Genomic DNA, 222,492 nt, shown 5'->3' with positions numbered 1-222,492 from the left:
ATAGCGTTCTATAAATACGAACGATGGCCACGCTCAACTATCACCACCTCCGCTACTTCCATGCCGTGGCGCGCGCCGGGAACCTGACCCGCGCCGCCGAGACGCTGAACGTGTCGCAATCCGCGCTCTCGACCCAGATCCGCACGCTCGAGGCGCGGCTGGGGCATCCGCTCTTCGATCGGGTCGGGCGCGGGCTGGAGCTGACCGAGGTCGGGCGGATGGCGCTCGACCATGCCGAGCGCATCTTCCGCATCGGCGACGACCTTCTGGCGACGCTGGGCCGCGCGGGCGGCGGGTCCGAGCCGCTGCGGGTCGGCGCGGTCGCCACGCTCTCGCGCAACTTCCAGACGCGGTTCCTCGCCCCCGTCCTCGGGCGCGAGACGGGGATCGAGCTGCGCTCCGACAATGCCAGCGCGCTGATCGCGGACCTCCGGACGCTGGCGCTCGACGTCGTCCTGACCTCCGAGCCGCCGCGCGATGCGGGCCGCGACCTCCTGATCCATCCGCTCGCGACCGAGCCCGTGGCCATCCACGGCCCGCCGGACCGGTTGGGGCAGGGGACGCTGTCCGCGCTTCTGGCCGAGGGCGCGTTCATCCTGCCGTCCGATCCCGGCATCCGGTCGGGGTTCCTCGCGCTGGGCGAGCGGATGGGTGTGACCCCCCGGATCGCCGCCGAGGTCGACGATATGGCGATGATCCGCCTCCTCGTGCGCGAGGGCGCGGGCCTCGCCGTTGTGCCGGCCGTCGTCGTCGCCGACGAGCTGGCTTCGGGGCGGCTCGCGACCGCGCCCTTCGCGCTCGACCTCGCCGCGCGCTTCCACGCCGTCACGCTCCGCCGCCGCTTTCCGCACCCCGCGCTGGCCGAGCTTCTGCCGGCCTGACGCCCGCGACCTTGCGACACTTTCCAACCTGTCCGAACCGGTGTAGGGCACCCCATCTGAGACGTGGCGTCCCGACCCCGGCGCCCGCGCGAAGGACAATGGGGGTCGGCGGCAATGGGGCCGCCATACACTCGGGGACCCCGGAACGCCGGACGCGTCCCCAGACAGGATGAGAATGTTCAACATCGTCAAGAAAGAGATGGAGTGGGGTCACGACACCCTCTCCCTGGAGACCGGTCAGATCGCCCGCCAGGCCGATGGCTGCGTCATCGCCACCTACGGCGAAACCAGCGTCATGGCCGCCGTGACCTATGCCAAGCAGCCGAAGCCGGGACAGGACTTCTTCCCGCTCACGGTCCACTACAACGAAAAGTACTACGCCGCGGGCAAGGTCCCCGGCGGCTTCTTCAAGCGTGAGGCCCGCCCCACCGAGAAGGAGACCCTGACGAGCCGCCTGATCGACCGTCCGATCCGCCCGCTCTTCGTCGACGGCTTCAAGAACGAAGTGCTCGTGATCTGCACCGTGCTCAGCCACGACCTCGAGAATGACCCCGACATGGTCGCCATGATCGCCGCCTCGGCCGCGCTGACGATCTCGGGCGCGCCCTTCATGGGCCCGATCGCCGGTGCCCGCGTGGGCTTCGTCGACGGCGAGTACGTGCTGAACCCGTCCGTGGACGACATGCACCAGCTCAAGAACAACCCCGAGCAGCGTCTCGACCTGGTTGTCGCCGGCACCAAGGACGCCGTGATGATGGTCGAATCGGAGGCCTATGAGCTGTCCGAAGCCGAGATGCTGGGCGCCGTGAAGTTCGGCCACGAGCAGATGCAGCCCGTGATCGACCTGATCGTCGCCCTCGCCGAGGACGCCGCCAAGGAGCCGATGGACTTCCAGGTCCCCGACTATTCCGCCCTCCTGTCCCGCGTCAGCGAGATCGGCGAGCAGAAGATGCGCGACGCCTATGCCATCACCGACAAGCAGGAGCGGACCGGCGCCGTCTCGGCCGTCAAGGACGCCATCAAGGCCGAGCTGACTGACGAGGAGCGCGAGGACGCCAATCTCGGCACCGCCCTGAAGAAGCTCGAATCCAAGGTGCTTCGCGGCGACGTCGTGAAGAACAAGAAGCGCATCGACGGCCGTGCCCTCGACAAAGTCCGCGCCATCGAGAGCCAGGTCGGCCTCCTGCCGCGTACCCACGGCTCGGCGCTCTTCACCCGCGGCGAGACGCAGGCCCTCGTGGTCACGACGCTCGGCACCGGTGACGACGAGCAGTTCATCGACGCGCTGCATGGCAACTTCAAATCGAACTTCCTGCTGCACTACAACTTCCCGCCCTACTCGGTCGGCGAAGTCGGCCGCTTCGGTCCTCCAGGCCGCCGCGAGATCGGTCACGGCAAGCTGGCCTGGCGTGCGCTGCAGGCGGTTCTGCCGTCCGCGACGGACTTCCCCTACACGATCCGTCTCGTCTCCGAGATCACGGAATCCAACGGCTCGTCCTCGATGGCCACGGTCTGCGGATCGTCGCTGGCGATGATGGACGCCGCCGTGCCGCTCAAGGCCCCCGTGGCCGGCGTGGCCATGGGCCTCGTGCTGGAAGACGATGGCGACTACGCGGTCCTGACCGACATCCTCGGCGACGAGGATCACCTGGGCGATATGGACTTCAAGGTCGCCGGTACCGCCGACGGCATCACCTCGCTCCAGATGGACATCAAGATCGCAGGCATCACGCCCGAGATCATGGAGACTGCGCTGGAGCAGGCCAAGGCCGGCCGTCTGCACATCCTCGACGAGATGGCGAACGCCCTGACCGAAGGGCGCTCCGAATTCTCGGCCCACGCCCCCCGCATCGAGACGATGCAGGTGCCCACCGACAAGATCCGTGAAGTGATCGGCTCGGGCGGCAAGGTCATCCGCGAGATCGTGGAAGTCTCGGGCGCCAAGGTCGACATCCAGGACGACGGCACCATCAAGATCGCGTCGCCCAACGGCGAGGCCATCCAGAAGGCCTATGACATGATCCACTCGATCGTGGCCGAGCCCGAGGAGGGCAAGGTCTACAAGGGCAAGGTCGTGAAGATCGTCGATTTCGGCGCCTTCGTGAACTTCTTCGGCAAGCGCGACGGCCTCGTGCACGTCTCCCAGATCGAGAACAAGCGCCTGAACCACCCCTCCGACGTGCTGTCGGAAGGCCAGGAGGTCTGGGTCAAGCTTCTCGGCTTCGACGATCGCGGCAAGGTGCGCCTCGCCATGAAGATGGTCGATCAGGAGACCGGCAAGGAAATGGCGGGCGAAGACGCCGACTGACGCGTCCCCACCACCACAATCCACGCGGGCCCCGGCAGAGATGTCGGGGCCCGTTCTCGTCTCGCGGCCCGCCGCGTCACCGAACCGTCACCTCGCCGTCATCCCGGCGCAATGCGGCCGCGCCATCCTGCCCCCACGGACCCGATACCCCGTCGCGGTTCGTCCCGTCGCGACCGGCCCTGGACGCGAGAGACCTGGGCCCCCGATCCTCCCACGATCGGGGGCCGCTTTCCCGGCCCGCACGGCGCGCTACCATCGGGCGGAAGGGGGAACCGCCATGAAGCTCAACGTCTATCTCGCCGGTGAAATCCACACCGACTGGCGCCGCACGATCACCGAGGGCGCGGCGCATCTGCCCGTGACCTTCACCGCGCCGGTGACCGATCACGACGCCTCGGACGATTGCGGCGTCGCGATCCTCGGGGCCGAGCCCGACAAGGTCTGGCACGACCGCAAGGGCGCCCAGCTCAACGCGATCCGCACCCGCAAGGCGATCGCCGACGCGGACGTCGTGGTCGTGCGCTTCGGCGACAAGTACAAGCAATGGAACGCGGCCTTCGACGCGGGCCAGGCCGCAGCACTGGGCAAGGCCCTGATCGTGCAGCACGCGCCCGAACACGCCCACCCCCTGAAGGAGGTGGACGCGGCGGCCCTCGCGGTCTGCGAGACGCCCGAGCAGGTCGTGCAGGTGCTCGAATACGTGCTGACCGGCGGCCTTCCGGCTTAACGCTTTCTCAAGCTCCGTCGTTCATGGTCCGTTCCATGATGAACCGGATCGAGATCGTGGCCATGGGCGGTGCCCTGGTATTCCTGGGCACCGCGCTTCTTGGCGCGCTCGTGGCGTTGCCGTGGTAGGGCGGCTCAGCCCTCGCGCGGCGGCGTCCGCATCCCGACCTCGACCGCGGGCCGCGCCTTGAACCGATCGACATAGTCCTGCAGCACGGGATGGGCGTCCCACTCGACGATGTCCTTGGCCTCGTAGAAATTCAGCGCGTTCAGCCAGGGCGCGATCGCGATATCGGCCATCGAGAACTCGCCCGCGATCCAGTCGCGTCCCTCGATTTCGCCCGCGAACACACCCAGCAGGCGCTTGGCCTCGTCGACATAGCGCTGGCGCGGCCGGGGATCGTCGATCTCCTTGCCCGCGAATTTCACGAAGAACCCGAGCTGTCCCAGCATCGGTCCCAGCCCGCCCATCTGCCACATGATCCATTGCGTGACATGCGCCTTCGCGGCCGCATCCGACCCCAGCAGGCGCCCCGTCTTCTCCCCGAGATAGAGCAGGATCGCCCCGCTCTCGAACAGGCCGATGGGCTGGCCGTTCGGCCCGTCGGGATCGATGATCGCGGGGATCTTGTTGTTGGGGTTCAGCGACAGAAACGCGTCGGACTTCACGTCCGCATCCGAGAGCGTCACGCGATGCGCCTCGTAGGGCAGTCCCAGCTCCTCGAGCGCGATGGACGCCTTCACGCCATTGGGCGTCGGAAAGCTGAAGAGCTGCAACTTCGTGGGGTCCTGCGGCGTCCAGCGCTCGGTGATCGGGAAGGCGGAGAGTTCGGCCATGAGGGCCTCCTGAGGAATTGCGTCGCGCATGACATAGGCCCGGCCGGGGCTGCGCAAACACCTGCGCCAGCGCACATCCGATCCGCGTCGCGTGGTGCGCCGGCCACGGGTCGCGGCAAAAATCCGCCCCGGTGGGTGACGGAGCGTCAACGGCTAGGCCAAAAGCGCGCGACCGTCGAAACTGGCGGCGCACGCGACCAGGGAATAGGCAGACAGACACATGATCAACGAATTCAAGGACTTCATCGCCAAGGGCAATGTCATGGACATGGCCGTCGGTATCATCATCGGCGCGGCCTTCACCGCGATCGTGACGTCGCTGGTGGGCGATCTCATCAATCCGATCATCGCGCTCTTCACCGGGGGCATCGATTTCTCGGGCTGGTTCTACGTCATGGGAGACGGCGAATTCGCCTCGATCGAGGCGGCGACCGAGGCCGGTGTGCCGGTCTTCGCGGTCGGCAACTTCATCATGGCCGTGATCAATTTCCTGATCATCGCCTTCGTGGTCTTCATGCTGGTGAAGATGGTGAACCGCATCAAGGCCGCCGCCGAGCGCCCCGACGATGCCGCCCCCGAGGTCGACACCGGCCCGTCCGAGCTCGACGTTCTGCTCCAGATCCGCGACGAGATGCGCGCGGGCCGCACCGCCGCCGAGTGATCCGCGCCGGATGAAAAGGGGGCCCGCGCAGCGATGCGCGGGCCCCTTCGCATGTATTGGATCAACCGCTCAGGCGGCTAGCACGTCCTCGGCCGCGATGGTCGGCAGGTCCAGCGCCTCGCCCACGGCGGCATAGGTGAGCTGCCCGGCATGCACGTTCAGACCCGCCCGCAGGTGCGGATCAGCAAGGCAGGCCGCCCGCCAGCCCTTGTCGGCCAGCGCCAGCAGGAAGGGCAGCGTCGCGTTGCCCAGCGCGATGGTCGAGGTCCGCGCCACCGCGCCCGGCATGTTCGCCACGCAGTAGTGCATCACCCCGTCCACCTCGTAGATCGGGTCGTCATGGGTGGTGGCTTTCGAGGTCTCGAAGCAACCACCCTGGTCGATGGCGACATCGACGATGGCCGCACCCGTCTTCATGCCCGCCAGCTGGTCGCGCCGCACGAGCTTGGGCGCCGCGGCGCCCGGCACGAGGACCGCGCCGATCACCATGTCGGCCTCGGCCACCAGCTCGGCGGTGTTTCCCGCGCTGGCATATCGGGTGCGGAACGCCGACCCGAACGCGTCGTCGAGATAGCGCAGCCGCGTCAGCGAGCGGTCGAGCACCGTCACCTCGGCGCCCATGCCCGCCGCGACCCGCGCCGCGTGGGTGCCGACGACACCGCCGCCGATCACGGCGATCCGCGCGGGTCCGACGCCCGGCACGCCGCCCATCAGAACGCCGCGGCCACCATTGGCCTTCTGGAGCGTCCAAGCCCCGACCTGCGGCGCGAGCTTGCCCGCGACTTCCGACATCGGCGCCAGAAGCGGCAGGCCACCGGCGCGGTCCGTCACCGTCTCGTAGGCGATGCAGGTCGCGCCCGACGCGATCAAATCATGCGTCTGGTCCGGATCGGGGGCGAGATGCAGGTAGGTGAAGAGCACCTGGCCTTCGCGCAGCATCTTGCGCTCCCCGGCCTGCGGCTCCTTCACCTTCACGATCATGTCGGCCTGCTCGAACACCGCCGCCGCGTCGGGCAGGATCTTGGCCCCGACAGCCATGTACTCGGCATCCTCGAAGCCCGACCCGAGACCCGCGCCCGCCTGCACGACGACCTCGTGGCCATGCAGCACGGCCTCCATCGCGGCGGCGGGCGTCACGCCCACGCGGAATTCCTGCGGCTTGATTTCAGTGGGGCATCCGATGCGCATGTCACTCTCCCTGATCTGCGTTGCGGCGCTTATAGGGCTGACGCTGCGCGAAGGGATCGCTATCATCGCTCGATCGTTGTGCTTGACGCGAAAATTACGCGCAAATTGATATCCAGACGCGGAGAATTGGCGACATGACACAGATCGACGCGACCGACGCCCGCCTCCTCCGACTCGTTCAGAGCGACGGCACGCTGACGGCGCAGCAGCTCTCCGACCGCCTCAATCTGTCGCCTTCCGCCTGCCATCGCCGCGTCCAGCGCCTCGAACGGGCGGGCGTGATCCGGGGGCGCGTGGCACTCATCGACGGGCGGACCATCGGGCGGCGAACGGTCGTCTTCGTCGAGATCAGCCTCGCAACCCAGGCCGACGAGGTGCTGGATGCGTTCGAAGCCGCGGTCGCCCGCATTCCAGACGTGCTCGAATGCCACCTGATGACCGGCGCCTACGACTATCTCCTGAAGGTCGTCGCACGCGACAGCGAGGATTTCGCCCGCATCCACCGCGCACATCTCGCGGGCTTGCCGGGGGTGGCAATGCTGCAATCGTCCTTTGCGCTCAAGACCGTCTTCTCGACCACGGCACTGCCGGTGGACGACCCCTAGCCCAGTGCCCAGCCGAGGCCCGCGAAGACCAGCGCGCCCGCGATCACCGCCTGCAACACGTCCCGCCGCCACGCGCCCACGCCCAGCGCCACCCCCGCCGCCACCAGGTGCGCGGCATCGAGCGTGCCGCCCGTCGCCTCGGGCCAGACCACGGCGGGCGCGACCAGCCCCGGCAGGACCGCAACCCCCGCATAGCGCAGGTGCCGCAGCAGCCAGGGTGGCATCGGCCGGTCGCCGACCAGCCCGAGGAAGGCAAAGCGCGTCAGGTAGGTGCCCACCGCCAGCGCCGCGATGACGATCCAGACGGTCGCGGTGCTCATGCCCGACGCTCCATCTCGGCTCCGGTCGCCATGGCGAGCAGCGCCGCGACGATCAACCCGAGGTTCCAGGGCATCCACGCGAAGACCAGCGCCGCGACCACCGACACGAAGGCCGCCGCGACATGGGCGCGAGTGCGCAGGAGCGGGCCGACGAGGGCGAGAAACGCCAAGGGCAGCGCGAAGTCGAGCGACCACGCCTCGGGGATGCGCGCGCCCAGCGCGGCCCCCGCATAGCTCGCGCCGACCCAAGCCGGGAAGACCGGCAGGGCGGTGCCCGCGAAGAATGCGACGCGGTCTGCGATCGACCAGTCGGGCCGCTCCTCGTAGGCCGCGACCGACAGTGCATAGGTCTGGTCCACCAGGAGGTAGGACAGCGCCGCCCGCTGCCAGAGCGGGGCCGCCCCGACATGCGGCACCATGGCCGCCGAATACATCACCATCCGGAGGTTCACCGCCAGCGCCGAGAGGATGACGATCGCCACCGGCGCCCCGTCGGAGATGAGCTGCACCGCCGTGAACTGTGCCGCGCCCGCGATCACGACGACCGAGAAGGCCACGACCTGCGCCAGCGGCAGCCCGACCTCGGCGGCGAGCACCCCGAAGAGCATGCCGAAGGGCACCATGATGACGATGAAGGGCAGGCCGCGTGCGACGCCGAGGGCGAAGGGCGTCCGACGGCTCGGCGGAGGGGCGGTCATCTGGTTGCATCCCCTCCGGTGGCGCGGGCAAGGTCCGGCCTAGCCCCAGCCCGGCAGGTCCCGCAAGTGTCCACGCGAACGCCCCCCACCCTGATCGTCGCGCCGGATCCCGGCGACGCCGCCTTGACGCGCGCGGTCACCGGTCGCGACGGCACCGGCGCGCCCGTCGATCTGCGCGTCGTGGAGGAACGGCCGCTGACCATCTACCTCAACAGCCGCGAGATCGTGACCGCGATGACCATCGGCGACCACCCGCGCTGGCTGGGCCTCGGGTTCCTCGTCAACCAGGGGATGGTGCGCGCGGCCGACGAGGTGACGGGCATCGAGTACGACGCCGAGACCGAGGCCGTCGTCATCCGCACCGCGACCGAGACCGATCACGAGGCCAAGCTCGCGCGCGCCACGCGCACGTCGGGCTGCGCGGTCGGCACGGTCTTCGGCGACATGATGGAGGGGCTCGAGGGCCTGACGCTGCCCGCGACCCCGCTCCGCGTGTCCGACCTGCGCGCGCTGTCCGCCGCCATCGCCCGCACGCCCAGCCTCTATCTCGAAGCGGGCGCGATCCACGGCACCTGCCTCTGCCGCGGGCCAGATCCCATCGCCTATTTCGAGGATGTCGGCCGCCACAACGCGGTCGACAAGCTGGCGGGCTGGATGCGCGCGACGCGCACCGATCCGGCCGACAAGACGCTCTATACGACGGGCCGCCTCACCTCCGAGATGGTCATCAAATGCGCGCTGATGGGGATTCCGTCGCTGGTGTCCCGTTCGGGCTTCACGGCTTGGGGCGTCGAGATCGCACGGCAGGTCGGCCTGACGGTGGTCGGGCGAATGAAGGGCGAGCGCTTCGTCTGCCTTTCGGGCGAGGATCGGGTCGAATGGGACGTCTGATCCAGCCCCACGGCGTCATCCTCGCGGGCGGGCGCGCGACCCGGATGGGCGGCGGCGACAAAGGCCGGCTCGAGGTCGCGGGCCGCTCGCTGATCGCGCATGTGATCGCGCGGCTCGGGCCTCAGGTCGACCAGCTGGCGCTCAACGCCAATGGCGACGCCGCGCGTTGGGCCGATCTGGACCTGCCGGTGCTGGCCGATACCGCACCCGACCATCCCGGCCCGCTGGCGGGCGTGCTCGCCGGGCTGGACTGGGCCGCGGGGACGGGCGTCCCGCATATCGTGACCGCCGCCGCCGACACGCCCTTCCTGCCGCCCGATCTCGTGCCCCGCCTTCTCGACGCCGCCGGGCGGTCTGGCCTGGCGCTCGCCGCCACGCAGGAGGGGGACCGCGTCTTGCACCAGCCGACCTTCGGCCTCTGGCCCGTGGCGCTCCGTGACGACCTGCGCGCCGCGTTGGCGGGCGGCACCCGCAAGGTTCTCGCCTGGACCGACCGTCACGACGCAGGGACCGCGATTTTCCCGACCGCCCCCTGGGACCCGTTCTTCAACGTCAACACGCCGGACGACCTGGCCCGGGCCGAGGCGATGGCATGCGGCTGATCGGGATCGTCGGGCACAAGAACGCGGGCAAGACGACCCTGACCGAGCGGCTGGTGGCCGAGTTCGTGCGCCGGGGCCTCGTGGTCTCGACGCTGAAGCGGACGCATCACGCGCTCGATCTCGACACGCCCGGCACCGACAGCCACCGGCACCGCGTCGCGGGCGCGCGGCAGGTCGTGCTGGACTCGGACGCGCGGATCACCACCTTCGAGGAGGCAGGGCCGCGCGACCTCGCGTCCCTGCTGACGCGGCTGGCGCCCTGCGACATCGCCTTGGCCGAGGGCTGGAAGCGGGGCGATCACTTCCGCATCGAGGTCTGGCGCCCCGAGACGGGCCTCCCGCCGCTCGCTGCCGGCGATCCGACCATCGCCGCCGTCGCGACCCCCGGCCCCTGCGACGCGGCGGCCCCGCATCTGGCGCTCGACGACGTGGCGGCCATCGCGGATTTCGCGCTGGAGCATGCGCCGTGAGGTTCGAGACGATCATCGTCGCCGACTGGTCCGCCGCCGCCAGCCCCACCGGCTCCCGTCCGAAGAAGGACGCGATCTGGGTCTGCGCCGACCGCGAGGGCGTGCAGGAGGTGTGCTATTTCCCGACCCGCGCGGCGGCGCTGGGTTGGATCGACGAGGTGCTCGCCGAAGGGCGGCGCACGCTTCTGGGCTTCGATTTCGCGATGGGCTGGCCGCCGGGCTTCGCCGCCGGTCTGACGGGCGAGGCCCGTGCCCTTTCCGTTTGGGACTGGCTTGCCACGCGCATCACGGACGGCCCCGAGAACGCCAACAACCGCTTCGAGGTGGCCGAGGCGATCAACCGGGCCTTTCCGGGCATCGGCCCGCTCTGGGGGCGGCCCGGCGGGCGCGACCATCCCGACCTGCCGGAACGCGGCACCACCCGGCGGGACCACGGCATCCCCGATCATCGCCGCGTCGAAGGCGCGGTCCGCTCGGCGCAATCGGCGCTCAAGCTCTACACCACCGGGTCCGTCGGCTCGCAGGCGCTGATGGGCTGCGCCGCGCTGCCCGCGCTCCGCCTCCGCCATGCCCTCGCCGTCTGGCCACAGGAGACGGGGTTCGACCTGCCGCCGGAGGGTAACCTTCTGGTGGAGGTCTACCCCTCGCTCTGGCCGCCCGCGCCGCACGAGATCAAGGACGCGGGGCAGGTCATCGCGACCGCAGACGCGCTGCGAACCGCCGCCGAGGACTGGTTCACGGCCCCCGCCGCCCTGCCCGACGCGGCCCGGATCGCGGCCGAGGAAGGCTGGATCCTTGGCGTCTCGCCCGAAGGCGGCGCGATGCGGCCCGCCGCCTCGGATTGCTTCGCTCTTCCGCCCGGCGTGGCGTGGACGCCGGTCGAGACCGCGCTCGCCACCCTGCGCGACGGCCTCTCCCCGGTCACGGCGACGCAGGATGTGCCCGTCGAACACGCCGCCGGTCGCATCCTCGCCGCACCCGTCGCGGCGCTGCGCGCCAACCCGCCTGCGGCCAACGCGGCGGTGGATGGCTGGGGCTTCGCCCATGCGACCCTCCCACCCGGCCCGATCCCGGTTGCACCGGGCCGCGCCGCCGCCGGTCACCCGCATCCGCACCCGGTTCCGCCGGGTCACGCGATCCGCATCCTCACCGGCGCGGCCCTACCCGAAGGCGTCGACACCGTCGCCCTGCAGGAGGACGCAACCGAGGGGGACGGCACCGTCACCCTCCGCGCGATCCCGAAGCCCGGCGCCAACACCCGCCGCGCGGGGGAGGATGTCGGCCCCGGCGATCCGATCCTGACCGAGGGGTTGCGGCTGCGCCCGCCGGACGTGGCGCTGGCCATCGCGGCAGGTCACGCCACGCTGCCGGTGCGCGCGCCGTTACGGGTGGGCGTGCTCTCGACCGGGGACGAGATCGTGGCGCCCGGTGGCGACGGCATCCCGGACGTGAACCGGCCGATGCTGCTGGCGATGCTGGCGGGCTGGAGGCTGGCGCCGGTCGATCTGGGCCATGTGGGCGACGACGCGCAGGCGCTGGCCGACCGCCTGAACGGCGCGGGCTGCGATGCGATGCTGACCTCGGGCGGCGCGAGTGCGGGGGCCGAGGACCACCTCTCGCGCCTTCTGTCCGAGCGGGGCGGCGTACATCACTGGCGCATTGCCGTGAAGCCCGGTCGCCCGCTTGTGCTTGGCCACTGGAACGGCACACCGGTCTTCGGCCTGCCGGGAAACCCGGTTGCGGCCTTCACCTGTGCGGCGATCTTCGCGCGCCCCGCGCTGCTGCGGCTGGCCGGGGCCCCGTGGTCCGAACCCGCGGGCCGCACGGTGCCCGCCGCCTTCGCGAAGGCGAAGAAGCCCGGCCGCGTCGAGTTCCTGCGTGCGCGCCTGCGGGATGGCGCGGCGGAGGTCTTTCGCTCGGAAGGCTCGGGCCGCGTCTCGGGGCTGAGTTGGGCCGAGGGGTTCGTCGAGCTTCCCCACGGCGCGGCGACGATCGCACCGGGCGACCCCGTGCGCTACATCTCCTTCACCGAGCTCGGGATCGGCTAGCCGCGCCCGTTTGCCTTCGCGACGAAGTCCCGCAGGTGCGGGACGTAATCCTCGGGGCCGTCGCCGCCGGTATTCACGGCCAGCGCGTAGCTGTTGCGGATCGCGGCCCCCACGGGGTTCGCCACCCCCGTCCCGCCGGCCAGTGCGGACAGATACGTCATATCCTTCAACGCGTTGGTCAGGGTGAACTTGTGCGCCTCGCGATTGCCGTCGACGACGTAGCTCCGGAACGTCTCGTAGAAGCCGCAGCCCATGCGACTGCCCCGGATGACCTCGTCGAAGGTCTCGACGGCGATTCCCGAGGCATCGGCCAGCGCCAGCGCCTCCGAATAGATCGCGCCGTAACCCATCGCGAGGAAGTTGTTGAGAAGCTTCATCGTGTGTCCCGCGCCGACCTCGCCGACATGGTCGATGCTCTTGGCCCATGTCGCGAGGACCGGCTTGACCCGTGCGAACACCGCGTCGCTCGCGCCGACCATCGCGGCCAGCTCGCCCGTTTCGGCCTGCGCGGGCGTGCCGCCCAGCGGGGCGTCGGCCATCCCGAAGCCGCGCGCGTCCAGCCGTTCGGCCAGCATCCGGGTCGAGACCGGGTTCGAGGTCGAGCAATCCACCACGGCCGCGCCGTCAGGCAGGTGCTCGATCATGGCGTCCACGATGGCCTCGACCTGCGGCGAGCCGGGCGCGCAGATATGGACGATGTCCGACGCGGCGGCGAGTTCGGCCAGCGTCGCGGCCTCGGTCGCGCCCTGCCCCACGAGGTCGTCGATCGGCGTGCGGTTGCGATGCGCGATCACCGTCAGCGGATGTCCGGCCTTCCGAAGATTGGTGGCGATGCCGTGCCCCATGAGGCCCACGCCCACGAATCCGATGCGTTCCATAACGTCTCCTCCCGTTTCGGGCGAGACGTAGCGTGGCACGGGGGTGTTGGACAGACCGTCCCGGCGCGTCAGCCCTTGGGGCGGAGCCGGATGACGACGTCGACCTTGGCGACTTCCATGCCCGCGGGGGCCGCGGGCAGGTCGACGATCTGCAAGGCCTCGTGGCCCGCATCCGACAGGCGACCCTCGGCCTCCCAGTAGAAATGCGGGTGGTCGTCGAGGCGGGTGTCGAAATAGGAGCCGGTGCCGTCGACCGTGATCTCCTGCACGAGGCCGGCTTCGGTGAAGGCGCGGAGCGTGTTGTAGACCGTGGCCAGCGAAACCTTCTCGCCCGAACGCCGCGCGGCGTCGTGAAGCGTCTCGGCGGTGACGTGGCGGTCGCGCCCGTCGCCGACCAGAAGCGACGCCAACAGCACCCGCTGCCGCGTCGGCCGCAGGGCCGCGCGGGAGAGCCAGGCTTCGCCCCGGTCGCGGGCGGTCTCTCCGGTCGTCGTCATATCCCCAATATAGGGGTCGCGTTGCGTCATTTTCAATCGGTTTCCCCCGCGGGCCCGACCTCTCGCAGGGTTGCGGGTCTGAAACACGCGGTGATAGACCGCTCGGGACCGGCAACAGGGGGTTCCATGGGCCAGTATCCGACGTTCTTCGACCGCGACGAGCTCTTGAAATGTGCCCGTGGCGAACTCTTCGGAGAGGGCAACGCCCAGCTTCCCGAACCCCCCATGCTGATGATGGACCGCATCACCGACATCTCGGAGGATGGCGGCCTGCACGGCAAGGGCCACGTCGTGGCCGAATTCGACATCACGCCGGACCTGTGGTTCTTCGACTGCCACTTTCCCGGCAACCCGATCATGCCCGGCTGCCTCGGGCTCGACGGGCTCTGGCAGCTGACGGGCTTCAACCTCGGCTGGCGCGGCTGGCAGGGGCGGGGCTACGCGCTGGGCGTGGGCGAGGTGAAACTGACCGGCATGGTCCGGCCCGACCGCAAGAAGCTGACCTATTTCGTGGATTTCACCAAGGCGCTCCAGACGCGCCGCCTGACGATGGGCGTGGCCGATGGCCGCGTCGAAGCGGATGGCGAGGAGATCTACGTCGTCAAGGACATGAAGGTCGCACTCAGCGCAAGCTGAGTTGGCCGAACTCAGGAGAACGCCCATGATGCGTCGCGTCGTCGTCACCGGGATCGGGATCGTCTCGCCCATCGGAAACACACCGGACGAGGTCGAGGCGTCGCTCCGCGCGGGCCGCTCCGGCATCACCTTCGCCGAGAAATACGCCGAGCACGGCTTCCGCAGCCAGGTCCACGGCATGCCCGACATCGTGGTCGAGGATCATATCGACAAGCGCAACCTGCGCTTCATGGGGCCGGGCGCGGCCTACAACTTCATCGCGATGGAGCGGGCCATCGCGGATGCGGGGCTCGAGCCGGACGAGGTCTCGAACGAGCGCACGGGCCTCGTGATGGGGTCGGGCGGGCCATCCACCTCGAACTTCTTCACGGCCTTCGACACCGTGATCTCAAAGGGCAGCCCCAAGCGGATGGGCCCCTTCATGGTGACCCGCTGCATGTCGTCGACCAACTCGGCCTGCCTCGCCACGCCCTTCGGCATCAAGGGCGTGAACTACTCGATCACCTCGGCCTGCACGACGTCGCTGCATTGCATGGGCAACGGGGTCGAGCAGATCCAGTTCGGCAAGCAGGACATCGTCTTCGCGGGCGGCGGCGAGGAGGTGGACTGGACGCTGTCCTGCCTCTTCGACGCGATGGGCGCGATGTCGTCCAAGTACAACGACGCGCCCGAGACGGCCTCGCGCCCCTATGACGCCACGCGCGACGGCTTCGTCATCGCGGGCGGCGCGGGCGTCGTCGTCCTCGAGGAGCGCGAGCGCGCCATCGCGCGGGGGGCCACGATCTACGGCGAGGTCACGGGCTACGGCGCCACCTCCGACGGGGCCGACATGGTGGCCCCCTCGGGCGAGGGCGGCGAGCGGGCAATGCGCCTCGCGCTAAGCCAGATGCCCGAGGATCGCACCATCGGCTACGTCAACGCCCACGGCACCTCGACCCCGGTGGGCGACATCAAGGAGATCGTGGCGCTGCGCAACATCTTCGGCGACGGCAACACGCCGCCGGTCGGCTCGACCAAGTCGATGACCGGCCACAGCCTCGGCGCGACCGGCGTGCAAGAGGCGATCTACTCGATGATCATGATGAACAAGGGCTTCATCGCCCCCTCGATCAACGTCACCGAGCTCGACCCCGAGCTGAAGCCGTCCGAGATCAACACCGAGCTGCGCGACGGCGTCGAGATCGACAGCGTGTTGTCGAACTCCTTCGGGTTCGGCGGCACCAATGGCACGGTCATCATCTCGAAGCACCGGGCCTGACGCCATGGACATGCAGGGCAAGCGCGGACTGATCATGGGCGTCGCCAACGAACGCTCGATCGCGTGGGGCATCGCCAAGGCGCTGGCCGATGCCGGCGCGGAGCTGGCCTTCACCTACCAGGGCGAGGCCTTCGGCAAGCGCGTCGCGCCCCTGGCCGAAAGCGTGGGCTCGACCACCCTTCTCGACGTGGACGTCACCGACGACGCCTCGCTCGACGCGGCCTTTGCCGAGCTCGAGGCGGGCGGCAAGCTCGACTTCGTGATCCACGCCATCGCGTTTTCCGACAAGACCGAGCTGACGGGGCGCTTCGTCGACACGAGCCGCGCCAACTTCAAGCATTCGCTCGATATTTCCTGCTACAGCCTCGTCGAGGTGGCGCGGCGCGCCCGGCCCCTGATGACCGAGGGCGGCACGATCCTGACGCTGACCTTCGACGGCTCGCAGCGGGTCATGCCCTTCTACAACGTCATGGGCGTCGCCAAGGCGGCGCTGGAATCCGCCGTCCGCTATCTCGCGGCCGATCTCGGGCCCGAGGGCATCCGCGTCAACGCCGTCTCGCCCGGCCCGATGAAGACCCTCGCCGGGGCCGCCATCGGGGGCGCGCGAAAGACCTTCCGGCACACCGAGGCGAACGCGCCGATGCGCGCCAACGCGACGCTGGAAGCCATTGGCGGAACGGCACTTTACCTGTGTTCGGACGCGGGCGCCTGCACGACCGGTGAGGTCATCCATGTCGATGGCGGCTTCCATGTCATGGGCATGCCGAATCCCGACAACCTCTAGGGCCCGGTTTCCGCCGCAGCGACGGTCGGAGGGGTTTCGCGGGACCGTCGTCGTGGCTGCCCCATCCTTGACGTTTTTCGGGGTATTTTTCTCAAAACCTGCCCCAAAATCGGCAAGGTGTCGTGGGATACGGGCTTCGAGACGTTCGAAAACCCGAGATCCTGACCCGATGCTGACCCGACTGAACCACTTCCTGAGCGACGAGACCGGCGCGGTGACGCTGGACTGGGTCGTGCTGACGGCAGCGCTCGTCGGGACCGGGCTCGCGGTGATGAACACCGTCAGCCAGGGCGTGCAGACCGTGTCGGTCGACACGGCCGCCCAGCTCCGCGGACAGGTCATCGAAGCGTCCTTCGGGTCCGATTACTGCTCGGGCGGTCTGGCCGGGCTGCAGGCCCGCGAAGACGCCCGCGTCGCCGCCGCCGGTGGCACGCGCATCGATGTCGACCACTTCATGAGCACCTATCACGCCGACCAGACCGACACCGCGCTGCTGGCCGAACATACCCGCCTGTCGCAGGCGCTGGGCTCGGGCGACGACTGGACGCGCGAGCGGACGGTTCTGTCGGCGCTGGAATGCGAATTGGTGCTGCGCGGCCTCGACTAGACCCGGCCCCCATGCGACCGTGCGCCCGACCGCATTCCGGGGGGCATCCATGGCCATCGACACCTGCATCTTCGACGCCTACGGCACCTTGTTCGACGTGACCGCCGCCGCTCGTCACGCCGCCGACGACACCCCCGCGCTGACCGATATCTGGGCGACGCTCGCCGCCGACTGGCGCGACAAGCAGCTGCAATATACTTGGCTGCGCGCCGTCAGCGGCGATCATTGCGATTTCTGGCAGGTCACCGGCGACGGGCTCGACTGGGCGATGGAGAAGGCGGGCCTGTCGGATGCCGCGCTACGGGACCGGCTGATGAACCTCTACTGGGAGCTGGCCGCCTACCCGGAGGTGCCCGACATGCTGGGCGCGCTGAAGGACGCGGGTCGTGCCACGGGCATCCTGTCGAACGGGACGCCCGAGATGTTGCAGGCCGCGACCGCCTCAGCCGGGATCGGCCGCCTGCTGGACCACGTGCTCTCGGTCGAGAGTGTCGGCATCTACAAGCCGTCGCCCAAGGTCTACGACATGGTTGGCCGCGCCTTCGGATGCGAGGCGGGCGACGTCCTCTTCGTGTCGTCGAACGGCTGGGACGCGGCGGCGGCGCAGGCCTACGGCTTCCGCACCGTCTGGGTGAACCGCGCGGGCCTGCCGATGGACCGGCTGCCGGGCCGCCCCGATCACGTGCTGGACGACCTCGAGGGCCTGCCCGCGCTGGTGGCGTCGCTCTGATGCCGGAGTTCCGCACCTCAGACAATCTGCGTCTCTGGTACGACGACACGGGCGAGGGCGACGGCCCGCCGATCCTGTGCCTCTCGGGCCTGACCCGCAATTCGACCGATTTCGACTACGTGATGCCCTATCTCGTCAGCGAGAACCGGGTGATCCGGCTGGACTACCGGGGCCGGGGCAAGTCCCAGCGCGCGCCCGACTGGAAGACCTACACCATCCCGACTGAGGCGCGCGACGTGCTCGAACTGATGGCGCATCTCGGGCTCGACCGCGTCGCCATCCTCGGCACGTCGCGGGGCGGGCTGATCGCGATGTCGCTGGCCCTGATCGCCAAGGACCGGCTGGCGGGCGTCTGCCTCGTGGATATCGGGCCCGTGCTGGACCCCGCCGGGCTGGAGGTGATCCAGGATTATATCGGCAAGAACCCCGATGCCGCGACCTATGAGGCCGCGACCGCGATCCGCGCCTCGCTCATGGCCGGGTTCGAGGGCGTACCCGAGGACCGGTGGCGCGAGGAGGTCGAGAAGCACTACCGCGAGACCGAGGACGGGCTCGTCATCAATTACGACCCCAAGCTGCGCGATGCCGTGCTGGAGGCGGGCGCGCAGCCGATGCCCGATCTCTGGCCGCTCTTCGATGCGCTGGAGGGCGTGCCGCTGGCCTGCATCCGGGGCGCGAACTCGGACCTTCTGTCGCCCGAGACGCTGGCCGAGATGGCGCGCCGCCGCCCCGACATGATCGTGGGCGAGGTGCCGGGGCGCGGCCACGTCCCCTTCCTCGACGAGCCGGAGGCGCTGGAGGCGCTGAACGAATGGACGATGCTGCTCTGACCCCCGTCACCCGGCGCGATGTCGAACGGGCCGCCGCGCGGATCGCGGGCCATGCCGTCCGCACCCCGCTTCTGAACGCGCCGTCGCTCGACGCGGCCTTCGGGCGGCGCATCCACGTCAAGGCAGAGTGCCTGCAGAAGACCGGAAGCTTCAAGTTCCGCGGCGCCTTCAACGCGCTTTACCAGACCGAAGGCGACGTGGTGGCGTTCTCGTCGGGCAACCACGCGCAGGGCGTGGCGCTGGCCGCGCGTATCCTCGGCAAGCGGGCCGTGATCGTCATGCCCTCGGACGCGCCCGAGGTGAAGATCGCCAACACGCGGGGCTACGGCGCCGAGGTCGTGCTCTACGATCGCGCGACCGAAGACCGCGACGCGATCGGCGCGCGGCTGGTCGAGGCGCGCGGCCTGACCCTGATCCGGCCCTATGACGAGCCGTTGGTGATCGCGGGGCAGGGCACCTGCGGCCTCGAGATCGCCGAGGACCTGCCCAACGGTGTCAAGGAGGTGCTGGTCTGTTGCGGCGGCGGCGGTCTGTCGTCGGGCACCGCGCTGGCGCTGGAGGGGCGCGCGACCGTCCGCACGGTCGAGCCCGAGGGTTTCGACGACGTGGCCCGGTCGCTCGCCTCGGGGCGGATCGAGCGGAACGCCCGGCTGACCGGCTCGATCTGCGACGCGATCCTGACGCCCGAACCGGGTCGGATTACCTTCCCGATCCTCGCGCGCCTCTGCGGCCCCGGCCTCGCGGTCAGCGACGACGAGGCGCTCCGCGCCATGGCGCTCGCCTGGACGCATCTCCGGATCGTGCTGGAGCCCGGCGGTGCGGTCGCGCTGGCGGCGGGGCTGTTCCATCACGACGGCGACGTGGCGGTCGTGGCCTCGGGCGGAAACGTGGACCGGGACGTGTTCGCGCGGGCGCTGGCCTTGGTCTGACACACGGACTCGGATCAGGTCGGTCTGTCGTTCCGCGCCCGGCCGCTGCCGGACGACGCGCCCAACGCGGCGGGGTCCGGCCCTTCCTGGCCTACGGCCGCGTCCGCCGGTCGTGCCCTTCGGAACAGCGTCCAGCTCACCGCCATCAGCGCGCAGGCGGCGAGGAAGGGGGCGCCGGGGAAGTGGCGCTCGCCTTCGGTCGCCACGCTGAACAGCCGCGTCATCAGGAGCGGCGAGATGATCGCCGCGACCGCCGTGATCGAGGCCAACACGCCCTGCAATTCGCCCTGCTGATCGTCATCGGCGATGCGGCTGGCGAGGCCTTGCAGCGCCGGGGCCACGATCGCGCCCAGGGCCGAGAGCGGCGTCAGCAGCAGCATCAGCCATCCATGCGGGACGAACGCCACCATGACGAGGATCACGGCATTATAGGGCAGGAACCACGCCAGCGTCCGGCGTTCGCCCAGACGCGGCACGATCCAGCGGATCAGCACCCCCTGCACGACCACCATCGAGATGCCGTAGGCGGCGAGCGACAGGCCGACCATCGCCTCGTCCCAGCCGAAGGCGGATTGCGTGAAATAGGCCCAGACCGCCGGATAGACCCAGTTCGCGACCTGGTAGAAGAACCAGACCACCATCAGCGCGCCGAGGCCCGGCAGCTTGCCGATGGCGCGCAGGCCGCCCAGCGGGTTGGCGCGGCGCCATTCGAAGGCGCGCGGGCGGCGCAGCGTCTCGGGCAGGACGATCAGCCCGAAGGCGAGGTTTGCGCCCGACAGGATCGCCGCCGCCCAGAAGGGCGCGCGCGGGCCCCACTCGGCCAGAAGACCGCCCGTCGCAGGTCCCAGCACGAAGCCCGCCCCGAAGGCCGCCGAGATCAGGCCGAAATTCTGCGCCTTCTTTGCCGGGTCCGAGATGTCGGCCATGAAGGCGTTGGCCGTCGACATGGTGGCCGCCGCGATGCCCGCCACGATGCGCCCCACGAGGAGGAGCCAGAGCGATCCCGCCAGCGCCATGACGATGTAGTCGACGAAGATCACCGCCATCGACAGGAGCAGGACGGGCCGCCGGCCGAAGCGGTCCGACAGGTTGCCGATCGTGGGCGAGAAGAGGAACTGCATCAGCGCGTAGGACGAGGACAGCACGCCGCCCCAGATCGCCGCCTGCGCCAGGTCGGCGCCCTGGATCTCGCGCAGGAGCGACGGCATGACCGGAAGAATCAGCCCGATCCCCATCGCCTCGATCACGATGGTCGCCACGATGAAGATCACGGGGAGGGTGGGGGCCGCACCGGGCCGGGTCGCGTCGGTCATCGGCCGACCCTAGCGCGCGGGTGCGGGTTGGGCGAGGCGGGAAAACCCTACCGTGACCTAACGGCAGCCGCGAAGGCGCGGGCCTGCGCCGGGGCCTCGCCCCATTGCCGCTCGGGCGTGTAATCGGCGGGGTCGTGCCCGGCCTTCTCGATCAGCGAGCCGCCGTCGGTGCGGATCTCGGCGGCCCAATCCTTCACACGGGCCTGCGCGTCGGCACGCGGCGGGCCCAGCGCGAAGCTGATTGCCTCGGCGTGGATCAGGCCGGTCGGATCGTCAACGCCCGCGCGCATCGCAGCCGGGTCCGCGACGATCTCGGCCTCGACCAGCAGGGTCAGCCCGCGGGCGGTGCCCACGACCATCTGCGGCAGGGCCAGCCCTTCGGCGAACCACGCGCCGCCGTCGCGCTGGTCCCAATGGGGCGCGTCGAAGGCCCCTGCCAGCGCCGCGCCGTGGATCGCGAGGCCGTGGATCGTGGCCGGGCCGACGGGGTTCGCCTTTTGCGGCATCGTCGAGGAGGCGCCGCCGCCGCCCAGCCGCACGGTCCCGTCCCGCGTCAGGAGGAGAAGGTCTACCGCGACCTTGTCGCAGGCCAGAAGCGCAGCCCTCAGCCATGCGGCGAGGGCCCGGATCGCGCTCCGCTCGGCATGGGACGGCGCTTCGGTCAGGCCGAGGCCCAGCGCCTCGGCCATATGCGCGCGCACGGCCGGACCATGGTCCCCCATCACCGAAAGGGTGCCTGCGGCTCCCGCCAGCGTCACGACCTGAACGCGCGCACGCACCGCGTCGAGCGCATCGCGGCATGCGAGAAGCCCGTGCCCCCAGATCGCGACCATCGCGCCGAAGCTCGTGGGCGTCGCGACCTGCCCGTAGGTCCGGGCGGCGATGGGCGTCTCGGCATGGGCGTCGGCGAGGTCCGCAAGCGCGGTCAGCACCGCGTCGAGCCGCGCCTCGATCAACCCGAGCGCCTGACGCAGGCGCAGCGCGAACGACGTGTCGATCACGTCCTGGCTGGTGGCGCCGTGATGGATCCAGTTGGCGTGCTCGGGCGCCTCCATCGCGGCGCGGAACGCCGCCACGAGGTCGGGGACCGGGATGCCGTTGGCCGCCGTGCCTGCGGCCAGCCCGGCGGGGTCGATCTGCACCTCCATCGCGGCGCGGTGGATCGCCTGCGCCGAGACCTCGGGGATGAGGCCCGTGGCCCCCTGCGCGCGGGCCAGTGCGCCCTGGACGATCAGCATGGCGCGGATCTCGGCGCTGTCCGAGAACAAGCGGGCCACGTCGCGATCGGCGTATTTCGCGCCGTGCAGCGCGCTGTCGAAGGGCGAGACGGTCACGGCAGGAACCCCGTCAGCAGGCGCGCGAAGGCGTCGGGTGTCTCGACCGGCGGCAGATGGCCGGCGCGGGGGATGATCTCGAACCGGGCGCCGGGGATCAGGTCCGCCGTCTCGCGCACGAGGTCGGGCGGGGTCGAGCCGTCCTCGGTCCCCGCGATGGCCAGCACCGGCAGCCGAAGCCCGCTGGTCACGGTGAAGAAATCCGTGCCCGCGATGGCGGCGCATCCGGCGGCGTAGCCCACGGGATCGTTCGCCACGAGCCGCGCGCGCCACGCTGCGAAGCCCGGTGTCGCGCGGAAATCGCGCCCGAACCAGCGGTCCATCGCGCCGTCGGCCACGGCCTCCATCCCGCCGGTGCGGACGGCCTCGGCCCGTGCGTCCCAGAGGTCTGGCGTCCCGATCTTGACCGCCGTGTTCGACAGCACCAGCCGTTCGATCAGGTCGGGCCGCTTCACGGCGAGGCCCTGCGCGATCATCCCGCCGATCGAGAGGCCGACGAAGGTGGCGGCCGCGACACCTGCCGCCTCCATCACGGCCTCGGCATCCGAGATCAGCATTCCCATCGAATAGGGCCCTTCGGGCACGTCCGAGCGTCCATGTCCCCGCTTGTCCCAGCGCAGGATCCGAAGATCATCCGGCAGGTGCGGCAGCACGTCGTCCCACATGCGCAGGTCGGTCCCGAGGCCGTTGGCGAAGACGACCGGACGCCCATCCTCGGGGCCCGTCACCTCGGCATGGAGCGCCGTCCCGTCCCGTGCCGCGACCCTCACAGCGGCAGGCCCACGTAGTTCTCGGCCATCACGGTCTGCGCGGCCTGCGAATGCTCCAGATAGTCGATCTCGGCCTCCTTCATGCGCCGCTCGAACGCGCCGTCCTCGGGGAAGCGATGCATCAGCGTCGTGAACCACCACGAGAAGCGCGTCGCCTTCCAGACGCGGGCCAGCGCGCGGTCGGAATACGTGTCCAACCCGTCACTCTCGCCGCCATAATGCCGGATCAGCGCGTCCGAGAGATAGGCCACATCCGACATCGCGAGGTTCAGGCCCTTGGCGCCCGTGGGTGGCACGATATGCGCCGCGTCGCCGACGAGGAACAGGCGGTTCCAGCGCATCGGCTCGGCCACGAAGGACCGGAGCGGCGCGATGGATTTCTCGATGGACGGGCCGGTCTGCATCGCCTCGGCCACGTTGGCGGGCAGGCGGCGGCGCAGCTCGTCCCAGAAGGCGTCGTCGGTCCATTTGTCCAGGGGATCGTCGACGGGGGCCTGGATGTAATAGCGGCTGAGCCCCGCGTTGCGCATGGACGCCAGCGCGAAGCCGTTCTCGTGGTTGGCATATATCAGCTCCTCGGCGGCGGGGCGGGTGCGCGACAGGATGCCCAACCAGCCGAAGGGATAGACCCGCTCGACCGTGCGGATGACATCGGCAGGGATGGCGGCCCGCGAGACGCCGTGGAACCCGTCGCAGCCCGCGATCCAGTCGCAGTCGATCCGATGCGTCGCGCCGTCCTTTTCGTAGGCCACGTGCGGCGTGCCGTCCGCGTCGTGGATCGCGACCCCTTCGGCCTCGTGGACGATCGTCGTGCCCGCCGCGTCGTGGGCGGCATAGAGGTCGGCCGTCACCTCGGTCTGGCCGTAGACCATGACCTGCCGGGCGGTCAGCGCCTCGAAATCCACGCGGAAGCCGTGGTTGCGGGCCGCGACCCATGTGCCGCCATGGGGGAAGCCCTCGGCCTCCATCCGCGCGCCGACACCGGCTGCCCGCAGCATCTCGACCGTCCCGGCCTCGAGCACGCCGGCGCGGATACGGCTTAGCACGTAGTCCCGGCTCCGGCGTTCGAGGATGACGCAATCGACGCCCGCGCGGCGCAGGAGATGCCCGAGCATCAACCCCGATGGCCCGCCGCCGATGATGCAGACCTGCGTTCTCATCCCGCCCACCCCGTCGTTGCAAACGCATTGATGGCCGCAAGGGGGGTTGCGCGCAAGGCGCGGGCGCGGTTCCGTCCATGCAAGCGCGGACGGAGAGAGCGATGCGAGACGTGAAGGCGGCCGTCTGCCGCGAATTCGGGGCACCTCTGGCGATCGAGACCGTGACCCTGCCGGATCCGGGCTTCGGCGAGGTGCTGGTCGAGATCGAGGCGGTGGCGATCTGCCATTCGGACATCACCTTCATCGACGGCGGCTGGGGCGGCGACCTGCCGGCGATCTACGGCCACGAGGCGGTGGGCCGGGTGGCGGAGGTGGGCGTCGGCGTACGGGACCTTGCGCCCGGCGCGCGGGTGCTCGTGACGTTGATCCGGTCCTGCGGGGCGTGCCCGTCCTGCGCAGGCGGGCGGCCCACGCAATGCGCGACGCCGGGCGCGGGCGCACAACCACGCTCCGGGGAGGCGACCGTCGTGGCTGCGATGAATTGCGGCGCGTTCGCCGAGGCCGTGGTCGTCGACCAGAGCCAGCTTGCCCCGGTGCCCGACGACATCCCGGCGGCGGCGGCCTGCATCTTGTCCTGCGGGGTGGTCACGGGGCTGGGCGCGGTGGTCAACACGGCGAAGGTCCGGCCCGGTGACTGGTGCGTGGTGATCGGCGCGGGCGGCGTGGGCCTGAACGCGATCCAGGCGGCGCGACTGTCGGGGGCGGCGCGGGTCGTCGCGGTCGATATCAGCGACGAGAAGCTCGATGCCGCGCGCGACTTCGGCGCGACGGACACGGTCCTCGCGGGCAGCGACGGGCGCGCCGCGATGCTGGACCTCGGGCGCCTTGCGGACCACGTGTTCGTCACCGTGGGCGCAGGGCCGGTCATCGACGGCGCGCTCGACTGGCTTGCACCGCATGGGACGGCCTATCTCGTCGGGATGCCGCATTCGGGCACGGTCGGGCATTTCGACCCCGTATCGGCCAGCTATTTCGGGCAGGGCCTGCGCGGCACGCGGATGGGCGACGTGGTGCTGCGCCGCGACATCCCGTGGCTTCTGGACCTCCATGCACAGGGGCGGCTGATGCTCGAGGAGCTGGTGTCGGAGACCTTCCCCCTCGACCGGATCAACGACGCCATCGCCGCGACCCGCGCGGGGCAGGGGCGGCGCAACGTGGTGGTGCTGTGAAGCTCGCGGATCTCGAGATCTTCGTCGTCGCCCCGCCCGCGCCGGGCTGGGGCGGGCGCTACTGGATCATCCCCAAGCTGACGACGGCCTGCGGGATCACGGGCTACGGCGAGGTCTATGCCTCCGCCGTGGGTCCGGGCGCGATGCGCGCGGTGATTGCCGACGTCTTCGCGCGGCACATGGAGGGCTGTGACCCGGAAAACATCGAGCTGATGTCCCGCCGGGTCTGGGGCTCGGGCTTCACCGGGCGACCGGACCCGACCGTCTGGGGCGGGTTCGCCGGGCTGGAGATCGCGTGCTGGGACATCCTCGGCAAGGCCCGCGACCGGCCGGTCTGGGCGCTGCTCGGGGGCAGGCTGAACGACCGGCTGCGGGCCTACACCTATCTCTACCCGGATGCGGGCATGGGTGACGCCTTCTGGACCGCCCCCGAGATGCAGGCCGAGGTCGCGGCGGCCTGCGTCGCCGAAGGCTGGACCGCGCTCAAGTTCGATCCCGCGGGGCCCTACACGATCTTCGGGGGGCACCAGCCGGCGCGCACGGATATCGCGCTGTCGGTGGCGATGTGCACTGCGATCCGGGGGGCGGTCGGCGACCGGGCGGACCTCTTGTTCGGCACCCACGGCCAATTCACGGCCGCGGGTGCGATCCGGCTGGGCCGCGCGCTCGAACCCTACGATCCGCTGTGGTTCGAGGAGCCGGTGCCGCCGGACAATCCCCATGCCATGGCCGAGGTGGCGCGCGCCGTGCGCATCCCCGTGGCCGGGGGCGAGCGGCTGTGTAGCCTGTCGGAATTCGCGACGCTCCTGCGGCTGGCCGGCGCGGCGATCTGCCAGCCCGCGCTGGGGCGGCTGGGCGGGATCGCCGAGGGAAAGAAGCTGGCGGCGTTGGCGCAGGGCTTCGGCGCGCAGCTGGCACCGCATCTCTACTGCGGACCGGTCGAGTTCGCGGCCTCGGTGGCGCTGGGCGCGACGATTCCGAACCTCCTGATGGTCGAGGCGATCGAGACCCCGTTCCATCACGCGCTGGCCTCGGGTCCGGTGGTCGAGGCGGGGTTCGTCACGCCCTCGGACGCGCCGGGCCTCGGGATCGCGTTCGACGAGGAGCTGGCCCGGGCGCATCCCTATACGGGCGACCGGCTGCATCTGGAGATGTCGGAGGCGCCCTGCGACTACGCGCGGGGCAACGCGTTCACGGGCGGGGCGAGCGACTAGGGCGGGGGTCTCAGCAGCACTGCGCCGGACGAGCGGACTCGGGACGGGTGCCGCTGCCTGTTTCGGCGCAGCGGCGCAATCGGACGGGATACCCCGCACCGACCGCCGTGGCGGGGATCGGTCCGGCGTCCAAGCTCTCGATCGGGTGTTTTGGGGATGAAACCGGCGCCGCACCTTGTCGGGGCGAACGGGCGATCCCGGCGGTGAAATCGCCGGTCCCTGGCCCCCGGAAGGGGCCCATGCGCACGGGCGGGAGGCCCGTCGTCTCAGTCGTGTCGCGACGGAAATGGTTGTCCGGTCGAGCGGTTAACGACCCGTGAAGAAGCGGCGGAAAAATTCCGGAATTTTCCGCGCGCCCCGTGGCGGAGGTCAGGCCTCGTCGCCGCGACGTTCCTCGAAGCTCATCTCGATGAAGGACGGGACGTGGTCGCCCAGGCCCACGACCTTCGGGCCGCGATCCTCGCGATCGCGTCCGCGACCTCCGCGCGAGCGGCGTCCGCCGCCATCGCGGCCACCACCGTCGCGATCCCGTCCGCCGCCGTCACGACCGCCATCGCGATCGCCGGTCGCGCGGGCCGGTTCACGCTCATGGCGCTCTTCGACAGGGGCGGCGACGGGCGCCGCCTCGGCGGCCTCGACCGTTTCAGCCGGCGCGTCGGACGCGTCGTCGCTCCGGTCCTCGGCCGGCGTCGCCCGGCTCCGCGTGCGCGAGCGGGACCGGCTCTTGCGCTCGGGCTCCTCCTCGTCGCGCGGCTCGGTGCTCAGGGCGTCGCCATTGCCGCCGGGGGCCGTCCACGGGTTCTCGCCGCGCGGGATCTTGGCATCCACCAGCCGCTCGATCGCGTCGAGATACTTCTCGTCGGACGGCACCGACAGCGTGTAGGCCGTGCCGGTCTTGCCGGCGCGGCCCGTCCGGCCGATGCGGTGGACGTAATCCTCGGCATGGCTGGGCACGTCGAAGTTGAAGACATGGCTCACGTTCGGGATGTCGAGGCCGCGCGCGGCCACGTCGGAGGCCACGAGGAACCGGACCGACCCGTCGCGGAAGCCGTCGAGCGTGCGCGTGCGGTGCGACTGGTCGAGATCGCCATGGATCGGTTCGGCGTTGTAGCCGGCCTTCTTGAGGAACTTCGCCACCACGTCGACCTCGGTCTTGCGGTTGCAGAAGATGATCGCGTTGCGGCAGGCCTCGCCGTCGCGGTTGATGATCGCGCGCAGGATCTCGCGCTTGTCCTTGGCGGCGTAGTGGCGGTTCTTCGGCGTGTGCTCGACGAGGACCTGGGTGATCGTCTCGGAGGTCGAGTTCTGGCGCGCCACCTCGATCTTCTCGGGGTTCGAGAGGAACTTGTTGGTGATCCGCTCGATCTCGGGGGCCATGGTGGCCGAGAAGAACAGGGTCTGGCGCGTGAAGGGCGTCATCTCGAAGATGCGCTCGATATCGGGGATAAAGCCCATGTCGAGCATCCGGTCCGCCTCGTCGACGACCATGATCTCGACGCCGGTCAAGAGAAGCTTGCCGCGCTCGAAATGGTCGATCAGGCGGCCGGGTGTGGCGATCAGCACATCGACGCCCCGGTCGATCAGCTGGTCCTGCTCCTTGAAGCTGACCCCGCCGATCAGGAGCGCCTTCTTCAGGCGGTTGCCCTTGGCATAGGTGTCGAAATTCTCGGCCACCTGCGCGGCGAGTTCGCGGGTCGGTGCGAGCACGAGGCTGCGCGGCATCCGGGCGCGCGCCCGGCCCTTGGCCAGCATCGTGATCATCGGCAGCGTGAACGCCGCCGTCTTGCCGGTGCCCGTCTGGGCGATGCCCAGCACGTCGCGGCCTTGCAGTGCGGGCGCGATGGCGCCGGCCTGGATCGGTGTGGGGGTCGTGTAGCCGGTGGCCTCGATGGCCTTGAGAACCTTCGGATCGAGGTTCAGGTCGGAAAAGCTCGTCATGTGCGTCCTGGTTGGAGGCGCGGGCCGCATTGCCGGCACCTCGAGGGATGGGGTGGGACGCGCCCTCTGCGTCCCTCGGATCGTCATGCCGCCCGGCGGCATGTCCTGTCGTCTGCCCGTCATGGGCGCGGCACCGGTAACAAAGCGCCGGTGCTGGGTCAACGCCGCCCATATCGGCGGGCGGATGGTCCCATGCAAGGGGAACGCCATGGCCCGCCGGCGGGTTGCATCGGGGCAGACCCACGAAAAGGACAAACCATGCCCGACAAGAATGCATCCGCCCACTGGGAAGGTGGCCTCAAGGATGGCCGCGGAACCGTGTCCCTGGAAAGCGGCGCGCTTGATGCGCAGCCCTACGGCTTCAACACCCGCTTCGAGGGCAAGGTCGGCACCAATCCCGAGGAGCTGATCGCCGGCGCGCATGCGTCCTGCTTCTCGATGGCGCTCTCCATGATCCTCGGGGAGGACGGGATGACGGCCAGCGCGATCGACACCAAGGCGCGCGTGACGCTGTCCGAGGTCGATGGCGGCTTTGCGGTCACGAAGTCGCATCTCGACACGACGGTCTCGGTGCCCGGCGCCGATGCCGATGCCGTGCGCGCGGCCTGTGAGACGGCCAAGGCGAACTGCCCGATCTCGAAGCTTCTGGATTGCGAGATCACGATGGACGCCACCATCGCCTGAACGGGCGCAGCCCCGCGTCGCGGGCCGTCAGAGGCCCGCGACCAGCCCCGGCAATTCGCCCAGATGCGCGATACGCCGATAGCGCGCGGCCCCTTGGGGCGCGTCCGCGCGCTCCAGCTCCCATTCGATCTCGGACGGGCAGAAGACGCCCCATGCCCCCGCCTCGATCGCGGGGTTCACGTCCGACTTGAGCGAATTGCCGACCATCAGCGCGCGGCCCGCCCCGTCGCCATGGGCGGCAAACGCGCGGGTATAGGTCGCGGCGGTCTTGTCGCTGACGATCTCGATCCCGTCGAAAAGCTCGCCCAGACCCGATTCCGCCAGCTTGCGCTCCTGGTCCAGCAGATCGCCCTTGGTGATGAGCACGAGCGTATGGTCGGGGGCCAGCGCGCGCACCGCGTCCTCGGCATGGGGCAGAAGATCGACGGGATGGGTCAGCATCTCGCGACCGGCCGCGAGAAGATCGGCGATGACGGCACCGGGGACGCGGCCATCGGTCACCTCGATGGCGGTCTCGATCATCGAGAGCACGAATCCCTTCACGCCGAACCCGTAATGCCCGAGGTTCCGGCGCTCCGCCGCCAGAAGCCGCTCGGCCAGGTGACCCGGCTCGGCATGGTCGCGCAGAAGGTCCGCGAAGCGGTCCTCGGTGAGACGGAACACCGTCTCGTTGTGCCACAGCGTGTCGTCGGCATCGAAGCCGATCGTCGTAACCGTCATCTCGGCCGCGCCCTTTCCCTTCGGGGGTCCGTTCCTATATGACCCGGTCAATCCTCTGCCACAGGACGCCCGCCCATGCGAACCGAAGTCATTGCCATGGCCGATACGCCGGACGACGACGGCGATGTATCGGTCGCGATCAAGACCAAGCCGAAGACCGCCAAGCCGCCGCTCTACAAGGTGCTGCTGCTGAACGACGATTATACGCCGATGGAATTCGTGGTGATGGTGCTCGAAAAGTTCTTCTCCATCGGGCACAGCCACGCGGTCGAGATCATGTTGACGGTCCACAAGAAGGGCCTCGCCGTGGTCGGCGTCTTCAGCCACGAGATCGCCGAGACCAAGGTCGCGCAGGTGATGGATTTCGCGCGCCGCCACCAGCACCCGCTGCAATGCACCATGGAGAAGGAGGACTAGTCCTCCGCCGCCCCTCGCATGGACGAACGCCTCTCCCTCGCCCTCGCCCGCGGGGCCGTGACCCTGCCCGAGGGGCCGGTCCTGTTGCTGCGGCCGCCAGCCGATCTCTCCTTCGACGAATTGCCGCTGGAGGCCTGCACGGGCACCCACGGCTTCCGCCCCGCCCATGACGCGCTCGCCGCGCGCGGGCTGGCGATGGCCGACGCGCCCGAGGGGCCGTTCGCGGCGGCGGTGGTCTTCGTGCCCCGCGCCCGTGCGCTGGCACTCGACCTGCTCGCGCAGGCGATCGGTGCGGTCGGGGTCGGGGGGCTGGTGGTCGTCGACGGCGCCAAGGCCGACGGGATCGAGGCGATCCTCAAGGCCGTGCGCGCCGCGGCCCCGGTGGGCGAGGTGATGTCGAAGGCGCATGGCAAGGTCTTCGCCTTCGCCGCTCCCGATGCCGTACCCGAGGGCTGGGCCGCCCAACCGCGGCAGGTGGATGGGTTCGTCACCGCGCCCGGCGTCTTCTCGGCCGACGGGATCGACCCCGGATCCGCGCTGCTGGCGGCGCATCTGACGGCGCTGAAGGGCCGGGTCTGCGATCTCGGGGCGGGCTGGGGATATCTCGGGCGGACGGTGCTGGCCTCGGAGGCGGTCACCGCGCTCGATCTGGTCGAGGCCGAACGCGCCGCGCTCGACTGTGCGCGCCTCAACGTCACCGATCCGCGGGCCGCGTTCCACTGGGCCGACGCGACGGTCTGGACCGGGGGGGCTTACGACACCGTCATCTCGAACCCGCCCTTTCACGCGTCGCGGCGCGCCGATCCGGATCTCGGGCGGGCCTTCGTCTCCGCCGCCGCACGTCTGATGGCCCCGTCGGGCCGCTTCCTGATGGTGGCCAACCGCCACCTGCCCTACGAGGCCGCGCTGGAGGATGCCTTCGCGGAACGCTTGGTCATCGAGGAGCGGGACGGCTACAAGGTCGTCCAGGGCCGCAAGCCGCGGCGCGCCGGGAGAACGAGATGAGCCTGAGCATCACGGGCAAGACCGCGATCGTCACCGGCGCGGCCAACGGCGTCGGCCTTGCCATCGCGCGGCACTTCCTCGCGCAGGGGGCGAACGTCATGTTCGCCGACCGCGACGAGGAGGGGCTGGCCACCGAAGTCGGCGCGGCCCAGACCGAGGACGGCGCCACGGCGCGCTACTTCGCGGGCGACCTGCGCGAACGGCTGACGGTCGCGAACCTCCTGTCGGCCACGCTCGACGCCTTCGACCGGGTGGACGTGCTCGTGAACGCGTCGCGCCAGATCATGGTGACCGACCCGCTCGACCCCGAGGACGGCTCGGTTTCGGCGCTGCTCGAGCAGAACCTGATGACACCGCTGCGGCTGAGCCAGGCCGTGGCCAACCGCATGATCGCGCAGGCCGAGGCCGATGGCGACGACGAGGGCATGATCGGCGCGATCATCAACGTGGGCTCGATCGCCGGGCGCCGGACCCAGCCGGAGCTTCTGGCCTATTCGGTCAGCGCCGCGGCGCTCGATCAGGCGACGCGGTCGCTGGCGGTTTCGCTGGCGGCCAAGCGGATCCGGGTCAACGGGCTGGCCGTGGGCTCGGTCATGTCGGCCAATCTCAAGTCGCGCCTGAAGGAGGTCGAAGGCCTTCGCCAGGACATCATCGACGCGACGCCCATGGGCCGCATCGCCGCCCCGGCGGAGCTGGCCGAGGCGGTGCAATTCCTCGCCTCGGACGCGGCGGGGTTCATGACGGGCCAGATCCTGACGGTCGATGGCGGCCGCACCCTGATCGACCCGGTCGTCCAGCCCGCCTATTGAGGCCGCGGCGCGGATCCGGCTTCGGCTGAGGCGTCGCACCATGGGGGCTTCGGCGGGATCGGAATCCTGCTAGATGCGGGCCATGACCCACGACATCGACGATCTCGCCGCGCTTCATGCGCTCTACGGAACGCCCGGCCGCGCCTCGATCGACAAGGTGGCGGATCACGTCACGCCGCTCTACGGGCGGTGGATTGCGGCGGCACGGTTCTGCATCCTCTCGACCGTGGGGCCCGAAGGCACAGATGCCAGCCCGCGCGGCGATGACGGCCCGGTGGTGGCGGTGGCCGATCCGCGCACGCTTCTGCTGCCCGACTGGCGGGGCAACCAGCGGCTTGATTCGCTGCGCAACATCGTCCGCGACGGGCGCGTGTCGCTGATGTTCATGGTGCCGGGGTCCGACAATGTCGTCCGGGTAAACGGCACCGCGCGTCTGACGACCGACCCGGCGATCCTCGAACGGTTCGAGGATCGCGGGCGCGCGCCGACCTGCGTGGCGGTAATCACGGTGGCCGAGATCTACAGCCAATGCGCCCGCGCGATCATGCGCGCCGGTCTCTGGGGATCCGCGCCGGCGCCCGACCTCCCAAGCGTCGGCGACCTTCTGGCCGAACAGGACGCCGGCTTCGACGGCGCGGCCTACGATGCCGACTGGCCCCTGCGGGCCGCGCGGACGATGTGGTGACGCGCGCGCCCTGGCGGAGCCCTAGCGGATTGCGCGTCGCAACCTGACCAGCGCCGTGGCGGTCAGTCGGATCGTGCCCTCGATCAGTTCGGCTTGGCGGCGGAATGCGTGCATCGGCCCCTCCTGTCTCGAATCGCCCAGAAGTCTGCCCGACCGATCGTCTCCAATCGGTTAAGGCCGCGCGATGGACGCCGCCGTCGCCCCTGCCTATATGCGCGACATGCTCGACAACGCCCCCACGCTCCCGCCCGAGATCGGCCGCCGCCGGACCTTCGCGATCATCAGTCACCCGGACGCGGGCAAGACGACGCTGACCGAGAAATTCCTGCTCTATGGTGGCGCGATCCAGATGGCCGGACAGGTCCGCGCCAAGGGCGAGGCGCGGCGCACGCGGTCGGATTTCATGAAGATGGAGCAGGATCGCGGCATCTCGGTCAGCGCGTCCGCCATGTCATTCGACTTCCACCGCGGCGCGGACGAGTATCGCTTCAACCTCGTGGACACGCCGGGCCACTCGGACTTCTCCGAGGACACCTATCGCACGATTACCGCCGTCGATGCCGCCGTGATGGTGATCGACGGCGCCAAGGGCGTGGAGAGCCAGACCCAGAAGCTCTTCGAGGTCTGCCGCCTGCGGGACCTGCCGATCCTGACCTTCTGCAACAAGATGGATCGCGAAAGCCGGGACACGTTCGACATCATCGACGAAATCCAGGAGAACCTCGCCATCGACGTCACCCCGGCCTCCTGGCCCATCGGGGTCGGGCGCGATTTCCTCGGGTGTTACGATCTTCTCCACGACCGGCTGGAGCTGATGGACCGCGCGGATCGCAACAAGGTCGCCGAAAGCGTGTCGATCAGCGGGCTGGACGATCCCAAGCTCGCCCAGCACATCCCTGCGGACCAGCTCGCGACCTTGCGCGAGGAGGTCGAGATGGCGCGCGAGCTGCTGCCCGCCTTCGACCGGGACGCGTTTCTCGAAGGATCGCTGACGCCGATCTGGTTCGGCAGCGCGATCAACAGCTTCGGCGTGCAGGAATTGATGACCGGGATCGCCGAGTACGGGCCGGCGCCCCAGCCGCAGCGCGCCGAGCCCCGTCAGGTGTCGGCCGATGAGACGAATGTCACGGGGTTCGTCTTCAAGGTGCAGGCCAACATGGACCCCAAGCACCGCGACAGGGTGGCCTTCGTGCGGCTGGCCTCGGGGCATTTCGAGCGGGGCATGAAGCTGACGCATGTGCGGTCGAAAAAGCCGATGGCGATCTCGAACCCGGTCCTGTTCCTCGCCGCCGACCGGGAGCTGGCCGAGGAGGCCTGGGCCGGCGACATCATCGGTATTCCGAACCACGGCCAGTTGCGGATCGGCGATGCGCTGACCGAGGGCGAGGCGCTGCGCTTTACCGGCATCCCGTCGTTTGCGCCCGAACTGCTGCAGGGCGTGCGTGCGGGCGACCCAATGAAGGCCAAGCATCTGGAAAAGGCGCTGATGCAGTTCGCCGAGGAGGGGGCTGCCAAGGTCTTCAAGCCCGCGATCGGTTCGGGCTTCATCGTCGGCGTGGTGGGCGCGCTGCAATTCGAGGTGCTCGCCAGCCGGATCGAGCTGGAATACGGCCTGCCGGTGCGCTTCGATCAGTCGCAGTTCCAATCCGCGCGCTGGCTCTCCGGCCCGAAGGACGCGGTCGAGGCCGTGATCGCGAAGAACCCCCAGCACATCGCCCATGACAACGATGGCGACCCCGTCTTCCTGACGCGCCTGCAATGGGACATCGACCGCATCGAGCGCGACCACCCGGAGGTCACGCTGAGTGCCACGAAGGAGATGATGTCGTGACCGGCTCGGAAGACGTGCGATGACCCTGACCGACGCCATCCCCCGCGCCGTCGTGGCCGAGGCCCTGGGCCTGCCCGAGACGACGGACACGCTGCCGCCGGGCGATCTGCCGGTGGACCGGCTGGCGCTGCGCTACATCGCCTATCTCGCCACCGACGAGGCCGCGACCGGGACGCCGGACGCGTGGACCGGGGCGGTGTTCGACCACCTCGTGGCGTTCTTTCCCGCCGATGCGCTCGCCGTGCTGGTCGCGGGGGCGGATCGCGACCCGGACGGGGTGCTGGTCGATCCGCTGCTCGATCTGGGCGAGGCGGCACCCGACCTGGATCTCGAGGCGGCCGCCGACGGATCGCCCGCCTTCGCCGCCCTTCTGGCGCGGGCGCAGACGGCCTGATCGGCGGCGCCTTGCCGATGGCGTCCGTGTCGCGAATCGGGCGTTGCCGTCGGGGCAGCGGTCGGGGATGAGGGCCGAAGCCAGATCTCGGAGACGACATGCGCCGCGCCACCCTTCTGACGACCACCCTTCCCATCGCCGCCGCTCTGCCCGCGGTCGCCTTCGCCGATGCCGCCGATCCCGCGTGGCACCTGCTGGGCCAGATCGAGGTGACCGAGCACGAGACCGCCGACAGCTGGTCGGTGACGAAGCGATATCCGTCCGAGATCGCGGGCGGCGTCGACCGCTTCGAGATCAGCGGCTACCTCGTGCCCGTCGGCTGGGAAGCCGAGACGCGCGACTGGATGCTGGTGTCCGATTTGGGCCAGTGCCCGTTCTGCGGCTCGGGCGACCACGGCACCGCGATCGAGGTGCAGCTGGCCGATCCGCTGCCGGTGACCGAGGACGCGCGCCACGCCAAGCTGAGCGGTGCGCTGCATCTCGTCGAGGACGCGGACACGATGCAGGCCGTGGTGATGACGGGCGCGACCCTGCTGGACGGCTGACCTGCCGCGTCGCAACCGCGTCCGCCCCGACGGCACAATCCATCCCGACCCCGCGCGCGGTACGCTGACCGGCAACCGCGGCATCCTCCATGTCGCCGACGGCGTGATGGGTGATGCGCTCTGGCGGCATCGGGCGTGGATCTGCTGCACGCTCGACTGGCAGGGGCGGCGCCGCGCGGTGATGACCGGGCGCCGCTGGACGGAACTCTTCTTTCTGGACGAGGCGGTGGCGCTGGCCGCCGGGCACCGGCCCTGCGGCTATTGCCGGCGGGCGGCCTTCGGGCGGTGGAAGGCGGCCTGGGCGCGGGCCTTCGGGGGCTGGCCGGGCGTCATGGCCGTCGACGCCGCGTTGCACGAGGCGCGGGCGGAGCGCGGGGCGCGGCGGATGCGCCACGACCGGGCGGAGGCGCGGGCCTTGCCGGACCACACGATCTTCCGCGACGGGGGCGGCGACTGGCTGACCTTGGGGGATGCGTGTCACGCTGTCACGCCGGAGGGCTACGGGGCCGCACGCGCCCGGCCGCACGGCCCGGTCACTGTCCTGACGAACCCCGTGACGCGCGCCGTGCTGGCCGCGGGCTACGTGCCCGCGCTGCACTCTACGCTCAAGCGCTAGACCAGATCACCGTCGGGCGTCAGCGTCAGCTTGCCGCCGAGCCACGGGCTCAGCACCTCCGGTAGCGTCACCGAGCCGTCGGCCTGCTGCCCGTTCTCCAGCACCGCGATGAGACAGCGCCCGACCGCGAGGCCAGAGCCGTTGAGCGTATGCACGAATTCCGGCTTGCCGCCGCCCGCGGGTTTGAAGCGCGCGTTCATCCGGCGGGCCTGGAAATCGCCCGTGGTCGAGCAGGAGGAAATCTCGCGATAGGCATCCTGCCCCGGCAGCCAGACCTCGATGTCATGGGTGCGCCGCGCGCCGAAGCCCATGTCGCCGGTGCAGAGCACGACCGTCCGGTAGGGCAGACCGAGCTTTTCGAGAAGCCCCTCGGCGCAGCGCGTCATGCGGTCGAGCTCGTCGCGGCTCCGGTCCGGATGGGTGACCGAAACCATCTCGACCTTCTCGAACTGGTGCTGGCGGAGCATCCCGGCGGTGTCGCGGCCCGCCGACCCGGCTTCGGAGCGGAAGCAGAGGCTGTGCGCGGTGTAGCGGCGCGGCAAATAGGTCTCGTCGATGGTGTGGCCCGCGACGATGTTCGTCAGCGAGACCTCGGAGGTCGGGATCAGCCACATCCCCTCGTGGGTCTGGTAGCTGTCTTCGCCGAACTTCGGGAGTTGGCCGGTGCCGTACATCGCCTCCTCGCGGACCATGACGGGCGCATTGACCTCGGTCAGGCCGTTCTCGGCGATGTGGGTGTCGAGCATGAACTGCGCGAGCGCGCGGTGCACGCGGGCGACGCCGCCGGTGAGCATCACGAAGCGGCTGCCGGAGAGCTTGGCGGCGGTCTCGAAATCCATGCCGGGCGCGACGCCCGCGATCTCGAAATGCTCCTTCGCGGCGAAGTCGAACGTGGCCGGCGTGCCCCAGCGGTTCACCTCCACGTTGTCCCCCTCGTCCGCGCCATCGGGCACGTCCGCATCGGGCAGGTTCGGGATTTCGAGGAGGGCGGTGCGGAGCGCGGCGTCGGTCTCACGCGCCTCGTCCTCCAGCCGCGCGATCTCGGCCTTCTTGTCGGCCACAAGGCCGCGCAGCCGCTCGAACTCCGCTTCGTCGCCCGACGCCTTGGCCGCGCCCACCTGCTTCGAGGCCGCGTTCCGCTCGGCCAGGGCGGCCTCGGATGCGGTGATCGTCGCGCGCCGTGCGGTGTCGAGCGCCAGAAGCTCCGACGACATCGGTGCGAGGCCCCGACGCGCGAGCCCGGCGTCGAAGGCGGCGGGATCGTCGCGGATGGTGCGGATATCGTGCATCTGGGCCTCCGGCGCTGTGTCCGGCGCGACATGCCACAGGGCCGCGCGCCGCGCCAGCGGTTGCCAGCATGGCTTGCGCCCCCCATGTGGCCCGAATAGGTTCGCGCCCGACCGCATCCGGGCGCGCTCCAGCACCCGACCGACACCGATAGGACCCCGCCCATGTTCGCCACTCCCGCCTATGCCCAGGGCGCCGATATCGCCGCCGGTTTCGGCAGCTTCGTCCCCCTGATCCTGATCTTCGCGATCATGTATTTCCTGCTGATCCGTCCGCAGCAGAAGAAGGTGAAGGAACACAAGGCGATGGTCGAGGCGCTGCGCCGGGGTGATCAGGTCGTCACGCAGGGCGGGCTGATCGGCAAGGTGTCCAAGGTCAAGGAAGACGGCGAACTCGAGGTCGAGATCGCCGAGGGCGTGAAGGTCCGCGTCGTCCGCGCCACGATCGCGCAGGTTTTGTCGAAGACCGAACCGGCGGGCTGATCCATGCTTCAGATCGCGCTCTGGAAGCGTCTGGGCATCATCCTCGTCTGCCTCGCCGGGCTGGCGCTGGCGCTGCCCAACGTCTTCTACACCCGCGCCGAGCGGCATAATGACGCCGTCACGGCACTCGAGCGCGGCGCGATCGCGACCCCCGAGATCGAGGCCGATCTGGCGCTCTGGCCCGAGATCCTTCCGTCGAGCCTCGTCAATCTGGGACTCGACCTGCGGGGCGGGGCGCATCTCCTGGCCGAGGTGCAGCTCGGCGACGTCTACGCCGCACGGCTCGACGGCTACTGGCCCGAGGTGCGCGACGCACTCCGCGAGGTGCGCGACCAGATCGGCACCATCCGCCGGCAGGACAGCCCGACCGACGAATTGCGCGTGCGCTTCTCCGAGCCCTCGGGCGCGCAGGCCGCCGCCGACGCCGTCCGTGCGCTGGCGCAGCCCATCGTCTCGCTGACGGGCGTCGGGCAGTCCGATATCGATGTGGACGTCACGGGCGACATCCTGACGGTCACGCTTTCGGATGCGGAGCGGACCGCGACCGACGACCGCACGATGCAGCAATCGCTCGAGATCATCCGTCGCCGCGTCGACGAGGCGGGCACCCGCGAGCCGACGATCCAGCGTCAGGGCGCGGACCGCATCCTGATCCAGGTGCCGGGCATCGGCTCGGCACAGGAGTTGAAGGAGCTGATCGGGACGACCGCGCGGCTGACCTTCCACCCGGTCGTCAGCCGGTCGGGCAGCGCCGAGACGGTCGTCGATGCCGACCAGCTTCTGCATCCGTCGATGGACGAGGCGGGGGCGTATTACATCCTGGAGCGCACGCCCGTCGTGACCGGCGACGATCTCGTGGACAGCCAGCCGGCCTTCGACCAGAACGGCCTGCCGGCGGTCACGTTCCGCTTCAATCCGTCGGGCGCGCGGGCCTTCGGCGAGTTCACCGCCAACAATGTCGGCGCGCCCTTCGCCATCGTGCTGGACGAGGAGGTCGTGACCGCCCCCGTCATCCGCCAGGCGATCACGGGCGGGTCGGGCCAGATCACCGGCAATTTCGACGTGGCCGAGGCGAACCGCCTGTCGATCCTTCTGCGCGCGGGCGCGCTTCCGGCCGAGATGACCTTCCTCGAGGAACGCACCATCGGCCCCGAGCTGGGTCAGGACAGCATCGACGCGGGCCAGGTCGCGTCGCTGGTGGCGATGGCGGCGGTGGTGGTGTTCATGGTTGCGGCCTACGGCCTCTTCGGGGTGTTCGCGACGGTGGCGCTGGGCATCAACGTGGCGCTGATCTTCGGCATCCTCAGCCTGATCGGCGGCACGCTGACGCTGCCGGGGATCGCGGGGATCGTGCTGACCATCGGCATGGCGGTGGACGCCAACGTGCTGGTCTTCGAGCGTATCCGCGAGGAGCTGCGCACCGCCAAGGGCCCCGCGCGGGCGATCGAGCTGGGCTACGAGCGGGCGCTGTCGGCCATCGTCGACGCCAACATCACGACCTTCATCATCGCCACGATCCTCTTCACCCTCGGCTCCGGCCCGGTGCGGGGCTTCGCGGTAACGCTGGGGATCGGCATCCTGACCTCGGTCTTCACGGCGATCTTCGTCACACGGCTTCTGATCATCCTGTGGTTCGAACGCCGCCGCCCCAAGCAGATCGAGGTCTGACATGCGCCTTCGCCTCGTCCCCCAGCAGACCAGCTTTGACTTCTTCAAGTGGCGGAAGGTCACCTTCGGCGCGTCGATCGTGGCGATGATCGCGTCGATCGCGATCTGGCTGATCGTCGGGCTGAACTTCGGGATCGACTTCCTCGGCGGCACGACGATCCGCACCGAGTCCACGCAATCGGTCGATGTCGGCGCCTACCGGGACGCGCTGACGCCGCTGGGGCTGGGGGACGTCACCATCACCGAGGTGTTCGACCCCACCTTCGAGGCCGGGCGCAACGTCGCGCAGGTCCGCATCCAGGCACAGGACGGCGCGGAATCCGTGACCCCGGCCACCATCGCCGCGGTCGAGGCGGCGCTGCAGGGCGTCGATCCGTCGATCACCTTCCCGTCCGTCGAAAGCGTCGGGCCGAAGGTCTCGGGCGAGCTCATCACGACGGCGCTGCTCGCCGTTGGAGCGTCGCTCGTGGCGATCCTGTTCTACATCTGGCTGCGCTTCGAATGGCAGTTCTCGATCGGGGCCATCGCGGCCCTCGTCCACGACGTGGTGCTGACCATCGGCATCTTCAGCCTGCTGCAGATCCGCTTCGACCTGGCCACGATCGCGGCGATCCTGACGATCATCGGCTATTCGATCAACGATACGGTCGTCCTCTTCGACCGGCTGCGCGAGAACCTCATCAAGTACAAGAAGACCCCGTTGCAGGAGGTCATGAACCTCTCGACCAACGAGACGCTGAGCCGGACCTTGATGACCTCGGGCACGACGCTCCTGGCGCTGCTGGCACTCCTCGTCCTCGGAGGCGATGTGATCCGCGGCTTCGTCTTCGCGATCTTCTGGGGCATCATCGTCGGCACCTATTCGTCGGTCTATGTGGCCAAAAATGTCGTGCTGATGCTGGGCATCGACCGCGATCCGAAGAAGCCCTCGGACGCCGGGACGCAATTCGCGGACGTGGATGCCTGACGGTCTTGTCGCCGCGCTGGCCATGCCGGGAATCGGGTGGCTGGTGGCGGCGGCGCTGGCGGCGGGCGTCGTCTACGGCTTCGCGGGCTTCGGGGCCGCTCTGATCTTCATGCCGGTGGCCGCGCGGGTCGCGACGCCCGAGGTGGCGGTCGCGGCCTTCTCGGTCTCGGCGGTCGGCTCGGCCATCACCATGCTGCCGAAGACCTGGCCCGCCTGCGACAAGCGCGCCACGGGACTGATGATCGCCGCCGCGGCGGTCACCATGCCGCTGGGCGTGATGCTGTTGACGCGGCTGCCGGAAACCCCGCTCCGCTGGGCGATCTGCATCATCGTCGCGATCACGCTGGCCGCCGTCATGTCGGGCTGGAAGCTGCGCTTGTCGGATGCGGCGGGGCCGCGCCTCGGGATCGGGGCGGCCGCGGGCGTGGTGGGGGGCTCGACGGGTCTGCTGGGACCGGTTGTGATCCTCGTGACGCTGGCGGGCGGGGGACAGGCGGCGCGAATGCGCGCGAATCTCGCCACCTTCCTGACGACCGTGACGCTGGTGCTGCTGCCCGCGCTCTGGTGGCAGGGCGTGCTGCCGCCGCCCGTGCTTTGGGCGGGGCTGATCCTTCTGCCGGTCTACATGGCGGGCACGCTGATCGGACAGCGGCTGTTCCAGCCGGGGGCCGAACGGCTTTATCGCGGGATCGCCTATGCGGTGGTGGCGGGGGCGGTGGTGCTGGGCCTGCCGGTCTGACGGGGGCACCCGCCGCCTTCCGATCCGGGCCGGAAGCCGGTAGGGATCGCCCCGATGCTCGACGCGTGGAGGCCCCGATGAACCTGACCGAAGTGACCTTCGACGACGCCCAGCCCTTCGACGGCTACGGGCCCGGCTTCTTCCGCATCGGCGGCGAGGTGGTCGAGGGCGCGACGCTTCTGCATGCCGGCGGGCGCAGGGCATGGGACGGGTTCACGGATGCCGCCGCGCTGACCGCGCTGGCGGGGGATGTGGACGTGATCCTGGTGGGGACGGGGACCGAGATCGCCCATGTGCCGGGCGATCTGCGCGCGGCGGTCGAGGACGCGGGACTGGGGCTCGAGGTGATGAACACCCCCGCCGCCTGCCGGACCTACAACGTTCTGGTGGGCGAGGGGCGGCGGGTCGCCGCTGCCGTCCTGCCGGTCGCCTGAGCGTCAGGCGTCGGGCGCGACCTCGGCGTCGTCCGCGGCATTGGGGAGGCCCAGCCCTTCGGCCAGCCCCGCCACGGTCACCGCGTCATAGCTCGTCTCGGTGATGCGCGTGCCACCCGCATCGACATAGGCCATGTCGATCGCGGTGTTGATATCGGCCAACTGGCCGCGTTCGTCGTCGCTCAGGCCGCTCAGATCGCTCGCGTTCACCTCGTTGAAGAAGGCGGCGATCTGGTCGAGATCGGCGGGGTCCATCCCGGCCATGCCGACGATCATGCGGTTGAAGGTCGCCTGGTCATGGGCGGTATAGCCGAAGCCGTGGTTCATGCGGGTGATGACCGAGGGCGCGTTCATGTTGGCGTCGATCGAGGCGACCGTCGACTGGACCCCGGTGCTGACCGAGATCATGACGGCCAGCCCGAGTGCGACGAGACCGGCGGTGAGGACGACCCAATCGACGGTGACGGCCCCGTCCTCGGTCTCGATGAAATTGATACGCATACCCGGTTACTCCGAAGGGTTCTTAACGACTTACCGATGGGTAGCGGGGTGCGATGGCGGAAGTGGGGCAGGAGCGGGCTCGGTCCGGGGTCAATTCCCGGCCTCGGCGCGTCTCTATTGATAGAATGTGTTCGCCAGACCGTCCGCGCCGCCCGGCAGGGCCGAGATCGCCGCGTCGTCCCAGGTCCCGTCGATCGGGCGGATCATCTCGCGCTCGGCCCAGACGAGGTCGATGGCGGTGTTGAAATCGGTCAGGCGCTCCTTGAAGTCGAGCGACACCTGATCCGAATAGGTCTCGACAAGATCGACCCATTCGTCGGCATAGGCCGTGAGCGTGCCCAGCTCGCTGTCCTGATAGACGCCCAGCGCGCTGTACATCGAGGACATCTTCACCTCGTCGTAGATCACGCGCACGCGGGGCTGCACGACCTGCGCCGAGTATTCCGAGTTGGCCGAGAGATCCGCGCCCGCATCGGCGGCACCCGCCTGCACGACCGCGACGGTCGCGGCACCCAGGCCCGCCGTCACCGCGCAGAGCACGGCATATTCCACGGTGAGCGCACCGCGCTCGTCGGACAGGAAGCGTTGGATGAGGCGCATGGCAGGACGGACTCCGGTTAACGATCCCAAAGGACTAACCGCCGATCCTGCCCGGATGATGGAGGCAATGCGGCGCCCGTGGGGCGCGCGCCCCTACCAGTGGCCGGTGTTTTCCATGCTGGCCCAAGGCTCCGCCGGGGCCTTGCGATCGCCCGCCTGCAGAAGCTCGACCGAGATGTTGTCGGGCGAGCGCACGAAGGCCATGTGCCCGTCGCGGGGCGGGCGATTGATGGTCACGCCGTTGTCCATCAGGTGCTGGCAGGTCGCGTAGATGTCGTCGACCGTATAGGCGAGATGCCCGAAATGGCGGCTGTCGGACGGCAGGCTTTCATCGCCGTCCCAATTGTAGGTCAGCTCGACATCCGCATGGCCATCCGCCTGATCGGGCGGACACATGAAGACCAGCGTGAAACGGCCCTGCTCGCTCTCGCTGCGGCGGCGCTCGACGAGGCCGAGGAGCTTGTAGAAGGCGATCGAGGCGTCGAGGTCCTTCACCCGGACCATGGTGTGCAGATAGGTGATGGGCATCGCGGGCTCTCCGTCAGGGGGACGCCCCGACCCTAGCCCCCGCGTCCGCCGCGGCAACCCCGTCCGGCCGCCATGGGCCCCGCATCAACGCGTCGCGCATCACCAGCGTGACGGTCGCGAAGCTGACCCAGAGCAGCAGATACCACGACCCGAACTTGCCCCAGGGCACCGGCTGGCCCTCGCCTTGGCCCGCATAGACCCAGGTCTGGGTGAAGGTGCCGACGTTCTCGGCCACGAAGATCGCGCCCGCCGCCAGGAGTGCGGCCAGCGGCATCGGCATCCACCAGAACCGATCGGACACCCGGAACCAGACGCGCGTGCGGCCGAAGAGGATCACCGTCGCGGCCATCAGCACGTAGCGCATGTCCCAGACCCAGTGGTGCCAGAAGAAGTTGCCGTAGATCGCGGCCCCGAGTACCGCAAGCACCCAGAAGGGCGGCATCGGGGCGAACGCCATGTCGAAGACGCGGATCACGCGGGCGATGTAGCTGCCGACGGCGGCGTACATGAACCCCGAGAAGAGCGGCACGCCCCCGATCTCGAAGATCCCCGTGTCGGGATAATACCACGACCCCTGCGCCAGCTTGAACACCTCCATCGCGGTGCCCGTCAGGTGGAAGAGGAAGATCACCCGCGCCTCGGCCCAGCTCTCGAGGCGGAGCGCGATCATCCCCGCCTGCGTCGCCACCGCGAAGAGGAAGAGGCCGTCATAGCGCGTCAGCGCCCAGTCCTCGGACCAGACCGCGCGGCTGGCGACGATGGCGATCAGGAACAGCCCGCCGAAGAGCGCGGCCCAGCCCTGCTTGAGGACGAACATCACCGCCTCGACCACGCCCGCCGGCAGCCGCGCGCGGGCCCAGTCGCCCAGCCGCCGCTCCAGGAACCGTGTCCCGCGATCCGTCCCCGCGCTCAATCGTCACCCAACATGTTGCGTCTCCGCCCGTGCGCGGTCCAACCTGTGCCAACCGCCCGAATCCGATGAGACATCCCATGCCGCTGACCCCCGAGCAACAGGCCGAGATCGACGCCCAGCGCGGCGAGACCCATCAGACCCTGCGCGCCACCGCGCCGGGGATGGAGCAGCATCTCTACACCGCGCATCCCGTGCTCGATCACGGCTTTGTCCGGGTCATCGATTACATGGGCGACGACCGCGCCATCACCCAGGCCGCGCGCGTCAGCTACGGGCGCGGCACCAAGGCCGTGTCGAACGACGAGGGGCTGATCCGCTACCTCATGCGGCACTGGCATTCGACGCCCTTCGAGATGTGCGAGATCAAGCTCCATGTGAAGCTGCCGGTCTTCGTCGCACGCCAGTGGATCCGCCACCGGACGGCCAATGTGAACGAATACTCTGCGCGCTACTCCATCCTCGACCGCGAGTTCTACATCCCCCACGAGGACGACCTCGCCGCGCAGTCGCAGACCAACAATCAGGGGCGCGGCGAGGCACTCCGTGGCGAGGAGGCGCAGCGCGTCCTCGACTGGCTCCGCACCGACAGCGACCGCGCCTACGACCATTACGAGGCGATGATCTCGCAGGACGGCCAGCAGGGCCTCGCCCGCGAACTCGCCCGCATGAACCTGCCCGCGAACATATACACGCAGTGGTACTGGAAGGTGGACCTCCACAACCTCTTCCACTTCCTCCGCCTGCGCGCCGACCCCCACGCCCAGATGGAGATCCGCGTCTATGCGGAGGCCCTCTGCGCCATCGTGAAGGATTGGGTGCCCGCCGCCTACGGCGCGTTCGAAGACTACCGGCTCGGCGGCGCGCAGCTCAGCGGGGCAGGCGTGGCGTGCCTCAAGCGCATGCTCGCCGGGGAAGAGGTGACGCAGGAGACGAGCGGAATGTCGAAGGGCGAGTGGCGGGAGTTTATGGGGGTGGTGGGGTGAGTGATTCGATGATGTCTCTACTGAAGGACGTAAGACTCATTGAGAGAAAGAGAGAAGCCGAAAAGACTTCCATAATCAAACAATCGTCCGCCGCATATGATCGAATCGCCGACGGATAGGTCTATTAGTTCGACATCTGCATCGTCCGCGAGACCGCACCGCACTCGGGCATTCTGGCCGCCGACTTCCATAGAGATCATCGCGGGCAGGATGAACCCTGCTTCCTCGACGTTCGTGATACGACCTCTAAACGCGACAGGCTCCCCATCTACGCTATCCCAAAATGCATCGCGCTGGACTGACGTTCGGTTAGCAGAAAGACTGTCCCGAAAAAACGCTATTGAAGGCGTTTTCGCTTCCGCCGCAAGCATGCCATAGCGTGCTGCCTTCTCTTTGTAGGATTCGTTGCTTGGTCGTATGAGGGATAATATCATATATCCTGCGGCATTTTCGTCTAAGCGACTGATGGGTAACGGTGATACCCACGCTAGAACCGAATTATGCAAATCTTCAAAATAGGGCTCAGAAAGATCTGCTCCGATCGGTATGTCCTGCATGCCGGAAATGGCTGCTTCAAGATCACCTCTAATTACCGCATCACGAATACCGTGAACTACTTCTTCTAGGTGGACCTGATTCTCATTCGCAAACAGCACGTTCGCGGCCGACATCGCCAAGCAAATCCCAGCCCCTAACAAAAAATTCTTCATACGCATCTCGACCTAAAGCATCATTTATAAGGCAGGGTGTGATGCAGCTCCCCATGTGTCAACAGTTTCAGATTAACGTAGCGCACGGGCAGGCTAGCAAAACTTAAGATTCACGAATCTACCACTGTGGGTTGCACCCGCTCTACCTTTTGGACGCTTCACCCCACCCGATCCACCACCGCCCCGAACACCATCCCCGCCTGCGCCATCAGCCCGCCGAGCCACCGCCCGCCCGGCAGCGCGGGGACGGGCAGGGCGGCGAGGGTGTCGAACCGCGCGCGATCCCCGCGCATCGCCTCGACGGCGACGGCTCCGAACAGCCCCGACAGCGCCAGCCCGTGGCCCGAGTAGCCTCCGGCGGTGAACACGCCCGGGCGGACCTCGGACAGGAGCGGCAACCGGGTGGCCGTGACCGCCAGCGTGCCGCCCCAGGCGTGGTCGAAGCGGATGCCCGCCAGGTCGGGATAGACACGGGCGAGGTTGGCGCGGACGCGGGCTTCGATGTCGGTGGGAAAGCGGCGGCCGTAGCTCTCGCCGCCGCCATAGACGAGGCGGCCGTCCCCGGTCTGGTGGAAGTAGTTCACCACGAAGCGGTCGTCGGCGACCCCGAGCGGCGTGGCCATGGGGGGCGCGGCCAGCGGCTCGGTGACGGCGATGAAGTTGTTGATCGGCAGGACGCGCGCCGCCGACGCCCCCGTCAGATGCGCCCCGTAACCGTTGGTCGCGTGCAGCACGAAGCGCGCCGTGACGGCCCCCTGCGCCGTGGCCACGGTGTCGCCGATGCGGTGGACCTCCGCGCCTTCGTGGATCGTCACCCCCGCCGCTACACAGGCCCGCGCGAGGCCGAGCGCGTAGGCCAGCGGATTCACCACGCCCGCCGTGGGGTCCAGCACCCCGCCCGCATAGGCGCGCGTCCCGATCCGGGCGGCCAGCGCGTCGCGGTCCAGCACCTCGAGCGCGGTGCCGTAGTCCCGGTCCATCCGCGCGGCGGCCTCGGCCATCGGTCCGAGCGATGTCTCCCCGCGCGCGACCGACAGCACGCCGGACCGCCAGTCGGCCTCGGGCGCGTGGGTGGCGATCAGGCGGCGGGTCAGCGCCTTGGCGTCTTCGCAAAGGTTCCAGACGGCGCGGGCGCGGGGGCCGCCGAGCCGCGCCTCGAGCTTCTCCTGCCCCCAGTTCAGCCCCGAGCCGACCTGGCCCCCGTTGCGCCCCGACGCGCCCCACCCGACCCGCTGCGCCTCGAGCAGGACGACCGACATCCCCGCCCGCGCGCCATGCAGCGCCGCCGAGAGCCCGGTGATCCCGCCGCCCACGACGCAGAGATCGGCGGTGACGCGGCCCTTGAGCGGCGGATGGGGGGCGGGGAGGTCGAGCCCCTCGGCGTAGAAGGTGCGCGGCCAGGTGCCCCGGTCGCCATTGGCGTGGAGCCACGACGCGCCCGAGCCGCGCGGCCCCCGCGTCATACGTTCAGCAGCAGATGCTCCCGCTCCCACGGCGAGATGACCTGCAGGAAGGCGCCGTTCTCCAGCCGTTTGACCGCGGTGTAGATCGACGCGAAGCGCGGGTGGAGGACCTCGTGGATCTCGGTCGCCGCCTCGAAGAGATCGAGCGCGGTGGAGAGGTCGCGGGGAATGCCGTCGGCGCTGTCATAGGCGTCGCCGGTGAATTGCGGCGCGGGTTCGATCTTGTTGACCAGCCCGAGATAGCCGCAGGCCAGCGACGCGGCGAGGGCGAGATACGGGTTGCAGTCCATCCCCGCGATGCGGTTCTCGACGCGCTTGGCCTCCGGCTCCGAGACGGGGACGCGCAGCCCGGTCGTGCGGTTGTCGCGCCCCCATTCGAGGTTCACGGGTGCTGCGAAGTCGCGCACGAAGCGCCGGTAGGAGTTCACGTAGGGCGCCAGCAGCGCGATCACCGAGGGCAGGTGCCGCTGCATCCCGCCGATGAAGTGCATGAAGGCTTCGGTCTCGGTTCCGTCGCCGCCGTCGAAGAGGTTCCGCCCCGTGGCCCGGTCCACGACCGAATGATGGAGATGCATGGCGCTGCCGGGTTCGTCCTGGATCGGCTTGGCCATGAAGGTCGCGTAGCAGTCGTGCCGGAGCGCGGCCTCGCGGATGAGGCGCTTGAAGTAGAAGATCTCGTCGGCCAGCCGGATCGGGTCGCCATGGGCGAGGTTCATCTCGACCTGACCGGAGCCGCCCTCCTGCAGGATGCCGTCGATCTCGAGGCCCATGGCCTCGGCGAAGTCGTAGATGTCGTCGATGACGGGGCCGTATTCATCGACGGCGGACATCGAGTAGGCCTGCCGCGCGGCGGCCCGGCGGCCCGAGCGGCCCATCGGCGGCAACACGGGCTGCGACGGGTCGATGTTGCGGGCGACGAGATAGAACTCCATCTCGGGCGCCACGACGGGGCTCCAGCCCTGCGCTTCGTAGAGCGAGATCACCCGCCGCAGGACATTGCGCGGCGCCATCGGGACGGGCTTGCCCGCCTGGTCGGACATGTCGTGAATGACCTGCAGCGTCCAGTCGGCGGTCCAGGGCGCGGCGCAGGCGGTGTCGAAGTCGGGCGTCAGGATCATGTCCGGCTCAAGGAAGGCGGCGTCGCCGTCCTCCGCCCAGTCGCCGGTGATGGTCTGCTGGAAAATCGAGTTCGGCAGGTAGAATTTCGTCTGCTTGGCGAATTTCGCGGCGGGCATCGCCTTGCCCCGCGCGATCCCCGAGAGGTCGGCGACGATGCACTCCACTTCGTCGAGGCGGCGCCCGTCGAGATAGGTGCGCGCGTGGTCGGGGATGCGGTCGAGCCAGTCAGACATGGGCCACCCGGTCGGTGAAGAAGCGCGCGATGGCGCGGGCGAGGCGGGCGTCGTCGACGGGCTGCGCCAGCGTCGCCTCGGCCTCGTCCATCCGGTCGTCGGGGTAGGTTCCCGTGCCGCGCCGGACGCGGACATAGTCGGTCAGGACGGAATTCGAGAATTCGGGATGGGCCTGCACGGTAAAGGCGCGGTCGCCATAGGAGAGGATCGCGTTGGCGCAGAACGCGCTCGATGCCAGCACCTCGGCGCCGGGGGGGAGGGTTACGACCTGGTCCTGGTGCCAGGCGTTCAGGGTGATTTCGGACCCGTCGGCCAGGCAGTAGGGATGGCGGCCCAGCGCCCAGCCGCCGTCGAACTTCACCACCTCGCCGCCGAGCGCGGTCGCCACGATCTGGTGACCGAAGCAGATGCCCACGAGGGGGACGTTCGTCTCATGCGCCTCGCGGATGAAGGCTTCGAGCGGCGGGATGAAGGCATGGTCCTCGTAGGTCCCGTGCCGCGAGCCGGTCACGAGCCAGCCGTCGCATTCGGTGACGGCGTCGGGAAAGACCATGTGCTCCACATCGTAGGACCGGAAGGCGAAGCCGTGCCCGTCCAAAAGCCGTTTGAACATGGCGTCGAAGTCGCCGTGGACGGCGCGGATGTCCTCGGTCGTGTGTCCGGCCTGCAGAATGCCGATTTTCATGGGATGCCTTGGAGGTTGCTGCGCGGATCGACGCTATGCCGGGGGCGGGATGGCGGCAAGCGTCGTCGCGGCGGTCACGGGTCGTTAAGGTCCGGTTGGCAGGATGCGGGGCGATGACGATGCGGTTCTTGATTTCGGTGGTGGTGGGCCTTTGTCTGGCGCTGGGCGCACAGGCGGGTCCGATGGGTGCCGCGACGGCGTACCGCGCGGCAGCGGGGCTGGCCCCCGTCGCGGACGATGCCCGCTTGATGCGCGCCGCGCAGGCGCAGGCGAACCACATGGCGCGACGGGGGCGCATCGGCCATGACGGACCGGGCGGCTCGACAGTGTTCGAACGGGTCCGTGATGCGGGCTTCAAGGCGTGCTTTGCGGCCGAGAACGTGGCGGCGGGGCAGGGCGATCTGGGCGCGGTGATGCGCGACTGGCTGGCCTCGTCGGGGCATCGCCGCAACATCCTCGACCGGCGGGTGACCCACGGCGCGGTGGCCGCAGCGCAGGCACGGGGCACGGTCTATTGGACGATGGTGCTGGCCGGGCGGTGCTAGGCGCGCGCGGCCCGGACCGGCGGGCGCGCTAGAGGCGGGTCAGGGCGACGCCACCCACGATCAGGATCGCCGCGACGGCTTTCCAGCGGTCGATCCGTTCGCCCAGCAAGGCCCAGCCGAGGAACACGGCGAAGAGGATCGACGTCTCGCGCAGCGCGCCGACCAGCGCGATGGGCGCCACTGTCATCGCCCAGACGGCCACCGCATAGGCGGCATAGGACAGAAGTGCGGCCAGTGCCCCGAGGCCCCAGGCCCGCGCATCCGCGCGCAGCACCTCGAGCCCGCGCAGCGCAAGGATGATCGGCGTGAAGATCAGGACATCGAGGAGGAAGAGCCACGCGACGTATTGCGTGGCCGAGGCCGCGACCCGCGCGCCCGAGCCGTCGACGATCGTGTAGCCCGCCGTCATCAGGGCCGACCCCAGCGCGTAAGGGATCAGCCGCCGCGCCTCACGGGCGCGCAGGCTTCCGGTGGCCATGGTGGCGATCCCCGCCCCGAGGATCAGGATGCCGACGATCTCGGTCGGGGTCAGGATATCGGTCAGAAGCAGCGGCGAGACGAGGAGGACGATCATCGGCGCCGCGCCGCGCGCGATCGGATAGACGCGGCTGAGGTCGCCCTGCTCGTAGGCGAAGGCGAGGAAGAGCTTGTAGCCCGCGTGGAAGGCCCCCGAAAGCAGGAGCCAGCCCCAGACCGACCCGGTGGGAAGCGGCAGGGTCAGCGCGATCAGACCGCCCGCGCCCCCCTGCACGAGGGTCATGATCGTGATCCCGCCGACCTTCGACGCGCCCGATTTCACCAGCGCGTTCCATCCGGCATGGAGCAGCGCCGCGGCGAGGACGGCGGCGAAGACGCCCGCGGTCATACGGTGTCCAGGTAGAGATCCATCCGCTCGTCCTCGGTCAGCGCGTCGATGTCGCGCAGCTCCTGTCGCTTGGTCAGGACGAGGTTCCGTATGAGCGCGCTGGGCAGAAGACGGGCCGACCACGGATCGCTCTCGAAGCGGTCGATCGCCTCGGCCCAGCGCGACGGGATCTGCGGAAGGGTCATCGCGTAGGCATTGCCGGTTATCGGCTGTGGCGGGTCCTGCGCGTCCTCGATTCCCTGCAATGCGGCGGCGAGGATGCTGGCCAGCAAGAGATAGGGATTCGCGTCCCCGCCCGAGATGCGGTGCTCGATCCGGCGCGCGGCGTTCGGGCCGGACGGGATGCGGATGGCGCTGGTGCGGTTCTCGTAGGCCCAGGCGAGGCCGGTGGGCGCATGCGCGCCCGGCACGAGCCGGTCGTAGCTGTTGAGATGCGGCGCGAAGACGAGGGTCGAGGCCGGGGCCGCCGCCAGAAGGCCCGCGACCGCGTGGCGCAGCATGTCCGATCCCTGCGGCCCGCCATCGTCGAACACGTTCGCGCCATCGGCGTCGAGCACCGAGAAATGCACATGCATCCCGTTGCCCGCGTAATCCGGATAGGGCTTCGCCATGAAGCTGGCCGCAAAGCCGTGCTGCCGCGCCAGCCCGCGCAGGGCGAGCTTGAAGAGCCACGCGTCGTCTGCGGCCTTGAGCGCGTCCGGCTGGTGGCTGAGGTCGATCTCGAACTGGCCGATCCCGGCCTCGGAGATGGCGGTGTTGGCGGGAATATCCATCGCCTCGCAGGCGTCGTAGAGCTGGGTGAAGAACATGTCGAAGGCGTCGAGCTGCCGCATCGAGAGCGTTTCGGCCCCCGGGCGCCGCTTGCCCGAAACGGGCGAGATCGGCGCGCGGAGTTGCCGCGTGCTGTCGTCGATCAGGTAGAACTCCATCTCGGTCGCGACCACCGGCGTCAGCCCGTGCTTGGCATAGCGCGCCAGTACGGCGGCCAGCGCGTGACGCGGATCGCCCGCGAAGGGCCGCCCGTCCTCGTGGTACATCCAGACCGGCAGGAGCGCGGTCGGCGTGGCCAGCCACGGCATCGGCACAAAGCCCCGCTCGGTCGGTTTCAGGATGCCGTCCGCGTCGCCGGTGTCGAAGACCAGCGGGCTGTCCTCGATATCCTCGCCCCAGATATCGAGGTTGAGGATCGAGAAGGGAAAGCGCGTGCCGTCGGTCTCGAGCTTGTGGGCGAAGCGGCGCGGAAAACGCTTGCCGCGCGCCTGCCCGTTGAGGTCGCAGGCCGCGGCGCGGACCGAATGGATCTCGGGGTGGTCGTGAAGCCAGCCCGCCGGTGCCTCGTCGCTCATCGCATCACCTGTCCCAGAAGGCTCGGCCGGCCCGGCGCCTCGGGCAGGTGGCGGTTCAGGCGACGGTTGATGGACCCCATGATGCCGATGATGACGAGGGTCAGGAGGATGAAATACCCCGCGAGGATCGGATAGGGCACGAAGGGGTTGAAGGTCTTGTCGGCGAAGTAATTGGCGTAATAGAGCGCGTCGCCTTTCTGCTGGCGGGCCGGGAAGCCGGTGAAGAACACCAGCGTCGTCGCATGGAAGAGGAAGATCGCCTCGTTCGTGTAGGCGGGCCAGGCGAGGCGCAGCGTGGTGGGCCAGGTGATCCGCTTGAACTTGCGCCAGCCGGTGATGCCATAGGCCTCGGCCGCCTCCTGGTCGCCCTTCGGGACCGAGCCCAGCGCGCCGTAGAAGATCTCGGCCGAATAGGCGGCGGTGTTGAGGAAGAGCACGACGACCGCGCCCGCCCAGGCCGAGGAGAGCGGTTCGGCCCAGGGGGCGATCTGCTTGAGGGCGAGGAAGGCGAAATAGGCGAAGAAGAACTGGATGAAGAGCGGCGAGCCCCGGAAAATAAAGATGAACCATTCCGACGGCTTGCGCGCCCAGAGCTTGGGCGAGGCCTTGCCGACCGCCAGCACCGTCGCCAGCGCAAAGCCCGACAAAAGCGCGATCAGCCCGAAATAGACGTTCCAGATCAGGCCCGACCCGATCAGCACGACCTGCTGGCAGAGCGTGAACTCCGAGCGCGGCAACAGCCGCTCGCCGATGCCGAGCGATCGGAGGCCGTAATCGGCGATGGTCTGGAGACATTCCTCCATCAGACGCGCCCGGCGGCGGAGGGCGCGCTCATGCGCCCGCCTTCCGCATCGCTTCGCCCGCCGCCGTGGCCTGACCGCGGGACAGGCGTCGGGTCAGCCGCGTGATCACGATCTCGGAAACCCGCGTGAAGGCGAGGTAGAACACCAGAAGCGCCGAGAAATACCAGATCCGCCAGTCGCCATGGGGATACTCCGAGAAGCGCGGCGTCTTGGCCGCCCCGAGCTCGCGCGCCCAATAGACGATATCCTCGACGCCCAGCAGGAAGAGGAGCGGCGTCGCCTTGATGAGGACCATCCAAAGATTGCCCAGCCCCGGCAGCGCGTAGACCCACATCTGCGGCAGGATTACCCGGCGAAAGGCCTGCGACCGCGACATGCCATAGGCCTCGGCCGTCTCGACTTGCGCGCGGGGGACGGCCCGCATCGCGCCGTAGAGGACATTGGCCGCGAAGGCGCCGAAGACGATCGCGAAGGTCAGCACCGCGAGCGCGAAACCGTAGCCTTCATGCACCCATTGCGGCGCATTGCCGAGCGGCAGCTTGGCCGATTGGCAGACGATGAAGTCGGTGCCCTGGCGGATCGGCTCGTCCCATTCGGGGCATTTGACCTGATGCCGGATCCACTCGAACGCCTGGTCCAACGCGATCACGAAGAACAGAAAGAACGCGATGTCGGGCACGCCGCGCACGACCGCGATATAGCCCTTGCCCAGCCAGCGCAGCGGCGCGATCCGCGACCGGGCCGCCATCGCCCCCCCGAGGCCGAAGGCCAGCGCCGAGGGCGCGGTCACCGCCAACAGGATGAGCACCGTGCCGAACGCGCCGTAGAAGGCGAAATGCTTGCCCGTCGTCAGGTAGCAGGCCAGCCAGGCGAGGCCGTCGAGCGTGGCGGGATCGGTGCAAAAGGAGAAGATGGCCGGAAACCTCGGACGGTCGGGCGGGGTGGAGCGGCCCGCATGGGCCGCTCCGGTGGGCGGGTCAGTACTGCGGCGCGTCGTCGCCGAACCACTTGACGATCAGTTCGTTGAGCGAGCCGTCGGCCTTCATGTCGGTGATGATGGCGTCGAAGGTATCGCGCAGCTCGCCGTCGCTCTCGCGCAGACCCATGCCGACGCCGCCGCCCAGCGGCACGCCCTCGCCGGTGATGACCAGCTCGCCGCCCGATTCCTCGACCGTCGGCAGAAGCGCGTCGCGGTCGGCGAAGACCGCATCGGCCTCGCCGTTGCGGACGGCGGCGATGGTCTCGTCATAGGTTGCGAATTCCAGGAGCGTGGCGCCCGATTCCGCGATGTAGCCGGCCTGGATCGTGTTGGTCTGCGCCGCGATCACGCCGCCTTCGAGATCGGCATCGTCCGACAGGGCCACGTAGTTCGACTCGGTCGGCGGGAAGTAGTTCTGGGTGAAGTCGATGACCTCGTCGCGCTCGTCGGTGATCGACATGCCGGCCATGATCGTATCGTAGTTGCCCGAAGTGAGGTTCGGGATGATCGAGTCCCACTCGTTCGTCACCCACTCGCAGGTCAGCTCGGCCTTCTCGCAGAGCATGTTGCCCAGTTCGATCTCGAAGCCGTCGACCTCGCCCGCGTCATTGAGGAAGTTGTAGGGGGCATAGGCGCCCTCGGTGCCCATGCGGATCGTCGTCGCGTGGCCGTCGGCCAGGGCCGCGGTCGCGGTGAGGGCGGCAAGTGCCGTCGTCAGGATCAGTTTCATTGTGGTCTCTCCATGTTGTCGCCGCCCCTGTTTGCGGGGCTGACGGGTCTAGAAAATCGTGCCGAGGAACTGTTGCAGCCGCTCGGATTTCGGCGTGTCGAAGAGCTCGGAGGGCGAACCCTCCTCCTCGATCAGGCCCTGGTGCAGGAATATGACGTGATCGCTCACGTCGCGGGCCAGCGCCATGTCGTGGGTCACAATCATCATCGTGCGCCCCTCGGCGGCCAGCGACTTGATGACCCGGATCACCTCCTGCTCGAGCTCGGGGTCGAGCGCGCTGGTCGGCTCGTCGAAGAGCAGCGCCTTCGGCTCCATGCAGAGCGCGCGCGCGATGGCGGCGCGCTGCTGCTGGCCGCCGGACAGCTGCGCGGGCCAGGCGTCGCACTTGTCGCCGATGCCGACCTTCGCGAGGTAGTCCCGCGCCGCCGTCTCGACCTCGGCGGGGTCGCGCTTGAGGACCTGGACCGGGGCCTCCATGACGTTCTGAAGAACGGTCAGGTGGGACCAGAGGTTGAAGGACTGGAACACCATCGACAGGTTCGTGCGGATGCGCGTGACCTGAGCCGCGTTCGCGGGGTGCCGGCCGTGGCCCGTACCGCGCCAGGTGACCGCTTCGCCTTCGAACAGGATCTCGCCCTGCTGGCTGTCCTCGAGAAGGTTCGCGCAGCGCAGCAGCGTCGATTTCCCAGACCCCGACGACCCGATGAGCGAGATGACCTGTCCGCGCGGCGCGGTCACGTCGACGCCCCGAAGTACCTCCAGCTGACCATAGGCCTTGTGGAGCGACCGGATCGACAGAACCGGTGTCTCGTCGGAAGGGCTGTCGAGGGGCACGGACGGCCTCGTTTCTGGCGACTTCGGGCGTTTACGCCGCAAATACACGGCGATTGCAATGGGAATGCCGCGTCAGGCGCCCGGATACGCCATGTCCGGGGCGTAGGCGGCGGCGGGCAGATCCATGATCCCGACCAGCCTTGTGGCGGCGCGGTCGGCCTCGGGCATCGCGGCGATCGCGGCCTCGAGGGCGGCGCGGACCGGGGCACGCCATTCGGGGCGCGCGGTGATGAACGGGGTCGAGGGCGAGGCGGGCGAGGTCATCCGGATCGCGAGGTCGGGATGCGGCGCCATCGTCCAGGTCACGACGTCGATCGCCGCCAGGTGGGCCCGTCCTTCGGCCACGGCCCGCATCGCCGCGGCATGGCTGCCGACATAGGTCACGGGCCCCGCGACGCCCATGTCGTCCAGCACGCCGCGGCCCGACTGGCTGTCGGCATCGTTGGCGGCGATGCCTGCCGCCGCGGCCTCGGCCACGCTCCGGGTGTCATCGGCCCGCATCACCAGATGCGACGCGTAATGCCCCGGCGGCAGGCCCGGCACGTCCCAGACGGGGCTGCCCACCAGCGTCACCGACCGCGCGAGGCCCCGCCGCATCGGCAGCGCACAGGTCATCGACAGCAGGAGACCCGGATCCCGCCAGTGCGCGCCCACGGTATTGGGCCATGTCAGGTATGCAGGCCCCGCATCCAGTCGCGCGCGGATATCGGCCCAGAGCCGGTCCCACGCGGGGCGGGTCGCGGGATACCAGCACAGGCTGGCCGTCGTGGCCTCACGCATCGCGGCGCGTCCATTGCTCCCAGACGAAAGGATAGGACCAGTCGGGTGCATGGGTCGCCTCGATCCGGCGCACGAGGTCGGCGCGGGCCTCGAGATGGTCTCGTTCATAAAGGTGGAACTGCACCTGCAGCCGGTCGATCCGGGGCAGGGCGCCCGCCTTGATCAACGCCGGGAGGAGGTCGTATTCGCCGCCCTCGATATTGATCTTGGCCACCGCGAAGCGCGGCTCGGGCAGGTCCGCCATCACCTTGGCGGCCGCCCGCATCATGCCCTCGACCGTGCCGCGCCCCGAGAGCGCCGACGACGCGTCGCCGTCATCCGAAAGCGGCAGCGTGCCGTCCGCGCTGCCCACCGCGAAGGGGTGGATCACGATGGCATCGTTGCCCGAAAACCGCGCGCGCAGCCGATCGACGAAGGCGGGATGGGGCTCGAAGACGTGGACGCGGCAGCCGTGGGCATCGTGCAGCTTGGCGGCCCAGTCGCCCTCGAACCCGCCGAAATCCAGCACCGTATCCGTCGGCCCGAGCCCGTCGAAGCGCATCCGAAGTGCCTCGCCGCCATCTTCGGACCAGTCCAGAAGGGCATTGGCCGCGGGCGCGCGCCAGGTGTTGAAGGTGCGGGCGATCCATCTCTTGAAGGCGCGGCGCATGGGCGGTCTCCGGGTGGCGTCAGCGCGCAGTAGCCTTGCCGCGCGGGGCGGACAAGGGTCAGCCCGCGCCCTCGACCCGCTGCCGGGCGAGATTCGAGTCGCGGTCATTGACCCCCAGAAGGTTGGCGAGAAGGCGCAGGAGCCCGTCCTCGTCCTCGTCGCGGTGTCCATCGGCGAGCACCACCGACCAGAGCGCCTCGATCACCGAGATCCGCTCCTCCAGGTCGACGCTGTCCTTGATGGCGCGGGTGAAGCGCACGGTGTCGGGGGCCTCGGCTTCGAGCGCTTCGGCGCTGTGTCGCAATTGCGCGGCGCCGTCGGGCGTCAGCGTGTGACGCTTCATCAGGATGCGATCGATGCGCGCGATCTCCTCGGGGGCGTAATGGCCGTCGCTGCGCGCGACGCGCACCAGAAGTGCAGCCAGCGCCAGGCGGGCGTCGGGTTCGGGAAGGCGATCGGGTTCGGGGGCCGTCAGGCGGCGGATCAGGTCTGCAAACATGAGCCCGATATAGGGTGCGAACTCAGCCCTCCCACCCCTCGGCGATCACGAGGTCGCTTTCGCTGATCCCCTCGCGAAGCCGCATCGCAGCCTGGTAGCCGTCCGACTGGTAGCACTCCATCGCGGCCTGGAAGTCGGGAAACTCGATCACCACGGTCCGGGGCTTGGCGTTGCCCTCGACGACGCTGCGCTGGCCGCCGCGCACGAGGAACCGGCCGCCATATTCGGCCAGCGGTGCCGCGTTGGCCGCGCGGTAAAGGTCGTAGGCGTCGGGGTCGTCGACCCGGCCATGCGCGATCCAGTATCCCTTCGGCATCTCAGTCCTCCTTGAAGCGGGCCGCGAGGGCCGTCGCCGCCTCGGGCAGGCCCCAGGGCGGATTGACCACGACCATGCCCGACCCCTCCATCCCGTGTCCATCGCGCGCGGGCGCGAAGCGGACCTCGCTGACAAGCGCGTCGGGCAGCGTCTCGCGGAGCGCGCGGAGCATCGGGCCATGCCGGCGGTCGCGCAGGATCGGATACCAGAGCATCAGCACCCCGACGCCCCACTTGCGGTGCAGCGCGGGCAAGAGCTTCGCCATTCGCTCGTAATCGCTCCGCACCTCCCAGGACGGGTCGATCAGCATCAGGCCCCGGCGCGGCTCGGGCGGGGTCAGCGCGCGGGCCATCTCGATCCCGTCGCGCTTGTGGATGCGGATGTTGGGATGCTCGGGCATCGCGGCCAGCAGCGCCGCATGTTCGGCCGGGTGCAATTCGGCCAGGTCGAGCCGGTCGAAGGGCCGCGTCAGCCGCGCGGCCAGAAGCGGCGAGCCGGGATAGGCGTCGGGTCCGTGATCGGCGCGCACCGCCTCGACCGTGCGCCGCCAGGGGTGATCGGCGGGCATCCGCGCAAGCCACCGCCCGACCCCTGCCGCCGCCTCGCCGGTGCGGCGCGCCTGGACGTCGGAAAGGTCGTAGCGCCCCCGCCCGGCATGGGTCTCGAAATAGCTGAGCGCCTTGTCCTTGCGGGCCATGTAGTCCAGCGCGACCGCCAGCAGCGCGTGCTTGTGGACGTCGGCCGCGTTCCCGGCGTGATAGGCGTGCTGGTAGGAAAGCATGGGCTCCGGCTAGCGCCCTGTGGTCCTCTGGACAAGCCGCGCGCGATTTCGTGACGTGAAGTGTAAAATTGCATCATGGCCAAGGCGAAGGACGTGCTAGATAGCTAGTCGACGCCAACCCTTTGGACGAATCCTGATGCTCCGCCTGACCGCCCTCGCCGCCGCCCTGGCCCTCGCCGCACCCGCCGTCGCGCAGGAGCAGGCCGCGGGCACCGGCCCCGTGACCCTCTCGACGCAGGGCACCGGCCCGGCGCTCGGGTTCACGCTGCGCACCGGGGTGGCCACCGCGCCCGATTATTTCGGCGCGGACGGGTCCGAAGCGGTCCCCGATCTCGGGTTCGAGCTGAACTACCTGCGGCTCGGCGGATTCACATTCGGCAATCCCGATCCGCTCTACCAGCCCGAAGGCTTCGGCGTGACCGGGTCGTTCCGCTATATCGGCGACCGCGACGTGGCCGATAATCCGGAACTGGCGGGCTTCAACGATGTCGATGCCGCGCTCGAGCTGGGCGTCGGCCTGCGCTACGCGACCTCGGACTATCAGGTGTTCGGCGCCGTCCGCTACGGCGTGATCGGGCACGAGGCCTGGGTGGGCGAGCTGGGGGCCGATGTGTTCGTCCGCCCGACCGACCGCCTGACGCTCCGGGCCGGGCCGCGGGCCTTCTTCGCCGACAGCGACTACGCCTCGACCTATTTCGGCGTCACCGCCGCGGAAGCCGCGGCCTCCGCCCCCGCCTACACCCAGTTCAATGCGTCGGGTGGCCTGATGTCGACCGGGGTCGAGCTCGGCGCCGGCTATCGCATCAACGACCGCTGGGGCGTCGACGCCGCCGTCTCCTACGACCGGTTGCGCAACGATGCCGCCGACAGCCCGATCTCGCTCGATGACAGCCAGGTCTCGGCGCGGATCGGTCTGACCCGACGATTCACTCTGGGATTCTGATCCGGCCCTCGGCGACCGGCACGGCGCCGCCCGCGATGCGGACCGCCGTGATCGCGCCCTCCGCGACATCCGCTTCGAACCCGATCTCGGACGGGCGTCCCATATCCGCCCCCTGTCGGATCATGTGGCGCGTTGTCCCATCGGGCAGCGCGCCGTTCGCCAGAAGCTGTGCTGCGAGGATCGCGCTGGCCGAGCCGGTCGCCGGATCTTCGGGGATGCCCGCGCCGGGCGCGAACATCCGCGCGTCGAGGTCCGGGGTATAGAGCCAGGCGTTGTCGACCCCCGCGGCGGCCATCAGCGACGACCAGCCGGGGTCACGCGGAGCGGCGGCGGCCAGCGCGGCGCGGTCGCGCACCGGCACGTAGAGGAAGGTCGGACCGCCCGCGAAGACACCCGGCGCGTGCGGGCCGATCCGGTCCGGGTCGAGGCCCAGCGCCGCCGCACAGAGGTCGGGATCGACCGGGCCGCCCCGGCGTTCGGGGAGAACCGGGGCCGTGAACTGCGCGCGCCCGTCTGAGATCGTCACCGGGACCACTCCCGCCTCCTCCTCCAGTACCACGTTCGACAAGCCGTCGCGCCCCGCGAGAAACAGCGCCGCGCCGATGGTCGGGTGACCGGCGAAGGGGATCTCGGCCGTCGGGAAGAAAATCCGCGCGCGCGCCGTATGCGCCGGGTCGCGGGGCGGCATCAGGACGATCGTTTCGGAAAGGTTGAATTGACGCGCAAGCGTCTGCATCTGCGCCGTGCCGAGGCTGCCGTCGCTTTCGACGATGGCCAGCGGATTGCCGGTAAAGGGGGCGTCGGTGAACACGTCCCAGATCTGGAAGGGCAGGGTGTCTGGCATGGTCTCTCCTCGTCGTGCGAGGAGGAGAAAGCCGGGGGCGGCACAAGTCCACCCCCGGCCGGTCGTCACATCTTCTTGATGTCTTCCTTCAGGTCGCCGACGCCCTTCTGCACCTTGCCCTCGACCTGATCGGCCTGGCCTTCGTGCTTCATCTTGTCGTTGCCCGTCAGGTCGCCGGCCTCTTCCTTGATCTTGCCGGTGATGTCCTTGGTCTTGCCTTCGGTCTGATCTTCGTTCGCCATGGGATGATCCTCCGTTTGCAGGTACTTGCAGAACGAATGGCGGGTGGCGGGGGTTCCCGCCGACGCCGCGGCACGCACGTCACACCAGCCGCGACTGGTCCTTTGCGGCGCGCACGAAATCGGCGAACAGCGGATGCGGCGCGAAGGGCTTCGATTTCAGCTCGGGGTGGAACTGCACGCCGATATACCACGGGTGGTCCTTGACCTCGACGATCTCGGGCAGGCGGCCGTCCGGCGACAGGCCCGAGAAGATCAGGCCCTGATCCTCGAGCTGCTCGCGGAACTTGATATCCACTTCGTAGCGATGGCGGTGGCGCTCCTCGATGGCGGTCTCGCCGTAGGCATCGGCCACCCGCGATCCTTCGGCCAGCACTGCGTCATAGGCGCCCAGCCGCATCGTGCCGCCCTTGTCGTCATCCTTCTTGCGCGTGACCTTGGCGTTGCCCTGCACCCATTCCTTCAGGTGATAGACCACGGGCGTGAAGTTGCGCGGATCGACGCCTTCGCTGAACTCCTCGGACATCGCGTCGCCCATGTCGGCAAGGTTCCGCGCCGCCTCGATCACGGCCATCTGCATGCCGAGGCAGATGCCCAGATAGGGCACGCCCCGCTCGCGCGCGAATTGCGCCGCCTTGATCTTGCCCTCGGTCCCCCGCTCGCCGAAGCCGCCGGGCACGAGGATCGCGTGGAAGCCGGCCAGTTGGGACGCCACGTCCCCGTCCTCGAAGAGCGCGCTGTCGATCCACTCCGCGCGCACCTTCACGCGGTTCGCCATGCCGCCATGGGTCAGCGCCTCGGCGATGGATTTATATGCGTCCTCGAGCTGGGTGTATTTGCCGACGATGGCGACGCGCACCTCGCCGTCGGTATTGTGGATGCGGTCGACCACATCTTCCCAACGGTCGAGATTGGGCCGCGGCGCGGGCGAGATGCCGAACGCGTCCAGAACCGCCTGATCGAGTCCTTCGGCGTGATAGGCGAGCGGTGCTTCGTAGATCGACTTGAGATCCTGTGCGGCGATCACGCTATCGGGGCGCACATTGCAGAACAGCGCCAGCTTCTCGCGCTCCTTGACGGGGATCGGCCCCTCGGAGCGGCAGACGAGGATATCGGGGGCCAGACCGATCGAGCGCAGCTCCTTGACCGAATGCTGCGTCGGCTTGGTCTTCAGCTCGCCCGACGCCTTGATGTAGGGCAGGAGCGTCAGGTGCATCAGCACGCATTGGCCGCGCGGCTGCTCCTGCCCGAACTGCCGGATCGCCTCGAAGAAGGGCAGGCCCTCGATATCGCCGACCGTCCCGCCGATCTCGCAGAGCATGAAATCGACCTCGTCGGCGCCGATATGCAGGAACTCCTTGATCTCGTTGGTGACGTGCGGGATCACCTGGATCGTCTTGCCGAGATAGTCGCCCCGCCGCTCCTTCTCGAGCACGGTGGAATAGACCCGGCCCGAACTGATCGAATCCGTCCCGCGCGCCGCGACGCCGGTGAAGCGCTCGTAATGCCCGAGGTCGAGATCCGTCTCGGCACCGTCATCGGTGACGAAGACCTCGCCATGCTCGAACGGGCTCATCGTGCCGGGATCGACGTTGAGATAGGGGTCGAGCTTGCGCAGCCGCACGGTATAGCCCCGCGCCTGCAGGAGCGCGCCGAGCGCGGCCGAGGCCAGCCCCTTGCCCAGCGACGACACCACCCCGCCGGTGATGAAGATGTAGCGTGCCATGTTCGAATTACCCCGCGAAGCGCTCTGATTCTGGTCGCACCGGAATCACCAATCACGGGATTTGACGGGTACAGGCATTTCGCGCGGCGCGCAACCGCGCGCGCTACATCCTGAGACCCGACGTCCCGTTCGTCCTAGATATGGTCTATTCCGACCGGGGCGGCGTCAGCGGCTGATCGCCGGTCGACGGCGGCAGCAGCGACTCGCCCGACGGCACGGACGGGACCGCGGCCTCGCCCTCGGGCACGCTGTCGACGACCGAGCCACCCGCGCTGTCCGACGCGGCCAGAACCGTCAGCGTGATCGACGTCGCGAGGAACGCGATCGCCAAGAGCCAGGTCAGCTTGGTCATCGCGGTCGCGGCCTGCCGACCGGTGACCGCGCCACCGCCGCCACCCATGCCGAGGCCACCGCCCTCGGAGCGCTGGAGCAGCACGATCCCGATCAGCCCGAGGGCCAGGATCAGGTGGATGACGAGGATGACGTTTTCCATGGACGGCCCGCTTCGCTTCGATCCGCGCTACCTAGAGACCGTCCCCGAGACCCGCAAGACCCCGGCGCGGCCCCCCGACCCCGAATGGCGGGTTTCGCCCCGGCGCGGCATTCGCTATCGGGGGGCCGGATTTTCGACATTCCTTATCGCGGTGATGGAGACGGCTCATGGCCAACGTGGTGGTGGTCGGCGCCCAATGGGGCGACGAGGGCAAGGGCAAGATCGTCGACTGGCTGTCGGAACGCGCGGACGTGATCGCGCGCTTTCAGGGCGGGCACAACGCGGGTCACACGCTGGTCATCGACGGCACGGTCTTCAAGCTGTCGCTGCTGCCCTCGGGGATCGTGCGCGGCGGAAAGCTCTCGGTGATCGGGAACGGCGTCGTGCTCGACCCCTGGCATCTCGTGGCCGAAATCGAGGGTCTTCGTGGCCAGGGCGTCGAGATCACGCCCGAAACCCTGATGATTGCCGAGAATACGCCGCTGATCCTGCCGATCCACGGCGAGCTCGACCGCGCCCGCGAGGCCGCATCCTCGGCGGGCACGAAGATCGGCACGACCGGGCGCGGCATAGGTCCGGCCTACGAGGACAAGGTCGGGCGACGCGCGATCCGGGTCGCCGACCTCGCCGATGCGGCGACGCTCGAGGCCCGCGTCGACCGTGCGCTCGCCCATCACGACGCGCTCCGCCGCGGCCTCGGGATGGAGCCCGTCGACCGGGCCGCGCTCCTCGCGCAGCTCACCGAGATCGCGGACGAGGTGCTCCAATACGCGGCCCCCGTCTGGAAGGTGCTGGACGAAAAGCGCCGCCGCGGGCGCCGCATCCTGTTCGAAGGGGCGCAGGGCGCGCTTCTGGACATCGATTTCGGGACCTATCCCTTCGTGACCTCGTCCAACGTCATCGCCGGGCAGGCCGCGACGGGCACCGGGATCGGGCCGGGCGCCATCGATTTCGTCCTCGGCATCGTCAAGGCCTACACGACGCGGGTGGGCGAAGGCCCGTTCCCCGCCGAGCTCGACGATGCCGATGGCCAGCGGCTGGGCGAACGCGGGCACGAGTTCGGCACGGTGACGGGGCGCAAGCGCCGCTGCGGCTGGTTCGATGCGGTTCTGGTTCGCCAGACCTGCGCGACCAGCGGCATGAACGGCATCGCGCTGACCAAGCTCGACGTGCTCGACGGGTTCGAGACGTTGAAGATCTGCGTCGGATACGAACTCGACGGTGCGCGGATCGACCATCTGCCCTTCGCGGCCGACGCGCAGGCCCGCTGCACGCCGATCTACGAGGAGATGCCCGGCTGGTCGGAATCGACCGAAGGCGCGCGGAGCTGGGCCGACCTGCCCGCCAACGCGATCAAGTATGTCCGGCGCGTCGAAGAGCTGATTTCCTGCCCGGTGGCGCTGCTCTCGACCTCGCCCGAGCGCGAGGACACGATCCTCGTCACCGACCCGTTCGAGGATTGACATGGCGCTCCGCTACAAGACCCGCAAACGCCTCGCCTTCCTGATCCTGATCGTCGGGCTGCCGCTTTACGTCGTGGTCGCGGTCTCGGTGGTGAACCTGTTCGACCGCCCGCCGATCTGGCTCGAATTCGTCATCTATGCCGCGCTGGGCATCCTCTGGGTCCTTCCGTTCAAGAGCATCTTCCGCGGCGTCGGCCAACCCGACCCGGATGCCCCGCCGCGCGACGACTAGTCGGCGCGCCGCCCGCGCGGGCCCATCGCTTCGTTCGGGGCCGATGCGAAGGGGTGCCGCGCTCCGACATCGCTCGGTCGAGGCGCAGGGCCGGCACCGTGGATCAGGGCGCGGATCAGCGCTTCATCGCGGCCTCCGATAGCGCCGAGTGTCGCCAATGGATCCGACAGGTGTCGTCGAGCCCGCTAGCCCGGACGAAAACCGGCCCGCCATGTTGCCATGGCGGGCCGGTTCGACTGCTCGGTTGTTCAGGGGTCAGCCGGCGCGGCGGGTCGTCTTTTCGCCGAAGCGGCCATCTTCGCCCAGGGCGAATTCGCCGCGGCTGATCTTGCGGATGGTGCCGTCGCGCAAGAGCTGGCCGAACCCGCGCAGACCGTCCTCGCGGCTCAGATCGTCGACCGCCTCGGCGGCGAGATGCAGGAGACGGGGGCGCGAGAAGCTCTCGTGGCCCATGACCTTGGTCGAGTAGACGGCCGCGGCCTGCAGGATCTCGGGCAGGTCGACCGCACCGCGATCGGCGGCGAAGGCCTCGAAATCCTGCGCGTCCGAGGCGACGGCCTCGCTCGATCCATTGGCCGCGTCGCGCAGCATCTCGGCCTCGCGGGCTTCGGCCTCGGTCTGCCGCGCCGCACGGCGGGGCTGGACGGGGGCCGCGGGGGTCGGGTCGGCGGCGGGCGCATCCTCGACGCGCTGCTCGGAGACGAGCACCAGGGGGCCCGGACGCTCGGGGCGCTGCGGACGGTCCGTCCGGCCCTCGGCCGGGCGGGCGGCGCGGCGCGGGCGGACCGTGTTGGCCAGATCCTCGCGGTAGGCGCCGGTGTCGTCGGACTTGGCGGCTTCGACCGGCCCATCGGCGCGACGGGCTGCAACCGCGGCCTTCAGGTGCGAGATGTTGGCATGGCGGCGCGAGGTGTCCTCGCCCGACAGCCGGCTGTCGGTCGCCGCGAAGAGACGCTCCATGTCGCGGTCGTCGGGTGCCGCGGCCTGGGGTTCGGCGTCCGTCTCGTCGACCTCGGGCTCGTATCCCTTCGAAGGGGCGATCGCGATCTCCTCGATGTCGATGGCATCGCGAATGTCGCCCGCGCGGTGATCCGCCTCGGCCTCGTCCGCGTCGGTCTCGTCCGTTTCGGCCGCATCCTCCGTCTCCGCATCCGCTTCGGCGGCGATGGCGTCCGCATTGCTTTCGGTCGCTTCGTCCTCGGCGGCGGGCGTGTCGGCCTCGGGGGTCTCGTCGGAGGCGGCGATGGCGTCGGGGGCGCTGGCCGGCGCCTCGTCTTCGGCGGCACCAGTTTCGGTGGCGGCGTCCTCCGCCTCGGCCTCGGGGGTGTCGGAGACGGCGTCTTCGGACGTGGTCGCGGCGCGGATGGCGGCGAGTTCGGCCAGAAGATCGCTGTCGTCGAGATCATCGAGCGACGGCAGGTTGTCGTCATCCTCGGGCATCTCGGCCTGATCCTCGGACGCGGTCTCGACCTCGGGGCCGGTGGCGTCGCGGGTCAGCTCGGCCTCGATCGCGGCGAGCTCGGACATCAGGTCGGCCTCCTCCGCTTCGGGAAGCTCCGGCTCGGCGGGTTCGGCCGCATCATTGGCTTCGGCAGCCTCGGCGGCGGCCTGGGCGCGGCGCAGACGGCGGACGCGGATCCGGCGGGCACGGGGCGGCTCGGCGTCAGTATCGGGGGTCTCGGCGATCGCGGGGGTCGCCTCGGCCTCGGTGTCGTCGGCGTCGTTCAGCATCGCCTCGACATCGGCGGCAATGCCGCTTTCGTCTTCGGCGGTCTCGTCTTCGACGATCTCGTCCTCGGCGGTCTCCTCCGCGGGGGTTTCGGGCGCGATATCCTCGGGCGCGGTGTCGGCGAAGGCGGCCGCGATGTCGTCCGAGACGATCGTCGCGCCGATCTCGTCGGCATGTTCGTCCTCGGTATAGCCGTCCTCGGCGGCGCGGTCGGCATCGACCATGCCACGGATGCGGGCCAGCTTGGCGGCGACGCCGTCCTCGGCGGCCTCGTCCTCGGCAGCTTCGTCCTTGGCAGGGGCGGCATCGGCAGGCGCGGCATCGGGGGCTTCGTCCGTCGCGACGGCTTCGACCTCGGGGATCTCGGGCTGGTCGTCGGACGCGTCGGCGACCGCCTCGGCCACGGCGCTGTCGTCTTGTGCGGGTTCGGGCGTCTCGGCGACCTCGGGCACGGGAACCGGCGCCACGACGGCGATCGGGGCCTCGGCCACCGCCTCGTCGCGGGTGTCGTCGCTCGTGTCGTCGGCGAAGGGGGCCTCGTTGGCGGGCGCATCGGCGGCCAGCGCGGCGGGGCGCAGCACGACGCCGCCGTCCTCGGGCTGGGCGTCGACCGTGCGATTGGCTCGGGCCTCGGCGATCAGGCGCAGCGTGGCCATGTCAGGGGTCGGGGGTTCGGCCCCGAAGAACCGGTCACCTTCGGCGAGATCGCGGAAATACTCCGCGATGTCGGTCATCGTCGAGAACGGATCGTCGAAGCCTTCCAGCGTGCACGAGAAGGTGCCGTAGGCGACTGTGAGTATCTTGTTGGCGGGAACCATGTCTTCACCCTCACTTTGCATCCCCGGAGGGAAACCTGTTTCACTTCACCGTGCACTAAACGGGCTGATTCCATTCAAATCGTGCCCGCTTCGGGACAATTTAACGAATTCGAGGGCGGATTTTTGCCAGATTCGAAACCAACCGTCCACCGATCCGTCCCTTTCGCGCCTTCGGGCCAGACGCTTGTCGGTGGGGGACCGGTTAGCATGCCCGTCCTTGACGAAGCCTTAAGCCGGGCGCCGCGGCTGATCGCGGCAGATGGCGGCGCGGATGCGCTCCTGACGGCCGGACATGTCCCCGACGCGGTGATCGGCGACATGGATTCGGTCTCCGGGGCGGCGCGCGCGGCCTTCGCGGACCGACTCGTCCCCATCGCCGAGCAGGATAGCACGGATTTCGCCAAGGCGCTCCGCACAGCACCGGCGGCCTTTACGCTGGCCGTGGGGTTCCTTGGCGGTCGCACCGACCACACGCTCGCCTGCCTGACCGAGCTTGCGCGGAGCGGCGCGCCGGTCGTGCTTCTGGATGCCGTCGACGCCATCGCCTGCGCGCCGGCCGATCTGGCGCTGGACCTCTCGCCGGGCACGCGCGTCTCGCTCTGGCCGATGGGACGGGTCACGGGGCGGTCCGAGGGTCTCCAGTGGCCGATCGACGGGCTGGTCCTGACCCCCGACGGGCGGGTGGGGACGTCGAATCGCGCGACAGGGCCGGTGCGCCTGCATCTCGAGGGGCCATGTCTCGTGCTGGTGCCCGCATCGGCACTCGGAGCGCTGATGGAGGGGCTCCAATTCGGGCCTGTCCGTGCGGAAGCCCGGTCGCTATAACCGCCGCGGACCGCAGGGGAAGGGACATCAGATGGCCGCCAAGCCCAATCCGATCGACATGGCAAAATACGTCTCGGCGAAGCGGGCGCTGGATTACGTGCAGGACGGGATGCGCGTCGGTCTGGGCACCGGTTCGACCGCCGCGTGGATGGTCCGGTGCTTGGGCGAGATGGTGCGCCAGGACGGCCTGCGCGTCACCGGCGTGCCGACCTCCAGCCGCACGGCTGACCTCGCGCGGCAATGCGGTGTGCCGGTGGCGACCCTCGAAGACGTCAAGTGGCTCGACCTGACGATCGATGGGGCCGACGAGTTCGATGCCGATCTCAGCCTGATCAAGGGCGGCGGCGGCGCGCTGTTGCAGGAGAAGATCGTGGCCACCGCGTCGGACATGATGGTCGTCATCACCGACGCCTCGAAGCTGGTCGATCACCTCGGCGCCTTCCCCCTGCCGGTCGAGGTCATCCCCTTCGGCTGGCAGACCACGAAGGCCCTGATCGAGGAGAGCCTGATCGGGATGGACGTCGCGGGCCGTTCAGTCACGCTGCGGCTCAACCGCGACGCGCCCTACCGCACGGACGAAGGCAACCTGATCCTCGATCTGCACCTGCGGCGCATCGGCAATCCGCGGCAACTGGCGCTGGTGCTCAACCAGATCCCCGGCGTGGTCGAGAACGGCCTTTTTCTCGACATGTGCGATGTCGTGGTGGTCGGGACGGCGGACGGGTCGGTCGAGGTGCGCGACATCAATCGCGGCACGCTGACCCACGAGCAGATCGACATTCGCGACGACGACAACTTGTTCGTGGACGTCGCCGACTGACACCCGCGCCGGAGCCGGCAGGCAGCCGGTGCCGCCGGCCCTTGAGGGTCGGGTGGCCGCGGGATAGGCCGGTGCCAGCCGGAGAGAGGATCACCCCATGGAATTCGACTATGATCTCTTCGTCCTCGGCGGTGGTTCGGGGGGAGTCCGCGCCGCACGGCTGACCGCGCTCGACGGGCACAAGGTCGCGCTGGCCGAGGAAAGTCGCATGGGCGGCACCTGCGTGATCCGTGGCTGCGTCCCGAAGAAGCTGATGGTCTTCGCCTCCGAGATGCCGTGGACCGTTGATCTGGCGCGCAATTACGGCTGGGACGCCGAGCCGGGTCGCTTCGACTGGGACGCCTTCCGTGACCGGATGCATTCCGAGCTGGACCGGCTCGAAAACGCCTACGAGACCAATGCCGAGAAGGCGGGTGTCGAGATCTTCAAGCAGCGGGCCCGCCTCACGGATGCCCATACCGTCGAGCTGGCGGACGGGACCACCAAGACCGCCAAGCACATCCTGATCGCCGTCGGTGGCCACCCGGTGCGCCCCGACATGGAGAATGCCGATCTGGGCATCGTGTCGGACGACGTGTTCCACCTCGAGGCGTTGCCCAAGAAACTCCTGATCGTGGGCGGCGGATATATCGGCTGCGAGTTCGCGGGCGTGTTCAACGGGATGGGCGTCGAGACTTCGATGTTCATCCGCAAGGCGCAGATCCTGCGCGGCTTCGACGACGAGGCGCGGGGCCATGTCGCCGATTGCATGCAGCAGCGCGGTATCACGATCCACACCGGCTGCGCGCCGACCGCCATCGAGGAGCGGGATGGCGGCATCTGGGTCAAGGGCTCGAACGGGCACGAGGAGGTGTTCGACGCGATGCTCTGGGCGACGGGGCGCAAGCCGAACACCAAGGGGCTGGGCCTCGAGGAGATCGGCGTCGAGCTGAACCGGCAGGGCGCGATCTGCGTCGACGAATACGGCCAGACGGCGGTGCCCTCGATCTTCGCGCTGGGCGACGTGATCGGGAAGGTCGAACTGACCCCCGTGGCCATCCGCGAGGCCGTCGCCTTTCACAAGACGGTCTTCAAGGGCGAGAAGACGGCGATGGATTACGACCTGATCCCGTCGGCCACCTTCACCCAGCCCGAGATGGCGACCTGCGGCCTGACCGAGGAGGAGGCCGAGGAGAAGGAGCCGACCGATGTCTACGCGACCGCCTTCCGGCCCATGCGTCAGGCCTTCGCGGGCGACGAGGAGCGGGTGCTCTTCAAGATGCTGGTCTCGAAGGAGAGCGGCAAGGTCACCGGCGCCACGATCATCGGGCCGGGTGCTGCCGAGATGATGCAATTCGTCGCGGTGGCCATGAAGATGGGCGCCACGAAGGAGGATTTCGACCGGACCTGCGCGATCCATCCCTCGATGGCCGAGGAGATGGTCACCCTGAAGGACCCTGTGCGGTCGCTTTCTTGAACTCTGGTCGCCGAGGGCCAATCTCGGGTACGGACAGCACGACACAAAAACGCGAAGAGGAACGATCCTGATGGCAGGACCTGGCGGCCCCTGGGGGGGCGGTGGAAATTCCGGCGGCGGCGACGACGATCGCGGCTCCCGACCGACCGGTGGGCGCAGGCCCCCGACCCGTGGTGGCCAGGGCGGCCCCAACATTCCCGAGATCGACGAGCTGATGAAAAAGGGCCAGGACCAGCTCCGCGTCCTGATGGGCGGTCGCAGCGGCGGGCCGCGTCGTCCCAACGGCTCCGGCGGGGGCGGCGGCTTCGAGATCAATCGCACGACCATCGGCATCGGCCTCCTGATCCTCGTGATCGCGTGGCTCTTCATGTCCTTCTACCGCGTGCAGGCCGACCAGCGCTCGGTCGAGCTGTTCTTCGGTGACTTCTCCGATATCGGCGAGCCGGGCCTCAACTTCGCGCCCTGGCCTGTCGTCACCAAGGAGGTCCTGTCGGTTACTTCGGAGCGGACGGTCGCCATCGGCGTCAACCGCGGCAGCCGCGCCGAACAGGGCCTGATGCTGACCGGCGACGAGAACGTCGTCGATATCGACTTTCAGGTCGTTTGGAACATCAACGACCCGGCCATGTTCCTCTTTAACCTGCGCGACCCCGAGCAGACCATCCGTGCCGTGGCCGAATCGGCCATGCGCGAGATCGTCGCCCGCTCGCAGCTCGCGCCGATCCTCAACCGCGACCGTGGCATCATCGCCGAGGAGCTGCGCCTGCTGATCCAGGCCACGCTCGACAGCTACGATTCGGGCATGCAGGTGCTGCGCGTGAACTTCGACCGCGCCGACCCGCCCGAGCAGGTCATCGACGCCTTCCGCGAGGTGCAGGCCGCCGAGCAGCAGCGCGATCGTCTGCAATCCGAGGCCGATGCCTATGCCAACCGGGTCCTTGCCGGCGCGCGTGGTGAGGCAGCACAGCTTCTCGAACAGGCCGAGGGTTATCGCGCCCGCGTGGTCAACGAGGCCGAAGGTGAGGCGTCGCGCTTCTCCGCCGTCCTGGGCGAGTATGCGCTGGCCCCCGATGTCACCCGCAAGCGGCTCTATCTCGAGACGATGGAGCAGGTCTTCGGCGACGTCGACAAGATCATCATCGACGGCAATGTCGGCGGCAATGGCGGGCAGGGCATCGTTCCGTACCTTCCGCTCAACGAGCTGCGCGGCGGGCGCACCACCCAAGGGGGAACCAACTGATGAAGCGCTCCGCTTTCCTTCTCCCCATCGTGGCCGTCGTGCTCGTGGGCATCTTCTCGTCCCTCTACGTCGTGGACGAACGCCAGAAGGCTCTCGTGCTGCAGTTCGGTCGCGTCGTCGACGTCAAGACGGATCCGGGCCTCGCGTTCAAATGGCCGCTGATTCAGGACGTCGCCTACTACGACGACCGCATCCTGTCGCGCGACATCGACCCGATCGAGGTCACGCCCTCGGATGACCGCCGCCTCGTGGTTGACGCCTTCGCGCGCTACCGGATCGCCGACCTGCGTCAGTTCCGCGAAGCCAACCCGACCGGCGGCGTCGAACAGGCCGAGCAGCGCCTCGACGACATCATCCGGGCGCAGATGCGCGAAGTCCTGGGTTCGGTCTCCTCCAACGAGATCCTGTCCGAGGATCGCGCCGCGCTGATGACGCGGATCGCATCGGGGTCGCGGTCGCGCGCGGCCAATCTGGGGCTTCAGATCATCGACGTGCGCCTCAAGCGCACCGACCTGCCGCCGCAGAACCTTGACGCGACCTTCGCCCGGATGCGGGCCGAGCGCGAACGCGAGGCCGCCGACGAGATCGCGCGCGGCGAGGAAGCCGCCCAGCGGATCCGTGCCCAGGCCGACCGGACCGTGGTCGAGCTGACCTCCGAGGCGACCCGCGAAAGCGAGATCGCCCGAGGCGAGGCCGATGCGCGCCGCAACGCGATCTTCGCGACGGCCTTCAGCGAGGACCCGGAGTTCTTCGAGTTCTACCGCTCGCTGACCGCCTATACGCGAGCGCTGCAGGGGTCCAACTCGACGCTGGTCCTCAGCCCGGATTCGGAGTTCTTCGACTACCTCAAGACCGACCGCCTGCCGGGTGACGACCGCGCGCCGGCACCGCCGTCGGCCGCGGGCTCTGTCGATCTCGGCAACGTCGCCGAGGGGGACGAGGCCGACGTGACGGTCGAGGCCACGACGGATGACGAGGCGCCCGAGGCCACCGGCGGCAACGCCGCGCCCACGACCACCGAGGTCGAGATCGTGCCCGCCACCGGGAACTGACACCGGCGCCCCGGCGCCCGGACCAGAAGGGCCGCTCCTCGGGGCGGCCCTTTGCATGTCCGCTCCCTTGGCAGCGGCGGCGCGCGGACCTACCTTGATCGGAACCGGGCGCGTCACGGTCATGTGACCGCCCGTGCGTTGAATGTCCCGTGAGCGGTGCGGATATGCCACGCATCGCCGCCCGGCCGAACCGGGCGCGGACAGGTACACCAGGAGGGAACACCTTGTTCACAGACACGAATCTGCAGCGACCCCGCACCGCGTTCCACGCGCTCGCGGTCGCCGTGCTGGGACTTGCGATGCTGCTCGTCTCGACGCTCTCCGCCGCGGCCCAGAGCCGCCCGGACACCTTCGCCGACCTCGTCGACCAGGTCGCCAACTCGGTCGTCAACATCACGACCAACACATCCGTCGCGTCCACCTCGGGTGGCCCGAACGAAGGCAACCCGCTCGAGGATTTCTTCGAGGAGTTCCGCCGCCGCAACGCGCCCGACGGCGCCCCCGAGGAACGCCCCCGCCGCCGTGGCAGCGCGCTGGGCTCAGGCTTCGTCATCTCCGAGGACGGCTATGTCGTCACCAACAATCACGTCATCGAGAACGCCGACGAGATCCTGATCGAGTTCTACGATGGCAAGGAGCTTCCGGCCGAGGTCGTGGGCACCGATCCCAACACCGACATCGCCGTTCTCAAGGTCGAGTTCGGCACCCCGCTGGCCTTCGTGCCCTTCGGCGATTCCACCGCCATGCGCACGGGCGACTGGGTCATGGCCATGGGCAACCCGCTGGGCCAGGGCTTCTCGGTTTCGGCAGGCATCGTGTCGTCGGTCGGGCGCGAACTTCAGGGCGCCTATGACGACTACATCCAGACCGACGCCGCCATCAATCGTGGCAATTCGGGCGGCCCGCTCTTCAACATGGACGGCGAGGTGATCGGCGTGAACACCGCGATCCTGTCGCCCAATGGCGGCTCGATCGGGATCGGCTTTGCGATGTCGTCCAACGTCGTCACCCGCGTCGTCGACCAGCTTCAGGAGTTCGGCGAGACCCGGCGGGGCTGGCTCGGCGTGCGCATCCAGGACGTCGACGAGGAGCTGGCCGAGAGCCTCGGGCTGGACGCCGCATCGGGCGCGCTCATCACCGACGTGCCCGAAGGCCCCGCCCGCGAGGCCGGGATCGAGGTGCGCGACGTGATCCTGACCTTCGACGGTCGCGAAATCGCCGACACGCGTGAACTCGTGCGCACCGTCGGCAACGCGCCCGTGGGCGAGGCCGTGCGCGTCACCGTCTTCCGTGATGGCCAGACCGAGACGCTTCTGGTCACGCTGGGTCGCCGCGAGGAAGCCGAGCGCGCCGTCCCCGCCTCGGCCGAAGCCGATCCCGAGGAGGTCGGCGAGGCGGAACTGCTGGGCATGACCGTCTCGACCCTGACCGAAGAGCTGCGTCAGCAGCTCGGGCTGGACGGCGACGCCTCGGGACTTGTGGTGTCGGATATCGACCCCGACAGCTCGGCCTACGGCAAGGGCCTGCGCGCGGGCGACCTGATCGAGGAAGCGGGCCAGGTCCGCGTCGAGACGGTGGCCGAACTCGAAGCGCGCCTCGACGAGGCGCGGGAGGCGGGCCAGACGTCCTTCCTCCTCCTGACGCGCCGCTCCGGCGACGCCCGCTTCGTGGCGCTTTCGCTCGACGACGAGTGACCATTACGGAATGACGGCAAACGGGCGCCTTCGGGCGCCCGTTTCGTATTTGGGCAGTCCGCGAGGGGACGCCCGCCCCGATCATCTCTCAGCCGGTGAGCCAGACCCAACCCAGGATCAGGCCGATCAGCACCGGTTGATGGATCAGGTAGATCGCCAGCGTATGCCGCCCCGGCCAAGCCAGCCGCTTCGCCCACCGCACCCGCGGAATGCGCCAGCGCAAGAGCCGCGCACCCCCCGCTTGCCCGAAGGCCAGCCCGGCCAGTAGCGGGGCCAGCCACGGCACCATCGGCTCGTAATCGATCATGGGCGGGATCGGCCCGGCGCCGAGGCCGGACCAGAGCCACCAGACACCGCCCAGCGCCTCGTTCCGCAGCTTCGGCAGCACCGTGAGAACCACGACCGCCCCGGCCGCCGTGAGCCACCACCGCATGCGCAGGAACGGCAGAGCGAGCACCGAGGCGAGCGCGATCGAATGCAGGATGCCGAACCGGACCCAGGCCCCCGGCACCGCCACGTAGGTCGCCAGCGACACCGCCGCCGCCGCCGCCACGAGCACCGCGAGACGGGTCAGGAACCCGCGCGCCCGGAACACCGTGCCATGGGCCAGCCAGAGGGACAGCCCGGCGAGGAACAGGAAGCTGCCCGCGATGCCCTTGGCCCAGAGCGCGAACCACGGCCCGAGGGTGTCGGGGGCGAGAAGGCCGTAGAGCCGCAGGTCGAAGAGGAAATGGAACGCCACCATGTGGACCAGCGCCATCGTCCGGAGCCAATCCACCGCGATCAGGCGGTCGCCCGTCGCGCCCGTCACGCGCCGTCGCGCCCCAGCTCGACGAGCCCCAGCGCCTTGGCGTTCTCGGTCGAGAGCGTCCCGCTTTCCAGCCCGCGTTCGGTCTGGAAGGCGCGGACGGCCAGCCGCGTGTCGCCGTCGTAGAACCCCGTGATCGGGCCGGCATAGAGGTCGCGCGCCGCCAGCGCCCGCTGGACCGAGGCGACGAAGCCCGGCTCGCCCGCCCGGAGCGCGCAGGGCGTCTCGAACCAATCCTCGCCACGCGGGCGAACGATGCGCGTCGAGGTCACGGTCCGGAACCGGCCGGGCGACAGGATCGTGCCGTCGGGGCCGCGCACGGCGCCGTCCTCCTGCACCTGCTCGGTCACCGTCTCGATCAAGGCGGGCACGATGCCGCGCGCGTAGCAGGCCCCCGGCCGCGCGTCCGGCGGGCCCGCGCCGCGCGTCACCGACACGGGCGGCGGCGGCGCGCAGGCGGCGAGGCAGGCGAGGATGGGAAGGATGCGGATCATGGGCCTGCGGGTTCGGGGAGGCGGACGCAGGGTCCGCGCCGGTCGGACCGACCCTAGCCCGCCCGCGCCCGCCTCCCAATGGCGCAGGGCCCCCACCCGGTCCGTTGGCCGCGATCCGCCCCGGAAATGTTGCGCCCGCGCCACCGCTTGGCTAGTCCCGGTCGGGACACGCACACGCCCGGAGGCACCCATGGCGAAGATCACCTATGTCGAGCACGGCGGCAAAGAACACGTCGTCGACGTCCCCACTGGCCTGACGGTCATGGAAGGCGCGCGCGACAACGGCATTCCCGGCATCGAGGCCGATTGCGGCGGCGCCTGCGCCTGCTCGACCTGCCACGTCTACGTGGACCCGGCCTGGACCGACAAGCTGCCCGCCAAGGACGCGATGGAGGAGGACATGCTCGATTTCGCCTACGAGCCCGACCCCGCCCGCTCGCGCCTGACCTGCCAGCTCAAGGTCACGGACGAGTTGGACGGCCTGCGGGTGCAGATGCCCGAAAAGCAGATCTGATGGCGGCGGGGGCGGCGTGTCCGCTGTCCCGCCTGGCCGTCCGCTGCGCCCGCGCCGCGCGGCGGGCCATCGCACCCGTGGCGATGGCGCTTGCGGCGCTCGGCGCGCTGCCGGCCTGGGCGTGCCTGCCGGATGCGATGGCGGATGCGCTGCCCGGTAGCCAGACGCTCTCGCTCACGGGTGCCAGTGCCGCTTGGTACGCCGATCCGACCGACATCTACGGCCACGGCATCATGGGTGGTGTCGAGGACGCGCTGACCCTCGCCGCCGTCATCCAGCCCGACACGGCGACATGCCACATTCGGCGCGTCGCGGCGGGTGACGGCCACGTCTTCGAGGATATCGCGCCGCGCCTGCACGACGTGGATGGCGACGGCCGCGCTGAGGTGATGGCCGTCCGGTCGTCGCTGACCGACGGCGCGCAGCTCGTCATCTATGCCGCGCGGGGCGACGGGCTTGAGCTGCTTGCGGCCACGCCGTTCATTGGCCGGCGCAACCGCTGGCTGGCCCCGGCGGGCATCGGCGATCTGGACGGCGACGGCGCGGTCGAGCTGGCCTATGTCGACCGTCCACACCTGGCCAAACGCCTGCGGATCTGGCGCTACGCCGACGGGGCGCTGCGCGAGGTCGCGGCGCTCGACGGTGTGACCAACCACCGGATCGGTGGTGAGACCATCGAGGGCGGGCTGATCCGCTGCGGCGAAGGCCCGATCCTGATCCTCGCCTCCGCTGATTGGTCGCGGCGGCTGGCCGTGGCCGTCCACGGCGGCACCTTCGAGACCCGCGACCTCGGTCCGTGGCGCGACGGCACGCCCCTGACATGCGCGCCCTGATCGCCGCCCTCCTGCTGGCCGCGCCCGCGCTGGCCGAGACGCCGGTGACGCCCGAGGCTTTTCTCGATGCCGTCGCGGGCCGCACGGTGACCTTCGTGATCCCCGGGACCGGCCAGATCGTCGGGGCCGAGCGGTTCATCGATCGCCGCCGCACCGTCTGGACCCGCGCCAACGGCGAATGCGCCCATGGCGAGGTGCGGGCGGTCGGCGACGAGATCTGCTTTCGCTACGAGGACCGGCCGGACATCGACTGGTGCTGGGTGCCGTTCGAGGCGGACGGCGCGCTCCATTACCGCGCGACGGACACGGGCGAAGTCCAGCGGGTCACCGACCTGCGCGACAGCCTTCTGGGATGCGACGGCGAGCCGATGTCATGAGGCCGGGCGCGCCGCCGCCACGGCCAGCGACAGGCAGCCACCCGCAATGGCCCAGTTCTTGACGAAGATCGACATCTGCCATGGATCGTCAGGGACCAGGTGGAATAGGCTGGTCAGCCCCGAATAGGCCGCGAGCGACAGCGCGACCGGCACCACGCGCCAGCCCGCAACCAGCGCCAGCGCGGCGGCGGCGTTGTAGGCCAGCGCGGGCCAGACCAGCCCTTCGGGCAGGCCGCGCCCGATCAGGAGCGCGCCCGCGGCGCCGGGATCGACCGCCTTCTGCACCGCCCCCGCCGCGAAGAGCACCGCGATCAGCCAGCGCGCGGCGACCAGCGCGGGCCCAGCCCATGTCACAGCGCACGCCACCCGATATCGCGCCGCCAGACCGCGTCCGACCACTCCACCGCATCGACCATCGCGTAGGCCGCGTCCCGCGCCTCGGCCAACGTCCCGGCCCGTGCCGTGGCCCCCAGCACGCGGCCGCCGATGGCGACCACGGCACCGTCCCGCTCGGCGGTTCCCGCGTGAAACATCATCGCGCCCGACGTGCGCGGCAGGGCGCCCAGCCCGGCGATTTTCCCGCCCGTGGCGGCCGCGCCCGGATAGCCCCGCGCGGCCATCACGACGCACATCGCGTGATCGTCGGCCCAGTTGACGCGCGCCGCGTCCAGCCGCCCTTCGGCACAGGCCATCATCAGGTCCAGCGCCTGCCCGCCCAGCCGCATCATCAGGCATTGGCATTCGGGGTCACCAAAACGGACGTTGTATTCCACGAGGCTCGGCGCGCCGTCCTCGATCATCAAGCCGACGAACAGCACGCCGCGCATCGGCGTGCCCCGCCGCGACATCTCGGCCATGGTCGGGCGCACGATCTCGGACAAGGCGCGCGCCTCGACCTCGGGCGTCATCACCGGCGCGGGGGAATAGGCCCCCATGCCGCCGGTATTCGGCCCCGTGTCGCCTTCGCCGATCCGCTTGTGATCCTGCGCCGAGCCGATCGGCAGCACGTCTTCGCCGTCCACGAGGCAGAAGAACGACGCCTCCTCGCCGGTCAGGAGCGCCTCGATGACCACGGCGCCGTCGCCGCCGTCGAAGATGTGCCGCAGCGCGGCCTCGGCTTCGGCCACGGTCGTGGCGACGGTGACGCCCTTGCCCGCGGCCAGACCGTCGGCCTTGACCACGATCGGGGCACCCTCCGCCCTGACATGGGCCAGCGCGGGCTCCAGCGCGTCGAACCGCGCGTAGTCCGCCGTCGGTGCCTCCACGGCGGCGCAAATCTCCTTGGTGAAGGCTTTCGACGCCTCGAGCCGCGCGGCCGCCGCCGACGGCCCGAATACCGCGATCCCCGCGCCGGTCAGCGCGTCCGCCACGCCCGCGGCCAGCGGCGCCTCGGGGCCGACGATCACGAGGTCCACGCTCTCCTCGCAGGCCCAGTCGGCCACTGCCGCGCCGTCGAGGATGTCGAGATCGGCGCATTCCGCGATCTCGGCGATGCCCGCATTGCCCGGCGCCACGATCAGCCGGTCGCATTTGGGGTTCTGAAGGACGGCCCAAGCGATGCTGTGCTCGCGCCCGCCGCCGCCGAGGATGAGGATGTTCATGGTCGCGCGCCCCTGTGATCCGGGGGTGGGTGTAGGCAGCCCGCCGCGAGGGGGCAAGCCACGCGGGTCCGCGCCGCTGGTGGCCCGGCCGACGCCGCGCTAGACCGAGCCTCATGGACGACCTGATCGACGACCCCCGCCCCGGCCGCAACGAGGCCGAGTTCACCGTCTCCGAGATCTCGGGCGCGGTGAAGAAGACCCTCGAGGGCACGTTCGGTCGCGTCCGCGTGCGGGGCGAGGTCTCGAAAGTGATGCGCGCCCGCTCCGGGCATCTCTATTTCGATATCAAGGACGACCGCTCGGTCCTCTCCTGCACGTCGTGGAAGGGGCAGGTGGCTGGCCTCTCGGTGATCCCCGAGGAGGGGATGGAGATCGTCGCGACGGGCAAGATGACGTCGTTTGCGGCCTCGATGTCCAAGTACCAGCTCAATGTCGACGAGGTGCAGGTCGCGGGGCAGGGCGCGCTTCTGGCGATGCTGGAGAAGCGCCGCGCCCAGCTCGCCGCCGAAGGGCTGTTCGAGCCCTCGGCCAAGCGCGCGATCCCCTACCTGCCCGACGTGATCGGCGTCGTCACCTCGCCGCAGGGGGCGGTGATCCGCGACATCCTGCACCGGCTGGCCGACCGCTTCCCCCGCCATGTCCTGATCTGGCCCGTGTCCGTGCAGGGGAAAGCCTCCGCGGGCGAGGTGGCGCGCGCGATCCGGGGCTTCGACGCGCTGGCCCCCGGCGGGGCGACCCCCCGGCCGGACCTTCTGATCGTGGCGCGCGGCGGCGGCTCGATCGAGGATCTCTGGGGCTTCAACGAGGAGGTGGTCGTGCGCGCCGCCGCCGACTGCACGATCCCGCTGATCTCGGCCGTGGGTCACGAGACGGACACAACGCTGATCGACCACGCCGCCGACCGCCGCGCGCCGACACCGACCGCTGCCGCCGAGATGGCGGTGCCCGTGCGCCTCGACCTCGCCGCCGCCATTCGCGACCTTGCCACGCGGCAGGCGCGCGCCGCGCGGGGTCACGTCACCGCCCGGCGGCAGCGCCTGACCGACCTCGCCCGCGGGCTGCCGCGACCGGACGCCGTCCTGGCGGGACCGGCGCAACGCCTCGATACCCTGTCCGAGCGGCTGCCGGTGGCGCTGCGCGGTCGCACCGCCCGCGCCCGCGTCGCCTTCTCGCGGCTCGAAGGGCGCAGCACGCCGCAGGCCGTGGCGGCCCGCGTCGCCGAGCGCCGCAGGACGCTCGCGGCACTGGCCCTGCGCCTCGATGCGGGGCTGCCGCGCCGCCGGACCGAGGCGCAGGCCCGTCTCGATCGCGTCGCGTCGAGCTTGCTGCGCGCGGGCCATCGGTTGGGCGAACGACCGGCCGCCCGGCTCGCCGCGCTCCGCTTGCGGACCGATGCTCTGACCCGCGCCACCGCCCGCGCGCGCGAACGGCTCGACGCCCGTCTCCGTCGGCTCTCGGACGTGGCGGGCGGAGGCCAGCGTGCGCGTGCGCAGCACCTCGCCGCCCTGGGTCGCCTCAACGAGACGCTCAGCCACAACGCGACCCTCGCGCGGGGCTTCGCCATCGTCCGCGACGGCGACGACATGGTGCTCACGACCGCGGCCGAGGCCCGCGCCTCCGCCCGCCTCGAGATCGAATTCAAGGATGGTCGCGTGGCGCTCGGCGCGCCCGCCCGCCGGAAGGCCAAGCCGCCGCCCCCCGATCAGGGCACGCTGCTCTGAGTCCCCGCAATCGATGTTCCAGGAAATATGCCGGGGGGTCCGGGGGGCTGGCCCCCCGGCCTCGAGCTTTGTTCGGGGGCTTTCCCCAGACGCGCCTTCAGACGCCCAGATCGGGCAGCGGGCAGTCCAGCGATTCGCGGCTGACGTCGCGCGTCACGAGGTCTTCGGACGGCGCATCGCCGTCCAGACGGGCATGGAACGCGCCATCCTCCATCTCGATGAAGTCCCAGCATTGCGGTGTCGGATCGCTATCGTAGACAAAGCAGATCTGGCCTTCGGGGTTTGCGAACCAGATACCCCGCTGGCACTGGCCGCCCTCGAAGGCCCAGATCACGCGGCTGTCCTCGAAATACTGCTCGGCCCCGAAGGCTTCGCCGAAGCGGTCGAAATGAAGCGTGCGTCCGGTGACCATCTGGTGGAACTCGTCGGGTGTGACGACCCGCTCGGCCCAGGCGGGTCCGGCGGCGAGGAGAAGGGCGAGGATCAGGCGCATAGCGGCTCCGGGTCGGCGGCAGGCGTTGAGATGGGCCGCGCCGCAAGGGCGTCCACCCTAGGATGCATCAGCCGACGCCACCACCACGGCCAAAGCGCGAAGCTGACCATCACCGGCAGCGAATAGGGCAGTTGTGGCGCGTCCGCGCCGATCTCAAGCGCCTCGAAGCCTCGGTTCGGGTGGGCGTGATGGTCGGAATGACGCGGCGCGTGCAGCGTCAGAAGGTTCGTCACCAGGTGCGGCGCGTTCCACGAATGCCGCGCGCCCACCGGCTCGTAGCGTTCGCCCAGCCACGTGCGGCGCATGCCGTAATGGAGCACGTAATCGGTGATCAGAAGCTGGCTCTGGGCCAGCAGACACAGCGCCACGTAGGCCCCGAGGCCGGCCCAGCCGAGCCAGAGACCGGCCGCCCCGAGGCAAAGCCCGCCGCCGCCGAGATAGACCCAGTAGGGGTTCCGCCAGTGCCATCCGGCCCGACCGAGCCGCCGCTGGCGCGCCTTCTCGACCTCGAGACCCTTCCAGAACGACCCGTGCCAGGCGCGAACACAGAAGCGCCACCAGCTCTCGCCGTAGCGCGCGGTATTCGGATCCTCGGGCGTGGCGACATGGACGTGATGCACGCCGGGATGCGCCGTCGTCTGGTGCCCGAAGAGCAGCGTGACGTAGATCCAGCGGCCCATCGCGCGTCGGATGCGCCCGCCCGCATGGATCAGCTCGTGGGCGTTGGAATTAATAATCTGGCCGAAGAACAGTCCCGACGCCGCGAAATAGGCCAGCCAGTTCGGCCAGGGCCCGCCGCCCGCCAGCGTCCAGACCGACAGCGCCAGCAGCGGCAGGTGCACCGCCGCCAACCCGATCGTCAGCGCCTTGGCCGCGCGCCCGTCCGGCGCGGGTCCGTGCTCGGGCAGCACATGGTCCAGCCCCGCCACCACCAGCGCCATCCAGACCAGCGAGGCGAAGTCCCACGCGCCATCCCAGACCGCCCCCGCCCCGAGGAGGGCGACCGACAGGCCAAGGGCCGCGAGATAGGGCAGGAGGGCGAACATGGCGTCTCGTCCGGGGTGGATCGTCGAGGTCCAGCCTAGCGGCGTTTCCGCGCGACATTAAGGCGGTGCCTTGTCGCGCGGCCTCGACCGCGACAATCATGCCGCGCGTGCCGCCTTCTGTCCGCGAACCGGCCCCGCGATGTCGCAACAGGGCCACGGGCAGCCCGGGGCGCGCGCTAGAAGCGGCCAGGCGGACGGGCGGAGGACGGACATGCTGGACGGCGCGAAGACCAAGGGCGTCTGGAAGTCGGGACGCGGCCGCGGGCGCGCGACGCCGAAGGGACGGCAATATGAAGAGGTCGCGCTGGCCGAGATCCGCGCCCTGCTGGGCGACCGGCCCCGCCGCCGCGACCTGCTGATCGAGTTCCTGCATCTGATCCAGGACGAATACGGCCACCAGAGCGCGGCCCACCTGCGCGCGCTGGCCGAGGAAATGCGCCTTTCGATGGCGGAGGTCTGGGAGGTCGCGACCTTCTATGCCCATTTCGACCCGCTGCGCGAAGACGATCCCGTGCCGCCCGACCTGACGATCCGTGTCTGCGATTCGCTCTCCTGCGAGCTGGCCGGGTCCGAGGCACTGATCGCGGCGCTGGAAGATGGTCTCGACCCCGCCCGCGTCCGCGTGCTCCGCGCACCGTGCATGGGCCGCTGCGACACCGCGCCCGTGCTCGAGCTGGGTCACGCCCATATCGACCGCGCGACGCCCGAGGCGGTCGAGGCGGCCATCACGGCGGGCCACACCCATCCGACGATCCCCGATTACGAGACGCTCGACGCCTACCGCGCGGGCGGCGGATACGCGGTCCTCGCAGAGTTGCGGCAGGGCGGCGACTGGGAGGCGGTGCAGGCCAGGATCGCGGCTTCGGGCCTGCGGGGCCTGGGCGGTGCGGGCTTCCCGTCGGGCAAGAAATGGGGCTTCGTGCGCGGCAATCCCGGCCCCCGCCTGATGGCCGTCAACGGCGACGAGGGCGAGCCCGGGACCTTCAAGGACCGCTACTACCTCGAGCGGGTGCCCCACCTCTTCCTCGAAGGCATGCTGATCGCCGCCTGGGCCGTCGAGGCCGAGCGCGTTTACCTCTACATGCGCGACGAATACCCGGCGATCCTCCGGATCCTCGCCACCGAGATCGCGGCGCTGGAATCGGCGGGCCTCGTCGCGCCCGGCTTCGTCGAGCTGCGCCGCGGGGCGGGCGCCTATATCTGCGGCGAAGAGAGCGCGATGATCGAGTCGATCGAGGGCAAGCGCGGCCTGCCGCGCCACCGCCCGCCCTATGTCGCACAGGTCGGGCTCTTCGGGCGGCCGACGCTGGTCCACAACGTCGAGACCTGCCACTGGATCGCCCGCGTCCTGCGGGAAGGCCCCGAGATCCTGTCGGGCGTCGTGAAAAACGGGCGCACCGGCCTGCGCTCCTATTCGGTGTCGGGCCGCGTGAACGATCCCGGCGTCCACCTGTTGCCCGCGGGCTCGACCATCACCGACATCATCGCGGCCGCCGGGGGAATGCTCGAGGGTCACGCCTTCAAGGCCTATCAACCCGGTGGCCCGTCCTCGGGGCTGCTGCCGGCGTCGCTGGACGACGTGCCGCTCGATTTCGACACGCTGCAGCCCCATGGGTCGTTCATCGGCTCGGCGGCAGTGGTGGTGCTGTCGGATCGCGACAGCGCGCGCGACGCGGCGCTCAACATGCTGCGCTTCTTCGAGGCGGAAAGCTGCGGGCAGTGCACGCCCTGCCGCGTCGGCTGTGAGAAGGCCGTGAAGCTGATGCAGGCGGGGCGCTGGGACACGGGGCTTCTGGAGGAGGTGAGCCAGGCCATGGTCGACGCCTCGATCTGCGGGCTGGGCCAGGCCGCGCCGAACCCGATCCGCCTGACGATGAAGCACTTTCCCGACGAGATCGGATAAGGGCCGGGGACCCAGGCATCGCCTCGCGCGCGCACACCGGGCCGCAAGGATCTCCGGCCAGCCTCGGTCTCGCGTCGGGTGTCGGACCTGCATATTTGACGAGCAAAGACGCAGATCGTGGTTAATCCGCGGTGAACGGCCCCTCTTTGCTCTGGAAATATGCAGGGTGCGGCGGTGCCGCTCGCGGATCAGTTCCGGAACACGCGGCAGGGGCAGCCCGCGCGGCTGACGGCACGGCAGGTGCGGATCGCCGCGGGCCGGTCCTCGGCGGCGAGCCGGGCTGCGATGATCGCCTTCCGACCCGGCCCCCGCCCCGGCACCCGAACATATTGCACCTCGTCCCCCGCCGCGCGGCAGGCGCGCGACAGCCGTCCGAACGCCGCTTCGGCCCGCGCCGTCGTCTGGCCATAGGCGACCTGCACGCCCCAAGGCGCGACCCGCGGCGGAACGGGGGTCAGCGGCGTGACGCGGCGCGCGGCGGCCATCGCCTCGCAGGCGGGCCCGAAGGCCGTGGCACCGTCCAGCGCGAAATCCAGCCCCTCGGGCGGGGCGTCGCGCCAGTCTTCCGCGGAGTGCCCGGTGATGATGCGCACGTAGTCGACCGTCTCGCGGGCGAGGCCGCCGGTCCCGGCCATAAACCCCTCGACCCGCCGTTCGCCGCCGTTATAGCCGATCGCCGCGAGGCCCACATTGCCGTAGCGCCGCGTCATCTCGCCCAGGTAATCGGCGGATTTCTCGACGGCCTCGGCGGGGTTCCAGACGTCGCTGAGGCCGCGCAGGCGGGCCGTCGACGCGATGAACTGCGCGATGCCCATGGCGCGCGCGGGGCTGAGCGCGTTCGGGTCGAACCGGCTTTCCTGCCAGAGGAGCCGCGCGAGATAGGCGGGCGGCAGGCCATGGAGCCGCGCCTCGGCCTCGATCTGCGCGCAGAGGTCGGCGGCGAAGCGGTCGGCCCGGATACAGTGGCGCGGCCCGTCCCGACCCTCGGAACAGGCGATGGGTGCGGGCGGATCGGCGCGGAGCGGCGTGGCCAGCAGCAAAAGGATCGTCAGAAGGCGCAGCATCATCCGTCAGGGGAGCCCGCGGGCCTGCGCGCGTCAACCGGGCTTTAACCGGGCGAGGCTTCGCAATAGGTGGGAGGGACCGGAGGTGGCATGTCGTTCTTCAAGAAACTCAAGGATCGTCTGACCCGCTCGTCCTCGAAGCTGGAGGACGGGCTCGATGCGATCGTGTCCGAGGGCGAACGCGCGCCCGAGACGGCGGAAGCCGCGCCGGTGCCCCCCGCGCCCACGCCAGACCCCGCCCCTGCGCCCGCGCCGCCCCGTCCGACGCCCGTCCTGCCGCCCCTCGACGAGACACCCGCGCCGGTGCCCCCTGTGCCCGCACCACCGCCGCCCCCCGCCCCGTCGGCCGCGGAACCGGCCAAGCCGGGCCTTCTGGACCGGATCATGGGGCGCGCGCCTGACGCGCCGCGCCGCGCGCTCGATGACGAGATGCTCGAACAGCTGGAAGAGCTGCTGATCGCCTCGGACATGGGCGTCGACACCGCGCTGCGCGTCACCGCCAACCTCGCCGAGGGGCGGATGGGCAAGCGGCTCTCGACGCCCGAGATCAAGACCCTTCTGGCTGCCGAGATCGCCCGCATCATGGAGCCGGTGGCCCGGCCGATGCCGCTGATGCGCCAGCGGCCGCAGGTGGTGCTGGTGGTCGGCGTGAACGGCTCGGGCAAGACCACGACCATCGGCAAGCTCGCCTCGCAGTTCCGCGCCGCCGGCAAGTCGGTCGTCATCGCCGCGGGCGACACCTTCCGCGCGGCGGCGGTCGAACAGCTTCAGGTCTGGGGCGACCGCGCGGGCGTGCCGGTGATGACCGCGCCCGAGGGATCGGACCCCGCGAGCCTCGCCTTCGATGCGATGGTGCGCGCCGAAGCCGAGGGCGCGGACCTTCTGATGATCGACACGGCGGGCCGCCTTCAGAACCGGGCCGATCTGATGGAGGAGCTCTCGAAGATCGTGCGCGTCATCCGCAAGAAGGACCCGTCCGCGCCGCACAACACTCTGCTCGTGCTGGACGCGACGACCGGCCAGAACGCGTTGAGCCAGGTCGAGACCTTCCGGAAGCTCGCCGACGTTTCCGGCCTCGTGATGACCAAGCTCGACGGGACGGCGCGGGGCGGTGTGCTGGTGGCGCTGGCCGACCGCTTCGGCCTGCCGATCCACGCGATTGGCGTGGGTGAACAGATCGACGATCTCGACGCGTTCGATCCCGAGGAATTCGCCGCCGCACTCGTGGGGACGGATGCCTGACTGGTCCGAGACACCGCCCGACGCCGAGGACTATGTCGCGTTGCGCGCGGCCTGCGGGCTGAGCGCACGGAGCCTTGCGGCCGCTCGCACGGCACTCCCGGCCAGCCTTCATGCCGTGACATGTCGCGAGGGGGTCCGCCTTCTGGGAATCGGGTGCGTCGTGGGGGACGGCGGGTGCTTCGTGCAACTCGTCGACATCGCCGTCCATCCCGACGCGCAGGGGCGGGGGGTCGGGCGGGCGATCACCCGTCGACTCGTCGCGTGGTGCGAGGCCCGGCTCCACCCGACCTGCCATATCGCGCTCGTCTCCTCGACGCGCGCCGTGCCGCTTTACGCCGCCGAGGGGTTCGCCGCCTGCCGGGGCATGGATCGCTACGCCGATCCGGGACGTCCGTCGGGGATGCGCGGATGAGCCGTCGCGCCCGGCGCGCGGTCCACGGCGCGTCCAGACCGTCCCTGCGGATGTCGGCGCGATGACCGCGACAACCCTGCGCCTTGGCGACGACCTCTTTCCCCGCGACGCGGCCGAGCGCGATGCCTTCCTGACCGCTGCGGGGCATCTGCCGCGCGAGACCTGTCCCCAAGGATTCGTCGGTCATTCCGCCATCTGGGCACGGGACCGCGACCTGCTGGTGGGGCAGGCGGCGCTGGTCGTTCTGACCGACGACCTGATGCGGCCCCGGCTGATCCCGCGGGGCGCTGCGCCCGACCTGCCCGTGGCGCTGATCGACGCGCTGGCCGTCCGGGCCGAGTACCGCGAGACGGGCCTCGAGGAGCGGATGGTCCGCCACCTGATCCGCGACGTCTGGGGTGGCGAGGAGGCGCTGGTCTACGTCGGCGCGTCCCGCGCGCCGACCTGGGCCTCGACCTGGACGGCGACGGCGCCCGTGGCCGAGATGCTCGGGTGAGCGCGCCCGGTCGCGCGCCGTGCTGACCGACTGGGTCCTCGCCATCGAGGGCACGGAGGCGGGGCACACCGCCGCGATGATCCTCGCGCTGACGGCGGCGCTGCTGCACGCGCTGTTCGGGGCGCTCCAGAAGGGGCGCTACGACCCCTGGACGTCGCGCACGGCGATCGATGCGGCGCTGCTGGTCCTGTCGGCTCCCATCGCGCTCTTACTCGTGCCGTGGCCCCCGCTCGAGCTCTGGTGGGTCCTCGCCGGGATGGTGGTGATCCATTTCGTCTACAAGGTGCTGATGGCGATGACCTATGACCGGGGGGCCTACACGGTGGTCTACCCGGTCGTGCGCGGCACCGGCCCCCTGTTCACCGTGCTGGGCGCGGGCCTGATCTTCGGCGAGCACTTCACGGCCGTCCAGTGGACCGGCGTGGGCCTGCTTCTGGCGGGGCTGTTCGGGCTCTCGGCTTACAACATGGCCAAGGTCACGGTCGACCGCGCCACCCTGGTGCCGGCGCTGGGCCTCGCGGTGGCGACCGGGTTCATGGTCGCGGTCTACACGACCTGGGACGCCTGGGGCATCCGCGCGATGCCCGATCCGTTCACATTCCTTGCGTGGTTCTTCTTCCTGACGGCCTTCGACTTCCCGGTCATCGCTGCCGTCCGGGGCAAGTGGCGCAGGCCCGATCCGGCACTCGTCCGGCTGGCGCTGGCCGGCGCGGCCATCGCCTTCGGCAGCTTCGGCTGCGTCATGCTCGCGACACGGCTCGACAGCGTGGGCGAGGCGGCGGTCCTGCGCGAGACCTCGACCGTGTTCGCCGCGCTGATCGGCTGGGTCTGGCTGAAGGAGCCGGTCGGGCCCCGTCGCCTGGCCCTCATGTCGCTGATCGCACTGGGCGCCGTGGTGGTCGAATTCGGCGGCTGATCGCCGCGACACGGGCCGCCGGGGCTGGCCCAACCGGCCGCCAATCCCTATCTCCGGGTCCGAAGGGGACCGCATGGCAAATCGCAGCATATCACCGGGGCTGAAGAGCCTGATCGAGATGGGGCCGATCGCGCTCTTTTTCGGCGCCTATATCTGGCTGAAGGACGACGTCTTCACCATCGGTGGCACGGAATACGGCGGGTTCATCGTCGTCACGGCGCTGTTCATCCCTGTCATCCTCGCCTCGACGGCCCTGCTCTGGGCTCTGACCGGCAAGCTCTCGGCGATGCAGGTGGTGACGGCGGTGCTGGTGACGGTGTTCGGCGGGCTGTCGGTCTGGCTCAACGACGAGCGCTTCTTCAAGATGAAGCCGACGCTGATCTACCTCCTCTTCGCGGCAATCCTGTTCGTGGGCCTCTGGCGGGGCCGCAGCCTTCTGTCGATGGTTCTTTCGGAGGCGATGCCGCTGGACGAGGCGGGCTGGATGATCCTGACCCGCCGCATGGCGTGGCTGTTCCTCGGCCTCGCGGTGGCCAACGAGGTCATCTGGCGCACGATGTCGACCGACGCCTGGGTCAACTTCAAGACCTTCGGCCTGCCTATCGTGATGTTCGCCTTCTTCATCGCGCAGGCCAAGTTCATCAAGGCCCACACCCCGGAGACGCCCGACGATGCCTGAACCCCGCGACATCCCCGGATGGCTCAACTCAACGCTGGAGATCGGCCCCGCGCTGGCGTTCTTCCTATGCTACATGTGGGTGAAGGATGACAGCTTCACGATCGGCGGCACCGAATATGGCGGCCTCGTCGTGGTCACGGCGGCCTTCATCCCGATCTTCCTCGCCGCGATCGCGACGCTCTGGGCGCTGACGGGCCGGATTAGTCCGATGCAACTGGTGACGGCGGGCATGGTCGTGATCTTCGGCGGACTGACGATCTGGTTCAACGACGAGCGCTTCGTGAAGATCCGCCCGACGCTGGTCTATGGCACGATGGCGACGATTCTGCTGCTGGGCCTCTGGCGCGGGCGCAGCCTTCTCGCGCTGGTCCTGTCGGACGCGCTGCCGCTGACGGACGACGCGTGGCGCGTGCTGACGCGGCGCATGGCGCTGTTCCTGCTGGCGATGGCGGGCGCGAACGAGCTGGTCTGGCGCACCCAGACCACAGCATTCTGGGTCACCTTCGAGACCTTTGTGCTGCCGATCGCGCTGGCCGCCTTCATCTTCTGGCAAATCTCCAGCCTGTCCGAGCCGGAGGAGGGAGAGGACGCCTAGTCCGCGTCGCCCTCGCCGGGCTTGCGCATCCGCTTGGTGCTGGGCGCCTTCTTCGGCTTGGCGATGCCGCGCCCGCGCTGGCCGCCCTTCCGAAGGCTGATCGAGCTGTCCTGACGCAGCCGCGCCGTACGTTCCGACTTCGTCTCCTTCGGCGCATCGCCCGTACCCCGATCCGCGCCGGGGCGCCGGTCGCGCTTGGGACCGTCGCTGTCGCGCGGGGGTCGCTTGCCGTCGCCGCCGGGGCCCTTGCCGCGCGGCCCGTCACCCTTCGGCGCGAACCGCTTGCCGCCCTCGGGCCGACCCTCCCGCCTGGGCCGGTCGCCGCCGCGCGCATCGTCGCCATCGTTTCGCGTCACCGGGGGTTTGCCCGTCCGCGGCCGGTCAGGCCGTGCCGCCCGATCCGCGCGTCCCGCGCCGGGTGCGCCAGGCTTGCTTCCGGGCCGTCCCTTGCCGCCCTTCGGCCCGCCGGGGCTGCGGCCCTTGCCGCCCTCGGGCCGCCCGCGTCCCCCCTCGACCAGCCGGTCGCCCGAGGGGCGCGGCTTGCGACCCCGCTGCGCGCCGTCGCCATCCCGGCCCGCACCGCGATCGGTTTTCGCCCCGCGCGGGGGCGTCGTGTCATCCTCGGTCATGCCGATCTCCTTGCGGCCTTCGGCCAGATCCCCGTCGAACGTGTCGCCCAACTGATCGCGCAGCACCTTGGGCCGCACCTCCTCGATGCCGCCCGGCGCGAGATTTCCAAGCTGGAACGGGCCGTAGCTGATGCGGATCAGGCGGTTGACGTACAGCTCAACCGCCGCCATCGCGCGCCGGATCTCGCGATTGCGGCCCTCGCGCAGGCCCACGGTCAGCCAGGCGTTCGCACCCTGCTGACGGTCTAGGGTGACCTGCATCGGCGCGAAATGATCGCCTTCGACCTCCATTCCCGCACGCAGCCGGTCCAGCGCGGCCTCGGCGGCGCGGCCATTCACCCGGACGCGATAGCGCCGCAGCCAGCCGGTCGAGGGCAGTTCGAGCTGGCGCTTGAGCTCACCGTCATTCGTCAGCAGGAGCAACCCTTCGGAGTTGAGGTCCAGCCGACCCACCGACAGCACGCGCCCCATCTCGGGCGGCAGCGTGTCGAATACCGTCTCGCGGCCCTTCTCGTCGCGGGCGGTCGTCACCAGACCCTCGGGCTTGTGATAGAGCCACAACCGCGCCCCCTCGGCGCGGGGCAGGGGCTTTCCGTCGACCGACACCTTGTCGCCCGGCCCCACGTTCATCGCCACGTTCGAGATGGTCTTGCCATTCACCTTGACCCGAAGGTCGGTGACCATCACCTCCGCGTCCCGGCGCGAGGCCAGCCCCGCGCGTGCGATCACCTTGGCGATCCGGTCGCCGTCCCGTGTGCTGTCCTGGCTCATGCGCGCGGCTTACGCCCCCCACGCGCCCGAGGGAAGCGCCTTGCGGACGGGCGCTCCGCCGTGCAAGCCGGTTGCCGATGTTCCGTTCGTTCATGCCCGAGGCCCTGATCGAGGCGCGCGCCGCCGGGACGCGCGGCGAGGTGCCCGTGGGTGCCGTCGTCACGCGTGGCGACGCGGTGATCGCGGCGGCGGGCAACCGGACGCGAGAACTGAACGATCCCACGGCCCATGCCGAGATGCTGGCGATCCGCGCGGCCTGTGCCGCGCTGGGGGCGGAACGGCTGTCGGGTTGCGCGCTCTGGGTGACACTCGAGCCCTGCGCGATGTGCGCCCAGGCCATCGCCCACGCGCGGTTCGACCGGCTCCATTTCGGGGCGGCTGATCCGAAATCCGGCGGAGTCCTGCATGGCGCGAAGGTCTTCACCCATCCCCAGACGCATCACGTTCCCGACCTTCATGACGGGATCAACGTCGAGGCCTGCGCCGCCCTTCTGCGCGACTTCTTCGCCGCGCGGCGCTGACGCGCGCGCCGGATCAGTCGGCCGCGCCCGTCACGGGGACGCAGTTCGCCGCGTCGTCATCGTCGACGCAGGCGGCACCCGGCCCGGTGCCGTCGCTGTCGATCTCGGGGGCAATGACGGTGCCGTCGTTCACCGAATCGGCGCTCTCGTTGAACTGCTGCAGCGCTTCGGTGGTCGGGGATTCCTGCGACAGCGCGGCATGGGCGGTCAGGGTCAGGATCGCGGCGAGGATATGGACGGGGCGCAGGGCCATGGCAGGTCTCCGGGTCTGGTCGGGTTCGCCGGGACAACGCCTCAGGGGTTGGAAAAGGTTGCATGAAAAAGGCGCGACCGCCGGGGAGAGCGATCGCGCCAGGAGGTATCCGGGGGGGACGGATACCGGCAGGAGGGGAGGTCAGTCGCCTTCGGCGAGGATGCCGGCGAGGATCGTCGACGCGCGGTCGGGCAGGGTCGCCCGGTCGGACTTCACGGTGATGAGTGTCGGCGCATCGCCGCGCGGGGTCGCCGTCGCGGCAAGGGGGGCCACGAGGGCGGCGGCGATCAGGAGGGGAAGGAAGCGGCGCATATCATGGGCCTTTCGAAGAGAGGGTGGGGATGCGGGGCCGGGAGGGAGCCCCGCATCGTCCGGGTCATTCGTTCTCGGCGCTTTCGGCGGCGATCCGGTCGAAGATGGCTTGGGCGCGGGCCGAGTGCTGGCCCCGGCTCGATGCGACGAAGGCGCCGCCGTTCTGCACGACGATGACGTCGCCGCGTTCCTTCGACTGGTTGAAGTGGCTGATCGCGTCCGTGGCGAAGGCGGGGGCGGCGAAGGCGGTCAGGGCGGCGGTGAGGATGATGGTTTTCATGGTGTCTCTCCAGAGATGCGGTGTGTGGTGTCCGAGGCGCCCGGTTGCTGGCCGCCCCTTCGATGAGTTCAATCTGGCGATCACGGCGATCACTCGCAATGCACAGGGACGTGAGAATTGTGATTGAATGGTGCGCATACGCACGTCGCTACCGGCCGGGATGCACGGTGCCGCCGTGGCGCGTCGCTTGGGCCGGAAATCCCTAATGTCGGTAAGGGCTTCGTCAATCTGAGCCGGTGCGCGCCAACCGGTCCCGCCCGCAACGGATCGTCGTATCCGCGGCCAATTTGCGCCCCGCTACCTCCGGAAACCGCCCGGTTCGGGCCCGTCGCTCACCGCGATCTCGCCTGCGGATGACGCGCGCTCACCGGGGCGTGAGCGAAATCCGGCGGTTTCAGTCTCCGAAGCGGGTGCGCCAGGCGGGCAGGTCGCCGCCGGGATCGGCGGCGTGGACGCCACGTGCGATGGCCCGCGCGAGACAGCCCGCCGCCGCGTGCCCCAGCTGCAACGACTCCCAGACGGGATCGGCGAGCGGGCGCGCGCCGGTCGCGGCCGCGAAGACCAGGTCGCCATCCATCGGTGTGTGCGACGGCCAGATCGCGCGTGCCATGCCGTCATGCGCTGCGACCGCCATGCGCGTCGCTTGCGCCTGGGTCAGCGCGGCATCGGTGGCGACGATGGCGATGGTGGTCGACTGGCCGGGCACGCGGTCCGAGAACGGCTCCCATCCCGGATCGGTCGCCGCTGGCCCGAGGCCGCCGAACTCCGCATCCATCTCGTGGCCCGCGGCGTGGAACCGGCCCCGGTCGTCGCAGACCCGGCCGAGCGCGTTCACCGCGACCAAGGCGCCGACCGTGACGCCCGAGGCCAACACGGCGGACGCCGTCCCGAGTCCGCCGCGCAGATCCATCACCGTCGCCCCGAAGCCCGCACCGTGGCTGCCGCAGGCGATGTCCGTCCCGGCGGCGTCCAGCGCCGCGCGGCCGAGCGCGCCATAGGGGTTCGCGTCCCATCCCTTGTCCCCGCCATTGAGCAGGTCGAAGAGGATTGCGCCCGGCACGATGGGCACGCGGACGTCCCCGACGGCGAAGCCCCGGCCCATGGCGCGCAGACCGTCCGCCACGCCCGACGCCGCGTCCAGCCCGAAAGCCGAGCCGCCCGAGAGGACCAGCGCGTCGACCTCCTGCACGGTCTTGTCGGGGGCCAGCAGGTCCGTTTCGCGCGTGCCGGGCGCGCCGCCCATGACATGCACGGCGGCGGTGAAGGGCGCGTCGCCCAGAAGGACGGTCGTGCCGGAGCGGAGGTCCGCGTCATGGGCCGACCCGACGCGCAGGCCGTCGATATCGGTGATGGCGTTGCGGGGACCCGGCCTCATTGCAGCACCCGCGTGATGTGACCCGGATGGGCGCCGAGGTCGCGCAGCCGCGCATCCTCGCGAAAGCGCCCGGTGACGAGCGCGCCGGGCAGGATCAGGATCAGGGCCTCGCCCGCCGAGCCTTCGGTGAGGTCGCGGGCAAGCGCGGGCTCGAAGATATGGCGCAGGCGCGTGCCCTCGCCGGGCATTAGCACCTCGACATGGTCGAGATCGGGCGAGAGGCCGTCGCGTTCGGCGGCATCCAGAAGATGCGCGAAGGCCAGCTGCTGCGAGGCGAAGGCGCCCGCAAGCACCCGGATCGTCGCCGCGAGCTTCATGCGGCGCGCCTGGTGCGGATCGACAGCGCTCTGACTTCGCCGTCTCGCGCAGTCATCCGACCCCCGCGCCGGCAGAGATTATTCGTACGAATAATCTCTGCCCCAACGGCCAAGATGCGCACGGAATCCGATGGGGGGCGCGCGCTGGGTGGGGTCGCTCCGCGGCCGCCGTCAGATGCAGCGCCCACCATCCACCTCCATGGCCACGCCGGTGACCATGCTGGCCTCGTCCGAGCAGAGGTAGAGCGCCGCGTGGCCCATGTCCTCGGGCGTCGAGAACCGGCCGAGCGGAATCGTGGACAGGAACTTGGCCCGCATCTCGGGCGTGTCCTCGCCCAGAAAGCTCGCGAGCAGCGGCGTGTCGCCCGCGACCGGGTTGATCGCGTTCACGCGCACGCCCGCGGGCGCCAGCTCGACAGCCATGGCCTTCGTCGCGGTGATCATCCAGCCCTTCGAGGCGTTGTACCAGTTGAGCCGCGGCCGCGGGCTGACCCCCGCCGTGGACGCCACGTTCAGGATCGCCCCCCGGCCCGCCGCCTTCATCGCCGGCACGACGTGGCGGGCGCTGAGATAGACCGACTTGGCGTTGACCGAGAGGACCCGATCGAACTCCTCCTCGGACACGTCCTCCATCGGGGTCGGCAGATGGGTGATGCCCGCGTTGTTCACGAGGATGTCGATCCGCCCCCAGGCCTCCATCGCCTGCGCCGTCACCGCCGCCCAGTCGGCGTCCTGCGCCACGTCCATGGTCGCGGCGATCCCGCTATTGGCCTCGGCCACGGCCTGCGCCCCGTCGGCGTTCCGGTCGGCGACGAGCACGCTCGCCCCCTCGCGCGCGAAGGCCTCGACGATACCCTTCCCGAAGCCCGAGGCCCCGCCCGTGACGATGGCCGTCCTGTCCTGCAATCTCATGCCCGGTCCTCCCTTGGCGCGCAGGATGCCGGGTGCGCGCGGCCAAGGCCAGCCCCGGCGGACCCGCGCCAAATGTGCTATGATGCGGGTTCAGCAATTCGGAGGATGGAACGATGGAGATGCAGGACGTCGCAAAAGAGCTCGTCGCGGGATGCCGGGCCGGGCGCGAGACCGAGAACATCGACCGGCTCTATGCCGAGGATGCCGTCAGTGTCGAAGCCGCCGATATGGGGCAGGGCCGCGAGGTGAAGGGGCGCGAGGCCATCCGCGGCAAGCACGAGTGGTTCTCGGGCATGTACGAACAGGTCGGGACGGAGGTGTCGGACCCGATGCCCCACGGCGATGACCGTTTCGCCGTCATCTTCGACATGAAGATGAAGAAGCGCGAGACGGGAGAGATCGAGGAGATGAAGGATATCGGCGTCTACACCGTCGCCGACGGCCAGATCGTGCGCGAGGAGTTCTACTACCCGACGGGCTGAGGCCCGCGCGGCGGACCCGTCCGCGACGTGGCGTGCCCCTAACCGTGCCGGGCCGCCACGGTCTTGAGCTGGCTGAACCCGTAGAGCGCCTCGAACCCCTTCTCGCGGCCATGGCCGGACTTTCCGATACCGCCGAAGGGCAGCTCGACCCCGCCGCCCGCGCCGTAGTTGTTGAGGAAGACCTGCCCCGCGCGCAGATCGCGGGCCAGTCGCATCTGGCGGCCGCCGTCGCGGGTCCAGACGCCTGCGACCAGCCCGTAATCGGTGCCGTTGGCAATGCGGATGCCCTCGGCCTCGTCGGCAAACGGGATGACGACCTGCACGGGGCCGAAGATCTCGGCCTGTGCCAGCGGGTGGTCCGGGGTCGCGCCGGTCAGAAGGGTCGGCGCAACGTAATGGCCGCCCTCGGCTTCGATCGACCCCTCGGCGGCCACGGTCAGGCCGTCGGCACGCCCGAGGAAACCGTCCACGATCTCCTTCTGGCGGCCCGAGATCAGGGGCCCGACATCGAGGTCGTCCATCGCCGCGCCGACGCGCAGCGCGGCGTAGCGCTCGGCCATGCGCTCGACGACGGCATCCTGGATGTCGTGATGGACGAGGATGCGCGAGGCCGCCGAGCAGGTCTGGCCCGCGTTCTGGATGCCCGCATTCACGAGGAAGGGCAGCGCCGCGTCGAGATCGGCGTCATCGAACACAAGCTGCGGCGACTTGCCCCCGAGCTCCAGCGTGACCGGGATGACGTTGGCCGCGGCCGCCATCTGCACCTTGGCGCCGGTCGCGACCGAGCCCGTAAAGCTGACATGGTGGATGCCGGGATGGGATGCGAGGGCCGCGCCCGCCTCGGCCCCGAGGCCCGGCACGACGTTCAGTGCGCCGGGCGGCAGCCCCGCCTCTTCGGCCAGCCGCGCGAAGGCCAGCGCCGTCAGGCACGCCTCCTCGGCGGGCTTCAACACGCAGGCATTGCCCATCGCCAGCGCCGCGCCGACCGACCGGCCGATGATCTGCATCGGATAGTTCCACGGCACGATATGGCCCGTCACGCCGTGGGGCTGGCGCAGCGTGTAGACCGTGTAGCCGTCGAGATAGGGGATCGTCTGGCCGTGCACCTTGTCGGCGGCCCCGCCGTAGAATTCGCAGTAGCGTGCCAGCGCCACCGCATCCGCCCGCGCCTGTGTCAGCGGCTTGCCGACATCCTGGGCCTCGAGCACCGCGAGATCGTCCAGTCGTTCGGTCACGAGCCGCCCCAACCGGGTCAGGATACGTCCCCGCTCGACGGCGGGCATCCGGCCCCATTCGCCGTCCATCGCCGCATGGGCGGCGGCGACGGCGGCGTCGATCTCGCGCGACTGGCCGCGCGCGATCCGGGCGAGCGGCGCGCCGGTCGACGGGTTCTCCAGCGCGATGGTATCGGGCGCGGAGAGCCAGCGGCCGCCAATCAGCATCTCGCTTGCGTCGAACCAGAGTGCCTTCGCCCGATCGGTCATGTCAGTCCTCCATCCCGAACATCGCGCGCCAAGACGCGACCGTCATGCCCTTGCGGTAATCGGCCAGCATCCCTGCGTCCAGCACCTCGATCAGAAGGCCCTCGCCGGTCCAGATCTCGACGCAGTCGAACGGGCCGCGGTCGCAGGTCCGCGCGGTCCAGCCAAAGCCCGCGGCGAGCGCCTCGATCTCCGGCACCGTGAGGGGCGAGGCCAGCGCCAGATGCGTGGCTCCGGCGTCTCGCCGGGGCGGGCCGGGTGTGAAGGCGACGGAAGAGGGCCCGTGGTCCAACCGCGTTCCGGACGGATAGACCTCGACCGCGGTGCCGTCATCTGCGGCCGCGAAAGCGATCCACGCGCCGGGGCAGGGCGGAAACGGCAATGCCGTGCCGCCGAGCAGCCGCGCCAGCGCGCGGGCCATCGCCTCGGGCGCGCGGGCGGCGATGGAGGCGTGCAGGAGGCTCATCCCGCGAGCCAGCCGTCGGGAATGGTCGGCGCCGCCGCGATCAGGGACCGGGTGTAGTCCGAGGCGGGGGCGGCGAAGACGCGGGCGATGTCGCCCCGTTCCTCGATCCGGCCGGCGCGCATCACCAGCACCCGGTCGCAGATGGCGCGCACCACGGTCAGGTCGTGGGAGATGAAGAGATAGGCGAGACCGAGCCGCGCCTGCAGATCGGCCAGAAGGTCGAGCACCTGGGCGCGGACCCGGACGTCGAGCGCGCTGACGGCCTCGTCGAGGACCAGGACGTCGGGCTCGGTGATGAGCGCGCGGGCGATGGCGATGCGCTGGCGCTGGCCCCCCGAGAATTCGTGCGGGTAGCGGTCGAGCGCGTCGGCATCGAGGCCCACTCGTTCCAGCGCGGCAGTGGCGCGGGCGCGGGCATCGGGCGGGCGGCCCGTCAGGTGGAACGGTTCGGTCACGAGGCGGGCGACGGTCCAGCGGGGATCGAAGCTGCCATAGGGGTCCTGGAAGACGACGCTGATCCGGGCGCGGTCGGCGCGGGTCATGGTCGCGCCGCCGGGCCGGTCGTGCAGCGTGATCGTCCCCGCCTGCACCGGCTCCAGCCCCAGAAGCGCGCGGGTCAGGGTGGACTTGCCGCATCCGCTCTCGCCGACGAGGCCGAGGCTCTCGCTCCGGTTGAGGACCAGCGAGACGCCGTCGACCGCGGTGAACGCGCCATATCGGCGGGTGACGTCGCGCACCTCGAGCACGGGGTCGGCCGCGATGTCGCGCGGCGGGCGGGGCGCGGGCCGGGACGCCGCGAGCAGGTCGCGAGTGTAGGGATGGGTATGGGTGCGGAACAGGGTTTCGGTCGCGCCCCGCTCGACGATGGCGCCGTCCTTCATGACCGCGACGTAGTCGGCCACTTCGGCAACGACCCCCAGGTCGTGGGTGATGAGGAGGAGCGCCATGCCCTCGTCGGCCACGAGATCGCGCAAGAGGTCGAGGATCTGCGCCTGCGTGGTGACGTCGAGCGCGGTGGTCGGCTCGTCCGCGATCAGGAGGCGGGGGTGCCGCGCGATGGCCATGGCGATGCAGACCCGCTGGCGCTGCCCGCCCGAGAGCTCGTGCGGGTAACGGTCGAGTGCGATCCCGGCGAGGCCGACGCGGTCCAGCCGCTCGCGGGCGATGGCGGCGGCCTCGGCGCGGGGCGTGCCGCGCAGGCGCAATGTCTCGGCGACCTGCGCGCCGATGGTGTGGACCGGGTTGAGCGCGGTCATCGGCTCCTGGAAGATCATGCCGATCTCGTCGCCCCGGATGTCGAGCCACGCCCGCTCGGGCAGGGTCAGGAGGTCGCGGCCGCCCATCTCGATCCGGCCGCGCGTTGTCGTGCCGCCGGGCGCGAGGCCCATGAGCGCCAGCGCCGTCAGCGACTTGCCCGACCCGCTCTCGCCGACGAGGCCGGTGACGGTGCCCGGCGCGATGTCCAAGGACACATCGTCGAGGATCGGTGTGCCGTGGATCGCGAGCGAGAGGCCGTCGATGCGCAAAAGCGGCGCGGGTGCGCCCGGCGACGCGGGCCGGGGGACGCCCCCCGGACCCCCGGCGTCGGGACGGATCGCCGCACCGGTCATGCTCGCGTTCGCCGCAGCCGGGGATCGAGCAGGTCGCGCAGCCCGTCGCCAAGGAGGTTCAGCCCCAGCACGATCGCGACGATGGCGAGGCCGGGGATCAGGGCGAGCTGCGGCTCGGTGTAGATCATGGTCTGCGCGTCGGCGAGCATCCGGCCCCAGCTCGCCACCGGGGGCTGCGCGCCGAGGCCGACATAGGCGAGCGCCGCCTCGGCGAGGATGCCCAGCGAGAACTGGATCGTCGCCTGCACGATCAGGAGATTCGCGATATTGGGCAGGATGTGCTGCACCGAGATCAGCGTCCGGCCCTTGCCCGCCACTCGCGCCGCCATGACGTAATCCAGCGTCCAGAGCGGCAGCGCCCCGCCGCGGGCGACGCGGGCGAAGACGGGAATGTTGAAGATGCCGATGGCGAGGATCGCGTTGACGGCGCTCGGGCCGAAGACGGCGGTGATGAGGATCGCGATCACGAGACTGGGGAAGGCGAAGACGAGGTCGTTGCCGCGCATGATGACCTCGTCGAGGAGGCTGCCGCGCGCCGCCGCCGCCGTCAGCCCGAGCGGCACGCCGATGCCGATGCCGATGCCGACGGCGAGGAGGGCGACCGCGATCGAGGTCCGCGCGCCCTCCATCAGCATCGAGAGCGTGTCGCGCCCGAAATGGTCGGTGCCGAGGGGGTGGGCGGCGGAGGGCCCGAGCAGCCGCGCCGAGATGTCGAGCACCGTGATGTCATGGGGCACCCAGAGGAGCCCCACACCGGCCAAGAGCGCGAAGACGGCCGTGATCGCGCCGCCGATGAGAAGCGCGCCCCTCATCGCCGGAGCCTCGGGTCGGCGAGCGTGTAGGCCACCTCGACGAGGAAGGTGACGACGATCACCGAGGCCACGAGCAGCATGGTCACCGATTGGACGACGATGAGGTCGCGCTGGGTGATGCCCTGGAAGATCAAGCGCCCGAGGCCCGGCAGGAAGAACACGTTCTCGATGATGATCGCGCCGGCCAGGAGGAACGAGAACTGGAGCCCGAGGATCGTCAGGACCGGGATCAGCGCGTTGCGAAGCGCATGGCGGACGACCGTCGCGCGGCGGCTGAGGCCCTTGGCGCGGGCAGTGCGGATGTAGTCCTGGTCGAGCGTGTCGAGCACGGCGGACCGCAGGACGCGCGCGAGGATCGACGCCTGCGGCAGGGCCAGCGCGATGGCCGGGAGCGTCAGCGCGCCGATGGCCGCGACGGGGTCGGACCAGCCGGGAAAGCCGCCCGCCGAGACCCAGCGGAGCTGCACCGCGAAGACGAGGACGAGCAGCATCGCGAACCAGAAGTTCGGCACCGCGATCCCGAGCTGCGTGGCACCCATGATGCCCCAGTCCGCCGGCCCGCCCCGCCGGGTTGCCGCGATGAGGCCGACCGGGAAGGCGATCAGCACCGTCAGGATCAGCGCGTAGGCCGCGAGCGGGGCCGAAACGCCGATCCGGTCCAGCACGAGGTCCGATACCGGTGCGCGGTAGGTGTAGGAGGTGCCCAGATCGCCGGTCATCATCCCGCCGGTCCAGGCGAGGTAACGCTGGATCAGCCCGCCCTCGAGCCCGAGTTCGGCACGAAGGGCCGCGATGGTGTCGGGCTGTGCGTTGAGGCCGAGCATGAAGGCGGCGGGGTCGCCCGGAACGGCTTGCAGCATGACGAAGATCACGACGCTGGCGACGATCAGCGACAAGGTCAGGGACAGGGCCTTCCGCCCGAGCGCGCGCAACATGGGCCGAAGGCTAGCAAGGGGGCGCGGAGGGGGAAAGCCCGCGCGACGCCGGGGCGAGGCGGGAGGGCGTCCGCGGGCGCAGCGTGGAGAATGGCGGGGGTTTCCGTCAGGGACCCGCGATCAGGGACCGGTCCTATTGGGATGTGAAGGCTGGCGGGTGACCGGATGCGGCGCGGATCGACGCCGGGTTCCGAAGCATGGGCATGTCGAAGCACGGATCCTGACTTCAGAAGTGAGAGGCGGAGACGGCTCTGGCTTGGGTGGTCGTGTGCGTCTCTTTGCCGGACCTTCGGGCGAGGGGCGGCTATCTGGTCAAAAAGGGCGAAGGGCTGGCGATTCAGCAGAACGGCACTTTTGGCTCGTGATCGGCAAGAGCGGCGCCGGTAGATACTCGGGCGAAATGGTATGCTTGGCGCAATCAATGGACTGACGCGCGGTCGCAGGTGGGACGGCCCGGTGCATCGACCGGGCCGTCAGCCCGTCATGGGCACCGGGGCACGACGCTCATTCCTGCGACCGGAGCACGCGGGCGGGACGGGTGGCGAGCGGGCGCCACGCGAAGGCGAGGCCCGCCAGCAGGGTCGCGAGCGCGCCGCCGATGACGATGGCGAGCGCCGAGACCGGCTCGAACCGGAACGGGGCCTCCATCACGAAGCGCATGATGCCCCATCCGGCCAGCGCGCCGCCCGCGATGGCGACGATCCCGGCGGCGCCCCCCAGCATGGCGGATCGGAGTGCGAAACTGGCGAGGATCGTGCGCCGGGTGGCGCCCACGGTCTTGAGGATCGCGGCTTCGGCAACGCGGCCCCGCTCGCCCGCGGCCGCCGCGCCGATCAGCACGACGAAGCCCGTCAACAGCGTCGCGCCCGCGCCCCAGGACGTGGCGGCGGCCAGCGCCGAGAGGGCTTCGGTGACGAGGCCGATGGCGTCGCGCACCCGGATCGCGGTGATGTTGGGCGCGGCCCCGGCCACGTCGCGCAGGATGGCGGCCTCGGCCTCTTCCTCGGCATAGACGGTCGAAAGCCAGGTGTGCGGCGCGCCGGTCAGGGCGTTCGCGTCGAAGACGAGGACGAAGCCGATCCCGCCCGACGAGAAATCCACCTCGCGGAAGTTGGTGACCGTGGCGACGATGTCGCGGCCGAGCACGTTCATGACGATCTCGTCGCCCAAGGCCACGCCGATCTCCTCGGCCTCCTCCTGCGCCATCGAGACACGCGGTGGGCCGTCATAGCCTTCGGGCCACCACTCGCCCCCGGTGATGCGCGTGCCCGCAGGCAGCGCGTCGGCGAAGCTGATCCGGCGGTCGCCACGGGTGACCCAATGGTCGATCTCGGAGGCGTCGCGTCCGCCGATGGATCGGACCACGCCGCCCAGCATCGGCGCGCTGTCGACGCGGCTGACGGCGGGGTCGTTGGTCACGCGGTCGAGGAAGGCCGGAAGCTGGTCGGGCTGGATGTCGACGAAGAAATAGCTGGGCGCCACCTCGGGCAGGTCGCGGTCGATGGCGGCGCGCATGTTGGCGTCGATCTGTCCCACGGCGGCCAGCACAGTGAGGCCGAGGCCGAGCGAGAGGACCACGGCGGTGGCTTCGCCGCCGGGCCCGCCGACCGAGCCGAGCGCCAGGCGGAGCGCCGGATGCCCGCGCACCGCCCGTGTGCCAGCACCCCAGCGCGCGAGGCGACGCACGCCCCAGGCCGCGAGGACGAGCACGGCGAGGGCGGCGGCGATGCCCGCTGCCGAGTAGAGCGCGAGCGTGGGGATGCCCGAGAGCCAGACGGAAAGGCCGATCAAAAGTGCGGCGGCGAGGACGAGGGTCACGATGTAGCGGCGGCGGGGCCAGCCCCGGACCGGACCGGAGCCGTCGCGAAAAAGCGAGGCGGCGCGGACCTGCTCGGTACGCGCGAGCGGCCAGAGCGTGAAGATCAGCGCGGTCAGCGCGCCGTAGAGTGCGGCCTCGACCAGCGGTGAGGGATGCAGCCCGAGTGCGACGGGCACGGGTAGCTGCGCCTCGATGAAGGGTCCGGCCGCGAGCGGGATCAGGAGGCCGATCACCAGCCCGATGGCGATGCCGAGCCCCGCCAGCAGCCCGACCTGCATCAGGTAGGCCGCGAAGATCGTGCGGCCCTCGGCGCCGACGGTCTTGAGCGTGGCGATGACGCCGGTCTTGCGGTCGAGATAGGCGCGCACCGCGGCCGAGACGCCGACGCCGCCGACAGCGAGACCCGCGAGCCCGACGAGGACGAGGAAGCTGCCGATGCGATCGACGAAACGCTCGACCTGCGGCGCGGCGTTGCGGCGGTCACGCCAGCGCGCGCCGGTTTCAGCGAACTCCGCTTCCATCGCGGCGCGGGCGGCATCGAGATCGGCGTCGGTGGTCTCGGGCGGCAGCACGAGGCGGTATTCGCTGTCGAAGAGCGAGCCTTCGGCCAGAAGCCCCGACCCCTCGAGCGCCGCCGTCCGCACCAGCGTCCGCGGTCCCAGACCGAACCCGTCGGCACCGGCATCCGGCTCGCGCACCAGCCGGGCCGTGATCGTCAGGCGGTTCGCCCCCATCCAGAGCGGGTCGCCCACGGCGAGGCCCAGCCGGTCGGCCAGCACCGGGTGGACGACGACGCCGTCCCCCGCCAGTGCCTCGTCCAGCGGAATCGCAGGCTCGAGCTCGACCTCACCCACCAGCGGATAGAGGTCGTCCACGGCCTTGACCTGCGTCAGCGCGCGGTCGGCCTCGATGCCGTCCCCGGTGGCGACCATGGACCGGAAATCCATCACCTCGGACACGGTGCCCAGCTCGTCGAGCCAGGCGCGTTCGTCGGCCGTCGCGGCGCGGTAGGTGAACTGCACCTCGGCATCGCCGCCGAGGATGTTGCGCCCCTCTCGCTCCAGCCCTTCGGTGATCGAGACCCGGACCGAGCCGACGGCGGCGATGGCCGCGACGCCGAGCGCGAGACAGGCGAGGAAGATGCGAAAGCCGCGCAGGCCGCCGCGCAGCTCGCGGGTGGCGATGCGCCAGGCGTGGGTGAGCCAGGTCATGCCGGGGTCGCGCGGTTGCCCGCGGGCGACTGGGGGCCGCGCGCCGGAAGAGCATACTCGGGGAGCAAGGACCGGAGGACGGGGCGCGCCACGGCCAGCGGCGGGTGTGCGAGCGTCATTCGGCGGCGTCCACTGCGGGATGGGCGGCGCCGGTCTCGGCGGCATCGACGACGCGCAGGTCGCGGCGCGTCTCGCTTTCGAGCCGACCGTCGACCAGTCGGACGGTGCGGTCGCAGCGCGCGGCGAGTTCGGTCGAATGGGTCACGAGGATCAGCGTCGCGCCGTGGCGGTCGCGGAGCCCGAACAGAAGATCCATGATCGCGGCACCCGTGGCCTGGTCGAGATTGCCCGTCGGCTCATCCGCCAGAAGGATGTCCGGGCGAGGGGCGGCGGCGCGGGCCAGCGCCACGCGCTGCTGTTCGCCGCCCGACATCTGGGACGGGTAGTGGTCGGTCCGGTGGCCGAGGCCAACCGCATCCAGTTCGGCCGCGGCGCGGTCGAACGCGTCCGCATGGCCCGCGAGTTCCAGCGGCGTGGCGACGTTCTCCAGCGCGGTCATCGTCGGGATCAGGTGGAAGGATTGGAAGACCACCCCCATATGTTCGCGGCGGAACCGGGCCAGCGCGTCCTCGTCCATCGCGGTCAGATCGCGGCCCAGCGCCTCGACCTTGCCCGACGAGGCCCGCTCCAGCCCGCCCATGAGCATGAGGAGAGACGATTTGCCGGACCCCGAAGGCCCCACCAGACCCACGCTGTCGCGCGCGCTCACCTCCAGCGAGATATCGTGGAGGATGTCGACCAGTCCCGCATTGCCGGGGAGCGTGAGCGAGACGTCGCGGAGCGACAGGACCATGGGGAACCTCGTGGCGTGGGTGCGTCGGGTGGGATATGGGGCCCGCCGCTGGCTGAACAAGTCGGTTCAGGTCGCCGCCGTCCTTCTGGCGGGCGCGGGGGCGGCACGGGCCGAGACGGTGACCGTGGCCGCGTTGGGCGACAGCCTGACGGCGGGCTATGGCCTGCCCGATGGCCAGGGTTTCGTGCCGCAGCTTCAGGCCTGGCTCGATGCGGAAGGCGTCGATGCCCGGATCGTGAACGCCGGCGTGTCGGGCGACACGACGGCGGGCGGCCTCGCGCGGCTGGACTGGACGCTGACGCCCGAGGTCGATGCGCTGATCGTGGCGCTGGGGGGGAACGACCTTCTGCGGGGATTGCCGCCGGCGGTGAGCCGCGAGAACCTCGAAGGGATCCTCGTGGGCGCTGGCGCGCTGCCGGTGCTACTGGTCGGGCTCGAGGCGCCGGGCAATTACGGCCCCGCCTTCAAGGCCGCGTTCGACGCGATGTATCCCGAACTGGCGGCGGAGTACGGCGCGCTTCACGAGACGAGCTTTCTCGGGCCGCTGATCGCCGAGGTCGGCGTGGCCGAGGCGCGCGCCCGCTACATGCAGGGCGACGGCATCCATCCCAATCGTGACGGCGTCGGCGTGATCGTCGAGGCGCTGGGTCCCCGCGTGGCGGAACTGGTGGCGCAGGTGGAATGAGACACGACCCCTGGTGTTCACCGGGGGTCGTGATCGGGTCGCGCGCGGGGGCGGGGGAGAGACCTGTCGGGGGCGCGGCCCGGTCGGGGGTCACTCGCCTTCGAGGCTTTCGGCCTGGATGCGGGCGAAGATCTCGGCGCCATAGGCCGGGGTGCCGGAGACGCCGGCCTGGCCGTAGAGCCCGCGGAGTGCGTTCACGTTGTCGGCCTGGGCGTTGAAGATCGCGTAGGCGCGGTCGCTGGAGGCCGAACGGGTCGAGACGAAGGTGTTCGAGACGCCGCCGCGGAGCGCGATGCGATTGTCCTGGGTGTCGTGCGACTGGTTGAAATGGGCGATGGCGGCGGCGGTGCCGGATCCGACCTGCGCGGTGGCGGGGGCGGCGAAGGCGGCGGCGGCGACGAGGGCGGAGGCGATGAGGGTTTTCATGTGTTCTGTCCTTGGTGTGGGCCCGTGGTTGTGTTCGGCCCGGTTGCGATGCGGCGGGGCGGTGCGTGCCCTGCTGATGGGATGAAGATGCGCGTGCCGGGCCGCTGCCGCAATGCACGGACGCGTGAGATCAGCGCGAACTGAGTGCGTCCACGCACAGCACCCGCACCCCCGCCGCACCGGCCTCACGCGCCCGCGACGGGCGCTGACGCGGGCGTGACGACATGCGGAGATTTCGACACAAAGCCGGCCTGGCTCGCAGCGAGATCGCCCGGTCCCCGGTTTTCGACGCGGATGCCGGGGTGGTCCGGGGGGCCGGCCCCCCCGGCCTCCGGGGTGGGGGCGGGGCCTGGAGCGTCTTGCCGCCCCCTTGCTCGCCGCCGCCCGATCCGCGACATCTCGGGGACGCCAGCAGGGAGGCCGCGCCATGACCCATATCCTCGCCATCGATCAGGGCACGACGTCCAGCCGTGCGATCCTCTTCTCGGCAGATCTGAAGATCGTCGCGACCGCGCAGGAGGAGTTCGCGCAGCATTTCCCCGATAGCGGCTGGGTCGAGCATGATCTCGAGGACATCTGGGCCACCGTCGCGCGGACCTGCCGCGAGGTGGTCAAGACCGCCGGCATCGACGCGGGCGATATCGCGGCCATCGGCATCACCAACCAGCGCGAGACGACCGCCGTCTGGGACCGGCGGACCGGCACACCCGCGCATCGCGCAATCGTCTGGCAGGACCGGCGCACGGCCGCGTTCTGCCGCGAGATGGCCGCCCACGAGGCCGAGGTGACGGCGCGGACCGGCCTCCTGATGGATCCCTATTTCAGCGGCACGAAGCTGCGCTGGATTCTCGAGAATGTCGACGGCGCGCGGGCCGATGCCGAGGCCGGGCACCTGATCTTCGGGACGATCGACAGCTACCTGATCTGGAAGCTGACCGGGGGGCGGGCCCATGTGACTGATGCGACGAATGCCTGTCGGACGATGCTCTACAACATCCACAAGGGCGCGTGGGACGACCATGTCTGCGGTCTTCTTGACGTGCCGATGGGGATGCTGCCCGAAGTGCGCGACTGCGCGTCCGAGTTCGGGACGACCGACCTGCTGGGTCCCGAAATTCCGATCCTCGGCGTCGCGGGCGACCAGCAGGCGGCGACCATCGGGCAGGCGTGCTTCCAGCCGGGGATGATGAAATCCACCTACGGAACGGGGTGCTTTGCGCTCCTGAACACGGGGGACGCGCCGGTGGCGTCGACAAACCGCCTGCTGACGACGGTGGCCTACCAGCTCGACGGGGTGCCGACCTACGCGCTGGAAGGGTCGATCTTCATCGCGGGCGCCGTGGTGCAATGGTTGCGCGACGGGCTGGGGATCATCGGGTCGGCGGCGGAGACCCAGGCGCTTGCCGAGGCGGCCGATCCGGCGCAGCGCCTCTATCTCGTTCCGGCCTTCACGGGGCTCGGCGCACCCCATTGGGACCCGGAGGCGCGGGGCGCGATCTTCGGGCTGACGCGCGGATCGGGCCCGGCGGAGTTCGCACGCGCCGCACTCGAGAGCGTCGGCTACCAGACGCGGGACCTGCTGGACGCGATGCGCGCCGATAAGGGCGGGCTTGGCGACACGGTGCTGCGCGTGGATGGCGGCATGAGCGCGTCGGACTGGTCGATGCAGTTCCTGTCGGACATCCTCGGTGCGCCGGTGGACCGGCCCGAGGTCCTCGAGACGACGGCGCTGGGCGCGGCGTGGCTTGCGGGGATGCGCGCAGGCGTGTGTCCGGACCAGGACGGGTTTGCCGAGGGCTGGGCGCTGGAGCGGCGGTTCGAGCCGAAGATGGCCGAGGCGGACCGCGAGGATCGTTATGCGGGCTGGTCGGATGCCGTGCAGCGGACGCTGGTGCGGTGAGGGGGGCAGACTATTCGCTGAATAGTCTGCGCGCGTCGCGGCAGGCGTCGGACCGGGATCGGTAGCCGGGGCGGCATATTTCTTGAGCAAAGATCGGGGGCACGGTGCTCCGGGACCGCGCCTTGGCCCTTAGCGGACCTTCAAGACGATCTTTCCGATATGTTCGCCGGCTTCCATCCGGGTATGGGCGGCGGCGGCGTCGGCCAGGGCGAAGGTCTTGTCCATGACCGGGGCGATACGGCCGGTGTCGAGTAGGGGCCAGACCTCGGAGCGGAGCGCGTCGGCGATGCGGGCCTTGGCGAGGTCGGATTGCGGGCGCAGCGTCGAGCCGGTGATCGTCAGCCGCCGCACCATCAGTTGCGCGAAGTTGAGCTCGACCTTGGGGCCCTGCAGGAACGCGATCTGCACCAGCCGCCCATCGTCGGCCAAGGCCTTGATGTTGCGCGGCAGATAGTTGCCGCCGACCATGTCGAGGATGAGATCGGCGCCGCCCGCCGCGCGCAGGATCTCGACGAAATCCGTTTCGCGGTAATTGATGCCCTCTGCGCCCAGCGCCTCGCAGGCGGCCACCTTCTCGGACGACCCGGCGGTCGCGAAGACCCGCGCGCCGCGCGCGACGGCGAGCTGGATCGCCGTGGTGCCGATGCCCGACGAGCCGCCATGGACGAGGAACCGCTCGCCGCCCCCAAGGCGGCCGCGATCGAACACATTGGTCCAGACGGTGAAGAACGTCTCGGGAAGGGCCGCGGCCTGCGCCATCGAGAGGCCATCGGGGATGCGCAGCGCGTGGTCGCCATGGGTGACGGCGTATTCCGCGTACCCGCCGCCGGGCAGGAGCGCGCAGACCCGGTCGCCCACGTCCCAACGGCTGACGCCGGAGCCCACGGCGGCAACGGTGCCCGCGCATTCGAGGCCGGGCAGGTCGGACGCGCCCTTGGGCGGGTCGTAGGCGCCTGCGCGTTGAAGGGCGTCGGGCCGGTTCACCCCCGCATGGTCGATCGCGATCAGGATCTGATCGGGGGCGGGCACGGGCACGGGGCGCGTGGTCGGGCGCAGGACCTCGGGGCCGCCGGGCGACGTGATCTCGATGGCGGTCATGGTGTCGGGCATGGGGTCTCCGGGGAGGCGGGCGCGTCGGGTTCGGGCGACCCTAGACGCGGGTGGGGCGGAGTTCTAGCTGGCCCGATATGGTCCATGTCTCGCTCGCGCTGAACGTCATCGTGCTCGTCCCCGTGATCTGGGGATTGCTGGCGGGATCGACGGGGTCCGACATGGCATTCGGCGGAGACGCGCCCGCGCGCCGCATCCTGATCTCGGTCTATCTCGCGATCCTTGTGGCAAGCGCGGTGCTGCTGATCGCGCCCGCGCCATGGCGCGCGGCGGTCGTGCCGGGGCTTCTGGTCGTGCAGGTGGCCTACAAGTTGATTACCGTCCCGATGCTCGGGATCGGGCACCCGGTGGTGGCGGCCAATCTCGGGATCGCGGCGGTGCATGGCGTCACGCTCTGGACGCTCTGGCGGAGCTGAGGCCGCGCGTCAGGTCGGGTCGCGCCAATGGCCGGGCAGGTCGGCGGGCGGCGTGGCCGCGGGCGCGTGGATCCGCGACAGGAGCATGTTCGGCCCGGCCATCAGCCGCGACAGGATCGGGGAGTCGCGCACCCGGCCCTTGACCGTCTCGATGGTCATCACGTCGTCGATCCGGCGATCGAGGAAGTCCCAGGTCTCGCGGTGGCCCTCGGACTGGTCGCCCAGCCAGTAGAGCACGGTCGCCGAATAGACGCCGGAGAGCGTCGCGCGCTTGGTGTACCAGTTCACGTCGCGCGAGCTGTCGCCCAACACGTCCCAGATCGCATCCGCCGTGCCCCAGAGCGCGCGAAGCCCGTCGGCGGCGTGGATCGGAAGCGCAAAGAGCGTGGCCCCGCGGCGCACGGCCTCGCGGTTCTCGCCGGCGATGACGAGGCGGGCGCGGACGGCATGGGCGATGCGATCGCGGAAGCGAAGCGCGCTCAGGTCCTCGGCGCGCAGCTGCTCGACCATGCGGGCGTCGCCGCGGGCGTGAAAGGCCAGCGCAAGATCGACGGCACCGCGGGGAAAGGCCGCGCGTCCCTCGGCGGGCGTGACGCCGGCATCGCGGATCGCGGCGCGCAGGGTGGCGGCGGACCAGCCGTCGAAGGGCACGTGGTTCAGGGCGGCGTCGAGGATGCGGTCCTTCAGGGGTGTCATGCGGGCCTCCGGGCGGCGGTGTCGGGTTGCTGGACAAGATAGGGGGCCCAGCCTATATGGCCACTTCCTGCACCCGATGACGGGACAACTCCAACCTAGAAAGGTGGTGAAAACCACATGCAGGTCAGCGTTCGCGACAACAACGTCGATCAGGCCCTCCGGGCTCTGAAAAAGAAGCTGCAGCGCGAGGGTGTGTTTCGCGAGATGAAGCTCAAGCAACATTTCGAGAAGCCCTCCGAGAAGAAGGCGCGGCAGAAGGCCGAAGCGATTCGGCGCGCCCGCAAGCTCGCTCGGAAGAAAGCCCAGCGCGAAGGGATGATGTAAGTCACCCCTAACGCCGGTCCGCCGGACGAATCGGACCCCCGGTGCCCTCGCGGTGCCGGGGTTCTTCGTTTCAGAGCGGTAAAAACGTGGTTTTTCGGGGTCAGCGATGGTCATCGACGGGTGGATGACGGTCCCCGCGAGGCAGATCCGAAACTTCTTAAGATTTCGTTAAAAGACTGAGAAACAATCAAAATACGTTCAAATCAGGCGTAAATGCGCCTCAAACGCGTCAATCCGCTTGTCCACCTCCCGCCGGTCCATAACTCTTGACGACAAGAGGAGGCGATTTGATGCCGGGGCGAGACTGGTCGACCAAATGCAACCCAAGCGGGCGGGTCATTCCGCGCCCGTCGGCGTCTCCCCTTCTCGTGCTCTTCGATGTCGATGGGACGATCCTCGATGGGGGCGGTCTGATCGCGGACTCGATGATCGGGGCGTTCCGCGCGGCGGGCGAGACGCCCCCGACCCGAACGGACGTCATGCGGCTGATCGGCCTGTCCCTGCGCGAGATGATCGACATCCTGACCCGCAACCTAGATGCCGACCGGCGCGACAAGGTGCAGGCCGGATACCGGACACGCTATTTCGATGCGATCGTCCGGCAGATCGACCCGCCGGTCTTTCCGGGGACGGAAGCCATGCTGTTCGACCTCTACCGGGCGGGGGTCACGCTCGGGATCACGACGGGCAAATCGATCCGCAGCGTCGGGCATCTCCTCGATTCGATGGATTGGCACCGGATGTTCGCCTCCGTGCAATGCGCCGAGCTGAATCCGTCCAAGCCCAGTCCCGAGATGGTTCTGAAGGCGATGGAGGAGGCCGGGCACGGCCCCCGGACGACGGTCCTCGTGGGCGACTCGCGCTATGACATGCAGATGGCGGCGCGGGCGGGCATTCCGGCGGTCGGCGTCTCGTGGGGCTACACCGCGCCCGATGAGCTGCGCGCCGAAGGGGCCACGGCGATCGCCGACACGGTGGGTGACCTGACCGAAGGGTTCCTGCGGCAGGTGGTTGGGGAGGCCGAGCGCGTGCCGGCGGGACTTACGCGGGACGAACGGTAAGCCAGGCGACCGCGGCGGATCCGAGCGCCAGCGCCGCCCCGGTCCACGCGGCCAGCGCGAAGCCCGCCATGAGGTCGCCCCCGAGGAGCACCAATCCCAGGAGGGCGGTCGCCACCAGCCCGCCGATCCGGCTGATCGCGTTGTTGATCCCCGAGGCCACGCCCGCGTAGCGGTCCCCCGCCGACGAGAGCACCGCGCTGGTGAGCGGCGCCACCGAGAGCGACATGCCCAGCGCCAGGACGACAAGCGGCGGCAGGATATGGGCCGTGTAGGAGACGTCCTCCGCGGGGACGAAGCCGAACCACGCGAAACCGGCCGCAACGAGTGTCGCGCCCACCGTCAGCAGGAGCCGGGCGCCGTAGCGGTCCGCCAGCGTGCCGCCGGTGAAGCGCGACAGAACACCGAGGATCAGCGGGAAGGGCAGGAGCGCGAGGCCAGCCTGCGTGGCGCTGTAGCCCTGATCGCTGATGAGGACATAGGGCAGGAGCAGCATCAGCCCGCCCAGCGCCGCGTAGAGCAGGAAGGTGAAGCCCGTCAGCCCCGAAAAGGAGACATCGCGAAAGAGGCGGAGCGGCGTCATGGCGCGGTCGCCCTTCCGGGCCTCGACCGCGACGAAGGCCGCCAGCAGCGCCGCGCCCCCGCCGAGTGCGGCCAACACCGCACCGGTCGCGCCTCGGTCGGGCAGGGCCACGAGACCCCAGATCAGCGCCAGGAGCCCGGTCCCGACCAGTGCCGCCCCCGCGAGGTCCAGGGGCGCGCGGTCGTCGGTCTCGGCGAGGCTTTCGCGGATGGTGCGCGCCGCGACCACGAAGGCGATCGCCGCGAAGGGGATCACCGCGACGAAGGCCCAACGCCAGCCGGCGGCGTCGACGATCCAGCCCCCCGCGACCGGGGCCAGCGCCCCCGCCGCCGCCCCCGCGCCCGCCCATGTGCCGACCGCGCGGCCACGGGCCGGGCCGGTAAAGGCGTCGGCGATGATGGCGAGCGACGTCGGTGCGATCAGGGCCGCGCCCACGCCTTCGAGCGCGCGGGCCGCGAGAAAGACCGGAAAGGACCAGGCCACCGCCGCCAGCGCGCAGGAGGCGGTGAAGATCACCAGCCCGATCTGGAAGACGCGGCGGCGCCCGTAATGGTCGCCCAGCGCGCCGCCGATCAGGACCAGCGCGCCCAGCGGCAGCAGGTAGGCGTTGACGATCCACTGCGCGCCGGTCGCGCCCGCGTCGAAGGCGGCCTGCATCTGCGGCAGCGCGACGTTGACGATGGAGCCAAGGACGAAGGCCAGCGACGAGCCGATCGTCGTGGCAACCAGCGTGCCGGTGCCCGAGGGGACCGACCGCGCGGGCCCGTCGGCTGCGGCGGTGCAGGGAAGCGGCAGGCTTTGGGACATCGGGGGCTCCGGGCGGGGATCTCCGGGCAGGGTGACGCGAGGGCCGTGCGCGTCAACCCCCGCGGTCGCGGTCCCCGCGCGTCAGCCCGCCTGGATGACGTTGCCGTCCGCGTCGAAGGTCACCGGAGGACGGCCGGGCGAATGGGGATCGTCGGTGTCGTCGAAGAGCTTGCGCTCGGTCACGCCGGGCACCTTCGCAAAATCGTCCATGATGCGGTCGGGATACCAGCTCTGCCGGACCTGGCTGAACCCCAGCTCGCGCAGGATCCCCGACACCGACTGGCCGCAGGTGGCCTTGGAGGCGGGCCCGTGGGCCTGCACGATCTGGAGCGCGCGCTCGGCCATTTCGGGCGAGACGGTGATCTCCTGCATGACCATGTGGTATTCGGGACGGGCGTGGTAATCGAGATAGATGTCGTAGATCGCGGGCGTCACGCCGAACTTCACGTCGCCCCGCTCGGGGGCCGTGGGATGCCACCACGTGCCCGCGGGATCGAAGATCACCCGCTGGCTGCCCGACACCATCAGCGCCGAATGCCCGCCCGAGCCCGAGCGGTTGTTTATCGCCGTCAGCAGGGTCAGCTTGGCCGGGCCAGGCTCGACATAGGCGCGGGCGGCGACCTCCTCGAGCGGGGCGTAGATGTTATCGGCCCCGCAGGCCGCCAGCAGCGGCAGCATCAGGGCGGTCAGGCAGGCGCGCAGCATCACGGTCAGGTCCGGAAGATCGCCAGCAGGATCAGGATCACGATGATCGCGATCACGGTCCATTTCGTGAACGTCATGAAGCCGGCGAAGGTCTTCTCCTGCTCGGTGATATCCATCTCGCCCTGTTTGTGGTCGTCGGCCATACGGTCTCGCTCCGGTGTCGTCTGGTCTGTCGGGTGCGGTCCTATCCCGTCGCGGGTTCGGTGTCACGGGGTGTTGGCGGCGTCTCGTCGGTCTCGAGCGCGCGGGCGAGCCGGAAGCCGATGCGTTTGGGTTTGGGCCGGTCGCGGGGCTTCGGGACGGCCCGGAGCAGCACGCCGGTCTGGCTCACGTGCTGGATCAGCTGGCAGCGATGGCCATGTTCGTCGAGGCCCGAGAAGGTCAGCAGATCCGGCGCGTGGAACCCGATGCCCTGGATGCGCAGGATGCCCGTCGCGCCGCCCGTGAAGCCCATCGCGGCCTCGTGGTCGTCGTCCAGGTCCTCCTCGAAGGCCTTCAGGTAGAGGATCACGCGCTGATAGGCCCATTCGGCGGGACTGCGGGCCTTGGCGCCGCGCGCGACCGCCTCGGGCATGGCGGGGGCGTGGTCCGTGCCGTCGGCATGGAGCTCGGCGCAGCGCGGCAGCGCGGCGGCCTCCATGGCCTCGGCCGAGGTGGCGATGTCGGGGGCATCCGTCATGGGTCGAACCTTGGCCGACACGTCGCGCGGGTCAAGCACCGGGCGATCACGTCACGCGGCGCGGAACGTCCAGACGCCGTCGTCCCGCGTTTCGCGGATGGCGCGGCCGGTGATGTGAAGGTGGCGCAGATGGGCGATGGCCTCGAAGAAGGCGAGCCCATAGGTCGCGTCGTCGATCTTCCGCTTGAAGAGGGGTGTGAAGCATTCGCCGCCCGTGCGCGGCGTCCCCAGATGCGCGTGCAGCCGGTCGAGCGCCGCGACATGATTCTGGCGGAGCGAGGCAAGCCGCGTCGGCAGGCCGCGATAGGGTGTCTTGTGCCCCGGCAGCACGAGCTGATCCGGGCGCGCCAGCGGCGTCAGCCGGTCGCAGGCCTCGAGCCAGTCGCCGACGGGGTCGGCATTCGTCTCGGTCGGATACAGCCCCAGGTTGGGCGAGATCCCCGGCAGGAGCTGGTCGCCCCCGATCACGAGGTCACCCTCCGCCTCGAAAAGCACCGCGTGGTCCGGCGCATGCCCGTCGCCTCGGGCCACGTCCCACCGCCGCCCGCCGAACGTCAGCCCGTCGCCCTCGGCGATGCGGGTCACGCCCAGCGGCAGCGGCGCGCAGATATCGGCGAAGTTGAAGGGCCGCTCGGTCGCGCGCCGGGCCAGCATGTCATGCGCCATGCCCCAGCGGCGGCAATATTCGATCGTCTCGGGCGGGGGCACGTCCTGTTCGTCGAGCATCAGCATCCGCGCGAGCAGCCACGCGGTCCGCGTCATCAGAAGCTCCGCGCCTTCGGACTGGAGCATCCCGGCCAGACCGACGTGATCGGGATGGTGATGGGTCACCAGAATCCGCGTGATGGGCCGTCCGCCCAGTGGCCCGGTGCGCAGCCGGTCGAGGATCGCGCGGGTGCGCTTCGTGTCGAACCCGGTATCGACCATCGCCCAGCCATCGCCCTCGCGCAGGAAGTAGATGTTGACGTGGTCCAGTGCCATCGGCAGCGGCAAACGCGCCCAGAGCACGCCCTCGGCCACCTCGATCGCCTCGCCCTCGGCGGGCGGCGCGTTCCAGGGAAAGGTCAGCCCGGCATAGCCGTCGGGGGTCTCGGTGTCCTTCATCGCCCGTCCCGCCTGTTCCTCTGGCCCGAAATACTTCGGGGGTCGTTCATCGTGGCGCCATCGGTTCGAGCCCGATGGACGACGGAGCAGCGCCCCCCGGCGGGTCGGCCTGCATCAGCGGGCCGACCGCTTCACCTAGGCCGCGATCTCGTCGGAGGAAATGGCGAACAGCTCTTCGGCCCCGGTCCGCGCCTTTGCCATCTCGGCCAGCGCCTCGGGCAGCATCCGGTTCGCGGCGATCCGGGCCAGTCCGGCGCGCTCCGGGTCGGCGGCGGCCGCGCGCAGGTGGTAGTGCACGCCGAGGACGCGGGCGAAGGCGGCGAGATAGGCCACGGCACCGGCGAAGCGGTCCTCCATGTCCTGTTCGAGCATCCATTCGGTCAGCGCGCGCAGATCGCCCGCGGCGGCGCGCAGGCCGTCATGGTCCGTTCCGGCCACCTCGTCGAGGATCGCGAAGGCCGCGGCGCCCCCATCCATCAGCTTGCGCCCCACGAGGTCCATCGCCTGAATGCCGTTGGTGCCCTCGTAGATCGCAGTGACGCGCACGTCGCGCAGGTATTGCGCGGCTCCCGTCTCCTCGACGAAGCCCATGCCGCCATGGATCTGGATGCCCTCGCCCGCGACGCGGATGCCGGTATCGGTGCCGAAGGCCTTGGCGATGGGCGTCAGGAACGCCCCCCGCGCGCGCCACGCGGCATCGCCGGTGGCCTTGGCCATGTCCAGCGCCACCGCGCAATCCATCGCGATCGACCGGACCGCGAAGATGTCCGCCTTCATGCCCAGCACCATGCGGCGCACATCGGCATGTTCGAGGATCGAGCCGTGCTTGACCGAGTTCTTCCCCTGCCGCCGGTCGACCGCGTAGCCGATAGCGTGCTGCATCGCGGCCTCGGCCACGCTGAGGCCCTGAACGCCGACGCCCAGCCTGGCGTTGTTCATCATGGTGAACATCGCGGCCATGCCCTTGTGGGGCTCGCCCACCAGCCAGCCCGTCGCGCCGTCATACTGCATGACCGCCGTGGGCGAGCCGTGCAGGCCCAGCTTGTGCTCGAGCGAGACGACCTTGAGGTCGTTCGCCACGCCCGGATTGCCGTCGGCATCGGGAATGCGCTTGGGGACCATGAAGAGGCTGATGCCCTTGGTGCCCTCGGTCCCGTCAGGCAGCCGCGCGAGGACGAGGTGGCAGATATTGCCTGCGAAATCGCTGTCGCCCCAGGAAATGTAGATCTTCTGCCCCGACACCGCGTAGGTGCCGTCGCCGTTCGGCACGGCCTTGGACTTCAGCGCGCCGACATCCGATCCGGCCTGCGGCTCGGTCAGGTTCATCGTGCCGCACCACTCACCCGAGATGAGCTTCGGGATGTAGAGATCACGGATCTCGTCGGAGGCATGGGCTTCCAGTGCCTCGATCTGGCCCTGGGTCATCAGCGGGTTGAGTTGCAGCGCGAGACAGGCCGAGCCGATCATCTCGTTGACGGCCATGGTCAGCGCGATGGGCAGGCCCATGCCGCCATGCTCGGGATCGGCCGACATGCCGATCCAGCCGCCCTCGGCGATGGCACGGAAGCCGTCGGCGAAGCCCGGCGAGGTGCGCACGACACCGTTCTCGAGATGCGCGGGATGCAGGTCGCCTTGCCGGTTCAGGGGCGCCAGAACCTCCTCGGCCATGCGGCCCGCCTCGGTCAGGATGGCCTCGACGGTTTCGGGCGTGGCCTCCTCGAACATGTCGGTGGCGGCGACGCGGTCGAAGCCGACGACGTGGTCGAGCACGAAGCGCAGCTCGGAGACGGGGGCGCGATAGGGCATGGGGCAACCTCTGGCTGGCGGTGCGCGCGGGCGCCGCGTAAGTCGGGTGACGTATTCGCGGGCAACGTAAGGTCCCAGCCCTCATGGCTTCAAGCCGAACACCACGTCACGACGTCGCCGCCGCAGCCGCTTGCCTGCGCGAGGGCGGGCTCGTCGCGTTCCCGACCGAGACGGTCTACGGGCTCGGCGCGCTTGCGACCGACGGGCGGGCCGTGGCGCGGATCTTCACGGCCAAGGGACGGCCCAGCTTCAATCCGCTGATCGTCCATGTCGCCGACCGCGCCGCCGCCGAGCGGATCGCGGTCTTCGACGCCGAGGCGCGCGCATTGGCGGACCAGTTCTGGCCCGGCCCCCTGACGCTGGTGCTGCCACTGCGCGACGGACACGGGCTCTCGCCGCTGGTGACGGCGGGCCAGCCGACGGTCGCGATCCGGGTGCCCGCGGCGGAGCTGGCGCGTACGCTACTCCATGCGGTGGACGGCCCGGTGGCCGCGCCCTCGGCCAATCCCTCGGGCCGGATCAGTGCCACGCGGACCGAGCATGTGCGCGAAGGCCTGGGCGACCGGGTCGACATGGTGCTCGACGGGGGGCCGTGTCCCGTGGGCCTCGAATCGACGATCCTGCGCACCGGGCCCGCGACGCTTCTGCGCGAAGGCGGTCTGCCGGCCGAGGCCATCGAGGCCGCGCTGGGCCATGCGCTGCCGCGTGACGTCACACCCGGCCGTGTGCAGGCGCCGGGCCAGCTCGCGTCGCATTACGCGCCGTCGGCCCCGGTCCGGCTCGATGTGACCGAAGCCGCGCCGGACGCGGTCCTTCTGGGGTTCGGCCCGGTCGCGGGCGATCTGAGCCTCTCGCCCGCGGGCGATCTCGAGGAGGCGGCGGCCAATCTCTTCGACCATCTCCACCGGATCGATGCGATGGCGCGGGCACGAGGGCTGGAGCGGATCGACGTCGCGCCGATCCCCGAGCAGGGGCTCGGACGTGCGATCCTCGACCGGCTGCGCCGGGCGGCCGCGCCGCGCTGAGCCCGCGATGCCGCAGCCGTGAATTCCAATCCGGCGGCGGGCAGCCTAGATGCGTTCGATGCTTCGCCGTCTTCTCATCCTCGCGCTCGCCGCCGTCACGCTCGCCGCCCCCGCCGCCCGCGCGCAGATGCTCGACGACGTCTCGCAGGCGCTGCGGGTCGAGCTGATCCCCGGCTGGCGGCAGGCGGACGGCACCCATGTCGCGGGGCTGCGCTTCGACCTGGCCCCCGGCTGGAAGACCTATTGGCGAAGCGCGGGCGCCGCGGGCATCGCGCCCCGCATGGATTGGCGGCGGTCGCAGGGCGTGGCTTCGGTGACGCCGGCCTGGCCCACGCCCCGGCTGTTCCGCACCGCGGGTGCGCTCTCGATCGGCTACGATTCCGACTTCGTCTTGCCGCTCCTGGTTGTGGCGACCGGTGCGGCGCCGACGCTCGACGGGGTGCTCGATCTCGGGGTCTGTTCGGATATCTGCCTGCCCGCGCGGGTGCGGGTGACGGGCACGCTGGGTGCCGGGCGCACGCCCGACGCCCGCCTGGCCGCGGCGCTGGCGGACCGGCCGCGCCGCGTCTCGGCGGATGCCACCTGCCGCCTGCGCCCGACCCGCGACGGCCTCGCGCTCACGGGCGAGATCGCGCTGCCGCCGGTGGGCCGATCCGAGACAGTTGTCTTCGAGGTGCCCGATCCGGGCGTCTGGGTGACGGACGCGCAGGTCAGCCGACGGGGCGGCACGCTGGTCGCCACATCCGAGCTGATGGTGGGCGGCGGGCGCAGTGTCGCGATCGACCGCTCGCGGGTGCGGATCACCGTCATCGGGGACCGGCGCGCGGTCGAGATCGAGGGCTGCCGCGGCGGGTGACCCCGCGTTCACAAATCGGTGTCACCTCGGGCGGATTGTCGCACAAGATGCAGTTTTAGCTTGAAGCTCCCCCTGCGTCGCCCCACCTTCCAAGTCACGGCAAGGAGGCGACCATGGCGGATTCCCGCGGGACCATCGGCAAGTTGGCAGACACCCTGAAGGACAAGCTGTCCGAAGTTCTGGGTGCATTGGCGCCGCAGCCCGACGCCATTCCGATCCCCGTCCGCAACGACCCGCGCCGGGGTCCTCACCGGGGCTGATCGCCCGGATCCGAGGTTTCGTTCGAGAGTATCAGATCGACCCGAAGGTCGGACCGTTGGTCCGGCCTTTTCTCGTTCGCACCAACGCGTTCGCGTGATCCCTCAGGAGGCCGCGCGCTTCAGGAGCGGGCCCGCCACCGGGTGCTTCTTGGGTTTGACGTGCAACTGGCGCAGCATGTCGGCCAGCTCGGGCTCGTCCACCAGGTCGGCGGCGGCTTCGAGGCCGAACCACTTGCGCCTGCGCTCGTCCTCTTCCTTCCAGGATTTCTTCAGGTCGTCGACGATCATCGGATAGACCCGGACGCGGCAACGCTGGGTGCTGCCGTCGTCCAACCGCTTGCGATAATGGTACGTCCCGAAGATCTCGCGGCCGATATGGCCCTTGGCGCCGGCTTCCTCCAGCGCCTCGATACCGGCGGCGGCCCAGGGCTTGATGCCCTTCATGGTCCAGCCCTTCGGCACGATCCAACGCCCCGTGTCACGCGAGGTGATCATCAGCACCTCGACCCGGTCGTCGTTCCACCGCAACGGCATCGCCGCGATCTGTTCGCGTTCCTTACGCACCTGTTCGTCCCCAATCGGCCGGGGGTTCAACCGCCCCGGCGCCGTATTTTTATGACGTCTGATGCCCCGAACATAGGCTTTTCGCGAATCACTTGCAAATCGCGCGTCGCCTCAGGGCAGAAGATCGGGCAGGGTGTCGATCCATTGCACCGGGCCATGGGCGGGGATGCGGCCGTTCTGATAGCCGCCATGAAGATGGGCGTAGTCGACACTCGCCGCGTCCGCCGTCGTCCAGTCCACCGCAGAGTCGCCGATATAGAGCGTCGTGTCGGGGGTCGCGCCGAGGGCCGCGATGACATGCAGAAGCGGCGCGGGGTCGGGCTTGTGGACGGTCAGCGTGTCGCCGCCCGCGACCGCGTGGAAGGGGCCGAGCGCCAGAAGGTCGAGAATGGCGCGGGCCGGTGCGGCAGGCTTGTTGGTGCAGAGCCCGATCCGCGCGCCCCGCGCGGCCAGCGCGCGCAGCGTCTCGGGGACACCGGGCAGGATCGTCGTGCCGCCCGCGGGATCGGCCTCGTAGGCGCGGGTGAAGGCGGCGAGCGCATCCGGGTGACGGTCGGGATCGGCCTCGGCCCAGGCCAGCACGCGGGCGATCAGGGTCGGAACCCCGTTGCCGATGAAGCCGGTCATGGTCTTGAGGTCGGGCGCCGGCAGGTCCAGCTCGGCACACATCGCGACAACGGCGGCGTGGATGCCCGGCGCGCTGTCGATCAGCGTGCCGTCGAGGTCGAACACGTAGGCGGCGTAGGGCAGGGGCGCATCGGTCATGGCACCGCCCTACGCGCGCGCCGCGCACCCGTCCAGCGGTCAGGCGAAGCGAACGGTGTCGGCGAAGGGCATCCGGCGCAGGCGCTGACCCGTGGCCGCGAAGATTGCATTGCCCAGCGCGGGGGCGGCGGGCGGCAGGCCCGGCTCGCCCGCACCCCGGATCGCGCCGGTCGTGCCCAGCGCGCGGACATGCACGCGGGGGATCTGGGCCATGCGCAGGCTCGGATAGCTGTCGAAGTTGCGCTCCTGCGGGATGCCACCGTCGAACGTGATCGCCGCGTGCATCGCGTGCCCCATCCCGAAGAGCGCGCCGCCCGAGAGCTGCGCCTCGAGATTGACCGGGTCGAGAACGCGCCCGACCTCGGCGGCGATCCAGAGGTCGGTGATGCGAAGACCGGCGTCGGTCTCCTCGATATCCACGATCTGGGCGCAGGGCACCCCGAAGGAGAAGGTGAAGGCCACGCCGCGGCCCCGGCCCGGAGCGGGCGTCGGGCCGTCCCAGGACGCCATGTCGGCGACGGTCTCGAGGACGGAGCGGGACGGGGCGTGGTGGATCAGGCGCAGGCGCTCGGCCACGGGATCGGCGCCGGCCTGGTGGATCAGCTCGTCCATCAGGGTTTCGGTGAAGAAGCCGTTATGCGACGCCCCAACCGACCGCCAGGACGAGACAGGCACGGTCGCGGGGACCCTGTGGCCGGTGACGCGACGGTCGGGCAGCGCGTAGGGCGCATCCCATGCGGCGGCAACGATGGCGAGGTCGGGTCCGACGGGCGGAAAGCCCAGCCGTGCGACCTGGCTTTCGGAAACGGATTGCGCCGCGATGGCGAGGTCGAGGCTGCGGACCTCGCCGCCGCCGGTGGTGCCCGCACCGCGCGCGACCGCCATGGGGCGCAGGAACGGGTGGGACATGTCTTCTTCACGCGACCAGGTCATGCGGACGGGACGGCCCGGATGATGCCGCGCGATCTCGGCGGTCTGCCGGACCCAAAGCATCTCGAGCCGGTGGCCGAAGCTGCCGCCCGACGGAAGGTTATTGAGGTGGACGGCCTCGGCGTCCTGGCCGGTGATCTCGGCCACGGCGGCGCGGGCGAAGGTCGGCACCTGCGTCCCGGTCCAGATGTCGGTGCGTTCGGGCGTGTAGCGGATGGTGGCGTTGGCGGGCTCCATCGGCGCGTGATGCAGGTAGGGCGCGCCGTACTCGGCCGTGAAGGCGTCGCCGGTCGCGGCGGCGACATCGCCGTCATCGGCGAAACGGCTGTCGCGGGTGTCCTCGGTCAGGGCGGCGGCATGGGCGGCCCAATGCGCGTCGGTCGTGGCGGGGGCGGTGGGCGTGCCCCAATCAAGGGTGACGGCCTCGGCCGCGCGCATGGCGCGCCAGGTGTTGTCGGCCACGACCGCAACGCCGTCGGTGATACGGTGGATCGCGACGACGCCGCGCATCGCCTCCGCCTCGGTGCTGTCGACGCGGGCGACGCCCCCGCCGAGGGTCGGGTTGGCGACAACGGTGGCATGGAGCATGTCGGGCAGGTCCATATCGGTGCCGTAGCGCGCCGTGCCGGTGGATTTCGCGACGATGTCGGTGCGCCGGTGGTCGCGCCCGAGCCAGCGCCATTCGGACGGATCGCGCGGCACGGCGGCGACGGGGTCGAGGGCCGCGGCCTCGGCAGCGAGGTCGGTATAGGGGATCGCACCGTCGGGGCCGATCACGGCGCCGTCGGCGGTCGAAAGACCGGCCACGTCTACGCCCAGTCGCAGGGCGGCGGCCGCCTTGAGCGTCTCGCGGGCCGACGCCCCGGCGGCGCGGAGACGATCATAGGCGTCGGGCACCGTGGTCGAGCCTCCGGTCAGGTGCAGCCCCGCAAGCTTGCCCACCACGTCCGAGGCCACACGCCCTGTCCGGGCGGCGATGCCGTCGTCCCAAGCGGCCAGCGGAAAGCCCTCGGCGGCGACCTTGCCGTTCCAGTAGGCGCCCGAGGCAGGCCCCGGATCGGTGCGCACGGTCAGCGGATCGACGTCCAGCTCCTCGGCCAGCAGGTAGGCCTGGATCGAGGTCGCGCCCTGTCCGACATCGGCCCGCGGGGTGATGAGCGTCACGCCCTCGGCGTCGATCCGGACATAGGGCGTCAGCGCGGATGCGCCCTCGGGAAGATCGGCAAGGAGCGGGTTCGCGCCCTCGCGCCGGTAGAGCCACGTGCCGAAGGCCACGCCTCCCGCGATGGCGACCGAGCCGACGAAGAAGGTCCGCCGCGCGATTTTCCCGACCGACGCCATCACGCGCGCTCCGCTCGCAGCGCCGCCGCGCGCCGGATCGCGGCACGGATGCGCGGATAGGTGGCGCAGCGACAGAGATTGCCGTCCATCGCCGCGTCGATCTCGGCATCGGTGGGATCGGGCGTCGTCGCCAGAAGGTCGGCGGCCTGCATGATCTGGCCCGACTGGCAGTAGCCGCATTGCGCGACCTGCGTCTCGATCCATGCCGCCTGGACCGGATGGGGCGCGTCGGGCGTGCCCAGCCCTTCGATGGTGGTGATCTCGACGCCCGCCGCGTCCTCGGCCCAGACCTGGCAGGACCGGGTGGCGACCCCGTCCAGATGCACGGTGCAGGCACCGCAGGCCGCGATACCGCAGCCGTATTTCGTGCCGTGCAACCCCAGTTCGTCGCGCAGCACCCACAGGAGCGGCATGTCGGGCTCCACATCGATGTCCCGGGATATTCCGTTGACGATCAGTCGCATCGCGGCGCTCCGCTCCGGGTCTCCTGCGTCATCGATCTAGGATGGGCCGGGCCGCGATTCCAGCGTCACGTCGCGTCGCGGGGCTGGACGGATCGCCGCGCCGCAGGCATGGATGTCGGATGGACCATACCGAGAACATCGTCACCCCCGAGATCGCCGCCGCCTTCGCCCGCGACGGCGCCGTGGTGCTGCGTGGCCTGTTTGCGCCCCATGTCGAGGATCTGCGCGATGGCGTGGCGCATAACATGATCGCGCCGGGCCCCCATGCCGCCGAGAACACGGTGGCGGGCGAAGCCGGGCGCTTCTTCGACGACTACGTGAACTGGCACCGCATCCCTCCCTTCGAGACGGTCGCGCGGGACCCGGTCATCGCTGGGGCCGCCGCCGCCCTGATGCGGTCCAAACGGGTGCAGCTCTTCCACGACCACGTGCTGGTCAAGGAGCCGGGGACCGCGCGCGCCACGCCGTGGCATCAGGACGGTCCCTACTACTTCGTCGGCGGGCGCCAGACGGTCAGCTTCTGGGTGCCGCTCGACCCGGTGCGGGAAGCCACGCTGCGGCTGGTCGCGGGCTCGCATCTCTGGGACCGGCCGGTGCTTCCGACCCGCTGGCTGTCGGAGGAGGCATTCTTTCCCGGCGACTACCGCCCGGTGCCGGACCCCGATGCCGAGGGGATGCGCGTCCTCGAATGGGAGATGGCACCGGGCGACGCCGTAGCCTTCTCGTTCGACACGCTGCACGGGGCGCGGGGCAACGTGGCCGAGCGGCGGCGGCGGGCCTTCTCGCTCCGCTACGTCGGTGACGATGCGCGGGTCGTGGACCGGCCCGGCCCCACCTCGCCGCCCTTTCCCGGTCACGGGATGGCGGCCGGCGAGCGGCTGCGCGAGGACTGGTTTCCGGTCGTCCGGGGCGCGGCCTGACCGACCCGAGGCGCGCGATTGCCGGGGCGGGTGCGACGACGTAGCATGCTAGCATGTCGGCCGATGCCCCCACGATCACGCTCCGCCCCCTCGACAGCTACGAGGGCACGCTCGCGCGGCGCACCTATCTGGCGCTCCGCGAGGCGATCGTCGAGCTTCGCGTCGATCCCGGCGCCGCGCTCCGCAAGGAGGAGATCTGTGGCATGCTGGGCGTCTCGCGCTCGCCCGTCTCCGAGGCGGTCACCCGGCTCGCGACCGAAGCGCTGGTCGATGTCGTCCCCCAGGCCGGCAGCTTCGTCGCCCGCCTCTCGATGGCCGAGATCCGCGAGGGCGCGTTCCTGCGCGAGGCGATCGAGCTGGCCGCCATCGACCACCTCGCCCCCCGGATCACCGACGCGCAACTGACCGACCTGCGCCGGAACCTGCGCCTGCAGGGCGTGATGGTCGAGGATGGCGATTTTCCGGGCTTCTACGCGCTCGACGGCGAGATGCACCGGATGCTGCTCGACTTCACGGGCTTCCAGCGGCTGGCCCGCGTGTCCGACACGGCCTGGGTCCACGTCGACCGCGCCCGCCGCCTGATCCTGCCGATGGGCGACCGCGTGGCCGAGACGCTGGCCGAGCATCGCGCCATCGTCGCGGCGCTGGCTGCGCGCGACGGGGCCGCCGCCCGCGCGGCGATGCGGCACCACCTCGCGCAGCTGATGACCTTCCTGACCCCGCTGGAAGCCGCAAGGCCCGACCTCTTCTCGACCGACCCGACCCCTTCGCAAGTGGACCGCCCATGACCATTCCGAACCGCCCGCGCTATGCCGCGCGGCTCAACGCGTTCAAGCCGATGGCGGGCGATCTGGGCGGGGGCATCGCGGGCATGATCGCCGCGGCGGGGCAGGTCGGCGGGCTCGACACCGCCGACCTCAACTATCCCGACCATTTCGAAGGCCAGACACCCGAGACGCTGGGCGCGATGCTGGGCGATGCGGGCATGACGCTGAACGGTGTGGCGATGCGCTACTACACCGAGCCGGGCTTCATGATCGGGGCATTCACCAACCCGGATGCGGGACTGCGCGCCAAGGCCGTCGACCTGACGAAGCGCGGCATGGATGCCTGCCGGGCGCTGGGCGGAACGGTGATGACGCTCTGGATGGGTCAGGACGGGTTCGATTACGCGTTCCAGGGCGAGTATGGTCGCATGTGGGACGACACGATCGCCGCGATGCAGGCCGTCGCCGATCACGACCCGGGGATGGACGTCGCCATCGAATACAAGCCGAACGAGCCGCGCGCCTACGCGCTGATGCCCGATGTGGGCACGACGCTTCTGGGCGTGCGCGAGGCGGATCGGTCGAACCTCGGCGTCACGCTCGACTTCGCCCATGTCCTCTATGCCGACGAGATGCCGGCCCATGCCGCCCACCTGATCGCGCGGCATTCGCGCCTGCTGGGCGTGCATCTGAACGACGGCTACGGCAAGCGCGACGACGGGCTGATGGTGGGGACGGTGCATCCCGTGGCGACGATCGAGCTCTTCGTGGAACTGGAGCGGATCGGCTATGACGGCGCGATCTATTTCGACACCTTCCCCGACCATGGCGGGCTGAACCCGGTCGAGGAGGCGCGCACGAACCTCGCGCTGGTCGAGCGGCTGCGCACGCTCGCGGGCGAGATCGGCGCGCTGCCCGAGTTGCGGGACGCTATCGCGCGGCAGGACGGGGCCACGTCGCAGCGGATCGTGGCGCGGGCGCTCTTCGGTGCGTGAGCGGGGCGCATGATCCTCGTCCTCGGATCGCTGCATTGGGACGTGGTGGTCCGGGCCGCCCGGCTGCCCGCGCTCGATGAGACGCTACCCGGCCAGGACGTCGATTACCGCTTCGGCGGCAAGGGCGGCAATCAGGCCGTGGCGGCGGCGGCCTGCGGCGCGCGGGTGGCGTTCGCGGGCGCGGTCGGGTCGGACGATCCGGGCGCACGGATGCTGGCCGTGCTGGACGAGGCGGGCGTGGACCGGGACCGCGTCGCGCGGGTGGCGGGGGCGTCGGGCATGTCGGTGGCCATCGAGACCGCCACGGGCGAATACGGAGCGGTCGTCGTCACGGGGGCGAACGCGGCCGCGATGCCGGGCGAGTTGCCCGCAGACGTGACCATCGCGTTGATCCAGAACGAAGTGCCCGCGGCCGCGAACCTCGCGCTGGCCCACGCGCTGCCGCCGAGCGCGACGCTGATCCTGAACGCGGCGCCCGCGCGGGGGGTGGACGCCACGCTGATGGCGCGGGTCGACGTGCTGGTCGTGAACCGGGTCGAGGCGGCGCAGATGGGGGCGACGGCCTTCGGCGCGTGGGCGACGGTCGTGACCAAGGGCGCCGATGGGCTGGCGCTGCACCGGGGCGACGTCGTGACGGAGATGCCGGCCCGGGCGGTCGAGGTGGTCTCGAGCCACGGTGCGGGCGATGCGTTCTGCGGCGCGCTCTCGGCGGCGCTGGACGCGGGCGTGTCGCTGGAAGACGCACTCGGCGCCGCCCAAGCCCATGCCGCGCGGCATGTCTCCACACCGCGCTGAGCCTCGTCCTCTGGCCTGAAATACCTCGGGGGGAGTCGCCCGGAGGGCGGCGGGGGGCAGAGCCCCCCCCCCACGCCTTCACAGCCGGTAGAACCGCGCCGCCGTTCCGCCGAAGATCGCGGCGCGCTCCGCAGGCGAAAGATCCGCCGTCAGCGCCTCCGCCGCCTCGAGCCACACCCCGTATTCGGCGCGCAGGCGGCAGACGGGCCAGTCACTGCCCCACATGATCCGATCCGGGCCGAAGGTCTCGAAGAGGTGGTGCGCATAGGGGCGCAGGTCCTCCACGTTCCAGTCCTCGGCGGCTTCGGTCACGAGGCCCGACAGCTTGACGCAGGCCGTTGTGTCGCGCGCCAGCCGGGCCATGCCCGCGGCCCAGTCGTCGAAAGCGCTACCCGCGATGTCGGGCTTCATGGCGTGGTCGATCACGCAGCGCATCGGATGGCGCGTCAGGATGGTGTGGAAGTTGGCGAGGTGGCGCGGGAAGCCCAGCGCGTCGAAGGTGAGGTCCAGCGCGGCAACCGCCTCGAACCCCCAGGCGATATCCGCGCGGAGCATCCAGTCGTCGTCGGGGATATCCTGGATCATGGGCCGCACCCCGAGGAATTTCGGGTGGCGGGCGAGGCGCGCGAGCGTGGCGCGCTGGTCCGCATCCTCGAAATCGATCCAGCCGACGACACCGCCGATCCAGTCCGTCGCGTCGGCGAGGCCCAGCATGTACTCGGTCTCATGCGTCGTGGCGGCCGCCTGGACGAGGACGGTGCGGTCGATGGCCCGCGTGGCCAAATGCGGGGCAAGGTCGGCGGGCGCGTAAGGACGGTCGAGGATCGGGTGGCCCTCGGGCATCCAGTCGTGGTCGCCGCGGAGCGGCTGCCAGAGGTGGTGATGCGCGTCGACTCTCATGGGCGCGCGCAGCGGAGGAGGCCGGGGGGCCAGCCCCCCGGACCCCCCGGCATATTTCTGGAACATCGAAGGGGATGGCGGTTCACGTCGGCGCGTCCTCGCGCATCAGGCCCTCGGACTTGAGGTCGGACCAGAGCGCCGCTGGGATCTCGGCCCGGGCGGCCGCGAGATTGCCGTCCATCTCGGCTACACCCTGTCCACCGGGCACCACGCTGACGGTACAGGGATGGAGGAGCGGGAACTGGAAGGCGGCGTCCACGAGCCTGACGCCGTGGCTCTGGCAGACCCGCTCGATGGCGGCGACGCGGTCGAGGACCGGCTTCTCGGCCACCTCGTAATTGTAGAATGCGCCGGGCTTGGGGCCGGTGGCGAGGATCCCCGAGTTGTAGGGCCCGCCGGTCACGATGCCGATGCCCCGCGCCTCGCAGAGCGGCAGGAAGGAGGTCAGCGCCTCCTGCTCCAGAAGCGTATAGCGCCCCGCCAGCAGGAAGAGGTCGTAGTCACCACTCTCGGCCAGCTGCTGGCAGACCTCCCATTCGTTGACGCCGGCACCAAATGCGGTGATCGCGCCATCCTTCCGCATCTGCTCGAGGGCGTGGTAGCCGCCCGCCTGGAGCTGGGCGACCTTGGCGTCCACGTTCGCGCGGCTGCCCTGGTTCGGGACGTCAATGTCATGGGCGAAGAGGATGTCGATCCGGTCGACACCCAGCCGCTCGAACGAGCTTTCCAGCGAACGCATGACGCCGTCGTAGCTGTAGTCGTAGACCTCGTTTCGGTTCGGCACCTCGAACCACTTGCCGTGACCGTCGCGCGTTTCGGGCGTGGCCGGGAGAAGGTAGCGGCCGACCTTGGTCGAGAGCACGTAGTCGTCGCGGGGCTTGTCGCGCAGGAAGCGGTTCAGCCGCGTCTCCGACAGGCCGAGCCCATAGAGCGGCGCGGTGTCGTAGTAGCGCACGCCCGCCGCCCAGGCCCGGTCGAGGATGGCATCGGCCTCGTCGTCGGTGATCGCGCGGTAGAGATTGCCCAAGGGGGCCGTGCCGAAGCCAAGTTTGGTGAAGGTCAGCCCGCCATTGCCCAGCCGGTCCCAGTGTCGCGTCTTGAGTGTCATCCGGTGCTCCCCTGATCGGCTGACATGCTAGAATGTCCCGAGCGCGGGCGCTAGCGTCCCCGGCGAGGGGGAGCGCGCGATGACCTATCTTCTTGGCGTGGATATCGGGACGTTCGAGGGCAAGGCCGTGCTGGCCACGCCCGACGGCGCGGTCGTGGCCGAGGCGGTCCGGGCGCACCGGATGGACGTGCCACGCCCCGGATGGGCCGAGCACGACGCCGAGACCGTCTGGTGGGACGGGTTCGCGGCTCTTTCCCGCGAGGTGCTGGCCGGGCTGGATGCCGCGGAGGTGGCGGCCGTTGCGGTCAGCGGGATCGGGCCCTGCGTGCTGCCGGTGGACAAGGGTGGCGACCCGCTGGCGCCCGCGATCCTTTACGGTGTGGACGCGCGGGCGGGCGCCGAGATCGCGGAGCTGACGGAACGGTTCGGGGCCGACGCAATGCTGGAGGCGTCGGGCAACGTGCTGACCTCGCAATCGGTCGGGCCAAAGGTGCTCTGGCTGCGGCGGAACCGTCCGGAGCTCTGGGCCGAGGTCACGGCGATCGAGACCTGCACGACCTTCCTCGTACGCCGCCTGACGGGGGAGCGGGTGCTGGACCACCATTCGGCAGGACAGTGGACGCCGCTCTACGACGCGCGGGCGCAGGCGTGGTCCGACTCGATGTGCGACGGGATCGTCGACCCCGCGATGCTGCCCCGGCTGATCTGGACCACGGAGATCGCCGGTCACGTCACCGCAGCGGCGGCGCGGGCCACGGGGCTGGCCGAGGGCACGCCGGTGACCGCTGGCACCATCGACGCGGCGGCCGAGGCGGTCAGCGTCGGCACGCGGGACGCGGGCGACATGATGGTCATGTACGGCTCGAGCATGTTCATGATCCAGGTCACGTCCGCGCGTCTTCTGGACGCCTCGCTCTGGTCGGCGCCGTGGCTCTGGCCGGGGACGTGGTGCGCCATGGCCGGGCAGGGCACGAGCGGGACGCTCACGCGCTGGTTCCGGGACGTGTTCGCGCGGGAGCTCGGGGACGACGCCTTCGCCGTGCTGACCGCCGAGGCGCGGGCCGTCCCGCCGGGGGCGCTGGGCCTCCTGTGCCTGCCCTATTTCTCGGGCGAGCGGACGCCGATCCAGGACCCCGACGCGCGCGGCGCGTTCTTCGGGCTGGACCTGACCCATGACCGGGGCGCGATGTTCCGCGCCGTCTGCGAAGGCGTGGCGATGGGGACGGCGCATGTGGTCGAGACGTTCCGCGCGGGTGGGGCCGATCCGGGCCGCGTGCTGGCCGTGGGCGGCGGGGTGAAGAACGACGTCTGGCTGCAGGCGACCTCGGATCTGTCCGGCGTGACGCAGCACCTGTGTCGGCGGACGACGGGGGCGGCGCTGGGCGACGCCTTCCTGGCGGGCGTGGCGGTGGGGGCCTGCGTGCCGGGCGACATCTCGGCGTGGAATCCGGTGGAGCGCCTGGTGGAGCCGGTGGCGCAGGACGCCTATGCGCGGGCCTATCCGCTCTGGCGCGACCTCTACGAGACGACCAAGGCGATCGCGCATGCGCTCTGACGGCGGCGGGGGGCTGGCGGACGCCCTGCACCCCACGCGCATATTTCAGGAGCATCGAAGACGGCGGGTCAGCCGGCGTAGCGCAATTCCGTGAAACGGGCGCGGAGGGCGGCGGTCTCGGGGGCGACGGTCTCGGGGTCGCTCTGAAGCGCACGGGCGAGGATCGCCATGATCGCGGGGGCGTCAGACGATTCCACGCCGCGGCGGGCCAGTTCAGGCGTGCCGATGCGGAGACCGTTCATGTCGCCCTCCACTTCGGGCGATGGCAGGCCGATGCCGCAGGCGAGAAACCCCGTGCGGGCAAGGCGCCGGGCCATGGTCTGGCCGCCACCGAAGGGCGCGGCCTCGATCGCGAACTGATGGCTTTCGGTGGTGCCGTAGACGGGTAGGCCCTCGGCGCGCGCGGCCTCGGCCAGGGCTTGTGCCAAGGCGACCATATGAGCGGCGTATGCCGCGCCGTGGTCGATCCAGTCCTGCAGCGTGACGGCCAGAGCCGCCGTCTTGGCCACGTCGAAATTGGCCGTCAGGCCTGGAAAGGCGACTGCGTCGAGGCGGCGGGCGATCTCGGCCTCGTTGGTGACGATCAGGCCGCCGGCCGGGCCGCCGAGCGACTTGTAGGTGCTCATCGTCATCAGATGCGCGCCCTGGTCGAGCGGGTTCGGCCAGGCGCCGCCCGCGATCACCCCGCAGAGATGGGCCGCGTCGAACATCAGGACGGCACCGACCTCGTCGGCGATGGCGCGCAGATCGGCGACGGGATGGGGGTGGAGGTTGAGCGAGGCGCCGATGGTGATGATCTTCGGGCGGACCTCGTGGGCCAGCGCGCGGAGGGCGTCCACATCGACGGTGTAACGCGCGGCATCGACCGGGGCCGGGTGCGTCGTCAGGCCGTAGAGCCCGGCGCAACCCGCCGCGTGGTGGGTGACATGGCCGCCGATGGCGGGCGGGGGCGCGATGATGGCGTCGCCGGGCCGTGCCAGCGCCATGAAGGACATCAGGTTGGCGAGCGCGCCCGAGGGGACGCGCGGCTCGACATATGTGGCGCCGAACACGCGGGCGGCGAGGCGGGCGGCCATCACCTCGATCTGTTCGATGGCCTCGAGGCCGGTCTCGTACTTGTCGCCCGGCTGGCCCAGCGACGGACGGCTGCCGAGGCCCGAAGCCAGCAGCGCCTCGGCCCGCGGGTTCATCACGTTGGTCGCGGGGTTCAGGTTGAAGCAGCGTTCGTCGTGGATCGCGCGCGTCTCGGCCGCCAGCGCCTCGACCGCGGCGCGGGGATCGGCGGGCAGGCGAAGGGCGTCGATGCGGGCGGCGGCGGGGGCGGTGAGCCAGGGACGGGGGGCGAGATCTGTCATGGGTCGCATTGGCCCGAGACGGGGGCTTGCGGTCAACGCAGATCGGGTGAAAGTGAGGGTCAGAAAATCTGAGGCTTGCCCATGTCCGTCGACCCGCCCCGTGCCCCCGACCTGCCGCTCAACGCGCTGCGCGCCTTCGAGGCGGCGGCACGGCTGGGCGGGTTCAAGGCCGCGGCCAGCGAGCTGGGCGTGACGCCCGGCGCGGTGACGGCGCATGTGAAGGGGTTGGAGGACCGGCTGGGCGCGCCGCTCTTCGATCGCCTGGCGCGAGGCGTGCGCCTGACGCCGCTGGGGGCCAGCGTCCTGCCGGGGCTGACACGCGCGTTCGACGATCTCGGGACGGCTCAGCACACGCTGCGGACAGGGGCGGCCCCCGCGCGCCTGTCGGTGGCAACGTTGCCGTCGATCGCGCAGCTCTGGCTGCAGCCGCGCCTGCCCGCGCTCCGCGCGACGATGCCGGGCCTGACCGTCTCGATCACCGCGATGGAGGCGCCGCCGGCGACCAAGCGCGCGCCGCATGACCTGTGGCTGTTCTATGGCCTCAGCACGGACGTTCTGGTCCCGGTCCGCGCGCCGGGCGGGGCGGCGACGCGGCTGACGGATGCGAGCTGGGCCGGGGATTGGGACGTCTGGGACGCCGCGACCGACGGCGTGCCCGCGTCGGGGCCGGTCTTCTCGCTCTACGGGCTGGCCATCGAGGAGGCGCTGCGCGGTGCGGGCACGGCGATGGGACGGCTGTCGCTGGTTGCGCCGCTGCTGGCCGAAGGGCGGCTGGAGGAAGCGGGCGCACGCGTGCCGCTGGACGAGGGGCTGGAGGTCACGGTGGCACATCCCGGCCGCATCGCGCGGCTGGCGGCGACGTGGCTCAGAGCGGAGATCGAAGGCTGAGGGAAGCCGGGGCAGATTGCCCGCGCCGCGCATCGCGGCCCGCGCGGCGTCGATTGGGCGCATGACGGCCGGTCGCGTCTCCCGCCTGATGGTTCGGGCTGTCCGTGGCCGACCGTGACCCCGGACGCATGGTGCCCTCCGAGATCAGATCCGTGTCCCCGTTCCCGGGCGGCTTAAGGAACTTGAAATGAGCTTGATCTAAGGCTGGCGCCAGCAGGTCTGGGATCATGCCCGTGTATTTCTCCGAAGTCGGATATCAGGACGCGCCTCCGAATTTTTTCGAGGTCGCCGCTCCCGCCGGGACGGATGTCTCCGGCTATTCCATCGCCATCTACGATGCCTCCGGCGTGCTGAAGGCCACGATGGCGTTCCCGTCGCTGGACGCCACCCAACATGGTCAGGACATCTACTCGTTCGACGAATTCACGCCGGGCGGGATCGAGTACGGCGCGAGCGAATCCATTGCCCTCATCGACGATACGGGTGCCGTCGTGCAGTTCGTATCGTTCGAGGGGAAGACTGTCTCGCCGACATCCGGCCCGGCCGCGGGGGCGACCAGCCAGAGCCTCGGCTTCCTGAAGAGCGGCCAGACATTCGAGACGACCGATGGCGGTGCAAGCTACTCGGCCCAGAGCGCGCCGAGCCGGGGCACCATTCCGTGTTACGCGACCGGCACGCGGATCGAGACGCCATGCGGGCCGCGCCGCATCGAGACGCTGCGGGCGGGCGACCTGGTGACGACCGTCGAGCACGGCGCCATGCCCATCCGGTGGACCAACGCCGCGAACGCGCCGCTGCGCGGCCCGAAGCCAAGCAAGCCGCCGGTGCTGATCCGCGCCGGCGCGCTGGGCCCCGGTTGCCCGTCGCGGGACCTGATCGTGTCCCCGCAGCACCGCATCCTCGCCGGATCGGCGGGCCAGCTCCACGGCTTCAGCGATACGGAGGTGTTCGTGCCGTCCGAGGCGTTGACGGGCCTACGACGGGTCCGGTTCATGCATGGCCGGCGGTCGATCACCTGGCACCACTTCCTGCTGGATCGCCACACCATCGTCGTCGCCGAGGGGTGCTGGACGGAATCGCTCCTTCCGGGACCAATGGTTCGCGGGGGCCTGGATCGACCCCAGCGGCGGGCATTGCGGCACGCGATGATGCCCATGGTCGGGGACGCGCATCCCGCACGTCCCTGCCTGACGATGCAGGCGGCGAGACGGCTGGCGGCCCTGTGGGCGCCGCCGGGTTCCGCGCGCTCGGTCGCCGCGTGACGACGCTCCCGTCCGAGGGGGCGGGTGGCGACGTCTATGCGGCCGCGCCGCCTCTCCGCTTCGCGCGCGCTACTTCACCGCGCCCGCCGCCATGCCCTTGATGATGTATTTCTCCAGCACGATGCCGATCACGATCAGGGGCAGGATCGCCGCGAAGCTGAGCGCGGCCATCGACCACCAGGAGATGCCCTGCGACCCGGTTTGGGAGGCGACCATCACGGGAAGGGTGTTGGCGTGCGTCGAGGTCAGGAGGGCTGCAAAGAAGTACTCGTTCCAGGTCAGCACGAGCGACAGGATGAAGGCTGCGACCATGCCGGGGGCTGCGATGGGCAGGATGATGGTCAGGAACGCGCCCCAGATGCCGAGGCCGTCGACCATCGCGGCCTCCTCGAGCTCGGTGGGGATCGAGCCGAACTGGTCGCGCATGATCCAGATGACGATGGGGAGGACCGTCAGCGTGTAGAGCAGGATCAGGCCGATGCGGCTGTCCAGCATGTCGAGCTCGCGGTAGAGGACGAGGAACGGCAGCGCGAGGACCACCGGCGGCAGGATCAGCTGGCTGAGGAAGAAGAACGAGATGTCGCCGTTGCGCATCGGGCCGAAGCGGTACTGGAAGCGCGAGAGGCCATAGGCCGCGCAGGCCCCGAGGATCACGGCCAGCAGCGAGGCGGAGACCGAGATGATCGTCGAGTTCCAGAACCGGCGCATGAACTCGTCGCGCACGGTGGAGACGCTGCCGATCGTGTCGGGCGACAGGCCCAGCGCCCGCCAGCCGAGGCGTTTGGGCTCGAAATCGACATAGGGGATCATGTTGCCCTGCATCACGTCGGGCGCGGCTTTGAAGCTGGTGGTGATGGTCCAGTAGATCGGGAAGAGGCAGATGATCGCCCAGGCGATCAACAGCGCGTAGATCGCCACCTTCGACAGAACGAAGCCCGGACGGAAGGCGCGGTCGGCCTCGCTGTCGTGGAAGATCTGGGTGGCGGGCGCGTCCGTCATGTCTGGGGCTTCGTCCAGCGTTCGGTGAGTTTCATCAGGACAGTCATGAAGATCACGATCGCGATCAGGTAGAGGAACGCGAGCATCGTCCCGTAGCCCACGTTCGAGCGGTCGCGGTATTCGCGGAAGATGAAGCTGGTGACGGTGTCGGTCGCTCCGCCCGGCCCGCCGGAGGTGATGTTGATGACGATGTCGGCGAGCTTCAGCTTGAAGATGATGCGGATCAGGATCGCGGTGATCGACACCGGCAGCATCAGGGGAAACGTCACCTCCCAGAAGCGGCGCCAGGGCGATGCGCCGTCGACCTTGGCCGCCTCGATCAGCTCCTTCGGCACGGCCTGGAGGCCCGCGAGCAGCATGATCATCATGAAGGGGATGAAGGTCCACGCATCCATGACCATGATCATCAGGCGCGCGATCTCGGGGGTGCCGAAGAAGCTGGGCGTCTCCCATCCCAACTCGCGGGCGAGGCGGGCCATCGGGCCGAAGCGCGGCTCGAACATCGACTTGCCGACCATCCACGAGACAGCGACGGGCGAGAGCATCAGGGGCAGGAGAAACGCCACGCGGAAGAACTTACGCGCCCGGATCTCGGCGTTGAGGAGGAGCGCGAGGCCGAAGGCGATGACGTATTCCACGAGGATCGCCGCCGTGTAGAGCACCATGTTCCAGAGCGCGTTGAGATAGAACGGGTCGCCCATCGCCTGCCGGGCGTTGTCGAGCCCATTGAACTGCCGCCCGTCGGGCGATGCGAGGTTCCAGTCGCTGAGGGCGATGCCGACGCCGAAGATCAGCGGGAAGATCACCAGCGCGCCCACGAAGAGTGCCGCGGGCAGCACGAAAAGCGTGCGCTTGCCCTGTTCGCCATGCAGCACGACCTGCGCCCAGCACAGCAGCGTCGCAAAGAGGCAGAAGGCGTAGAGCGTCGGACGCCAGCTCTCGAAGCCGAGATCGAGCCGGCCGGTCTGGTCGAACCATTGCAGCGCGCCCACCGCCACCAGCAGCGCCAGCCCGCCCCAGATCATGGTGCGTCCAACCGCGCGCCGCGCAGGCGTGATGCGGTCTTCGGTGACGATGTGAAGCTGCTCGGCCATTGCTGACATGTTAGTCACGCCGCCCGGCGGTTGGGAAGCGTTATCGCGCGTCCCGCCGCAGGACCCGGATGCGCGACCAGAGCTCGTCGCGGTCCGAATAGACCCCTTCGATGAAGCGCGCCCCGCCCGCCGCGTCGTAGCCCGTCCGCCCATGCAGCGCGCGGCGATTGTCGAAGGCGAAGAGATCGCCCGCGGCGTAGCGCACCTCCATCCGGTAGCGCGGGTCCTCGGCGCGGACCGCGAAGGCGCGCAGGCTCTCGTAGGCGCGGCGCTGCTCGTCCAGCGGGGCGACCACGGGCTGGCGCAGCCAGACGGTATAGCGGATCTCGCGGACGGCGCCCTGCGCGTCCAGCGCGATCACCGGCCCCGTCGCGCGATAATCGCTGTCGCGGGCGCGGTTGCCGAAGGTCCAGTCGAGGGTCGTCAGCGTCTCGAAGAGCTCCTGATCCTCGGTGCGGATATCCTCGGCCACCCGGTAGCCATCAACATAGGTGCCCATACCCCCGGTCGTCGTGTTCTCGCGGCAATGGAGGAATTGCAGCCCCGGCGGGCATTCGCGGCTCGCAAGATCGGTATGCGGCGGAAGGGCGTGCGAGGTATAGGCGTTGCTGGTCGGGTCGTCCTGAATCGCCGACGTGAAGACGCGGCCGAAATTGCTGTCGCGGATCGTGCCGATGCGACCGGCGATCTCGAGGAGGAGCCCGTCCCGCTCGGGCAGGCCCCGAAGGCGCGCGACGCCATGGTGCGCCAGCGCTTCCAGCCAGGCGAGGAAGGTCGCGTCGTCGGCCAAGGCGGCGGGCCCGTCGAAGCTCGGCACCTCGGCCAGCGTCGCGTCCCAGAGTATCGGCGCGGCCGGGTCGGGCTCCGGCACCTGTCCCAGCCATGCGGTGCCGCGCAGCCAGCCGGGATGGTAGCGGCAGGTGTCGGGACGGTCGGTGAAGACGACCCCGAGGATGCCGTTTTCGACCGATGCCGACCGCACCGAGAGGTCGGCGGGGATCGCCGTGGGCGAGATCAGCAACTCGCGCGAGAGGGGGTGGATCGTGTCGGCATCGGGGCTGTTTTCACGCAGGAGGCGGGCGAGGTGGACGCTTTCGGCACCGTCCGCCCAGATGACGCGAACCGCATCGCCCTCGGCTTGGGCGGCGACGGGGCGATGGGTGACGGGCCAGGTTTCGAAATCGGGCGTGTAGGGCAGATCGGGCAGGGTCTCGTCGCGCATGTCGCCTCCGGGATGTGCCCCCGTTGCTGGCGCCCGATTCCGACCGCGTCTCGCCTGCCCGCGACGTCAGACGGCTGTGAGGCCCTGGTCGATCGCGGAGAGCAGCGGCGCCTCCGGTTCGATGCCGATGGACAGCCGCAGGAAGCCCTCGGGCACCGCATCGCCCCAGCGGGCGCGGCGGTCGGCGCTGGTATGGGTCGAGCCGAAGCTCGTGGCGGGCAGGATGCAGCCGGCGTAGGCGATGAAGCGATCGGCGGCGGCACGGTCGGGAAAGGTCGCGCCGATGACGAAGCCGGGCGCGTGCATCTGCGTCCGGGCGAGTGCGTGGTCGGGGTGGTCGGACAGGCCGGGGAAGCGCACGGCAACGCGGTCGTCCGACGCCAGCCGCTCGGCCACGGCCTGCGCGCTGCGGCACATCCGGTCGAGCCTGAGCTCCAGCGTCTCGAGCGAGCGGCTGAGCATCCAGGCCTCGAACGGACCGGGGATCGCCCCGGTGAATTTGCGCGTCGCGGCCAGCCGCTCCATCAGGTCCGGATCGGCGGTCGCGACATGCCCGAGGATCAGGTCGCTATGCCCGCCCGCGGCCTTGGTGTCCGACGCGAGCGTGATGTCGGCGCCGAGCGCCAGCGGTCGCTGCAGAAGCCCCGTGCAGAAGGTGTTGTCGACGGCCAGAAGCGCGCCCGCCGCTTGGCAGCGGCCCGAGAGCGCGGCGAGGTCGATCAGGTCCAGCGCCGGGTTCGACGGCGTCTCGACCAGCACGAGCGCCACGCCCGAAAGATCCGCCCCGAGCATCTCGCGGGTCGGCACGGTGATCATCTCGACGCCCAGCGGCGCAAGCGTCTCGCCGGCCAGAACGCGCGTGTGGAAATAGCCGTCGGCGGGCACCAGCACCCGGTCGCCGGTCTTCAGCACGCTCAGCATCACGCCTGCGATGGCCGCCATTCCGCTCGCGAAAAGAAGGCTCGGCGCGCCCTCAACCGCGGCCAGCCGCGCCTCGCAGGCCTGTACCGTGGGCGTGGCGTAGCGCCCGTAGATCGCGTCGGGCGCGGGCTGGTCGCCCAGCCGGAACGTCGAGGTCGAGACCATCGGTTCGGCCACCGGGTCTCCATCGGCCAGCCGCGAGGTGCGGTGATGCAGAAGGTCGAGGACCTGCGTCTGGATGTCATCTGGCAGCATGGGCGGGGCCTTTCGGATCTGGCCCGAACTGGCCCCCGACATGCGCCGCTGTCAATCGCGCCCCCGTCCTCTGGCCCCAAATACCTCGGGGAGCGCGAGGGGAGACCCTCGCCGGTCGGGCCGGGGCTCGATGCCCCGGCCCGACCGGGCCCGGCACCACGAAAAAGGGGCGCGCCCATCGCCGGACGCGCCCCGATCTCAGACGGTGCGGATCACATTCCCAGCGACGCCTTGTAGAGCGCGATCTGGCTGTCGCGGCCGATCTGGTCGGTGATCTCCTCCCATGCGGCGGCGATGGCGTCCGCGGTCTCCTGCGCCGAGCCGTATTGGCCCGCGAAGCCCTTCGCCAGCTCGTCCTCGGCGACCGAGTAGTACTGGAAGATGCCGGGGATGCGCGGCTCGATCGCGCCGTTGGGGTGGTTGTAGCTGTCGAGATTGGCGCCGAGGAAATCTTCGACATAGGCGCGGTCGTAGCCCGCCGCTTCCCATTCCTCGTACTGGAAATGCGAGTTGCGGTAGGGCTGGAACCCCGACGGGTAGGCCGAGGCCCAGAGCGACAGGTCCTTGCCGCCCAGATGCGCCGCTGCCGACCAGGCCGCCTTGTTCTTCAGCTCGTCCTCCTCGGTCTTGGCCATCACGTAGACGCCCCAGCCGATATAGGCGAGGTTCGGGCTTTCGTTGCGGCCCTCCTCCCATTCGCCGGATTGCGAGTTGTAGACGCGCTCGGCGGCCGGGTTCATCGAGAAGGCCGCGACCTCGCCCACGACCGAGGTGTCCGAAGTCCGCGCCGCCGCACCCACATCGCCCCACCAGGTCAGCGCGGCACCCGTGCCGGCGAGGAACTGCTGGAATGCGGTCGTGCCCGGATCGGCATTGATCTGGTCGGCCGGGTAGGCCCCTTCGGTCGCGATCAGGTCCATCACGTCCTGGATCGCCTGCACGAAGGCCGGGTTGTTGACGCGCGGCGTCATCGTCTCGGGATCGAACAGCCAGGCCGGGTCGTCGGGGTGCTTGGCATAGGGCGTCGCGCGGTCCTCGAGGAAGTAGAACCCGAAGCCGCCCCAACCCTTGAGCGGGTCGAGGAAGCCGTGCGCGGGCAGGCCCGTCAGCGGGTCGGTCTTGCCGGCGAGGAACTTCGAATGCGCGTTGACCTGCTCCCAGGTCTCGGGCGGGGCCCACGGACCTTCGCCGGCCCCGGCCGCCCAGGCCTCGGCGAACTCGGCGTTGTCGTAGTAGTCCTGGCGGTAGGCCATCGTGTGGCAGTCGCCGTCGATCGACACGCGGTAGGTCTTGCCGTCCCACGTCCCGACGGGGGCCTTCAGGTAGTCGACGTAATCGTCCATGTCGATGATGTCGGCGACCCATTGGGGCATCTCGGAGGCCATGCCGCGGCCCAGAACGTCGCCCTCGAAGGGCGCGCCCATCTCGATGATGTCGAAATCGACCGTGCCGGTCGCGATCGACTGCTGCAGGCGCGCGTTGTAGTCGGCCTGTGCCAGGTCGATCCAGTTGATCGTGGCCCCGGTGTAATCTTCCCACGACTTCAGGAAGCCGCGGAACAGGAAGTTGTGCGTGTTCTGGTTGTTGAGCCCCATGAAGGTCAGCTCGACGCCCGCGAACTCGCCCTCGGCCACGCTTTCGCGTGTCGCCCCGAGGCACATCTCGCCCACGCGCTGCCAGTCGGCATCCGTCGGACTGCCCGATCCGACGCCCGGGATCTGCAGGATCTCGGCGCGCAGGTTGCCGTGGGCGTCGGCGAAGGCGCCCTTCGGCATCAGCGCGCCGCCCGCCGCGAGACCGGCCGTGGCGGCCGCGCCCTGCAGCATGGCGCGACGATTGAGCTTACCCGTGCGCAGGAAGTGTTCGTAGATGCGGTGCTTCATGTGATCCTCCCAGATCGGCGCCCTTTCCGGGCGACCTTGACCCTGCGACAGTCACCGCGCCGGACCCGACCTGTCAAGGGACTGGCATGTTAGCATGTCGGACGTGACAGCCGCCGGACGCCCCGCTAGCGTCGGCCCGAGCGAAGGGGAGACGAATGGCCAACGTGACGATCCGCGACCTGCGGAAGTCCTACGGGACGACGGAGGTCATCCACGGCCTCGATATCGATATCGCAGACGGGGAATTCGTCGTGCTGGTGGGACCGTCGGGCTGCGGCAAGTCCACGCTTCTGCGGATGGTCGCGGGGCTCGAGGGGATCAGCGGCGGAACCATCGCCATCGGCGACCGGGTGGTGAACAACCTGGCACCGGCGCGCCGCGACATCGCGATGGTGTTCCAGAACTACGCGCTCTACCCCCACAAGACGGTGCGCGCGAACATGGCGTTCAGCCTGCGCATGGCGGGGATGGACAAGGCCCAGATCACCGAGCGGGTGGACCGCGCGGCGGGCATCCTCGGGCTGACGGATTACCTCGACCGCTACCCGCGCGCGCTCTCGGGTGGTCAGCGCCAGCGCGTCGCGATGGGCCGCGCCATCGTCCGCGACCCCCAGGTCTTCCTCTTCGACGAACCGCTGTCGAACCTCGACGCCAAGCTGCGCGTCCAGATGCGCGCCGAGATCCGCGAGTTGCACCAGCGGCTGTCGACAACCACGATCTACGTCACCCATGACCAGATCGAGGCGATGACCATGGCCGACAAGATCGTCGTTCTGCAGGGCGGCCACGTCGAACAGATCGGCTCGCCGCTCGACCTCTACGACCGGCCCGCGAACACCTTCGTCGCCAGCTTCATCGGCTCGCCCTCGATGAACCTGATGCCGGGCGAGGGCGTGGCGGACGGTGTCACGGTGGACGGTCACGTGCTGCCGGTGCCGGGGGTCGCGGCGGGCCACGGCGTCACGCTGGGACTTCGGCCCGAGCATCTCGCGCTGGCCGAGGCGGGGCTGCCCGCGACGGTCTCGGTGGTCGAGCCGACGGGGTCCGAGACCCATGTGATCGCGCGGATCGGCGAGCGCGAGGTGACGGCTGTGACGCGAGACCGGCCCGGTATCCGGCCCGGCGACCGCATCCACCTGATGCCCGCGCCCGGCACGGTCCACATCTTCGACCGCGAGAGCGGCGCGCGGGTCGATCCGTGACGATCCTCGTCTTCGGCGACAGCAACAGCCACGGCACGCGGCCCTTCGCGCGGCTGGGCCAGCTCGACCGGCACCCGCCCGAGGCGCGCTGGCCAATGGTCATGGGCCGCGCATTGGGGACCGAAGTGATCTGCGAGGGGCATCCGGGCCGGACGACCGTGCATGACGACCCGATCGAAGGGGCGCACAAGAACGGGCTCCGGGTGCTCCCAGCGCTTCTCGAAAGCCACAGGCCGATCCGGCTGGTGATCGTCATGCTGGGCACGAATGACTGCAAGGCGCGGTTCGGCCTGCGGGGCTGGGACATCGCCGCCGGTGCGGGGCGGCTGGCGCAGGTCGTGCAAGGCTCGACGTCGGGGCCCGATGGCGGCGCGCCGGACGTTATGCTGGTCGCGCCGGTCCCGCTGGAGGAGGCGGGTGTGCTGGCCGAGATGTTCCAGGGCGGTCGCGCGCGCAGCCGGGCCATCGCGCCCGCGCTCCGCGAGATGGCCGAGGGGCTGGGCTGCGGGTTCTTCGACGCGGGCCGCATGGCCGAGGTCGATCCGCTGGACGGCGTCCACATGGATGGCGCAGCACAGGTTGCGATCGGTCTTGCGATGGCCGACGCGGTGCATGCGCGGCTGGGGCTGGGCTGAGCCGCCGCGAACGTCGCGCCGGGTGGAGGGATCTCGACGAACGGTCGCGGCGAGGCGGAGAATATTCGTACGAATAGTCTCTGCTCGGTCCGGGTCAATGTGCAATGACGGCAGACCGGAGCGGCGGTGCGACGCGCCCGTGGGGCGCGATTTCAACAGCCCGATCGTCGATCAGCGCTGGATGCTCTCGAGGTAGCGCGACAGCGCCAGGAGGTCGGCGGGGACCGGCGTCCCGATCCCCTCCTCGAACTCCACGACCACCGTCGGCCCGAGGTCCTCGGCCCCGAATTCCGGCATCACCGCCGCCGGGTCGCCATGGCGCCCCAGCCCGTCGATCTGGCCCAGCACGCGGGTCGTCGGGAAGGACCCGCCGTTGCGCGCCGAAATCCGCGTGAGGTCTGGGCCGACCCCGCCAGTCGCGTCCACGGCATGGCAGGCCGCGCAGTCCTGCGCGAAGAGCGCCATGCCGTGTGCCGCGTCGACGCGCAGGTCCTCGGGCGCGGTCTGGCAGGCGGCGAGGGCGAGGGGCAGAAGGGCGATGAGGCGCATGGGGGTCTCCGGGCGAGGGTTCGGGTATCGCGACGATCTTGCCCCGGCCGCTTGGCGCATGTCTTGACCCATCGCAAGCCGCCGTCTTGCCAGCGGCGCGCCGCCGGGCCTAGCGTGGCCCGCACCAAGGGAGGACCGAACGATGCTCAAGGGACTGGACCCGATCCTGAACGCCGATGTGCTCTATGCGCTGCGTGCGATGGGGCATGGCGACATGCTGATCCTGGCGGACACGAACTTCCCCTCGGACGCAATCGCGCAGGAGACGGTTCATGGCGAAGTGCTGCGGATCGACCGTCCGATGGCCGAGGTGGCGCGCGCGGTCCTGTCGGTGATGCCGCTCGACACCTTCGTGGAGGATTTCGCGGGCCGCATGGAGGTCGTGGACGACGCCGCCACCGTACCGCCGGTGCAGCAGCAGGTGCAGGCCGAGATCGCGGCCACCGGCGAGACGCGGGACATGGTGGGGATCGAGCGGTTCGCCTTCTACGACCTCGCGCGCGAGGCCTATGCGGTCATCCAGACGGGCGAGCGCCGGTTCTACGGCTGCATCATGCTGCGCAAAGGAGTGATCGGTCCCGATGCCTGATGTCGTGATCCTGGGCGTGTTCGTCGCCGATACCGCCTACCGCGCCGACCGACAGCCGCGGATGGGCGAGACGATCATGGGCCGGTCCTTCGCACTCGGCCCCGGCGGCAAGGGGTCGAACCAGGCGGTCGCGGCGGCGCGCGCGGGCGGCGACGTGGCCATGGTGACGCGGATCGGGTCGGACACCTTCGGCGATATGGCGATGGCCACGTGGGAGGACGCGGGCGTCGTTCCGGCCGTCGAGCGGAGCGACGAGGCGACGGGCGCGGCCTATATCTTCATCGACGCCGAGACGGGCGACAACGCGATCATCATCGCGCCGGGTGCGGCGGCCGGGATCGATGCGGATTTCGTCGACGGCCATGCTGCATTGATCGCTGGAGCCAAAGTCTTCGTCACCCAACTGGAACAGCCGATGGAGGCCGCGGTCCACGCGCTACGCCTCGCGCGGGAGGGCGGGGCGACCACCATCCTGAACCCCGCACCCGCCGCGCCATTGCCCGAAGGCATGCTGGCCTTTTGCGATTACGTCACCCCCAACGAGACCGAGGCCGAGGCGCTGACCGGCATCAAGGTCACCGATGCGGCGTCGGCCCGCGCGGCGGGCGAGGCGCTGCTGGCGGCGGGGGTGGGGCGTGCGGCGATCCTGACCCTCGGGGCGCAGGGCGCGCTCTATCACGACGCCGACACGACCGAGATGGTGCCCGCCTTCGACGCAGGCCCCGTGGTCGAGACGACGGGTGCGGGCGACGCCTTCAATGGAGCCTTCGCGGCGGCGCTGGCCGAGGGCATGTCCCCGCGCGAGGCGGTGCGCTTCGGCTGCGCGACCGCCGCCATCAGCGTCACGCGGCCCGGCACCGCGCCGTCGATGCCATCGCGGGCCGAGATCGACGCGCTGCTCGGGTGAACGATCCCCGCGCTGTGCTGGAGGCGGAATTGGCCGAGCTACGGGTCGCGCGCGACGGCACGGCCGAGGCGCGCCGCCCCGTGGTGCTGGACCAGCAGAGCGTCGGGCGGCTGTCGCGGATGGACGCGATTCAGAACCAGGCGATGGCGGCGGGCGAAGAGGCACGTCGATCGGCCCGGATCACCGTCCTCGAGGCGGCGCTCGCGCGGGTCGAGGCGGGGACATGGGGGCTCTGCGTGGATTGCGAGGAGCCGGTGGAGCCCGCACGCCTCGCCTTCGATCCGGCGACACCGCTCTGCCTCGATTGCCGCAGGGGCTAGCGGTAGAGCCGCATCCCGGCCACCGCGATATCGACCGTGAACTCCCGCCCGACGGCCAGAACACCGATCCGCCGCAGCCCGGCGGGATCCCAGGCGATGTCGGTGCGGTTGGCCTCGAACGCGTCGAAGGGCAGCCGGATCGTCGTCCAGTCGGGCGGCGCGGTGAATTCGGCGCGAAACGATTGCCAAGGCCGCGTCATGCCTTCGGTGCGCAGGCGCATCTCGTAGGTTTCGCCATTGCCGATGACGTCCAGTTCGATGCCGGTCCAGCCGGAGACGTCGCGCTTGGCCGGGGTGGCCATCTGGATGAAGCCGCCGTTGTTCTCGGTCGAGACCTCGCCCGTCAGGCGCACCGCGTCGCGCCCGGCGATGCGTTCGCGTGTTACCCGCCCTTCGGAGACGCCGCCCATGACCGTGTCGGCGACGTAGCCCCAGTCCGGTTCAAGATCCATCTGCATCTCCTCGGCACGGGCGGGCAGGGCGGCCAGCAGGGCCGCCGCGATGAACAGGCGTCGCTTCATCATCCCCGATCTAGGCCGCCCCCGCCGCTCGGAAAGACGGATGGCGCCGATGGGCGAAGGCGCTATCGTCGCGCGCAATGACGCCCGAAGGAGGAGACCGGCATGAAGCGGTCGAGGATCAATGCCATCATGGCCGAGGCCGACGAGATGATGCGCCGCCACGGCTTCGCGCTGCCGCCCTGGGCGCGCTGGTCGCCCGAGACCTTCGTCGCCCGCCGCACCGAGGCCGCCGAGGTGATCGACCATCGCTGCGGCTGGGACATCACCGATTACGGCGCGGGCCGGTTCGACGAGATGGGCCTGTTCCTCTTCACGCTGCGCAACGGCGACCCGGCGGAGCTGCGCGCGGGCGGGGGGTTCTGCTATGCCGAGAAGCTCCTGATCTCGCGGCGGGACCAGCTTTCGCCGATGCACACACACATCACCAAGACCGAGGATATCATCAACCGGGGCGGTTCCACGCTGGTGATCGAGCTTTACGGCTCGGACGAGGAGGGGCGCTTCGACGAAGGCGCGGGCGGACGCGTGGCCTGTGACGGGCTCTACCGCGACTACGCGCCCGGCGAGCGGCTGGCGCTGGCGCCGGGCGAGAGCGTCACGCTGCGCCCCGGCGACTGGCACGCCTTCTGGGGCGAGGGGGGCGACGTGCTGATCGGCGAGGTCTCGACCGTCAACGACGACCTCACCGACAACATCTTCCGCGAACCGATCGGACGCTTCGCCGAGATCGAGGAGGACGTAGCGCCGACCCACCTTCTGGTGAGCGATTACGACGCTTGGCTGAGCTGACCGCGGCCGCGTTCCGCTCCAGTTGGGCGTTGATAGTTGCAAGCGCAACGATTATTGGGGCAGGCAGGAGCAGGGAGGAGCATCATGAACGAGGCACCCGCGTCGCACAGCCTGACGACCGCGTTGACGCCGGTCGGCACGGTCGAAGGCTACATGCCCGGCTTCGGAAACGACTTCGAGACAGAGGCCCTGCCCGGCGCACTGCCGCAAGGGATGAACAGCCCGCAGAAGGCCAATTACGGCCTCTATGGTGAGCAGCTTTCGGGCACGGCCTTCACCGCCGACCGTCCCGAGCGCACGTGGTGCTACCGCATCCGGCCCTCGGTCAGGCACACGCACCGTTTCGAGCGGATCGACCTGCCCTACTGGACGACCGCGCCGCATATCCCCGACGGCGTCACCTCGCTGGGCCAGTACCGCTGGGATCCGCTGCCCCATTCGGGCGAGGCGCTGACCTGGCTGACGGGGATGCGCACCATGACGACGGCGGGCGACGTCAACACGCAGGTCGGGATGGCGGCGCATGTCTATCTGGTGACCGAGAGCATGGTGGACGCCTATTTCTATTCGGCCGATTCCGAATTGCTGGTCGTCCCGCAGGAAGGGCGTCTGCGATTCTGCACCGAGCTGGGTGTGATCGACCTCGCCCCGCAGGAAATCGCGATCCTGCCGCGCGGGCTGGTCTACCGGGTCGAGGTGCTGGAAGGTCCGGCGCGCGGCTTCGTCTGCGAGAATTACGGCCAGACCTTCGAGCTTCCGGGGCGCGGCCCGATCGGAGCCAACTGCATGGCCAACCCGCGCGACTTCAAGACGCCGGTCGCCGCCTTCGAAGATCGCGATGCGCCGTCGACCGTCACGGTCAAGTGGTGCGGCCAGTTCCACGAGACGCGGATCGGGCATTCGCCGCTCGATGTCGTGGCGTGGCACGGCAACTACGCGCCCTGCAAATACGACCTCAACACCTACTGCCCGGTCGGCGCGATCCTGTTCGATCACCCGGACCCGTCGATCTTCACGGTGCTGACCGCGCCATCGGCGAGCCCCGGCACGGCGAATATCGATTTCGTCCTTTTCCGCGACCGATGGATGGTGGCCGAGGACACGTTCCGCCCGCCCTGGTACCACAAGAACGTCATGTCCGAACTGATGGGCAACATTCACGGCCAGTACGACGCCAAGCCCAAGGGGTTCGTGCCCGGCGGGCTCTCGCTGCACAACATGATGCTGCCGCACGGGCCGGATCGGCAGGCCTTCGAAGGCGCGTCCAATGCCGATCTGAAGCCCATGAAACTGGAGGACACGATGTCCTTCATGTTCGAGACGCGGTTCCCGCAGCACCTGACGGCATTCGCCGGGCGCGAGGCGCCGCTGCAGGACGACTACATCGATTGCTGGACGGACTTGCCGAAGCTCTTCGACGGCACGCCGGGGACGAAGGGATGAGCGGCCGGACCGCGGGTACGGTCGGCCGGGGCGGGGGCTCTGCCCCCGTGACCCCGAGGTATTTCGGGCCAGAGGATCTAGGGGGCGACGCGTCGCCGAGGTGGCGCGCATGAGGCTGGCGAGCCTCGCCTCCCGCGGGCCGGATGGCACGCTCGTGGTGGAGGAGGACGGTCTGCGGTCTGCCGGTGCGGGCACGATGCGGGCCTGGCTCGACGGGGCCGACCTCGCACCCAGCGCGCGCGTCGAACCCGTGGCCGGGGATGCGTTACTCGCGCCGCTGCCGCGCACGCACACGTTTCTCGACGGATCGGCCTATGTGAACCATGTCGACCTCGTTCGCCGCGCGCGCGGCGCCGAGATGCCGGCGCGGTTCTGGACCGACCCGCTGATGTACCAGGGCTGCGCCGTGTTCGACGCGCCGACGGCTCCGATCACGGGCGACGCCGCCTGGGGCATCGATTTCGAGGGCGAGGTGGCGGTGGTCACGGGCGACGTGCCGCGGGGCGCCACCCCGGACGAGGGCGCGGCCGCGATCCGGCTTGTCATGCTTCTGAACGACGTGAGCCTGCGCGCGCTGATCCCCGACGAGCTGTCGAAGGGCTTCGGATTCGTGCAATCGAAGCCGCCTTCGGCGCTGGCACCCTTCGCCGTGACGCCGGACGACCTGCCGGGATGGGATGGCCGCCGCCTTCACGCCACGCTCTGCGTCGATCTCAATGGCGCGCCGTTCGGGCGGACCCGGTCGGGTGAGGATATGACCTTCGATTTCGGCCAGCTTGTCGCCCATGCCGCCCGGACCCGTCCCTTGCCGGCGGGCACGGTGATCGGGTCGGGCACGGTCTCGAACCGCGACGAAGGTGGCGGGCCGGGTCGGACCGTGGCGGCGGGCGCGCGCGGGTATTCCTGCATCGCCGAGCAGCGCATGGTCGAGACATTGACCGACGGCGCCGCGCAGACGCCGTTCCTCGCCTCGGGCGACCGGGTCGAGATGTGGATGGAAGACGCCGAAGGCCGCGACCTCTTCGGCCGGATCGTTCAAAACGTGGAGACGACATGAGCAAAGCCTTCGCCAGCCAGGGCGACCTGGCCGCCAAGACCATCACCTTCGACGAGATCGGCGAGGGGCTCTGGGCCTTCACCGCCGAGGGCGACCCGAATTCCGGCGTCATCATCGGCGACGAGAGCGTGATGATCGTCGAGGCGCAGGCCACGCCCCGCCTCGCCAACCTCGTGATCGAGAAGGTCCGCACGGTCACCGACAAGCCGATCAGCCATCTCGTTCTGACGCATTATCACGCGGTCCGCGTGCTGGGGGCTTCGGCCTACGGCGCGGGGCAGGTCATCATGTCCGACGCCGCCCGTGCGATGGTCGCCGAGCGGGGGCAGGAGGATTGGGACAGCGAGTTCCAACGCTTCCCGCGCCTCTTCGAAGGGCACGAGAGCATTCCCGGCCTGACCTGGCCCACGACGACCTTCTCGCATGGGATGACGGTCTATCTCGGCAATCGGCGCGTCGACATCCGGCATCTCGGGCGGGCGCACACGGCCGGCGACGCGGTGATCCACATTCCCGACGCGAACGTCATGTTCACCGGCGACATCGTCGAGGATCGCTCGGCCTGCTATTGCGGCGACGGGTATTTCGGCGACTGGGGCGGCACGCTCGACGCGATCCGCGCCTATGACGTCGATGCCATTGCGCCGGGACGCGGCGGCGCGCTGATCGGGCGGGACGCGGTCGAGCGCGCCATCGCGAGCACGCGGGATTTCGTCACCAGCACCTATCGCCCGGCGGCCCGCGTCGCCGCCCGCGGCGGCTCGCTCAAGGAGGCGTGGGACGCGGTGCGCGCCGAATGCGATCCGAAATTCTCCGACTACGCCATCTACGAGCATTGCCTGCCCTTCAACGTCGCCCGCGCCCATGACGAGGCGCGCGGCATCGCCCACCCCCGCATCTGGACCGCCGCGCGCGATCTCGAGATGTGGGAGGCATTGCAGGGCTGATCGGGATGGTCGCGACGCGCTACCGCACCGCGTTCCAGCTCTACCCCTATGCGCGCGTGCCGGATCAGGACGCGGACGCCCCGGTGCGGCACCCGGTCGTGATCGTCGGCGGCGGGCCGGTGGGCATGGGGCTGGCGCTGGACCTGGGGCGGCAGGGCGTGGCCTGCGTCGTGCTGGACGACCATGACGGCGTCGGACAGGGCAGCCGCGCGATCTGCTTCGCCAAGCGGACGCTCGAGATCTGCGACCGGCTGGGCTGCGGCGAGCCGATTGTCGAGCGGGGCGTCGTCTGGAAGCGGGGCCGCGTCTTTCGCGGCGAGGCGGAGATCTACGCCTTCGATCTCCTGCCCGAGGCGGGGCATCGCCGCCCGGCCTTCGTCAACCTGCAGCAGCCCCGTTTCGAGCGCTTCCTCGTCGAGGAGATCCGCCGCGCCCAGGGGGGCGGCGCCCCGATCGAGATCCGGGGCCGGAACCGCGTCACCGCACTCGACCGCCACGACGACCATGTCGCGCTCGAGGTCGATACGCCCGACGGGCCCTACCGGATGGAGGCGCAATATCTCGTGGCCTGCGACGGGGCCGGGTCGCCGATCCGCGAGATGATGGGGCTGGGGTTCGAAGGGCGCGTCTTCGAGGACAATTTCCTGATCGTCGACATCCGGATGCAGACCGAGATGCCGACCGAGCGGCGCTTCTGGTTCGACCCGCCCTTCAATCCCGGCGAGACAGCGCTCCTTCACAAGCAGCCCGACGATATCTGGCGGCTGGACTTCCAGCTCGGATGGGAGATCGATCGCGCCACTGAGCTCGACCCCGAGCGGGTGCGCGCCCGCGTCGTCGGCATGATCGGCCCGGAGGTATCCTTCGAGACGGTCTGGACGTCGATCTACACCTTCCGGTGCTGCACGATGGATCGCTATCGCCACGGCCCGGTGCTCTTCGCCGGCGACAGCGCCCACCAGGTCAGCCCGTTCGGCGCGCGGGGCGCGAATGGCGGGATGCAGGATATCGACAATCTGGGATGGAAGCTGGCCGCGGTTCTGGCGGGCGATGCGCCGGACGCGCTCCTCGACAGCTACCATGTCGAGCGCAAGCAGGCCGCCGAGGAGAACATCGCCCATTCCAGCCGGTCGGCCGACTTCCTGACGCCCCGGAACGCGGCGCACGCGCTCTTCCGCGACGCGGTGCTGGACCTCGTGGGCGAGGTGCCCTTCGCGCGGCCGATGGTCAATTCGGGGCGGCTGTCGACGCCCTGCACCTATGACGGCTCGCCGCTCTTGGGGCCGGACGCGCTGCCGGGGGCGCCCGCGCGGACCCGGCCCGGCAGCCCCTGCAGCGATGCGCCCCTGGCCGAGGGGTTCCTCCTTGACCGGCTGGCGGACGGCTTCGCGTTCCTGGCGATCGGCTGCGAGCTCCCGAAAGCGCCCATGGCCGCGGGCCTCGCACTCGGGACGGTGACGATCGGGCCTACGGACGACCCCGAGGGTTTGGTCGCGGCGCGCTATCTCGGGGCGGCGGAGAGGGGCCTCTACCTCATCCGTCCCGACCAGCATGTCGTGGCGCGATGGCCGGCCTACGACCCGCGCGCGGTCGAGGCGGCGGTGACGCGCGCGCTGGGGCGGTGCTGAGGCGATGGCAGACCTGATCGTGACCCCGAACCTCGACGACCCGGACGCATTCTACGCCGCGCTCCTCGCGGCGCATGACGGGCTCGAGGCGGATGCGGTCCACGCGCTGAACGCGCGGCTGATCCTGATCCTCGCCAACCATCTCGGGGATGCGGAAGCGCTGGGCCAGGCGCTCGACCTCGCGCGCCGCACCGCGCCGGCCGCGGAAGGCTGACGCGCAGCGGGGTAGTTCTCGAAAAGTGATGTGGAATGAAGTCGCGCGCCCCTTCGGGCGGCGTGTGGGCCGGGCGGATGTCTCCGCCCGGCCCGGCATCGCTTACTGCGTGATGCCGAGATTGTTGTTGTTCCCGATCTGGCTGAACTGCGCGACGTTGGCATCACCGAGCTGCACGACGGCGAACTGGTTCCGGTTGCCCATGACCGTCGCGTCGATATCGTTGCCTTCACCCAGCTGGGCCGCGCCGAACACGTTGCGGTTGCCGGTGATCTCGCCGGTGAAGACGTTGCCTGCTCCGCCGAGATTGCCTTGCAGGATCAGGCCCGACGGCACGCCGACACTGGCCGCGTCGCCGCTGAAGAGACCCTCGCCGTTGTCGTTCCCGTCGATGCTCAGAGTCGCGACGTGATTGTTCCCGAACTGGCCGATCCCGAACGAGTTGCGGCTGCTGCCGCCGTCCATGACCACGTCCGCCATGTTCGCGTCGCCCAGCTGCAGGATGCCGATATCGTTGTCGTCTCCGACGATGGGCGCGATCGAGGCGATGTTGTTGTCGCCGGTCTGGCTGATGCCCGTCTCATTGCCGTCTCCGACGACCATGACGGACCCGACGGTGTTGTTGTCACCGATCTGGACGAAGCCGAAATCGTTGTCGTCGCCGCGGGCGTCGTAATCCACGAAGTTGCCGTTGCCCATCTGCAGCATGGACGACGCGCCCGCGCCCGAGAGCAGCGCCCAGGTCTGGCCGAAGCCCAGATTGCCGTTCCGGTCGCCGCGGACCCGGATGCGCGCATCGTTGTTATCGCCCACCTGCTCGGCGGTCACGATGTAGTTCGTGTTGCCGATCTGGCGGAGATCCATGTCGTTGCCGACACCCCATTGCGCGGCCGTGATCAACAGGTTGTCCGCGCCGCGCTGGACCGCGGTGACGTCATTGTCGTCGCCATATTGCTCGACGCCGTGGTTCTTACCGTTGAGCGCGGTGTTACCGAAGATCTCGATCTGGGTCGCGCGCCCGAGCCGACCACCGATGCGGTTGCGGTTGCGGTTGTTGGGCGCTGCACCCTCGACCGACTGCGTGATGCGGGCCCGGTTGCCGGTGGCCCCGGTGCTGATCTGCTCGACGCTGATCAGCGTGTTGCCGGTCCGGTCGAGATTGCCGCTGACCGGGTTCGGCGGGGTGGTCGTCGAGCCCTGACGGATCACGAGGACGTTGCCGCCACCTGCGGTCGCGTCCTGGCTGACGTTGTTGATGATGTTCTCGAAGCTGGTCTGCTCGATCCGGGCGCGGTTGCGGTCACCGAGCTGTTCGAACCCGTTGCCGTTGACGCCCTTGCTGACGCCGACGAGGTTGCCGTTCCCGGTTTGCGTCAGGTCGAGATCGTTGCCGTTGCCGGACTGGACCGCGTTGTTGATCGAGGCGATCGGTCCTTCGTAGCTGCCGACATTGCCGCCGAAGGCGTTGTTGTCGCCATCCTGGTCGATCAGCGCGTCGTTGCCGTTCCCGATCTGATCGAACAGCACGAAGTTGTTGTCCGCCATGGCAGCGCCCGATCCGACCGACAGGGCCAGGATCGAGGCGGTAAGAAATCTGGTGTTCATAAAGTCCCCACAAGGTCACGAAATCCGGGTACTCGACCCGGACGAATTCACGTCCTGTCCGATCTGCCTCGGTGTCCGTGCGCCGGATCTGCGTCCGCGCTTCGGGGGTGTGACGGCGGGGGTCGCCCGCGTCGGTCGAACAACCCGGCGGGATCGTGGCGATGCGTCCTGCAACGCATCCGGTCCCGCCGGTACCTTCGGTGACCCGGCCCGAAGGCCGTCCGTCGACCCGGTCATGGCCCCATTTCGATGCGGGGCTGTCCGGGGGGCGGGCGCCGTACTCCAACTGGCGCGGAAACCTGCAAACACGTACACGCGAACATTCGTTCGCAGCATCGGCAAGAACACGCCGATGCCTCACTTCATGCCGCGCGCGTTAACCGACCGTCAACCTTTTGCTGCATTTGAAACGCAATCGGGTCGCATTCGGACGCCGAGGCCGGGGGTGCTATTTCGCGCTGCCCGACAAAGCTCGAAAGACCGGAAAACCGTTTCTTTACTGGGATCAATCGGCGGGCGGTCATCTGCGCACGGATGTCCGGGTGGTGGCCGATTGGGCACGGACGGCGGAATCCGGTTGCCTGTGGGTAAGTCAAGATTGTCGCATCGGCGGAATTACGCTCTGATCGAAGGGCAAAGTGTTAACGTCGGATTCGCGTGATGCGCGGCCGGAGGAGTTAGTGATGACGTATCGAACCGCCCTTGCCCTTGCCCTCGCGGTCGGCCTGATGGCCGGTCCGGTCGTCGCGCAGGATATCGTCTACACGCCGGTCAACCCGTCCTTCGGCGGCAACCCCCTCAATTCGACCTACCTGCTCTCGACGGCGAGTGCGCAGCGCGAGGCGACAGCCCGTGACGCCACCAGCGGCGGCGGCGGGTTCGGCGGCGGCGGGATCGATTCGCCCGGCTCCAGCAACGCCGACCTGTTCGTCCGCCAGCTCGAGGGCCGGCTTCTGTCGGCACTCGCGGGCCAGGTCACGGACGCCATCTTCGGCGACACGCCCAGCGAAAGCGGCACGGTCGTTTTCGGAACCACCACGGTAGAGTTCGTCCGCACCGTCGGCGAGATCCGCCTCGTCATCACCGATGCCCTCGACGGCACCGTCACGGAGATCGTCGTCCCGCAACTCGTCACCGGATAGCCAAACAATAGGATGCCGCGCGGACGGGCCAAGCCCGCCGAACGCAGCACGAGCAGTAAATCAGAAGGACCGTAAAGTGTTCCACAGATTGAGATCGTTCAGCGTGGCCGCCCTGGCCATCGCAAGCCTGTCCGCGTGCAATTTCCACTTCGAGGATTCGTACGAGAGCCAGTATCTCGCATCGGTCGGCGATATCACGGCCCAGAACCGCGCGCTCCGCGCCGTGCCGTTCCCGTCGCACCGGGTCACCGTGTCGGTCTATGGAATGCCGGACCTGACGGGGCAGTACAAGGAATCGACCACCGGCCAGAACCTGTCGCGTGCCGTCACCCAGGGGGGCGCGGCCGTCCTGATCAAGGCCTTGCAGGATGCCGGCGACCGGCGCTGGTTCAGCGTGCTCGACCGCTCCAATCTCGACAACCTCGTGCGCGAGCGCCAGATCATCACCGAGATGCGCCGCATCTACCGTGGTGAGCAGAATATCAGCCCCTCGGTGCTTGGGCCGCTCGACCATTCCGGCATCCTGATCGACGGCGCGATCGTCGGTTACGACACCAACACCGTCACCGGCGGCGTCGGTGCCCGCTATCTCGGGATCGGCGCCAACCGCCGCTACAAGATCGACGTCGTGACCGTGTCGCTCAAGGCCGTGTCGGTCGAGACGAGCGAGGTGCTGGCCAGCGTCGTCGTGCGCAAGCCGCTCGCCTCGATCTCGGAACAGGGCAACATCTTCACCTACGTCGCGCTCGACGAGATCCTCGAGGGCGAGGCCGGTCGCGCGGTCAATGAACCCAAGCAGATCGCGGTCGAGCAGGCCGTCGAGAAGGCCGTGATGGCGCTGATCGCGGAAGGGTCGATGGCCGGCATCTGGAGCTTCGCCGACACCAGCGCGGGGCAGGCCTATGTGACCGGTTACGTGGGACAGAAGTTCGACGGCGACGTGCCCGCCACGGGCGCGTCCCCCGCCCGTCCCGACACCACGATCGGTGCGACGCGCATCCCCGAAACCGTGCCCGCACGCCGCCGTGCCCGCACGGTGGCCCCGGTGGTCGAGCGTCGGCTCGAACCCGCAGCACCCGCCGTCCAGGCGCCTGCGCCCCGCTTGCCGCCCGACACGCCACATGCCGCGGACGTGGTGGGCTGATCCCGCCACGGTCGCGCGATGCGCCCGAACCGAATTCGCGTGTGGCAACGAAAGATTAACATCTGACGTCTACGCTGCGATTCTCCCGCCCTCGGATCGGAGATCGCCCATGGTCCGCGCCAGACATCTGATCGCCGCCTGCTTCGTCGTGGCTCTCTCGGCACCTGCCGGGGAGGCGACCGAGAACGAGCTGATCGGGCTCGTGGCGCCGGAGGCCAACACCCTTCGCATCGTCGAGGCCGAGGCAGGTCGCGTAACGGTGGTCGTCCGGCACCCGCGATCCACGTCCTCTGCCCGGGTCGCAACCGCGGCTCCGGCCGCAGGATCGGTCGAACAGGCCGGGCTTTCGCACAGCGTCGTGCTGGATGTTACGGGTCAGTCGAACCTCTTCGATATCGTGCAGTCGGGGCGGGGGCAGTCGGTGACGGGGGCGGTCACCGGAGCCGCCAATCGCGCCACCATCACCCAGACGGGACAGGGCCAGACGGTCGTGTTCCGCCAGAGCGGAATCGGAAATGAATTGAGCGTGCGCCAATCCTCGTGGTAGTTGCGGGGAAATGGGGGATTCCATGGTTATCGGTAAAGGCCGCGTTCTGGCCGTTTTCTGCCTTGCCCTTCCGGGCCTCGCCGCCGCGGACGGCAACACGCTCTTTCTCGTGCAGGACAGCACGGGCGGGACGGGCGCGCGCAATACGCTGAGCATCGACCAGTCCGGCGGCACCAACACCCAGATCGCGGGATCGGTCGACGGGCTTGCCCCCGCGCGCCAGACCGGATCGGGCAACGCGGCCGACATCAACGTCGCGGGCACGGATGTCACCGTCCTCTTCTCGCAGGGCGGCGCGACGGACGCCGCGTTCAACAACACCGCCACGATCAATGCCGATGGCCAGTCGCTTTTCGCGTCACTGGAACAGCTTGGGTCCGACAACACCGGGGTCATCAATCTCGACGGCACCAACAGCTCGGGCACGATCGTTCAGGACGGCGTTGGCAACACCGGCGCGCTGACGGTCGGCGGGACCAATGCATCCGGCACGCTGGTTCAGCGCGGCAATGACAACGATCTGGGCCTCGTGGTGAGCGGAGTCGACACGAACGTGTCCTTCACGCTCGTCGGCGACGGTCTCGGCGCGGGGGCCTTCGCGGCAACCGAAGGCGGCAGCGTCGCCGTGTTCTCGAATGCCGGGGCCGTGAACATCACCACGACCGTCCTCGGCGGGCCATGATCCGGGGCCTGCGCGGGGCGGGTCGGACGCTGGCCCTGGGCCTGGCGGCGCTCTGCACCGCCGCGATGGGCGACATGACGGCGATCCCGCATATCGATCTCGAGCGCGACGGCGAAGTGGTCGTCGTCACGAGCTACGTCTCCGGCCCACCGGGCGAGACCGTGCGCGGTGAGGTCACGTTGCAGCGGCGGAGCGGTTCGAACAACGTCCGCACCTCGCAGACCACCGAGGTGGTTATCGGCGCGGACGGCCGGGGCCGGTTTTCCCAGACCTCGATCAATGTCGGCGACGGCACCGCGCTGGCCGCCTCGCTCGTCATTTCGCGGAACGGGGAGGTCGCCGCGCGGACCGACCTCACCCTGAATATCGGGCCGTGAGGGTCGCGATGACGATGGCATCGGTCCCCCGCCGCGCCGCGATCCTCGGTTTCGCATTGGCGACCGCGCTGGCCGCGCCCGCCGTCGCGCAGGAGGAGGGTGGCTTCGCCGACGCCTTCTCGGGGATCTGGTTCAGCTTCGATCCCGGCACGTCGACCGGGGGAAGCTGCACGGTTGAACTTGCACCCGAGGCGGCGGCAGACGGGCGCCGCGGCGTCTCCACGAAGGATTGCCGCCCGCCGGTCTCGACCGCGACGGGCTGGACGATCGCCGACGGGCAGATCCGGCTGACCAACGCAACCGATGCGACCGTGGCTCTGCTCGGAGGGACGCAGTTCCGCATCACGGGCGAACTCGGGGGCGATGCCGGGCCGCTGATCCTGGAGCGGGCCGAAGGTGACGCCAACAGCCGCCGTATCCGCGAAGCGATCACCACCTATCGCTGTATCTTCCGGGGGTTTACCAGCACTTGCGCCACGCCCGAAGCCATGGCCCGCCCGGCTCTCGGCGCTGAAGGGCCCGCTCGGATCGAAACGCTCGTGAACCTCAATGTCCGGTCCCAGCCCCGCGCCGATGCCGGGGTGATCGGGGTCGTGCCCACGGGCTCGACCGTGACGGTGGATACCTGCCTGACGACGACCGACGGGCTCTGGTGCGGGGCGCGGTTCGGGGATGCGACGGGCTGGTTCGCGCGCACCGCGATCCGGGACGACACCTGGCCCATCCTGACCTTCGTCGCGGCGGAATAGGGCCGCCCGGTCAGAGATTCGCGGGCGGAGTCGTGATCGTGGTGATCGCCGCCGTCGCGATCAGGATCATGACGACGATCGCGCCCTCGGTGGCGATCGACCGGCGCAGCGCCGGGGCCGCCCCAGCCTGACCTGCGCGCAAGGCCGGCACGAGCCGCCAACGGTTCTGCGCCGCGAGCCCCAGAAGGGCCGCGACAGCCCCGACCTTGAACATCAGTCCCAGCCCGTAGGCCGTCCCGAAGAGTGCCGAGATGCCACCGGACAGACACCAGCCGAGCCCGATTCCCGCCACCGCCAGAAGCGCCACGACGCCCCCCGCGATCCGACCGAAGCGGTCGAGCAGCGCCGCGCCCGCGGACGACCGGGCCGCGTGGTGCAGGGGGGCCAGCGCCCCGATCCAGAACGCCACGGCGAGAAGGTGCAGCACCAGAAGCGGTGCCAGCAGCGCGCGCGGATCGCCCAGGGTGTGTCCGACCTGCGCGTAGGAGACCGCGACGGCGACCGCGCCGATGGCGGGAAGGATGCGGCCGAGCGGCCCCGGCAGAAGGATCGAGAGGATCGCCGCTTCGCCCAGCGCGCGCCAGATCGCGGCGGTGCCCAGCGGGCTCGACCAGACGAAGCCGAGCATCATCGGGTCCGTGGCCCCGGTGAGCCCGAGGCCCGAAATGCGCGCCGCCCGGATCCCGAACCGCAGGGCCAGAACGGCCAGCCCGATCGAAGCGGCAAGTGCCGCCATCCGACGGGCGCGCCGGAGCGTGGCGTCATCCGCATCGCGGCGGAACATGAGGACGAAGAGCGCGCCGCCCATCGCCAGAAGTGCCGCGCCGTAGCCCGCGGCCTTGGCGGCGACCGCGACGAGGGCGAGCCCGTCGACCGGGGCGAGGCCGTCCATCACTCGGCGATGGTGAAGCCGAATTCGCCCTGCATCGGGTGCCCGTCGGCACTCATCCCGCGCCAGTCGACGCGGTAGATGCCGGGATCGAGACCCTCGGTCGGCGCAGCCTCGAAGCGCGTGACCGGCTCCATCCCCGTGGCGCGTTCGAGTTCGACCGCGTCGCCCTCGCGGGTCAATTCGATCGCGATGACGCGCATCGGTGCGTCGAAATTCATCGCGATCAGCGGGGCCTCGGCCACGGTGGTTCCGTCGGCCGGCGTGTGGGCGTCGGTCTTGGAATGGGCGGTGGCGTCCCCGGCGGCAAGAAGGGCGAGTGCGGCTGCGGCCAGTGCGGGTCTTGAGATCATCGGGTCGTCCTTGTCCTGCGTCGCGGCCGTCGACGGGCCAGGCCCACCACGCCCGCCCAGAGCGCCGACGTCAAGCCGTGGCAGCGGGGGATCGTGCTGCGGTCAGCCGGTCTGGAACCCGGTGATGAGCTGGCGCAGCCCGATCGCCGCCCCGGCGAGGATCGAAAGGATCGCGAGGGGTGCCGAGAACGCGAGCACCGAGGCGGCCGAGAGACCCTGGCCCACGCTGCATCCGATGGCGAGCACGGCACCGACGCCCATCAGGACCGCGCCGCCGATCTGGCGCCGGAGTTCGCGCGGGTCCTCACACGCCTCCCACCGGAAGTGACCGCGCAGAAGGCTGCCCGCGAAGGCCCCGAGCAGCACGCCCGCGACCGAGCCGACGCCGAAATTCAACGACGTGCCGCTGGCCGTCATCAGCCAGAGCATCGTGCCGCCCAAGGGTGCGGCGAAGGTATGCGACACGACCGGCGTCGCGGCGAAGCCGTTGGCCGCGATCCAGCTCGTGCCGATCCACGCGGTGGCGATGGCGAACGCGACGGCGGCGCCCGCCGCGAGGGCGGTGCCCCGTCGCAGGAACGCCCGGTCCCAGAGGGCCGCGCCGAGGATGGCCAGACCGATGGCGATGCCGGGCCAGACCGGCGCGAGGCCGGTCGCCGCGGAGAGCGCGTGCGCAATGCCCTGCGGACCGCCGCCGGTCGCGCCGGGGAAGATCGCCATGCGAACATGGGCGAAGGGGCCCGACATGACCGCGAAGGCCGACAATCCCATGACGAGAAGGATCACGAAGGACCGCAGATCCCCGCCGCCCAGCCGCGCCAGCGCGCCGAAGCCGCAATTCCCCGCGATGGCCATGCCGTAGCCGAAGAGCAGGCCGCCGAGGATGACGGCGGCGGGCGACCAAGGACCGGCGAGGTAGATCGAGCGCAGGGGATCGGCCAGTCCGAGGCCATCCGCGGCGAAGGTCAGGACGATCGCGCCGCCCAAGGCGACGCCCCACATCCGTGCCCGCACCCACGAGCCGCCATAGATGACGTCCTCGATCGCGCCGAGCGTACAGAACCGCCCGAGACGCGCCGCAAGGCCCAGCAGGAGTCCCCCCGCACATCCGACGAGCGCCATCGCGTGGCTCTCGTCGATCCAGTCGATCAACATGCCCCGATCCTCCCCATTGGGCCGCCGGTCAGGGTGTCCGCGCGGGCCCGCCCTCCGACCGGCAGAACAGGTCGTAGACGACATCCATGATCCGGATCGCGCGACCGTCGGTCAAGGAGTAGTAGATCGTCTTGCCCTCGCGTCGGGGCTGAACGAGCCCTTCGAGCCGCAAGCGCCCGAGCTGCTGCGAGACGGCGGCTTGTCGCGCCGAGAGCAGGGTTTCGAGCTCGGTGACGGATTTCTCGCCCGAGGCGAGATGGCAGAGGATCATCAGCCGTCCCTCGTGGCTGATCGCCTTGAGGAAGTTCGACGCGGCGGTCGCGTTCTCGAGCATGCGGTCGAGATCGTCCTCGCAGGTGTCGGGGCCGAAGACCGGAAGGGCCATGGTCGGATACTCGTCTGGCTCGCGTCGGGCGTCCCCCGGGCGGGGGGTGCGCATAGGGGCGCTGTTACCGTCCATCGCGCCACCCGTCCAGTTCGGGGATGTCTCGGGCGGCGGCGTCGAGCATCTGTCCCAGCACCGGCCAGAAGAAATCCTCGCCAGGATAGCCCTCGCGGCGGTCGATCTCGATCCCGTCATGCACGAGGATGAAGGTCGGCGTGAACCGCATCCGGCTTTCGAGTTGCAGGTCGTCCGGCAGGGGGTCGTGGATGTCGACCCGGCGCAGCGGGGCGGCGCGCCCCTCGGCGGTCAGCGGGTATTCCGGCGAGACCTCGGCGTCCCAGCGGGCGCACCAGATGCAGCCCGCCTCCTCGCCCATGATCAACTCGACCTGCGCCGCGGCAAGCGACGGCAGGGCGGCCCAGAGGCCGATCAGTGCGGCGCGGAACATCTGTTGCATTTCATAACACATAATTTGAATATGTCCGTGCGGCAAGAAGATCCCTTCGGGCCGCGCGGGGAGGCGCATCATGTTCGACGTGACCATCGCGGGCGCGGTCCTGGCAGGTCTTCTGTCCTTCCTGTCGCCCTGCATCCTGCCGATGGTGCCGTTCTACCTGTCCTATCTCGCGGGCGGCTCGGTGCAGGCGCTGGAGGCGGACGAGCTTCCGCCGGGGACGCGGCGCCGGGCCGTTCTCTCGGCCATCGCCTTCGCCGCGGGGGTCGCGACCATCTTCGTCGGGCTGGGGGCCACGGCCACCGCCTTCGGGCAGATCGTGCGCGATTGGTTCGACGTGCTGCGCTGGGTCGCGGCGGGGATCATCCTGCTGATGGGGCTGCACTTTCTCGGGGTGCTGAAGATCGGGCTTCTTTATCGCTCGTTCGGGCAAGGCGCGTCCGGGGGCGAATCGAAGGGCGGCGTTGTCGCGGGCTACGTGATCGGGCTGGCCTTCGCCTTCGGCTGGACGCCCTGCGTCGGGCCGGTCCTGGCGGCGATCCTGTTCATGGCGGGCGCGCAGGAGAGCGTGTCGCAGGGCATGGTCCTGCTTCTGGCCTACGCGGTGGGCATGACCGCTCCCTTTGTCGTGGCGGCCGCCTTCGTGGGGCCGTTCATGCGCTGGATGCGCGGGTTCCGGCGTCACCTGCCCAAGATCGAGAAGGCCATGGGCGCGTTCCTCGTGGTCTTCGCCATTCTGATCGCCACCAACATGATGAACGTGATCGCATTCTGGATGCTGCAGTTCTGGCCGGCCATCGGCTGAGAGGAGGACGACATGAGACACCTGATCGCAATTCTGGCCACCTGCCTGGCCTTCGCCGCGCCCGCGGCCGAGTTGGGCGATGACGGTCTGCACAAGGCGCCCTGGATGGTCGACACGTTCAAGGACCTGCGGGAGGACCTTGCCGAGGCCAACGACGCAGGCAAGCGCCTGATGGTCATCGTCGAGCAGCGGGGCTGCATCTATTGCACCAAGATGCACGAGGAGGTCTTCGTCGAGGAGGACATCGCGGCGATGCTGGCCGACGACTACTTCGTCGTTCAGGTCAACATGTTCGGCGATGTCGAGATCACCGATTTCGACGGCGAGGCGCTGGCCGAGAAGGATGCCGTGCGCAAATGGGGCCTGAACTTCACGCCGACGCTGGTCTTCTTTCCCGAGGAGGTGCCCGAGGGTGTCACCGCCGAGGATGCGGCGGTCGCGACGATTCCCGGCGCGTTCGGTCCGGGCACGACGCGCAACATGCTGACCTGGGTTCTGGAGCACGGCTATGACGGCGACGAGCCGTTCCAAGCCTATCACGCCCGCAAGCTGAGCGAAGGCTGACGCACAAGATATTCACATTTCTGCATTTGTCCTTGCCAGATCACGGCTCCGTGACTTAGCGTCGGGGCGGAGGACGACCAATGGGAGGTTTCATGAAACGCACTGCACTGGGCATCATCGCGTCCGCGATGTGCGCCACGACCGCGTTCGCCGCGGATGTCGTGGCACCGGGAGATGTCGAGTTCGACGAGTACGGCGCGATTGCCGCGTCGCTGACGGGCACGCCTGGCGATGTCGCCAATGGCGAATTGCTGATGAACAAGGGCGCGGGCAACTGCATCGCGTGCCATGCCGTCACCGAACTGGAGGCGCTGGGCTTCCACGGTGAGATCGGGCCGATGCTCGACGGTGTGGCGGATCGCTGGACCGAAGCCGACCTGCGCGGTATCGTGGCCAACGCCAAGATGATGTTCGACGGCACGATGATGCCGTCCTTCTACAAGACCACCGGCTACATCCGGCCCGGCGACGCCTATACCGGCAAGGCCGCGGAGGGCGAACTGGCCCCGCTGCTGACCGCGCAGGAGGTCGAGGACGTGGTGGCCTATCTGATGACATTGAAGGAGAGCTGAGATGCAACTCACACGACGCGACGCGTTGATGCTGGGCGTAGGTGCGGTCGCGCTGACGGCCCTGCCGATGCCCGCCCGCGCGGCCACCACCGAGGAGGCGATCGCCGCCTTCACCGGCGGCGCCGAGGTCGGCAGCGGCGGCATCACCCTGACCGCCCCCGAGATCGCCGAGAACGGCAACACGGTTCCGATCGAGGTGTCCGCCCCGGGTGCGGCCTCGATCATGCTGCTGGCGGCGGGCAATCCGAACCCCGATGTCGGCACGTTCAACTTCGGCCCGCTGGCGGCAAGCCAGGCGGCCTCGACCCGCATCCGCCTCGCGGGGACGCAAGACGTCATCGCGATCGCCAAGATGCAGGATGGCAGCTTCGTGCAGGCCTCCGCCGAGGTGAAGGTCACCATCGGCGGCTGCGGCGGCTGAACCAAAGGACAAGGAGAAGACACATGGCAGATGGCGTCAAACCCCGCGTCCGCGTCCCCAAAGAGGCGTCGGCCGGCGAGGCGATCCAGATCAAGACCCTGATTTCCCACACGATGGAATCCGGGCAGCGCAAGGATGACGACGGGAACACGATCCCGCGCTCGATCATCAACCGCTTCACGGTGGATTTCGAAGGCGAGAACGTCATCGACGTCACGCTGGAGCCCGCGATCTCGACCAATCCGTATTTCGAGTTCGAGGCCACCGTGCCCGCGTCGGGGACGTTCGTCTTCACGTGGTACGACGATGACGGCAGCGTCTACACCGAAGAGAAGGCCATCACGGTCTCCTGACCGCAGGGCACGACGCGCGGCCCTCGGGAAGGGCCGCGCCGATCATCCCGCGAGGGAAGGGAGGAACGACATGAAGAAACTGATGCTGACCGCGGCCATGGCCGCGCTGGCCGGGGGTGCCGCATGGGCCGAGCCGGACGAGGACAAGTTGGTCGTCAACGGCGAGATCGAGATGGTGACCGAGGCCGCCGCACCCGCGCATCTGGAAGGCGCGATGTCCACGATCTACTCGGGCTGGCGCTTCCGCTCGGACGAGACGCAGGCCGTGCAGATGGACGATTTCGACAACCCCGGCATGCTGGGCGTCGAGAACGCGATCGACGCCTGGGACGAGGTCGCGGGGACCGAGGGCGAAAGCTGTGCCTCGTGCCACGGCGACGTCGAGACGATGGCGGGTGTCAGCGCGACCTATCCCAAGTGGGACGAGGCCGCGGGCGAGGTGCAGACGTTGACCATGCAGGTCAACGAATGCCGCACCGAGCGCATGGGTGCCGAGGCGCTGGCCTACGACAAGGGGGCGGCGGTGGACATGACCGCGCTCCTGACCTCGCAGAGCCGCGGCATGCCGGTGAACGTCGCTATCGACGGCCCCGCGCAGTCGACCTGGGAGCAGGGCAAGGAGATCTACTACACCCGCTTCGGCCAGCTCGAGCTCTCCTGCGCGAATTGCCACGAGGACAACTACGGCAACATGATCCGCGCCGATCACCTGAGCCAGGGCCAGACCAACGGCTTCCCGGTCTACCGCCTGAAGAACACCAAGCTGAACGGCACGCATTCCCGCTTCCGGGGCTGCATCCGGGACACGCGGGCGGCGACGTTCGACGTGGGCTCGCCCGAGCTGATCGCGCTGGAACTCTATGTCGCGTCGCGCGGCAACGGCCTCTCGGTCGAAGGCCCCAGCGTCCGAAACTGAACCCTCGGGCCCGCCCGCCGGTATCGGCAGGCGGGCCCTTTTCTTTCCGCAAACATGCAAGTTTGCGAATGTGAATGGAGAGAGGCGATGATCTCACGCCGCGATTTCCTTCAGGTGGCCATGGCGACCTCCGCGATCTACGGCGCGGGCGCCTTCGGCAACTGGTCCCGCCTCGCCGCGCAGCAGGCGATGACCCAGGACGACCTTCTGTCCTTCGAGACGTCCGGGAACGTCACGCTGATCCATGTCACCGACATCCACGCCCAGCTCGTGCCGGTCTGGTTCCGCGAGCCCGAGATCAATCTCGGCGTCGGCGAGGCCGAGGGCCAGCCGCCGCACCTGACCGGCGCCGATTTCCTCGCGCGCTACGGCATCGCCGCCGACAGCCCGTCGCAATACGCGCTCTCCTACCCCGATTTCACGGCTCTGGCGCGCGGCTATGGCCGCATGGGCGGGGCCGACCGCATTGCCACGGTGGTCAACGCCATCCGCGCCGATCGGCCCGATGCGCTGCTGCTCGACGGCGGCGATACGTGGCAGGGCAGCCTGACCGCGCTCCGGACCGAAGGCCGCGACATGGTCGAGGTGTTCAACGCGCTGGGCACCGATGCGATGACCTCGCATTGGGAGTTCACGCTGGGCATCGACCGCGTCACCGAGATCGTCGAGAACGAGATCAACCATCCTTTCCTCGGCGCCAACATCTTCGATGCCGAATGGGACGAGCCTGCCTACGAACCCTATCAGATGTTCGAGCGGGGCGGCGTCCAGATCGCCGTCATCGGCCAGGCCTTCCCCTACATGCCCATCGCCAATCCCGGCTATCTCTTTCCCGGCCTCAGCTTCGGCGTCCGCGAGGAGCGGATGGCCGAGGTTGTGCAGGAGGCGCGCGACGCGGGCGCCGAGGCGGTCGTGGTCCTCAGCCACAACGGCTTCGACGTGGACCGCAAGATGGCCGCCAACGTGCCGGGCATCGACGTCATCCTGACGGGCCATACCCATGACGCGCTGCCCGAGCCGCTGCTGGTCGGCCGCACCCACCTGATCGCGAGCGGAAGCCACGGCAAGTTCGTCAGCCGCCTCGACCTCGACGTGCGGGACGGCGAGGTGAAGGGCGTCGCCCACAAGCTGATCCCGATCTTCTCGGACGTGATCGCACCCGACCCGGAGATGACGGCGCTGGTCGAGGCGCAGCGCGCGCCCTTCCAGTCCGAACTGACCGAAGTCCTGGGCAAGACGGACTCGCTCCTCTACCGGCGCGGCAATTTCAACGGCACCTGGGACGACCTGATCTGCAAGGCGCTTCTGGAGGAGCGGGAGGCGGATATCGCCCTCAGCCCGGGCTTCCGCTGGGGCGCCAGTGTCCTGCCCGAGCAGGACATTACCCGCGAGGATTTGATGAATGTCACGGCGATGTCCTATCCGGAGGCGTATCGCACCGAGATGACCGGCGAGATGCTCCACACCATCCTCGAGGACGTGGCCGACAACCTCTTCCATCCCGATCCCTACTACCAGCAGGGCGGCGACATGGTTCGGGTGGGTGGCATGGGCTACCGGATCGACATCCGCCAGCCGCAGGGGAGCCGCATCACCGAGATGACGGTCCTGAAGACCGGCGAGGCGGTCGACCCCGCGCGCAGCTATGCGGTCGCGGGCTGGGCCAGCGTGAACCCCGAGGTCGAGGGCCCGCCCATCTGGGACGTGGTCGAAAATTACATCAAGCGCGAAGGCACCGTGTCCGTCGCGCCCAACGACAGCGTGCAGGTCGTCACCGGATGACCCGAACGGACCGAAAGGAGACCCGCCCATGACCGACAAAACCGGACCGACCCGCCGCGCCCTGCTGGGTGCCATGGCCGCCGGTGGCGCTGCTGCCGCGACGGGCTTCGCCGCCCGCGCCGAGGGCGACCCCGCGATCACCGAATTGCAGCCGTGGATGCAGTTTAATGGCGACGGCGTGGACGCGCGGCCCTACGGGATGCCGTCGCCGTTCGAGGCCCATGTGAAGCGCCGCAACGTCGAATGGCTGACTGCCGACCCGGTAAGTTCGGTCAACTTCACGCCGCTCCACGAGATGGAGGGGATCATCACGCCCAACGGCCTCTGCTTCGAGCGGCATCACGCGGGCGTGGCCGAGGTCGATCCGGCCGAGCATCGCCTGATGATCAACGGCCTCGTGGATCGCGAGATGGTCTTCACGATGGCCGACCTTGCCCGGTTCCCGCGCCACAACCGGGTACATTTCCTCGAATGCGCGGCGAATTCGGGGATGGAATGGCGCGGCGCGCAGCTCAACGGCTGCCAGTTCACCCACGGCATGATCCACAACGTGATGTATACCGGCGTGATGCTGCGCGACGTGCTGGCGGCGGCGGGTGTGCAGCCGGCAGGCACGTGGCTTCTGCCCGAGGGGGCGGACGCGTCGGGCATGACCCGCTCGATCCCGATGGAGAAGGCGCTCGACGACTGCATGATCGCCACGCACATGAACGGCGAACGGCTTCGGCCCGAACAGGGTTATCCGGTCCGCCTCGTCGTGCCCGGCTGGGAAGGGAACATGTGGGTCAAGTGGCTGCGCCGGATCGAGGTCGGCGACCAGCCCTGGCACCACCGCGAAGAGACGTCGAAATACACGGACCTTCTGGCGGATGGCGACGCACGCCGCTTCACTTGGGCGATGGATGCGAAATCCGTCATCACCAACCCCAGCCCGCAGGCGCCGATCACCCACGGGCCGGGGCCGACCGTCCTGACCGGCGTGGCGTGGTCGGGGCATGGCACGATCCCGCGGGTCGATGTGACGCTCGATGGCGGCATCAACTGGCACGCGGCGCGGATGGACGGGCCGAGCTTGGACAAGTCCATGCACCGCTTCTACTACGAGTTCGACTGGGACGGCTCGCCGCTTCTGCTGCAAAGCCGCGCGCAGGACAGCACCGGCTATGTCCAGCCCACCAAGGACGAGCTTCGCTCGGTCCGCGGCAAGAACTCGATCTACCACAACAACGGCATCCAGACCTGGGCCGTCGACGCAAGCGGGGAGGCCGAGAATGTCGAAATCGGTTAAGCTGGCTGCCGCTCTGGCGCTGATCGCCGCGCCGGTTCTGGCGCAGGACTATTCCACCCTCGGCCGCGTGGCGACGCCGGACGAGGTCGCCGCCTGGGATATCGACGTCCGTCCCGACGGCGCGGGTCTGCCCGAGGGATCGGGAGACGTCTGGACGGGCGAGGAGATCTACATCGCCCAATGCGCAAGCTGCCACGGCGATTTCGGCGAGGCGATCGACCGCTGGCCCGTGCTGGCCGGCGGGCAGGGCAGCCTGACGCGCGACCGTCCCGTCAAGACGATCGGCAGCTATTGGCCCTATCTCTCGACGGTCTACGACTACGTCCACCGCGCGATGCCCTTCGGACAGGCGCAGACGCTGACCGATGACGAGGTCTATGCGGTGACGGCGTATCTCCTCTATCTCAACGACCTCGTGGACGACGATTTCGTCCTCGACCGCGAGACGCTGGCCGGGTTCGAGATGCCCAATCAGGACGCGTTCTACATGGATGATCGCGCCGAAACGGAATATGCCGATTTCACGCGCGAGCCTTGCATGGAGAATTGCCGCGACGCGGTCGAGATCACGGGCCGCGCGGCGGTGGTCGACGTCACTCCCGAGGACGAGGCGGCCCGGAAGGCCCGCGAGGCGGCGGCGACGGGCACCGATAGCGGCGTCACCGAAGCCGATGCGGCGGTGGAGGTCGCGGCAGCGTCCGACGCCGACGAGGCCGCGGCGGATACCACACCGCTGGCCGTGACGGCGACTGAACCCGACCCCGAACTGGTCGCCGCGGGCGAGCGCGCGTTTCGCCAGTGCCAGACCTGCCACCAAGTGGGCGCGGACGCGAAGAACCGCACCGGCCCGGTCCTCAACGGCATCGTCGGGCACCCGGCAGGCGCCATCGAAGGGTTCCGCTATTCCAAGGCCCTCACCGAGATGGCCGAGGGCGGGCTGGTCTGGGACGAGGCCGAACTGACCGCCTTCCTCGCGGCGCCTCGCGACTACATGCCGGGCACCAAGATGACCTATCGCGGCGTGCGCGACGAGGCCGATATCGCGGCCCTGATCGCCTATCTCGGGACCTTCCCCGAATGATCCGCGCGGTGCTCCTGTCGCTCGTCCTGACCGCGCCCGCGGTCAGTGCGCGCGCCGAGGGGGACCCGGCCTATGGCGAATACCTCGCGGGCGAATGCACGACCTGTCACCTCGTCGGTGCGACCGAGGCCACGGGCGGCGTGCCGCTGATCACCGGATGGGACGAGGTCGTATTCGTGGACGTGCTGACGGCGTATAAGACGGGTGAGCGTGAGCACGGCCCGATGCAGATGATCGTCGCCCGGCTGGGCGACGAGGAGATGGCGGCGCTCGCCGCTTATTTCGCGACGCAGGAGTAGGGAGACTCGGGCGGACGCGCGTAACCTTGGGAGGATTATTCATGAAGCGTAGATTCGTTCTCGGTGGCCTTGCGGCCACTGGCGGGCTGCTGGCCGCGCCCGCGCTTCACGCAGATGGCCACGGCAAGCCCCGCGTCGTCGTGATCGGCGGCGGATCGGGCGGCGCCACGGCGGCCCGCTACATCGCCAAAGACAGCGACGGCGCCATCGACGTCACCCTGGTCGAACCATCGCGGACCTATTTCACCTGCTATTTCTCGAACCTCTATCTCGGCGGCTTCCAGGAGATGGACGACCTCGGCCACACCTACGGCACGCTGGCGGGCACGCACGGGATCAACGTCATCCACGACTGGGCCGTGGACGTCGACCGCGACGCCAAGACCGTGGCACTCGCGGGCGGCGCGTCGCTGCCCTACGACAAGCTGATCCTCGCGCCCGGCATCGATTTCGTCGAGGACGCGGTGCCCGGCTGGGACGTCTCGGTCCAGAACCTGATGCCGCATGCCTACAAGGCCGGAAGCCAGACCGAGCTTCTGAAGTCGCAGATCGAGAACATGCGCGAGGGCGGCGTCTTCGCGATGGTCGCCCCGCCGAACCCCTATCGCTGCCCTCCGGGCCCCTATGAGCGGGTGTCGATGGTCGCGCATCTCCTCAAGGAGCGGAACCCGACGGCCAAGATCCTGATCGTCGACCCGAAGGAGAAGTTCTCCAAGCAGGCGCTCTTCGAGGAAGGGTGGAACACACACTACGCTGGCATGATCGACCGCCTCGGCCCCGATTTCGGCGGCGAGAACGTCTCGGTCGATCCGGCCGCGATGACGGTCGATATCGACGGCGCGACCGAGGATGTGGATGTCTGCAACGTCATCCCGGCCATGAAGGCGGGCCGCATCGCCGACATGGCGGGGGTCACCGATGGCAACTGGGCGCCGGTCAATGCGGCCGACATGTCCTCGAAGGCCGATGCGGATGTCTACGTTCTGGGTGACGCCGCCCAGCAGGGTGACATGCCCAAATCGGGGTTCTCGGCCAACAGCCAGGCCAAGGTCTGTGCCAACGCGGTGCGCGGCGCGCTGACCGGCAGCGCGGTGTTCCCGGCGCGGTATTCCAATACCTGCTGGTCGCTCATCTCGGCCGAGGACGGGGTCAAGGTCGGCGCCACCTACGAGGCCACGCCCGAGAAGATCGCGTCGATCGACAGCTTCATCAGCCAGACGGGCGAGGATTCCGCGACGCGCAAGGCCACCTACGAGGAGAGCCTCGGTTGGTATTCCGGGATCGTCGCCGACATGTTCGGCGCCTGATCGACAGCTCCGCGCGCCCCGATCCCCGGGGCGCGCCTCATACGAGGAGGGACGAGGATGAGACGCCAGTTCGCAATTGCCGGGGCCGCCGCCCTGATGACGATCGCCGCCCATGCGCAGGAGGCCGCGACGGTCGTCTTCGACGGCGACGTCGCGGACGCGGCCTTCGCCGTCGAGAACGCCATCGTCGGACAGGGCCTCGTGATCGATTTCGTCAGCCATGTGGGCGAGATGATGACCCGGACCGGCGCCGACCTCGATCTCGGTCCGTCGCCGGTGGGCGAGGACGCGCAGATCTTCGTCTTCTGCTCGGCCACCATCAGCCGCGAGGTGATGGAGGCGGACCCGATGAACGTCTCGCACTGTCCCTATGGCATCTTCGTCGCCGAGATCGGGGGCGAGACCCTGGTCGGCCGCCGCGTCTATGCCGAGGAGAGCATGGCGCCCGTGAATGCGCTTCTGGAAGGAATCGTGACCGAAGCCACCGAATGACGACCGCCCGGATGTCCGGGCCATGCTGGAGGAGAGAGAGAATGAGAACCATGCTTGTCGGCGCGCTCGCCGCCTTCGCGACCTTCGCGATCCCCGTGGTAATCCATGCGCAGGAGGCCGCGCAGCAGAGCTACGCGCCCCAGAAGATCGCCTACCACGTCAACGGAAATGGCGGCGAGGGCGACCGCGCCTATTTGGGCGCGATGCGCAACGCGCAGAACCACATCAACGCGGTCGGCGAGGAAAATGTCGAACTGGTCGTGGTGATGCATGGCAACGGGCTGGGCCTTCTGGCCGCGGCCAAGGAGAACGAGCGTCTGCAAGGCATGGTCGCCTCTCTCAAGGGCCAGGGTGTGAAGTTCCAGGTTTGCGCAAACACCCTGCGCGGGCGCGAGATCAGCTACGAGGACGACCTCTACGACGTCTGGGAGGAGGACATCGTGCCCTCGGGCGTCGCACAGCTCTCCTATCTGCAACAGCAGGGCTTCACCTACCTGAAGCCGTGACATCCCACTCCGGTCCCCGCCGCCATGGCCGGGGGGCCGGAGGTTCAGCCGCGCACGAAGCGGTAGCCGTCGGCGGCCGTCTCGACCCGGCCCATTCCGCCGCCCGGAAGGTGGAAGCCCGCGATGGCCAGGTCGTCTGCCGTGATGCGGTCGAACAGCGCCAGCCGCGTGGCAGCGGCGGTTTCGGGATCCTGGTCGTTGCCCGCGGGCCAGTCCGGGCGGGCGAAGGCCACATGGTGATTGGCGATGGCGTCGCCGAGGATCAGCACGTCGCCGACCTGGAACGCCATGTGGCCGGGCGTATGGCCGGGCGAGGCGATGGCCTCGATCCCCGGCAACACCTCGGCGCCGTCGTCGAAGGTCACGAGCCGGTCCGCGATGGCGTCGAGCCGCCGGGCCGCGCCGACCGCGAAGGTCGCCCGCGCCTCGCCGATCGTGTCGACCGTCGCGGGGTCCGTCCAATAGGCACGCTCGGCGGCCCCGATGTGGTGGGCCGCCTCGTAGAAGAGCGGCTCGTCGAAATCGTCGAGCACGCCCCAGATGTGGTCGGGATGCGCATGGGTGAAGACGACGTCCGTGACGTCCTCGGGAGCCACACCGGCGGCGTCGAGCGCGTCGAGAAGCTGCCCGGCACTCGGCTGGAAATCGGGCCCGGCGCCCGCGTCGAAGAGCACGGTCCGATCGCCGTCCCGCAGAAGCGCGAGGTTGCATTCGGGCGTCAGCTGCTCTGTTCCCACATCGAACTCGGCGAGCACGGCGGCAAGCTCATCCTCGGGCATCGGCTCGAACACGAAGGACCCCGGCAGGACCAGCGACCCGTCGCTGACCGTCGTCAGCGTGGCGCCGCTCGCCAGCGTCGTCTCGGCGATGGCGAAGCGAGGCAGGGCGAGGGCCGTCGCCGTGGTCGCAAGGAAGGCGCGGCGCAACATCATCTGATCTCTCCCGATATTCACTAACATGAATATGACGGCAGGGCCGCGATGGCAATCGTCGTCGCTCAGGCTGGCGAAGGCGGGACGGTGGCCGGGCAGGTCTGGCAGATCCGGCCCAGACCGCGCGCCTCGGCGGCGAGGGCGGCGGGAAGCATCCGCCGCAGGATCGGCCCGAGCAGGGGATGGTCTGGGGCCTGCAGCTCGACATGCGACACGCAGCCCGTCGCCGACGGCTCCAGCCGGTGCAGGGCATCGAAGCCGAAGGGGCCATCCGTGGACCAGGTGAAGGCCCGCCCGGGTTCGAGATGGGTGACGCGCCAGATCCGTTCACGCTGAAGCGGCTGGCGGATGCGGAACCGGCGCCCGGTGGCCAGCGCGGCGCCGTCGAGGCCGTGCACATGCCGCATGGTCGGGGTCCAGTCGGGCCAGTCCTCGACGCGGGACAGCACCTGCCAGACCATCGGCAGAGGGCGGGCGATCGCGGTGCGATGGATCAGGCGCATACCGCCTCCGTCCCGCTTGCAGGCAGGGTCTCGGCGGATGTCGCCGGGCCGGGCCGCCGCATCAGGATCCAGTTGCCCGAAAGCCCCTTCGGACCGCCCGGTCCCATGGCCAGCGACGTGACCTCGTCGAAGCCGGAGCCGACGTAGAAGCCCCGCGCGGTGCGGTTCTCCGAGGCGACGATCAGCGACAGGTCGCGGCGCGTCCGGGCGGCCACATCCGCGACGATCGCGGCTGCGATGCCCCGGCGGCGGGCCTGCGGAAGGACGGCGAGGATGTTGATATACCGTGTGCCGCCCGACAGCGCCTCGAGCTCGAGAAGCGGCGCGAGAAGGGCAGGAACGTCGCGGCCTGCTTCGACGTCGTCGAGATCGTAGTCGACGATGCCGCCGACGGCCGCCCCGTGCCAGGTTGCGATCCGGGCGTTCGGCCACGAGAACGCGCCGCTGTCGCGGCGGGCGCGCGCCGTGCCGACCTCCAACGGGTCCTGGCCGGGCGCGGCGTCACGCGCCCAGAGATGGCGCGGCAGGCCCTCGCCCGCGAGATCGGCGAGACGCGCCAGAAGCGGTGCATCCGCGCGCGCGGCGGGGCGGACTTGGATGATGTGTTGGATGAAGGGCGAGCCCATCGGGTCGGTCTCCTGTAATCGAGGGGGAGGGCCGGGCGGCGCGGGGCGCACCGCCCGGTGAGGGTCAGAGCCCGGCCCGCTGGGGCAACGGGACGTAGAGCTGGACATGTGTGTCGGTCGAGAATTCGCCGGGCGTCGGCCCGTGGGTGCGGCCGTCCGAATGCCACGCGATGGCCAGCTCCGAGATGAGCTGCTCGCCCGAAAGCTGGAGGCAGGGCGTGATCGTCCGGACCACGTGGGCCGCACCCGAGGCATCCGCGGTGAACGCATTCTCGGACCCGTCGCGCGCGCCGAAGGGCGTGTCGTAGAAGCCGATGAACGGATCGGTCGGCGGCCAGATCGCGAAGTCGTGCCAGAGCGTGTAGAGCCCGTCCGGCACGAGATTCTCGAATCGGATATCGACATGGCCGGTGCCGTCCGTGCAGGAATAACGCCCCTGGCCCGAGGCGGCGAACCACTCGCCCAGCGTGATCCCCAGCGCCTTGCCGCGCGGCCACGGCCCGGTGTTCTCGGTCTGGAGCGGGGTATGCGGCACCGCCGTCGCGGGCGCATAGAGCGGCGCGTCCATCTCGCGGGTCGCACGGGTCGGCCGGAACACCTCGCCCGAACCGGGCACCCGCTCGAAGAAGACGTCCTGTTCGGTCAGGCCCTCGTCGATATGAAAGATGAAGGTCAGCGCCATGTCTTCCTTCGGATCGGTCTCGGCGGCGGCGGGATGCAGCCTCTCGATCGGGCCGACATCGTGGCCGGAATCGAAGTTCAGGTGATCGGATTCGTCATAGGGCGCGAGGCTGGAGGCGAGATGCAGCGTGGCGACGGGGTCGGCCGGGGCGGCGCATGGGACCAGGAGCGCCAGCGCGGCGACGGTGAGGTTCAGTCGTGTCATGATCGGTTTCCTTCGTTGCGTTGGGAATGCGGGCCGGATCGGTCCGCGATCGGGTCACCGCGCCCGGAGGCGCGGCGGCGCGGGTTGCGGGGCCAGCCCCGAGGGCAGGCGGCGCGGGATCAGCGCGGACCGGTCGCGCGCGGTCGGATCGGTCAGCGTGTCGAGAAACGCGAGGAGGTCGCCGAGCTCGGTCTCGGTCAGGTCGACGGGCACGATCTCGGCGGCCTCGGCGATGCGGCCGCGCAGATGCGGCGACGCCTGGACATGGTCGTCGCGCGCCGAAAATGCCGCATGCCGGGCCGGTGCGAGCGGACGGAAGAGCAATGTCGAGCCGTCGCCCCGCCGGGTGACGATGCGCTCGACCGGCGGCAGCTGCGGCGTCTCGTAGCCGTCGAGCGAGGCCACGGCGTCGAGATGGTGGCGCACCATCGCACCCAGGTCGTCGAAGGCGCCCGAATGGCCCCACGGCCCGGTCAGGGCCACGTTGCGCAGCGAGGGCGTGCGGAACCGGAACAGGTCCTCGGGATCGAAGGTGACACGGAACCGGCCCTCGTCCTCGAGGCGCTCGGAAAAGCCTGACGCGGCGAAATAGGTCGTATCCGCGCCATGGCCCTTGCCCGGTCCGATCTGCGGCACGGCGATCGCGTGGAACCCGTGGTCGGTCAGAAGCGGGCCCGCGTGGCAGTCGGCGCACCCGGCTTTGCCGTAGAAGAGCCGCCCGCCCCGTGCCGCATCGGGCCCGAGCCGCGCGAGATCGCCCGCCCGCAGCGCGCCGTCGAAGGGGCTGTGATCCGAACGGAAGGCGACCGTCTGAAACGCGGCAAGCGCATTGGCTGCGTGGACGAAGCGGATGTCGCCTGGCGCGTCGACATCGTCGAAGGCGGCCATGAAGGCGGCGGCATAGTCCGGGATCCCGCGCAGACGATCGGCGAGATGCGCCCAGGCGTCGGCGGCACGGTCCTCGGACACGGCGGTCGTGACCGGGTTGGTGCCCGTGACGCCCGCCATCTCGATCGGCGAGAGGACGGGAAACATGGCTTGCGCTGCGAGAAGGCTGTCGAGACCGACGGGAAGGTCCTCGCGCGCGGGGCTCCAGAAGCCTGAGGGGAAGGTCGCGTCCGGATTGGGCTCCAGCCGGCCATCATGGAACATCGCGCGGTATTCGCGCGCCCCGATATTGTAGAGCGGCTGGGCATTGCGCGGCACGCGTCCAGTGACACCGGTGCCGGAGTTGCGCGCCGGTCCGATGCCCGTCCCCCCTTCGCCGAAGCCAAGCGCCATGCCGTCCCCGGTTCCGCGCGACGGATCGTGACAGGTGCCGCAGGCGATGTTGCGGTTGCCTGAGAGGATGGGGTCGAAGAAGAGATGCCGCCCCAGCTCGACCAGCACCCGGTCAGGCGCACCGTCATGGAGGTAATCGGCATCCACGAGGGGGCGCGGCAGGCCGGATGCCAGCCCCGTCCCCGCCGCGAGGGCGAGGGCGAGCGCTGTCGCGGCGAGGGTGGGGCGGGACGGCATGATCCGGTCTCCTTCGACGTGGGGTCAGTCCGAGGCGCGGTGCAGGCAGCAATCGGCCATCGCCTCGACATGGCGGTGGTCGGTGCCGCAGCAGCCGCCGAGTACGGTGAGGTTCGGGAGAAGCCGCCGCAGCCGCGCGTAGTCGCGACCGAGTTCGGCGGGGTTGCCGTCATCGAGCTCCGCCGCTTCGTCGAGTTCGGCATGGCTCATCCGCGAGGCGTTCGCCCGCACGCCGCCGATCCGGGCGAGCCAGCCCTGGCCCGCCTCCAGCGCGGGGCGGAAATGGTCGGGATGGGCGCAGTTGACCATGAAATAGGCCGCCGCCCCGTCCGTTCGGGCATCCGTCTCCTCGATGGCGCGGCCCAGCGGCGTGCCATCGGGAAGCCGACCGTCGGTCTCGGTCGTGTAGGAGACGACGACGGGCATCCCGGTGGCATGGGCCGCGCGGATCACGCCGACCCCTTCGGCCACGGTCCCCAGCGTCACGGCGGTCACCATGTCGGCATCGGTCTGCGCAAGCCAGCCGATCTGCTCGGCGTGGTAGGCCTGCGACTCGTCCTCCGTCATCGTGGTGTCGGGGGCGTACCCGTCGCCGCGTGGGCCGATATTGCCCGAGATCACGACGGGCCGAACAGCCGGCGTCTCGGTGCGAAGATCCGCCAGCAGGGCGATGGCGTCCCGGTTGAACCGCGCGACGCGATCCGGGGCATGACCGAGGCGTTCGCCCCAGTCGCGGCTGGCCCGCCATGTCGGCGCTTCGAGGAGGAACCCCACCCCGTGGTCGGCCGCGATCGCCAGGTGGCGGCGGAAGTAGGCGCGGAGCGCGCGGCGCCCCTCGGTCGTCTCGAGGAGCGTGTAGGCCGCGAATTGCGGCAGGTCGAAGCCATCGTGGAAGATGAGCGTCGTCTCGAGCCCGGAATCGGTAAGCAGGGTCTCGCCACGGGTCTGGGGCAGGTCGTTGCGGGTCGTGGTCATCTCGGTCACCATGCCTGCGAACGGGCGCGGCGGCCGGTCCGGAGCCGGGGGCCGATGGACGTGGAACCGGCTGGGTCGGGGGTCGGGGCCAGAAGCAGAAAACGGGCGATCTGGAGGGGCATCTCGGTGGTCCTTCATTCGGGAATGATCCTGTCCGACGTCCTACGGGGACGGGTGTGAACGCGGGCGGCGGGCCCGCGTGAAAGGGGCGTGAAAGCGATGTCCGTCTGGATCGAGTGCCTCGGGGGATTCGCGCTGACGTCGGGCGGCGCGCCGGTGACGCTGACCGCGCGGAAGGCCCAGATCATGCTCGGGCTTCTGGTGGCCGCCCGGCGGCACCGACTGCCACGCGCGCGGCTCGCGGCGCTGCTTTGGGAGCATGCCGACGACGCCTCGGCGCGGTCGAGCTTGCGGCAGGCGGTGGCGCAGCTGCGCCGTGCCGCGGGCGAGGGGATCATCGTCGCCGACGGAGATGCGCTGCGGCTGGGGCCGGATTGCGGCTCGGATCTCGGGGCATTCTCAGAGGCGTTGGCGCGGGGCGACGATGCCGAGGCGGGGCGGCTCTATGCGGGGCCGTTCCTCGACGGCACGCTGCCCGACGGCGCGGATCTGGCCGCGGCGGTCGAGGCCGAGCGTGCGCGCCTTTCGGGTCTGGCGGAAGATGCGCTCCGCCGCGAGATCGCGCGGGCGGGCGACGGGCCGGAGGGGGTGCAGGCGGCGCACCGTCTTCTGGCGCTCGATCCGCTGGACGAGGCCGCGCATCGCCGCCTCATGATCGCCGAGGCCGCGCGGGGCGGGCGGGGTGCTGCCCGCGCCCGGTTCAACACGCTGCGCGACGCGCTCCGCCGCGACCTCGGGGCCGAGCCGGAGGCGGAAACCTCGGCGCTCATGGCGCGGCTTCACGGCGCCCGCGAGACGGCGGCAGATGGCGCCGCACCGTCGCCCCCCGCAGTCGCGGCCCCCGTCGAGCCCTCGCTCCTTCTATCGGCCCTCGAGGCGGCCGAGGGCGCCGACTGGGACCGCTTTGCCGCCGCCGTGACCGACGCGGGCGGGCGGATGCTCGATTGCGGCGCGGGCGAGGGCGCGGCGATCTGGAGCGATGCGCCTCTGCGCGCGGTTGCCAGTGCTGCGCGCGAGATGGCGAAGGACGCAAGCGACACGCTGTCATTCGGGCTGGTCGAGGCGGCGGACGGGACGGCCCGCGACCTTGCGCGGGCCCGCCGGGTCGCCGCGCGCGCCGAGCCGGGCGAGGTGCATGTCGACCCCGATCTCGCGCCGCGGCTGGGGCTTGTCGCGAAGGACGGCACGCCGGTGCCGCTCCGACTTGGGGGATCGCAGGCGCGGCCCGGTCTGCCGCTCGTCGGCCGGTCGCTCGAGGTCGCGCAGGTGGAGTCCGCGCTGGGCGCGGCACGGACCGGGTCCACCGGCCTCGCGATCCACATCTGCGGCGAGGCCGGGATCGGAAAGAGCCGTCTCCTCCAGGAGATCGCGCAGCGCGAGGCCGATCGCGGCGCGCGGGTGATCGAGGTCGGGTTCGAGCCGCTCGCCCGGTCGGGACAGCATATCGCGCAGGACCTCGCGTCCCGCCTGCCGCCCTTGCCGGAGGCCGAGATCGCCGACGACACCACACGGGCGCTCCTGTCGTGGCTGCGTGGCGAGGCGCTTCGCCCGGACGCGGATCTGCGGCTGACGGCGCTGGGCGGCACCGCGCGGCATGGGCGGATGGTCGATCTCGTGGCGCGCGCGATGATCCACGCGGGGGGAACGGCCCCGCTTCTCGTGGCCATTGAGGATGCGCATTGGGCACCGCCGGGCATCGGGGATTTCCTGCTGGACCTGGCCGACCGGCTGGGTGCGGCGAATGTCGCGCTCGTGCTGACCGAGCGGCCGCACGGCGCGGATCTCGGGCGGCGGCTGGCCGCACGGGCGCGGATCGGCCTGGTCCGCCTCGCGCTGGGTCCGCTCGCCCCGCCCGAGGCCGCGCGACTCGCCGAACTCGCGGCCCCGGCGCAGGCGCGGGATCCGGCGGTGCTGGACCGCGCGGCCGGGCACCCGTTGTTCCTGCTGCGGCTTCTGGAAGCGGGCTGGCGGTCCGGCGCGTTGCCCAACAGCGTCACGGGCCTCGTGATGGAGCAGATCGAGGGCCTGCCGCCCGCCGACCGGGCGGCGCTGCGCTTCGCGTCGATCCTCGGGCCGGTCTTCGATCCGGCGGAGGCGCGGGCCGTGTTCCCCGACATGCCCGCGCCGCGCCCCGTGGGCGACCTGCTGCATGCGGCGGATGCGGGGCTGGCCTTCGGGCACGATCTCGTGCGGCAGGCGATCTATCACTCGATCCCGCCCGAAACCCGGCTTGACTGGCATGGGCGCGCCGCGGCGCATCATCGGGGCGGGGACGCCGTTCGCTGGGCGCATCATGCGCTTCTCGCGGGCGACGACGCCGAGGCCTGCCGCGCCGCGACTGCCGCCGCCAACGAGATGATCGGCCAGATGCGCATGGGTGTCGCGGGCACTTATATCGAGGCGGGACTGGAGCGGGGCGGCGACCCCGAGGCGGTGGCCGAGCTCCATTCCTGCCGCGCGGGCATCCGGCGAATGCGCGGCGACCTGCACGGCGCGCTCGAGGATTACCGCGCCGCCCATGCGGCGGCCATCGTGGACACGACCCGCGTCGCCATGCTCGTCCGCCGCGCCCTGATCCTGCACCGGCTGGGCGAGGGGGACGCGGCGGACCGCGCACTCGACGATGCCGAGGCGATCGCCGCCCGGATCGGCCTGGCCGGGATCGGGCGCGCCGAGATCCACGAGCAGCGCGGCAATCGGGCCTTCGTCGCGGGCGATGCCGAAGCCTGTCTGGCCGAGCATGTGGCCGGGCTGGCTGCCGCCGAGATGTCGGGAAATCCGCGCGGCATCGCACGGGCCCATGGGGGCTTGGGCGACGCGCATGTCCTGTCGGGACGATTACGCACCGCCTTCGGGCATTTCGAGCGGGCGGTCGATCTGGCGCGGGATGGCGGCATGGGGCTGACGCATCAGGAATATGCGTTCATGCGCGGCTACACCCTGCATTTCGCGGAGCCCGGTCCGAAGGCGCATCTTCTGGCCGATCTCGCGGTCGAGAGCGCGGTCGAATCCGGCGCGGCGCGGACCGAGATGATGGCGCGCGACGTGCGGGCCGAGATCCGGCTGATGGCGTCGGACCTCGACGCGGCGCGTGAGGATATCGCGCGGGTCGCCGCCCTGACCGAAGCGGACCCCGAGTCGCGCGTCGTGGCGGATGTGGCGATGATGAATGGCTGGCTGGCGCTCCGCGAGGGGGATCCGGACCGCGCGTTCCTGACACTGGAGCCGCTGTTCTCCGCCGCCCGGCAGAGCCCCTATAACGGGCCGACGATCCTCGCGCTCGGAGCCTTGGCCGCGCCGGATGCGGCGACCCGGCACGACCTTCTGGACGCGGCCGGCGCGCGGGTGCGGACTGGGGCTATGGGGCCGGTCGCGATCGAGTTTCACTGCTTCGCGCTGGAGGTGGCCGCGCGCGAAGACGACGCCGAGGCCGCGCGGCGCCACGTCGCGGCACTCCATGCCTTCGCTTCGCAGGAGCCGCTTGGCCTTGTGGACCTCGCGATCCGCGTGGCAGCGCTTCGCTTCGGGCCCGAGGCGTCCGCCGAGGCCGAAGCCGACTTGCGCGCCGAGCTCGACCGCGCACGTCTGGCGGGGCTGGCGTTGATCCTGTCGCGAGAGGCGCGCTGAGCGCCCTCAGGCGCGCGGGCCCTCCGCCAGAACGATGTCCAGCACCTTGTCGATATGCGAAAAGCAGAGCTGCCCGCCCCCGTCCTCGGGTACGAGCGCCATGCAGTGGCCGTTGTCGCGCGCGAACTCCGCGACGCTGGCGAAGGGCACGTTCGGGTCGTCCCGGCCGTGATAGAGCGTGATGGGAACGTCGAGCGCGCCGAGATCGGTCATCCACGCGGCGAAGCCCGACACGATGTCGTTCACGCCCGCATCGAGGCCCTGCCGCACCACATCCGACACGCCGTTCAGGATCGAGGCAGCCACGTCGGGGTCGCCCAGCGCGGCCCGATCGCTGTCGGAATGGTCATACATCTTTTGCAGAAAGCTGACCGTATCCGAGCGGCGCAGCAGCTTCTCGCCGGCCGCGAGGATCATGCGCGCGACGGGGTAGGACACGAAGGACGCGCTCATCAGCGTGGTCGTCCAGCGCGATGCGGCCCGCTTGCCCGCGATGTACCGGCGCGGCACGAGTCCGTTGACGACCGTGCCGGACGCGATCCGGTCGGGCAGGCGGAGGGCCAGTTCGTAGAAGCTCTGCGAGGCCGACGCGCGGGCCAACACGGCGCAGCGCTTGATTTCGAGACTGTCGAGGAGCGTGCGAACATCGCTTGCGAAACACGCGTTCCAATCCTCGGACGCGCGGGGTCGGTCGGTGCCGCCGAAGCCGGGTCGCCACGGGCTCACAAGACAGATGTTCCGTGCGCGAAGCTTGCCGGCGATCGCGGGTGTCACCCCCGGCCCGAACAGGCTGAAGAGGTTGAGGACGGGTCGCCCGCCCGGATCGCCGTCGATCCGGACCTCAAGCCGCCGCCCGCCGGGGCGGGGCAGGCATAGGGGGGTGTCCGCCGCGTCGATGCGCGCCGGGGCGGCGGCGCGCCCCTCGAAGGACCGGACCGCGCCTTGCATCAGCGAGAGGCTGGTGGCGAGCTGAACGAGATCCACCTGCGTCGCGCAATCGGTCTTCTCCAGCACGGCTTGGAACTGGTTGCGGATCGTGGCGTAGGACCGGCCGCGCTGATCGGCAATCTGGCGCAGGCTCTGGCCCCGCACGAAGGCACCCGCGATGGCGGTTTCGGTCTCGCTCAGGCCGAAGGCGTCGGTGATCAGGGCGAAGGCCTCGATGGGCACCGGCGGCGGTGACAGGATCATCAGCCAGCGGGGATCGGTCCCGGGCGCCACGGGTTGCGGCGACAGGAAAACGGTTCGTACGCCCCCGTCGCTGCCCGTGTGGATCTGCGCGATCTGGTGGCGGCGGGGTGCGTCGGCCTCTGGGCTCTGCGAGAGCGCCTTGAACACGCGCGTGCCGACCGGCTCGATCCCGCAATCCGCGAGGGTTCGGCCGACGGTCAGCCCGTCATGGGTCTCAGCCGCGGCATTCGCCTCGCAGATCAGGCCCGAGGCGGTGATGATCGCGGCCCCGATGCGCGAGCTGTCGAGCATGTCGGACGCGCCATCCGCGCGGCGATGCAACTCGCCCGGCGACAGGAAGGCCCAGAGCATCTCCTGCGCCCGGTCCGCGAGATCGGGGCTGCCGCCGGGTTTCGGGTCGACCTCCTCGAAGTCCCGGATGGTCCGCTCCAGACGCGACAGGCTCTCGTCGTAGGATGCGAGGGCCCCGCTCGGATCTCGTGGCGCTTGGGGCATGGGGGCGTAGGGCTCCGGACGGGCATGTTGCCGTTAGGGCATACTCCGATGGGAACGGGCGCCGATAGGGGCACTTTGGTACAATTGCATCACAACTTCGCCTCGCTTCGCCGATACATAGCGGCCCTGAAGGAAACCCGTTTGTTGCGAGTGATTTGGGGAAGTCGCGTCGCAGGTGTCGGACGGTGGTACGGAGAAACAGCGACGTGCGACGGCTCAATCGGCTGCGTGTCCGGGCCCGTTCGGCCCGCCTGGCGATCACGTTTGCGTGGGGCGTCGGGCTGTTGCTGGTCCTCCATCCCGCGCTGGCCGTGGCGCAGACGTTCCAGCTCTCCGGCGTGGTGTTCCCGCCCTCGGACTACCTCGCGGAGGACGAGTTGCAGGCCGCCGTCGCGCCCTATCTCGACCGCGATATCGTCTTCGCCGATGTCGAGAAGATGCTCGACGCGGTGCAGGCGCTTTACCTCAAGCGCGGCATCGTCACGGCCCGGGCCATCATCGAGCCGCAGGACGTGGTCGACGGCCGACTGCGCCTGACACTGGTCGAAGCGTCCATCGACGCGGTCAGGGTCGAGGGCGCGGTGCAGACCCGGCCGGACTTCGTGCTCGACCGGCTGTCCACCGAGGTGGGGGCCAAACCCGATTTCGACACGCTCGCGCGCGACCTGCGCCTGTTCGACATCGCCTATGACATCCGGCCGCGTCTGACCTTTGCACCGGGCCTGACCACCGGCACGGCATCGGCGGTCGTCACCATCGAGGAGCCCGCGCGCTGGAGCTGGATCGCGTCCTACGACAACTTCGCGGTCGAGGATCTGGGGCGGAACCAGCTGTCGCTCACCGGCACCGTCCGCAGCCTGACCGGGATGCGCGATACCCTGACCGCGCGGGTGGCCGCGACGGCCGGAAGCGAGGCGCTGTCGGTCTTCTACAAGCGGCCCGTCGGCCTGCGCGGCGGGAGCGTGAATGTTGCCGCATCAGTCTCGCATACGGAAGTCGTGCGCGGCGAGTTCAGCATTCTCGACGTCCAGACCGACGAGGCGAGCCTGTCGATCGGTTATGCCCAACCGTTCCGCATCGGGCGCGACCGCTACTGGACGTGGCAGGCGGCCGTGAACGTCGAAACCTCGGAATCCGCTCTGGCGGGGACACCCCTGCAGGCGGGTGAACTGGTCGAGTTGGATCTCGGCATCGGATATCAGCGTCAGGGCGCGGCCTCGGCCTGGTCGCTGTCGGTCGGCGCGAAGCTGGGCGAGGTCGATACCGGCAGCGCCAGCCTGACCGACGGACCCTTCGCACTTCTCTACGGTGACCTGAGTTATGCTCGCCGGGTTTCCTCACGCTACGTGTTCGACGCGGATGTCGACTGGCAGGTCGCCGAGGGACAGAACCTCTCGGTCAAGCGGCGTATCGCGGCGGGCGGTTCGGCCTCGCTTCGCGGCTACCCCAAGGACATCCGCAGCGGCGACAGCGGCGCGGTCGCGCGCCTGCAACTGGCCTGTCCCGCCCCGTGCTTCGCGGAAGCCGACGACGCGCCGTCGATCCTCGACACGGCCAACCTCTCGCCCTTCGCCTTCGTCGACATGGCCCTGATCCGGCCCTTCGCGGCGCCGGGAGGCACGGCGGATCGCAACGACTTCCTCGCCTCCGCCGGGGTCGGCGCGCGGCTCGGGTCGGGCAAGGTTGGCCTCCTGGGGTATGTGGGCGTCCCGCTGGTCCAGGCGACCGGCCTCACCGATATGAACCCGCGCCTCTATCTGGGCGCGGATTATGCCTTCTGAACATGCAATGGACGGAGTTCCCATGACACAGCGGACAAGCCGGATCGCGGCGCTTGCACTCGCCACGACCCTTCTCGCCACCCCGCTCGCCGCGCAGGATGCGACGGCCGAGGACGCGGCCCCCGAAGGCCCGGCCGAGGTGGCCAACAACACGCTGTTTGGCGACTGGCTCGTGACCTGCGAGGCGGTGACCGTGGCGCGCAATGTCTGCCGCCTCGTGCAGGAACAGAAGCTGCGGCAGGGCGACGCTCTGGTCGCCCGGTTGATCGCCTTCCCGGTCGAGGATGGGGGCGCCGTCCTCCTTGCGCAGGTGCCGATCGGCGTCTACCTGCCCGGCGGCGCGGTCTTCCGCCCCGAGGACGATGCCGAGGCGGATCAGATCGAAATGGTCTGGCAGCGCTGCCTCGGCGATGTCTGTGAAGCAGCCCAGGCGCTGGATGCAGCGGCACTGGAGGCGCTGGACGCGTCGGGTGCGATCCTCTTCGGGTACCGCGCGGACGTGAATTCGAACCCCATCGTCACGCGGGTCGACATGACCTACTTCAAGACCGGCCTCGATGCCTTGCGCGTCCCGGAGTAGATGACGGCCCGCCCGACATATCGCATCCGGATCGCGCCGCTGGCGCGCGGGCTGACAGGTCTCCTGTCCAGCTCGGCGATTGTCGTGTCCTCCGTCCTGCCCGCCTGGTCGCAGGTCGAACTGACCGAAGGGGCGGGCGGTGCCGGCACGAGCCTGACCGACACCACCATATCGGTCGATGCCACCGATCCCACCATCAGCACGATCACGACGGGGTCCATCTCGAACAACGTCGCCCTGAACGCCTTCCGGCGCTTCGACATCGGGGCGGGCGAGACGGTCAACCTCGTGCAGCCGGACGGAACCGTGGCGCTGGTCAACGTCGTCAACGACGCCTCCGGCGCGGCCAGCCGGATCGACGGCACGCTCAATACGCTGAAGGCAGGCGACGCGGCTGGCGCGAACACCAGCCGGGTCTTCCTTCTCGACCACAATGGCTTCGTCGTCGGCGGCACGGGCCGGATCAACGCCAACACGCTGATCATGTCGACGGCGACAGCGGCGTTCGGGGCGGATGTGCTCTCGGGCAGCAGCGATGCGATGGACACGCTGATGGCTGGGGAGGAGCCATTGGCCGATGCCGACGTCACGTTCGCGCCGGGCTCGATCGTCAACGTCACGGCGCTGGAGCTGAATATCGGCGCGGCGCTGGTCCTGAACGGTTCGGTCACGGTCGATGCCCCGGACCAAGAGGGCAGTTCGGTCCCCGTCGCCGTGAACACCAGTGGCATCCCGCAGGCCACCGGCGCGCGGGTCGAGGGCGGGGTTATCCGCTTCGGTGCCGGCAGCGCGTCGGTCGGTGGCAACATCCGGGCCGCGCGGGGCGGGCGCGGCGGGCAGATCAACGGCGCGGTCGCCTCGTCGCTGACGATCCGCTCGGGCGCGGTCCTCGACGTGTCGGGCATGGCACTGGACGGCGGCACGATCCTCTTCGGCGGCGCCGAAGACGGCGATTTCGTGGGCGCGCCCGACAGCGTGCTGACATTCGAGGCGGGCAGCACGGTCGATGCGGCCTCGGCGGGCGGTTCGGGCGGGTTCCTCTATGTCAGCGGCGCATCGGTCCGCTTCGGCGCGACGATGGATCTCGGCCCCGAGGGGGGCGCGCTTCTCGACGGGCGCGACATCGCCTTCGCGGGGACGACGACAACCGGCGGCGGCGACCTGGCCGCCTTGGCGCGCCGCGCGATCGCGGTCGAGGCCAACGCCCGGATCGACACGACCTCCGGCGCGGTGGGCGGTGACCTTTCGCTGATTGCACCCTCCATCGACGTGGCGGCCGGTGCGGCTCTCGACGCGGATGTGGCGGGACCGGATGCGGGCGGCCTGATCGCCCTTCTGGCCGACCAGACGATGGCCGAGATCGGCCTGCCCGTCGCGGAGATCGGTGCCACCGCCACCATCGCCGTGACCGGCGCCACGCTGACCGGCGGAGCGATCGTGGTCTCCGCGCTGGCCGCAAGCAGCAACAGCATCGACGACGCGACCGCCGCCGCGGTGCAGGGGCAGATCGACCAGTCCGAGGAGGATGACGGCGCCATCACAGCGGCATTCGCCCTGCTCTCGGACGGGTTCGACGCGCTTGCCCGCACGGGCGCGGATGCGTTCGGTCAACTGGCGCCGCTCCAGATCCGCGATCTCGACGCGACCGCGACCATCGCGATCACCAACTCGACCCTCACCGCGCGCGGCAACTGGTCCGGGGCCGGGCTTGCGGCGATGGCGCCCGATGCGGTCGAGGGCGATATCGCCGACAATGGCGTTCTGCGCGCCGATGGCATGCAGACACGCGGCTACACCGCGCTTGCCGGCGATCCGCTATCGGCGCTGACGCGGCTGCCCAACGGGTTCAATCCGCGGACCCAGTCGCTCTATGTGCATGCCAATGCCGGGGTGGACGTCGCGATCGATCCGCTCGCCCTCGTCCTGAGTGCGGCGACGTCGGTCACGGATGTCACCGCCACCGTCCGGATCGACGACAGCGCGCTGACCGCGATCGCGGGCGACATCGCGTTGACCAGCAGCGTGAGCGAGGCGGTCGATATCGAGCTGGTGACCGCCGGTCTGGGCGGCTTCGCGGCTTCGACGGTCGTGAATACGCAGAACAGCCACAACCAGCTTCTGGTGCGCGGCGGCTCGATCACGGCACGCGACGGCAATCTGCGCGCGGCGGCCCTGACGGGAAAATCGCGCGAGATCACCAATCGCGTCGGCGCGGGCAATGGCGGCCAGGGCGCGGTCGCGGTCACCGTTTCGCTGGGGTCGAGCTTTACCGAGGCCGCCATCGGCGGCCAGATCACCGCGCGCGACATGTCCCTGAAGGCAGAGACGATCCGCTTCGAGACTGCCAGCGAGACGGTCAGCACGCTCGGCGGCCCCGACACGGCGGGATCGCTGGCGACGACATCGCCCGCGGCCGCCGCCGGACAGGTCGCGGCCATCGCCGTGCGGTCGCGCCTGCAGGGCGAGGGCAGCGACGAGGACGCGACGAAGAACAAGCTCGCGACAAGCCTCGCTTTCGACATCCAGATCGACACCGCCCAGACCTTCGCCACGCTGGGCGGCAGCTATCGCGACCCGTCGGGCAGCGGCGCGGACCTGACGCTGGCCGCGCCGACGGTCGACCTGAGCGGTGCGCTGACGCTCGCCGCGACCGAGCGGTTCGGTCGCTTCGACGAGGGCGGCGCAGCACTCAACCGGACCGTCCGCGCGCAGACGCAGGACGTCAACAGCTTCATCTCCCGCCTGCCGGGGCTCGGGCGCGGGCCGGAGCAGGGGACGGACACGGTGCTCGTGAGCGCCTTCTCGATGTCGCAGATGGCGGGCCAGGTGCGGGCCGAGATCGGCACCGGCGCGACGGTCACGGCCGCCGACGTGACGGTCGACGCGGTGACGCAATACCAGACGACCGAGCAGCTGACCAACTTCCGGCAGCGCTGGGCCGTCTTCATGGACGAGCTTTCGACCATCGATCCGGGCTTCGTGACCGGCGGGGCCGGCGACCTGCCCGATCTCGACGACGCGACGGACGGCCTCGTGTTCGCGACGACGTCGACCGGTTCGAAATCGGTGCAGGCGGCGTCGGCGCGCAACGACCAAAGCTACGCCATGGGCGCGAATATCAACGTCTTCGAGACGGACAATTCCGCCGTCGCCCGGATCGCCGACGGCGCTCGCGTCACGACCGCCGGTGACGTCACCGTCCGCGCGCGGCAGGAGGCCGTGTTCACCCACATGTCCGCCGCCTCCGAAGGCGGCTCGAGGCTGGCGCCCTCGGGCACCGCGTCGAACCTGATCGGGGCGTCGGTTTCGGTGCCGCGAATGCTCAGCTCGGTTCTGGCCGAGGTCGGCTCGGGCACGGTCATCACGGCGCGCGACCTCAACATCCTCGCCGAGACGGACGTGATCCAGATCGGTGTCGCGCGCGCGGGCGGATCGGCGGCGAAGGCCTCGATCAACGGCTCGGTCGCGGCGAACCTCTTTGAGACGACGACCGTCGCGCGTCTGGGCGAGACGGCCCGCGTCGCGGCGCGCGAGGATATCCGCATCGAAGCCATCGACCGCAGCATGCTGCTCTCGCTTGCGGGCACCAAGAGCGGCAGCGGCAGCATCGCGTTCGGGGCGTCGGGCGTCGTCAACCTCGTGCGGCGCGACACGCGGGCCGAGATCGGCCGCGCCGACAACGCCGCGTTGCAGGCAGCCACCGTCGACAGCGTGATTTCGGCCCGCTCGCTCAGCCTGCGGGCGGGCAATACGGGCCTCGTCTTCGGCAGCGCACTGGCCGGATCGAAGGTCGCAGGGTCGGCGGCCGGATCGGCGGCCGAGGGGGCCGAGGACAACGATCAGGAACTGGCGGTGCCGACCGCCTTCCTCGATGCTGACGACGCGGCGGCGGTCGAGGCGCAGGCCGAGAACCAGACCGCGCCCGATGCGGGCGGCGCCACGGGATCGGCGGGCTGGGCCGTGTCGGGCGCGGTCGTGCTCAATCTCTTCCGCACGAATGACGCGCAGACGAATATCACCACGGCCTCGCGCATCGACCTGACCGAGGATCTAGCGCTTCTGGCCGACAACACGGCGCTTGATATCGGCCTCGCGGGCGGCGTGGCCTACGGGCTGGGACTGGATCTCGGTGCCAACGCGCTTGCGGGGGCCGTCGCCGTCAAGACCGATGACCGCGACACGCGCGTGGCGCTTCGCGGCGTGACCATCGACGGCCGCCGCGTCGATGCCGAGGCCCGCGACGCGGCCCGCAGCGTCAATGTCGCGGTGGGTGGCGCGGGCGGAAAGAACGCGCTCGTGACGCTGGCCGGGTCGGTCACGACGAATATCGAGGGCGGCGAGACGGGCGTGAGCCTGACCGACGCGGTCGTGACCACGCGGACAGTGACGTCGGTGCTCGCGGCGAACACGGGCCAGCAGTTCGGGATCGCCGGGGCGGTGTCCTACGGTGCGGGCGGCATGACCAGCGCGGGTCTGGGCGTGGCGGTGAACGTGTCGAACCGCGATGCCCTCCTGGACGCGACGCGGGCGCGGCTGACGGGCGGTGCGCTCTCGCTCCGGTCGCTGACCGAACTCGAGGTCTACGGCGCCGCGGCGGCAGCGGGTCTGGGCAAGCTGTCGCTGGCGGGCGCGGCGGTGGTCAACACGGTGAACGGCCGCGCGGAGACGCGCCTGAGCGAAACGGAGGCGGACGGCCCCGCCATCGCCATCGCGTCCGAGGCCGGCAATGCGCTCTGGGCCTATGGCGGCGCGCTCTCGGTCGGGTCGACCAAGGCCCTCGGCATGGCGATCACCACGAATATCCAGAACGGCGGCGCGCAGACGATCCTGCGCCGGTCGCAGGTCACGGGCGGCGGCGTGGAGATCGGGTCGCTGGGCGCGGCCACGCTGACCGCGCGCGCGCTGGGTGTCAGAAAGTCGGGCACCGGCGCGGCGGGCCTCGCCATCGCGGTGAACCGGACGGGCATGGACGTGCTGACCGATCTCGACGGCAGCCGCATCGTCACGAGCGGCAACCTCGCCGCGCGGTCGGCGGCCCGCGTCACGGCGTCGGGCCTCGCGCTTTCGGCGGCGATCGGGGGCACGGCGGGCATCAACGGCACGGCGACCTATAACGACGTCGCCAACACGGTCGCCACGCGGGTGCGCGACAGCACCGGCAGCGGCGCGCCCCTGCTGATGGCGCGCGGCAGCCTCGCCCTTCTCTCCGAGGCCGAGACGCGGATCACGCTTCTGGGCGGCGGCGATGCTATCCCGAATGCGAACGGCAACCTCAGCGGTGGCGGCACCGCCGGGATCGGCGCGTCCATCACCGTCAACAGGACCGACAACAGCGTCACGACCGAAATCACGGATGCCGCGGTGGTACAGGCGTTCGGCCAGGCGGCGCACGACCTCGGGGCGCGGCTGGGCGTGCGCCGGGGCGCCACCGTCGACGCTTTCGCCGACACGGAGGTCGAGGCGCTGGCGGTCAGTGCGGCGGCGGCGGGCAACGCCGCGCTGACGGGGATCTTCGTCTACAACACCCTTTCGGACGATGCGCTGGTCGCGCTGGGCGACGGGCGGGACGTCCAGCTGAACCTGCTCGCCACGCTCGATGCCGCCGGGGCCTCGGAGCTGGGCGGCACGCTCGACATTCTCGGCGCACTGGGCGTTGCGGCAGGCGGCACGCTGGTCACCGACGCGGCGCAGGCGACGCGGGTGGCCGCACGCGTGTCCAACGCCGCCGACACCTTCGCCGTCGCGGCCGCCGTGTCCGGGGGGGCATCGGTCGGGGCATCGGGCACGGGCACGCTGATCGACAGCACCGCGACCGTGCGCGTGAACACCGCGCGCATCGGCGCTTCGTCGGCCGTGGACGTGAATGCCGACGTGTCGTCGCGGCTTTCGGTGATGTCCTTCGGGGCCGCCGGGGGCAAGGCCGCGGGCGCGGCCAGCGTGGCCTACAGCGCCATCCGCAGCGCCGCGCTGGTCGACCTGGCGGGCGCCCGGATCACGTCGCGCGGCACGGCGGCGGTGACGGCGACGACCGCCTCGGACATCACGGGGCTGGCGGGCAATGTCGCGGGCGGCGGCGGGGCCGGCGCGGGGAGCGTGCTGGTCAACGTGCTCGCCGCGTCCGCCGAGGTCCGCAGCCGGGGCGCCACGGAGCTGCGCTACAACCTGCGCGACGTCGTCGGGCCGGACGGCATCCTCGGTGACATCCGACCGACCTACATCCCCGGCGTCATCGCCGCCGAGGGAGATGTCGAGATCGCCGCAACGGTCGAGAACGTCGTCACCAACACCGCGATCTCGGGTGCCGCAGGCGGCGGCTTCGTCGCGTTCAGCAGCGCCATCGACCTGGTGGAGAGCCGCGCGCTGGTCGATCTGGGCGACGCGCAGACCGTGACCGGCGCCGACGTGGCCATCGCCGCGACCGAACAGACGCGGCTGACGAATGATGTGGGTGTCCTGGCCGCGGGCGGGGCGGGCGCGGGCGGATCGCTGGAATACGTGGATTTCGCGGGGAATGCGTCTGTCCTGATCGGGGACGAGGCCCGGCTGACCGCCCGCGGCAGCCTCGATATAAACTCCACCGCCGACCGCCAGGTGACGGGACAGGTCGGAATGGCCAGCGTCGGCGGCGGCACCCTGACGGCGGCGATCTCGATCCTGAATCTCGGCGGCCTCGCGACCGAGGCAAGCGGCGAGGGCGCGGCACTGGTCGGGGCGGCCACGGGTGCGCTGGCGGGCGACCCGACGTCGGATGGCGGCGCCGGATCGCTGGGCGGGATGTCCACGCGCGCAGGCGCCGACGGTGCGGCCTCCGGTGTCGAGGCCGATCAGGCCACGCTCGCCATCGGGACGAGCGGGCGGACCGACAATGTCGGCGTGACCATCGGCGCGAACGCGATACTCACAGCCACCGACCGGATCGATATCGACGCGAGCATCGCAAACGGCCTGTCGCAGCGGGTCGGCGTGGTCTCGGCCTCCGCGGCCAGCCTTTCGGCGGCCGTCGGGGTCACGCAGCTGTCATCGACGGCGACGGTCGCGATCGGCAGAGGCGCAGCCATCCTGTCAGACGGGGCGATCGCGATCGCCAGCACCAGTGGATCGCGGCCCGGCGGGAACTCGGTCGACGCGACGGTCTTCGCTGCCGCCGCATCGGCGTTCGGCAATGTGGGCGCGGGGCTCGTGGTCGTCGACGTCGCGACCCGGACCAGCGTCGATATCGCCGACGGGGTCCGCATCGGGAATACGGCTGCCACCGATTACGGCGCGGCGGTGACGACAGGCGACCCCGCCGCGGCCCTTCAATCTTCGGTCGCGATCACCAGCCGCCGGGCCGACACCGTCGCCGCCGAAGTCACCAGCATCGGCCTCTCGGCGACCGCATCGATCGGCGCGGCCATCGCCACCGCGACGAACCGGGGCACCTCCGACATCGATATTGGCCGAGGCACCGGCCCTGAGGCGATCATCAACAGCGGCGCGGTCACCCTTGCCGCGAGCGACGACGGCCGGGTGTCGGCCACGACGCAAAGCGCGCAGGGCGGGACGCTGGCGGGTATGAGCGGCGCGATCTCGACCACCGAGGCGCGGGGCGCCACGCGGATCGCCCTGACGCGGGCCACCATCGACGCCCGGACGCTCGATCTGCGCAACACCAGTGCGGCGCGTAGCATCGCCACGGCGCGGGGCCTGTCGCTCGGGGCGCTGGCCGTCGGGGTGACGACTGCCGAGGCTCGTGGCGACGCGGTTCTGACCACGACACTGAGCGGCGTCCGGATCGACGCCGTCGATGTCGAGATCCTGACGGAACTGTCGAATGCGCGCGGCACCAACGTCGTGGCGGATGCGACGGCGGGCGCGGGCGGGATCGTCGCGGGCGGCGGCGCGGTGGCGCGGGCGCTGTCGAACTACACCGCGCGCACGCGGGTCGAGGACGGGGACGATCCGGATCGCCGGACCACGATCCTCGGGGTGGACCGCGTGCTGATCGAGACGCGGGCCGCGGGCTATGGCAGCCAGGCCACCGCGTCGGGCATCACGGCCGGTGCGCTGGCCATCGGCGTCGTCATCGCCGAAGCGGGCCAGAAGGGCGACGGGCGCCGGGGCCGCGTCCTGACCGAGATCGACAGCGGCGCCATCAGCACGTTCGGCACGCTCTACGTCGCCAGCGACAACCGCCAGGCCGTGACGGTCGACGTGACCTCCGGGTCGGGCGGCCTGGCCGCGGGGGCGGGGGCCGAAGCACGCAGCCATGTCGACACCGAGACGCGCACGACCGTCGGCGCGACCCGCGCGGGCGCCGCGGGCCGCGTGGTCCTTACGGCGGGCAACCCGCTCGACCCCGAGTCCACGCGGCTCAACGGCGGCCTGAGCGTCCGTGCCTCCGAGGATGTCACGCTCCAGAGCCAGCTTGATAACACCAGTGCCGCCCTGCTGGGCGTGTCGGGCGCGGTCGCGACCAGCAGCATCGCGAGCGATGTCGACGTGCTGATCGGCGGGCGCACCGACGCCTATGCCAACGCCTTCATCGTCGCCGCGACCTCCAAGCTGACGCGGCCCACGGGCCCCTACAACATCAAGTCGGCTTCGGGCGGCGGGGTCGCGCTGGCGGCCATCTCGTCGGATATCGAAGCCGGTTTCGCGACCGACGTGACCGTCGAGGACGCCGCGCTGATGGTGCAGATCGGCGACCCGAACCGCGCGCGGTCCTTCTTCATCGGGTCCGAGACGACACTATCGATCAAGGACAAGCTGATCCTCGACGCGGGCGGCGCGCTAGCCTCGCCGATCGGGCGCAGCGATGTCGATGTCACGCAGGTCGGGCGCGTCGAGATCGGGGCCGTCCGGCTGATCGCGGCGGGCGATCTGGAAATCTATGCCGGCGGCTCCTCGGATATTCGCGCCGAAGCGCATTCGACCTCCTACGGTCTCGCGGGCACGGCGTCCGCTTCGACCTACGCCACGCTCAACGCCATCAACCAGGTGAACATCCGGCCCGGTGCGGATCTCCTGTCCTACAGCGACATCGTACTGCGCGCGGGCTATGGGCGCAGCGGCGCGCAGGAGATCGACGTCAACGCCGAGGCGCGGTCCTTCAACCGGACCGCCATCCCGATCAATATCGACCCGATCGCGGACGCGACGGCCAACCTCACCTCCGAGGTGAATATCGGGGCCGCGACCCGCGTCATCGCCTACCAGGACATCACGATCGACGCGACAGCGGGCGAGCGGAACGTCGTCGGCTACGGCCTCGGCAAGGATTTCTACCGCGAGCTCATCTCGGATGCGGCGTCGCTGGCGGGCGTCTCGCTCGTCCTCGATATCAAGCGCGGGACGAGCACCGATACCGGCCGCGGCACCGTGACGGTCGATGGCGAGGTCCGCGCCGGAGCCTTCGCCCGCCGCATCCTCGCGCTGAACGAGGCGGACGTGCTCGACAACAGCCAGGTCGAGACGAGCCTCGACAGCGGCGTCTTCGAACGCGACGCCGACGCGCCGGACCCGAGCCTCTACCGGGTCGAGCGGGATGTCGATCTGGGTGCCCTCTATACAAGACGGATCGCCGAGCTTCAGGACCTGATCGACGACCCCGCGACCTCCGGCGCCGACGCCGCGCGCTATACCGCGAGCCAGGCCGTATTGGTCACCCGTCGTGCCGAGCTGGCGGGCCAGACGTCCAGCGTCATCACGGTCGACTACCTGCGCGCCTCCGAAGGCAGCGTCCGGATCACCGGCGACGCCCTGACCGGAGGCGCGACGGGATCGCTCTATGCGGCGGGCGAGGCCGATATTCTCGTCCAGTCCACCTCGGGCGCGCAGCTCAACGTCAGCGGGCTCGAGATCACGGATGTCGAAGGCGGAGAGATCACCTTCAACCAGGCCAATATCGCAGCAGGCTCGCCGCTCTACGATTTCGACGTCGGCTATGGCCGCCTCGTGGACGGGGCCAATACCATCACGATCCTGACCTACGAGCCGTCGACCGGGTCGCCGGGGCCGGCGGCGGTGGGCAATGTGGACGTGTTGGGACAGCTCGCCAATTACGCGGGCGACGTCATCATCAATACCGAGCTCGGGTCGATCAACCAAGGCGCCCCGATCACCGCCGAGGACGTGACCATGACCGCGCCCTTCGGCTCGATCAATGTCGACCCGATCCCCGGCGTGGACAACAAGGGCGGCGCGCCGACGGTCACCTACCGCAACCTCGTGAACGGGGCCGAGAACTATTCCGACTTTCTCTACGACACCTTCGTCGTGGGCTTCGGACGCAACGTGTCGCGCTACGATCGCACGGGAACCATCCCGGTCGCGAGTTTCTACACGCTGCCGCCCAGCGGGTTCATCTCGGCGGGGCGCGACCTGACGTTGCTGGCTGAATACACCAATATCAACACCCTGATCCGGGCGGGCACGGGCGCCTATGTCGTCGATATCGGCGCCGGGATCGACACGGTCGTGGCCAACCTGCGCACGCAGGGCGGCACCGGGCGCGTCCGTCTCGACAGCGCCACCTCCGAGTTCCGGCCGGGGGTCGTGCGGACGGACCAGATCTCGTCGAACACCAACGCGCGGATCTTCTACAACTACGAGACCGACCAGATCGAGATCGAGGACATGCGCGTCCGGGGCGGTGCCATCTACATCACGTCGAGCGTCGTCTCGACCGGCTCGGGCGTGCTCGAGGCGGTGGACGGCTACGGCTCGCTCACGCTGACCTCGGAGGCGATGACGGATGTCGTGCTGCATTCCGTCGATCTTGGCGGATCGGCCAATGGCACGGCGCTGGCCGGGCTCGTGCGGATCACCGACCTCTCGAAGCTGTCGAACCTGACGGTCGACGGCCGCCGCCAGTTCCTGACGACCGATTACCGCAGCGTCGGCGGCGTCGTCAGCGTCTACGACAACAATCTCGCGGCTGATGGCAGCGGCGGTCTGGAGGAATACACCGACCCCGCGACGCAGAACAAATTGCTGCGCCCGGCGCGCGAGATCACGGCGTCGAAGACCGGCGCGGGCGGCACGCTCTTCTACGATCCGACGCGAGGGCAGGACTACGTCGCGATCACCGAGGAGACCTATCTCGTCCGCATGGACCAGTACGACGTCGCCATCGTGACCGGCAGTTGGACCCCGTCGCGCCAACTGGCGTTGAGCGCGTGGTATCGCAAGGCGCTCGTGCCGAACTCCACTGCGGGGATCGTCGCCGGCACCTCGCGGGATCTCGCATCGGCGCAGTTCGACGCGCCGCGGATCGCCCCTTCCGTCGGGAACTACGCCTACCGCTACGCCTACACGCGCCAGAACACCCGGATCGCACCCGACACGAGATCCTATCAGGTGACGCTCGCGAACGGCCGGCGCGAGACCATCCAGATCGACCCGAGCCTCTATGCCGAGATCGACGCCAGCCGCGACCTTCCTGTTACGCCGGTCAACAAGTCGGGGCCGTCGGCCGGCTTCACGCGCGACCTCAATATCTATCCCGGCGACCAGAGCTACTATTCGCTGATCTATGACATCGACCCGACCCTCCGGGCGGTCGAGGATGAACTCAACGGTCGCCACAAGATCATCGACCGCCGCTCGGCGTTGTTCTTCGAGACCGAGCGCCACGAGCATCGCTTCAAGGCGGATTACGACATCGCGGTGCGGTTCTCCGGGTCGCAGGTCGCCGACACGTCGATCATGACGCGCGGCAACGTCATCCTGTCCGAAGACCTCAGCAACCGGTTCTCGGATACCGCGATCACGTCGCGGGCCGGGTCCATCCTGACGGCGCAGCCGGGCGTGGACCTGAAGGTCGGGAACCTGTCGCTCAGCGCGGAGGCCGGTCGGATCGGCGGCGTGCGCGGGGCCATGCGGCTCGACCTGACCGACGGCGCGACGCTGAACGCGTCGGCGGCGAACGGCATCGACCTCTTCCAGACGACGGGCGACCTGCGGATCGGCACCATCTCGACGACGGCGCGCGGCGCCACACCCTTCGGGGCGCAGGTCGGGGCCATCACGCTCGAGGCGCAGGGGAGCATCCTGCAGGCCGACACCGCCGCCGCGCGCATCTCGGGCTCCGACGTCAGTCTGACCGCGCGCTCCGGCATGATCGCCCGCGCCGGAGCGGCAGGTCCGGAGGCCCTGCGCCTCGACACCGAGGAGGGACGCCTCGACGCCACGGCGCAGGGCGACGTGTCGATCCGCGACGTGGCGGGCGATCTGGGGCTGGGCGAGGTCGCGTCGATCACAGGGTCGGTCACGCTGGACGCCGCGGCCGGCCGCATCCTCGACCGCAATAATGTCGAGCAGCGCGACACGCGCACGCTGGCACAGCTCAACGATCTCTGGGCGCAGGAGCTGGGCCTGACCGTCGGAACGGCGGCGTTCGACGCCCGCCGCACGACCCAGATCGACGCGCTGGAGCTGGCCAACACCGCGGCCTACCGCGCCTATTGGGCCCGTCGCACCGCCGCCGGCGGGACGGGCGACCTGACCTTCGCGCTCGACGCCTCGGTCGAGGCGCAGATGCGCGCGGGCACCCAGGGCGATGCCGCCGTCGATGCCTATATCGCGGGCCAGCAGGACCTCTACGATCAGTGGAACGCGGACGGCGCGTTCGATGCGTCCTACCGTTACGCGGCCAGCGCGTCCGAGATCGCGGGCATCACCGAGGGCAACGCGTGGACGATCGCCGATCTGACCAGCAGCATCCGCCGTGGCCTCGTCCTAGAGACGGGCGACACCAAGGTCCGGATCGAGACGCCCAACGTGACCGCACCGGGCGACATCTTGCTGACCGCGCGGGACGGCGTGGGCGAGATCCGCGATCCTTACGTGATCGTGAAGCCCGTCGCGGGCGCGTCGCTGACCGAGGCCGATATCGCCGCGCTGGCCGTGGCCGACAAGGAAGACCTGGGCGAGGATGCCGCAGGGAACACGACCATCCGCCAGGAAGAGGACGTGAATTTCGCCTTCGTCGCGGACCCGACCGGCGCGATCACCGGCACGCTGTCGGCCGGGAGCGCGGCCAACGAGATCTACCTCGCCGCCGAGACCGCCGCCCGCATCGCGTCGATCGAGGGCGAGGCCGCGGTCGAGTTGCGGATCAGCGGGGCCATGACGCAGACCGGCGCGGTTCCAGTCTCGGTGATCGGGCGGGACATCGTCCTCGAATCCGGGCTCGATGCCGGGATCGGCAGCGCCGCCGATCCCCTGAGCGTCGGCGTCCTTGCGGGGGGCGGGCTGACGGTTCGGGCAGGCACCGACATCTTCATGCGCGCGCCCGCCACGGGCGGGCATTCGGGCGATATCCCCATCGCCTCGGCCTTCGCGGGCGGTGTGCTGGACCTTCGGGCCGACGGCGCGGTCACGTCCAGCGGGACGGGCGCGGACGACCGGATCATCGCCTCGGATATCGTGATCGCCGCAGCCGCCATCGGCACAGCTTCTTCGCCGCTGGGCCTGCGCCTCGCCGACGGGGCGAGCGGACAGGTCGACCTGCTGTCGCGGACGGGCGGGATCGACGTGTTCTCGACCGCCGATCTCGTGCTCGGGCGCTTCGAGAGTGCCGCGGGTGGTGGGCTGGCGCTGCGGCGCGGGGCCGATCTCGTGCTGCGTGGAGCGGATGTGATCCGGTTCGCGGCGACCGATGACCTCGTGCTGGAGGTCGATGGCGACCTCGACGTCACGGCGTCCACCGGCGTCGCGGTCGCAGGCGGCGGGCTGACGCTGCGGAGCGGTGGCACGATCGGCGGCGCGGACCTGCCGCTGACGACCGGGGTCGCGCGCCTGTCCTACGGCCCGACCGCGACGGCCCTCGCGGATCGCGCGCTGGGGCTCTACCTCGCGAATGCCGGCGATCTCGCCGTCGGCGACCTCGTCTCCACCGACGTGGCGGCCTCCGAGGCTGTTCTCTCCACCACCGGCACCCTATCTGCCGCGCGGATCGAGAGCGGCGGGCGCGTCGCACTGTCGAGCGGCGGGGCGATGACCCTGAACCGCGCCCGTGTCGCGCGGATCGACTTGCGGACGACGGGCGGGGGTGCCGACGTCACGCTGGCCGACCGGGATGTCACGATCGAGCGGATCGCGCTGGGGGGCGCTGGTTCGGCGCTGAACCTGGCCGTCACAGGCGGCGACGCCCATGTCGCGGCAGGCGGGATCGTGGCGGACGGCGCCATCGCCCTCGTCGCCGACCGGGACGTCACGATGGCGGAGGGCGCGTCGATCTCCGCGACCTCCGGCCCGGTCTCGGCGCAGGTGACCGGCGACCTGACGGTCGGGCGGATCGCCACGGGCAACGCGTCGGCCGACGCGCTGCGCCTTACGGTCGGCGGCACGCTGCATCCCGCCGGGACGGGAGCTACAGCCCCAGCACTCGTCGCCAACGCGGCGGGCGCGGTGACGACGCTGCGGCTCGGGGCCAGTGCCGCGACCGGTGCTTCGGGGCTGGCCGTCGCGCTCGACACGCTCGACGCGGAGGTCACGGCGGGCGACCTGCATCTCTACGAGACCGACGCCATCACCCTGCGCAACCTGCGGACACCGGGCGGCCAGGTCGATCTCTTCGCGGATGGGGCCGTGACGGTCGAGGCGGTCACCGCCGCCAACGGCATCACGCTTGCCGCGGGCGGCGACCTGATTGGCGACACCGCCCTGATGGACGCGCCGCGCGTCGCGCTTTTCGCCTTCGGGGGCTCGTTCACCGACGGGGTCGGCGGTGCGTTCCGGGGCGATGTCACCAACGGCAGCGATCTGACCCTCTATGCCCGCGATCACGTCCGTTACACCGAGGCGGCCGGACCGCTCGACGCGCGCTACGCGGTGGCCCAGACCGGCGATCTGGAACTGACGACCTCTGACGCCAACGCACCGCTGTCGGTCGGCCTGCCGGGCGCGGGCGGGACGCTGACCCTCTCGACCACGGGCGACATGACCATCGATATCCTCGGGACCGGGACGCTGGACCTGATCGACGAGGGCGCGCTTGCCCTCGTCTACCGTGGGCCGAACCCCTATGGCACCATCGAGATCCCGGCGCCCGAACGGCTGCGCCTGATGGCGCGCGGGCCGGGGGCGACGCTGACGCTGGGCCGCGCGCATATCAAGGGCGAGGCCGATCTGCAGGCCGATGTGATCCGCGCGCGGATCGTGGACGAGACGCCCGAGGACGGCGTCGACCTGCGCCTGTCTGGCGTCGGAGGCGTGGCCGCCACCCGCGTCGATCTCGACGTCATCGCGGCCGGTCCGGGCGCGCGGCAGGGTGCGGCCACGGTGTCCTTCGGGCGCTTCGGCACCGGAACGATCACCACGACGGGCCCGTCCATCGCGACCGAGGATGTCGTCATCGGCACCGAGGCGTGGTTCCGCCAGAACGGGTTCGACCTCTTCGCCAAGACGAGCTTCGACGGGATCGTCCCCGATGCCGATGCGCAGCTTCTGGCGCTCGAGGAGGTGGGCGGGATCCGCGTGCCGGGCCGCGTGACCTTCACGCTGGCGGAGGGACGGCGCCTTGAAAGCGAGACGCTCGTGGTCAATCGCAGGCTGGAGGATGTCGCCGTCGACACCGCGCGCTCCTATCGCGGCAACGTGCTCTCCGAACTCGTGCAGACGACCGGTGCCGACAACCGCGCATCGACCGCGCGGGACGGGACGAGCACCCGGATGCTGCCCCTGAACTTCGATCTGCGGTTCCTTGGCCAGCCGCAGGGCACGGCGCGCGACGACGCGGTCCTGCGCCTGCCGCTGGTCATCGCGCGGAACTGAGCAGCGCGTCAGTCGTCCGGCTGCGACGGCCCCCGCGCGCCGAGCCGTTGCGACAGGGTCTCGGCGGCGGCGGTGACGAGTGCCGCGAATTCGGCGATCCGGTCCGTCGCAACCCGGCTGGTCGGACCGGAGACGGAGATCCCCGCGATCACGTCGCCATGCAGGTTGCGCACCGGGGCCGCGATGCAGCGCATGCCTTCGTTCCGCTCCTCGTCATCGACGGCATGCCCCTGCCCGGCGATCCGCGCCAGCTCGGCCCCGAGCGCCTCCGCATCCGAAATGGTCTGCGCGGTATAGCGGGGCAGGGGATCGGGCAGGACCGCATCGCGCCGCGCCTCGGGCATCGCGGCCAGCAGGACCTTTCCGATCCCGGACGCGTGCAGGTCCGCGCGGGTGCCCGGCGGAAAGAACGCCCGGATCGGGGCATGGGTCTCGATCTGGCTGACGAAGAGGACGCTGTCATTCGAGCGGATGCCGAGATTGGCCGTCTCGCCCGTGGCCTCCATCAACTCGCGCAGCGGGGCCTGCGCGCGCTCGATGAGCGAGGTGCGCCGCAGGAAGGTCGAGCCGATCTGGAACGCGCCCGGCCCGACATGCCAGGTCTGGTCTGACGCATCGAGCTCGACGATCTCGTGAGCCTGCAGGGTTACCAGCACGCGGTAGGCGCTGGCCGTGGGGTCGCCCGTCGACTGCGCGATATTCGAGAGCGTGGCGTCCTGCATCGTGGACAGGGTGCGCAGCAGACGCATCGCACGGTCGACGGCCTTGATCGTGTTCTGGTCAGTGCGGTCGTTGAAGGCCCGCGGCCGCCCGCGTGGCCGGGGGCTGCGATCTTCGCCGTCGGGAGAGGTCATATTTCTGCTCGTTCCTTGCGCATGGCGCGATCTGAAAAATATAACGCACTGATACGAAATGAATATATCTCCTGTGTCGAAAATGAAAACGTTTTTTAAAAAACTTTGAGATACGAGGGGCTTGGTCTAGGGAAGCCGGACGTCGCTTATCGGAGATCCTCATGAACCCCCAGAATCCCGTCTTCATTCCCGGTCCGACGAACATGCCCGAGGCGGTCCGGCTGGCCTGCCACATGCCGACGATGGACCACCGGTCCCCTGCCTTCGCGGATATCCTGCATCCCTGTCTGGACGGCGTCCGCCAGGTGCTGAAATCCGAGAGCGCCGAAATCTTTATCTTCCCGTCCACCGGCACCGGCGGTTGGGAGGCGGCGCTGTCGAACACGCTGTCGCCCGGCGACACGGTGCTCGCGGCGCGCAACGGCGTCTTCAGCCATCGCTGGATCGACATGTGCCAGCGGCACGGGCTGGACGTGCAGGTGGTCGAGGTGCCCTGGGGCAGTGGGATCGACCTTGCCGCCTACGAGGAGGCGCTGCGGGCCGATACCGGCCACAGCATCAAGGCCGTCCTCGCCACGCATAACGAGACGGCGACCGGCGTGAAGTCGGATATCGCGGGGGTGCGGCGCGCGCTGGATGCGGCGGCTCACCCGGCACTGCTGCTGGTGGACGGGGTCAGCTCGATCGGGTCGATGGACTTCCGCTTCGACGCGTGGGGCGTGGACGTCGCGGTCACCGGCTCGCAGAAGGGCTTCATGCTGCCCGCCGGTCTCGCCATCGTCGGGTTCAGCGAGAAGGCGATCCGTGCAGGGGCGAACGCGACGCTGCCGCGCACCTATTTCGACACGGCCGACATGACGAAGGGCTACGCCGCGAACGCGTTCCCCTACACGCCGCCCGTGGGCCTGATGAACGGGCTGAAGATGTCCTGCGGCCTTCTGCTGGACGAAGGGTTGGAGAACGTCTTCGCGCGCCATCACCGGATGGCCGAGGGCGTGCGCCGCGCCGTCGGCGCCTGGGGCCTCGAGCTCTGTGCCGAAATGCCCGAGGTCTATTCCGACAGCGTCTCGGCCATCCGGACGCCCGCGGGCTTCGATGCCACCGATATCGTGACCGTCGCTGCGCGGGACTATGACATGGCGTTCGGCGTTGGGCTGGGCGAGGTCGCGGGCAAGGTCTTCCGCATCGGCCATCTCGGGGCGCTGACGGACGCGATGATGCTGTCGGGCCTCGGCGTGGCCGAGATGGTGATGGTCGATCTCGGGCTCGACGTGACGCTCGGGTCGGGGGTCGCGGCGGCCCAGGACTACTACCGGCATGGCAATGCCCAGCAGAAGGCGGCAGCGGAATGAAGGACGTCAACGGACTGGATATCCCGACCTTCGACGATGTCGTCGAAGCCCATGCGCGCATCGCGCCCCACATCCACCGGACCCCGGTGCTGACCTCGTCGTTCCTCAACGACATGGCCGGCTGCGAGATGTTCTTCAAATGCGAGAACTTCCAGAAGGCCGGGGCCTTCAAGGTGCGCGGCGCGTCGAACGCGGTGTTCGGCCTGAGCGACGAGATGGCGGCCAGGGGCGTGGCGACCCATTCGTCGGGCAACCACGCGCTCTCGCTGAGCTATGCGGCCGGGCGGCGGGGCATTCCGTGCCACGTCGTGATGCCGCGCACCGCGCCGCAGGCCAAGAAGGATGCCGTGCGCGGCTATGGCGGGATCATCACCGAATGCGAGCCCTCGACCACCTCGCGCGAGGAGGTGTTCGCCCAGGTGCAGGCGGAGACGGGCGCCGATTTCGTGCATCCCTACAACGACCCGCGCGTTATCGCCGGACAGGGAACCTGCAGCCGCGAGTTCATGGAGCAGATGGAAGACCAAGGCGATCCCGTCGACATGATGGTCGCGCCGATCGGCGGCGGCGGCATGATTTCGGGCACCTGCCTGACGCTCAGCCACCTCGCGCCCGGCGTCGAGATCATCGCGGCCGAGCCCGAGCAGGCCGATGACGCCGCCCGCAGCTTCAAGGCCGGTCATATCATCGCCGATGACGCCCCCGTCACGGTCGCCGACGGCCTGAAGGTGCCCCTGAAGGAGCGGACGTGGCACTTCGTGTCGAACCACGTCACCGACATCCTGACCGCGTCCGAGCAGGAGATCATCGACGCGATGCGTCTGACCTGGGCGCGGATGAAGATCGTGATCGAGCCCAGCTGCGCCGTGCCGCTGGCGGTCATCCTGAAGAATCCCGGCGTCTTCGCGAACAAGCGCGTCGGCGTCGTCATCACCGGCGGAAACGTCGATCTGGACAAACTGCCCTGGATGCAGGGCTGAGGAGGACATCATGAAGGACCTGAATTTCGACGAGCTCGAGGTCGGCTACGACGTGCCGGCGATCCCCGGCATGGACGAGGCCGACATCCAGACCCCCGCGCTGGTGCTGGACCTCGACGCGCTGGAGCGCAACATCAAGAAAATGGGCGATTTCGCCAAGTCCAAGGGCATGCGCCACCGCAGCCACGGCAAGATGCACAAGTCGGTCGATGTCCAGCACATGCAGCAGGACCTTGGCGGGGCGTGCGGCGTCTGCTGCCAGAAGGTGTCCGAGGCCGAGGTCTTCGCGCGCGGCGGCATCACCGACATCCTCGTCTCGAACCAGGTGACCCAGCCCGCCAAGATCAAGCGGCTCGCCAACCTGCCGAAGCTCGGCGCGCGGACGATTTGCTGCGTCGACGATCTGGACAACGTCGCCGATCTCTCGGCGGGCGCGGTCGAGGCGGGCACCGAGATCGAATGCCTGGTCGAGATCGATTGCGGGGCGGGGCGCTGCGGCGTCACCACCACGCCCCAGGTCGTCGAGATCGCCAAGGCCATCGACGCGGCCGAGGGTCTGCGCTTCGCGGGGCTGCAAGCCTACCAAGGCGCGATGCAGCATCTCGATAGCTATGACGAACGGCGCGCCAAGACCCAGATCGCCATCGACATGGTCCGCGAGGCCGTGGACGCGCTGAAGGCCGAGGGGCTGGATTGCGATATCGTCGGCGGCGGCGGCACGGGATCGTATTATTTCGAGAGCGGATCGGGCGTCTTCAACGAGCTGCAATGCGGCTCCTACGCGTTCATGGATGCCGATTACGGCCGTATCCTCGACGAGAACGGGAACCGGATCGACGAGGGCGAGTGGGAGAACGCGCTCTTCATCCTGACCTCCGTGATGAGCCACGCGAAAGCCGACAAGGCGATCGTGGATGCCGGCCTGAAGGCCCAGTCGGTCGATAGCGGCCTGCCCACCATCTTCGGACGGACCGATGTCGAATACGTCAAATGCTCCGACGAGCACGGCGTCGTTATGGACCCCGACGGTGTCCTTAAGGTGAACGACAAGCTCAAGCTCGTGCCCGGCCACTGCGACCCGACCTGCAACGTCCATGACTGGTATGTCGGCGTCCGCGGCGGAAAGGTCGAAACGCTCTGGCCCGTCTCGGCCCGCGGCAAGGCCTACTGAACCAAGCCCCGACGGGCGGCGGAGCCTTTCGCCGCCCGTTCCATGTCCGGAGATTGCCCATGCTCATCGTTCCCGAATCCGCCATCGCGGACCTCATGACCGCCGACGAGTCCTTCACGGCCGTCGAAGCGGTCTTCGCCGCGATGTCGCGCGGCGACGCCTACAACTTCCCCGTCATCCGCGAGGCGATCGGCCATGCAGACGCGCTCTACGGGTTCAAGTCCGGGTTCGACCGCGCGGGCCTGAACCTCGGGCTGAAATCGGGCGGCTACTGGCCGGGGAACGAGGCCAGGGGCCTGACGAACCACCAATCGACGGTGTTCCTCTTCGACGCGGATACCGGCCAGTGTCGCGCGGTGGTGGGCGGCAACCTGCTGACGGCCCTCCGGACGGCGGCGGCCTCCGCCGTCTCGATCGCGCATCTCGCGCGGCCGGACGCCAAGGTCCTCGGCATGATCGGCGCAGGGCATCAATCGGTGTTCCAGATGCGCGCCGCCGTGCGCCAGCGGTCCTTCGAGAAGGTCGTCGGCTGGAACTACCACCCCGAGATGCTCTCCCGCCTCGCCGACTGCGCCGCCGAGCTGGGCCTGCCCTTCGAGGCCGCATCGCTGGAGGAGCTCGGCGCCCAGTCGGACGTCATCATCTCCATCACGTCGTCGCAGGCCCCGTCGCTGATGGATGCCCATGTCGCGCCGGGCACGCATATCGCCTGCATGGGCACCGATACCAAAGGCAAGCAGGAGGTCGAGGCCGCGATCCTCGCGCGCGCGACCGTCTTCACCGACGAGGTTGCGCAGTCGATCACCATCGGCGAGGCGCAGCACGCGGTGGGGCAGGGCCTCATCGCCGAAACGGATGTGAACGAGATCGGCGCCGTCATCAACGGCACCCATCCGGGGCGCACCTCCGACGAGGAGATCACGCTTTTCGACGGCACCGGCGTTGGCCTTCAGGACCTCGCCGTCGCAAGCGCGGTGGTCGAGCGCGCGGTCGCCGCGGGGGTGGCGATCGAGGTCGCGTTCTGAGGCGGCGCGGCCCGTATATCGATACATTTGAATAGAATGCGCGGCAGATTCCGGCGCGGTAGTGTGACGGGCCGATGCGGCCTTAAGGTCGCGTAAAGGCGGGACGCCTATCCGAGGGGCCATAGACCCGAAGGTACGGATGGGGGCCTTGGACAACGTAGTCGAAATACTTGAGTGTGCGTCGCTGCTTCTGCTTTGCGGGGTCACGCTGATCGTCGTGCGCGATATCGAGACGATGTCTCCCTTGGCGCGCAAACTCCTCCTCGGGCTCGTATTTTCGGTCATCGGCATCCTCGTGATGCACAACCCGGTCGAGCCGTTGGAGGGGGTGCGGATCGATCCGCGCGCCGCGGTCATCGTGCTCGCCGCGACCTTCGGGGGGCCGGTCCCCGCGATCATCACCACGGTGGCCCTCCTGATCACGCGGTACTCGGCCGGCGGGGTCGGGGCGACCGTCGGTCTCATCTACATCGCGGCGACCGGATCCGTCGCGATCGTCGCGTGGCTCGGATGGCATAAACTCCTTCGCCTGCCCCTCGACCGTATCTACGTCATGGTCCAGGCGCTGGTCGCCGGCGGCGTGCCGGTCGCCGTGATCCTGATCTTCACGACGACCCCGCCCGAGATCTACTGGCGCAGCATCGCGCTCACCTGGCCCGTCAACCTGCTCGCGGTCTGGTTCGTCGGCGACTTCGTTCTCAAGAACGCGGACCGGCGGGCGATCATCCGCGCCCGGCGCGAGGCCGAGGCCAAGACGCGCATGATGGCCGCCTCGGCATCGGTCATCCTCTTCGAGATCACGCGGTCGCCCGGCGCCGATGCCCGGTTTTCCTTCGTGACCGGCGCCACGCGCCAGATCCTGGGCCAGCACGATGCCAGCCTTCTGAACCAGACGACCCTTTTGGACGGGGCGATCGCCGACGCCGATCGAGCGGCCCTGGTGGAACGGCTCGAGGAGGCGCGGGTGCGCGGTCACGCCGTCTCGATGGAATTGCCGTGCGAGGTCGACGACGGTCCCCGGATCTGGCTGCGCGTGTCCGCGGACTACCGCGAGAAACGCGGCCCCGACCACGTCTGGGAGGGTATGATCGCCGACGTCACCGAAGAGCGCCGCACCGCCGAGATGAAGAACAATTTCATCTCGGTCGTCAGCCACGAGCTGCGAACACCGCTGACGGCCATCCAGGGCGCGCTCGGCATGGTCGAGGCGGGGGCCGGCGGTGAACTGCCCCCCAAGGCCGCGCGGATGGTCGAGATGGCACGCCAGAACGGCGCCCGTCTCGCGCGGCTGGTCAACGACATCCTCGATATCGAACAACTCCAGGAAGGGCGGATGCGCTTCCTCCTCCGGCGCGAAAGCGGGCGAACGATGGTCGAGACGGTGATGTCTTCGCTCCAGAATTATGCCCCCCAACGAGGGCTGACCTTCGCCCTCCGGGACGAAAGCGAGGGCGCCCATATCCTCGTCGACCGGCAGCGCTTCGAGCAGATCCTCAGCAATCTGATGTCGAATGCGCTCAAGTTCTCGCCCGACGGGGGGCGCGTCACGCTGGGCATCGATCTCGACGGAACAGACGTCCTGATTTCCGTGACCGACCAGGGGGCCGGCATCCCGAAGGAGTTCGCGCCGCGCATCTTCGAGCGGTTCGAACAGGCCGAGGCCCCCGACACCCGACGGATGAATGGCACCGGTCTTGGCCTCAACATCGCCCGCGCGCTCACCCTAGGCATGGGTGGCGAGATAGATTTCGAGAGTTCCTCCCACGGCACGACCTTCGTCCTGCGCTTCCCGCTCGCGGATGCCGTCCAGAAAGACGGCTCCGACGCCTCCACGACACTCCCAAAGGCGGGCTTTGCCGAAAAGGACCCAATCCACCCCGCAGCAACCCCGGCTCTCGCCGCGATGGCCCGCCCGGTGGGCTGATGCCGAAGTAGCGGTGGTCACTTACGAGGGTGGGGAGGCGTGGCACACGATCCGAAAGCCCGTCGCGCCATGGGGCCGGACGCGCGGTATGGAAGCTCGCTTCAAAGCGCACGCCGCGATCGACCCGCTGTGTCTTGCACAGTTGCCCAGCGACATATGCTACGGTCGATGGAGACGAGTGGTCGCGCCGGGCTTTGGTGCCACCGCGCAGGAAGGGCCGTCGGTCCGCGCGGCCTCTCCGACCATGTTCCGAACACGCTCGGGGTGAAATGGCATCCGAATAGCCAATTTCGGCACCGCAAGAGGTGCTCCGGGTTCCGCGCGTCGTTCAAGCCGATCTTCGACCCCGCGTCATGGCACCACGGTCACGACCGATGTCGGGCAGCATCGGCATTTCGTTATCCCTTTCGAGCTGGGCGAGCGCCTGGGCAAAGGCCAGCGTGTCGGCACAGATCTCGCGCAGACCGTAACGCGGCGCAAAGCCCAGCACGTCCCGGATCCGCCGGGCGTCGGCGACGATTTCCGCGATGTCGCCGTCACGACGGGGGCGGCGGACGGTCGGGATGGGGCGGCCCAGCAGCGCCTCCATCGCAGCGACGGCTTCTAGCACCGATACGCCACGCTCGCTGCCGCAATTGAGGGTGACCGAGGGCCCGCCCCGCTGCAGATGGTCGAGCGCGCAGAGATGCGCGCGCGCGATATCGCTGACATGGATGAAATCGCGGATCGCACTGCCATCGCGCGTGTCGAAATCCGTGCCGAAGACGTGGAGTTCGGCTCGCCGCCCTGTCGCGACCGCGCAGAGCCGCGCGATCAGGTGCGCCGCATCCGCGTTCCGTTGGCCAATCCGGCCCATCGGATCAGCGCCCGCGACGTTGAAGTAGCGCAGGATGACGTGGCGCAGGCCCTGCGTGTCCCGCACAGCCCGTTCGGCGGCGAGCTTGCTCGCACCATAGGGGCTCAGGGGGATGGTCGCGCTAGTCTCCGAGGCGCGGGGGGTGTCGGCGCCATAGACCGCTGCGGTCGAGGACAGGATGACGTCGGGGATCCCATGGGCCCGGCAGAGCGCCGCCAATCGCGCCGTCTTCATCTCGTTTTCCAGAACGTAGAGGTCGGGATCCGTCATCGACTCGGTGACCGAGATCCGGGCCGCGAAATGAACCACCGCCGTGACGCGATGTTCGCCCGTGATCCGCGCCAGCAGCGCGGGATCCGCGACATCGCCCCCGTAGAACGGGACCGAAGGGTCGATCGCGTCACGATGGCCCGACGACAGGTCGTCGAGCACGATGACGGGGCGCCCCGCATCGCGGCAGGCCAGCACGAAATGTGCGCCGATATACCCGCATCCGCCGGTGACGAGGATCATGGCCTACCCGAACTTTCCGACGAGGCTGGAATCCCGGACGCCCGTTGCGTCACGGGCCCGCAGAAGGTCGATCGCGCTGGCGACGATCACGGCCAGATCGCCCCGGTCGGGCGCGGGGCCGCCCGTTGTCAGCGCGGCCTCTAGCCGCTCCGCTGCGGCAAAGATCGCGCCATAGCCCATCGTCCCGCTGCTGCCCTTCAGGGTGTGGACCCGGCGGATCAGATCGGCACCGGGGCCGCAGCGGGATCGGGCGAGATGCTTGACCTCGCCGAGAATCGCGTCGACCTCGACGCTGGTGCGGGCATGGTGCCGATCGAGCAGGGCGGAGATTCGGTCGTCCATGGGGCCGGTCTAGCGGCAGGTGATTAACAGCCTGCAAACGCAGGGATAATAACTGTCCGGGCTGCATTCTGACGGCGGTTAGGGAAGTAGAAACCCTCGGCGTCCTAGCGTGCCCCGCAATGGACCTTTCGGCGACAGACGACTTCGAGGACGGCCGCCCCGTGCGTCCGGTCGACGTCCTCCTGGTGGAGGACAGCTCGGCGATTCAGGACCTGATCGAGCTGATGCTCGGGGCCGCCGGCCATCAGGTTACGATCGCGGGCAGCGGGGCGGCCGCGCTCGAGGCGCTGGCTACGGCCGAGTTCGACGTCGTCCTGTGCGATTTTCATCTGCCCGACATCACCGGCCTCGACGTCGTTCGCCGCTTCAAGGAGAGCGCGGGCACGCGCCCGCAGCCGAGCTTCGTGGCGATCACCGGCGATGTCCGGGGCCTGCTCGCGGATCGCGCCAATTGCGAGATGTTCGACCGCGTGGTCGCCAAGCCGCTTGATATCGATCTGATCTGCGAATTGGTCGAGCAACCGCGCGGCGCCCCCGGCCCGGCCGCGCCGCCGATGCCCGCCCCGGCCCGAACCGCGATCGATACGCTGGGCTTGGCTCTCGCGGAATGGCCCCATGCGGCGGGCCCGGCCTGGGCACCTGGCCTCGATGGCTATGACGCGATCCTCATACGCGAGGCGGTCGATCTTCCGCGTCTGTGGTCCATTCCGGGCGTGAACCTGATGCCCGTGCTCGACGCGACCGGCCAGCTGGAAGAGAGCGCCGATCTCGACGTTTCGACCATCGCGGGGCTCGATGCCGGGCGCATTTCCGCGCTGGTCGACGTCTTTCACGACCGCCGCCGCGAAATCCATCCCGACATCCTGCGCAGCCGCGACGCGGCCGATCGCCTGCTCTGTCGCCTGCATCTGGCCGGGGGCACGCTGACGCCGCGGTTGTCGAACGCGCATGACGGGCTGGCGGCGTGGAATACGATCGCCGATCCACGCGATATCGACGCGCTCCTAACGCGGCTCAGCTCCGACGAGCTCATCTCGACGACCTTCTACGAGCGGCTGCATGCCTGCCCCAACTGTCGCTCCGGGCATGTCGTCGTGCGTGAGGAATGCCCGACCTGCGCCTCCTCCCATCTCGATGATGACAGCTATCTGCACCACTTCCGCTGCGCCTTTCAGGCCCCCGAGGGCGACTTCCGGCAGGGCGACGACCTCATCTGCCCGAAATGCCGCCGCGAGCTGTCGCATTTCGGACGCGACTACGATCGACCCGGCACGATGATCCGCTGCCACGCCTGCGGGAACGTCACTTCCGACGCGGTGGTCGCCTTCATCTGCACGGAATGCACCAGTCGGACCGACGCCGACCGCATGCCCGTCCGCGATATCATGGCGGCCGAGACGACCGAGGCCGGGCGCGCCTATCTGCGCGCGGGTTCGTCCTATCTGGGGCCGGGGCGGACCGCCCTTCGCTTCGGGGATTTCCCGTTGGAGCTGACAATCGCGCTCAACCGCGCGGCCCGGGACTACAACGACGCGAAGACGCCCTTCGCGCTGGGATATATCCGCTATGACCGGCTGCCGGATATCGAGAGCGCGCGCGCCGCGCGCGACACGCGACGTCTGTGGCTCGAGACGTTTCAGCGCGCACTGGGCGACCGGGCCTTCGTCGCGAAGGGGCGGGCCAACGACTTCTTCCTTCTTTACGAGGCCGACAGGTCCGCCGTCGATGACGTGGTCGAGCGGGCGCGCGTTCAGGCCAACGGCGTCGTCCGCCACGATCTCGGCTGTCAGTTCGAGCTCTTCGGCCCCGAGGATCTCGGCAATTGATCGAGCTTGCGTCCGCCATCGCCTATCTCCGGGCCCAGAGCTTCGACAGCCTGCTTGCGCTCTTCTGGTTCGTCGCGATCTTCGAGCTGCCGCGCTACGGGATCCCGTTCCTGCTGACGGCGCTGACGCCGGGCCGCACCCGTCCGTCGGCCGAGTTCGAGGGCCGGGTCAGCGTCATCATCGCGGGCCACAGCGAGGAGCGCGCGATCGCGGCCTGTGTCCACGGTCTCGTCGAGCAATCTCGTCGCCCCGACGAGATCGTCGTCGTCAGCGACGGATCATCGGACGCGATGCGGCGTCGGATCGCCGAGCTTCGCGCCGAGGGTCTGATCGACGCGGTTCATGCGACCGACCTGCGGTCCGGCAAGTCGGCGGGCACGAACATGGCGGCCCGCCTGAGCAGCGGTCAGATCGTCATCAATGTCGATTGCGACTGCTCGTTCGATCGTCACGCGATCCGCAATGTGCTGCGCCCCTTCGCCGACCCGGCCGTTGGGGCCGTCTGCGGCAACATCCTGCCGCGCAATACCGATCGGAGCCTGATCGCGCGGTTCCAGGCGATCGAATACGCAATCTCGATCTCGCTGGGCAAACAGGCCGGCGACCGGCTCGACCAGATCACCTGCGTGTCCGGCGCGTTCGGGGCCTTCCGGCGCGATGCCTACGACGGGGTGGGCGGGCTCGATGCCGGCGGGGGCGAGGATCTGGACCTCACGCTCTCGCTGCGCCAGGCCGGATGGGGCATTCGCTTCGCCGCCGATGCGATGTGCTATACCGATGTGCCCGCGACCCGTGCGGCCCTCACCGGCCAACGTCTCCGATGGGAGCGTGATGCCGTACGGCTGCGATATCGCAAGCACGCGCGCATGCTGAACCCCTTCGCGTCCAGCTTCCGCGTGTCAGAACTGGTCCACGAACTGGAATTCCTCGTCTTCAACGTCGTCGCCGCGGCGGCGCTGCCCGTCTATGTGCTCTGGCTCTTCGCGATGTACGGCGCCTCGGCGTGGATCGTGATGGGCGCGGCCCAACTGGGCCTGATGGCGCTCGACCTGCTGGTCTTCATCTTGGCCGCATCGCGCACGCCGAAGCTCGACGGGCTGTCCCTCCTGCCGGACGTGCCGGGGTACAGCCTCTTCTCGATCTACATGCGCATGGTGCGGCTGGCCGCATATCTGCAGGAATGGATCTTCCGTAGCTCCTACGCGGACAATTACGTGCCCGAGAAGGTGCACCGGGTTCGGGGCTAGGATGCTGCGTCGCCTGAAAACCCGACCGCGCGCAGATGCGATGGTCAACGCCCCGCCGCCGAAGCGGCGCAACCTCGATCGCACGATCTACCTGATCCTGCTTGCCGTGTTCTTCGCGGCCTTGGGCAACTACCTTCTGGGCGAGCGGCTGTTCCTGCGCGCCGACGGGATCGTCCTCAAGAATCGCAGTGTGATCGCCGCGACCGCGCTGGTTCGCGTGACCGAGGTCGCCGTGGCGCCGGGGCAGACGGTCGCGGCCGGCGATGTCCTTTTGCGCGCGGAATCGCTCGACGTTCTGGGTCGGCTCGCGGAATTGTCGATGCAGGACGCGGCCTTGGCCGAGCGTCAGGCCACGCTCCGGTCCGAACGCGGCGTCGTCGAAAGCCGCCTTCCCGAAGCGATCGACCGGCTGGACACCTATCGCGATCGCCTGGCGCAGATCCTCGCCTATCGGCGCGGCGTGCCGACCTTGCGCCGCGAGGCCGTCGAGACGGAGGTCTATGCCTCGCAGGCCGAGGTCACGACGCTCCGCGCCAGCCTCGACGGCCTCAGCCAGGAGATCGAGGCGGTGGAGTCTGCTCGCCGCCATGCCGAGGGCGCCATCTCGAAGCTTCGCACGCATTATGCCGAGGGGCGCCATCTCGCCGGGGTCGACGGCATCGTCGGCGGGGAGGTTCCCGCGCCCGGCGAGGTCTATCTGCCCGGCGAGCCGATCCTCGTCCTGCTCTGGGGCGACCCCTATGTCCTCGCCTACCTCCCGAAGACCTATCTCTTCGCGATCGAGAACGGCGACCGGGTGCGTATCTCCAGCGGACAACTGACGCATTTGGGTCGGATCGAGGCCATCCTTCCGGTGTCGCAATCCATCCCCGACGAGTTCCGGACGGCCTTCCGCCTCGACGAAAGCAAGCAGCTCGCGCGTGTCCGCCTCGACCCCGCGGCCCCGTTCCCGGTGCAGTCGACAGTGCGGATCTCCAGCGTATCGGGCGTCGGCGCCACGCTGCGGCGCGGGCTCGCGCGGCTTTTCGGGCGACTGGGTTTCGATAGCGCACCAATTGAACGCGCCGCGGCGCGCGGCGAACCTCAGGACGGGGCGGTCGCGGCGCGCCACAGCTCCGTGACCTGATCGGCCAGCGTCACCGGATCATAGGGCTTCGAGATGATGCCGACGGCCCCGAGCGCGCGCAACTCCTCGCATTCCGCCGGAAGCGCCTTGGCCGTCATGAAGACCACGGGGACCTCCGCCAGAGCCTCCGTCCGCGTGATGTGCCCGAAGAGGGTCTTGCCATCCATTGCGGGCATCATCACGTCAAGCAGGATCAGGTCCGGGGCAAACGCCTCCAGAGCCGCGAGGGCCTCTGCCCCCGAAGCATAGGTCTGGACGGTGAAGTCCGCGAAGCTGGTCAGCGCGATTTCCGTCAGCTCGCGGATATCGTTCTCGTCTTCGACATAGGCGACGCGAAGGGCGGTCATGAGATCATTCTCGTGCTGCGGGGCGGCTTGGGCCCATGCCAGGTCGTCGCGCGGACGGCTCGGCCCCATCGCACCGCCGCCATCGTCAGACACGCGGTCGAACCAAAGAACCTCGGGCCCATCCGAAGATCGGCGCCATCCTGGCGGGGCCGATGCTCGGGAGAAGCCGAAGGGACCGGCCCATAGCGGTCTCGGACGGCGCTACTGTGCGGCATGGGAGGCGTCCGGCGTCGCGATAGACGCGTCGTGTCGGGCCAGCTCGGTCGCGAGGGCCGCACCGAGGTCGTCGAGGCTGTAGGGTTTCACCATGATCGTGACGTCGGGATACCCGTCGAGCGCGCTTTGATCCGTGCCGTACCCCGTGGCCAGAATGAACGGAATGCCCGCGGCGTGAAGGCGCTGCGCTACGCCGATGGACACCTCGTCGCCGAGATTGACGTCGAGCACCGCGCATTGGATCGACGCCTCGTCCATGACCTTCAGCGCGACGCGGACCGAACTTGCGATCTGCACGCAACGCGCGCCCAGCTTGGTGAGCTTCGCCTTCGTGTCCATCGCGATCACGATATTGTCCTCGACGAGCAGGAGTTCGAGCCCGTCGAGCGGCGCCGGCGCGGATGGCGGCGCCTCCGGCGCGGGCGCGGGGGGCTGCGGTTGGGCACGACCCGGCGAAGGGGCGGCCTCGCGGCATTCCGCGTGTGGAGCCACCGTCTCGAAATGGGACGCGGGCACCGCGAATTCCGCGACAAGGCCCGAGACGTTGAAGCGGACGTCCGACAGGCCCTGCAGGTCGAACGGGATCGAATGGTTCAAGATGGTCGAACCGAAGCCCTCGCGGGTGGGGGCCTGCACCGCCGGGCCGCCCTGCTCGACCCAGTGGATGACGTAGGCGCCGGTGCGGTCGATCCGGCAGGAGAGATGGATCCGCCCGTTTCGCGACGAGAGCGCGCCGTATTTCATCGCGTTGGTCACCAGTTCGTGGACCACGAGCGCCAGCGTTGTGAATGCCTGCGGCTCTAGCCGGACATCGGTCCCATCGAGGAGGACGGCATCGCCGTCGTTCTGGGTGTATGCGGCGATTTCCGCCTTCACGAGCTGGAAGAACGACGCCGCGGCCCAGTCCTGTTGCGTCAGTTGATCATGGGCGCGGGCCAGCGCCTGGATGCGGGATTCAAGGTTCGCGACATAGGTTTCGAGCGACGGGTCGGCGCGGTTCGCCTGCGAAACGATGCCGCTGATGAGGCTGAGGATGTTGCGGACCCGGTGGTTGAGCTCGGCGATCAGAAGCTCCTGCTTCTGGCGCAGATGCCGGGCGGTGCGACCCGCCTCGTCCGTGACCTTCAGCACGACTTCGAGGAGCGAGTGGCGCAGCGTGTCCGCGATGCTCAGGTGTCTGTCGGTCCAGGGCGCGCATCGGCCCCGGATGTCCTCCTGCCAGGCCGCGAAACTGGTGCGCGGGCTCAGGCACGGTTGCCCGTCGATATGGGTCACCGCCTTCTCGGGGCGTCCCGCCCAGGTCACCGAGCGCCGCACCTCCGCACGAAAGAGCACGATGTAGTCTCGTGGACTTCGAGAGATCGGCAGGACGAGAACTCCGGCGACGCGATCCGAAAGTGCGGCCGCGCCGGCATAGCGCTCGGCCAGGTGGTCGGTCGCGAACACGTTCCCCATTGTCGTCGTGTTCAGGAAACGGACCAGCCGCATGAACTCGTCTTCGCTGGGCGCGGCCCCGAGAGAGATGTAGCGGTCGTCGGAGAAGATGGCGATGCCGTCGAACTCGATCAGCTCGTGGATCTCGTCCGCCAAGTCGGCGAAGCCGTCGAAGAGGCCGAGACCGTTCGAGACACGCAGCATGATGCGGTCGTGGAGGGCCTTGGTATCAGACACCTCTTCGCGGAGTTCGGCATTCAGGCGGTCGGCGAGTTCGTAGGCAACCAGCTGCGTGAAGAGTTCGATCGCGGTCCGCCGCTCGTAATCCACGTATCGCGGGGTGTCATGATGGCAGGCGAAGAGACCCCAGAGCGCGCCGTTCTGGATGATCGAAGACGACATGGACGCCCGCACGCCCATGTTGCGCAGGTATTGCAGATGCACCGGAGACACGGCCCGCGTGACCGCACCCGAAAGGTCGATCGTGTCGCCGTTCGGGCATCGGGCCGGAACGATGTCGAGCACCTCGGCATCGACATCGGCGATCAGCCGGAGATGGTTCTTGCGGTAGAGCGCGCGCGCCTGTTTGGGAATGTCGCTGGCCGGATAGCGCAGGCCGAGAAAGCTCTCGACGCCGGGCGCCGCCGCCTCGGCGATGACGTGACCGCTGCCATCCGGGCCGAACCGGTAGACCATCACCCGGTCGAAGCCGCAAAGGCCGCGCATGGCACTGGCTGCCGCGCGCAGCAGATCGTCGGGATGGTCCTGCAGGCGGACGGTCGCAAGCAATGTCTGGACGAGTTCCATGTCGTTGCGCGGCGCAAGATCGGCCTTCTCTTCGAACTCATAGATGAAGCCGCGATTCGTCGGATGGATCGAGATGTCGAAGAGGCGCCCATCCTCGAAGAGATCGGCTCCGAACACGCGGCAGGCCTGGTTGCTGGCGTTGAGGACCTGCGTGCGGCCGCGCAGCGTATGGGCGACGGAGTCGGTGAACAGCGCGGCAAAGGGCGTGCCGATGATGTCGTCGGCGGGGACGCCAAGAATGTCGGCGACGTTGCTGGAGACGTGCAGGATCAGCCAGTCGGCCGAGATCGCGATGAGGCATCCGAACGGCTGCACCCGCGCCAGGAGATGGATCGGCTCGCGGTCGCATGAGGTCAGTTCGAGGTCGCGCGCGCTATCCGGCATGGCTGAGATCCGATGGGCTGCGCCGGGCAGCATGGGCGTAGATATCGAAGATGCGCCCGGCATCGGCGACGACGCGGTCGGACATGTCCCCGGTGGCGGGGGTCGCGGCGAGACGCCGGCAGAGCGCCTTCCAGAGCGGGGGCGCGAAGGGCGTGGTCAGGAACCGGCTGCTGGTGCGGACGGGGGTCCGGGGCAGGGCGGCCCATCGCCGATGCAGAAAGGACATGCCGATCTGCGAGCCCCAGACCGCGTAGCGCAGCGCATCGGGATGGAGAGGCCCGCCCGCGGTCGACGGCGGCGCGACAGGCGGGTCCGCGCGACCGAGGCGTCGCAAATCCTGGCGGATGCGTCCCCGCATCTCCGCAATATCGCGGCGCACGTCTTCGCCGGACCGATGGTCCGCGCGCGCGTCGAGCGAGGTCAGCGCGTCGAGATGCGCGGTCAGGAAATCCTCGTACCGCCCCGGCTGGACGATATCGTAGGCGCCGAAGCGTGCGTCCACGTCCGCATGGGCAGTGCGGGTCTCGTGGCGGAGGCGGTCTCGCAATGACATCGTATCGGCACCCGTTCGACAGCGTGCCGGTCTTCTAGCGGGCCATCGCCTAAGGCTCCGTTAAGGGCAGGCCGTTTCGTAGCACATTCGTTGCGGCTTCAGATCTAGGCGTCAGGCAAGCCCAGTTCGGCCAGAACTTCGGCCGTGTCCGCCCCGAGCGAGCGGGGACCGGTTGCGGGGACGGGGGTCTGGCCGCCGATGCGGAACGGCAGGGTGGGAACGGCCGCATCGCCCATGGTCGCGAGAAAGCGGCGCGCCGCGATCTGCGGCATGGCCAGTGCGGCGTCGAGCGTCTGCAGGCACGCGGCAGGGACGCCCGCCGCCCGGAAGCTTCGCTCCCAATCCGGCGCGTCGCGAGGGGCAAGCGCGTCGATCAGGGCCGCGTCCATCGCTTCGGCATGGGTCGCGCGCGCGGCCCGATCGGCGAAGTGCGGATGGTCGAGCCACGCCTCGCGGCCGAGCGCGACTGGCCGCGTTGCCGTGTGCCGATTATGCCGGGATCGCGCCCGAACTGACCGCGCGGCTGCACGACGTCGTGGTCGATCTCGGCGGTGCGATCAGCGCCGAACACGGGATCGAACGCTTCAAGGCCGCCGAACTGGCGCGTCTTGCGCAACCGTCCGAACTTGCGGCCATGCGGGCGATCAAGGCAGCGCTCGACCCGGGCGGGCTGATGAACCGCGGCGTGATCTTCGCGGCGGGCGCGGAGGCCTCCGAGCCGGGGCCGGCATAGATCAGAAGGTCGCACCGGGTGGCCGCCCGGTGGTTCCCTGCGCGAGGATCGCGCGCGGGCCGATCCGTCAGGGGGCGGCATCGAGGCGGCACGGGTCCGGTGGCATCCCTGCCCAATCAGAGCGCCGAGGCTGCGATCAGCTCCTTGGTGTAAGGATGCGAAGGCGTCATCGTTCGCAGGCGATCGACATCCATGACCTCGACGATCTCGCCGCCGCGCATCACGGCCAGCTCGTCGCACATATGCCCGATCACCGGCAGGTCGTGGGAGACCATCAGGTAGGTCAGGCCGCGCTCGGCCCGGAGATCCGTCAGCAGGTTCAGGATCTCGGCCTGCACCGAGACGTCGAGCGCCGATGTCGGCTCGTCGAGGAGGAGAACGTCCGGTTCGCCGGCCAGGGCCCGCGCGATGGCCACCCTCTGACGCTGGCCGCCGGACAGTTGATGCGGGTAGCGGAACCGGAAGCGCGGCCCGAGCCCCACATCCGACAGCAGCTTCGGCACCCGCCGGTCGATATCGGGGATGCCGTGGAGTTGCAGCGTCTCGGACAGGACCTGATCGACGGAATGGCGCGGGTGCAGCGACGCATAAGGGTCTTGGAACACCATCTGGACCCGCTTGAAGAAGCTGCGCTGCCGCTTGGCGCCGACGAGTTCGTTGCCTTCGATCGCGATCCGTCCCGTCCAGTTCGGCGCAAGCCCGGTGATGGCGCGCAGGATGGTGGACTTGCCCGACCCGCTCTCGCCGACGAGGCCGAAGCTCCGCCCCTCGGGCACCGTGAAGGTCGCGCCGCGGACGGCTTCGACCCGGTCGGCCCCTTCGCCGAACCAGACATCCAGCCCCTCGATCTCGATCGCGTTCATGAGGGCGCCGATGGCGCGTCGGCCCAGGCCGCGTCGCGTTGGAGAACCGCGAGCTTCTCGACCGGGCGGTCGAGGCGGGGCAGCGCGTCGAGCAGGCCGCGCGTGTAGGGATGGGTCGCCTCGTGCAGGCGCTTGGCATCGCAGGTCTCGACTACGCGGCCCGCATACATGATCAGCACCCGGTCGCAGAAATCGGCGACGAGGTTGAGGTCGTGGCTGATGAAGATCAGACCCATGCCGCGATCGCGCACGAGATCGTCCATGATGGTCAGCACCTGCCGCTGGACCGACACGTCGAGCGCGCTGGTCGGCTCGTCGGCGATCAGGATCTGGGGGTCGGGGATCAGCATCATCGCGATCATGATCCGCTGACCCATGCCGCCCGAGACCTCGTGCGGGTAGGCGCGCATCACCCGTTCGGGGTCGTTGATCGACACGGCATCCAGCATCTCGACCGCCTTGGCATGGGCGGCGCGGCGGCTGCCTTTGGCGTGCAGGCGGTAGGCCTCGATCAGCTGGTCGCCGACGCGCATGACCGGGTTCAGGCTGAACTTGGGATCCTGCATGACCATGCTGATACGCTGGCCGCGGATCTTGCGCATCGCCGCCTCGTCCAGATCCGGCAGATTCACGCCGTCGAGCGCGATGCGGTCGGCCTCGACCTGACCGGGCGGGCGGATCAGGCGCAGGATCGCGCGGCCGGTCATGGACTTGCCCGACCCGCTTTCGCCGACGATCCCGAGGCGTTCGCGGCCGAGCGTGAAGGACACGCCGCGCACCGCTTCGAAGAGGCCTTGGCGGGTCGGAAAGCGGACGTGGAGGTTCTGTACGTCGAGCAGGGGATCGGCGCTCATGAATGGCCCCCGCTCTTGGGGTCGAGCACATCGCGCAGCCCGTCGCCCAGAAGGTTGAACGCCAGTGAGACGGTGAAGATCGCGAGGCCGGGGACGGTGGCGACCCACCAGTGGTCGAGGATGAAGCGACGCCCCTCGGCGATCATGGCGCCCCATTCGGGGCTGGGCGGTTGCGCGCCGAGGCCGAGAAAGCCCAGGCCCGCGGCGGCGAGGATGATGCCCGCCATGTCGAGCGTGACGCGGATGATGAGCGACGAGATGCAGAGCGGCCAGATATGCTTGGTGATGATCCGGAGCGGGCCCGCGCCCTGCAGGCGGATCGCGCTGATGTAGTCCGAGGAGCGGATCGTCAGCGTCTCGGCCCGCGCGATCCGGGCATAGGGCGGCCACGCGGTCAGCGAGATGGCGATGACGGCGTTCTCGATCCCCGCGCCGAGGGCTGCGACGAAGGCCAGCGCCAGCACGAGGCGGGGAAAGGCGAGGAAGATGTCGGTGATCCGCATCAGGACGGCGTCGACCCAGCCGCCCGTATAGCCCGCGACCGTCCCCACGAGGAGGCCCGCGACAGGTGCGATGAGGGCCACCAGCGCCACGATGTAGAGGGTGATCCGGCTGCCGTAGATCAGGCGGCTGAGGATGTCGCGCCCAAGGCTGTCGGTGCCGAGGAGGTGGCCGGGCGTGCCCAGCGGTTGCAGCCGGTTGCCGAGATCCTGCGCCATCCAGTCATGGGGCGCCAGGAGCGGCGCGAAGGCCGCGATGGCCAGCAGAAGCACGAGGATGCCCAGCCCCACCATCGCCAGCGTGTTCGACCGGAAGTTCAGCCAGCCCTGATAGATCGCCGCCGCCTTGGCCTGCCGGCGCGAGGCAGGCGTGTCGGAGGTCAGCCAGGCGCGCCCGCCCGCGTCCGTCGGGGTGGCATCGCTCATTTCGACCTCGGATCGAAGACCCGGTAGAGCAGGTCGGAGAAGATGTTGAGGCAGATGAAGATCAGGCCGACGACGACGGTGCCGCCCAGCACCGCGTTCATGTCCGCCGCGAGAAGCGCCGTGGTGATGTAGCTGCCGATGCCGGGCCAGGCGAAGATGATCTCGGTCAGGACCGACCCCTCCAGAAGGTTCGCGTAGCTGAGCGCGATGACGGTAATGAGCTGGACGCGAATGTTGCGAAACGCGTGGCCCCAGATGACCGACCATTCCGACATGCCCTTCACACGGGCGGTGGTGATGTATTCGGCGCTGAGCTGTTCGAGCATGAACGAGCGCGTCATGCGGCTGATATAGGCCAGCGAGTAATATCCCAGAAGCGAGGCGGGCAGCACGATATGGCTGAACGCGTTGCGAAAGACGTCCCAGTTTCCAGCGATCGCGCTGTCGACGAGGATCATGCCGGTGCGGTCGGGCACAATGTCCTGGTAGAAGATGCCCAGCCGTCCGGGCCCTCCCACCCAGCCGAGGATGCCGTAGAAGATCAAAAGCCCGATCAGGCCCAGCCAGAAGATCGGCATCGAGTAGCCGACGAGTGCGACGACCCGGGCGATCTGGTCGATCCAGCTGCCCTGCCGGACGGCCGAGGCGACGCCCAGCGGGATGCCGATGACGATGCCGATGATGACGCCGATGGTCGCCAGCTCCAGCGTGGCGGGAAAGACGCGGGCGATATCCTCGGCCACGGGGCGGGCGTTGAGGATCGACATGCCGAAATCGCCGCGGACCACGTCCCAGACATAGATGCCGAACTGTACGATGAGGGGCCGGTCGAGCCCGAGCTGCTGGTAGACGGCGTCGTATGTCGATTGCGACGCGCGCTCGCCGACGATGGCCAGCACGGGATCGATGGGCATGACGCGCCCGATGATGAACGTCACGAAGAGAAGGCCCAGCATCGTGGCCGCGATGGAGCCCACGGTCTTGAGCGTGCCCGTGAACCACGGCGCAAGCGGCGCGCGGCGGCGGGGTTCTGGGTCGGAAACGGCCATGGCTGGTCCTCGGACGGATGGGGAGGCGCGAGGCGCGCGCCTCCCCGGTCTGGTGGAACGATGGGCGCTTATTCGCCCTTCGTTACGTTCCAATACGCGGCATTGGTGATCGGCCCGCCAAGCGACAGGTTGTCGACATTGTCCCGAAGCCCGATCTGCTCGGTCAGCTGGAACATCACCGCGAAGGGCGAGGTCTCGCGGAACTGGGCCTGGATGTCGCGATACATCTGGGCGCGCATGTCCCGGTCGGGCTCGATCACGGCGGCGTCGACCATCTCGGTCAGCCCGCCGGTGTCCCAGCTGTTGCGCCAGGCCAGAAGGCCGGTGGCGTTCGCCTCGTCGGAATTGTCCGGGTTGTAGGCGAAGGTGCCCGCGTTGGTGTGCGGATCGGGGTAATCCGGACCCCAGGCCCCGACATAGAGGTCGAGTTCGCGGGCGCGGTAGCGGGCCAGGATCTGGGCCGAGGTGCCGACGGTGATGTTGATCGTGATCCCCACCTGCGCGGCCGCGTTCTGCAGCGCCTGCGCGATCTCGATCCGCTCCTGCGCCTCGCGGACACCCAGCTCGATCTCGAGGCCTTCGGGCACGCCCGCCTCTTCGATCAGGGCGCGTGCCGCCTCGACGTCGTAGGTGAACGGGTTTTCGTCCACGGCCCCGAGATAGGTCCGGGGCAGGAAGTTCTGATGCGTCGTGTAGGCGCCCTTGAGGAACGAGTTCTCCATGCCCTCATAGTCGATCAGCATCTTGAACGCCTGCCGCACCTGCGGCTTCGACAGCTCGGGATGCTTCTGGTTGAGCGCGACATACATCAGCCGACCCCGCAGCTCCTCGGCGATCTCGACGCCCTCGGCCCCGGACGCACCCTGGATGTCCTCGGGGTTGAGGTTCCGGGCCACGTCGATATCGCCCCGCTCCAGCAGCAGCCGCTGGCTGGCGCTCTCGGTGACGTGGCGCACGATCACGCGCTCCATCTCGGGGGCGCCGAGATAGAAGTCGGGATTAGACTCGAGCGTCAGGCTCTCGTTGGGCTTCCACGAGACGAGCTTGTAGGCGCCCGAGCCCGCGGAGTTGGTCTTGAGCCAGGTGTTGCCGAAATCGCCGTCGACCTCGTTGGCCATCACCAGTTCCTTGTCGACGACGCCGCCGATCGTGGCCGTGAGGCAGTTCAGCACGAAGGATGTCGCGTAGGTCTGGTCGGTGGTGATCGAGATGGTGTTGCCGTCGGCCACGATGGTCTGCTCGACGTTTTCGGGGGTGAAGCCGAATTGCTTGAGGATGAAGGCCGGGGTCTTGTCCATCAGCACCGCGCGGCGCAGCGAGAATTCGACATCCTCGGCCCGGATCGGATTGCCCGAATGGAAGGTCAGCCCCTCGCGGATGGTGAAGGTGATGGTGCGCCCGTCCTCGGACACCTCCCAGCTCTCGGCGATCTCGGGCTGGTAGCCGGCCTCGAGATCGTCGGGGAACAGGTTCACCAGCTTCATGTAGATATTGCGGCTGGCGTCGGAGCCCTGGATCTCAAAGCTCTCGGCCGGATCCAGCGATGTCAGGTCGTCGATGCGGTGCGCGATGACGAGCATGTTGTCGGGGGTCTCGGCTATCGCGATCGTGGCCGTCCCGGTCAGGAGCGTCGCCGCGAGGCCCACCCCCGCGAGGGTGCGTGTGAACAGGTTCATTCTTTCTCTCCTTGTCGTTGATCGCGGCCGGGGTCTTCGCCGCCCCAATTCCGCTCCAGAAGCCGCAGCCAGTTGCCGTGGCAGATCTTCTCGATAAGCGCCTCGCCGTAGTGGT

General features: G+C 69.7%; 219 protein-coding genes and 1 pseudogene. 114 read left to right on the top strand and 106 right to left on the bottom strand.

Features of this window, described 5'->3' with window-relative positions; genetic code table 11:
- The first annotated feature begins 23 nt into the window (after positions 1 to 23).
- The 3 genes from Q0833_RS13575 to Q0833_RS13565 all read left to right on the top strand — a co-directional run bounded on the left by Q0833_RS13575 (position 24) and on the right by Q0833_RS13565 (position 3,916).
- Positions 24 to 881 (top strand): LysR family transcriptional regulator, encoded by an 858-nt coding sequence (locus tag Q0833_RS13575; protein ID WP_298435799.1) that lies wholly within the window; start codon positions 24 to 26, stop codon positions 879 to 881.
- A gap of 175 nt (positions 882 to 1,056) precedes the next feature.
- Positions 1,057 to 3,189, top strand: a complete 2,133-nt coding sequence (pnp, locus tag Q0833_RS13570; RefSeq protein ID WP_298435796.1) for a polyribonucleotide nucleotidyltransferase — start codon at positions 1,057 to 1,059, stop codon at positions 3,187 to 3,189.
- Positions 3,190 to 3,466: 277 nt separating this feature from the next.
- A complete protein-coding gene (locus Q0833_RS13565) occupies positions 3,467 to 3,916 on the top strand; it encodes a YtoQ family protein (protein ID WP_298435793.1) in 450 nt (149 codons plus the stop codon).
- Positions 3,917 to 4,050: 134 nt separating this feature from the next.
- Here the strand turns inward: Q0833_RS13565 and Q0833_RS13560 are convergent, their stop codons facing one another.
- A complete protein-coding gene (locus tag Q0833_RS13560; RefSeq protein WP_298435790.1) occupies positions 4,051 to 4,752 on the bottom strand; it encodes a glutathione S-transferase N-terminal domain-containing protein in 702 nt (233 codons plus the stop codon).
- Positions 4,753 to 4,972: 220 nt separating this feature from the next.
- Between Q0833_RS13560 and mscL the strand changes: the two genes are divergently transcribed.
- Complete coding sequence (gene mscL, locus Q0833_RS13555; protein ID WP_298435787.1) at positions 4,973 to 5,413, top strand: large conductance mechanosensitive channel protein MscL; 441 nt, start codon at positions 4,973 to 4,975, stop codon at positions 5,411 to 5,413.
- Positions 5,414 to 5,482: 69 nt separating this feature from the next.
- On the opposite strand, the gene ald is transcribed toward mscL, so the two are convergent.
- A complete protein-coding gene (ald, locus tag Q0833_RS13550) occupies positions 5,483 to 6,601 on the bottom strand; it encodes an alanine dehydrogenase (RefSeq protein WP_298435784.1) in 1,119 nt (372 codons plus the stop codon).
- 134 nt (positions 6,602 to 6,735) lie between these two features.
- Between ald and Q0833_RS13545 the strand changes: the two genes are divergently transcribed.
- The gene (locus Q0833_RS13545) at positions 6,736 to 7,206 is read left to right on the top strand and encodes an Lrp/AsnC family transcriptional regulator (RefSeq protein WP_298435781.1); all 471 of its coding nucleotides are present in this window, start codon (positions 6,736 to 6,738) and stop codon (positions 7,204 to 7,206) included.
- On the opposite strand, the gene Q0833_RS13540 is transcribed toward Q0833_RS13545, so the two are convergent.
- Together Q0833_RS13540 and Q0833_RS13535 are read right to left on the bottom strand one after the other, a co-directional pair.
- The gene (locus tag Q0833_RS13540) at positions 7,203 to 7,526 is read right to left on the bottom strand and encodes an AzlD domain-containing protein (protein WP_298435779.1); all 324 of its coding nucleotides are present in this window, start codon (positions 7,524 to 7,526) and stop codon (positions 7,203 to 7,205) included. The genes Q0833_RS13545 and Q0833_RS13540 overlap by 4 nt on opposite strands.
- Positions 7,523 to 8,224, bottom strand: a complete 702-nt coding sequence (locus Q0833_RS13535; protein ID WP_298435776.1) for an AzlC family ABC transporter permease — start codon at positions 8,222 to 8,224, stop codon at positions 7,523 to 7,525. The genes Q0833_RS13540 and Q0833_RS13535 overlap by 4 nt, the downstream gene beginning before the upstream one ends.
- 66 nt (positions 8,225 to 8,290) lie before the next feature.
- On the opposite strand from Q0833_RS13535, the gene Q0833_RS13530 reads away from it, so the two are divergent.
- From Q0833_RS13530 to Q0833_RS13515, 4 genes are read left to right on the top strand one after another with little or no spacing between them, the layout of a single operon-like run.
- Positions 8,291 to 9,115 (top strand): formate dehydrogenase accessory sulfurtransferase FdhD, encoded by an 825-nt coding sequence (locus Q0833_RS13530; protein ID WP_298435773.1) that lies wholly within the window; start codon positions 8,291 to 8,293, stop codon positions 9,113 to 9,115.
- Positions 9,112 to 9,717, top strand: coding sequence for a molybdenum cofactor guanylyltransferase MobA (gene mobA / locus Q0833_RS13525; RefSeq protein ID WP_298436877.1), 606 nt, complete (start codon positions 9,112 to 9,114; stop codon positions 9,715 to 9,717). Before Q0833_RS13530 ends, mobA begins: the two co-directional genes overlap by 4 nt.
- A complete protein-coding gene (gene mobB / locus Q0833_RS13520) occupies positions 9,708 to 10,187 on the top strand; it encodes a molybdopterin-guanine dinucleotide biosynthesis protein B (protein WP_298435770.1) in 480 nt (159 codons plus the stop codon). The genes mobA and mobB overlap by 10 nt, the downstream gene beginning before the upstream one ends.
- A complete protein-coding gene (locus Q0833_RS13515) occupies positions 10,184 to 12,235 on the top strand; it encodes a molybdopterin-binding protein (protein WP_298435766.1) in 2,052 nt (683 codons plus the stop codon). The genes mobB and Q0833_RS13515 overlap by 4 nt, the downstream gene beginning before the upstream one ends.
- Here Q0833_RS13515 and Q0833_RS13510 read toward each other — a convergent pair.
- Complete coding sequence (locus Q0833_RS13510; protein WP_298435763.1) at positions 12,232 to 13,113, bottom strand: NAD(P)-dependent oxidoreductase; 882 nt, start codon at positions 13,111 to 13,113, stop codon at positions 12,232 to 12,234. The genes Q0833_RS13515 and Q0833_RS13510 overlap by 4 nt on opposite strands.
- Positions 13,114 to 13,181: 68 nt before the next feature.
- Positions 13,182 to 13,610 carry an iron response transcriptional regulator IrrA gene (irrA, locus tag Q0833_RS13505; RefSeq protein ID WP_298435760.1) on the bottom strand — a complete coding sequence of 143 codons (429 nt, stop codon included), beginning with the start codon at positions 13,608 to 13,610 and terminating at the stop codon, positions 13,182 to 13,184.
- Between the two features lie 126 nt (positions 13,611 to 13,736).
- On the opposite strand from irrA, the gene fabA reads away from it, so the two are divergent.
- The 7 genes from fabA to Q0833_RS13470 all read left to right on the top strand — a co-directional run bounded on the left by fabA (position 13,737) and on the right by Q0833_RS13470 (position 19,384).
- Positions 13,737 to 14,246, top strand: coding sequence for a bifunctional 3-hydroxydecanoyl-ACP dehydratase/trans-2-decenoyl-ACP isomerase (gene fabA / locus Q0833_RS13500; protein ID WP_298435757.1), 510 nt, complete (start codon positions 13,737 to 13,739; stop codon positions 14,244 to 14,246).
- A gap of 28 nt (positions 14,247 to 14,274) precedes the next feature.
- Positions 14,275 to 15,504: a beta-ketoacyl-ACP synthase I gene (gene fabB / locus Q0833_RS13495; RefSeq protein ID WP_298436874.1), complete on the top strand. Its 1,230-nt coding sequence runs from the start codon at positions 14,275 to 14,277 to the stop codon at positions 15,502 to 15,504.
- A gap of 4 nt (positions 15,505 to 15,508) precedes the next feature.
- Entirely contained in the window at positions 15,509 to 16,288 is a 780-nt protein-coding gene (locus Q0833_RS13490) for an enoyl-ACP reductase (RefSeq protein WP_298435754.1), read from the top strand.
- A 169-nt stretch (positions 16,289 to 16,457) separates the two neighbouring features.
- Positions 16,458 to 16,895: a hypothetical protein gene (locus Q0833_RS13485; RefSeq protein WP_298436928.1), complete on the top strand. Its 438-nt coding sequence runs from the start codon at positions 16,458 to 16,460 to the stop codon at positions 16,893 to 16,895.
- Between the two features lie 49 nt (positions 16,896 to 16,944).
- On the top strand, positions 16,945 to 17,625 hold the full coding sequence (locus tag Q0833_RS13480; RefSeq protein ID WP_298435751.1) for a haloacid dehalogenase type II: 681 nt from the start codon (positions 16,945 to 16,947) through the stop codon (positions 17,623 to 17,625).
- Positions 17,625 to 18,455: an alpha/beta hydrolase gene (locus Q0833_RS13475; RefSeq protein WP_298435749.1), complete on the top strand. Its 831-nt coding sequence runs from the start codon at positions 17,625 to 17,627 to the stop codon at positions 18,453 to 18,455. Before Q0833_RS13480 ends, Q0833_RS13475 begins: the two co-directional genes overlap by 1 nt.
- Positions 18,437 to 19,384, top strand: coding sequence for a threonine/serine dehydratase (locus Q0833_RS13470; protein ID WP_298435746.1), 948 nt, complete (start codon positions 18,437 to 18,439; stop codon positions 19,382 to 19,384). Before Q0833_RS13475 ends, Q0833_RS13470 begins: the two co-directional genes overlap by 19 nt.
- 14 nt (positions 19,385 to 19,398) lie before the next feature.
- Here the strand turns inward: Q0833_RS13470 and Q0833_RS13465 are convergent, their stop codons facing one another.
- The 4 genes from Q0833_RS13465 to pobA are packed head-to-tail and all read right to left on the bottom strand — an operon-like array spanning position 19,399 to position 23,961.
- On the bottom strand, positions 19,399 to 20,697 hold the full coding sequence (locus tag Q0833_RS13465; protein WP_298435743.1) for a TCR/Tet family MFS transporter: 1,299 nt from the start codon (positions 20,695 to 20,697) through the stop codon (positions 19,399 to 19,401).
- Between the two features lie 47 nt (positions 20,698 to 20,744).
- A complete protein-coding gene (locus tag Q0833_RS13460; RefSeq protein ID WP_298435740.1) occupies positions 20,745 to 22,031 on the bottom strand; it encodes a lyase family protein in 1,287 nt (428 codons plus the stop codon).
- Positions 22,028 to 22,801 carry a 3-oxoadipate enol-lactonase gene (gene pcaD / locus Q0833_RS13455; protein WP_298435737.1) on the bottom strand — a complete coding sequence of 258 codons (774 nt, stop codon included), beginning with the start codon at positions 22,799 to 22,801 and terminating at the stop codon, positions 22,028 to 22,030. Before pcaD ends, Q0833_RS13460 begins: the two co-directional genes overlap by 4 nt.
- On the bottom strand, positions 22,798 to 23,961 hold the full coding sequence (gene pobA, locus Q0833_RS13450; protein ID WP_298435733.1) for a 4-hydroxybenzoate 3-monooxygenase: 1,164 nt from the start codon (positions 23,959 to 23,961) through the stop codon (positions 22,798 to 22,800). Before pobA ends, pcaD begins: the two co-directional genes overlap by 4 nt.
- Positions 23,962 to 24,062: 101 nt before the next feature.
- On the opposite strand from pobA, the gene Q0833_RS13445 reads away from it, so the two are divergent.
- Positions 24,063 to 25,130: an alcohol dehydrogenase catalytic domain-containing protein gene (locus Q0833_RS13445; RefSeq protein ID WP_298435730.1), complete on the top strand. Its 1,068-nt coding sequence runs from the start codon at positions 24,063 to 24,065 to the stop codon at positions 25,128 to 25,130.
- Positions 25,127 to 26,344 (top strand): mandelate racemase/muconate lactonizing enzyme family protein, encoded by a 1,218-nt coding sequence (locus tag Q0833_RS13440; RefSeq protein WP_298435727.1) that lies wholly within the window; start codon positions 25,127 to 25,129, stop codon positions 26,342 to 26,344. The genes Q0833_RS13445 and Q0833_RS13440 overlap by 4 nt, the downstream gene beginning before the upstream one ends.
- 369 nt (positions 26,345 to 26,713) lie before the next feature.
- Here the strand turns inward: Q0833_RS13440 and Q0833_RS13435 are convergent, their stop codons facing one another.
- The gene (locus Q0833_RS13435) at positions 26,714 to 28,282 is read right to left on the bottom strand and encodes a DEAD/DEAH box helicase (protein WP_298435724.1); all 1,569 of its coding nucleotides are present in this window, start codon (positions 28,280 to 28,282) and stop codon (positions 26,714 to 26,716) included.
- 258 nt (positions 28,283 to 28,540) lie between these two features.
- On the opposite strand from Q0833_RS13435, the gene Q0833_RS13430 reads away from it, so the two are divergent.
- Complete coding sequence (locus tag Q0833_RS13430; protein WP_298435721.1) at positions 28,541 to 28,966, top strand: OsmC family protein; 426 nt, start codon at positions 28,541 to 28,543, stop codon at positions 28,964 to 28,966.
- Between the two features lie 27 nt (positions 28,967 to 28,993).
- Here Q0833_RS13430 and Q0833_RS13425 read toward each other — a convergent pair whose 3' ends face one another.
- Positions 28,994 to 29,686 (bottom strand): HAD family hydrolase, encoded by a 693-nt coding sequence (locus Q0833_RS13425; RefSeq protein WP_298435718.1) that lies wholly within the window; start codon positions 29,684 to 29,686, stop codon positions 28,994 to 28,996.
- Between the two features lie 75 nt (positions 29,687 to 29,761).
- Between Q0833_RS13425 and clpS the strand changes: the two genes are divergently transcribed.
- The 8 genes from clpS (at position 29,762) to Q0833_RS13385 (ending at position 35,988) form a co-directional block, all read left to right on the top strand.
- Positions 29,762 to 30,103 (top strand): ATP-dependent Clp protease adapter ClpS, encoded by a 342-nt coding sequence (gene clpS / locus Q0833_RS13420; protein ID WP_298435709.1) that lies wholly within the window; start codon positions 29,762 to 29,764, stop codon positions 30,101 to 30,103.
- Positions 30,104 to 30,121: 18 nt separating this feature from the next.
- Positions 30,122 to 31,108 (top strand): methyltransferase, encoded by a 987-nt coding sequence (locus Q0833_RS13415; RefSeq protein ID WP_298435706.1) that lies wholly within the window; start codon positions 30,122 to 30,124, stop codon positions 31,106 to 31,108.
- Positions 31,105 to 31,917: an SDR family oxidoreductase gene (locus tag Q0833_RS13410; RefSeq protein ID WP_298435703.1), complete on the top strand. Its 813-nt coding sequence runs from the start codon at positions 31,105 to 31,107 to the stop codon at positions 31,915 to 31,917. Before Q0833_RS13415 ends, Q0833_RS13410 begins: the two co-directional genes overlap by 4 nt.
- 82 nt (positions 31,918 to 31,999) lie before the next feature.
- Positions 32,000 to 32,602, top strand: coding sequence for a pyridoxamine 5'-phosphate oxidase family protein (locus tag Q0833_RS13405; protein ID WP_298435698.1), 603 nt, complete (start codon positions 32,000 to 32,002; stop codon positions 32,600 to 32,602).
- Positions 32,603 to 32,813: 211 nt separating this feature from the next.
- Positions 32,814 to 34,433, top strand: coding sequence for a peptide chain release factor 3 (locus tag Q0833_RS13400; RefSeq protein ID WP_298436871.1), 1,620 nt, complete (start codon positions 32,814 to 32,816; stop codon positions 34,431 to 34,433).
- 19 nt (positions 34,434 to 34,452) lie between these two features.
- A complete protein-coding gene (locus Q0833_RS13395) occupies positions 34,453 to 34,827 on the top strand; it encodes a hypothetical protein (protein WP_298435695.1) in 375 nt (124 codons plus the stop codon).
- Positions 34,828 to 34,925: 98 nt separating this feature from the next.
- Positions 34,926 to 35,372, top strand: a complete 447-nt coding sequence (locus tag Q0833_RS13390) for a hypothetical protein (RefSeq protein ID WP_298435692.1) — start codon at positions 34,926 to 34,928, stop codon at positions 35,370 to 35,372.
- Positions 35,373 to 35,478: 106 nt separating this feature from the next.
- Entirely contained in the window at positions 35,479 to 35,988 is a 510-nt protein-coding gene (locus tag Q0833_RS13385; RefSeq protein ID WP_298435689.1) for a hypothetical protein, read from the top strand.
- On the opposite strand, the gene serS is transcribed toward Q0833_RS13385, so the two are convergent.
- Complete coding sequence (gene serS, locus Q0833_RS13380) at positions 35,985 to 37,277, bottom strand: serine--tRNA ligase (protein WP_298435686.1); 1,293 nt, start codon at positions 37,275 to 37,277, stop codon at positions 35,985 to 35,987. The genes Q0833_RS13385 and serS overlap by 4 nt on opposite strands.
- Before the next feature lie 162 nt (positions 37,278 to 37,439).
- On the opposite strand from serS, the gene yajC reads away from it, so the two are divergent.
- The 5 genes from yajC (at position 37,440) to Q0833_RS13355 (ending at position 41,565) form a co-directional block, all read left to right on the top strand.
- Positions 37,440 to 37,757, top strand: a complete 318-nt coding sequence (yajC, locus tag Q0833_RS13375) for a preprotein translocase subunit YajC (protein ID WP_298435684.1) — start codon at positions 37,440 to 37,442, stop codon at positions 37,755 to 37,757.
- Between the two features lie 3 nt (positions 37,758 to 37,760).
- Entirely contained in the window at positions 37,761 to 39,425 is a 1,665-nt protein-coding gene (secD, locus tag Q0833_RS13370) for a protein translocase subunit SecD (protein WP_298435681.1), read from the top strand.
- A 1-nt stretch (position 39,426) separates the two neighbouring features.
- Complete coding sequence (gene secF, locus Q0833_RS13365; RefSeq protein ID WP_298435678.1) at positions 39,427 to 40,392, top strand: protein translocase subunit SecF; 966 nt, start codon at positions 39,427 to 39,429, stop codon at positions 40,390 to 40,392.
- Positions 40,385 to 41,131: a sulfite exporter TauE/SafE family protein gene (locus tag Q0833_RS13360; protein WP_298435675.1), complete on the top strand. Its 747-nt coding sequence runs from the start codon at positions 40,385 to 40,387 to the stop codon at positions 41,129 to 41,131. Before secF ends, Q0833_RS13360 begins: the two co-directional genes overlap by 8 nt.
- A 77-nt stretch (positions 41,132 to 41,208) precedes the next feature.
- Positions 41,209 to 41,565, top strand: coding sequence for an Mth938-like domain-containing protein (locus Q0833_RS13355; RefSeq protein ID WP_298435672.1), 357 nt, complete (start codon positions 41,209 to 41,211; stop codon positions 41,563 to 41,565).
- A gap of 3 nt (positions 41,566 to 41,568) precedes the next feature.
- On the opposite strand, the gene Q0833_RS13350 is transcribed toward Q0833_RS13355, so the two are convergent.
- The 4 genes from Q0833_RS13350 to Q0833_RS13335 form a co-directional block, all read right to left on the bottom strand.
- Positions 41,569 to 42,066, bottom strand: coding sequence for a hypothetical protein (locus Q0833_RS13350; protein ID WP_298436925.1), 498 nt, complete (start codon positions 42,064 to 42,066; stop codon positions 41,569 to 41,571).
- 114 nt (positions 42,067 to 42,180) lie between these two features.
- Entirely contained in the window at positions 42,181 to 42,666 is a 486-nt protein-coding gene (locus Q0833_RS13345) for a hypothetical protein (RefSeq protein ID WP_298435670.1), read from the bottom strand.
- A gap of 93 nt (positions 42,667 to 42,759) precedes the next feature.
- Positions 42,760 to 43,194 (bottom strand): VOC family protein, encoded by a 435-nt coding sequence (locus Q0833_RS13340; protein WP_298435666.1) that lies wholly within the window; start codon positions 43,192 to 43,194, stop codon positions 42,760 to 42,762.
- A gap of 13 nt (positions 43,195 to 43,207) precedes the next feature.
- Positions 43,208 to 44,107 carry a DUF817 domain-containing protein gene (locus Q0833_RS13335; protein WP_298435663.1) on the bottom strand — a complete coding sequence of 300 codons (900 nt, stop codon included), beginning with the start codon at positions 44,105 to 44,107 and terminating at the stop codon, positions 43,208 to 43,210.
- 77 nt (positions 44,108 to 44,184) lie between these two features.
- Between Q0833_RS13335 and thyX the strand changes: the two genes are divergently transcribed.
- Positions 44,185 to 45,090, top strand: coding sequence for an FAD-dependent thymidylate synthase (gene thyX, locus Q0833_RS13330; RefSeq protein ID WP_298435660.1), 906 nt, complete (start codon positions 44,185 to 44,187; stop codon positions 45,088 to 45,090).
- A gap of 17 nt (positions 45,091 to 45,107) precedes the next feature.
- Here the strand turns inward: thyX and Q0833_RS13325 are convergent, their stop codons facing one another.
- The 4 genes from Q0833_RS13325 to Q0833_RS13310 form a co-directional block, all read right to left on the bottom strand.
- Positions 45,108 to 45,800: a hypothetical protein gene (locus Q0833_RS13325; protein ID WP_298435657.1), complete on the bottom strand. Its 693-nt coding sequence runs from the start codon at positions 45,798 to 45,800 to the stop codon at positions 45,108 to 45,110.
- A 158-nt stretch (positions 45,801 to 45,958) separates the two neighbouring features.
- Complete coding sequence (locus Q0833_RS13320) at positions 45,959 to 47,263, bottom strand: FAD-binding oxidoreductase (protein ID WP_298435654.1); 1,305 nt, start codon at positions 47,261 to 47,263, stop codon at positions 45,959 to 45,961.
- Positions 47,260 to 48,615 (bottom strand): glutamine synthetase family protein, encoded by a 1,356-nt coding sequence (locus Q0833_RS13315; protein ID WP_298435651.1) that lies wholly within the window; start codon positions 48,613 to 48,615, stop codon positions 47,260 to 47,262. The genes Q0833_RS13320 and Q0833_RS13315 overlap by 4 nt, the downstream gene beginning before the upstream one ends.
- Entirely contained in the window at positions 48,608 to 49,300 is a 693-nt protein-coding gene (locus Q0833_RS13310) for a type 1 glutamine amidotransferase (protein WP_298435648.1), read from the bottom strand. Before Q0833_RS13310 ends, Q0833_RS13315 begins: the two co-directional genes overlap by 8 nt.
- Positions 49,301 to 49,413: 113 nt before the next feature.
- On the opposite strand from Q0833_RS13310, the gene Q0833_RS13305 reads away from it, so the two are divergent.
- Positions 49,414 to 49,845, top strand: a complete 432-nt coding sequence (locus tag Q0833_RS13305) for a CAP domain-containing protein (protein ID WP_298435645.1) — start codon at positions 49,414 to 49,416, stop codon at positions 49,843 to 49,845.
- Between the two features lie 28 nt (positions 49,846 to 49,873).
- Here the strand turns inward: Q0833_RS13305 and Q0833_RS13300 are convergent, their stop codons facing one another.
- The 11 genes from Q0833_RS13300 to Q0833_RS13250 form a co-directional block, all read right to left on the bottom strand.
- The gene (locus Q0833_RS13300) at positions 49,874 to 50,710 is read right to left on the bottom strand and encodes an EamA family transporter (protein ID WP_298435641.1); all 837 of its coding nucleotides are present in this window, start codon (positions 50,708 to 50,710) and stop codon (positions 49,874 to 49,876) included.
- Positions 50,707 to 52,056 carry a glutamine synthetase family protein gene (locus Q0833_RS13295; protein WP_298435638.1) on the bottom strand — a complete coding sequence of 450 codons (1,350 nt, stop codon included), beginning with the start codon at positions 52,054 to 52,056 and terminating at the stop codon, positions 50,707 to 50,709. The genes Q0833_RS13300 and Q0833_RS13295 overlap by 4 nt, the downstream gene beginning before the upstream one ends.
- Positions 52,053 to 52,859, bottom strand: coding sequence for an ABC transporter permease subunit (locus Q0833_RS13290; protein WP_298435635.1), 807 nt, complete (start codon positions 52,857 to 52,859; stop codon positions 52,053 to 52,055). Before Q0833_RS13290 ends, Q0833_RS13295 begins: the two co-directional genes overlap by 4 nt.
- Before the next feature lie 28 nt (positions 52,860 to 52,887).
- Positions 52,888 to 53,772, bottom strand: a complete 885-nt coding sequence (locus Q0833_RS13285) for an ABC transporter permease (protein ID WP_298436868.1) — start codon at positions 53,770 to 53,772, stop codon at positions 52,888 to 52,890.
- A 64-nt stretch (positions 53,773 to 53,836) separates the two neighbouring features.
- The gene (locus Q0833_RS13280; RefSeq protein ID WP_298435633.1) at positions 53,837 to 54,568 is read right to left on the bottom strand and encodes a transporter substrate-binding domain-containing protein; all 732 of its coding nucleotides are present in this window, start codon (positions 54,566 to 54,568) and stop codon (positions 53,837 to 53,839) included.
- A gap of 48 nt (positions 54,569 to 54,616) precedes the next feature.
- Positions 54,617 to 55,402: an amino acid ABC transporter ATP-binding protein gene (locus Q0833_RS13275; RefSeq protein WP_298435630.1), complete on the bottom strand. Its 786-nt coding sequence runs from the start codon at positions 55,400 to 55,402 to the stop codon at positions 54,617 to 54,619.
- Positions 55,403 to 55,474: 72 nt separating this feature from the next.
- Positions 55,475 to 56,182, bottom strand: a complete 708-nt coding sequence (locus Q0833_RS13270) for a PhnD/SsuA/transferrin family substrate-binding protein (protein WP_298435627.1) — start codon at positions 56,180 to 56,182, stop codon at positions 55,475 to 55,477.
- Positions 56,175 to 56,831, bottom strand: coding sequence for an FkbM family methyltransferase (locus Q0833_RS13265; protein WP_298435624.1), 657 nt, complete (start codon positions 56,829 to 56,831; stop codon positions 56,175 to 56,177). Before Q0833_RS13265 ends, Q0833_RS13270 begins: the two co-directional genes overlap by 8 nt.
- A gap of 58 nt (positions 56,832 to 56,889) precedes the next feature.
- Positions 56,890 to 57,330 carry a TerB family tellurite resistance protein gene (locus Q0833_RS13260; RefSeq protein ID WP_298435621.1) on the bottom strand — a complete coding sequence of 147 codons (441 nt, stop codon included), beginning with the start codon at positions 57,328 to 57,330 and terminating at the stop codon, positions 56,890 to 56,892.
- 22 nt (positions 57,331 to 57,352) lie between these two features.
- Entirely contained in the window at positions 57,353 to 57,646 is a 294-nt protein-coding gene (locus Q0833_RS13255) for a DUF1330 domain-containing protein (RefSeq protein ID WP_298435618.1), read from the bottom strand.
- Position 57,647: 1 nt separating this feature from the next.
- Positions 57,648 to 58,427, bottom strand: a complete 780-nt coding sequence (locus Q0833_RS13250) for a 23S rRNA (adenine(2030)-N(6))-methyltransferase RlmJ (RefSeq protein WP_298435615.1) — start codon at positions 58,425 to 58,427, stop codon at positions 57,648 to 57,650.
- Between the two features lie 136 nt (positions 58,428 to 58,563).
- On the opposite strand from Q0833_RS13250, the gene Q0833_RS13245 reads away from it, so the two are divergent.
- Positions 58,564 to 59,370 (top strand): MipA/OmpV family protein, encoded by an 807-nt coding sequence (locus Q0833_RS13245; RefSeq protein ID WP_298435612.1) that lies wholly within the window; start codon positions 58,564 to 58,566, stop codon positions 59,368 to 59,370.
- Here the strand turns inward: Q0833_RS13245 and Q0833_RS13240 are convergent.
- From Q0833_RS13240 to secG, 4 genes are all read right to left on the bottom strand, one after another.
- Positions 59,354 to 60,214, bottom strand: a complete 861-nt coding sequence (locus tag Q0833_RS13240; RefSeq protein WP_298435608.1) for a PhzF family phenazine biosynthesis protein — start codon at positions 60,212 to 60,214, stop codon at positions 59,354 to 59,356. The genes Q0833_RS13245 and Q0833_RS13240 overlap by 17 nt on opposite strands.
- Before the next feature lie 65 nt (positions 60,215 to 60,279).
- A complete protein-coding gene (locus Q0833_RS13235) occupies positions 60,280 to 60,456 on the bottom strand; it encodes a CsbD family protein (protein WP_298435605.1) in 177 nt (58 codons plus the stop codon).
- Positions 60,457 to 60,535: 79 nt separating this feature from the next.
- Complete coding sequence (locus tag Q0833_RS13230; protein WP_298435602.1) at positions 60,536 to 62,179, bottom strand: CTP synthase; 1,644 nt, start codon at positions 62,177 to 62,179, stop codon at positions 60,536 to 60,538.
- A 145-nt stretch (positions 62,180 to 62,324) separates the two neighbouring features.
- The gene (gene secG, locus Q0833_RS13225; RefSeq protein ID WP_298435599.1) at positions 62,325 to 62,672 is read right to left on the bottom strand and encodes a preprotein translocase subunit SecG; all 348 of its coding nucleotides are present in this window, start codon (positions 62,670 to 62,672) and stop codon (positions 62,325 to 62,327) included.
- A 167-nt stretch (positions 62,673 to 62,839) separates the two neighbouring features.
- Between secG and Q0833_RS13220 the strand changes: the two genes are divergently transcribed.
- Together Q0833_RS13220 and Q0833_RS13215 are read left to right on the top strand one after the other, a co-directional pair.
- Entirely contained in the window at positions 62,840 to 64,135 is a 1,296-nt protein-coding gene (locus Q0833_RS13220; RefSeq protein WP_298435596.1) for an adenylosuccinate synthase, read from the top strand.
- Between the two features lies 1 nt (position 64,136).
- Positions 64,137 to 64,367 (top strand): DUF2842 domain-containing protein, encoded by a 231-nt coding sequence (locus Q0833_RS13215; RefSeq protein ID WP_298435594.1) that lies wholly within the window; start codon positions 64,137 to 64,139, stop codon positions 64,365 to 64,367.
- A 255-nt stretch (positions 64,368 to 64,622) separates the two neighbouring features.
- On the opposite strand, the gene Q0833_RS13210 is transcribed toward Q0833_RS13215, so the two are convergent.
- Complete coding sequence (locus Q0833_RS13210; protein ID WP_298435592.1) at positions 64,623 to 66,914, bottom strand: hypothetical protein; 2,292 nt, start codon at positions 66,912 to 66,914, stop codon at positions 64,623 to 64,625.
- A 123-nt stretch (positions 66,915 to 67,037) separates the two neighbouring features.
- On the opposite strand from Q0833_RS13210, the gene Q0833_RS13205 reads away from it, so the two are divergent.
- The 6 genes from Q0833_RS13205 to Q0833_RS13180 all read left to right on the top strand — a co-directional run bounded on the left by Q0833_RS13205 (position 67,038) and on the right by Q0833_RS13180 (position 74,001).
- Positions 67,038 to 67,739: a thiamine diphosphokinase gene (locus tag Q0833_RS13205; RefSeq protein ID WP_298435589.1), complete on the top strand. Its 702-nt coding sequence runs from the start codon at positions 67,038 to 67,040 to the stop codon at positions 67,737 to 67,739.
- 31 nt (positions 67,740 to 67,770) lie between these two features.
- Positions 67,771 to 68,559 carry a ribose-5-phosphate isomerase RpiA gene (gene rpiA, locus Q0833_RS13200; protein WP_298435586.1) on the top strand — a complete coding sequence of 263 codons (789 nt, stop codon included), beginning with the start codon at positions 67,771 to 67,773 and terminating at the stop codon, positions 68,557 to 68,559.
- Positions 68,560 to 68,656: 97 nt separating this feature from the next.
- Entirely contained in the window at positions 68,657 to 70,015 is a 1,359-nt protein-coding gene (gene gorA / locus Q0833_RS13195; protein WP_298435583.1) for a glutathione-disulfide reductase, read from the top strand.
- Between the two features lie 70 nt (positions 70,016 to 70,085).
- Complete coding sequence (gene hflK, locus Q0833_RS13190; protein WP_298435580.1) at positions 70,086 to 71,255, top strand: FtsH protease activity modulator HflK; 1,170 nt, start codon at positions 70,086 to 70,088, stop codon at positions 71,253 to 71,255.
- Positions 71,255 to 72,307: a protease modulator HflC gene (gene hflC, locus Q0833_RS13185; protein ID WP_298435577.1), complete on the top strand. Its 1,053-nt coding sequence runs from the start codon at positions 71,255 to 71,257 to the stop codon at positions 72,305 to 72,307. The genes hflK and hflC overlap by 1 nt, the downstream gene beginning before the upstream one ends.
- A 299-nt stretch (positions 72,308 to 72,606) precedes the next feature.
- Positions 72,607 to 74,001 (top strand): Do family serine endopeptidase, encoded by a 1,395-nt coding sequence (locus Q0833_RS13180; protein ID WP_298436865.1) that lies wholly within the window; start codon positions 72,607 to 72,609, stop codon positions 73,999 to 74,001.
- An 88-nt stretch (positions 74,002 to 74,089) separates the two neighbouring features.
- Here Q0833_RS13180 and Q0833_RS13175 read toward each other — a convergent pair whose 3' ends face one another.
- Both Q0833_RS13175 and Q0833_RS13170 read right to left on the bottom strand, forming a co-directional pair.
- Positions 74,090 to 74,812: a heparan-alpha-glucosaminide N-acetyltransferase gene (locus tag Q0833_RS13175; RefSeq protein ID WP_298435574.1), complete on the bottom strand. Its 723-nt coding sequence runs from the start codon at positions 74,810 to 74,812 to the stop codon at positions 74,090 to 74,092.
- Positions 74,809 to 75,303, bottom strand: a complete 495-nt coding sequence (locus Q0833_RS13170; protein WP_298435570.1) for a peptidoglycan-binding domain-containing protein — start codon at positions 75,301 to 75,303, stop codon at positions 74,809 to 74,811. The genes Q0833_RS13175 and Q0833_RS13170 overlap by 4 nt, the downstream gene beginning before the upstream one ends.
- Positions 75,304 to 75,493: 190 nt before the next feature.
- Between Q0833_RS13170 and Q0833_RS13165 the strand changes: the two genes are divergently transcribed.
- From Q0833_RS13165 to Q0833_RS13155, 3 genes are read left to right on the top strand one after another with little or no spacing between them, the layout of a single operon-like run.
- On the top strand, positions 75,494 to 75,817 hold the full coding sequence (locus Q0833_RS13165) for a 2Fe-2S iron-sulfur cluster-binding protein (RefSeq protein WP_298435567.1): 324 nt from the start codon (positions 75,494 to 75,496) through the stop codon (positions 75,815 to 75,817).
- A complete protein-coding gene (locus Q0833_RS13160) occupies positions 75,817 to 76,650 on the top strand; it encodes a VCBS repeat-containing protein (RefSeq protein ID WP_298435564.1) in 834 nt (277 codons plus the stop codon). Before Q0833_RS13165 ends, Q0833_RS13160 begins: the two co-directional genes overlap by 1 nt.
- The gene (locus tag Q0833_RS13155; RefSeq protein WP_298435561.1) at positions 76,638 to 77,027 is read left to right on the top strand and encodes a hypothetical protein; all 390 of its coding nucleotides are present in this window, start codon (positions 76,638 to 76,640) and stop codon (positions 77,025 to 77,027) included. Before Q0833_RS13160 ends, Q0833_RS13155 begins: the two co-directional genes overlap by 13 nt.
- Here the strand turns inward: Q0833_RS13155 and Q0833_RS13150 are convergent.
- Positions 77,022 to 77,381 carry a DoxX protein gene (locus Q0833_RS13150; RefSeq protein ID WP_298435559.1) on the bottom strand — a complete coding sequence of 120 codons (360 nt, stop codon included), beginning with the start codon at positions 77,379 to 77,381 and terminating at the stop codon, positions 77,022 to 77,024. The two genes, Q0833_RS13155 and Q0833_RS13150, sit on opposite strands and share 6 nt — an antisense overlap.
- Entirely contained in the window at positions 77,378 to 78,628 is a 1,251-nt protein-coding gene (purD, locus tag Q0833_RS13145; RefSeq protein WP_298435556.1) for a phosphoribosylamine--glycine ligase, read from the bottom strand. The genes Q0833_RS13150 and purD overlap by 4 nt, the downstream gene beginning before the upstream one ends.
- A 113-nt stretch (positions 78,629 to 78,741) precedes the next feature.
- On the opposite strand from purD, the gene xseA reads away from it, so the two are divergent.
- Complete coding sequence (gene xseA, locus Q0833_RS13140; RefSeq protein ID WP_298435553.1) at positions 78,742 to 80,349, top strand: exodeoxyribonuclease VII large subunit; 1,608 nt, start codon at positions 78,742 to 78,744, stop codon at positions 80,347 to 80,349.
- Positions 80,350 to 80,446: 97 nt separating this feature from the next.
- On the opposite strand, the gene Q0833_RS13135 is transcribed toward xseA, so the two are convergent.
- Positions 80,447 to 80,842, bottom strand: coding sequence for a hypothetical protein (locus Q0833_RS13135; RefSeq protein ID WP_298435550.1), 396 nt, complete (start codon positions 80,840 to 80,842; stop codon positions 80,447 to 80,449).
- Entirely contained in the window at positions 80,833 to 81,888 is a 1,056-nt protein-coding gene (locus Q0833_RS13130) for an alkane 1-monooxygenase (protein WP_298435547.1), read from the bottom strand. The genes Q0833_RS13135 and Q0833_RS13130 overlap by 10 nt, the downstream gene beginning before the upstream one ends.
- A gap of 211 nt (positions 81,889 to 82,099) precedes the next feature.
- Here Q0833_RS13130 and Q0833_RS13125 point away from each other — a divergent pair, with 211 nt between their 5' ends.
- On the top strand, positions 82,100 to 83,791 hold the full coding sequence (locus Q0833_RS13125; RefSeq protein WP_298435542.1) for an NAD(P)H-dependent oxidoreductase subunit E: 1,692 nt from the start codon (positions 82,100 to 82,102) through the stop codon (positions 83,789 to 83,791).
- A 188-nt stretch (positions 83,792 to 83,979) separates the two neighbouring features.
- On the opposite strand, the gene Q0833_RS13120 is transcribed toward Q0833_RS13125, so the two are convergent.
- Positions 83,980 to 84,858: a lytic transglycosylase domain-containing protein gene (locus Q0833_RS13120; RefSeq protein ID WP_298435539.1), complete on the bottom strand. Its 879-nt coding sequence runs from the start codon at positions 84,856 to 84,858 to the stop codon at positions 83,980 to 83,982.
- A gap of 87 nt (positions 84,859 to 84,945) precedes the next feature.
- Between Q0833_RS13120 and ftsY the strand changes: the two genes are divergently transcribed.
- The 6 genes from ftsY to Q0833_RS13090 all read left to right on the top strand — a co-directional run bounded on the left by ftsY (position 84,946) and on the right by Q0833_RS13090 (position 89,195).
- Positions 84,946 to 86,097 carry a signal recognition particle-docking protein FtsY gene (gene ftsY / locus Q0833_RS13115; protein ID WP_298435537.1) on the top strand — a complete coding sequence of 384 codons (1,152 nt, stop codon included), beginning with the start codon at positions 84,946 to 84,948 and terminating at the stop codon, positions 86,095 to 86,097.
- Entirely contained in the window at positions 86,090 to 86,509 is a 420-nt protein-coding gene (locus Q0833_RS13110) for a GNAT family N-acetyltransferase (RefSeq protein WP_298435534.1), read from the top strand. The genes ftsY and Q0833_RS13110 overlap by 8 nt, the downstream gene beginning before the upstream one ends.
- 61 nt (positions 86,510 to 86,570) lie before the next feature.
- Positions 86,571 to 87,005 carry a hypothetical protein gene (locus tag Q0833_RS13105; protein WP_298435531.1) on the top strand — a complete coding sequence of 145 codons (435 nt, stop codon included), beginning with the start codon at positions 86,571 to 86,573 and terminating at the stop codon, positions 87,003 to 87,005.
- Between the two features lie 22 nt (positions 87,006 to 87,027).
- A complete protein-coding gene (locus Q0833_RS13100; RefSeq protein WP_298436860.1) occupies positions 87,028 to 87,921 on the top strand; it encodes an EamA family transporter in 894 nt (297 codons plus the stop codon).
- Positions 87,922 to 87,994: 73 nt separating this feature from the next.
- Positions 87,995 to 88,600 carry an inner membrane-spanning protein YciB gene (locus Q0833_RS13095; protein WP_298435528.1) on the top strand — a complete coding sequence of 202 codons (606 nt, stop codon included), beginning with the start codon at positions 87,995 to 87,997 and terminating at the stop codon, positions 88,598 to 88,600.
- Positions 88,593 to 89,195 carry an inner membrane-spanning protein YciB gene (locus Q0833_RS13090; protein ID WP_298435525.1) on the top strand — a complete coding sequence of 201 codons (603 nt, stop codon included), beginning with the start codon at positions 88,593 to 88,595 and terminating at the stop codon, positions 89,193 to 89,195. The genes Q0833_RS13095 and Q0833_RS13090 overlap by 8 nt, the downstream gene beginning before the upstream one ends.
- On the opposite strand, the gene Q0833_RS13085 is transcribed toward Q0833_RS13090, so the two are convergent.
- Positions 89,192 to 90,595, bottom strand: a complete 1,404-nt coding sequence (locus Q0833_RS13085; RefSeq protein WP_298435522.1) for a pseudouridine synthase — start codon at positions 90,593 to 90,595, stop codon at positions 89,192 to 89,194. The genes Q0833_RS13090 and Q0833_RS13085 overlap by 4 nt on opposite strands.
- Positions 90,596 to 90,672: 77 nt before the next feature.
- On the opposite strand from Q0833_RS13085, the gene Q0833_RS13080 reads away from it, so the two are divergent.
- A complete protein-coding gene (locus tag Q0833_RS13080; RefSeq protein ID WP_298435519.1) occupies positions 90,673 to 91,116 on the top strand; it encodes a nucleoside deaminase in 444 nt (147 codons plus the stop codon).
- A 13-nt stretch (positions 91,117 to 91,129) separates the two neighbouring features.
- On the opposite strand, the gene Q0833_RS13075 is transcribed toward Q0833_RS13080, so the two are convergent.
- From Q0833_RS13075 to Q0833_RS13050, 6 genes are all read right to left on the bottom strand, one after another.
- Complete coding sequence (locus tag Q0833_RS13075) at positions 91,130 to 91,369, bottom strand: hypothetical protein (protein ID WP_298435516.1); 240 nt, start codon at positions 91,367 to 91,369, stop codon at positions 91,130 to 91,132.
- A 141-nt stretch (positions 91,370 to 91,510) separates the two neighbouring features.
- Entirely contained in the window at positions 91,511 to 91,681 is a 171-nt protein-coding gene (locus Q0833_RS13070) for a hypothetical protein (protein WP_298435513.1), read from the bottom strand.
- Between the two features lie 64 nt (positions 91,682 to 91,745).
- Positions 91,746 to 91,961, bottom strand: coding sequence for a hypothetical protein (locus Q0833_RS13065; RefSeq protein WP_298435510.1), 216 nt, complete (start codon positions 91,959 to 91,961; stop codon positions 91,746 to 91,748).
- 394 nt (positions 91,962 to 92,355) lie between these two features.
- The gene (locus Q0833_RS13060) at positions 92,356 to 93,336 is read right to left on the bottom strand and encodes a P1 family peptidase (RefSeq protein ID WP_298435508.1); all 981 of its coding nucleotides are present in this window, start codon (positions 93,334 to 93,336) and stop codon (positions 92,356 to 92,358) included.
- Positions 93,333 to 93,653: a hypothetical protein gene (locus Q0833_RS13055; protein ID WP_298435505.1), complete on the bottom strand. Its 321-nt coding sequence runs from the start codon at positions 93,651 to 93,653 to the stop codon at positions 93,333 to 93,335. The genes Q0833_RS13060 and Q0833_RS13055 overlap by 4 nt, the downstream gene beginning before the upstream one ends.
- 171 nt (positions 93,654 to 93,824) lie before the next feature.
- Positions 93,825 to 94,565 carry an SDR family oxidoreductase gene (locus tag Q0833_RS13050; RefSeq protein WP_298435502.1) on the bottom strand — a complete coding sequence of 247 codons (741 nt, stop codon included), beginning with the start codon at positions 94,563 to 94,565 and terminating at the stop codon, positions 93,825 to 93,827.
- A gap of 113 nt (positions 94,566 to 94,678) precedes the next feature.
- Between Q0833_RS13050 and Q0833_RS13045 the strand changes: the two genes are divergently transcribed.
- Positions 94,679 to 95,047, top strand: a complete 369-nt coding sequence (locus tag Q0833_RS13045; protein ID WP_298435499.1) for a nuclear transport factor 2 family protein — start codon at positions 94,679 to 94,681, stop codon at positions 95,045 to 95,047.
- Positions 95,048 to 95,085: 38 nt separating this feature from the next.
- Here the strand turns inward: Q0833_RS13045 and Q0833_RS13040 are convergent, their stop codons facing one another.
- From Q0833_RS13040 to Q0833_RS13010, 7 genes are all read right to left on the bottom strand, one after another.
- Positions 95,086 to 96,531 (bottom strand): aldehyde dehydrogenase family protein, encoded by a 1,446-nt coding sequence (locus Q0833_RS13040; RefSeq protein WP_298435496.1) that lies wholly within the window; start codon positions 96,529 to 96,531, stop codon positions 95,086 to 95,088.
- Position 96,532: 1 nt separating this feature from the next.
- Positions 96,533 to 96,994 carry a hypothetical protein gene (locus Q0833_RS13035; protein WP_298435493.1) on the bottom strand — a complete coding sequence of 154 codons (462 nt, stop codon included), beginning with the start codon at positions 96,992 to 96,994 and terminating at the stop codon, positions 96,533 to 96,535.
- Positions 96,991 to 98,604 carry an ABC transporter ATP-binding protein gene (locus Q0833_RS13030; RefSeq protein WP_298435492.1) on the bottom strand — a complete coding sequence of 538 codons (1,614 nt, stop codon included), beginning with the start codon at positions 98,602 to 98,604 and terminating at the stop codon, positions 96,991 to 96,993. Before Q0833_RS13030 ends, Q0833_RS13035 begins: the two co-directional genes overlap by 4 nt.
- Positions 98,601 to 99,416, bottom strand: coding sequence for an ABC transporter permease (locus Q0833_RS13025; RefSeq protein ID WP_298435489.1), 816 nt, complete (start codon positions 99,414 to 99,416; stop codon positions 98,601 to 98,603). Before Q0833_RS13025 ends, Q0833_RS13030 begins: the two co-directional genes overlap by 4 nt.
- Positions 99,413 to 100,351 carry an ABC transporter permease gene (locus Q0833_RS13020; protein WP_298435485.1) on the bottom strand — a complete coding sequence of 313 codons (939 nt, stop codon included), beginning with the start codon at positions 100,349 to 100,351 and terminating at the stop codon, positions 99,413 to 99,415. The genes Q0833_RS13025 and Q0833_RS13020 overlap by 4 nt, the downstream gene beginning before the upstream one ends.
- A gap of 504 nt (positions 100,352 to 100,855) precedes the next feature.
- Positions 100,856 to 103,381 carry an FtsX-like permease family protein gene (locus Q0833_RS13015; RefSeq protein ID WP_298435481.1) on the bottom strand — a complete coding sequence of 842 codons (2,526 nt, stop codon included), beginning with the start codon at positions 103,379 to 103,381 and terminating at the stop codon, positions 100,856 to 100,858.
- Between the two features lie 115 nt (positions 103,382 to 103,496).
- Positions 103,497 to 104,234 carry an ABC transporter ATP-binding protein gene (locus tag Q0833_RS13010; protein ID WP_298435478.1) on the bottom strand — a complete coding sequence of 246 codons (738 nt, stop codon included), beginning with the start codon at positions 104,232 to 104,234 and terminating at the stop codon, positions 103,497 to 103,499.
- Between Q0833_RS13010 and Q0833_RS13005 the strand changes: the two genes are divergently transcribed.
- Entirely contained in the window at positions 104,233 to 104,919 is a 687-nt protein-coding gene (locus tag Q0833_RS13005) for an arylesterase (RefSeq protein ID WP_298435475.1), read from the top strand. The genes Q0833_RS13010 and Q0833_RS13005 overlap by 2 nt on opposite strands.
- 90 nt (positions 104,920 to 105,009) lie before the next feature.
- Here Q0833_RS13005 and Q0833_RS13000 read toward each other — a convergent pair whose 3' ends face one another.
- Positions 105,010 to 105,345 (bottom strand): hypothetical protein, encoded by a 336-nt coding sequence (locus tag Q0833_RS13000; RefSeq protein WP_298433246.1) that lies wholly within the window; start codon positions 105,343 to 105,345, stop codon positions 105,010 to 105,012.
- 427 nt (positions 105,346 to 105,772) lie between these two features.
- Here Q0833_RS13000 and glpK point away from each other — a divergent pair, with 427 nt between their 5' ends.
- Entirely contained in the window at positions 105,773 to 107,245 is a 1,473-nt protein-coding gene (gene glpK, locus Q0833_RS12995; RefSeq protein ID WP_298435473.1) for a glycerol kinase GlpK, read from the top strand.
- A 129-nt stretch (positions 107,246 to 107,374) separates the two neighbouring features.
- On the opposite strand, the gene Q0833_RS12990 is transcribed toward glpK, so the two are convergent.
- Complete coding sequence (locus tag Q0833_RS12990; protein WP_298435470.1) at positions 107,375 to 108,355, bottom strand: NAD(P)H-quinone oxidoreductase; 981 nt, start codon at positions 108,353 to 108,355, stop codon at positions 107,375 to 107,377.
- Between the two features lie 77 nt (positions 108,356 to 108,432).
- Here Q0833_RS12990 and Q0833_RS12985 point away from each other — a divergent pair, with 77 nt between their 5' ends.
- Positions 108,433 to 108,771, top strand: coding sequence for a hypothetical protein (locus Q0833_RS12985; RefSeq protein WP_298435467.1), 339 nt, complete (start codon positions 108,433 to 108,435; stop codon positions 108,769 to 108,771).
- 9 nt (positions 108,772 to 108,780) lie between these two features.
- Here Q0833_RS12985 and Q0833_RS12980 read toward each other — a convergent pair whose 3' ends face one another.
- Positions 108,781 to 109,467 (bottom strand): COQ9 family protein, encoded by a 687-nt coding sequence (locus Q0833_RS12980; protein WP_298435463.1) that lies wholly within the window; start codon positions 109,465 to 109,467, stop codon positions 108,781 to 108,783.
- A 117-nt stretch (positions 109,468 to 109,584) separates the two neighbouring features.
- Here Q0833_RS12980 and rpsU point away from each other — a divergent pair, with 117 nt between their 5' ends.
- Positions 109,585 to 109,791, top strand: a complete 207-nt coding sequence (gene rpsU, locus Q0833_RS12975; protein ID WP_109564695.1) for a 30S ribosomal protein S21 — start codon at positions 109,585 to 109,587, stop codon at positions 109,789 to 109,791.
- Positions 109,792 to 110,159: 368 nt separating this feature from the next.
- Positions 110,160 to 110,852 carry an HAD family hydrolase gene (locus tag Q0833_RS12970; protein ID WP_298435448.1) on the top strand — a complete coding sequence of 231 codons (693 nt, stop codon included), beginning with the start codon at positions 110,160 to 110,162 and terminating at the stop codon, positions 110,850 to 110,852.
- On the opposite strand, the gene Q0833_RS12965 is transcribed toward Q0833_RS12970, so the two are convergent.
- The 6 genes from Q0833_RS12965 to Q0833_RS12940 all read right to left on the bottom strand — a co-directional run bounded on the left by Q0833_RS12965 (position 110,833) and on the right by Q0833_RS12940 (position 116,533).
- Positions 110,833 to 112,239 (bottom strand): MFS transporter, encoded by a 1,407-nt coding sequence (locus Q0833_RS12965; RefSeq protein WP_298435445.1) that lies wholly within the window; start codon positions 112,237 to 112,239, stop codon positions 110,833 to 110,835. The two genes, Q0833_RS12970 and Q0833_RS12965, sit on opposite strands and share 20 nt — an antisense overlap.
- An 81-nt stretch (positions 112,240 to 112,320) precedes the next feature.
- A complete protein-coding gene (locus Q0833_RS12960) occupies positions 112,321 to 112,944 on the bottom strand; it encodes a hypothetical protein (RefSeq protein WP_298436857.1) in 624 nt (207 codons plus the stop codon).
- Positions 112,945 to 112,949: 5 nt separating this feature from the next.
- A complete protein-coding gene (locus Q0833_RS12955) occupies positions 112,950 to 113,087 on the bottom strand; it encodes an aa3-type cytochrome c oxidase subunit IV (protein WP_298435441.1) in 138 nt (45 codons plus the stop codon).
- Positions 113,088 to 113,128: 41 nt separating this feature from the next.
- Complete coding sequence (locus tag Q0833_RS12950) at positions 113,129 to 113,623, bottom strand: DUF6173 family protein (protein WP_298435438.1); 495 nt, start codon at positions 113,621 to 113,623, stop codon at positions 113,129 to 113,131.
- A 51-nt stretch (positions 113,624 to 113,674) separates the two neighbouring features.
- The gene (locus Q0833_RS12945; protein ID WP_298435435.1) at positions 113,675 to 114,727 is read right to left on the bottom strand and encodes an MBL fold metallo-hydrolase; all 1,053 of its coding nucleotides are present in this window, start codon (positions 114,725 to 114,727) and stop codon (positions 113,675 to 113,677) included.
- A gap of 135 nt (positions 114,728 to 114,862) precedes the next feature.
- Positions 114,863 to 116,533 carry an acyl-CoA dehydrogenase gene (locus Q0833_RS12940; RefSeq protein WP_298435432.1) on the bottom strand — a complete coding sequence of 557 codons (1,671 nt, stop codon included), beginning with the start codon at positions 116,531 to 116,533 and terminating at the stop codon, positions 114,863 to 114,865.
- Between the two features lie 83 nt (positions 116,534 to 116,616).
- Between Q0833_RS12940 and Q0833_RS12935 the strand changes: the two genes are divergently transcribed.
- The 3 genes from Q0833_RS12935 to Q0833_RS12925 all read left to right on the top strand — a co-directional run bounded on the left by Q0833_RS12935 (position 116,617) and on the right by Q0833_RS12925 (position 118,674).
- Positions 116,617 to 117,558, top strand: coding sequence for an L-threonylcarbamoyladenylate synthase (locus tag Q0833_RS12935; RefSeq protein ID WP_298435429.1), 942 nt, complete (start codon positions 116,617 to 116,619; stop codon positions 117,556 to 117,558).
- A 58-nt stretch (positions 117,559 to 117,616) separates the two neighbouring features.
- Positions 117,617 to 118,414 (top strand): protein-disulfide reductase DsbD domain-containing protein, encoded by a 798-nt coding sequence (locus tag Q0833_RS12930; RefSeq protein ID WP_298435425.1) that lies wholly within the window; start codon positions 117,617 to 117,619, stop codon positions 118,412 to 118,414.
- Positions 118,415 to 118,527: 113 nt separating this feature from the next.
- On the top strand, positions 118,528 to 118,674 hold the full coding sequence (locus Q0833_RS12925; RefSeq protein WP_298435422.1) for a hypothetical protein: 147 nt from the start codon (positions 118,528 to 118,530) through the stop codon (positions 118,672 to 118,674).
- 102 nt (positions 118,675 to 118,776) lie between these two features.
- Here the strand turns inward: Q0833_RS12925 and Q0833_RS12920 are convergent, their stop codons facing one another.
- From Q0833_RS12920 to Q0833_RS12905, 4 genes are all read right to left on the bottom strand, one after another.
- Positions 118,777 to 119,238, bottom strand: coding sequence for an NUDIX hydrolase (locus tag Q0833_RS12920; protein ID WP_298435419.1), 462 nt, complete (start codon positions 119,236 to 119,238; stop codon positions 118,777 to 118,779).
- Positions 119,239 to 119,349: 111 nt separating this feature from the next.
- Positions 119,350 to 120,003 (bottom strand): phosphoglycolate phosphatase, encoded by a 654-nt coding sequence (gph, locus tag Q0833_RS12915; protein WP_298435416.1) that lies wholly within the window; start codon positions 120,001 to 120,003, stop codon positions 119,350 to 119,352.
- A gap of 39 nt (positions 120,004 to 120,042) precedes the next feature.
- Entirely contained in the window at positions 120,043 to 122,274 is a 2,232-nt protein-coding gene (locus Q0833_RS12910; protein ID WP_298435413.1) for a molybdopterin cofactor-binding domain-containing protein, read from the bottom strand.
- Positions 122,274 to 122,738 carry a (2Fe-2S)-binding protein gene (locus tag Q0833_RS12905; RefSeq protein ID WP_298435411.1) on the bottom strand — a complete coding sequence of 155 codons (465 nt, stop codon included), beginning with the start codon at positions 122,736 to 122,738 and terminating at the stop codon, positions 122,274 to 122,276. Before Q0833_RS12905 ends, Q0833_RS12910 begins: the two co-directional genes overlap by 1 nt.
- Positions 122,739 to 122,857: 119 nt before the next feature.
- Here Q0833_RS12905 and Q0833_RS12900 point away from each other — a divergent pair, with 119 nt between their 5' ends.
- The 4 genes from Q0833_RS12900 to Q0833_RS12885 are packed head-to-tail and all read left to right on the top strand — an operon-like array spanning position 122,858 to position 126,215.
- Positions 122,858 to 123,658: a phytanoyl-CoA dioxygenase family protein gene (locus Q0833_RS12900; RefSeq protein WP_298435409.1), complete on the top strand. Its 801-nt coding sequence runs from the start codon at positions 122,858 to 122,860 to the stop codon at positions 123,656 to 123,658.
- Between the two features lie 53 nt (positions 123,659 to 123,711).
- The gene (locus Q0833_RS12895) at positions 123,712 to 124,446 is read left to right on the top strand and encodes a GntR family transcriptional regulator (RefSeq protein WP_298435406.1); all 735 of its coding nucleotides are present in this window, start codon (positions 123,712 to 123,714) and stop codon (positions 124,444 to 124,446) included.
- Entirely contained in the window at positions 124,443 to 125,420 is a 978-nt protein-coding gene (locus Q0833_RS12890; RefSeq protein ID WP_298435404.1) for a TIM barrel protein, read from the top strand. Before Q0833_RS12895 ends, Q0833_RS12890 begins: the two co-directional genes overlap by 4 nt.
- A 9-nt stretch (positions 125,421 to 125,429) precedes the next feature.
- The gene (locus tag Q0833_RS12885) at positions 125,430 to 126,215 is read left to right on the top strand and encodes a PfkB family carbohydrate kinase (protein WP_298435401.1); all 786 of its coding nucleotides are present in this window, start codon (positions 125,430 to 125,432) and stop codon (positions 126,213 to 126,215) included.
- Positions 126,216 to 126,293: 78 nt separating this feature from the next.
- Here Q0833_RS12885 and Q0833_RS12880 read toward each other — a convergent pair whose 3' ends face one another.
- Both Q0833_RS12880 and Q0833_RS12875 read right to left on the bottom strand, forming a co-directional pair.
- The gene (locus Q0833_RS12880; RefSeq protein WP_298435399.1) at positions 126,294 to 127,115 is read right to left on the bottom strand and encodes an amidohydrolase; all 822 of its coding nucleotides are present in this window, start codon (positions 127,113 to 127,115) and stop codon (positions 126,294 to 126,296) included.
- An 82-nt stretch (positions 127,116 to 127,197) separates the two neighbouring features.
- Entirely contained in the window at positions 127,198 to 128,223 is a 1,026-nt protein-coding gene (locus Q0833_RS12875) for an aldo/keto reductase (protein ID WP_298435396.1), read from the bottom strand.
- Positions 128,224 to 128,302: 79 nt separating this feature from the next.
- On the opposite strand from Q0833_RS12875, the gene Q0833_RS12870 reads away from it, so the two are divergent.
- Positions 128,303 to 129,778 carry an FGGY-family carbohydrate kinase gene (locus tag Q0833_RS12870; protein WP_298435393.1) on the top strand — a complete coding sequence of 492 codons (1,476 nt, stop codon included), beginning with the start codon at positions 128,303 to 128,305 and terminating at the stop codon, positions 129,776 to 129,778.
- A 68-nt stretch (positions 129,779 to 129,846) separates the two neighbouring features.
- Here Q0833_RS12870 and glyA read toward each other — a convergent pair whose 3' ends face one another.
- Positions 129,847 to 131,133, bottom strand: coding sequence for an aminotransferase class I/II-fold pyridoxal phosphate-dependent enzyme (gene glyA, locus Q0833_RS12865; protein ID WP_298435390.1), 1,287 nt, complete (start codon positions 131,131 to 131,133; stop codon positions 129,847 to 129,849).
- Between the two features lie 81 nt (positions 131,134 to 131,214).
- On the opposite strand from glyA, the gene Q0833_RS12860 reads away from it, so the two are divergent.
- Positions 131,215 to 132,021 (top strand): LysR family transcriptional regulator, encoded by an 807-nt coding sequence (locus tag Q0833_RS12860; protein WP_298435387.1) that lies wholly within the window; start codon positions 131,215 to 131,217, stop codon positions 132,019 to 132,021.
- Positions 132,022 to 132,368: 347 nt separating this feature from the next.
- Positions 132,369 to 133,283 carry a Hint domain-containing protein gene (locus Q0833_RS12855; protein ID WP_298435384.1) on the top strand — a complete coding sequence of 305 codons (915 nt, stop codon included), beginning with the start codon at positions 132,369 to 132,371 and terminating at the stop codon, positions 133,281 to 133,283.
- A gap of 69 nt (positions 133,284 to 133,352) precedes the next feature.
- Here the strand turns inward: Q0833_RS12855 and Q0833_RS12850 are convergent, their stop codons facing one another.
- From Q0833_RS12850 to Q0833_RS12830, 5 genes are all read right to left on the bottom strand, one after another.
- Positions 133,353 to 134,282 carry a carbohydrate ABC transporter permease gene (locus Q0833_RS12850; protein WP_298435381.1) on the bottom strand — a complete coding sequence of 310 codons (930 nt, stop codon included), beginning with the start codon at positions 134,280 to 134,282 and terminating at the stop codon, positions 133,353 to 133,355.
- Positions 134,279 to 135,385 carry a carbohydrate ABC transporter permease gene (locus Q0833_RS12845; protein ID WP_298435378.1) on the bottom strand — a complete coding sequence of 369 codons (1,107 nt, stop codon included), beginning with the start codon at positions 135,383 to 135,385 and terminating at the stop codon, positions 134,279 to 134,281. Before Q0833_RS12845 ends, Q0833_RS12850 begins: the two co-directional genes overlap by 4 nt.
- A 31-nt stretch (positions 135,386 to 135,416) precedes the next feature.
- Positions 135,417 to 136,598: a TauD/TfdA family dioxygenase gene (locus Q0833_RS12840; RefSeq protein ID WP_298435375.1), complete on the bottom strand. Its 1,182-nt coding sequence runs from the start codon at positions 136,596 to 136,598 to the stop codon at positions 135,417 to 135,419.
- Between the two features lie 66 nt (positions 136,599 to 136,664).
- Positions 136,665 to 137,774, bottom strand: coding sequence for a cystathionine gamma-lyase (locus Q0833_RS12835; RefSeq protein ID WP_298435372.1), 1,110 nt, complete (start codon positions 137,772 to 137,774; stop codon positions 136,665 to 136,667).
- A 212-nt stretch (positions 137,775 to 137,986) separates the two neighbouring features.
- A complete protein-coding gene (locus tag Q0833_RS12830; protein ID WP_298435370.1) occupies positions 137,987 to 139,657 on the bottom strand; it encodes a sugar ABC transporter substrate-binding protein in 1,671 nt (556 codons plus the stop codon).
- 155 nt (positions 139,658 to 139,812) lie between these two features.
- Between Q0833_RS12830 and Q0833_RS12825 the strand changes: the two genes are divergently transcribed.
- The gene (locus Q0833_RS12825; RefSeq protein ID WP_298435367.1) at positions 139,813 to 140,859 is read left to right on the top strand and encodes an ABC transporter ATP-binding protein; all 1,047 of its coding nucleotides are present in this window, start codon (positions 139,813 to 139,815) and stop codon (positions 140,857 to 140,859) included.
- On the top strand, positions 140,856 to 141,494 hold the full coding sequence (locus Q0833_RS12820; RefSeq protein ID WP_298435364.1) for an SGNH/GDSL hydrolase family protein: 639 nt from the start codon (positions 140,856 to 140,858) through the stop codon (positions 141,492 to 141,494). Before Q0833_RS12825 ends, Q0833_RS12820 begins: the two co-directional genes overlap by 4 nt.
- Positions 141,495 to 141,665: 171 nt before the next feature.
- Here the strand turns inward: Q0833_RS12820 and Q0833_RS12815 are convergent, their stop codons facing one another.
- Positions 141,666 to 142,043, bottom strand: a complete 378-nt coding sequence (locus tag Q0833_RS12815; RefSeq protein ID WP_298435361.1) for a c-type cytochrome — start codon at positions 142,041 to 142,043, stop codon at positions 141,666 to 141,668.
- Positions 142,044 to 142,185: 142 nt separating this feature from the next.
- Between Q0833_RS12815 and Q0833_RS12810 the strand changes: the two genes are divergently transcribed.
- From Q0833_RS12810 to Q0833_RS12800, 3 genes are read left to right on the top strand one after another with little or no spacing between them, the layout of a single operon-like run.
- The gene (locus tag Q0833_RS12810) at positions 142,186 to 142,632 is read left to right on the top strand and encodes an RbsD/FucU domain-containing protein (RefSeq protein ID WP_298435358.1); all 447 of its coding nucleotides are present in this window, start codon (positions 142,186 to 142,188) and stop codon (positions 142,630 to 142,632) included.
- Positions 142,625 to 143,539, top strand: a complete 915-nt coding sequence (gene rbsK, locus Q0833_RS12805) for a ribokinase (RefSeq protein ID WP_298435355.1) — start codon at positions 142,625 to 142,627, stop codon at positions 143,537 to 143,539. The genes Q0833_RS12810 and rbsK overlap by 8 nt, the downstream gene beginning before the upstream one ends.
- Positions 143,536 to 143,859 carry a TraR/DksA C4-type zinc finger protein gene (locus Q0833_RS12800; RefSeq protein WP_298435352.1) on the top strand — a complete coding sequence of 108 codons (324 nt, stop codon included), beginning with the start codon at positions 143,536 to 143,538 and terminating at the stop codon, positions 143,857 to 143,859. The genes rbsK and Q0833_RS12800 overlap by 4 nt, the downstream gene beginning before the upstream one ends.
- On the opposite strand, the gene Q0833_RS12795 is transcribed toward Q0833_RS12800, so the two are convergent.
- Positions 143,856 to 144,380: a CIA30 family protein gene (locus Q0833_RS12795; RefSeq protein WP_367274966.1), complete on the bottom strand. Its 525-nt coding sequence runs from the start codon at positions 144,378 to 144,380 to the stop codon at positions 143,856 to 143,858. The two genes, Q0833_RS12800 and Q0833_RS12795, sit on opposite strands and share 4 nt — an antisense overlap.
- 102 nt (positions 144,381 to 144,482) lie before the next feature.
- On the opposite strand from Q0833_RS12795, the gene Q0833_RS12790 reads away from it, so the two are divergent.
- From Q0833_RS12790 to Q0833_RS12765, 6 genes are all read left to right on the top strand, one after another.
- Complete coding sequence (locus Q0833_RS12790; RefSeq protein WP_298435349.1) at positions 144,483 to 145,169, top strand: D-lyxose/D-mannose family sugar isomerase; 687 nt, start codon at positions 144,483 to 144,485, stop codon at positions 145,167 to 145,169.
- Positions 145,170 to 145,253: 84 nt separating this feature from the next.
- Positions 145,254 to 146,612, top strand: coding sequence for a homogentisate 1,2-dioxygenase (gene hmgA, locus Q0833_RS12785; RefSeq protein WP_298435348.1), 1,359 nt, complete (start codon positions 145,254 to 145,256; stop codon positions 146,610 to 146,612).
- Between the two features lie 109 nt (positions 146,613 to 146,721).
- Positions 146,722 to 147,669: a fumarylacetoacetate hydrolase family protein gene (locus tag Q0833_RS12780; RefSeq protein WP_298435346.1), complete on the top strand. Its 948-nt coding sequence runs from the start codon at positions 146,722 to 146,724 to the stop codon at positions 147,667 to 147,669.
- On the top strand, positions 147,666 to 148,616 hold the full coding sequence (locus Q0833_RS12775) for an MBL fold metallo-hydrolase (RefSeq protein WP_298435344.1): 951 nt from the start codon (positions 147,666 to 147,668) through the stop codon (positions 148,614 to 148,616). The genes Q0833_RS12780 and Q0833_RS12775 overlap by 4 nt, the downstream gene beginning before the upstream one ends.
- A gap of 5 nt (positions 148,617 to 148,621) precedes the next feature.
- On the top strand, positions 148,622 to 150,244 hold the full coding sequence (locus Q0833_RS12770; protein ID WP_298436851.1) for an FAD-dependent oxidoreductase: 1,623 nt from the start codon (positions 148,622 to 148,624) through the stop codon (positions 150,242 to 150,244).
- Between the two features lie 4 nt (positions 150,245 to 150,248).
- Positions 150,249 to 150,458 carry a DUF2783 domain-containing protein gene (locus Q0833_RS12765; RefSeq protein ID WP_298435342.1) on the top strand — a complete coding sequence of 70 codons (210 nt, stop codon included), beginning with the start codon at positions 150,249 to 150,251 and terminating at the stop codon, positions 150,456 to 150,458.
- 102 nt (positions 150,459 to 150,560) lie between these two features.
- Here the strand turns inward: Q0833_RS12765 and Q0833_RS12760 are convergent, their stop codons facing one another.
- A complete protein-coding gene (locus Q0833_RS12760) occupies positions 150,561 to 152,063 on the bottom strand; it encodes a hypothetical protein (RefSeq protein WP_298435340.1) in 1,503 nt (500 codons plus the stop codon).
- 683 nt (positions 152,064 to 152,746) lie between these two features.
- On the opposite strand from Q0833_RS12760, the gene Q0833_RS12755 reads away from it, so the two are divergent.
- From Q0833_RS12755 to Q0833_RS12730, 6 genes are all read left to right on the top strand, one after another.
- The gene (locus tag Q0833_RS12755; protein WP_298435339.1) at positions 152,747 to 153,205 is read left to right on the top strand and encodes a curli assembly protein CsgF; all 459 of its coding nucleotides are present in this window, start codon (positions 152,747 to 152,749) and stop codon (positions 153,203 to 153,205) included.
- Between the two features lie 76 nt (positions 153,206 to 153,281).
- Complete coding sequence (locus Q0833_RS12750) at positions 153,282 to 154,349, top strand: CsgG/HfaB family protein (protein ID WP_298435338.1); 1,068 nt, start codon at positions 153,282 to 153,284, stop codon at positions 154,347 to 154,349.
- A 109-nt stretch (positions 154,350 to 154,458) separates the two neighbouring features.
- Complete coding sequence (locus Q0833_RS12745) at positions 154,459 to 154,896, top strand: hypothetical protein (RefSeq protein ID WP_298435335.1); 438 nt, start codon at positions 154,459 to 154,461, stop codon at positions 154,894 to 154,896.
- A 22-nt stretch (positions 154,897 to 154,918) separates the two neighbouring features.
- Positions 154,919 to 155,578: a hypothetical protein gene (locus Q0833_RS12740; RefSeq protein ID WP_298435333.1), complete on the top strand. Its 660-nt coding sequence runs from the start codon at positions 154,919 to 154,921 to the stop codon at positions 155,576 to 155,578.
- Positions 155,575 to 155,955 (top strand): curli-like amyloid fiber formation chaperone CsgH, encoded by a 381-nt coding sequence (csgH, locus tag Q0833_RS12735; protein ID WP_298435331.1) that lies wholly within the window; start codon positions 155,575 to 155,577, stop codon positions 155,953 to 155,955. Before Q0833_RS12740 ends, csgH begins: the two co-directional genes overlap by 4 nt.
- 8 nt (positions 155,956 to 155,963) lie before the next feature.
- Positions 155,964 to 156,704: an SH3 domain-containing protein gene (locus tag Q0833_RS12730; protein WP_298435329.1), complete on the top strand. Its 741-nt coding sequence runs from the start codon at positions 155,964 to 155,966 to the stop codon at positions 156,702 to 156,704.
- Between the two features lie 10 nt (positions 156,705 to 156,714).
- Here Q0833_RS12730 and Q0833_RS12725 read toward each other — a convergent pair whose 3' ends face one another.
- The 5 genes from Q0833_RS12725 to Q0833_RS12705 all read right to left on the bottom strand — a co-directional run bounded on the left by Q0833_RS12725 (position 156,715) and on the right by Q0833_RS12705 (position 159,934).
- The gene (locus Q0833_RS12725; protein WP_298435326.1) at positions 156,715 to 157,596 is read right to left on the bottom strand and encodes a CopD family protein; all 882 of its coding nucleotides are present in this window, start codon (positions 157,594 to 157,596) and stop codon (positions 156,715 to 156,717) included.
- Positions 157,596 to 157,946, bottom strand: coding sequence for a copper resistance CopC family protein (locus Q0833_RS12720; RefSeq protein WP_298435323.1), 351 nt, complete (start codon positions 157,944 to 157,946; stop codon positions 157,596 to 157,598). Before Q0833_RS12720 ends, Q0833_RS12725 begins: the two co-directional genes overlap by 1 nt.
- 102 nt (positions 157,947 to 158,048) lie before the next feature.
- Positions 158,049 to 159,098, bottom strand: coding sequence for a YeeE/YedE family protein (locus Q0833_RS12715; protein WP_298436848.1), 1,050 nt, complete (start codon positions 159,096 to 159,098; stop codon positions 158,049 to 158,051).
- A 31-nt stretch (positions 159,099 to 159,129) separates the two neighbouring features.
- On the bottom strand, positions 159,130 to 159,486 hold the full coding sequence (locus Q0833_RS12710; RefSeq protein ID WP_298435320.1) for a helix-turn-helix transcriptional regulator: 357 nt from the start codon (positions 159,484 to 159,486) through the stop codon (positions 159,130 to 159,132).
- Positions 159,487 to 159,550: 64 nt separating this feature from the next.
- The gene (locus Q0833_RS12705; protein ID WP_298436845.1) at positions 159,551 to 159,934 is read right to left on the bottom strand and encodes a hypothetical protein; all 384 of its coding nucleotides are present in this window, start codon (positions 159,932 to 159,934) and stop codon (positions 159,551 to 159,553) included.
- 79 nt (positions 159,935 to 160,013) lie between these two features.
- Here Q0833_RS12705 and Q0833_RS12700 point away from each other — a divergent pair, with 79 nt between their 5' ends.
- The 13 genes from Q0833_RS12700 to Q0833_RS12640 all read left to right on the top strand — a co-directional run bounded on the left by Q0833_RS12700 (position 160,014) and on the right by Q0833_RS12640 (position 170,326).
- Positions 160,014 to 160,745 (top strand): cytochrome c biogenesis CcdA family protein, encoded by a 732-nt coding sequence (locus Q0833_RS12700; RefSeq protein ID WP_298435317.1) that lies wholly within the window; start codon positions 160,014 to 160,016, stop codon positions 160,743 to 160,745.
- Positions 160,746 to 160,757: 12 nt separating this feature from the next.
- Positions 160,758 to 161,309, top strand: coding sequence for a thioredoxin family protein (locus tag Q0833_RS12695; protein ID WP_298435314.1), 552 nt, complete (start codon positions 160,758 to 160,760; stop codon positions 161,307 to 161,309).
- 92 nt (positions 161,310 to 161,401) lie between these two features.
- Positions 161,402 to 161,881, top strand: a complete 480-nt coding sequence (gene soxX, locus Q0833_RS12690) for a sulfur oxidation c-type cytochrome SoxX (RefSeq protein ID WP_298435311.1) — start codon at positions 161,402 to 161,404, stop codon at positions 161,879 to 161,881.
- A 1-nt stretch (position 161,882) separates the two neighbouring features.
- Positions 161,883 to 162,302 carry a thiosulfate oxidation carrier protein SoxY gene (soxY, locus tag Q0833_RS12685; protein WP_298435307.1) on the top strand — a complete coding sequence of 140 codons (420 nt, stop codon included), beginning with the start codon at positions 161,883 to 161,885 and terminating at the stop codon, positions 162,300 to 162,302.
- Positions 162,303 to 162,325: 23 nt separating this feature from the next.
- A complete protein-coding gene (gene soxZ / locus Q0833_RS12680) occupies positions 162,326 to 162,655 on the top strand; it encodes a thiosulfate oxidation carrier complex protein SoxZ (protein ID WP_298435304.1) in 330 nt (109 codons plus the stop codon).
- 70 nt (positions 162,656 to 162,725) lie between these two features.
- Positions 162,726 to 163,571 carry a sulfur oxidation c-type cytochrome SoxA gene (gene soxA / locus Q0833_RS12675; protein ID WP_298435301.1) on the top strand — a complete coding sequence of 282 codons (846 nt, stop codon included), beginning with the start codon at positions 162,726 to 162,728 and terminating at the stop codon, positions 163,569 to 163,571.
- 87 nt (positions 163,572 to 163,658) lie between these two features.
- Positions 163,659 to 165,353, top strand: a complete 1,695-nt coding sequence (gene soxB, locus Q0833_RS12670) for a thiosulfohydrolase SoxB (RefSeq protein ID WP_298435298.1) — start codon at positions 163,659 to 163,661, stop codon at positions 165,351 to 165,353.
- Between the two features lie 28 nt (positions 165,354 to 165,381).
- Complete coding sequence (gene soxC / locus Q0833_RS12665) at positions 165,382 to 166,641, top strand: sulfite dehydrogenase (protein WP_298435295.1); 1,260 nt, start codon at positions 165,382 to 165,384, stop codon at positions 166,639 to 166,641.
- On the top strand, positions 166,625 to 167,722 hold the full coding sequence (locus Q0833_RS12660) for a c-type cytochrome (protein ID WP_298435292.1): 1,098 nt from the start codon (positions 166,625 to 166,627) through the stop codon (positions 167,720 to 167,722). The genes soxC and Q0833_RS12660 overlap by 17 nt, the downstream gene beginning before the upstream one ends.
- Positions 167,719 to 168,021 carry a c-type cytochrome gene (locus tag Q0833_RS12655; protein WP_298435289.1) on the top strand — a complete coding sequence of 101 codons (303 nt, stop codon included), beginning with the start codon at positions 167,719 to 167,721 and terminating at the stop codon, positions 168,019 to 168,021. Before Q0833_RS12660 ends, Q0833_RS12655 begins: the two co-directional genes overlap by 4 nt.
- Before the next feature lie 41 nt (positions 168,022 to 168,062).
- Positions 168,063 to 169,328, top strand: coding sequence for an NAD(P)/FAD-dependent oxidoreductase (locus tag Q0833_RS12650; RefSeq protein WP_298435286.1), 1,266 nt, complete (start codon positions 168,063 to 168,065; stop codon positions 169,326 to 169,328).
- Positions 169,329 to 169,385: 57 nt separating this feature from the next.
- Positions 169,386 to 169,820, top strand: a complete 435-nt coding sequence (locus Q0833_RS12645; protein WP_298435281.1) for a DUF302 domain-containing protein — start codon at positions 169,386 to 169,388, stop codon at positions 169,818 to 169,820.
- 41 nt (positions 169,821 to 169,861) lie between these two features.
- Positions 169,862 to 170,326 carry a DsrE family protein gene (locus tag Q0833_RS12640; protein ID WP_298435278.1) on the top strand — a complete coding sequence of 155 codons (465 nt, stop codon included), beginning with the start codon at positions 169,862 to 169,864 and terminating at the stop codon, positions 170,324 to 170,326.
- A 44-nt stretch (positions 170,327 to 170,370) separates the two neighbouring features.
- On the opposite strand, the gene Q0833_RS12635 is transcribed toward Q0833_RS12640, so the two are convergent.
- The 6 genes from Q0833_RS12635 to Q0833_RS12610 form a co-directional block, all read right to left on the bottom strand.
- Positions 170,371 to 171,258 carry an MBL fold metallo-hydrolase gene (locus Q0833_RS12635; protein ID WP_367274965.1) on the bottom strand — a complete coding sequence of 296 codons (888 nt, stop codon included), beginning with the start codon at positions 171,256 to 171,258 and terminating at the stop codon, positions 170,371 to 170,373.
- Between the two features lie 65 nt (positions 171,259 to 171,323).
- Positions 171,324 to 171,761, bottom strand: a complete 438-nt coding sequence (locus Q0833_RS12630; RefSeq protein ID WP_298435275.1) for an SRPBCC family protein — start codon at positions 171,759 to 171,761, stop codon at positions 171,324 to 171,326.
- A complete protein-coding gene (locus tag Q0833_RS12625) occupies positions 171,752 to 172,387 on the bottom strand; it encodes a GNAT family N-acetyltransferase (protein WP_298435272.1) in 636 nt (211 codons plus the stop codon). The genes Q0833_RS12630 and Q0833_RS12625 overlap by 10 nt, the downstream gene beginning before the upstream one ends.
- Positions 172,388 to 172,451: 64 nt before the next feature.
- The gene (locus Q0833_RS12620) at positions 172,452 to 173,273 is read right to left on the bottom strand and encodes a hypothetical protein (protein WP_298435269.1); all 822 of its coding nucleotides are present in this window, start codon (positions 173,271 to 173,273) and stop codon (positions 172,452 to 172,454) included.
- A 54-nt stretch (positions 173,274 to 173,327) separates the two neighbouring features.
- Entirely contained in the window at positions 173,328 to 174,791 is a 1,464-nt protein-coding gene (locus tag Q0833_RS12615) for a cytochrome c peroxidase (RefSeq protein ID WP_298435266.1), read from the bottom strand.
- Positions 174,792 to 174,815: 24 nt separating this feature from the next.
- On the bottom strand, positions 174,816 to 175,766 hold the full coding sequence (locus tag Q0833_RS12610) for a homocysteine S-methyltransferase family protein (RefSeq protein WP_298435263.1): 951 nt from the start codon (positions 175,764 to 175,766) through the stop codon (positions 174,816 to 174,818).
- 219 nt (positions 175,767 to 175,985) lie between these two features.
- On the opposite strand from Q0833_RS12610, the gene Q0833_RS12605 reads away from it, so the two are divergent.
- Positions 175,986 to 179,513, top strand: coding sequence for an AAA family ATPase (locus Q0833_RS12605; protein WP_298435260.1), 3,528 nt, complete (start codon positions 175,986 to 175,988; stop codon positions 179,511 to 179,513).
- A 6-nt stretch (positions 179,514 to 179,519) separates the two neighbouring features.
- Here the strand turns inward: Q0833_RS12605 and Q0833_RS12600 are convergent, their stop codons facing one another.
- Positions 179,520 to 181,199 (bottom strand): hypothetical protein, encoded by a 1,680-nt coding sequence (locus tag Q0833_RS12600; RefSeq protein WP_298435257.1) that lies wholly within the window; start codon positions 181,197 to 181,199, stop codon positions 179,520 to 179,522.
- A 206-nt stretch (positions 181,200 to 181,405) separates the two neighbouring features.
- Between Q0833_RS12600 and Q0833_RS12595 the strand changes: the two genes are divergently transcribed.
- Genes Q0833_RS12595 through Q0833_RS12585 form a run of 3 tightly spaced genes read left to right on the top strand, consistent with a single transcriptional unit; the run spans position 181,406 to position 199,319 of the window.
- On the top strand, positions 181,406 to 182,980 hold the full coding sequence (locus Q0833_RS12595) for a ShlB/FhaC/HecB family hemolysin secretion/activation protein (protein ID WP_298435254.1): 1,575 nt from the start codon (positions 181,406 to 181,408) through the stop codon (positions 182,978 to 182,980).
- Between the two features lie 22 nt (positions 182,981 to 183,002).
- Entirely contained in the window at positions 183,003 to 183,560 is a 558-nt protein-coding gene (locus Q0833_RS12590; protein ID WP_298435250.1) for an invasion associated locus B family protein, read from the top strand.
- On the top strand, positions 183,561 to 199,319 hold the full coding sequence (locus Q0833_RS12585) for a leukotoxin LktA family filamentous adhesin (protein ID WP_298435247.1): 15,759 nt from the start codon (positions 183,561 to 183,563) through the stop codon (positions 199,317 to 199,319).
- A gap of 8 nt (positions 199,320 to 199,327) precedes the next feature.
- Here the strand turns inward: Q0833_RS12585 and bhcR are convergent, their stop codons facing one another.
- Positions 199,328 to 200,173 (bottom strand): HTH-type transcriptional regulator BhcR, encoded by an 846-nt coding sequence (gene bhcR, locus Q0833_RS12580; RefSeq protein ID WP_298435245.1) that lies wholly within the window; start codon positions 200,171 to 200,173, stop codon positions 199,328 to 199,330.
- Between the two features lie 161 nt (positions 200,174 to 200,334).
- On the opposite strand from bhcR, the gene bhcA reads away from it, so the two are divergent.
- From bhcA to Q0833_RS12555, 5 genes are all read left to right on the top strand, one after another.
- Positions 200,335 to 201,525 carry an L-aspartate--glyoxylate aminotransferase BhcA gene (gene bhcA / locus Q0833_RS12575; RefSeq protein ID WP_298435242.1) on the top strand — a complete coding sequence of 397 codons (1,191 nt, stop codon included), beginning with the start codon at positions 200,335 to 200,337 and terminating at the stop codon, positions 201,523 to 201,525.
- Positions 201,522 to 202,505: a beta-hydroxyaspartate dehydratase BhcB gene (gene bhcB / locus Q0833_RS12570; RefSeq protein ID WP_298435239.1), complete on the top strand. Its 984-nt coding sequence runs from the start codon at positions 201,522 to 201,524 to the stop codon at positions 202,503 to 202,505. Before bhcA ends, bhcB begins: the two co-directional genes overlap by 4 nt.
- Before the next feature lie 10 nt (positions 202,506 to 202,515).
- Complete coding sequence (gene bhcC, locus Q0833_RS12565; protein WP_298435236.1) at positions 202,516 to 203,676, top strand: 3-hydroxy-D-aspartate aldolase BhcC; 1,161 nt, start codon at positions 202,516 to 202,518, stop codon at positions 203,674 to 203,676.
- A 59-nt stretch (positions 203,677 to 203,735) separates the two neighbouring features.
- A complete protein-coding gene (gene bhcD, locus Q0833_RS12560; RefSeq protein WP_298435234.1) occupies positions 203,736 to 204,701 on the top strand; it encodes an iminosuccinate reductase BhcD in 966 nt (321 codons plus the stop codon).
- A 148-nt stretch (positions 204,702 to 204,849) separates the two neighbouring features.
- Positions 204,850 to 206,625 (top strand): sensor histidine kinase, encoded by a 1,776-nt coding sequence (locus Q0833_RS12555; protein WP_298435231.1) that lies wholly within the window; start codon positions 204,850 to 204,852, stop codon positions 206,623 to 206,625.
- 328 nt (positions 206,626 to 206,953) lie between these two features.
- On the opposite strand, the gene galE is transcribed toward Q0833_RS12555, so the two are convergent.
- Positions 206,954 to 207,994 carry a UDP-glucose 4-epimerase GalE gene (gene galE / locus Q0833_RS12550; protein WP_298435228.1) on the bottom strand — a complete coding sequence of 347 codons (1,041 nt, stop codon included), beginning with the start codon at positions 207,992 to 207,994 and terminating at the stop codon, positions 206,954 to 206,956.
- A 3-nt stretch (positions 207,995 to 207,997) separates the two neighbouring features.
- Positions 207,998 to 208,336 (bottom strand): Hpt domain-containing protein, encoded by a 339-nt coding sequence (locus tag Q0833_RS12545; protein ID WP_298435226.1) that lies wholly within the window; start codon positions 208,334 to 208,336, stop codon positions 207,998 to 208,000.
- Between the two features lie 119 nt (positions 208,337 to 208,455).
- Here Q0833_RS12545 and Q0833_RS12540 point away from each other — a divergent pair, with 119 nt between their 5' ends.
- The 3 genes from Q0833_RS12540 to Q0833_RS12530 are packed head-to-tail and all read left to right on the top strand — an operon-like array spanning position 208,456 to position 212,535.
- Positions 208,456 to 210,162, top strand: a complete 1,707-nt coding sequence (locus Q0833_RS12540) for a response regulator (protein ID WP_298435223.1) — start codon at positions 208,456 to 208,458, stop codon at positions 210,160 to 210,162.
- The gene (locus tag Q0833_RS12535) at positions 210,159 to 211,409 is read left to right on the top strand and encodes a glycosyltransferase (protein WP_298435220.1); all 1,251 of its coding nucleotides are present in this window, start codon (positions 210,159 to 210,161) and stop codon (positions 211,407 to 211,409) included. Before Q0833_RS12540 ends, Q0833_RS12535 begins: the two co-directional genes overlap by 4 nt.
- A gap of 40 nt (positions 211,410 to 211,449) precedes the next feature.
- Positions 211,450 to 212,535: a hypothetical protein gene (locus tag Q0833_RS12530; protein ID WP_298435217.1), complete on the top strand. Its 1,086-nt coding sequence runs from the start codon at positions 211,450 to 211,452 to the stop codon at positions 212,533 to 212,535.
- On the opposite strand, the gene Q0833_RS12525 is transcribed toward Q0833_RS12530, so the two are convergent.
- The 4 genes and pseudogenes from Q0833_RS12525 to Q0833_RS12510 form a co-directional block, all read right to left on the bottom strand.
- A complete protein-coding gene (locus tag Q0833_RS12525; protein WP_298435214.1) occupies positions 212,493 to 212,882 on the bottom strand; it encodes a response regulator in 390 nt (129 codons plus the stop codon). The two genes, Q0833_RS12530 and Q0833_RS12525, sit on opposite strands and share 43 nt — an antisense overlap.
- A gap of 201 nt (positions 212,883 to 213,083) precedes the next feature.
- Positions 213,084 to 215,723 carry an HWE histidine kinase domain-containing protein gene (locus Q0833_RS12520; RefSeq protein ID WP_298435211.1) on the bottom strand — a complete coding sequence of 880 codons (2,640 nt, stop codon included), beginning with the start codon at positions 215,721 to 215,723 and terminating at the stop codon, positions 213,084 to 213,086.
- The gene (locus Q0833_RS12515) at positions 215,713 to 216,276 is read right to left on the bottom strand and encodes a biliverdin-producing heme oxygenase (RefSeq protein WP_298435208.1); all 564 of its coding nucleotides are present in this window, start codon (positions 216,274 to 216,276) and stop codon (positions 215,713 to 215,715) included. Before Q0833_RS12515 ends, Q0833_RS12520 begins: the two co-directional genes overlap by 11 nt.
- 104 nt (positions 216,277 to 216,380) lie before the next feature.
- Positions 216,381 to 216,731: pseudogene (locus Q0833_RS12510) on the bottom strand (CoA transferase); the annotation flags it as partial.
- Positions 216,732 to 216,751: 20 nt separating this feature from the next.
- Here Q0833_RS12510 and Q0833_RS12505 point away from each other — a divergent pair.
- Positions 216,752 to 217,009, top strand: a complete 258-nt coding sequence (locus tag Q0833_RS12505; protein WP_298435205.1) for an FAD-linked oxidase C-terminal domain-containing protein — start codon at positions 216,752 to 216,754, stop codon at positions 217,007 to 217,009.
- Between the two features lie 116 nt (positions 217,010 to 217,125).
- On the opposite strand, the gene Q0833_RS12500 is transcribed toward Q0833_RS12505, so the two are convergent.
- From Q0833_RS12500 to Q0833_RS12480, 5 genes are all read right to left on the bottom strand, one after another.
- Entirely contained in the window at positions 217,126 to 217,872 is a 747-nt protein-coding gene (locus Q0833_RS12500; protein WP_298435202.1) for an ABC transporter ATP-binding protein, read from the bottom strand.
- The gene (locus Q0833_RS12495; RefSeq protein ID WP_298435199.1) at positions 217,869 to 218,726 is read right to left on the bottom strand and encodes an ABC transporter ATP-binding protein; all 858 of its coding nucleotides are present in this window, start codon (positions 218,724 to 218,726) and stop codon (positions 217,869 to 217,871) included. Before Q0833_RS12495 ends, Q0833_RS12500 begins: the two co-directional genes overlap by 4 nt.
- Complete coding sequence (locus Q0833_RS12490) at positions 218,723 to 219,652, bottom strand: ABC transporter permease (RefSeq protein WP_298435196.1); 930 nt, start codon at positions 219,650 to 219,652, stop codon at positions 218,723 to 218,725. The genes Q0833_RS12495 and Q0833_RS12490 overlap by 4 nt, the downstream gene beginning before the upstream one ends.
- The gene (locus Q0833_RS12485) at positions 219,649 to 220,701 is read right to left on the bottom strand and encodes an ABC transporter permease (protein ID WP_298435193.1); all 1,053 of its coding nucleotides are present in this window, start codon (positions 220,699 to 220,701) and stop codon (positions 219,649 to 219,651) included. The genes Q0833_RS12490 and Q0833_RS12485 overlap by 4 nt, the downstream gene beginning before the upstream one ends.
- A 68-nt stretch (positions 220,702 to 220,769) precedes the next feature.
- Complete coding sequence (locus tag Q0833_RS12480; protein ID WP_298435190.1) at positions 220,770 to 222,377, bottom strand: ABC transporter substrate-binding protein; 1,608 nt, start codon at positions 222,375 to 222,377, stop codon at positions 220,770 to 220,772.
- Positions 222,378 to 222,492 lie beyond the last annotated feature (115 nt).

Origin of the sequence: uncultured Jannaschia sp. (assembly GCF_947503795.1) — a bacterium.
Lineage (GTDB): Bacteria > Pseudomonadota > Alphaproteobacteria > Rhodobacterales > Rhodobacteraceae > Jannaschia.
Note: the sequence above shows the minus strand (reverse complement) of the source record. Positions and strands in the feature narration are given on the sequence as shown.

Bases quoted from the DNA above. Each gene is read 5' to 3' on its own strand.
- Q0833_RS13575 (WP_298435799.1), top strand. From the start codon at position 24: ATGGCCACGCTCAACTATCACCACCTCCGCTACTTCCATGCCGTGGCG.
- pnp (WP_298435796.1), top strand. From the start codon at position 1,057: ATGTTCAACATCGTCAAGAAAGAGATGGAGTGGGGTCACGACACCCTC.
- Q0833_RS13565 (WP_298435793.1), top strand. From the start codon at position 3,467: ATGAAGCTCAACGTCTATCTCGCCGGTGAAATCCACACCGACTGGCGC.
- Q0833_RS13560 (WP_298435790.1), bottom strand. From the start codon at position 4,752: ATGGCCGAACTCTCCGCCTTCCCGATCACCGAGCGCTGGACGCCGCAG.
- mscL (WP_298435787.1), top strand. From the start codon at position 4,973: ATGATCAACGAATTCAAGGACTTCATCGCCAAGGGCAATGTCATGGAC.
- ald (WP_298435784.1), bottom strand. From the start codon at position 6,601: ATGCGCATCGGATGCCCCACTGAAATCAAGCCGCAGGAATTCCGCGTG.
- Q0833_RS13545 (WP_298435781.1), top strand. From the start codon at position 6,736: ATGACACAGATCGACGCGACCGACGCCCGCCTCCTCCGACTCGTTCAG.
- Q0833_RS13540 (WP_298435779.1), bottom strand. From the start codon at position 7,526: ATGAGCACCGCGACCGTCTGGATCGTCATCGCGGCGCTGGCGGTGGGC.
- Q0833_RS13535 (WP_298435776.1), bottom strand. From the start codon at position 8,224: ATGACCGCCCCTCCGCCGAGCCGTCGGACGCCCTTCGCCCTCGGCGTC.
- mobB (WP_298435770.1), top strand. From the start codon at position 9,708: ATGCGGCTGATCGGGATCGTCGGGCACAAGAACGCGGGCAAGACGACC.
- Q0833_RS13510 (WP_298435763.1), bottom strand. From the start codon at position 13,113: ATGGAACGCATCGGATTCGTGGGCGTGGGCCTCATGGGGCACGGCATC.
- irrA (WP_298435760.1), bottom strand. From the start codon at position 13,610: ATGACGACGACCGGAGAGACCGCCCGCGACCGGGGCGAAGCCTGGCTC.
- fabA (WP_298435757.1), top strand. From the start codon at position 13,737: ATGGGCCAGTATCCGACGTTCTTCGACCGCGACGAGCTCTTGAAATGT.
- fabB (WP_298436874.1), top strand. From the start codon at position 14,275: ATGCGTCGCGTCGTCGTCACCGGGATCGGGATCGTCTCGCCCATCGGA.
- Q0833_RS13490 (WP_298435754.1), top strand. From the start codon at position 15,509: ATGGACATGCAGGGCAAGCGCGGACTGATCATGGGCGTCGCCAACGAA.
- Q0833_RS13485 (WP_298436928.1), top strand. From the start codon at position 16,458: ATGCTGACCCGACTGAACCACTTCCTGAGCGACGAGACCGGCGCGGTG.
- Q0833_RS13480 (WP_298435751.1), top strand. From the start codon at position 16,945: ATGGCCATCGACACCTGCATCTTCGACGCCTACGGCACCTTGTTCGAC.
- Q0833_RS13475 (WP_298435749.1), top strand. From the start codon at position 17,625: ATGCCGGAGTTCCGCACCTCAGACAATCTGCGTCTCTGGTACGACGAC.
- Q0833_RS13470 (WP_298435746.1), top strand. From the start codon at position 18,437: ATGGACGATGCTGCTCTGACCCCCGTCACCCGGCGCGATGTCGAACGG.
- Q0833_RS13465 (WP_298435743.1), bottom strand. From the start codon at position 20,697: ATGACCGACGCGACCCGGCCCGGTGCGGCCCCCACCCTCCCCGTGATC.
- pobA (WP_298435733.1), bottom strand. From the start codon at position 23,961: ATGAGAACGCAGGTCTGCATCATCGGCGGCGGGCCATCGGGGTTGATG.
- Q0833_RS13445 (WP_298435730.1), top strand. From the start codon at position 24,063: ATGCGAGACGTGAAGGCGGCCGTCTGCCGCGAATTCGGGGCACCTCTG.
- Q0833_RS13435 (WP_298435724.1), bottom strand. From the start codon at position 28,282: ATGACGAGCTTTTCCGACCTGAACCTCGATCCGAAGGTTCTCAAGGCC.
- Q0833_RS13430 (WP_298435721.1), top strand. From the start codon at position 28,541: ATGCCCGACAAGAATGCATCCGCCCACTGGGAAGGTGGCCTCAAGGAT.
- Q0833_RS13425 (WP_298435718.1), bottom strand. From the start codon at position 29,686: ATGACGGTTACGACGATCGGCTTCGATGCCGACGACACGCTGTGGCAC.
- clpS (WP_298435709.1), top strand. From the start codon at position 29,762: ATGCGAACCGAAGTCATTGCCATGGCCGATACGCCGGACGACGACGGC.
- Q0833_RS13415 (WP_298435706.1), top strand. From the start codon at position 30,122: ATGGACGAACGCCTCTCCCTCGCCCTCGCCCGCGGGGCCGTGACCCTG.
- Q0833_RS13410 (WP_298435703.1), top strand. From the start codon at position 31,105: ATGAGCCTGAGCATCACGGGCAAGACCGCGATCGTCACCGGCGCGGCC.
- Q0833_RS13405 (WP_298435698.1), top strand. From the start codon at position 32,000: ATGACCCACGACATCGACGATCTCGCCGCGCTTCATGCGCTCTACGGA.
- Q0833_RS13400 (WP_298436871.1), top strand. From the start codon at position 32,814: ATGCGCGACATGCTCGACAACGCCCCCACGCTCCCGCCCGAGATCGGC.
- Q0833_RS13395 (WP_298435695.1), top strand. From the start codon at position 34,453: ATGACCCTGACCGACGCCATCCCCCGCGCCGTCGTGGCCGAGGCCCTG.
- Q0833_RS13390 (WP_298435692.1), top strand. From the start codon at position 34,926: ATGCGCCGCGCCACCCTTCTGACGACCACCCTTCCCATCGCCGCCGCT.
- Q0833_RS13385 (WP_298435689.1), top strand. From the start codon at position 35,479: ATGGGTGATGCGCTCTGGCGGCATCGGGCGTGGATCTGCTGCACGCTC.
- serS (WP_298435686.1), bottom strand. From the start codon at position 37,277: ATGCACGATATCCGCACCATCCGCGACGATCCCGCCGCCTTCGACGCC.
- yajC (WP_298435684.1), top strand. From the start codon at position 37,440: ATGTTCGCCACTCCCGCCTATGCCCAGGGCGCCGATATCGCCGCCGGT.
- secD (WP_298435681.1), top strand. From the start codon at position 37,761: ATGCTTCAGATCGCGCTCTGGAAGCGTCTGGGCATCATCCTCGTCTGC.
- secF (WP_298435678.1), top strand. From the start codon at position 39,427: ATGCGCCTTCGCCTCGTCCCCCAGCAGACCAGCTTTGACTTCTTCAAG.
- Q0833_RS13360 (WP_298435675.1), top strand. From the start codon at position 40,385: ATGCCTGACGGTCTTGTCGCCGCGCTGGCCATGCCGGGAATCGGGTGG.
- Q0833_RS13355 (WP_298435672.1), top strand. From the start codon at position 41,209: ATGAACCTGACCGAAGTGACCTTCGACGACGCCCAGCCCTTCGACGGC.
- Q0833_RS13350 (WP_298436925.1), bottom strand. From the start codon at position 42,066: ATGCGTATCAATTTCATCGAGACCGAGGACGGGGCCGTCACCGTCGAT.
- Q0833_RS13345 (WP_298435670.1), bottom strand. From the start codon at position 42,666: ATGCGCCTCATCCAACGCTTCCTGTCCGACGAGCGCGGTGCGCTCACC.
- Q0833_RS13340 (WP_298435666.1), bottom strand. From the start codon at position 43,194: ATGCCCATCACCTATCTGCACACCATGGTCCGGGTGAAGGACCTCGAC.
- thyX (WP_298435660.1), top strand. From the start codon at position 44,185: ATGCCGCTGACCCCCGAGCAACAGGCCGAGATCGACGCCCAGCGCGGC.
- Q0833_RS13325 (WP_298435657.1), bottom strand. From the start codon at position 45,800: ATGAAGAATTTTTTGTTAGGGGCTGGGATTTGCTTGGCGATGTCGGCC.
- Q0833_RS13320 (WP_298435654.1), bottom strand. From the start codon at position 47,263: ATGACGCGGGGGCCGCGCGGCTCGGGCGCGTCGTGGCTCCACGCCAAT.
- Q0833_RS13315 (WP_298435651.1), bottom strand. From the start codon at position 48,615: ATGTCTGACTGGCTCGACCGCATCCCCGACCACGCGCGCACCTATCTC.
- Q0833_RS13310 (WP_298435648.1), bottom strand. From the start codon at position 49,300: ATGAAAATCGGCATTCTGCAGGCCGGACACACGACCGAGGACATCCGC.
- Q0833_RS13305 (WP_298435645.1), top strand. From the start codon at position 49,414: ATGACGATGCGGTTCTTGATTTCGGTGGTGGTGGGCCTTTGTCTGGCG.
- Q0833_RS13300 (WP_298435641.1), bottom strand. From the start codon at position 50,710: ATGACCGCGGGCGTCTTCGCCGCCGTCCTCGCCGCGGCGCTGCTCCAT.
- Q0833_RS13295 (WP_298435638.1), bottom strand. From the start codon at position 52,056: ATGAGCGACGAGGCACCGGCGGGCTGGCTTCACGACCACCCCGAGATC.
- Q0833_RS13290 (WP_298435635.1), bottom strand. From the start codon at position 52,859: ATGGAGGAATGTCTCCAGACCATCGCCGATTACGGCCTCCGATCGCTC.
- Q0833_RS13280 (WP_298435633.1), bottom strand. From the start codon at position 54,568: ATGAAACTGATCCTGACGACGGCACTTGCCGCCCTCACCGCGACCGCG.
- Q0833_RS13270 (WP_298435627.1), bottom strand. From the start codon at position 56,182: ATGCGTGAGGCCACGACGGCCAGCCTGTGCTGGTATCCCGCGACCCGC.
- Q0833_RS13265 (WP_298435624.1), bottom strand. From the start codon at position 56,831: ATGCGCCGCGCCTTCAAGAGATGGATCGCCCGCACCTTCAACACCTGG.
- Q0833_RS13260 (WP_298435621.1), bottom strand. From the start codon at position 57,330: ATGTTTGCAGACCTGATCCGCCGCCTGACGGCCCCCGAACCCGATCGC.
- Q0833_RS13255 (WP_298435618.1), bottom strand. From the start codon at position 57,646: ATGCCGAAGGGATACTGGATCGCGCATGGCCGGGTCGACGACCCCGAC.
- Q0833_RS13250 (WP_298435615.1), bottom strand. From the start codon at position 58,427: ATGCTTTCCTACCAGCACGCCTATCACGCCGGGAACGCGGCCGACGTC.
- Q0833_RS13245 (WP_298435612.1), top strand. From the start codon at position 58,564: ATGCTCCGCCTGACCGCCCTCGCCGCCGCCCTGGCCCTCGCCGCACCC.
- Q0833_RS13240 (WP_298435608.1), bottom strand. From the start codon at position 60,214: ATGCCAGACACCCTGCCCTTCCAGATCTGGGACGTGTTCACCGACGCC.
- Q0833_RS13235 (WP_298435605.1), bottom strand. From the start codon at position 60,456: ATGGCGAACGAAGATCAGACCGAAGGCAAGACCAAGGACATCACCGGC.
- Q0833_RS13230 (WP_298435602.1), bottom strand. From the start codon at position 62,179: ATGGCACGCTACATCTTCATCACCGGCGGGGTGGTGTCGTCGCTGGGC.
- secG (WP_298435599.1), bottom strand. From the start codon at position 62,672: ATGGAAAACGTCATCCTCGTCATCCACCTGATCCTGGCCCTCGGGCTG.
- Q0833_RS13220 (WP_298435596.1), top strand. From the start codon at position 62,840: ATGGCCAACGTGGTGGTGGTCGGCGCCCAATGGGGCGACGAGGGCAAG.
- Q0833_RS13215 (WP_298435594.1), top strand. From the start codon at position 64,137: ATGGCGCTCCGCTACAAGACCCGCAAACGCCTCGCCTTCCTGATCCTG.
- Q0833_RS13210 (WP_298435592.1), bottom strand. From the start codon at position 66,914: ATGGTTCCCGCCAACAAGATACTCACAGTCGCCTACGGCACCTTCTCG.
- rpiA (WP_298435586.1), top strand. From the start codon at position 67,771: ATGGCCGCCAAGCCCAATCCGATCGACATGGCAAAATACGTCTCGGCG.
- gorA (WP_298435583.1), top strand. From the start codon at position 68,657: ATGGAATTCGACTATGATCTCTTCGTCCTCGGCGGTGGTTCGGGGGGA.
- hflK (WP_298435580.1), top strand. From the start codon at position 70,086: ATGGCAGGACCTGGCGGCCCCTGGGGGGGCGGTGGAAATTCCGGCGGC.
- hflC (WP_298435577.1), top strand. From the start codon at position 71,255: ATGAAGCGCTCCGCTTTCCTTCTCCCCATCGTGGCCGTCGTGCTCGTG.
- Q0833_RS13180 (WP_298436865.1), top strand. From the start codon at position 72,607: ATGCTGCTCGTCTCGACGCTCTCCGCCGCGGCCCAGAGCCGCCCGGAC.
- Q0833_RS13170 (WP_298435570.1), bottom strand. From the start codon at position 75,303: ATGATCCGCATCCTTCCCATCCTCGCCTGCCTCGCCGCCTGCGCGCCG.
- Q0833_RS13165 (WP_298435567.1), top strand. From the start codon at position 75,494: ATGGCGAAGATCACCTATGTCGAGCACGGCGGCAAAGAACACGTCGTC.
- Q0833_RS13160 (WP_298435564.1), top strand. From the start codon at position 75,817: ATGGCGGCGGGGGCGGCGTGTCCGCTGTCCCGCCTGGCCGTCCGCTGC.
- Q0833_RS13155 (WP_298435561.1), top strand. From the start codon at position 76,638: ATGCGCGCCCTGATCGCCGCCCTCCTGCTGGCCGCGCCCGCGCTGGCC.
- purD (WP_298435556.1), bottom strand. From the start codon at position 78,628: ATGAACATCCTCATCCTCGGCGGCGGCGGGCGCGAGCACAGCATCGCT.
- xseA (WP_298435553.1), top strand. From the start codon at position 78,742: ATGGACGACCTGATCGACGACCCCCGCCCCGGCCGCAACGAGGCCGAG.
- Q0833_RS13135 (WP_298435550.1), bottom strand. From the start codon at position 80,842: ATGCGCCTGATCCTCGCCCTTCTCCTCGCCGCCGGACCCGCCTGGGCC.
- Q0833_RS13130 (WP_298435547.1), bottom strand. From the start codon at position 81,888: ATGTTCGCCCTCCTGCCCTATCTCGCGGCCCTTGGCCTGTCGGTCGCC.
- Q0833_RS13125 (WP_298435542.1), top strand. From the start codon at position 82,100: ATGCTGGACGGCGCGAAGACCAAGGGCGTCTGGAAGTCGGGACGCGGC.
- Q0833_RS13120 (WP_298435539.1), bottom strand. From the start codon at position 84,858: ATGATGCTGCGCCTTCTGACGATCCTTTTGCTGCTGGCCACGCCGCTC.
- ftsY (WP_298435537.1), top strand. From the start codon at position 84,946: ATGTCGTTCTTCAAGAAACTCAAGGATCGTCTGACCCGCTCGTCCTCG.
- Q0833_RS13110 (WP_298435534.1), top strand. From the start codon at position 86,090: ATGCCTGACTGGTCCGAGACACCGCCCGACGCCGAGGACTATGTCGCG.
- Q0833_RS13105 (WP_298435531.1), top strand. From the start codon at position 86,571: ATGACCGCGACAACCCTGCGCCTTGGCGACGACCTCTTTCCCCGCGAC.
- Q0833_RS13095 (WP_298435528.1), top strand. From the start codon at position 87,995: ATGGCAAATCGCAGCATATCACCGGGGCTGAAGAGCCTGATCGAGATG.
- Q0833_RS13090 (WP_298435525.1), top strand. From the start codon at position 88,593: ATGCCTGAACCCCGCGACATCCCCGGATGGCTCAACTCAACGCTGGAG.
- Q0833_RS13085 (WP_298435522.1), bottom strand. From the start codon at position 90,595: ATGAGCCAGGACAGCACACGGGACGGCGACCGGATCGCCAAGGTGATC.
- Q0833_RS13080 (WP_298435519.1), top strand. From the start codon at position 90,673: ATGTTCCGTTCGTTCATGCCCGAGGCCCTGATCGAGGCGCGCGCCGCC.
- Q0833_RS13075 (WP_298435516.1), bottom strand. From the start codon at position 91,369: ATGGCCCTGCGCCCCGTCCATATCCTCGCCGCGATCCTGACCCTGACC.
- Q0833_RS13070 (WP_298435513.1), bottom strand. From the start codon at position 91,681: ATGCGCCGCTTCCTTCCCCTCCTGATCGCCGCCGCCCTCGTGGCCCCC.
- Q0833_RS13065 (WP_298435510.1), bottom strand. From the start codon at position 91,961: ATGAAAACCATCATCCTCACCGCCGCCCTGACCGCCTTCGCCGCCCCC.
- Q0833_RS13060 (WP_298435508.1), bottom strand. From the start codon at position 93,336: ATGAGGCCGGGTCCCCGCAACGCCATCACCGATATCGACGGCCTGCGC.
- Q0833_RS13055 (WP_298435505.1), bottom strand. From the start codon at position 93,653: ATGAAGCTCGCGGCGACGATCCGGGTGCTTGCGGGCGCCTTCGCCTCG.
- Q0833_RS13050 (WP_298435502.1), bottom strand. From the start codon at position 94,565: ATGAGATTGCAGGACAGGACGGCCATCGTCACGGGCGGGGCCTCGGGC.
- Q0833_RS13045 (WP_298435499.1), top strand. From the start codon at position 94,679: ATGGAGATGCAGGACGTCGCAAAAGAGCTCGTCGCGGGATGCCGGGCC.
- Q0833_RS13040 (WP_298435496.1), bottom strand. From the start codon at position 96,531: ATGACCGATCGGGCGAAGGCACTCTGGTTCGACGCAAGCGAGATGCTG.
- Q0833_RS13035 (WP_298435493.1), bottom strand. From the start codon at position 96,994: ATGAGCCTCCTGCACGCCTCCATCGCCGCCCGCGCGCCCGAGGCGATG.
- Q0833_RS13030 (WP_298435492.1), bottom strand. From the start codon at position 98,604: ATGACCGGTGCGGCGATCCGTCCCGACGCCGGGGGTCCGGGGGGCGTC.
- Q0833_RS13025 (WP_298435489.1), bottom strand. From the start codon at position 99,416: ATGAGGGGCGCGCTTCTCATCGGCGGCGCGATCACGGCCGTCTTCGCG.
- Q0833_RS13020 (WP_298435485.1), bottom strand. From the start codon at position 100,351: ATGTTGCGCGCGCTCGGGCGGAAGGCCCTGTCCCTGACCTTGTCGCTG.
- Q0833_RS13015 (WP_298435481.1), bottom strand. From the start codon at position 103,381: ATGACCTGGCTCACCCACGCCTGGCGCATCGCCACCCGCGAGCTGCGC.
- Q0833_RS13005 (WP_298435475.1), top strand. From the start codon at position 104,233: ATGGGGAACCTCGTGGCGTGGGTGCGTCGGGTGGGATATGGGGCCCGC.
- Q0833_RS13010 (WP_298435478.1), bottom strand. From the start codon at position 104,234: ATGGTCCTGTCGCTCCGCGACGTCTCGCTCACGCTCCCCGGCAATGCG.
- Q0833_RS13000 (WP_298433246.1), bottom strand. From the start codon at position 105,345: ATGAAAACCCTCATCGCCTCCGCCCTCGTCGCCGCCGCCGCCTTCGCC.
- glpK (WP_298435473.1), top strand. From the start codon at position 105,773: ATGACCCATATCCTCGCCATCGATCAGGGCACGACGTCCAGCCGTGCG.
- Q0833_RS12990 (WP_298435470.1), bottom strand. From the start codon at position 108,355: ATGCCCGACACCATGACCGCCATCGAGATCACGTCGCCCGGCGGCCCC.
- Q0833_RS12985 (WP_298435467.1), top strand. From the start codon at position 108,433: ATGGTCCATGTCTCGCTCGCGCTGAACGTCATCGTGCTCGTCCCCGTG.
- Q0833_RS12980 (WP_298435463.1), bottom strand. From the start codon at position 109,467: ATGACACCCCTGAAGGACCGCATCCTCGACGCCGCCCTGAACCACGTG.
- rpsU (WP_109564695.1), top strand. From the start codon at position 109,585: ATGCAGGTCAGCGTTCGCGACAACAACGTCGATCAGGCCCTCCGGGCT.
- Q0833_RS12965 (WP_298435445.1), bottom strand. From the start codon at position 112,239: ATGTCCCAAAGCCTGCCGCTTCCCTGCACCGCCGCAGCCGACGGGCCC.
- Q0833_RS12960 (WP_298436857.1), bottom strand. From the start codon at position 112,944: ATGCTGCGCGCCTGCCTGACCGCCCTGATGCTGCCGCTGCTGGCGGCC.
- Q0833_RS12955 (WP_298435441.1), bottom strand. From the start codon at position 113,087: ATGGCCGACGACCACAAACAGGGCGAGATGGATATCACCGAGCAGGAG.
- Q0833_RS12950 (WP_298435438.1), bottom strand. From the start codon at position 113,623: ATGACGGATGCCCCCGACATCGCCACCTCGGCCGAGGCCATGGAGGCC.
- Q0833_RS12945 (WP_298435435.1), bottom strand. From the start codon at position 114,727: ATGAAGGACACCGAGACCCCCGACGGCTATGCCGGGCTGACCTTTCCC.
- Q0833_RS12940 (WP_298435432.1), bottom strand. From the start codon at position 116,533: ATGCCCTATCGCGCCCCCGTCTCCGAGCTGCGCTTCGTGCTCGACCAC.
- Q0833_RS12935 (WP_298435429.1), top strand. From the start codon at position 116,617: ATGGCTTCAAGCCGAACACCACGTCACGACGTCGCCGCCGCAGCCGCT.
- Q0833_RS12930 (WP_298435425.1), top strand. From the start codon at position 117,617: ATGCTTCGCCGTCTTCTCATCCTCGCGCTCGCCGCCGTCACGCTCGCC.
- Q0833_RS12925 (WP_298435422.1), top strand. From the start codon at position 118,528: ATGGCGGATTCCCGCGGGACCATCGGCAAGTTGGCAGACACCCTGAAG.
- gph (WP_298435416.1), bottom strand. From the start codon at position 120,003: ATGACCGATGCGCCCCTGCCCTACGCCGCCTACGTGTTCGACCTCGAC.
- Q0833_RS12910 (WP_298435413.1), bottom strand. From the start codon at position 122,274: ATGGCGTCGGTCGGGAAAATCGCGCGGCGGACCTTCTTCGTCGGCTCG.
- Q0833_RS12905 (WP_298435411.1), bottom strand. From the start codon at position 122,738: ATGCGACTGATCGTCAACGGAATATCCCGGGACATCGATGTGGAGCCC.
- Q0833_RS12900 (WP_298435409.1), top strand. From the start codon at position 122,858: ATGGACCATACCGAGAACATCGTCACCCCCGAGATCGCCGCCGCCTTC.
- Q0833_RS12895 (WP_298435406.1), top strand. From the start codon at position 123,712: ATGTCGGCCGATGCCCCCACGATCACGCTCCGCCCCCTCGACAGCTAC.
- Q0833_RS12890 (WP_298435404.1), top strand. From the start codon at position 124,443: ATGACCATTCCGAACCGCCCGCGCTATGCCGCGCGGCTCAACGCGTTC.
- Q0833_RS12885 (WP_298435401.1), top strand. From the start codon at position 125,430: ATGATCCTCGTCCTCGGATCGCTGCATTGGGACGTGGTGGTCCGGGCC.
- Q0833_RS12880 (WP_298435399.1), bottom strand. From the start codon at position 127,115: ATGAGAGTCGACGCGCATCACCACCTCTGGCAGCCGCTCCGCGGCGAC.
- Q0833_RS12875 (WP_298435396.1), bottom strand. From the start codon at position 128,223: ATGACACTCAAGACGCGACACTGGGACCGGCTGGGCAATGGCGGGCTG.
- Q0833_RS12870 (WP_298435393.1), top strand. From the start codon at position 128,303: ATGACCTATCTTCTTGGCGTGGATATCGGGACGTTCGAGGGCAAGGCC.
- glyA (WP_298435390.1), bottom strand. From the start codon at position 131,133: ATGACAGATCTCGCCCCCCGTCCCTGGCTCACCGCCCCCGCCGCCGCC.
- Q0833_RS12860 (WP_298435387.1), top strand. From the start codon at position 131,215: ATGTCCGTCGACCCGCCCCGTGCCCCCGACCTGCCGCTCAACGCGCTG.
- Q0833_RS12850 (WP_298435381.1), bottom strand. From the start codon at position 134,282: ATGACGGACGCGCCCGCCACCCAGATCTTCCACGACAGCGAGGCCGAC.
- Q0833_RS12845 (WP_298435378.1), bottom strand. From the start codon at position 135,385: ATGTCAGCAATGGCCGAGCAGCTTCACATCGTCACCGAAGACCGCATC.
- Q0833_RS12840 (WP_298435375.1), bottom strand. From the start codon at position 136,598: ATGCGCGACGAGACCCTGCCCGATCTGCCCTACACGCCCGATTTCGAA.
- Q0833_RS12835 (WP_298435372.1), bottom strand. From the start codon at position 137,774: ATGCTGCCAGATGACATCCAGACGCAGGTCCTCGACCTTCTGCATCAC.
- Q0833_RS12830 (WP_298435370.1), bottom strand. From the start codon at position 139,657: ATGAAGCACCGCATCTACGAACACTTCCTGCGCACGGGTAAGCTCAAT.
- Q0833_RS12825 (WP_298435367.1), top strand. From the start codon at position 139,813: ATGGCCAACGTGACGATCCGCGACCTGCGGAAGTCCTACGGGACGACG.
- Q0833_RS12815 (WP_298435361.1), bottom strand. From the start codon at position 142,043: ATGCGCCTCATCGCCCTTCTGCCCCTCGCCCTCGCCGCCTGCCAGACC.
- Q0833_RS12810 (WP_298435358.1), top strand. From the start codon at position 142,186: ATGCTCAAGGGACTGGACCCGATCCTGAACGCCGATGTGCTCTATGCG.
- rbsK (WP_298435355.1), top strand. From the start codon at position 142,625: ATGCCTGATGTCGTGATCCTGGGCGTGTTCGTCGCCGATACCGCCTAC.
- Q0833_RS12795 (WP_367274966.1), bottom strand. From the start codon at position 144,380: ATGAAGCGACGCCTGTTCATCGCGGCGGCCCTGCTGGCCGCCCTGCCC.
- Q0833_RS12790 (WP_298435349.1), top strand. From the start codon at position 144,483: ATGAAGCGGTCGAGGATCAATGCCATCATGGCCGAGGCCGACGAGATG.
- hmgA (WP_298435348.1), top strand. From the start codon at position 145,254: ATGAACGAGGCACCCGCGTCGCACAGCCTGACGACCGCGTTGACGCCG.
- Q0833_RS12780 (WP_298435346.1), top strand. From the start codon at position 146,722: ATGAGGCTGGCGAGCCTCGCCTCCCGCGGGCCGGATGGCACGCTCGTG.
- Q0833_RS12775 (WP_298435344.1), top strand. From the start codon at position 147,666: ATGAGCAAAGCCTTCGCCAGCCAGGGCGACCTGGCCGCCAAGACCATC.
- Q0833_RS12770 (WP_298436851.1), top strand. From the start codon at position 148,622: ATGGTCGCGACGCGCTACCGCACCGCGTTCCAGCTCTACCCCTATGCG.
- Q0833_RS12765 (WP_298435342.1), top strand. From the start codon at position 150,249: ATGGCAGACCTGATCGTGACCCCGAACCTCGACGACCCGGACGCATTC.
- Q0833_RS12760 (WP_298435340.1), bottom strand. From the start codon at position 152,063: ATGAACACCAGATTTCTTACCGCCTCGATCCTGGCCCTGTCGGTCGGA.
- Q0833_RS12755 (WP_298435339.1), top strand. From the start codon at position 152,747: ATGACGTATCGAACCGCCCTTGCCCTTGCCCTCGCGGTCGGCCTGATG.
- Q0833_RS12745 (WP_298435335.1), top strand. From the start codon at position 154,459: ATGGTCCGCGCCAGACATCTGATCGCCGCCTGCTTCGTCGTGGCTCTC.
- Q0833_RS12740 (WP_298435333.1), top strand. From the start codon at position 154,919: ATGGTTATCGGTAAAGGCCGCGTTCTGGCCGTTTTCTGCCTTGCCCTT.
- csgH (WP_298435331.1), top strand. From the start codon at position 155,575: ATGATCCGGGGCCTGCGCGGGGCGGGTCGGACGCTGGCCCTGGGCCTG.
- Q0833_RS12730 (WP_298435329.1), top strand. From the start codon at position 155,964: ATGACGATGGCATCGGTCCCCCGCCGCGCCGCGATCCTCGGTTTCGCA.
- Q0833_RS12725 (WP_298435326.1), bottom strand. From the start codon at position 157,596: ATGGACGGCCTCGCCCCGGTCGACGGGCTCGCCCTCGTCGCGGTCGCC.
- Q0833_RS12720 (WP_298435323.1), bottom strand. From the start codon at position 157,946: ATGATCTCAAGACCCGCACTGGCCGCAGCCGCACTCGCCCTTCTTGCC.
- Q0833_RS12710 (WP_298435320.1), bottom strand. From the start codon at position 159,486: ATGGCCCTTCCGGTCTTCGGCCCCGACACCTGCGAGGACGATCTCGAC.
- Q0833_RS12705 (WP_298436845.1), bottom strand. From the start codon at position 159,934: ATGTTCCGCGCCGCACTGATCGGCCTCTGGGCCGCCCTGCCGTCGCTT.
- Q0833_RS12700 (WP_298435317.1), top strand. From the start codon at position 160,014: ATGTTCGACGTGACCATCGCGGGCGCGGTCCTGGCAGGTCTTCTGTCC.
- Q0833_RS12695 (WP_298435314.1), top strand. From the start codon at position 160,758: ATGAGACACCTGATCGCAATTCTGGCCACCTGCCTGGCCTTCGCCGCG.
- soxX (WP_298435311.1), top strand. From the start codon at position 161,402: ATGAAACGCACTGCACTGGGCATCATCGCGTCCGCGATGTGCGCCACG.
- soxY (WP_298435307.1), top strand. From the start codon at position 161,883: ATGCAACTCACACGACGCGACGCGTTGATGCTGGGCGTAGGTGCGGTC.
- soxZ (WP_298435304.1), top strand. From the start codon at position 162,326: ATGGCAGATGGCGTCAAACCCCGCGTCCGCGTCCCCAAAGAGGCGTCG.
- soxA (WP_298435301.1), top strand. From the start codon at position 162,726: ATGAAGAAACTGATGCTGACCGCGGCCATGGCCGCGCTGGCCGGGGGT.
- soxB (WP_298435298.1), top strand. From the start codon at position 163,659: ATGATCTCACGCCGCGATTTCCTTCAGGTGGCCATGGCGACCTCCGCG.
- soxC (WP_298435295.1), top strand. From the start codon at position 165,382: ATGACCGACAAAACCGGACCGACCCGCCGCGCCCTGCTGGGTGCCATG.
- Q0833_RS12660 (WP_298435292.1), top strand. From the start codon at position 166,625: ATGTCGAAATCGGTTAAGCTGGCTGCCGCTCTGGCGCTGATCGCCGCG.
- Q0833_RS12655 (WP_298435289.1), top strand. From the start codon at position 167,719: ATGATCCGCGCGGTGCTCCTGTCGCTCGTCCTGACCGCGCCCGCGGTC.
- Q0833_RS12650 (WP_298435286.1), top strand. From the start codon at position 168,063: ATGAAGCGTAGATTCGTTCTCGGTGGCCTTGCGGCCACTGGCGGGCTG.
- Q0833_RS12645 (WP_298435281.1), top strand. From the start codon at position 169,386: ATGAGACGCCAGTTCGCAATTGCCGGGGCCGCCGCCCTGATGACGATC.
- Q0833_RS12640 (WP_298435278.1), top strand. From the start codon at position 169,862: ATGAGAACCATGCTTGTCGGCGCGCTCGCCGCCTTCGCGACCTTCGCG.
- Q0833_RS12635 (WP_367274965.1), bottom strand. From the start codon at position 171,258: ATGATGTTGCGCCGCGCCTTCCTTGCGACCACGGCGACGGCCCTCGCC.
- Q0833_RS12630 (WP_298435275.1), bottom strand. From the start codon at position 171,761: ATGCGCCTGATCCATCGCACCGCGATCGCCCGCCCTCTGCCGATGGTC.
- Q0833_RS12625 (WP_298435272.1), bottom strand. From the start codon at position 172,387: ATGGGCTCGCCCTTCATCCAACACATCATCCAAGTCCGCCCCGCCGCG.
- Q0833_RS12620 (WP_298435269.1), bottom strand. From the start codon at position 173,273: ATGACACGACTGAACCTCACCGTCGCCGCGCTGGCGCTCCTGGTCCCA.
- Q0833_RS12615 (WP_298435266.1), bottom strand. From the start codon at position 174,791: ATGCCGTCCCGCCCCACCCTCGCCGCGACAGCGCTCGCCCTCGCCCTC.
- Q0833_RS12610 (WP_298435263.1), bottom strand. From the start codon at position 175,766: ATGACCACGACCCGCAACGACCTGCCCCAGACCCGTGGCGAGACCCTG.
- Q0833_RS12605 (WP_298435260.1), top strand. From the start codon at position 175,986: ATGTCCGTCTGGATCGAGTGCCTCGGGGGATTCGCGCTGACGTCGGGC.
- Q0833_RS12600 (WP_298435257.1), bottom strand. From the start codon at position 181,199: ATGCCCCAAGCGCCACGAGATCCGAGCGGGGCCCTCGCATCCTACGAC.
- Q0833_RS12590 (WP_298435250.1), top strand. From the start codon at position 183,003: ATGACACAGCGGACAAGCCGGATCGCGGCGCTTGCACTCGCCACGACC.
- Q0833_RS12585 (WP_298435247.1), top strand. From the start codon at position 183,561: ATGACGGCCCGCCCGACATATCGCATCCGGATCGCGCCGCTGGCGCGC.
- bhcR (WP_298435245.1), bottom strand. From the start codon at position 200,173: ATGACCTCTCCCGACGGCGAAGATCGCAGCCCCCGGCCACGCGGGCGG.
- bhcA (WP_298435242.1), top strand. From the start codon at position 200,335: ATGAACCCCCAGAATCCCGTCTTCATTCCCGGTCCGACGAACATGCCC.
- bhcB (WP_298435239.1), top strand. From the start codon at position 201,522: ATGAAGGACGTCAACGGACTGGATATCCCGACCTTCGACGATGTCGTC.
- bhcC (WP_298435236.1), top strand. From the start codon at position 202,516: ATGAAGGACCTGAATTTCGACGAGCTCGAGGTCGGCTACGACGTGCCG.
- bhcD (WP_298435234.1), top strand. From the start codon at position 203,736: ATGCTCATCGTTCCCGAATCCGCCATCGCGGACCTCATGACCGCCGAC.
- galE (WP_298435228.1), bottom strand. From the start codon at position 207,994: ATGATCCTCGTCACCGGCGGATGCGGGTATATCGGCGCACATTTCGTG.
- Q0833_RS12545 (WP_298435226.1), bottom strand. From the start codon at position 208,336: ATGGACGACCGAATCTCCGCCCTGCTCGATCGGCACCATGCCCGCACC.
- Q0833_RS12540 (WP_298435223.1), top strand. From the start codon at position 208,456: ATGGACCTTTCGGCGACAGACGACTTCGAGGACGGCCGCCCCGTGCGT.
- Q0833_RS12530 (WP_298435217.1), top strand. From the start codon at position 211,450: ATGGTCAACGCCCCGCCGCCGAAGCGGCGCAACCTCGATCGCACGATC.
- Q0833_RS12525 (WP_298435214.1), bottom strand. From the start codon at position 212,882: ATGACCGCCCTTCGCGTCGCCTATGTCGAAGACGAGAACGATATCCGC.
- Q0833_RS12520 (WP_298435211.1), bottom strand. From the start codon at position 215,723: ATGCCGGATAGCGCGCGCGACCTCGAACTGACCTCATGCGACCGCGAG.
- Q0833_RS12515 (WP_298435208.1), bottom strand. From the start codon at position 216,276: ATGTCATTGCGAGACCGCCTCCGCCACGAGACCCGCACTGCCCATGCG.
- Q0833_RS12500 (WP_298435202.1), bottom strand. From the start codon at position 217,872: ATGAACGCGATCGAGATCGAGGGGCTGGATGTCTGGTTCGGCGAAGGG.
- Q0833_RS12495 (WP_298435199.1), bottom strand. From the start codon at position 218,726: ATGAGCGCCGATCCCCTGCTCGACGTACAGAACCTCCACGTCCGCTTT.
- Q0833_RS12490 (WP_298435196.1), bottom strand. From the start codon at position 219,652: ATGAGCGATGCCACCCCGACGGACGCGGGCGGGCGCGCCTGGCTGACC.
- Q0833_RS12485 (WP_298435193.1), bottom strand. From the start codon at position 220,701: ATGGCCGTTTCCGACCCAGAACCCCGCCGCCGCGCGCCGCTTGCGCCG.
- Q0833_RS12480 (WP_298435190.1), bottom strand. From the start codon at position 222,377: ATGAACCTGTTCACACGCACCCTCGCGGGGGTGGGCCTCGCGGCGACG.